This is a genomic window from Algoriphagus ornithinivorans (assembly GCF_900115305.1).
Taxonomy (GTDB): domain Bacteria; phylum Bacteroidota; class Bacteroidia; order Cytophagales; family Cyclobacteriaceae; genus Algoriphagus; species Algoriphagus ornithinivorans.
Window position 1 is genome coordinate 57,672 of the sequence record NZ_FOVW01000003.1, and the last position, 230,686, is coordinate 288,357.

The window sequence follows — 230,686 nt, forward strand, 5'->3', positions numbered from 1 at the left end:
ATTGAGTCACCAAGCGTTGGGTGATCTGAACTTCAGATTTGATTTGCTCCAAATTCAGAGACTTAGGTGTCAAAGAAAGCTGTTTGAATATGGGTGTTCGCTGATAATTAAATCCCCAAAGAACCAAAAAGAAAAAAACTATGGCTCCCAAACTATTGAGCAAGGACCTAATACTGAGAATGCTTCGATTTTTCCAGCCTTTGGTTTTGTAAAAATTGCGGATAAAGATCCCAATTAAAATGACAATGGAGAGGATAAAAAGATAAACGCTGGGGAATGGCAAATGCCCCAGCGTTAAATCAATCACATTTCTAATTCCCGGAAAGAATGTTCTGGAATAAATATCATCAGTCGCTTCTGGTTGCCGAATTGCCAACCATCTTAAACCCAGAGCCATCAGGCCAAGGATTGTCCACGACCAATCTCTCTTTCCCATTATTTATAATATCAGATGCCTTCAGCCTCTACTTCCTTCACTTCGGGAAGCATGCGAGTAAGCAAGTTTTGGATACCTGCTTTGAGGGTAACTGTACTGGAAGGACATCCTGAACAGGCTCCCTGTAAAAGAACCTTCACCACACCGTCTTTGAAGGAATGAAACACGATGGCTCCACCATCCTGCTCTACTGCTGGACGGATATATTCATCGAGAATTCCTTTAATCTTTTTGACAATCTCGGAGTCATTTTCATCAAATAAAGGATCCTTATCAAAACTAGCTTGAACAGGCTTTTTCCCTGCTTCCAAATATTGTTTGATATGATCTCTGATGATGGTCTGAATTTCAGGCCACTCTACTTCCTCCGATTTGGTAACTGTGACAAAATTAGAAGCTATGAAAACGCGTTCCACCGCAGAGAAGTTAAACAACTCTTGAGCCAATGGGCTATTTTCGGCACTTTCTGCATTGGGAAAATCAAAGCTCAAACCGTCTTCCACCAACATAAAATTGGCAACAAACTTCAAGGAATTCGGATTTGGGTTAGCCTCCATGTAGAGGTGAACCGGTCTTGCTTGTGCTTTTAGCATCAGTTTATCAGTTTTTTATTGAAATAAACCCTGATCAAGGCGAATAGTTCCTGCAAAGGTAAGTTTCCATTCGGAATTATTTCATAGGCTCTCCAGTAGCTGCATACCAAATCCCCCCATATAAATGCTTTAAAAAATCCGGATCCTCATAAGCGGACTCCACATGGCCTAAAGCTGTATAAAATACCCGTCCGCCGTCAAACTCATGATACCAAGCCATAGGATGATTTGCCCCATTTCCTTTAGCTACTTGATAGGTTGATTCATCTGCATTGAGAAGCACTTTAATGTTGGGGTTGATATTTCTGAATTCATATAACTCATCCGTCCAAAGCCAATTTTTTGGTAAATGCCAAGTGGCCGGATGATTGGAATCTACTACTTCTAATCTCAGAGTTTGCTGCTTGGGATGAGCTAAAAAGTATGCTCCAATCAATTGATTATACCATGGCCAATCGTATTCGGTATCTGTGGCTGAGTGAATCCCAACTACACCTTTACCACTTCTTACAAATTTTTGAAAAGCCGCCTTTTGCTCCTCATTGAAAATAGTCCCTGTAGTACTCATCAGGATAATGACATCAAATTTTTCCAGATTCTCATCTTTGAAGTAGTTTGCGTCCTCTGTCGTATGGACAGAAAACACATGGGTCTGACCCAATTTTTTCAAGGCAACCACTCCGTCTGGGATGGACTGATGTCTGAAGCCAGCAGTTTTACTAAAAACCAAAGCCCGGAATTGTTGAGCTTGGGACTGCATCAAACCGGCAGTTAGGAGACAAACTGTAAGTAAAAGGAATTTAAGTTTCATAGGTTTTTTGGGGTTTGAGTTGTTATCAAACACAAAATACAAAAAGCTAGAAGTCAAAAAGTATTTTTTTTATTATCGGCTAATCAAGAGCTCATTTAAAGCTTACCATCTAAATCGATCTCGGTAAGAAATTACAAAGCTATTCCATAGGACCCCACCAGATAATCTCCTATTGATCAAACCACCAATGAGGGGTATCGTTTGTACTATTTGGAAATTCACTGCACCGGAGGCATGTTTTTGGATATTTATCCAGCGGTCTATTTCGTTCGTAAGTACAGATCTCTGGAAGGAAAAAAGGCACGTCTGCTCTTGTGGTGTAAATTCTTTTTTGACTCACTTTTGCCACTTCGAAATATCCCAAAACAACTTCTTCAGGATCTTTGTCATTATACAAATTACCTCTAATCGGAGCTGGTGGAGTATCGAACACTGAGCCAGTATTATTGACCAAAACTTTTACCTTTTGCCAATAATCAAAAGACTCCCTGGAAATACTCACTTGTCTGACATTGAAATAATGTCTACTCAAGAAGGACTCATCCACCACGCGTTGGGCTACTATCTGCCTATTTTGATTTGTAGAAAAACCGGAGGCTTGTCCATTAAACAACGCAATTCTTTCTGGATCAGGAAAGTCAAAAACGTAGCAATCTGGGGGTGCTTTGTTGAAAGGGTTAGGAAAAAATGTCAAATTCCAATAGTAAGCCTCGTCCACATCCCATCGTAAATAGTAGGGCTCAATAGTTTCAGGAAGGCTAACTTCAGTTTGTATAGAGATGAAGGCAGTTTCGGGAGCCCCTTTAAAATTACCACGGACAAACTCATAGCTTAATTCATCTTCTCCAACAATATCAGGCATCTTTTCCGGAATAGAAAGGTATCGCTTTCCCTGAATGATTATCTCAAGGTGATATTCTACCCCTGATTTGAATTTCACTTCTCTGCCGAGCATGTATTTTCCAGGTCCGATTTCATTGAATCTACTCTGGGAATTATCACTCCCTATAACAACTACTTGAGCACCCCTTACAGGTCTAGGCAAATCATTTAAAACCAAATATTGCCCTGAGTATAATGGCTCCCTGTTGGCCGAAGTGGTTTCTGACAGGAATACAAATTTATCTTCATCGAGGTTATTTATCTGTCCAGAAACAATGAGTTTTTCTGTTCCTTTATCCAAAGGAAAAGTAATCTGATCTATGCATGAGGCAAACATCAAAAAAATCAAGGCTAAGCAAAATGTTGTAATATGCTTATTCATTTTCTCCTCCTATCTGAATGCTATACGTAATTGAGGGGAAAATAGCGCCTAAGACTGCCAGTCTGTAAGGCCTCAATTGCCTGCTATCCCCATCTTTTTGCCAAAAAACTGAATATGCATTTCGCCTCCCTAAAAGGTTATAAATGCTAAAGTTGAGACTATCGCCCTTCTTTGAAAATACTTTTTCGAAAGTGTACGAAATGTCAACCCGAAAGTAATCCGGTATTCTATACTGATTTCTCTCAGAATACTCCGGAATAACCAATCCATTTAAAATGTAACTTGAATTGACAGCGCTGACTGGTCTGCCACTGGCGTAATTAACAGAAAAGTTAAACAATCCTCTTGGGTACGTTTTTCTGCTAAGAATAAAATTTATCTCATGTGGCTTATCATAATTGCTGGGATACCATTCTCCCTGATTGATCTGCTTTTCTTCAAACTCCCCCAAACTTCTGAAAAAGGACCTGGAATAGGTATAAGCGAGCCAACCTGTGAGAACCCCAAGATTCTTTTTAATCATGAATTCAGCACCATAGGCTCTTCCTTCCCCAAAAACTAATTCGGTTTCCATCTGAGGATTTAAAAAGATCTGAGCAAAATCTTTGTATTCCACTTGGTTCTGAATTTTTCGATAAAATCCATCCACAGAAAACTCCCACTCATTCCCTTTACTATTTCTGAAAATGCCAAATGAAAAATTATCAGATCGCTGAGGGGGAATATATCTTGTGCTCAATTGCCAAAGATCAATTGGAGTGGGCCCGAAAGTATTGCTTACTGATTGTATGTATTGATTAAGCCTGGAATAGCTCAATTTGGCTGAAAGGTTTTGACCAAAATTCTGACGTAAGGAAATCCTGGGCTCAAACCCATTATACTTGGCTAAAGATCCTCCTTCAAAAAACTCCTGTCCAATAGTTTCTTCCCTAGTGATTGGAGCATTTTCCCTGTAGACAAAAACGGTATCAGGTCCTTTTTGGCTATAAAATGAGTATCTAAAACCCGCCACAATAGCGGTATTTTGACTGATATCCCATTCTAAACTTGAAAATATAGCGCTTTCCAGACCTTGTTCTTTTCCAACCTGCTCAGTAGCTACATTTGATCCTTCAAAAAAGGGACTTAACTGCTCGGATTTCCCTGAATAATAGACAAGTTCGGCTCCATTGGAAATGGAAAAGCGATCAGAAGCCCATACCAAAGTGACTTTTGCCTGCTGATAATCCATCCCATTTTCTACTTGCGCAGCATCGATTCCCTCCGGATCGAAAAAAGTATTGGAAAATTCCCCATTGGCTAATAAAGCTTTCAATGATAGTTGCTCTCCCAAGATCCCTTTATACTTGATGGAACTCACTCGATTTGACCAATCATAGCCGAACTCATCAGAAAATTTAAAATAATCACCCGTTATCAAAGTGTTTACTTCCAAATCATGCCCTTGAGCCAAATTCCAATTCAACCCTATGTAGGCGTCATGGAAATTTAATTTGGAGTTTTTGATATCTAAGTCTCTAGCTTGCTGCAATAACCAATTGGCGTTGGACACTCGTCCGCCAATAATTATACTTGCCTTATCTTTCTGAATAGGGCCTTCTAGCATCAGTTTCGCATTGGAAGTACCAATACCTGCAAGCCCAGACCAATTCTCTTTAGAGCCTGAGCGCATTGCAATATTCAATGCTGACCCTGCTCTACCCCCTAAATTCGAGGGTAAATTTCCTTTGTAAAGAGTAAATGATTCCGTCACATCGGTATTAAATGCCGACAAAAATCCCAATGCATGATTGGAACTCAAAACTAAAACTTCGTCCATCAACAGGAGATTTTGATCGGTTTTGGCTCCCCTTACATTGATTCCGGAAGTACCCTCACCGACTGAGCTGACACCGGGCAAAAGTTGTAACCCTTTAAAAATATCAGCTTCTCCCAAAAACGCAGGAATTGCCTTGAGTTCGCGTGTGGTCAATTTTTCTATTCCAGTTATTGGATTTCGCACATTTCTATCAGGCTCATCAGAAAGTACTACTACCCCTTCTAACTCATAACTTTTCTCCTCCATAGAAATAGAAATAATTCCATTGTCAAAAAGTGACACTTGAGTAAAAACCGGAATTTTTGAAGTATGCCTGAAGGTGACCTTGTGCTCTCCTGGAGCAAGCTGAATAAAATATGTTCCAAATCTATCGGTACTGATTCCCGAATAAAATCCATCTACATGAACTCCTACCCCGTCAATCCCCTCGCCACTTTTCTTGTCGGTAATTTTACCTGTGAGAATATAATTAATAGGATGGTTTCCTTCCTTTTTTCCAAATTGAAAACTCAAAGAGTCGGTTTGAGCGTAGGAGTTTATTGCCCAAAAAAACAGCAGGAAAGAAAATATCAGTTTTGCTTTAAGCATACTTGATTCGAGTAATAAAAAAATATGAAATTCGTATATGATAAATGTAATTATCAATCCGATAAATTACACTTCAAAAATGTCAAAGCTTTAGAAAAACTTGACAAAGTGTATTTAAAGGATGATAAAGTCATTAAAATGCTCAAGCTATTACTATTAAATTTACACATTAGAAGACCATAAAATTCGAATCATGAAAAAGCTAATGCTTCTTTTGCTGACAATTCTTGTGTTCGGTGCCTGTAAAGAATCAGAAGAACCGCTTCAGGATGCTTTTGTATTTGGGAGATGGTCAGCCTTTTGTACGGGCAACTGTATTCAGATTTACAAGCTGGAAAATGATAAGTTGTATGTAGACAACTTAAACTCATTTAGGGAAGCCGCCACCATTACTTATAAGCCTACACCTTTAAGTAATCAGTACGTAGCGAAGGCAAAATCACTAAGAGATAGCTTTCCACAATCATTGTTGGAAAATCCCTTCTCTGTAATTGGATGCCCGGATTGTGCGGACCAAGGTGGTATTTATTTGGCTTTTGACAATCGTGAAGGGACTCTATATTGGCAAATAGATGCAGATGAAACTACCTGGCCTGAAGTAATCAGGCCTTATTTGGAAGAATTGACTGAATTTATAGATCAATTGCCACAGGATTGATTAAAGAGCCTGAATCAATTCCTTCATGACTCTCGCCATGATAGGTTCAGCTTTGGCAGCTGCCTCCAAGACTTCCTGAAGGGTAATTTTCTTTATTTTCCCTTCTACACCTAGATCCGTTATAGCGGAAATTCCAAAAACCTCAATTCCTGATTGTCTGGCCACCAAAACCTCCGGAACTGTACTCATGCCTACTGCATCAGCTCCAATAATCCTCAAATATTTATATTCTGCAGGAGTTTCCAAATTTGGGCCTGATACGCCTGCATACACTCCTTTGTGTAATTTAAAGCCTAAATCTTTCCCGATCTTTTCTGCCTTTTCAATCAATCTTTTTGAGTAAGCATCACTCATATCCGGAAATCTTGGCCCAAACTCATCCGGATTGTGACCTCTTAAAGGGTTTTCAGGAAATAGATCTATGTGATCGCTGATTATCATGACTTCTCCTACCTCTTGATTGGGATTTAGCCCTCCGGAAGCATTGGAAACAAAAAGCCTTTTTACACCCAGCGTCTTCAAAACTCTTACAGGAAATGTCACTTGCTTCATAGAGTACCCTTCATAGTAATGGAATCTACCCTTCATGGCCACGACTTTTTTGCCACCGAGAGTTCCAAAAATAAGTTTGCCTGAATGGCTTTCAACGGTGGAAACCGGGAAATGAGGAATATCCGCATAATCGACTTCCAAGTCAGGGTCGATCTGGTCACCCAGTTTACCCAATCCAGTGCCGAGAATAATCATATTCTCTATAGGCTCAGGATAAAGATTTTTCAAAAAGTTGCTCGCTTCTGCAATTTGAGATGGATAAGTCATAGAAGTTTAGGTTTATCGCAAAGATATTAATATTGCCCTAGCTACGAACTTTTACCCCCTTTAGCTTGTATAGCTTTCAGCATAATTTGAAAAAAATGATTAAGATCATAGTCGGAACAAACCGCAAAAACTCTGTTTCCAAACAAATCGCCCTATACTATCAAGGCCTATTGAGTCAAAAAGGAGTTGAATCTGAAATTCTGGAATTGGAAGATTTGCCTTCGGATTTTATCGAGACAGCTCTTTATGAGAATAATGGAAAAAATGAGGAATATAATTCATTCCATCAAAGGGTAGCAGATGGGAAAAAGTTTGTCTTCATCGTCCCTGAATACAATGGGTCATTTCCAGGGATTTTAAAATCATTCATTGACGGGATGACCTATCCCAATACCTTTAGAAATAAAAAAGCCGCACTAGTCGGCCTTTCTTCTGGAATCGGGGGAGGTGGCATCGCATTGAGCCACCTCACCGATATATTCCATTACCTAGGAATGCATGTTCTTGCTCTCAAGCCGAAGCTCGCTAAAATAGAGCAAAATATGTCAGATAACCTGCTCACCAACAGGCTGTATGTAGAACTGCTGCAATCCCAGGCAGAGATGCTGCTTGATTTTTAGGACTTAGTCCACATTATCATGCAGAAACCTGTTGTTTCCCAGGATTTCGTTATCATCGTTGACATTGAATTTGCTGATGGTATTCTCTGAACTATGCTCAGGCTCATTCAATGTCACATTTTTTCTCAAATAAGCAGGAACCTCCATTTTTTCTTTCAACTCTTCCGGAGTCGGGTTAAACGAACGGTTTCCTTTTAGCTTCTCAAATCGCTCATGCGCTCTTTGAATAGCTTTTTGCTTCATTTGCTCATAGTAGTCATTTGCATAAACCGGCTTGGAAGGCTCTTGATTGGAAGGTAACTCCTGCTCCTTTTTCTCCTCTTCAGGCTCTTCTTCATAAAGATCATGAACGATCTTTTCAGGCTGAGATGGCTTGGATTCAGTAGGCTTACTCTCCTCTCTCTTTGTAAAATCAAATGTAAAGGTTGACTCCTGCTTTTCCTTTTCAGGCATAGGTGTTGGCTCTTTTGGAGCTATCGGTGCCTTAGGAGTAGTAAACACGAAGGTGCTTCCATTACTGATCGGCTCCTCTTTCACCTTTTCAGATTTTCCGGAATCCAAGTTGATCACCGTCTTTACTTCTTCTGATTCCTCAATTTCAGCAGTAGGCTTTTCAACAATAGAAGCTGGGACAGGAGCTGGGGTAGGAGCTACACTTTTCTCCGGAGTTCTTCTAGCACCTTTCAGTTTATCCATTTCGAAACCAGTTGCGATGACAGTAACCCTGATCGCCTTACCCAATTCCTGATCAATACCCTGACCAAAAATCACTTCAGCATTATCTCCTGCTTTTTCTTGGATGTATTCAGTGATCTCACTCAATTCGTCCATAGAAAGCTCTTCTTCCTCCCCTGACATGATTGACAAAAGGATTTTCTGAGCTCCTTTGATATCTACATTATTCAATAGTGGAGAAGAAATAGCCGCACCAGCTGCTCTGATAGCTCTGCCTTCACCTTCCTCAGTAGAAGATCCCATTACGGCTGCTCCGGCATCTTTCATTACAGTCTTAACATCTTCAAAATCCACGTTTACATCCTGATGAATCGTAATGATTTCAGCGATGGATTTTGCTGCTGTTGTCAGGATGTCATCTGCTTTACCAAATGCAGTTCTGATTGCCAAGTTCCCGTAAATCTCACGAAGCTTGTCGTTCAAAATTACCAGAACAGTATCGCAGGTTTCACGCAAAGACTCTATCCCTTCCTGAGCTACCGTCATTTTCTTTTTCCCTTCAAACATGAAAGGAGCAGTCACGATACCTACTGTAAGGATGTTCAGTTCTTTTGCGATTTTGGCAATAATAGGAGCTGCTCCTGTTCCGGTTCCACCTCCCATACCTGCGGTAATAAATACCATTTTGGTATTGTCAGCCAATAGCTCACGGATTTCGTCCTGAGACTCAATCGCTGCATTTTTTCCTTGCTCAGGATTCGCTCCTGCACCAAGGCCTTCAGTCAGGTTTGCACCTAATTGCAATCTTAAAGGAACAGGACTTGACTTTAGAGCCTGCGCATCGGTATTGACTACCACAAACTCAACATCCTTAATTCCCTGACTGTACATATGGTTTACGGCATTGGAGCCACCACCACCCACGCCAATTACCTTGATAATTGACTTTTGATTCTTTGGAAGATCAAATCTGTAATCTTTCATGTTATCTGACATATTATTAATTGGTGAATTAGTTATTTTCAATTTGATAGGGTTAGGAAATAGGGAAATAAGCAGCAGGACCGCTTATCTCCCCCCAATCATAAGCCCTAGTAATTACCGTCGTCTCCTATATCATCGTGAATAATGCTCTTGAGCTTATCTCCGATGTTTCGGAAAATATCTTTTGGATTAAAGTCTTTTTTAATAGCCTTGGGCTGAACACCTGCATTAGCCAGGCGCTTGTTATAATTCTCCTCACGATCATCCAAGGCCTTGAAACCTGCTAATACAAGTCCTACTGAAGTAGCAAACATGGGACTTTTCACTTCTTCAATTACTGACTTGCCCAAGTGCTCATTTGGATATCCAATTCTGGTATCCAGTCCAGTCATGTATTCGAATAGCTGAGAGATAAACTGCAATTGAGAACCACCACCGGTGATCACAATTCCTCCAGCCAATTTCTTATAATGGCCGCTCTGCATAATTTCATTTTGGACGATCTCGATGATCTCTTCCATTCGAGCCTGAATAATTGAGGCCAGATTACGGATAGAAATCTCTTTTGGAGGTCTATTTCTCAAGCCTGGGATAGACACAATTTCATTTGGATTCGCCTCTTCTGCGATCGCTTTTCCAAATCGTGTTTTTAATAGTTCTGCCTGATTGTGCATCACCATACATCCCTCTTTGATATCCTTTGTAATAATGTTTCCACCTAAAGGAATCACCGCTGTATGACGGATAATATTTTCGTAGAAAATGGCAATATCTGTAGTTCCACCACCGATGTCCACTAAGCAGACACCAGCCTCTTTCTCTTCATCACTCAAGACTGAAAGTGAGCTCGCCAATGGCTCAAGAATTAACTGCTTGGAAGTTAAATCCGCTCTCCTTACACATCGGTTGATATTATTGATAGCTGTAGTCTGGGCAGTGATGATGTGAAAATCTGCTTCCAGTCTTGTTCCGGACATACCCACCGGATCCTTTATCCCCCCTTCATAATCCACCGTATAATCCTGAGGCATGACGTGAATAATTCTATTTCCCGGAGGAACCAGAATATTTTCCATTTCTGAAGAAAGCCTGCGCACATCTTCTATGGTAATTTCATCCTCTGTAGGCGGACGCATGATGCTTCCACTTTGAATTTTGCTCTGAATATGTTGTCCGGCAATTCCCACGATTACCTCGCCGATTTCAACATCAGCCATTTCAGAAGCTTCTTCTACAGCTTTTTGGATCGCATGAACAGTCTTGTCAATATTGGTGACGACACCTCGATCTACCCCATCTGACACAGCCTTGCCCATGCCTAGGACTTCGAGTTTTCCATATTCATTCTTGCGACCCACAATGGCACAAATTTTCGTTGTACCTATGTCGAGTCCGACGATTAGTTTTTCGTTTTCCATATCCAAGCTATTATTCACAAACAATTTGATCCTTAAATTTTACACTCACCCTGCTATAGGTATCCCAGCCTTTTCTGGGTAATATTTCTTTGTAGAAAATCTTAATTCTGTCAAACTTATCCTGGAGATTGAAAGCATCTCCAAATTCAATAATCTGACTTCCTACTTGTTGATACATTCTGATATCTGTTGGAGAATTGACTTCCAACTCAGTGATTTGTGCGGACCAGAATTTGTCTGCCGCTATATACCGGATTAGATCCATCAACTCTGGCATTTCAGAATTGACATCTCCTTTATTCATCAATTTTTCAGCATGCTTGCCCTCCAAAATCAACACTCTACTGGTGTAAGTTGGAGAAGTTGGGATAATCAGACCTTCCACCGTGATGTAGCCATCTGCTGCCGTAGGTCTTGCTATTCTTGCAATGGGCTGATGTTGATGAATTTCCAGATTTAAAATTCCCTTTTGTCCAATCGTAGCTTGCACAGATTTCACAAATGGATGTCCTTCTATCCTTTTTTCAATTTCCTTCAATGGAACCTCTTCTATCATCATGCCCACCTTCAGCTCCGGAAAAGACTCACTGATAATTTGTCGTATTTCAGATTCTTCCACGAAATACAATCCACTGACTCCCCCTATTTTGACTTCACTTCCCTGGAATGTCTTGTATAGACTTTGCTTTTCCACAAAACCTATGAATCCTACCAGCACTAAGCTGAGTAGAATAAATACCAATGATTTCCTCAGTCCTGTATTTTTCATGATTCAGAACTATTTAAGCGCGAACGGGTCCAATTCGCAATTTCAGGCACTAAACGATCTATATCTCCAGCACCTAATGTTACCAGCACTTCAGGATTGGTTGACCTTAAATATGCTGTCAAATCAGTCTTCGCTAAAACTTGCTTTTTCTGGGACTGAATACCTTCTAAAAGCATTTCAGAATTAACTCCTTCAATTGGCAACTCTCTGGCAGGATAGATATCCAGTAAGATCACTTCGTCTGCTAGTGATAGGCTTTCTGAAAATCCAGGAGCAAAATCGCGGGTTCTTGTGTATAGATGAGGTTGAAAAACCACGGTCACCTTTTTTCCGGGGAACATGGCAATCACCGAGCTCAAACAAGCTCTGATTTCCTCCGGATGGTGCGCATAATCATCTATAAATACCAAGCCTCCTTCATTGACATGTATTTCAAATCTTCTCTTCACGCCTTTGAATGAGCTGATTCCTTTTCGAACCTGCTCTTCCGTAACCTGATGATCCAGACATACGGCAATGGCTGCCAAGGCATTTTCTACATTATGAAAGCCAGGAATAAATAATTCCAGCCCTTTTATTTCTTTGTCACCGTCGACATAATCAAAGACAAATGAGCCGGGCATTGCTTTGATATTTTCAGCTCGGATTCCTTCTGATCTCAGACCATAAAATCTGGTTTTTTCTAAAGGAAGTGAGTCTTCTCCCAACCTATAAGCCGCATTGATTTGTATGTATAGCTTCCCTTTCTTATCCAGCAAGCCCACAAACTGTCGGAATCCATCCAGGATGGTGGCCTCATCACCGTAAATATCCAAGTGATCTGGATCAGCACTGGTAATTACCGCCTCATTAGGGTGCAATCTCAAAAATGACCTATCAAACTCATCTGCCTCAACTACCATGATTGGCTCACCTTTTTGATCATTCAGAATCAGATTGCTTTGATAATTCTGAGTAATCCCTCCTAAGAATGCTGCCACAGGTTTTCCTGCGGTTTTCAACATATGAGCAATCAAAGAGGAAGTTGTGGTCTTACCATGAGTACCGGCTACTGCGATACTTCTATGCGATGAGGTCAATACTCCCAATACCTCGGATCTCTTTTTCATCTCAAAACCCTGAGAGGTAAAAAACTCCAATAAGGAAGAGTTCTTAGGAATCGCCGGAGTCCAGATAACCAAAACCTTGGATTTATCAGATAATATATTTTCAGGAATATGCTGGTCAGAGTCCACAAAGGATATAGCAATCCCCTCTTTGACCAATTCCTCAGTCAAAGGAGAAGGGGTTTTATCATAACCCGCTACAAAATAGCCTTCATGCTGAAACCAGCGGGCCAAAGCACTCATGCCTATGCCGCCAATCCCGAGGAAGTAGACGCTATTTTTTCCCTTGAAACTCATGCGATCAGTTGTTCCATTTCATTGACAATAGTTTCAGCCGCGAAGGGCTTGGCTAACTTTTTTATATTTTCCCCTAAGGATTTGACCATCTCAGGATTCCCTAAGACTTCATCTGTTTTCTTTTTCAATTGACCGACTGCCTCCCTGTCTTTCAGCATCACCGCTGCATTATTAATGACAAAGGCCATGGCATTTTTCGTTTGGTGATCTTCAGCCACATTAGGAGAAGGGATGAAAATCACAGGTTTTCCAACCAATGAAAGTTCGGATACCGACAAGGCTCCAGCTCTCGAGATGATTAGATCTGCAGCTGCATAGGCCAAGTCCATTTCTCTAATGAATTCTCTCAAATGGATATTTTTCAGTTGAGCCTTCTCTGTTGCTGCCAACATATCCTTGAAATAGAATTTGCCGGATTGCCACAGGACCTGATATCCATCTTGGTCAAAGGCTTTCATGTCCTCCAGCATTCCCAGATTTAAAGTTCTCGCTCCAAGAGACCCACCTAGTACCAGGACAGTTTTCAAGTCAGATTTCAAACCAAAATGAGCCATGGCTTTTTCCCTTTTGCCTGCTAGATTCAAAATATCTTTTCGAACAGGGTTGCCGGAATAGACAATTTTTTCTTCCGGAAAAAACTGCCCCATATCAGGATAAGCCACGCAGATTTTTTGTGCTCTTTTCGCCAATATTTTATTGGTAAGGCCAGCATATGAATTCTGCTCTTGAACTAGAGTTGGAATTTTCTTGCTTTGGGCTGCATACAACACAGGTCCGCTGGCATATCCTCCTACACCTACCACTACTTGTGGCTTAAATTCTTTGACTATTCCAAAAGCTTTGGATAGGCTTTTCAATAATTTGAAAGGGAACTTCAAATTGGATAAGCTCAAGCTTCTCTGAAGCCCAGCCACCGGAAGCCCAACAATCCTATAGCCTGCCTCAGGAATTTTCTGCATTTCCATTTTACCTAATGCACCTACAAAAAGCACCTCACTGTCCGGATGTCTTTCCACCCAGGCATTAGCAATAGCGATGGCCGGATAGATATGTCCTCCGGTTCCTCCTCCACTAATGAGTATGCGATATGTTTTTGTAGTTTCTATGATAAGGCAGTTTTAAGTTTTGGTCGGTTCATCGCAGAACCCGTCTGAATTTCATCCTGATGATCCCCTCTCGATACGCTGAGAATAATACCCAAGGAAATCCCTGTAAATACCAAGGAAGTACCCCCCATGCTCAATAAAGGAAGGGGCAAACCCGTAATCGGCCCCAAGCCTACAGCTACCGCCATATTGACTAAAGCCTGAATTACCAAGGCAAAGCTCAAACCAGCAGAAAGTAGACCTCCAAAGGCCTTATTGGAGTTCGAGACGATTCGCATGCCTCTATAGAGTAAAGCGAGATAGAGGAACAATACAGAAACGCCTCCTACCAATCCGTATTCCTCGATAATGATGGCGTAAATAAAATCTGAATATGGGTGTGGGAGAGAATTTCTCTGCTCAGAATTTCCTGGTCCTTTTCCTGTTACTCCGCCCGTTGCAATAGCGATATAGGATTGCTCAGCTTGGAAAGGCACTTCACTTTCATCCATGAAAGCTTCAATCCTAGCCACGAAAGTATCACCTCTTTGCCCTAGAAATACTGCTGAAGTCAAGCCCAAAATCCCCACCATTATCACTATGAGTAGGTACTTTACTGGAACTCTTCCGATAAACATGATCAACAGACAGGTTGCCAAAAGCAAAATTGCTGTAGACATATTAGCCAAGGCTATCAGTAAACAGATTAGGCCTATGGCAATTATGATAGGAAGGAAGGTGCTTTTGAAATCTTTGATGTTATTCTGACGCTTGGCAAGCATAGCCGCCAAAGCAGCTATCAGAGCCAATTTTGCCAGATCAGAAGGTTGGAATGCCTGATTAATCACCGGAATGGTCAACCATCTATTGGCTTCATTGATATTAGACCCAAATAAATAAGTGATTAGCAATAATGGCATGGATAAATACATGGCCAAACGAGCATACAAGGCATAGTTCTTATAAGGAACCTTATGGGCTAACCACATCACTAAAAGTGATACAAAAACAAGCGTTGAGTGTCTGATAAGATACAATTCAGTATTGCCTCCAGCATATTTATAGGCAAGAGAACCAGTAGCAGAGTACACTACCAGGATACTGAAAAGAGAAAGCAATATCACGATACCCCAGATGATTGGGTCACCTCTGAAATGCTCATCTATCCATGTCTTAAACTGACTCATGCGCTTTCTTTTTCATTTAATTTTTGAACCGCCTGTCTGAATTGATTACCGCGATCCTCGTAATTTTTGAATAAGTCAAAACTGGCACAGGCAGGAGAAAGGAGAACTATATCCCCGCTTTCGCCTAATTCCAAACCCCAGCTCACAGCTTCTTTGATATCCTCAGTCTCCCGAATACTTGGAATAGTATTTTGAAAAGCCTTTTTCAACTTTTCATTGTCCTTACCCAAGCAGATCAAAGTCTTTACTTTTCCTTCCACTAATGGAAGCAATACTGAATAATCATTCCCTTTATCCACTCCCCCAGCAATCCAGATCAAAGGATTTTGAAAGCTTCCTAAAGCATAATATGTAGCTTCCACATTGGTCCCTTTGCTGTCATTGATGAACTGCACTCCTTCAATCTTTCCAACAGGCTCCATTCTATGGGGAGCATTCTGAAATGTCTTCAAACCTTTGATTAAATCCTCCTGACTTACTCCAGCTATGGTGGCAGCAGTGCAGGCAAAAAGTGCATTGAGAATATTATGCTTTCCTTTAATTGGAAGAATGTCTGTGGGAATAGTGTATGAGCGGCCTTTCACTTTAAGCTCCAAGTTTTCATTGGCCAAGAAAGCTCCCATTTCAGGCTCACTCTCGAGAGAAACTGGAATGTGCAAAGCCTTGATTTTTTTGGAAGCTACTCCTTGCTGACTTAGCATATCTTCTTGATAGAAAACAGCAAAATCCTCCGTTTTCATATTTTTGAAAAGCCCCATTTTAGAAGCGATGTATTTATTCACATCATAATCGTACCTGTCCAAATGATCAGGAGTGATATTGGTCAGCATGGCTACTTTAGGCCGGATGCTAAGCATTCCATCGATCTGAAAGCTACTGCATTCCAGTACCCACCATTCATGATCTCTTTCTACCAATTGTCCAGCCCAACTTTTGCCAACATTTCCCGCAAGACCAACATCTAATCCAGCAGACCTCATCAAGTGATAAGTGAGCAAGGTTGTAGTGGTTTTCCCATTGGTTCCAGTGATGGCAATTACTTTTCCTTGAGTGAAATGATGCGCAAATTCCAATTCATCAATCACTGCTATGCCTTCGGAAGTAGCCTTTTGAATCAATGGCGTTTTCTCCGAAATACCCGGGCTTTTTATCAGTAAATCGCAATGAAGAATTCTCTCTTCACTATGTGTGTTTTCCTCAAATTCTATCTCATGGGATTCCAGCGTGGCTTTTCTTTCTGCAGAAATTGGACCCGCATCACTTACAAAAACAGCATAGCCTACCAGCTTGGCTAGCATCGCTGCTCCCAATCCGCTTTCTCCTGCTCCTATGATGGCTACGCGTTTCATTTACTTATCTCAATTTTAAAGTTGCCAAAGTGATGACTGCCAACAAGATTCCCACAATCCAAAAACGGGTTACAATTTTGGCTTCTGGAATACTTTTCTTTTGATAATGATGATGCAAAGGAGACATTAAGAATATGCGTCTTCCTTCTCCATATTTTCTCTTTGTGTATTTGAAATAGCTGACTTGAATCATTACGCTCAGATTCTCCACTAGAAAAATCCCGCACATAATAGGAATCAGAAGTTCCTTTCTGAGTGTCAATGCCAAAACTGCAATCACTCCACCCAGCATCAGTGAGCCTGTATCTCCCATAAAAACCTGAGCTGGATAAGCATTGTACCAAAGGAAACCAACACAAGCTCCTATAAAAGCTGAGGCGAAAATCACCAACTCTCCTGAGTTTGGGATGTACATGATATTCAGGTATTGGGAAAAAATTGCATTACCACTTAAATAGGCAAAAATTGCAATCGTTAACCCAATAATGGCAGAAGTCCCTGCTGCCAGACCATCTATTCCATCGGTAATATTTGCGCCATTGGACACAGCAGTGATAATGAATATCACTACTAAAATGTATAAAACCGGAGTCATGGACTCACCCAAGAATCCTAAGATTGATTCATAGTTTAATTCATTGTTCTTGACAAACGGAATGGTTGTTTTTGCAATTTTAATATCCTGATAAGCAGGGGTCTCTACGATTCCTTCTTCAATAGAAACAGGATTTTGAAACTCCCTAATTACCACATCCTCATGGAAGTAAAGTGTAGCCCCCACGATAATCCCAATGCCTATCTGACCTATGATTTTAAATCTTCCGGCTAGTCCTTCTTTGTTTTTCCTAAATACTTTGATGTAATCATCCAAAAAGCCAATTCCTCCCAGCCACACAGTTGTGATAAGAAGAAGGAGGATGTAAATATTGTCTAAGTCACCAAATAATAGAGTTGGGATTAAAATCGCTGCTATCATCATCAGCCCTCCCATTGTTGGAGTCCCTTTCTTTTGAGTTTGTCCCTCAAGACCTAAATCTCTTACGGTTTCACCGATCTGCTTATTTCTAATCCAAGCAATGATTTTATGTCCAAAGGTGATGGTAATAATCAATGAAAGAACTGCCGCCATCCCAGCACGGAAAGAGATATAGCGAAACACCCCTGCTCCAGGAATGTCCAAAACCTTATCTAAATAATCAAAAATGGGATATAGCATCTTAGTTTTGTTTCAGTTCATTTAAGATTTCACTTACCACCTCTTTATCATCAAAATGGTGCTTCACACCTTGAATTTCCTGGTAATCCTCATGTCCTTTCCCAGCAATCAGAATGATATCGCCTGACTTGGATAGCATGCAAGCCGTCCGGATAGCTTCTCTTCTGTCTGTGATGGTCAAAGTTTTTCGTAAATCAGTAGGACCAATTCCCGCTTGCATATCTTTCAAAATCGCCTCTGGCTCTTCAAATCGGGGATTATCCGAAGTCAAAATCACTTTATCACTCTCCTGAACAGCAATTTTTGCCATCACAGGTCTTTTGGTTGTGTCACGATTGCCTCCACAGCCTACCACAGTGATCAACTGCTCACCTCCGCCTCTCACTCCATTGATAGTTTTGAGTACATTTTCCAAAGCATCCGGAGTATGCGCATAGTCTACAATCGCTGTAATTCCCGCTATGGAAATCTGATCAAACCTGCCTTTGGCTCCCTTAATAGCCGACAATGAAGTCATCACTTCATCCTCATCCTCTCCTAGTAATACAGCTGTTCCAAGTACACCCAAAAGGTTATAAGCATTGAAAGCCCCAATCAATCGGAACCAAACCTGTTTCCCATTGATGTCTAATTCCAGGCCTTCCAGCGTGTTGGAAATGATTTTTGCCTTGAAATCGGCATCAGACTTCAAAGCAAAAGTTTGATGCGTTGCTTTGCAGTTTTGAAGCATCACCATACCTCTTTTATCGTCACTGTTGACAAGTGCAAAAGCATCCTTTGGCAAATCATCGAAAAGCTTTTTCTTGGCTTTGATGTATTCGTCAAAGGTTTTATGGTAATCCAAATGATCGTGGCTGATATTGGTAAATACTGCACCAATTAGCTTCAATCCTGCAATTCTTTCCTGAACAATAGCATGAGAGCTGGCTTCCATAAAGCAATGGGTACAACCGGCATTAGCCATTTTGCGAAGCAAAGCCTGCACACTGACTGCATCCGGTGTGGTGTGGGTTGCAGGAATAACATCCTCGTTGATCTTATTTTCAACAGTGGATAATAAGCCAGTGCTATATCCCATTGAAATAAATAGCTGATGCAAAAGGGTTGCCGTGGTGGTTTTCCCATTGGTTCCGGTAATCGCAACTACCTTAATCTGATGAGAAGGATTGTCATAAAAATTAGAGGCCATGATCCCCAGAGCTTTCGCAGAATTCTGAACCTGAACCCAGGTAATTCCCTCTGAAAGATTTTCCGGAAGATTTTCACAAACAATGACCTTTGCCCCTTTTTCAAGAGCAGCATTGATGTACTCATGTCCATCTACTTGAGTTCCGGCAATAGCTACAAAGGCCGAACCTGAACTTACTTTTCTACTATCAAAGACAATATCCTTAACCTTCACTTCCATATCTCCGGTAGTGGCGATCAATGATACTTTATATAATATGTCTTTTAGCACTTTCTTCATCCCAACACCAGATTTATGGTTGTATTCGGTAGAAGCTTGGTTCCTGGTTCCAGAGATTGCTCTTGTACCAAGCCTTTTCCGCTGTAATTCACTTTCAAACCCTTGTTTTCCAAAATGAAAAGGGCATCCCTCAAGGACAGACCTGAAACATCAGGGACCATTGCCTTTTCGGTATCATTAATTTTCCAGCCTACTCTATTATCCTGAGCGACTACTTTTACCCAATCATCAGCCTGAACAGCATTAGCTTTTACTCCCAATTGCTCCAAGATCTGATGCACTTCCTCTGCTTTTCCTGCTTTTACAAATGGCAAAGTGGAAGTAGAGGCTTCGGCACGTAATATTTGAGAAGGCCCCGTTGGATTCAACTCTATATCCAAAGCATAAATCCTGTCTGCTATTTCTTTAAAAACCGGTGCTGAAACATCTCCCCCGTAAGCTGCAAATCCATTTGGGCTATCGATTACTACAATCATGGAGTACTTTGGCTTTTCTGCCGGGAAATATCCTGCAAAGCTGGTGTAGTATTTCTGGGTATAGCGACCGTTGATTAATTTCTGAGCGGTACCCGTCTTACCTGCTATTTTGTAATCGGCATTGGAAATATTCTTAGCTGTTCCGTTTTCCACTACTCCCTGCAAAAGCTCTTGCAGTTGCTTGATGGTTTTTTCAGATGCAATTCTTTTCCGAAGCACTTCCGGCTGATATTCTTTTTCAATTCTATTTCCTTTGATCACTGCCTGCACGATATAAGGCTTGACCATTTCGCCACCATTCGCCACCGCATTATATAAAGCAAGCGTATGAAGAGGGTTAAGCTTTATCTCATATCCGATAGAAATCCAAGGAAGAGAAGTTCCGTACCACTGTTTGCTTCCAGGCTTTTTAAAATAAGGCTTGCCTTCCCCTGCCAACTGGAAACCAAAAGGCTGATTGATTCCAACCTTTTCCACATAGGATAAAAATTTGGAAGGACTGGATCCAAAGTGCATATCCACTAATTTGGAGATAGCCACATTAGAAGATTTCTCAAAAGCCTCACGAACAGTAATAGTTCCGAACCCTCCATTTTTTGCATCTCGCATGGTTCGGTCATAAAATCTATGAGCACCATTTCCAGTCTCTATAGATTGATTCAAGCTCACTTTATTTTCTTCCAAAAGTGCCAGCATGGAAAGCAGCTTGAAAGTAGATCCCGGCTCGGTATTGCCTTGATCTCCTATGGCGAAGTTGTAGTTTTCTCCGTAGCCTTTGCCGTTTTTGTTTCTTTGAAGATTGGCAATTGCTTTGATTTGCCCAGTTTTCACTTCCATGACAATCACGGATCCAAAAGCCGCTTCCCTTTCTACAAGTTGCTTTAGCAAAGCAGTTTCGGCCACATCCTGAATATTGACATCCAAAGTGGTAATCACATCATACCCATCTTCAGGCTTGATATCTTCTGCGTCAAAAACAGGCTTCCAACTGCCACCAGCCAACCGCTGAAACAATGCTTTTCCGTCCTGGCCTTTCAAATACTCGTTAAAGCTGTATTCGATTCCAGCCCCGTATTCATTTTCATTCAAAAAGCCGACAGTTCTGCTGGCCAATGCATTGAATGGTCTGTATCTCTTTTCTACTTTTTCAAACAATACGCCGCCGCCTAATCGCCCATCACGGAAAATCGGCCAGTTGGACATTTTTTGCATATCCTGATATCCTATCTGCTTTCGATTCAAGACCAGGTATCTTTTATTGTCCCTACGGGCATCCGTGATCATGCGCTTATATGCAGTTGCAGATCTGTCTTTATAAAAAGCTGAAAGCATTTTGGCCAAAGAATCGATTCCCGCATTGTAGCGGTCTGACTTGGCAATAGTCGGATCCATGGCAACTCTATAAAACGGTAGGCTAGTAGCCAAAAGACTGCCATCGCCTGCATAAATATTCCCTCTTGTTGCCGGTACTTCTCTGTACTGAAAATTGATAGTCTCTGCCTTTTCTCTCCATTTATCTCCTTCCTCAAACTGAATTTTGGCAATACGAAGCGGTATCGCTGCTGTCGCAAGCGCAATCAGGATGAAAACCACCCTCACTCTTAGCACTATGGATCGCTTGATATTCACTTCTTGACTTCTATTTTGATAGGAGGTTGTTCTAATTCAATTATACCTTGAGACTCTACTTTTTTAGCCAGCTCTGATTGCATGGAACTGAGCATGTATTCCGCCTCAAGCGTTGTGACATCTGCTCTCAGGTCCTCCACTTCCTGCTGTGCTTTTTCTATTTTCCGGACCATATTTTCAGCCCGGTGATTACTCCATATATATATAAGTGCCAGCATCACAATAAATCCTACAGGAGGAACCAGCTGTACCGGAACTCCTTCTCCAAGAATTTTTGTCACATCCAGCTTTTCCTCTATCCAGGAGAAAATAGTCTTTCCTGAGCCGGATGACTTCGGCTTATTTCCAGACTTCAACTTCTTTCTAAAGGTGTTCTGACTCATTTCCCTGTCTTTTTAGCTACCCTGAGCTTCGCACTTCTAGCTCTTGGGTTAGCTGCTATTTCCTTTTCATCAGCTACTACTGCTCCTCTGCTCACCGGCTCCAAAGGCCTCATGGGATTTCCATAAAAGTCCTTTTCCAACTCACCCTGAAATTTTCCCTTTTGGATCAGGTTTTTAACTAACCTATCCTCCAGGCTGTGGTAACTCATTACCACCAATCGACCCTCCGGCTTCAACAGCTCAACCGCGCTCATCAGCATCTCTTCCAAGGCCCCCATCTCATCATTCACTTCAATTCTCAAAGCCTGAAATACCTGAGCAAAATATTTGAATTCCTTTCCTCGAGGCGCATATTTTTTGAGAAAAGCTGTGAAGCCTTCCGTCGTTTCAAATGCTTGCTGAGCTCTTTCAGCTACTACTGCCTGAGCAAGGGTTTTTGCATTTTTCACCTCTCCGTAGATTCCGAAAATCTTATGGAGCTTGCTTTCATCATAAGTATTCAGCACTTCTTTAGCAGACAGTGGCGCTGACTGATTCATCCTCATATCCAAGTCACCTTTGAATCGGGTAGAAAACCCGCGACTAGGTTCATCGATTTGATGAGAAGAGATTCCGAGGTCAGCGAGGATTCCATCTACTTTCTTCACCCCATATAGGCGAAGGTATTTTTTGATATCTCTGAAGTTGGCCTGAACGAAAGTAAACTTAGGGTCAGCCGGAATATTCGCTTCAGCATCCTGATCTTGATCGAAACCATACAAATGACCTTTGTCCAAATGCTTGAGAATTTCTCTGGAATGACCACCGCCTCCAAAAGTCACATCTACATAGATGCCGTTGGGGTCAATAGCCAAGCCTTCAGTGCATTGGGCGAGCATCACTGGAATATGGTACACAGACTCAGTCATAGCTTCAGGAGAGATACTTTTCCATCAGGCTGGACAAGTCCGCCGGATCTTCGATGATATTATTCAGATAATTTTGTGGATTCCAGATTTCAATCCTGCTACCCATCCCTACGACTACCACATCTTTCTCTAACCCAGCATAGGTTTGGTAAAGCTTGGGGATCAAAAGTCTACCGGCATTATCCAGTTCCACTTCCACACTTGTGATGAAAAATGTCCTTTGAAGCTTACGCTGCTCAGGATTGTTGATGGATAATGCTTTGATCTGGTTCTCCAATTTTTTGAACTCGACCATTGGATAAAGTGCAAGACATTTGTCTTCAGCCATGCGAAGCATGAGCGTAGTACCGTTAGCCTCCGGAATCGCCCCTTTAATCTTGGAGGGCAAGACCAGACGACCTTTCGGATCCAGCTTACATTCATATTGACTGTTGAACATTTCTTCTTAGCGCTTTAAGACGAGTTTGTAGTAAAGACAAAAGTAATAAAATGCTTTTCACATTCTACCACTTTCCCCCACTTTTTCCCACTTTAACTTAAAAGTAGCCAAAAGTTTGATCCAAGCCAATATTTATCAAAAAATTTATCAGATTTTTTTACTGGTATTCAGCGCTTTAAGGATGATTTCATGATGTTTAAAAAACCCTCAAAATGAGCCAAAATCGAACATTTTTGAACAGAATAAGTAATCAACACCCAAGATCTTGTCAGTTTTAGTAAAAAAAGTGGGGCATTTTCCCATAAAAATTCATGCCAATTAGATTTTTGAAGACTCCTTTAAGAAAAATATATTTTTCCTTTAGGCAGAAAAAAATAGACTCCACAAAAAAACCCGGTCAGTCAACCGGGCCTTTTTAGATTATCAACACACAATTTTATTTTTTGGAATCTTCCTTAGTTTTTTTGAATTCAGCTTCGATAGCCTTTCTAAACTCCTCCATTTTCTTGGCATTTTCTTTCTGCCATTCTTCCATTTTTCTTTGAAACTCCTCGATTTTGGGTTGTTGGGATTTCTCCCATTCTTTCATCTTGGCTTCAAACTCCTTGAGCTTTGGCTCTTGTTCCTTTTCCCAAGCTTTCATTTTTTCCTCCCAAGCTTTTACCCTCGGTTCATTTTCTTTTTCCCAAGCTTTCATCTGTTGTTCAAACTCCTTCATTCTTGGCTCCTGAGACTTTTGCCATTCCTCCATTTTCTTTTGCCATTCTTTGAGCTTAGGTTCAAACTCCTTCATTGATTCCTCTGCTTTTTTAGCCCAAAGCTCAGCCTTAGCTTCCCATTCTTTTACCCACTTTTCTCTCTCTTCTCCGGACATTTCTGAGGTATCAGACAAATGCATTGGAGGCATCGGGGGCATATTAAACCCTTTCAAAGGCATGTTGGGCATAGGCGGCATGCTCTCCATGATTTCCATGCCGAATACCATAGGAGGCATCATCTCTTTAGGAAATTCAGGAACAGCCATTACCATAAAGTTTTCTGGGAATTCAGGGGCTACCATCATGTCAAGCTTAGGAGCTGGACTTAAGGAAGGTCCATTTTTGAATATCATGGATGTCTTCCCTTTCATAATAATAGTGTCCCCATTTGAAATCAAAGTATCCCCTTTAATTTGATATCGGAAGCTATTAGATCCCTGGCCTTTCAGAATAAAAGTATTGCCATCCGACTCCCAAATCATAGGCTCTTCACCTTCGACTTTTATTACTTTTTTGGTTTCCTCCTTTTTACTGGTATCTGCCTTTGTCCAAGTGGGCTTAAGCTCACTTTTTGGGATGAAATCACCCAAATCCGGGTTTTCTAGATACACATTTGGTTCTTCTCTTTCTGTGTTTAGCGGAGAATCCTGCTGGGCACTTGCCATCAGTCCCGCACTTAATAATAGGGTTAGTAGCATGGGTAGTGAAATAATAGGGTTTTGTGGATAAATCTGGGCTGGAAATCCCATCATTCTTTTAATTCTATGAAGGGTTGGATTCCTTCTTTTACTGGCTGTCATAGCCAATTCCGGTGCGTTTTGTTGTTTAAAATTTAATACTTCGGCCAAACTATAAGCGAGTTCCTTGGGCTCCACTCCCGTCGACACTGCCAAATCATCGGCTGCATTTTCTCTCAGTTCTTTAACAGTCTGATTCATCCACCAGAAACATGGATGGTAAAAAAAGAATACCTCCATCATAGACTGCATCAAGTTGGTGAGGTAATCATACCTTTTGATATGGGCTAGTTCGTGTGCAATAATTGCCTCCAACTGGCTTGGACTAAGATGAAATATTAATCCAGCAGGTATCAGAATCATAGGCTTGAAAACCCCAAAGGTCAACGGAGAAAGGCTATTCTGGGTAATCCTTAAACTCACATTTCTACTGATCCCCAATCTTTTTCTCACTTTTTCAACAGCAGCAAGCAGAGTATAATCCTCAGTGTTAATACTGGCTTTTCTTAAGCTCCTAATCTCCGAAAGACTGGTAAAAAGTCTCATCAAGAATAATATGGAACCAAAAAACCAAAAGTTAACGAATAAGGGAATTTGAGATTCTATCCATAAAATAGACGACTCGATCCAAGAAAGATTAGACTCTGCAATTCCTCCTGATAGTTGAAAAAAGATCAGTTCTGAGCTGCTAGATAGCTTACTCCCGATTACCGGAAGAACCGAAAACTCGTACCATAGTGTAGCGAATGCAACTATCAAACTCATGCCTAAGGCAGCCACTGCAAGTTTGTATTTGAATTCCGGGCTTTTCTTGGAAAATAGCTTCAAGGCTATCCATAGAAAAGCGCTAATTAATATCAACTGCCAGATGGAATGGACCAAGGTCCAGCCCAAGGCCTGCAGGAGATTTTCCGGAATCCAATCATTCAATAGATTCATGATTTTTTATTTTCAAGTTGGTCTAAAAAGTTTCGAATCTCATTCAATTCTTCTTGGGAAGGGTTTTCTTCTCCCAATGCCTGAATCACCAAGGATTTACTTGAGCCACCAAAAGCAGTGCTCATCAAATTCTTTAAAAGTGATTTTTGCGTTTCTTTTTGATTAGTCAAAGGACTATAGATATGAGTTCTACTTTGCTCATTTCGAGAAAGCATTCCTTTCGCATGCATGATCTGCATAATCTTTAATGTGGTAGTGTACCCTGTATCTTTGGTCTCCGCCAACTTTTCATGTACCTGTCGTACACTTGCTTCTCCCATCTTCCAAAGGATAGATAAGATCTCCAATTCTGCTTCTGTTGGTTTGTTCATGTGAGTCTATACGATTGTCTTCGTACAAAGTTTACGAAAAGTGTCGTATTATCAAAAAAAGTACGATAAGAATCGTATTAAAATCTGTTAAAAATTTGACCTTCAATACATTATTTTAATCTAGACAAGGCCTTTTCACCTTTTCTCTCCAGACCAGCCCGAAAAAATTCACCCAATCCTGGCCAAGTCCCGGCTATTTTGGCAAGCAATCCTCTTCGCTCCGGAATGCAAATCATCCGTTTTGGCTTTTTTATTAATTGGACGATAGCCTCGCGAACATCAATAGGAGTCAGTACTTTTTCCGGGCCACTGAAACTCAAAACTGATTCTTTCGGATAATTTAGCTGCGTTTCCAGCATGGGGGTTCGGACTAAATCAGGACAGACTACTGAAACTTCCACACCATACTCTTCCAATTCTGCCGCCACAGCAAGTGAAAAACCACGAATCGCAAATTTGGAAGCTGTATATAATGAAAGCCCTGCAACTGGTGCTATTCCTGCAAGAGAGGAAATGTTGATAATATGCCCAAACTCCTGATTTTTCATTTCCCTCGCAATCAGGGTAGTGCCTAGGATACTACCTTTTGTATTGATATCTAAGTGATAGGCAATGTCGCTAATTTTATAATTCAGCAAAAATCCAGGCTGGATTACACCTGCACAATTAATAAGGTGAGATATGGGAGTGAATCGTCCTTTCGCAAGATCAATAGCTTTATTCCAAGTATCTTCTTGAGTGATATCTGCGGCGATCAAACTGATTTGTTCATTTTCCTGAAAAGATTCTTTCAAAGCTTTTTCATCGGTATCAATCAAAATCAGATTAGTGGAAAGCTTGGCAAAATAATTAGCCAGCTCCAAACCGATACCACTTGCAGCACCGGTAATTATCAGTAAGGTAGGGTTCATCGTTGGGGTGATCAGGCTTTTAAGATAATCAATTTTTTGAATCGTGAACTTTCATTAAGACTAGTTAGTTGTATAGACATTCAATTTTAGAACTAAACCAATTATTCTTTATGAGTACTAAACAAGCACTTTTACAACCTATAGAGGTTGGAGGCATGAAACTTTCCAATAGAGTTTGGATGGCTCCAATGACCAGAAGCAGAGCTAACAATGAGGAGAATGCTCCTTTTGATATTCACGTAAAATACTACGAACAAAGAGCTTCCTCTGGATTAATTATCACTGAAGGTTCCCAAATCTCTAAAAAAGCGGTGGGATATGTTAATACCCCGGGCATTCACTCCAAAGCGCAAGTGGAAGGCTGGAAAAAGGTAACTGAGGCAGTTCATGCCAAAGGAGGTCATATTTTCATCCAGTTATGGCACGTAGGAAGAATTTCTCACCCTGATTTTCATAATGGGGAATTACCACATGCCCCATCTGCGATCAACCCTAATTCCAAGTCTTATACTCCAGAGGGATTCAAGGAGACTGTCACTCCAAAGGAAATGACTTTGGAAGATATCAAACAAACTATCCAAGATTTTAAAAATGGAGCAAAGAATGCCATGGAGGCAGGCTTTGATGGAGTAGAAATCCACTCTTCCAACGGCTATTTGCTTCACCAATTTTTCAACAACTCTTCCAACCAGCGAACTGATGAGTATGGTGGAAGCATAGAAAACAGGGCAAAAATTCTATTTGAGATCATTGATGCCATTAAAGAAGTGATGCCTGAAAACAGAATTGGTGTAAGACTGAATCCTTCCTTGCATGGAGCTTTTGGAATGGAGGCAGATGAAGAGACAATTCCAACATTTGATTACATAGTCAATAGGCTAAACGATTACAACTTATCGTATCTACACCTATCAGAGCCTTTCACCGATGTATCAGAGATCTCTTATTTGGAGTCAAACATCGCAAAGCGATACAGACCGATGTATAAGGGTACTTTGGTGATCAATAATAATTTTGATCAAGAAAGTGGAAATAAAGTGATTGAGGAAGGATTAGCCGATGCTGTCGCATTTGGTAAACCATTTATTTCTAATCCTGACTTGCCTGAGAGATTTGCGGAAGGTGCGCCTTTGCAAGACTGGGATCAGGACACATTTTACACTCCTGGGAAGAAAGGTTATACAGATTATCCAAGCTTGAAAGAGTCAAAAGTTGGTTAATTCACCTAGAGAGGCCGGTTTATCCGGCCTTTCGCTTTATATTTAAATATGTGTTTGGTAGCTTTCTCCTGGCAAAATCATAGCGAATATCCATTGGTAATCTCAGCCAATCGGGATGAGTTTTTTGAACGACCCACAGCCCCTTTGCAACTCTGGGAAAATGATTTTATCGCCGGAAAAGATCTGAGAGGTGGAGGTACATGGATGGGGTTCCATTTAAACGGCCGTTGGTCTTTTTTGACGAATTATCGGGATTTCAGGAAAATGGGTTATGGGGAAATTTCAAGAGGAAAACTGGTACAAGATTTCCTGGAAGACAGTATTTCTCCCAAAGATTATTTGAAAGAAATCGAAAAGGAAAAAAATCGTTATGAGGGATTCAATCTCTTAGTTTCAGATGGAAAGGAGCTTTTCTATTTCAGTAATTTTGGGAATGGAATCCAAGAAGTCGAACCCGGAATTCATGGATTGAGTAATGGCTTGCTCAATGACCCATGGCCCAAAACTGAGCTGGCAAAAAAGCAACTGAAGGAAACCCTCGAACAGGATCCAAGCAACAGCAAGCTCCTTCAAATCCTAAAGTCCAAGCAAACTTATCCTTTGGAGAAATTACCTGATACAGGAGCTCCCAAAGACTTGGAAATTGCTTTGTCAGCACAACTTATCAGAGCTAACGGCAATTACGGAACTCGCTCTGCAAGTTCGGTTTTATGGAACAAAAACAACCTTATTTCCATTCAAGAAAGGACTTTCGATTGGGACGAGAGTAAATTCAAGGATGCTTCAGCACAAATTCAGACCTATTTAAGTATATGAATAAAATTTTTGATGTAATTATAGTTGGGGGAGGCCCCATTGGATTAGCCTGTGGGGTGGAAGCCCAGAAGCATGGATTAGACTATTTGATCTTGGAAAAAGGAGCTCTGACGAACTCCATTTATAATTATCCGATCAATATGCGCTTTTTTTCTACTTCCGACCGATTGGAAATGGCAGGTATCCCTTTTATGTCGGTAGAAAATAAGCCTACCCGAACTGAAGCCTTGGAATACTACAGGAGGATATTTTTCCACTTCAAACTGAATGTTAATCTGTATGAAGGAGTAGAAAAATTGGAAAGATCCGGAGACCATTTCCAGATCACTACTTCCAAGGGAATTTACCAAACCCGGAAAATCGTATTGGCCACAGGTTTTTATGATTTGCCAAATCTGATGAATGTTCCCGGTGAGGAATTGCCCAAAGTGATGCACTATTATAAGGAGCCATGGCCTTTCATAGGACAGAAAATACTAGTGGTCGGAGGAGCTAACTCAGCAGTAGATGCAGCTTTGGAAACTTGGAGAAAAGGTGCTGAAGTAAGTATGGTTTTACTTGGTGATGAAGTGGATGACAATGTGAAATATTGGGTGCGCCCAGATATCATGAACCGGATCAAAGAGGGAAGTATTCGTGCATTTACCCGGTCTAAGGTGAAGGAGATCAAAGAAAAAGAAGTCACCATCTCAACTCCTGAGGGAGACGTCACGATTGCCAATGACTTTGTATTGGCGATGACAGGCTATAAACCTAATTTTGCCCTCTTGGATCAGTTAGGAGTGGAATTATCACTGGATGAAAAGCGCCAACCCTGCTATGACCAAGCCAATCAGGAATCAAATGTATCGGGAGTTTACTTGGCCGGAGTGGTATGCGGAGGATTAAACACCCGAGAGTTTTTCATAGAGAACTCTATTGTGCATGCTGAATCAATTATGGAGGATATTGCTAAAAAGCTTGAGTAATACACTCATTTTAATTGGCTACCTTTGCAAATCTATAAATAATAGATCCTTACTGAAGTAAAAGAAAAATCCTTCTTATACAGACTTGAATCAATTTGACTTTCAATCTAAAGTCTCAAGACCTCGGTAAGACAGAAAATAATCTAATGAAAAAGAAGCCATTCAACGTTGTCTATGAGGACAACCACCTTTTGATTGTAAATAAAGCTGCGGGAGTTTTAGTGCAAGGAGACAAGACAGGGGATAAAACCCTGACTGATTACTGCAAGGATTATATTGCAGAAAAATACAATAAGCCCGGAGCAGTTTTTTTACATCCCATCCATCGCTTGGACAGACCGGTAAGTGGATTGGTGGCTTTTGCCCGAACCAGCAAAGGTTTGGAACGTATGATGGAGCTTTTTAGAAAAAGAGATATTCATAAAGTCTATTGGGCAATCGTCAAAAAACGACCAAGAGAAGAGATGGGCAAGCTCACCCACTGGCTTACCAAGGACGAGCAAAAAAATGTGGTCACTGCGCATGAGCGTGAAGTTCCAGGTTCCCAAAAGGCTGAACTGAATTATAAAACTTTGGGCAAACTGAATGATCACTGGTTGATAGAAGTGAGGCCTATCTCAGGGCGTCCTCATCAGATACGTGTTCAATTAGCTTCTATGGGTTGCCCGATCCGTGGAGATTTGAAGTATGGATTTGCGAAGCCCAATCCTGATGCCAGCATCAACCTTCATGCTTTCAATTTAGTCTTCGTACACCCGATCAAAAAAGAGAAACTCTATCTCAGAGCCGCTTTACCGGAAAATGAATTTTGGGAGCAGTTTTATGAGTTTGAAGAAGTTAAGGCTAAAGATCAGCATCTGGATAATACGTTCTCTGGTTGATTTATTGGCTCGCGGCGACGCGACGGAGGGGCGTTTTTAATCTCCCGCGAAGAGGCAAAGTTGCAAAGGGATTGAGAGAAAGAAAGTTCCATTCCTACGGAATGAAAGAAAGGCGAAAAACCTTTTACTACCTAACTCAAATCCCTACGGGATTGAGGTTGAATAAAATTCTCTTCCTCTCTTTGCCACTTTGCGGGAGAGTTATTTCGCCGAAGGCGTATTTCTATTGTATTTCCACTGTATTTCACACCCTACCTTCCGCAGGCATATCTTGAAAATATCTTCTTTATCTCTAGCAGAGAAGCAAAGTCGTTAAGGGATTAAGGTTGATCTTAGAAAATATTCTTCCTCTCTTCGCCACTTTGAGGGAGAGCTATTTCGCCGTAGGCTTATTTAGAAAATACCTTTTTGGAAAAATTTTTCTAACTTGAATACTATGAAAGGTTTGATAGGACTTCTTTTAATCTGTTTTCTGATGATTTCTTGTAAATCCGAGAAGAAAGAAAAGACAATCTATATTGTTCGTCACGCAGAGAAACAACTGGTTCAAGATCCGGATCCGGAATTAGCTCAAGTAGGGTATATCCGGGCTAAAAAGCTCGCTCAAATCCTGAAAGACCAGGAAATCAAACACATATTCAGTACTAATTACAAAAGAACTCAACTCACTGCACAGCCAACTGCTGAACAAGCCGGTGTAGAAATTCAATCCTATGAACCTTCAAATCATGATGATTTGGTCGATAAACTCCATGAATTGGAGGGAAATGTACTGGTTGTAGGACATAGTAACACCGTCAGTCGCTTGGCCAATTACTTTATCGGTGAAGGTGAAAAATTCAATGATCTTACCGAAGATGAATATAATTTCATCTATGAAGTCAAACTCAGCAAAGATGGTTCGGCGGTATTAAGGAAGCTCTACAAGGATTATTAAACCACCACCAATTCAATCCCTTTTTCCTCCAGCTTTTCCAAATAGCTTCCGGAAATCAGTGGAAAATGAACTTTCTCGTGAAGAGCAAATAATTGGCGTCTGTCGATAGAATAAAAGACTTTCAAATCATACCTTTTAGTAGATATAGTTATCTTCTATAAATCTATCTATTGAATTTTAGAAATATCGAAACAATTTATTGGAACTAAATCCCGGTTTGAAAAGATATTAGTCCTTTACCTTCTCTATTTTAAACTTAAAAAAACTTAAAACATCTTCATTTTTTGATTTTAAATCTAAAGCAATTATAAAATCGGAATTGTGGAAAAGTCTGCCAATTTTTTCTTCCATTTTCACCTCTTCCGATGTATTGTCTAACTCGATAATCATCAATCCGTCTTCTCCTGTTGAGGTACCATCAATATATTGCCGATGCTTCCTTAATATTCTATTGCCCGAGGGATCAAAAATTAAATCTATAAATTGAGTACTGTTACCAACTTTTCCGAGATTAAATTCAGAATAATTTTTATAAAAAACTGATGGTGTTTTATGGAATTTGTTAGGAATTGATAGAAATTTTTTCCCCTCTTTAGTATCTATATTATAATAAAATACGTCAGGTAAGTAAGAAAAAGCGTATACCAATTTCCCATCGTAAACTGAAACTAATGGAGGAAATGAACTGTAGTACCCTCTATCTTTTTCTATCAATTTTTTTGGAACATCTAATCTTAAAATTTCGGATGAATCAGTTAACAAGGAATATCTAACTAATTGGATCTTTTCTTTGTAAGATTGAAATTGATTAGCGTGAGAATTCAGATCCTTAACCCATAGATAAACATCTCCGCGAACTGGATCCCAGTTAGAACGGTAAATCGGACTTATTCTCTTCCCTTGAATTTCAAGATCATCCAATATTTTATCATAAAAAATTTCTTTTTCTTTTTCTCCTGATAAACTTACCACCACTAGACTTTCGCTGGATGAAATCAATAATTTATCCTTGAAAAGAATAGAAGAAAATAAATTTTGCGGAACTGCATTAGGCCCAAAAAATTCCAAGTTGATTCGACTAGCTACTTTTTTTGCATTTAAATCAAAAACTTGAAATTGCTCCAAAGATTTATCATATGATAAAATGGTTTCATTTGAATTAATCTCCGCAACTCGAGGAGTACTCAAAAAAATCTTATCGTCAACAATTGAATCTTTATAAACATCCCTAACTAAATACCTGCGCGATTCGTTTTCTTTCCCACAAGAAAGTAAAATTAATAGGAATATGAATTTTATTCTTTTCATCAATGTAAGAGTGGGCAAAAGTTAAACTCTCCCAGTGGGATTGTTTAAATCCACATATTTAAACAGATAAAATACTTGACGTTTATCGTAAAGAAATAAAGATAAACTCTTTATCTGAATAAAAGATTTTTTAAAATGTTAACTGTGATTGATCTTTTCTCTCAAACCACCACCAATTCAATCCCTTTTTCTTCCAGCTTTTCATGGTAGATTTCGGGTATACCGGAATCAGTAATAATTACATCTATATCCTCCAATTCGCAGATTTTTCCAAAGCCTTTTCTGCCAAACTTCCGGCTGTCTGCCAAAATGATCGTTTTCTGAACAGACCGGATCATCTGAGCATTTAAATGAGCCTCCATCATATTGGAGGTTGTCAAGCCATGTTCCAAACTAATCCCATCCACACTCAAAAAAAGTTTGCTGCAAGCAAAACTCTGAAGCATTTCCTCTGCATAATGTCCCACCACAGAGCTACTACTTTTTCTAACAACCCCACCTAGCTGAACTAACTCTACATCCTGCATATCAATCAGGGCTAAAGTCACATTCATCGCTGCAGTCAGAACAGTCAAAGGTTTATTTCTGGGAATAGCCTGAGCCAAAGCAACCACCGTGGTGCCAGAGCCAATGATGATTGCTTCCTGATCCTCAATGTAGGCTAAGGCCTTCTCAGCAATCTTGGACTTCTCCTCCACCTGCTCCAACTTTTTTACCTGAACAGAGCGGTCAGAAACATAAGGAGAAACCGAAGTTGCACTGCCATGGGATCGATACAATAGCCCCTTATCCTCCAAGACTTTTAGATCCTTTCGGACAGTTACCATAGTGACATCCATAGCCTTCGCTAGATCTGACACTGTCACAAATCCAGCCTTGTCTAATTCCTCCAAAATAAAACGATGTCGCTCTGCCTGTGTCATATCCAATGAATTTTGACTAAATTAAGTAAAAGAAAGCAAAATGGAGTAAAAATCTATTTTTTACTTTCTTTTTATTTCTTTTTATTTCTTTTTGAGTTATTTTTACTGACAAATGAATAGAGAAGAAAACATTAAGCAAATTTCTGATACTTCCAGAATTTGGGATATTGCTGTGATTGGAGGAGGGTCTTCCGGTTTGGGAGTGGCATTAGACGCCATATCCAGAGGATTGACCGTGGTATTGTTGGAAAAAGCTGATTTTGCAAAAGGAACCTCTAGTAGAAGCACCAAACTGGTGCATGGAGGAGTTCGCTACTTAGCCCAAGGCGATATAGGCTTGGTGTTGGAAGCCCTGAAGGAAAGGGGTAAACTTTTGCAAAACGCCCCTCACCTGACAGAAAACCAGCCTTTTATTATTCCCATCTACACTTGGTTTGACAGAGTTCAATACAGCGTGGGTTTAAAGATCTATGACTGGATGGCAGGTTCACTAAGATTGGGTAAGAGTAAATTCATATCAAAGGAAGAAACCATCAGACGCCTACCTGCAGTCAAACAAAAAGGACTGAAAGGAGGAGTGGTTTACCACGATGGACAGTTTGATGATGCCAGACTAGCCTTGGCCATAGCGCAAACTGCAGATGATGCCGGAGCCTGCATTCTCAATTATGCATCCGTCAAAGATCTGATCAAAAATGAAAATGGGAAAATTACAGGTTTGAAAGTCAAGGATGAATTGGACGGTACCAATTACTCCCTTCAGGCCAAAATGGTAGTCAATGCAACGGGAGTTTTTGCTGATAAAATTCTACAAATGGATCAGCCTGGATCCCCTAAAATGATCCAACCCAGTCAGGGCATTCATTTGGTTATGGATATGGATTTTCTGGGTGGAAAAGATGCACTGATGATCCCCAAAACCAAAGATGGAAGAGTACTTTTTGCCGTCCCATGGCATGGAAAACTGGTAGTAGGCACCACAGATACACTTCGTGAAAAAGCCAAGCTGGAACCCGAAGCTTTGGAAAAGGAAATTGACTTTGTGTTAGAAACAGCAGCGGGTTATTTGACTAAAGCTCCAAGCAGAAAAGACGTAAAAGCTGTTTTTGCAGGATTGCGCCCATTGGCAAGACCTAAAGAAGGCAGTACAAAAACCAAAGAAATATCAAGAAGCCATAAGGTGATCGTTTCAGAAAGTAAGCTGGTCACTCTCACGGGTGGAAAATGGACTACCTACCGGAAAATGGGAGAAGATACAGTCGAAAATTTTCCTGAAATCTCAGGTGAATTATTAGTGCCAAGCCAATCCTTTGAAATGAAACTTCATGGCTTTACTGAACGCGTGCCGGAAGGTCACTGGTCAGTGTATGGCTCAGATGCCAAAGAAATAAAAGGGCTGGCAAAAAGCGATCCCGCGCTTTCTGAAAAAATCCATACTGATTTTCCAAATCTGATGGCTGAGGTTCTTTGGGCTGTCAAAAATGAGATGGCAGTCAGAGTAGAAGATGTTTTATCCAGAAGAATTCGAATGCTCATTTTGGATGCTCAAGCCGCCTTGGACTCTGCTGAGAAAGTAGCTCGACTCATGGCCAAAGAGCTTCAAAAAGATGAAAATTGGATACAGGAAGAGTTAATTGCGTTTAAGAAAGTCGCCGAAAAGTATTTAATTAAAGCTTAGAATTTTTCTTTTTAACATAAATCCAGACAATGACCCAAAATAAACCCTACATCATGGCCCTTGATCAGGGAACTACCAGTTCCCGAGCGATCATTTTTGACAAAAAAGGGCAAATCGTTTCTGTTGCACAAAAGGAATTCAAACAGCACTTCCCCAAACAAGGCTGGGTAGAACATGATCCTGAAGAAATATGGAAATCACAGTCCTCTGTGATGATTGAATCAGTGGTCAACAAAAGCATTGGCATCGACCAAGTAGCAGCCATAGGCATTACCAATCAGCGTGAAACCACCATCGTTTGGGATAGAAAAACAGGCAATGCGCTTTACAATGCTATTGTTTGGCAAGACAGAAGAACTTCTGCCTATTGTAATGAATTGAAAGATCAGGGTCATTCTGAAATGATTGTTTCCAAAACAGGATTAATCATTGATTCTTATTTCTCAGCCACCAAAATTCGTTGGATTTTAGAGAATGTAGAGGGAGCAAGAGAAAAAGCTGAAGCTGGAGAACTAGCCTTTGGAACCGTAGATTCTTGGATTATTTGGAAACTCACCAAGGGGAATTGTCATATTACAGACATCACCAATGCCAGCCGGACCATGTTGTATAATATCCATGCGCAAAGTTGGGATGATGAATTACTGGAACTATTTAACATTCCCAAGTCCATGCTTCCTGAGGTCAAATCCTGCTCTGAGGTATATTGCGAAACAGCAGGTGATGTTTTGAGCAGTAAAATACCCATCGCCGGCATTGCAGGAGATCAGCAGGCAGCACTTTTCGGGCAACTTTGCACAGAGCCGGGAATGGCGAAAACCACTTATGGCACCGGCTGCTTCTTAGTTATGAATACTGGCAAGGAGGCTGTGAGCTCAAAAAACAAATTGCTAACCACGGTGGCGTGGAAAATCGGAGATGAAATCAATTATGCACTGGAAGGGTCCGTGTTTATCGGTGGTGCAGCAATTCAATGGTTAAGAGATGGGATAGAGCTTTTTGGAAACGCTAAAGAAACTGAAAAGCTTGCCCTAAGTTTAGAGGATAATGACGGCGTTTATTTTGTGCCAGCTTTGGCTGGTTTGGGAGCGCCTCACTGGGATCAAAATGCCAGAGGAGCTTTCTTCGGGATTACGCGGGGAACAACAATTGCGCATTTTACCAGAGCTGCCTTGGAAGCCATCGCTTATCAGGTATATGATGTGCTGAAAGCAATGGAAAAGGATGCCGGAGAAAAGACCAAAGAACTCCGGGTAGATGGAGGAGCAACTGCCAATAATTTTTTGATGCAGTTTCAATCGGATCTTTTGGAGTGCGAAATCAAAAGACCGGAAATCATCGAAACAACAGCTATTGGAGCAGCATTTTTGGCCGGATTAGCGGTCGGATTCTGGAAAGACCGAAAAGAAATTCAGGAACTTTGGAAAACAGATAAAAGCTTTCAGCCCGATATGGAAAAAGAAAAACGGGAAAAATTTCTACATTTTTGGCACAAAGCGGTCGAAAGATCAAAAAACTGGGTAGAATAGCATATGAATCCATACGTTGCAGAAATTATAGGCACAGGCCTCTTGCTCTTATTAGGCTCTGGAGTAGTTGCCAATGTGGTTTTACCACAAACCAAAGGACATAACTCAGGCTGGCTGGTCATTACCACAGCTTGGGCTCTGGCAGTATTTACCGGAGTGGTGGTTGCCGGACCTTATAGCGGAGCACACCTGAATCCGGCGGTCACCGTCGGTTTAGCTTTAGCAGGAAAATTTGATTGGGCTATGGCTCCAGGATATATTGGAGCTCAGGTATTAGGCGCAGGATTAGGTGCATTCTTTTCATGGCTCATGCACGTCGATCACTTCAAAGTGACCAAAGATCCGGGAGAAATTGCAGCCCCATTTGGAACCAGCCCTGCTATTCGAAATTTGAAAAACAACTTTATTTCCGAAGTAATCGGAACCTTCGTGCTAATTTTTGTCATCCTCTACATTACAGGAGCAAAAATCGAAGACGCTGATCAAACTCCGATTGGATTAGGTTCTGTAGGTGCGCTTCCTGTGGCATTTCTAGTTTGGGTGATTGGCATGTCTTTAGGAGGAACAACAGGCTATGCAATCAACCCTGCCCGGGATTTAGGCCCTAGGATAGTACATCAGCTATTACCAATCCATGGAAAAGGCAGCTCTGATTGGAGCTATGCCTGGGTTCCAATCTTAGGTCCGATTGCAGGAGCAGCATTGGCAGCCGGACTTTATTTTTTGGTAGGAAGCTAAATTATTTACGATTTGAGAATTTAGATTTACGGTCTTTTAGTGTGATGATTTCGGAAAATGAAACTCTTGAACGAAGACTAACAGAACGATGAACTCTTGAACTCTGAACAAATGAACAGCCAAGCTTCAGATTTTACTCAAAATTACTTCTTATTCATCTCCATATAATCCACCGTCAAATAGCTAAGCGTTCTGACTCCTAAAAGAAATCCGCTTTCATCTATAAAAAAGTCGGGTGTATGATGAGAAGGCGTAGTCAAAGGATCTCCGCCTTTTTTCATTCCTCCGAGGAAGAAAAAGAAACCAGGCTTCTCTCTTTGAAAAAAGCTGAAATCTTCAGCTCCTGTTACCGGAGGCATTGCAATCACATTTCCTTTACCTGCTGCTGATTCTACTGAGGGCAGTACTTTCGCAGTCAACTCAGGTGGATTCACGGTTGAAGGATAAAGTTTACCAATGTTTACATCGGCTTTAGCCCCTGCGCTTTCTGCAATATTGGTGATGATTTCTGTAATTCTTCGATGAACCAAGGCTTGTTGTTCATCTCCGAAAGTCCGAATCGTACCAATCATTTCCACTTTTTCTGGAATGATATTATGACGGATTCCACCATGAATAGCGCCTACTGTCACTACAGCTGGGTTTTCGGTAATATTCACATTTCTTGATAAAATGGTTTGCAAACCCATAATAGCCTGTGCAGAAGTTACAATTGGGTCAACACTAGACCAAGGTGATGCTCCATGCGCTTGGGTCCCCGTAATGGTCACATTCAAATTGTCAACTGCGGCCATAAATGGTCCTGATCTGTATCCAATTTTACCAGCCTCAATTTGAGCCCAAATATGCAATCCAAAAATGGCGTCTACATCTTTCATCACCCCCTCTTTTACCATGAGTTCGGCACCTGCAATATCCGCATCATAAACTCCTTCTTCCGCAGGCTGAAAAATAAACTTCACAGACCCTTTTAATTGATCTTTCATACTTGCCATCACTTCAGCTACTCCCATCAAAATCGCCATATGGGAATCATGCCCACAAGCATGCATTACACCTGTTTCCTGTCCATTATAAGTAGCTGTATTCACCGATTTGAATGGCAAGTCATTTCTCTCGGACACTGGAAGTGCATCCATATCTGCTCTTAAAGCTACCATAGGACCCGGCTTCCCTCCTTTAAGAACACCCACCACGCCAGTTACAGCCACATTCTCTGTGACCTCCATTCCCAAAGATCGAAGATGTTCGGCAATGACTTTGGCTGTTCGGAATTCCTGATTTCCCAATTCTGGATATTTATGAAAATCCCTTCTCCACTCGATCACTTTTGACTCTATGGAAGTCGCTTTTTTATCAATGGCAGGCTTCAAGTTCGACTGTGAAAAAGCGGTAGTGGAAAGCAATAAGAAGGGAAGTATCAATCGTTTCATGTGTCTATAGTTTGATTTTTAAAGGTCATATGAAATGGCCAGGATAATCATTCCCCCTGCGTGAGATTTATTCTCAAGGGCATTTCATGCGTAATTAATTTTCAATGGATTTTAAATATACAAAATCCAGTATCACCTGAAGAAAAAATAAAAGACCCAAGCCTTATTAAAACCTGGGTTCTTTTAAATTTTATATATATCCAGTTCTCCCAGTAAGAGGGAAATACGGCTTATTATCAGCAAAAAAGATTAGAATCCGAAGCTTCGGTCTTCGGTCTTCCAATCGGTCAAGCAAAGAAAATATAGCAACTGGGAGGATTGCGGATAATCAGAAAAAATATTCGCACTATTTGTTCATATAATCGACTACGAAATAACTCATCACCCTCAAACCTAAAATAAATCCGCTCTCGTCTATGTAAAAATCAGGAGTATGATGAGAAGGTGTTTTGGTTGAATCACCCCCTTTTTTCATTCCTCCCAAACCGATAAATAGTCCTGGTTTCTCCCGCTGGTAAAAGCTGAAATCCTCAGCCCCGGTTACAGGTGGATTTACTCTCACATTTTCTTTCCCTGCAGCAGCTTCTAAAGTAGCCACCATTTTGCTGGTGAGATTAGGGTCATTCACAGTGGATGGATATAGTTTTTGAATATTTACTTCTGCTCTGGCACCGGCACTTTCGGCAATATTGGTAGCAATCTCAGTAATTCTTTTATGAACAAGCGCCTGCTGCTCTTCTCCAAAAGTTCGTATGGTCCCAATCATCTCCACTTTTTCAGGAATAATATTATGTCGAATGCCTCCATGAATAGCACCTACTGTTACCACAGCCGGATTTTCTGTGATATTGACGCTTCTGGAAAGAATGGTCTGCAAACCTGTCACAATCTGGGAGGAAGTCACAATAGGATCCACTCCTGACCAAGGAGAAGCACCATGGGCTTGGGTACCGTGAACGATGATCTCCAAATTATCAACCGCAGCTTGTGCAGGTCCTGATCTATAGCCTATTTTACCCACTTCGGTTTGGGCTGAAATATGCAGACCGAAAACAGCATCCACATCTTTCATCACTCCTTGCTCTACCATTTGTTTTGCACCCCAGGTAGTCACTCCTGGCTCATAAATTCCCTCTTCAGCAGGTTGGAAAATAAATTTTACATTACCCTGTATTTGGTCTTTGATACCTGCCAGGATTTCTGCAACGCCCATTAAAATAGCCACATGGGTATCATGCCCGCATGCATGCATCACACCAGTTTCCTGACCATTGTAAATAGCCGTTTTTGTGGATTTAAATGGTAAATCAACTCGCTCGGTTACCGGTAAGGCATCCATATCAGCACGAAGTGCAACAGTAGGTCCTGGCTTCCCTCCTTTCAAATATCCTACTACTCCAGTCACGGCCACTCCTTCAGTTACCTCTATCCCTAAAGACCTCAGATGATCAGCAATTTTTTTAGCAGTTCTAACCTCTTGATTCCCGAGTTCGGGATTTTGGTGAATATCTCTTCTCCATTCAATGACCTTGGACTCAATTTCGGTAGCTTTTTTATCTATAGCAGGCCGAAGTTTTGTTTGGCCAAAAGCCATCCCGCTGAGCAGAACAAAGGGAATTATCAGTTTTTTCATAATATGATTGGGGTTTGTAAAAGAAAAGCAAGTTAGATATTTCTGATTTTTATAAAGAAACAGCAGGAAAAAATACCTTACTACCGAACCAATTCCATCCAATCTGCTTTTTATGAAAAAGCTTTTCTATGGAATTAAAAAATAAAACCGCCATTGTCACCGGTGTCAGCAAAGGTATCGGTCTTGAACTTGTTAAATTATTATTGGAAAAAGGAGTAACAGTAGCAGGTTGGGGTAGAAATCAGCCCGATCTGGAGCATTCCAACTTTCACTTTTTCTCATGCGACGTTTCTCAGGAGGAAAGTGTTGAAAAGGCTTTTCAGGCTACTACTCAAAAATTGGGGACTGACATTCGCATTTTGGTCAATAATGCAGGATTTGGTATAGCTGGAGCAACTGAGTCTTTTTCTTCAGAAGATTGGAAAGCAATGTTTGATACCAACGTCCATGGTATTTTCTACACTACCAAGAGAGTAATCCCTGGCATGAAAGCGGCAGATGAAGGGCATATTCTAAATGTAGCTTCTATTGCAGGGCTGAATGGAGTGAATCAATTTGCCGGATATGTGGGTACCAAACACGCCGTAAGAGGAATTTCACATTCCTTGTATATGGAGTTGCGTGACTTTGGCATCAAAGTATCAACCATCTACCCTGGTTCCATTCAAACCAATTTCTTTGATGATATTCCAGGTATGCAGGCCCACGAAAACATGATGCGCCCTATAGATGTGGCGACTACCATTGTTCAGACTTTGGAAACGCATCCAAATTACTTTGTAGTGGATGTGGAATGTAGACCTTTGAGGCCTAAGGGGAAAAAGTAAGTCTGAAATCTAAAATCAGAAGTCTGAAAAGACTTGACTAAAGGCCGCTATCAAAAACTGAGTACTTAAATACTTGCCTTTCCACAGGCATTAACTATTTTTGTCCTAGACCTTCTCAACCGGGTTTTTGCCCATGCCATGCGGGTGAACTCCCGGTTGGTCTCTTTTATAGCCTATGTCCTTAGAAGTCTCTCACTTATGTAAGAATTACGGTTCTCAAAAGGCCTTGGATCAGGTAACTTTTTCTGCTTCGCCTGGGAGAATTCTTGGATTTCTAGGACCTAATGGCGCTGGCAAATCCACTACCATGAAAATTATTACTGGATATATAGGCGCAGAAAGCGGTAATGTTCAGGTCATGGGAAAAGACGCCTTGGCTAACCCTAAAGAAGTGAGCCCTCTGATTGGTTATTTGCCAGAAAAAAACCCGCTCTATCAGGATATGTATGTGAAGGAGTTTTTATCCTTTGCTGGCGGACTTTATGGTCTTTCTGGTTCACAACTCAAAAGTCGGCTAGCAGAAATGTTGGATAAAACAGGTTTGATTCCAGAACAACACAAAAAAATCTCCCAGCTTTCCAAAGGTTATCAACAAAGGGTGGGATTAGCCAAAGCTTTGATTCATGATCCTCAGGTAGTGATCTTGGATGAACCCACCACCGGGCTTGACCCCAACCAACTGGTAGAAATTCGCAAGTTGATTCTGGAGGTTGCAAGAGAAAAAACATTGATCCTCTCCACCCACATCATGCAGGAAGTGGAAGCTATCTGCCAAGATGTGGTCATCATCAATAAGGGGAAAATATTGGCCGCGGACTCCTTGCAAAATTTACAATCTGGAAATCAGCAAAGTACCTTATTCTTGGAAACTGAGGAAGAGCTTCAGCTTGATTGGTTTTCAACTATTGGAAAAGTCACTTTTGGAAGGAAAGGTCCGAATGAAATTCAAATTCAGGTATCAGATCCCAACGCTGGAAGAAAAGCTATCTTGGGAGTTGTCTCAGATCGAAATCTTAACTTGGTTAACCTGAGCCAAAGCAAGAAAAATTTAGAAGAATTATTCCGGGAAATCACAAGATGAAAAGCCTATTCGTTAAGGAAATCAATGCTTTTTTCGGTAGTCTCCTAGGCTATTTGATTCTAGCCTTGTTTCTTGTCGCCATAGGCTTGATCGTTTGGGTTTTCCCCGAAACCAGCGTCTTGGATTATGGCTATGCCGATTTGGAGCCCTTATTTACTTATACTCCTTACGTATTTACTTTTTTGATCCCAGCGCTCTCCATGCGTGCCATTGCTGAGGAAAAAAGAAACCAAACGTGGGAGCTATTAAGAACTGCCCCACTTTCACTGACTCAAATTATTTTAGCCAAATATTTAGCATTGCTTTGCCTAATTATTTTGGCCGTACTGCCTACCCTGCTATACTATATCAGTATTGTTCAGCTAGGAGATCCGATTGGTAATTTGGATCAAGCCAGCTTTTTTGGAAGCTGGATTGGATTATTGATGATCGGTGCCGTCTTTGGGGCTGTGGGGATTTTTGCTTCCGCACTAACCTCACAACAGGTGGTCGCATTTGTATTGGGAGTTTTTCTTTGCTTTCTGATCTACTTTGGCTTCACGGCAATTGCTGATTTGCAGCTGGGAGCTATTTCTTATTGGATAGAAGAAATCAGCCTCAGTTATCATTATGTCAATCTAAGCCGTGGAGTGATTGACTCCTCTGATCTCTTCTTTTTGGTAGGGACGATTTGGCTGTTTTTGGGAGCCTCCATTTTAGTGTTGAAAAATAAATGAGTCGGCATTTAGGACATATCACCAAATCTTGGGGAATCCTGCTTATAGGACTGCTGCTTTTGGTTGCAGCAAGCCAGCTGCTTCGTTTCAGACTTGATTTGACGGAGGATAAAAGATACTCACTTCACCCGGCCACGGAGGAAGTTTTGGCGCAACTAGAAACCCCTCTTCATGTGGAGATATTATTGGTCGGAGATCAGCTTCCCGGTGGAATGAGGAGGCTTCAAAAATCTATCGAAGAAACTGTAAGAACCTTCAATGCATACAGCAGCGAAAAAATAACTTTTTCCTATTTCGACCCATTGGGTTTGCCGGCAGATGATCAGCAGGAGTTTGTGGTTCAATTGGCAGATTACGGGATCAACCCGACCAACTTGATGGTCAATCAAAATGCAGGGCAGAAGAGTCAATTGATTTTCCCCGGAATTCTAGTCTTCAATGAGGAATTTGAAACCGGTGCTTTGGTATTGAAAGGCGAAGAGGGAATGAGTCAAGAACAAATCCTGAATCAATCCATCGAAAATCTTGAATTTGAATTAAGCAATGCTATCAGAAAACTAAGTCAGCCTAGCTCTGCAGCCATCGCTATGCTTATCGGCCATGGAGAAATGTCGGAAGATGATGGATATGGTCTGGTAGAAGCTTTAGATGGTGATTTTGAGATTTTCAAAGTACCCTTGGAACAAGCCCGAACAGTAAAGGACCTCATCAATTTTCAAATCATTTTCATTCAAGGCCCAAGAGAAACCTACACAGAAAGAGAAGTTTATCTGCTGGACCAATATGTGATGCGGGGTGGTAATCTGGTCATTTTGAGCGATGGGGTTGCCGTGGATATCAATCAGGCAGGAGGGGAAGGAACATTAGCAATGCCTTTTGAAAACGGCTTGGAAAACCTCCTTTTCAAATATGGAGTCCGAATCAATAAAGATTTGATTCAAGATTTGAACTTTGGTTATTTCCCAGTTATGGGTGGGAATTTTGGGAATCAGGAACAATTAGTCCCTTTACCTTGGCCATTTTATATTCAGGCCAGCAGAATGCAGCAACATCCTATCACCAAAGGCTTAGATGTGGTGTACATGCGATTTGTTAGTAGTTTGGATACTGTATTGGCTCAGGGAATTCGCAAGACTCCTTTGCTGTTTAGCTCAGATTTCGCGAGAATTCTCCCGGCTCCAGCCAGAGTCGCTTTTCGGGATATGCAGGAAGAGCCTAATGTGGATCAATTTGCTGCTCGAAACCTTCCTTTAGCCTACTTATTGGAAGGAGAATTTACCTCCTTGTTTAAAAATAGGTTTATTCCTGAAGAATTTGCCCAAGAAAATTTCAAAGAAAATGGATCAGGCAAAGTAGTGGTAATAGGAGATGGCGAGGTATTTCAAAGTCAAAAGGACCCAGTATCGGGTGGAATGCTGACATTGGGAGACGATCCTTTCAATCAACTGGTTTTTGCCAATAAATTATTCCTGAGGAATCTTTCTCAATATTTAATTAATCCAGAAGGGATTATTGCTTCCAGAAACAAAGCTTTCCAAATTAGACCATTGAATAAAGTGAAGGTAGCTCAGCAAAAAAGTTTTTGGCAGACCATCAATGTTTTGGTACCCGTTCTGATATTGCTGATTGCAGGAGGATTGATCTCTACTTGGAGAGTTAGAAAGTTTTCTAAAAAAACTATCTAGCTTTAATTTCAAGAAATCAAGATAATATTTGTATATGAAAAGCGTTTACGGACTTTTCAATCCGATTTTATTTATAAATTTACCCCCATTCCAAAAGTAAAATACAACTAAGCCCTACGATATGAAATTTATTGTTTCCTCTTCTGCCCTTTTAAAGCAGCTTTCGGCGATCAATGGTGTAGTCACCACCAATCCGGTAGTTCCGATTTTGGAAAATTTTCTTTTTGAAATCAAAGACAGTTTATTGACGATCACTGCTTCGGACCTTCAAACGTCAATGATTACTGAAATCAACGTAGAAGCCAAAGAAGACGGAAATATCGCAGTACCTGCAAGGATTTTGATCGAAACGTTGAAAAACCTTCCGGAGCAGCCTGTGACTTTCAGCATAGATCATGACACTTATGCTGTGGAAATCAGCTCTGACAATGGACGCTATAGATTGGCTGGAGAGAATGCCACAGACTTTCCAAAAATCCCAACTGTCAATAATGCGACTACTGTGGATATGTCCACAGAGGTACTTTCCAGTGCTGTTTCAAACACGATTTTTGCGACCAGTTCTGATGAATTGAGACCTGCAATGACTGGTGTATATATCAACCTTAGCGATACCAATACTACTTTTGTAGCAACTGACGGTCACAGATTAATCCGCTACAGAAGAGTGGATGTGGCTTCTTCCAGTCCTGCGAGCTTGATTATTCCAAGAAAAGCACTCAATCTTCTAAAATCCACTTTGCCATCCGAAAATGTACCGGTAAGTGTGGAGTTTAACCAATCGAACGCCTACTTCAAGTTCAACAATATTAAAATGATCTGCCGTCTGATTGATGAGAGATTCCCAGATTATGAAAACGTAATTCCTGCGGACAATCCAAACATCATGACCATCGATCGTCAGGACTTATTAAGCTCACTTCGTCGTATTGCGATTTATGCCAATAAGACCACACATCAGGTAAGATTGAAATTGACAGGATCCGAATTGATGATCTCTGCGGAGGATTTGGATTTCTCTAATGAGGCAAATGAGAGATTATCTTGCGAGCATGATGGCGAGGATATCGAAATCGGATTCAACGCCAAATTCTTGGTGGAAATGTTGAACAATCTTTCTTGCAAAGAAGTCAGCTTGAAGTTCTCCGCACCAAATAGAGCAGGCTTGATTTTGCCAGCTGAGCAGGACGAAAATGAAGATATCCTGATGCTCGTAATGCCTGTGATGCTCAACAATTACGTGTAATTAATCAACCAAACAACCCTATAGCTTAAAGCCCGGTTCTACATTTGTGGAATCGGGCTTTTTTGTAACCCTCCAAGGGTTTAAAACCCTTGGAGGGTTCGTCAAAAGTTACTTTAGATCCTTGACTTGATTCTTTCAAAGATTTGAAACATATTCCAAGATCATTTTTAATTTATAGAATATGTGGAGAAATTTAATCTTCATTTTGCATTTTATCTTTTTCTCCTGTGCAAATAAGACTGATCAATTTTCATTTACTCCTATACAAGTAGATAAGTCGCTATTAGTCTCTGAAGTAGGAAAAAGCTTGGAAATCATTGAGGTCAAAACGAAGTATCCAATTTCTGGTACCCCAACTATCCTCAAATCTGATCATTATTTTTATTTGTTTGAAGAAGGAATTGTATTTAGTCTTCATCAGATAGAAAAGAGTGGCGCGGTACGAAAAAGTATTGATTTTGGATTTGATGATAAATTGAATGCCAACGCAATTACCCAAATCATTACTCAAAACGATAGCATTGGAATAATCACCTATGGACAGCAAATCACTTGGTTAAATGAAGAATTAGAGGAGATTGGAACAGAGAGACTACCTTTCAAGGCTAAAGTTCATTTCAGAAAAGATTCAAATACAATAGCGTACACAAATGGTATAGATGATGGAGAATGGGACATTGTAAGCTATGGTTTCAGTAGTTCCAAGTCCTATTTGCCCATTGATAAAAATCGGTACCGTTTTTACAACCAGACTTTCTCTCCTTTTTCCAATTGGAATGGAAAAACACTATTCTCTCAGGCATTTAATGATACAATTTACGTTTGGGATCAAGTCGATTTCAAACCACTATTTCAGGTAGATTTTAGAGCAAATGCTGTAACAAAAGATCGATTTTCCCAAATTCAAGGTGCAATGGATTTGCTTCAGCTTTTCAATGAAAAGAAATACAGCTATTTAATAGGTGAAATCTATGGCTTGAATGGGAATAGAATACTATTTGGACTGAGTCAAAAAGGGAATCAAGCTTTGGGTTTATTGGATTTTAATTCTGGTGAATTGAAAATCTATCGTGGTTTGGTAGACAATTCAATTTCTGGGATCAACCTATTTGCCCCTCAGTTTGTAGAGGATGGAGTATTGTATTTTGGTGTCTCTGGAGAGCGAATTAAAGAGAATTCCGATAGGCTACCGGATTCCTTTAAACATAAACTATCCAATGATTATGCAGACTCGTATTTTATCTATTGTTTGGAGCTTAAAGATTAAAATCAATCGATTTATTAAAATTTCTCATCTCTAGTGATGATTTAAACCTTCGAGGTCAGAGAAAAAACCTCAAAGGTTCTTTTTTGTATCCCTCAACATTTTCAGATACAAACCCTCCACTCTTTCTCTGGCCCAAGGAGTTTTTCTCAGAAAAGATAGACTGGACTTGATGGATGGATTATGCGTAAAGCAACGTATGGTAATCCGCTCTCCGAGTTCTTTCCAGCCATAATGCGCCACCAATTGCTCCAAGATGGTATCGAGTCGAAGCCCGTGAAGAGGATTGTTAGGTTGATGTTCCAAAGGGTTAGAGTTATTAGGAATTAGTTATAAGTTATTGTTTTCTAGCTTCGTTAGAAGCTGGACTATTTCTTTGGATTTATAAATCCTGCATTCAGAAAAGCAGGACAACTTTCTATCATTTGTACTTCTGCTAACAGGCCTACTGGACACTGCTTGCTGCTTACTGGTTATGCCTACTACACCGGCTGTATCAAATCCCATAAATTTCCATAAAGGTCTTTGAAAACCGAAACGATTCCGAATTCCTCTTTGGCAGGCTCCCGTATAAATTCCACACCTTTGGAAATATAGTTTTCATAATCCCGATAAAATTCATCGGTATACAAGAAAAACATTACTCTTCCTCCTGCCTGCATTCCGATTTGCTTTTCTTGGGCCTCATTCGCTGCCTTAGCCAAAAGCAGATGACAGCTCGAACCCGAAGGTGACACACGAACCCAGCGCTTGGCTTCGGAAAGTTGGGTATCCTCCAAAAGTTCAAAGCCCAAAACTTGGGTATAGTAATTAATCGCTTCGTCGTAGTCTTTGACTAAGAGAGAAATTTGTCCGAGTTGCTGCTTCATCTTTCAAATTAAATCATACCTGATGGCATAAAAAAAGGCCAACCTAATAAGTTGACCTTTTTACAATCATTATGTTTTCAAAAATTATGCTTCCACTTCTTCCAACTTAGGTGCAGCTGGGAAATCTATTGGGAATTGTGCCAAATTGTGGATATAGTTGGAAATAGTTTTGTCAGCAATTAAGATAACCACATCGATCAAAGTGATTTCACTATAACCAGCATCAAAAAAACCTTGAACAACTTCTTCCGAAGCAGATCCTCTATTTACTGTTATTGATTTCGCTAATTTGACCAATGCATCCAATTTAGAATCAAAAGAGGCAGATCCTTTTCTTAATTCTAAAATTTGCTCATCAGAGAAACCATTCATTTTTCCAATGGCAGTATGCGCAGACTGGCAATACTCACAGCCATTTACTTGGCTTACCACCAAGTTCACAACTTCTTTTTCTTTTGCCTTTAAGCTGGTTTTTCTATTTGCCAAGGCCAAATAGTCAGCTAATGCTGTATCACTTTTAGAATAGTAGGAATATAAATTAGGTACAAATCCTACAGCCTTTTCCAAACCTGCTAAAATCTCCTGATTTTTTTCTGATACTTCTGCTCGGGTTGGTACTGTGAAATTTTTCATCGTGGTATTGTTTTTTTTGGTTGAAATAAATTAACAATACAAAGATGGAGGGCTAAGGTAAGGCGGGGTTAGTCTGTTTTTCCCGAGGAGTTGGCAATTTTTCCCAATCGGAGGTTTTCTCTGAAGTCGGAGGGAGAAAGACCCTCATTATTCTTAAAAAAGCGGCTGAAGCTCTGCACATCTTCAAAGCCCAGCTCGTAGCCAATCTCGCTTATGGGCTTGTCGGTGTAGCCCAAAAGCCTCCGGCCTTCCAAAATTATCCGGTCATGGATGTAGCTCAAGGGACTTTTAGCTCCCAGTTTGGAAAAGGCATTACTGATCGTTTTGGGTGATTTGAAAAGTAATTCGGCATAATCCGCCACTTGATGTTTGCTTCGGAAGTGCATTTCAACGAAAAAGTTAAACTCCCGGATCAAATCGGATTTTTGGTGATCTAGCTTTTGCAATTCAGCTTGTTGGCTGTAAAGTCTTGTGCAGAGAATGAGCATTCGTTTCAAAAGCATTTGCAGCATTTCGAGTTGCAGCGAGTCTGGCTCCTCCCGGATTTCCATCTGAAAAACTCCCCATAGTGCTTCCAGTTTGGCTTTATTCTCAGCATCCAACTCGATCACCGGGAGCTTGGATGAACCGTAGAAGAGAATCCCCTTGCAGCCCACTTCGGAATCATGATCCAGAATGCAGAAAAAGGGTCTATTGAACCTTACCAAACGTGCTTTTGGAAGGCTTTTGACAGACAATTTATGGAATTCAGTCAGGCAAAGGATTTGGTCCGCTTCGAAAGACAAACAAGCTCCGTCAATAATCAACTCGGATTTTTCCAAGATCCATAAAAAAGCAAGCTCAGATTTCCCCTGATTGGGGACTACAGTACAGCTCGTTTCAGGAATACATTCCAGTTGCAAAAATTCACCTGTGGGTCCATTAAAAATCATCTCTTCAAAACCAGATTGAGCGGTTTTTGATTCCAACTTTGGACTTCTTTTTGAAAAAAATGATCAATACCCCTCTTTAGTGATCCTTCCCAATTGATTCAAAGTTTCACGCTCTTTTTGATAGCTTTTTCGGATCACCCAAATAAATCCGAGCCAAAATCCGATCCCGGTGATCAGGCAATACACAAAGAAAGCGAAAGAGAGATGGGGTTGAATGGCAATCAAAAAGAAGCTAAGTCCGATGCCATAGGTCAGATAAATGATGGGCGTCCATACAAATTGAATTCGTTTGCGGTTTTCATAGTATCGGCGGACTTTTTCCACAAAAACAGCCGTAGCCTGATGAGGTTGGAGCTGACGGAGCTGAAGGCGGCTCCACAACTCCAAGAATACCCGAATCCCTAGGGAGCCAAGCATCAGCGAAAGTCCCGTGATCAATTTCCAATCTCCAAATTGGCCAATTTCATAAAAGAAGAAAGCTAAGACAAGCAGTGTGGTCGATAAGATCCCTAAGGTCCAATATTGGTCTTTTTTCAGCTTTTTGAGAGCTGATTTGGCCGAACTCAGTACTTGGTCTGCCTGCAAGATAGGAGACTTTTTCACTTGTGAATTATAAATTGACTGAAGGGGATCAAGTGTTTCCATGGCTGATACAGGGATAAAGTTGTTTTTTGATTCGATGAATTTTGACCCGAAGATTTTCCGAACTCAGGCCCAAGGTTTCTTCAATAGTCGCGTAAGGGATGCCCTCCAACACCATCAATATAAGTAGTCGATTTTGAGGAATGAGCTGATCAATGCAGGCATACATGCGTTGGATCTGTTGCTCCTTTTCAGGATCGTATTCCGACTGAGGTTGAATCGCTAATTCCATTGCTTTTTGGGCTTCTTTCTTTTCTTTTTTTAACTGAAGCAAGCAGGTATTTACCGCAATTCGGTAAATCCAGGTTTGCCAATTCGCTTCCTCCCGAAATTGTTTTCTGTGAATCCAGGCTTTGACAAAGGTTTCCTGCAAGGCATCTTCAGCCAAGGCTATGTCTTGCCTGAAATAGCCCAAGCAGAGCCGGAAGACCGCATCCTTGTGTTCCTCAAATCGGGTTTTGAATAGTTTTTCTTCTTTGCTGCTGCTCAAGGCTTTTTTCGATGGCTAACAATTAGAGTATGCTTCTTGGGTATTGTTACAAAATCCGAAAATTTTTTCTCAAATAGAAAAAACCTAGAAATCTGTAACAATCTGAAGGGGGCACACTCTAAGCCTTAAAAATCACAAAAAATGAAAACGACTACGAAAACCATGAACGCACACCAATTAGAATTGCTCGACGAGTGGAGAACCGAACTAAGTATACGCTGTAAAAATGGAATCAATTTTATTTTTGGAGCGGCATTAATCTGGGCAGGAATTGCAGTGATCTGGAATCTTGAGTTGAGCTTGTACAATCAAAGTATTCTCACTTTTTCTATTTCTGGACTAATGCTCCCACTGGCATGGGGCTTCGGGAAAATTATGAAAACGGCTTGGAATGTGGAAGGAAATCCCCTGAATAAGGTTGGGATGATTTTCAACCTGGCTCAACTCTTTTATTTCCCTTTTCTATTTATCCTTTTGGGAAATAAGCCTGAATACTTTGCTTTGGGCTATGCCATCATCACCGGAGCGCATTTCTTTCCCTATGCCTGGTATTATAAGACCAATTGGTTTGGTTTTTTTGCCGGGCTGATCCCATTTGGATCATGGATGCTTTCCATTTATTTCCCCGAAATGATCGGTTTGATCCCGGCTTTTGTATCGGGCTGTTTGGGGATTTTGGGGCTTGGGTTGGTGAGAGATTATCGATTAAAAATCGGGCAAGGTAATCAGGCAGCAATCCTTTGAGGTTTCAAAAATCAGCTGTTCAGGATTTGCAATCCTGAACCAGGATCCTAGGATTTTTAATCCGGATACATCTTTTAGTCTCTGTTTTAAAGAGAATTGGGATTTAGTGATTAAAAATCTTCTGATCGAGCTTCGAGATTTGTAATCTCGAAGAGCTGAGAGAAAATCATAAATATGGTTTATCCAAGAAAAATCTGTGTTAAGAAATGATTAAACTTTTGATTTTTTAGTTGATTTAAGAGAATATTTCCTTACCTTTTAGTCTTTAACTTCTAATTTTTCCGACCTATGGATCATCAGGAGCAAATTATAATAATGGTTTAAAAATGATAACCGGATTAAGATGAAAAAGTCAATAATTCTATTTGTTTTCTTTGTTGGTCTTCTCTCCTGTAACCAAAACAAATACCCTGTCGGCATTTTCCCGGAAGAGGCGACCAATTTGTCAGTAATCAATTCTCCATTTGACGATGTTAATTCGGATGTACCCACAATTAATCATGGGTTTAAACTTGTTTTTTCATCCAATCGAATTAATTCTCAACCCAATCATTTTAATTTAGTAGAATCCAACTTGGTTTTTTATTGGGATAAGTCAGAGGGATTCTTAAGAGTAGATCGAGGTAATACCCTTTTTGATACCTGGTTGAGAGATTGGGTCAGAAAAACGGAAACGAATTTCAATGAAAAAGGGCCATATACCTTCTTTGATTCGGAAGCTGGAGATATTTTGCTCTTTAGCCGGGACGATGCCGAGGGTGTTTATTCCATTCTTTCCGAACCCCGAGAAGCTAACTCACAGGAAATCGATGGTGCTGAGGCTTCTTTGAGACTAATGGAAAATGGATCGAGTGTAATGTACCCCTCCTTTTATGGAGCCGATTATTTGAAAGGTGCTGGAGTAGAAAGCCAAGGCCGACCTGAAAAAATGCTTTTTAGCTCGGATCGGGATGGGACTTTTGATATCTATGAGGTGGATTTGCCAGCAAGCGGTTCGGTGTTGGAATACCTCCAAAGTGCCGAAGAAAAGGATATCCAAAAAATCGGGATGAATACCACCTCCAATGACCACATGCCTTTTGTCTACGGGGACTTGCTGGTCTTTTCCTCTGACCGTCCTGGAGGATATGGAGGCTACGATTTGTATTACTCGTTTCGCAGTGGAGGTGGCTGGACCGAGCCGGAAAACTTCGGCCCCAAGATCAATTCCGAATTCGATGAATACAGACCTGTGGTCTCGAACGCTATGGGGTTTGAAAATCAATTGATGATCTTCTCCTCCAACCGTCCCGGTGGATTGGGTGGATTCGATTTGTATTTTGTGGGAATACCGAAGTTTTAGCCTTGATTCCAAAATCTAACCTTCGAGGTCTGTAAAAGACCTCAAAGGTTAGATTCCTTTAGGATCAAAGAGATGAATGGAAAAGGATTCCTCTAAAAAACGATTGATTTTTTTATCCAAAGACCAAAGTCGCAGTCCATTCTCCAAACAAGCTAAAATAATGACAGTGTCAATAAGGCCTATTCCCTGATTCAACAGCTGGTATTTTTGAGAGAAAAGCCCCGCGTGATATCCAAGATTTGCATCCTTGATTTTTGGTGTGTTCTGATAAAATAGGTCCAGAATTTCCAATTCTCTTTTCCCTTTTGCTCCCTGGACCAATTCCCCAAAAATGATATCCAAGGTCCAAACCGATCGCCGGTCCAAAAGGCTCTGGCAGCTTGAAAAATAAGCTGGATTGGCTTTGAAATACTCAATCCAAATGGAAGTATCAAAGATTACTCCCATTAAGAATTGTTTTTATTCCTAAGTTCCTCTGCTGTCCAATAAAAGTCTAGGGGTTCAGCCACAATTTCCTGAGCAGCGGATCTAATTTTTTGAGTAGCAATATATTCCTCCAAGGCTATTCGGAGCGTTTCAGTGATGTTTTTTGCCTGGGAAAGCTCCATGGCTTCGGCGATCAACTCGTCGGATATCAAGGCTGTTACTTTCATAGTAATAAGATTTTGCCCTAATATACGATGAATAATCGTATAAATGTTTCAGAACAAAACCTTCGAGGTCTCAGCTGTTCAGGATTTGTAATCCTGAACCACGATCATAGGATTTTAATCCGTATAAACCTTTTAGTTTCTATTGCAAAGAGAAATTGGATTTGGAGATTAAAAATCTCCGGATAGAGCTTCGAGATTGCAAATCTCGAAGAGCTGGTTTCTCAATCGTTCCTCTTTCGAAATGACACCTCAAAGGTTCTTGCGTTTTTTCAGCTTTCTGATTTTAGCTTTCTGACTTACTCAACTTTCTTCCGCTCCCCTCTAAACGTTCCATTCGGCTGGATAAAGCTCACTGCAATAATTTCCCCGTCTTTTTCTTCAAACTTCACCTTGAAGCCTTCCAGCACCTTCAGGTTAAATTCATGTTCCCCGATATTGACCAGTTCGTACTCGGGTTGCCCGGGGACTAAGGCATAGAGTTTTTCCTCCTTGATGTAAATCTTCACTTCCTGCACGCCCATCAGGAGATAGGCTCCTTCGTACTTTTTCAAGTCATCCACCGAAAGCTCATTTTCTTTCGGAGTCCGCTTAAACTCGATCGGGTCGATGGCAGGCTCCAAGGCAGCTTTTAATCCGGAAATATCTCCGGTCATATTGCTGACAAACTGCAATACAAAAGGATTATCTCGATTCGGTTCGCCTTGGTAGATCAAAAACAAATTGAACGCGTCGTAGTCTTTGTGCTCCAAAAAACCACCCAAGAGCCCAGTTTGCACGAATAGCGTGTCATTTTTAAGATCAATTTCCATTTTCCCATAACCGGGATGAGAATAGGTGCCGGTGTAGTCCATCAGGATATGGGAAGGTTTGGTCAGGCTGACTTTCGCTGTGGAGTCTGCGGCAGCTTTCGCCTTGGCTTGTGCTTCTTTGGCTTCCTCGAGTCGCTTGACAGTCTCGCCCAACCAATCGGCAGGCTCCAGATTCAGCATGTGATCGGCAATCATGTTCCGGACGACATTGGGAAGGGGAGAGCCATTTTGATTGGTCAGAATCATGATCCCCAGGCTGTCTGTAGGGAAGAAGGAGGCAGAAGCTGAAAAGCCGTCGATATTTCCCCCATGCTCCACCCGATAGTGTCCCCGGTAGGAAGCCAAAAACCAGCCATAGCCATAGTTGGAAAACTGTACATCGGGATGCTCTTTGGAAGGGGTGCCGGCTGACACGACCATTTGGGCACTCATTGCCTCCTTCACGTAGTCTTCAGGGATGATTTGTTCGCCCTTGAATTTCCCACCGTTGATCCAGGTGATGAGCCAGTTGGACATTTCGGACACGCTGGAGTTGATCGCTCCTGCAGGACCCATAGCTGCGATGTTGTAGTAGTCCATTCGAGTGGTTTTTCCGTCCAGCTCCACCGAATAGCCAAAAGATTTATCTGCATCTTTTTCCAAATCCGGAATTCGGAAATTACTTCGGGTCATGCCCAATTTATCAAAAAAGAGTTCTTTCACGTTTTGCTCCCAAGTCTTACCCGTGATTCGGGCACCGATTTCTCCTTGTAGGAAAAACATCCAGTTGTTGTAGTACCACTTTTGCCGAAGTCCGGTGAATGGCACCTGAAATTCGATGCGCTTGATCAGTTCCGATTTGGACTCAGAGGGAAACATAAACCAGGAAAAATCATGTCTAGGCAACCCGGTCCGATGGGCCATCAAGTCTTTGACGATGATTTGTTCATTCATCCAGGGTTCGGCAAATCGGAGTTCGGGAATGTATTTTCCGGGCCTCTTGTCAAAGTCGATTTTTTCATCCTTTCTCAAAACACCCAAAACAGCAGAGGTAAATGCCTTGGAAGAGGAACCGATGGCAAAAAGCGTGTTTTCTGTCACCGGAACCTGATTTTCCACATCCTTATAGCCAAATCCCTTGGCATAGACGATTTTATCCTTTTGAACAATGGCTACCGCAAAACCCGGAGTTTTCAGCGCAACGCGGGCTTTTTCGAGTTCGGAGTCCAGGGTTTTGAAAGGGTCAGTTTTTTTCTGGGCCAGAGATGGGCTTCCAAAAAGGCTAACGACAAGTAGAGTGAGGAAAAGTTTTTTCATGCCAAAATTCGTTTGGTTAAATATAGGGGCAGGAGGTTTTGAATACAACCATTAAGCAAGCTGAAGGTCAAAGGTTCGGGGCATCATCCTATGAGGTTTCCAAAATCCTCGAAGGATTCTGTTGGATTTAACTTCTTCTTTCAAGATTGATACTGTTTTCAAAAAGAAAACCTTCGAGGTCTGAAAAAAAGATCTTAAAGTTTAGCCGAAACTCTCTAAAAATGAGTCGAAAACCTGCGAAAAATACCCTATAAAGGGTATTTTTTGTGAGTTTTTTTTCACCTACATTTCATGAAATTTTTATCCAAAAAACATGAAACAGAATGCAAAAATTTTGAGCAAAAGCCTCCCGGGTTTGATGATCTGGGGGGGGGCATTAGTTGTACTACTTCGTTGGATGAAGAAATTCCCTTGGAATTAGCTTCACCTGGAGTGGAAGTGATCGAGGGAACTTTAAAAGTGAATTCCTTTGATACCTATGAGGAGCTTATTACTGGGGAAGAAAAGATTGGCTTTGGGGATTTTCTTAGTTTTCAAAAGCAATTTGATGAGATCAGAAAATCCGGTGAAAATCTTCGAATCAGTCAAGAGGGGTATAATGAAATTACAGCTTGGGAAGGAAGTACACTCTTGGAGCTTTTGGATCAAGATGGCTTCATAATCCTGGAAGACTATCTGATCTACTTGAATTTCAATAACCGAACTGCCGTGGTATCTACAGATCTAAATCTAAAGGATGAAATTCTTTCAGGAAATATTTCAAGTGAATCCATTCGTTTATTCAAGTTTGAAGATGATGTGATTGGATTATTGGAAATCAATAGTCCTTCGACAGTTGAAAAATCATATTATAATGCTAGGATATTAAGCTCCTATGATCCTTTTGCCTATACAGTAATAGGTGGATGTGGTTGGGACAAATGTGATAATTCAACAACGTTTGGGAGTTCGGCAGTAACAGGTGGTGATATTGTTGGCTTCGGGTATAATGGAGGGACGTTCAGATATAGATTAGATGCAAAGCATGTTTACCAAAATGCAGCAATTTCATTTAGGTTATTGTCTGAAGCAAAGCATATGCGTAAGCCAGAAGATGGATCAGTATTTTGGACATCACAATCAACCTCACTTTATTTTTGGTATGATTTTGAATATTTGAGTAAAAAGAATGGTAGTACCTTGAAAAAAAAGGCTAGCGTAAAAAATGATTATACAAATGATTTGGATACAACGTTTTATTCATCCAGTCGAGGTCTGGATAAGTTTTATTTGCGGACACAATTTTATGGCGAACCAGGAGGAAATCATGGTTATTCTCCCAACGGAACTTACTGGCAGTTTAATCTGAAACAAATTAGTAAAGGGTATTAACATGAGGGTTTTAAGATTATTTATGCTTGGGATTCTTACATTAGGTTCAACTGAAATTTCATTTGGACAGAAGAATTGGGAAATTGAAGCTAAAATAGGTACTGGAAATACCAATATAAATACAGGTGGAAACTATTCAGATTTAGAATTAAGCACTAATAACCAAAGACTTATAAGTTTTGGGTTATTAAAAAAACTTAAAAACAACTTTAGTTTTGGTGTAGATTCTGATATCTACAGATTTCAGCTGGAGTATACCTTTTTACCATTGGATCAAGACAACAAAGTTGGTACTCGTACTAAATTCTGGTCAATTGGACCCAAACTACAAAAAGACATATACATAAAACCCAAATTAGGTTTAAGTCTAGCTGTGGCATTTCATCTTACTCAGACTAATCTAAATGATGAAGTCTACACTGGAATATGGCAAACAGTAAGACTTCCTGGAGGAGGTCAACCAATACCTGTATTATTATATGGAAATAAAGAAATCGAGAAAGTTACTTTTCACTTAAAGCCCGAAGGTGGAATATTCTATGATATCACTGAGTCCTCTAGAATTACTTTTTCTTGTGAGTGGGGTATAAACTTACGTGAACCTACTCTTGTGGTTAATTTGGATCGAATAGTAGTTGAAGATCAAACTTTTCAGAATAGGCATATTTTGGATGGAAATTACTTCTCAGCCCAACTAGGCTATCGCTATAGCTTCTAAAAAAATGGCTGGGGAATCTCCCCAGCCATTTTTAGTTAAGCATTTTCCAAAGTCCTTCGGACCTGATCCAGATTAATTCGAGCCTCTTCGATAGTCTCCCATTCTCGCCCTCGTTCTCCATGCTCGATTCCAACATAGCCATGATAATTATGGGCCAGTACGATCTTCATCATCCGCTCATAATCTAAACCAGTTTCTCTCCCTCTGTCATCCCATACTTTTGTTTTAAGACTGACTCCTTTGGCAAAAGGCATAAGCTCATCTACACCTCGATAGGAGTCGTAGCTAAGTATTTCCTCTCCATCACGCTTCATCACAAAGTTGCCGAAATCAGGCAAGGTACCTGCCCTGGGATGTGAGGTTTGTTTGATTAATTCGGCTAGCCATTTCCCATTAGAGGAATAGCCTCCATGGTTTTCAATAATAACATCAATATTAAAGTCATTGGCAAACTCACAGATTCTTCTCAAAGTGGAGCTGCACACATCAATTGCTTCTTGTTCCAGTTTAGGATCTTGGCTAAAAGGAACTGCCGTGTAAGAATTGACCCGGATGGAGTGACATCCTAAAAAATTGGCGGCTTCAACCCATTTTTTGTGATTTTCTACGGTTTGCCTTCTTTCATCGGGAGTGGCGGCACCTAACTGACCTTCACCATCGACCATAATTAATACATTGGTAACTCCCTCGCCTTCAGCACGGGTTTTCATTTCTTGGAGGTAGGCCTTGTCTTGGGCTTTATCCTTGAAAAATTGGTTGACGTATTCTACTGCATCGAAATTGTGTTTCTTGGCTTCGACAGCAAAATCCAAATTGTCCATTTTACCGCCAAAAAGTAAGGGATTGACGGACCATTGTGCCAAAGAGATTTTAAAAATTGGGTCTGCTTTGGTTTTTGCAAATGCAAATTCAGGGATTCCCAGCCCAAGCGCAGCTGCGGCCAGGCCGGAAGTTTTGAGGAAAGTTCTTCGGTTTTTCATGAGGTATTGGGTTAATGGTTATGTAGGTCTAAGTTAGTGTTTTTGAGGAAGATTGCTTTGTGGTCTTGGGACAATACTACAAACTGTTCACTGAATACTGCCTACTTTTCAGATTTCTCACTTTAGCCTATAGCTTTTCTAAACCTCCCATCCACTTCGATACTCCCTTGTCAGCAACTGATTTGCTTCTTCATCATTGGTGATTTTGACCAAATTCGCATCGAAATCCACTTTTTTTCCTGCTCTCAAGGCTACAGCACCAAGATTAATCGTATCGGTAATGCATTGGGCCCGGGTAAAGCTCCCCGGGGTCTGTCGCTTTTCCAGCATGGCATCCACCCATTGGTCGGTTTTGCGGTCCACTTCACGGGAATTGATTCGCTCTGAATCCCGGCCTATCATCATTTTGGATTCTGGCAATAGAACCGGATTTTCTCCACGGAATCCTCCCAGGATTTTTCCTTTGGTGCCTACGATCAGCAAACCTTCTTCTGGAGTGTCTTTCCCATCGACTTCCAATTCTTCACATGCAAAGGGCTTCATTCCCCCATCATACCAAAACAGGTCAAATGCAGGAAGTGAAGCTTGGGCTGGAAATTGCCATTTGATCGTGCAGCTAGCCGGGAAGGCGACGTCATTTTTTACCCACTGATAGACCTGGTTGATTTCCTCCCGGGTAGTAGTGCCAAAAGCTCTGGCAGAAACCGGGCTTCGGTCTATACCCAAAGTTTCAAAAAGCGGAAACAAACTGTAATGCCCCATGTCCGCCACAGATCCACCGCCGAATTCATACCATCCCCGGAAGACATTATGCGTGTAGTTTTTATGATAAGGCATATCCGGTACAGGCCCTAGCCAAAGTTTCCAATTCAATCCCTCTGGAATAGCTTGAGCTTCCGCAGGTCTTTTGGTCCACTGCTGCCAGACAGGGCGATAGGACCAGTTGTGTATTTCCTGGAGCTCCCCGATCAATCCTGCATCCATCCAGGCTTTAATCTGTCGGTATTCAGGTCTGTCCGACCATGCCAGAAGATGAGTGACTAATCCAGTATCTTTCGCCTTTTGGATGACTTTTCTTCCTTCTAGCAGTCGGTTGGCGATGGGCTTGTGTGTGACCACATGCATTTTCTGATCCATAGCTGCCAAAGCAATCGGCGCATGAGTATGGTCGGGAGTCATGATTTTGACAGCGTCGATTCCTTTTTCTTTAGCAAAAAGCTCCCGATAATCTTCATAGCTAGCGAAACCCTTGTATTTGCCAGAAGGCTTGTTTTTGGCATAAAACCCCTCCACATATTCCTGTCCGATGTCCCGTCCGCCGGGGATTCCGGGTTTTCCTTCCCACCAAGTATCGTCACCTAGGGTTTCTCGGATATCGTTTCGGATGCCGTGAGGAGACCAATCGATGTAATCGGTGGAGTATTTATTCACATCGCAGACGGCGACGACCCGAACTTTAGGATTTTGTAAAAGTGATCCCATTTCCCGTAAGCCTTGAGTTCCGCAACCAATATTGGCTACTGTCAATTGATCGGAGGGAGGGATTTTCCCTAGTCCTGCAATCACATTAGATGGCACAATAGTAAAAGAGGCGGCGAAGGTGGCAGTAGAGGCCAGAAAATCGCGGCGGTTGATCTTCGACATGGTTTAGGTCTTTTGGGTTTGAAATGGAATTTAGGGAATTCCCATTAAAAAAGTTTGCTTATCCCTCTAAGAACATTTGCTGGCAAAGGCTTGACTATCACTATTACAAGCCTCCAAGGGTTTTTATTTTTTCAATATTGACAAAATTAAAACATCATAAACCAAAAAAGGTAAACCCTTGGAGGGTTCTATAAAGACTTTCAAAGAATCAGGGTAAAATGTCAGAATAATCAAAAAAAGGATTTGATCCATTAAAATATTCGCTGCTGTATTTTTCTTCGCCAGTTGCTCTAGTCCGTTGTATTTTAGTTTTAAGTTAATTTAAAATCCCTTAATTTCTTAAAACTTATGACTACTTCACTGAAAAGAATCGAAAAGGAGATCATCCAAAACTGGAAAGTTATTTTGATTCTCGGGCTTTTGTTCCTTTTCATTTGGAACTATCCGGATATTAAGCAAGGAATTGTAGACGGATGGAAAGCGTATTAAGTAATTCTATTGCTTGCCCACCTTCTGTTCCAAAAGCTTGGCAAAATCCAATTAACCATCCAAAGACTTTGCTTTTTCTTGAGCTGCCAGTCTTTGACTTTCCGACCTACTCTGATGCAGGCTAAAAATTTATCGGAAAAGCTTATCTTATGAAGATAAATACTTCTGTCATGCAAAAGCTTTTCTTCCTCATCCTGATCAGTTCTGTTCTTTTCTCCTGTCAGAAACAATCCTCCGAACCCAGCCAAATCACCTATCCCGAACGTCCCAATATTGTCTGGATCGTCGTCGAAGATATGTCTCCCGAGCATCTGGAAAGCTATGGAGGAACAGGTGGAAAAACGCCCAACTTGAACGCTCTGGCAGCCGAATCCTTACAATACCAAAATGCCTTTTCAACGGCAGGAGTCTGTGCTCCCAGTAGGGCAGCTTTGATCACCGGAGCTTACCAGACTTCCATCGGAGCACAGCATATGCGAACCACCGGAATGTCAGCCAACGCCTTAGATGCCTACCCTCCAGGGTTTAAAAGTTATTCGACAGTACTCCCTGAAGGAATGTGGCCTTATCCAGTTCATTTACGTATGGCTGGATATTATGTAAGCAATAATGTCAAAGAAGATTATCAATTTCAAACACCTGTCATGATGTGGGATGAAAGCAGCCGAAATGCCCACTGGAGAAATCGAAAAGATCCCAATCAACCCTTCTTCTCCATTTTCAATTTTATGACTACCCATGAATCTCAGGTTTGGGCTAGAGAAGGTCAGGACATCCTATTGGTAGATCCTAAGGATGTGACCGTGCCCCCTGTCTATCCGGATGATTCCCTGACCCGTCGGACTTTAGCCAGATTTATCACCAATGTGATGCGGATGGATGCCCAAGTAGGAGAGGTGATTACGCAACTGAAAGAAGATGGTTTGTATGAGAATACTATTATTTTCTTCTATTCCGACCACGGGGACGGGATGCCCTATTTCAAGCGGGAATTGTATGATCGGGGGCTGAAAGTGCCGCTTTTGGTCAAAGCCCCTTGGCTGGAAGGCGGGACGAAAACCGATGAACTGGTCAGCTTTGTGGACTTTGGGCCAACCTTACTTTCTCTTGCAGGAGTTCAAATCCCTGAATCCATGCAAGGGCAAGCTTTCTTGGGAGCCCAAAAAGCAGAGCCCCGAAAGTATGTCTATGCGGCTAGGGATCGGATGGACAGCGAGTATGATCGGGTTAGAGCGGTTTCAGACGGGAGATTTAAATACATCCGAAATTACATGCCCGAGAAGCCCAATTATCAGAATATTCAATATCGACTTCAAAACCCCTTGATGGGTCACCTTTTGGAACTGAATAAGCAAGGAGAACTAAATGAAAATCAAGCCCGCTGGTTTGCCCAAAGCAAGCCCGAGGAAGAACTGTACGATACCCAAAGCGATCCTTGGGAATTCACCAATCTGGCAGGCAATCCGGACTACGCTGAAAAGCTTGCTGAGCTACGCAAAGCCCACCAGGACTGGATCACAAAATACGGGGATCAAGGAGCAATCGACGAAATGGAAATGGTGAAGACTATGTGGAATGGAGCCGAGAATCCACCAATCACTGCCAAAGCTGAGGTAAGTTTCTCCGAAGGAATGGTTACTCTTACTTGCCCTACACCTTCAGCTCTGATCGGCTGGAGAAAGTCCAATGGGGAGGCTTGGAAGATATACACCGAGCCTTTTGAAGCTACAGCAGGAGATTCCCTGTATGTAAATACCCATCGGATCGGGTATGAGGCGGTGGAGGTTTCTATAAAATTGAATAATAGGGATTGAAAAAATTAGGCAAATAGTGAACTAATGGGAAATAATTAGTTCGTTTTTCTGTGAAATATATTCACATGGTTTATTTTTCATGTCCAAGCAGAGGATACAATAAGAAAAGTCCAAAATTCAAGGTTCGGACCTTAATTGTATCCTCGTAGGTTACAGATTGACTACCTCCGGGACTTGTACGGGGAAATATAGAGTAATCAAAATCAGCCCGTTGATAACTTACTTCCAAGCCTAATTGAAATTTACCAATAGCCCTGGATACTTGCAGATTTCCTCCTACGGTAATAGAGGATAAACTGGGTCTAGAGCCGGCATGTGCCCATGTTAGAGTTTCATTACCCACTACCCTAACCATCTCGTAATAAGGGTAGTTGATCTGTCCGTAGCCTAGAAATATTCCCGTTCGATATTCCCAACTTCCTTTTTTCAAGAAATATCCCAATCCGGGAGCGATTGATAGCATGTTGTTATTTTCATGAGAAAAGCGAAAATCCAATCCGTAAAGATCATTGACGAAATCTTCCATTTCGGTAACAGAGATCGGATTGTTTGTAACACCTGATCTAAGAAATACATAAAAGTGACTGGCGAAATGATAATTAAGAGTTCCGTGAATAGAATAGCCAACTTTTGCAAATCCATTGCTATCCTTTGAAATACTTGCAAGATTGGGTATGCTGGAATCTGGAAAATAAATCGCAGCCTCTTCCATATTATTTCCTCCGAATACACCCACTGGAAAGGCAGGGCCTGCACTTACAGACAAGGAGATTCTTTGAGGTGGATTTTCCTGGGAAAAGGAAGATTGAAGCATAAAGCCAAAGAATAAAAGCAGAAGAAAAAGATTTTTCATTTAAAGAGTATTGAGATAAATAGATTCAAAGAAATTACCGAAAACAATAGGCAATCTAAATTACTAGCCACATAAATTTAGATTATTCGTTATTGAATAAAAAGTGAAATAGTTTAACGAAGCGATGCCTAAAGGAAAAAAGGGATCAAATTGGTGACAAGGGCACGCTCAACGAAATGAAAATTGTCAAAGCCGTATGGAATGGAGTAAAAATTCCTCCGCTCGCTGCCGAAGCTGAGGTAAGTTTCTCCGAAGGCAAGGTCACTTTAACTTACCCAACTCCTTCAGCCTTGATGGTTGGAGAAAATCAAGCAGCGAGACTTGGAAGATATACACCGAGCCTTTTGAAGCTACAGAAGGAGATTCCCTGTATGTGAATACTCATCGGATAGGGTATGAGGCGGTAGAGATTGCTAGAAAGTTGGATTAGGTTATCCATCCTGCTTTTAGATGAATTATATATCAAATTTTATTTTAGGGTATAATCATCTGTTCCAAGTCAGTTTGATCTCCTCTCCAAATATTGAGATCAATTCGTTCCCCAATACCTGGAAGGCTTCCCTTCTCTGTAAACTGCCAAATCAACCACCCGCGGGTTTGAGGCTCTTGAACTCGATTATAATTAGCAACCCAAATTGGATATTGATCAAATCCCTGATTGTGCAGTACATCCCAGAAAAACTTATCTCCAGTATAAATCATGGGTTTTACCTTGTAATGAGCCTCCACGATTTTTAACCAATTCTTCAGACCCTCTCTTAATTTTTCCTTGGGCTGGATAGTACTGTGCTTTTCAATATCCAGCACAGGAATCAAATCCCCTTTAACAAGCTTGGTATTTCTGATGAAGTTTTGAGCTTGCTTACTACTATTTTCATTTGGGCGGTAATAATGATAAGCCCCTCTTTTCACAGGTAAATTAGAAAAGCCTTTCCAATTCTGTTGGAATCTTGCATCTATCCCGTCTTCGCCCATTGTAGCTCTCACAAAAACAAATTGTACACGTTGATTTTCAAGTTGCAATTGGAGCCCGGCAAAATTGATCCTGCCTTGATATTGACTGACATCTATTCCCAAAATGCCTACTGGGAAATTTCTAAAAACGTGCTGCAACTTCAGTTCCTCTCTAAAAGGAGGGGCGCTTCTGGTGTACTCACCTAAACTCCGATTGATCTTCTTTTGAAATGTCGAAAGAAAAAGACCAATACCAACTAAGAGAAAAAATAAAACAACGATGATCCAGGACCAAAAATCTGAATTTTTCTTTCGGGGCATAGAAGGATTAAAAACTCTCGTAAATATGAAAAAAGAATATTTAATTCGAAAGACCTCTAAGTTAATCTAAGTGATTTAGGTCAGATTAGACAGACTGAATCAAGCAGGAAGCTTGGTGCCAAAATTTAAAACCTCCACAATCTATTTTCTCATGATAAATTGAAGCGCATAGAAATTCCTGTGGTTAAAATTCAATACTAAATTCTATACAGAAATCTTGCCGTTCAATTTGAGATTTCTTATCGGTTTGGGGTGAGTGAAAAGCGAAGAATCAGCGGAGGGATAACTTTTTGAATTTGGAGTTGTATTGGATAGAGGAGAATTAAATAATTAAGAAGCTGGAAAAAATAATAAAAACATTTTTTAAAAAGAGCAAAAGCGATTTTTGATTTTTTCAATCGAATTTTTTCGAATCCTCTGGGTTACTAGAAATGATAATATCAATGTCAGCCAAAGCCAATATTCGTATTCAAACGCCCACATTATAAAAATTGGAATGATCATAATCCATTCAAGAAATAAAATAGTCCAAGTTTTTTCTTTGATAAAATTGAAGGCAAGGGTATCTAAGAGGCAAATTGAAATATAAAATCCTCCAATAATGAAAAGCCCATAGGTAAAGAAAAGAATTGGGATTGCCAGAGGACTAAAAAACAAGATTACATTCCAATTCTCCCCTGCAAAGCCTTCTAGTCTTAAAATACTAAAAAGGATAAAGCTTAAATAAGTTGTAAAATAAAATCCAAGAAGATGAACCCAATTGGTAAAAATGATTTGAAAAGTCATTTTTATTCTATCCATATTATTAATTGCTTTAGATAAAAAATTATTTAGGTTTTGGATTAAAAGGATTTTGGCCCAGATTTATGAGATCGGAAATTACCAAAAAGTAAATCTGAATCTTTTCTGAGCAAACCTGCGGGATACAATCACCTCACCTCAAAAACCGCAGACTCCCATGGCCCAAAATCCAAATCAATTTCAGCCCCTTCATCCGTTACTCGAAGCGTAGTCCTTTTCTTCCCAAACATCAGCTCTTTGATCTCCCTTTCGCCGGGTTCCAAGTTCCAAGCCTTGAACAGTTCCGGAGATAGTTTAAGTGTCGTTTTCACCGATTGGAATTCATCAAAATTGGTCACCACAATCAGCTTCTGACTTTCATCCCATCGGGCAAAAGCGAAGGCTTTATCTGTGTATGCTGGATTTTGTTGACGGTTGAAAGAATGTAATTCCAAATATTCTCCCATCAGTGCGGAGCTGTTTCTGGTGAAGTTCAGCACTTCGGAGTAGTAGTTTCGTGGTGCTTGTTCATTTTATGAATATTGTCCCTGAAGGAGTAATTATAATATCAATTTTAGTGATTATAAGTAAAATGGCTAATAAGAAAAACTAAAAAAAAAATTAACTGAAAGTTTGATACTAAAATTACAGACATTAGGTTTAAGAGAATTACATCACATGAAAAAATTAATTTTCTTTTGCCTATCATTTTTCGTTGCATTAGAAGGTGTTTCCCAGAGCTGCGGAGACGATGGATTTTGGAAAATTGGTAGCCAATTTGGTACCCAACGACTTTCCTCCAATTGTGGAGATTTTATTTGCCATGGATTTGCAGCAGCATATTGGGAAGAAGGGTTTATACAAGGAACTTCCTTGAATTCAACTAATCCTGGAATCGTAAACGTAAAAACTCAATATACTCAATCGGGGGGTGGTCCCACAGAAACATACTTTCGGGATTCTCCACTCTATGTGCAAGTCTGTGGTCAAAGTCTCTCGAATATAGACGTCGTAACTCAAGTATATGGGTCAAGTCCTGGGTTTCATTCCTTGGTTAGAGATCGAAATACCATTTTCAACCCTAAATTTATTTCAAAGTACGGTACTGAAAGTCCGGTAATCAGGCATAACTTCAATTCCACCTGGTATGAACTCAATAATGCCAGCAAAACTGAACCTGACAAATATTATGTTTATTTAGGAAAATTAAAAACTGAGTACTACGTTCCAAAAGGTCAGATAAAACCCATTTCATTACTATCAAAGCCGGGGGCTACCTATTCTTGGTCCATAATAGGGCCTCCCGGAATAGTGTCGTTTACCTCGGCTACCAATGGAGCGTCTGTTTCCCTACAGGGTGATTCCTTTGGTACTACACAGGTTAAAGTCACTGTTTCTGGTTGTTCAGGAATTCCCCCAAAAGAACAGATTATTACGATTATTGTCCCTGCGATAAACATATCAGGGACCTATACCACGTCCAACTCAACGAATCTACTTTGGGAAATGGAAATCAGGTACCTTCAGGAAATATATCCACCTATCTATCTATGACGGGGATAAATAATTTTGTTTGGGAGAGATACCAAGGAAATCTTCCTTTTTGGGCACATACCAATCAGATGCATTTCACAATGCAATCTGGTAACTACGTTTCATTTCGAATATATGCGCGAAGCTCCAGCAATGATACCTTGGCTGTGAGAAATGTGACCTATTACAATTATGGTAACTTTAGCCTTTACCCTAATCCGAGTAGTTCAAGCATCAGCATCAAGAGCGACTATAAAGGCCCCATGGATTTGGAGATCATCCCACTATATAAAAGCAGTAAAATTCTTGAATTTAAGGTTGCCGCTGATGAAAAAGTGGATATACATGATCTTCCAAAGGGAGATTACCTTGTCAGAGTAAGAATAGGTGAGGATTTGGTTTTGGAATCTAGATTGATAAAAAATGAATAAGGCTCCTCTATTGTTTATTATACTTTCAATCTTATCAGCGGAAGCTTTTTCACAACAGAAATTCTTTGAAAAAATCGAATTCGGTTTTTCCGGTGGACTGGCTGTACCGGTTGGTCATTTTAAGGAAATTTCTATCACTCCATCCTTGGAACCTGTCCCGCCAGGCTCTAGTCCGGAGAGATTTCAGGGATTTCTCAAAAATGAAGGAGGCCAAGCACAACTGGGATACAGTCTGGGACTAAACCTGAGCTATCATCTCACTTCTTCGGTATTTATTAGCCTAAATTATCTTAAAACCAAACATTCCATAGATACCCGTCCACAACAAATCTATTACGATGCCAATTTTAAATCCGAAATTGATTTAAATGGAGTGCCATTTGAAGTTCCGGGAAGATTGGAAAGCGACCCTTATCGCGCTAATCTTTTTTATTTGGGAATAGGGTATCGTTTGCCTATTCATCGCCTGGAGGTTCGATTTACTGGCTTGGCAGGGATAAATAACATGGAGTTTCCTTTTTATTCTTGGACCTATCAGATTTCAGAGACCACAGCCATTCCACTCAGGCCATTTCCTGTAGATGGACCAGTGCCGACTAGCTTACGGGAATTTGCTTATGGACTCGAAACCAAAGTAGCCTACTCGCTGTCTAAAAAGTTCAATATGAACCTTTCAGCCACCTATCTTCGTTCTGACCATCCTCATGACTATTGGACCAGTTTGCTGGCAGCATCTATTGCTTATAAAATTCAAGATGAAATTCGATATAGAAATCTTGCGGTTCAATTTGGGATTTCTTATCGGTTTGGAGGTGAGTGAAAAGTGAAGAATCATCGAAGGTGACTATTATCTAATTCTAGAGTTCATCGGATATTTGGGAGTTGATAATAACCTTATTTTTCCGGACTTGACTTTTCGGCAGGGGGTAGAATCCCTGCAAAGTTGGAAAGCTGCATAGAAATGAAATCTAATCCTTTGCGTTTCTTCGTGTTCTTCGGGGTTCACATTTTTACTTCACCTCAAACACTGCCGACTCCCATGGCCCAAAATCCAAGTCAATTTCAGCCCCTGTGTCAGTCACACGAAGCACGGTCTTCTTTTTCCCAAACATCACCTCTTTGAGCTCTCTTTCGCCTTTTTCTAGTTTCCAAGCCTTGAGCAGTTCCGGAGAAAGTTTAAGCGTTGTCTTGACCGATTGGAATTCATCGAAGTTGGTCACCACAATCAGCTTTTGGCTCTTATCCCAGCGGGCAAAAGCGAAGGCTTTGTTGGTATAGGCTGGGTTTTGGGATCGGTTGAAGGAATGCAACTCCATATACTCTCCCATCAACGCCGGACTGTTTCTGGTGAAGTTGAGCACTTCAGAGTAGTAGTTTCGTAGTGCTTTTTCATTTTCAGATAGTTGCCCTCCGTCAAACTTCCCTCCATTCATCCATTTCTGATGCTGCGGTACCCCGATGTAGTCAAAAATGGAGGTACGACTTGGATCGCCAAAACCTGCATCTTCTGCTCCTGGTTCGCCAACCTCCTGTCCGAAATAAATCATAGTAGGAGAAGTAGAAACCGTCGCAGAAACCACCATTGCAGGCATGGCTTTCCAAGGGTTCCCGGCAAATTCCGGACTGGCGATGCGCTGCTCGTCATGATTTTCCAAGAAGTGAAGCATGTGATGCTCTATATCACGCTGGGATTCAAAAATCGCAGGGAGATAATCCGTAGAACCATGCCCGTACATGATGTTTTTCAAGGTATCATAGAGCTCTACTTTATCGTAGAGGTAATCCATTTTTCCATTGAAAAGGTAATCCCGATACAAGGCAGGCTGATAGACCTCTGCCATCAAAAAAGCATCCGGCTCGGTATTTTTTATATGGGAATTCAAATAAGACCAAAACTCCACAGGCACCATTTCTGCCATATCGAAGCGGAATCCATCGACTCCTTTACCCAACCAAAACTGAGTAATGTCCTTGAATTTTCTCCACGAGTCCGGCACCTCTTTTCCCTGCCAGAATTCATAGTGCTTTTTCCAGTCCAAGGAATCCGCTCCAGCAGGCAATTCTTCAAAATCTTTGCTGCCATCTGGTTTGATTCCATAATTGATTTTGACCGTTTCATACCAGTCATAGAAGTCAGGCTGAGCCAATCGGGAACCGTTGCCTGTCCATTTGGCAGGTACTTCATCGAATTTCCCGTCAGCCAAGGGATGCTTTTTCCCACCAAGTGGTTGATAGCCATTTTTGGGTTCGGGTACCTGAAAGGCTTCTCCCGGGATATAATAGAAGTTGTTGTCTCTGGCATATTCTACAGATGTATCATCATCCGCTCCAAAATCTTTCACTCCTTCGGGATTATTTTTCCCTTCATAATGGCGCGATACATGATTGGGTACGATGTCTATGATTACCTTCATTCCATGCTTGTGCGTTCGGGCGATCAGCGCTTCAAATTCCTCCATACGCTTGGTCACATCCACCGCCAGATCAGGATTGACCTGATAGTAATCCCGTACGGCATAGGGTGAACCTGCGCGCCCTTTGATCACATCCGGATCGTCCGAACTCACCCCTATCTCTGGAAAATCCCCGATCACGCCATGATGCGGGACTCCCGTGTACCAGATATGGGACACCCCAAGCTTTTTGATTTCTTCCAAAGCGGTATCTGTGAAGTCATTGAACTTCCCAACTCCATTTTCTTCCTTGGTTCCCCAAGGTTTGTTGTTCGTATTGGTATTGCCAAAAAGTCGGGTAAAAACCTGATAGACAACAATTTTTTGAGGTTTCATGGCTTCAGTTTCTGTAATTTCAGGGGAATTGCTTTCGCAGGAAACAAGAGTAGCTGCTAAGGCGGCAAGGGATAAAAATCTCTTCATGAGTTTATCTAGTCAATCGATACAAAAGGAGCGTGTTTCTTTTAATTAGTAAGGGAAACTGTTTCATATTGATGGTTTCTCCAGGTGCATGAGCTCCTGAACCTGAAGCTCCCAAGCCATCCAATCCTGGTAAAATATCAGCCACATAAGCTATGTCAGCAGCACCTCTGCTTCCTGGATCACCGGGTTTCACTTCCCCCAATCCCATATCCAAACTTACCTTATTCAACACAGCCGCTAATTCATAATTTTCAGGTCTCGGAGTCATTGAAGGGATGCCATCACGAAAAGTTATTTCAGCATCCGTTTGATGAAGATTTTTAGCTACGATTTCCCGCATTTTGGCTCTTGCAGCTTCTTTTTGAGCTTCACCCAAAAATCTCAAATCACCAGTTACAAAAGCCTCTCGAGCAACGATGTTGGTTTTGCCCAAAGCTTCTCCTTTTCCAGTTTCTGAATCGTAAGAAATATCCGAACCCCCAATAAACTGACCCGGATTGAAGGTTAGGTACTTTTCTTCAGCAAGTGCTTCCCGGAATTCATTTAGAATCCTAGAAGCTTCATAAATAGCACCATATCCAGCATATTGTCCAAAAACTCCGCTGGAGTGGCTTTGACGGCCTGTAGTCTTTAAGGTCCAACCGCTGGAGCCTCTTCTGGCTACTGTCACTGAGTTGAAACCCTGAGCTGTTTCGTAGCCTAAAGCGATATCATGAGACTTGGAACGCTCAATGAAATCTCTTCTTGAAAGCTCATTGTCACCAGAACTCTCCTCATCTCCCATAAAATACACGGTCACGGTTCGATCTTCCAATAGTCCGAGTTCATGGAGCGCCTTCAAACTTGCAAAAACCAGCACATCGCCACCTTTCATATCATTGGCGCCCTGCCCAGTTGCAGTGCTGTCATTGAGCCAGGTGAAGGGAGTGAAGGGCATGTCTTTCTCGAACACTGTATCCAAATGACCTATTAAAAATAGTTTTTTACCCTTAGAACCTTTTCGGGTAGCCACAAAATGCCCTGCTCGGTTTACTTCAGCAGGAACTTCCACCCATTCAGTCTGAAAGCCGATTTTTTCAAATTCACGGGCGAAAACACGGCCTACTTCTCGCACGCCTTCTTTATTGAGCGAACCCGAATTGATGTTTAATACCTCTTCTAATAAAGCAACAGTCTCTTGGTAGTTTTTGTCAACTAGTTCCAGAAGCTTTTTCTCCTCTTTACTGAGTTTTTGTTGAGCAAATGTCAAAATAGGCAGAATAGCCAAGATGATGATACAGGCAGATTTTTTCATAGGTGGAAAAATAGGGGAAAAATCCTGAGGGGGCAACTGCTCAACCTTAGAAGCTTGAATTCTACAGCAAGTCTGATGTTAATAATCAGGAATATTCTTACCCAAAATGATATCACGATTAATTGTCAATATCCCATTTGCCAACTTTGGTAGAAAAATACCTGAGCCACCTCTTTGGGGTCTTTTTCTTTTTTCCTCTTCTGTTAAAAGTGGGTCATCGAGGAAAATAAAATCATCAATGTAGTAAGGAATGGTGCTTGGCTCTTTGACTGTAATGTGGATGTGTTCAACCTCCTCTCCTCCAGGATAAGGAGCAGGTCTAAATGTAAAAAATGAATAACGCCCGTCTGAACTAGTTTTTACCCAACCTCTGATATGTCCATGTCTTCTTGCCCAGCCCTTTTCGTCTCCCTTTTTTTCATAGATACCCTCCCGGTTAGTGTGATAGATGTATAAAATCACATCCTTTGCAGGAGTTTTTCCATCTTGTTGGTACACGGTTCCAGTCAGCATCAATTTTGGGTTGTTCTGAAGAAAGCCCGGAAGCGTATCCACCGAATTGAGTTTTTGATCCCCAAATTCCATAAGGGCTTCACAGCCTTCGCACGGACCACCCACTTTTCTAACTTGCTTGGGGCTATCTTGACCATTGCAAGAAAAAACCACAAAAATCAAAAGGGGTAATATTATTGCAGTTTTCATATCTTCGATGATTTAGTTAATGTACAGGATTTCAGATAATTAAGTTAGCTGTTTTATCTGTCAAAAACGCCTCTTCTCCATTTTTTATCGCTCGATAGATTAGCATAAAAATCAAGGTCAAGCCATGAATAATAGAGATAATATTAAGGGCGATAAATTTTTCATTTTCTATAATACAGATCGTGCCTGCCTGACCTGCTAAGGCAGGCCGTTGGCACTCTGGACAGGACAACTTCACCAATTACCCAGAATTGAATTCTGGCCTGCCTGCCGAAGGCAGGGCTTGGAAAGGACGTGCCGTTGGCACTATCCTCTTTAAATAGAACTTGATATAAATTTTTGAAATAGGCAGAAAAGCGCTGAAGGCGAGCTCTTTAAAAACCTTGCCATGCAGACGGGCCCAAATTCAATTTGGGGCCTTGATGTAAACACATATACCAGAATCCCAACAGGGTCGTCAGGACTGATTTAATACAGATCGTGCCGTTGGCACTCTTGGTAATGTAACCTATGATTATTGCCCAGAATTGAATTCTGGGCTAGTACAAGAAATGCCTTTGGCATTAATTCCTCAAAGGTTTCAAGGCCTACTCAAAGTAATTTCTTGCCTAAGCACCAACGGTGCGTCCTATATAAACCCCAAATTCAATTTGGGGTCCTAATAAAATGAACCAACTCAGAGCCCCAACGGGGCGATCTGTATTGTACATCAATCCCAAACATATTTCTCATCAAATTCAATCTGATATTCTTTTAGAAATCTTCGGTATTCTGTTTTAAAATCGATTTTTTGATGATGCTCTTTCTGATTTTGGATATAATTTTTTACAATTCCCAGTTTTGATTGGCTAACTGAAAAGATTCCATATCCCTTTTGCCACTCGAAATCCCTTCTGATAATTTCCTTGAATTTTATTGAGGTAGATATTTTCAGGTTTTTGATTAATTCCGCAATAGTAATTGTTCTTGGAAGTGTACAAAGCCAATGAATATGATCTGGCATTATGAAAATCTCTTCACTGAAACTGCCCAAATTTGATCCAACTTGTACAAAATAAGCTTGGGCATTTGGTCGGAATTCTTCAGAAATCATGGGTATTCTATTCTTGGTAGAAAAAACACAATGGAGATAGACCTTGGCTAGAGATTGAGGCATAGGATTAAAAATTATGCGTTTTAAAAATGTAAACTAAAAAAATTTGTGAAATTTTACTAAATTCTTATTGATTAAACGTATGAAATATTTTTAATACAGATCGTGCCTTTGGCACTCTGGACAGGACAACGTCACCAATTACCCAGAATTGAATTCTGGGCTGCAACAGAACGTGCCTTTGGCACTATCCTCTTAAAATAGAACTTGATATAAATTTTTGAAATAGCCAGAAAAGCGCTGAAGGCGCGCACTTTAAAAACCCTGCCGTGCAGGCGGGCCCAAATTCAATTTGGGGTTCTAATAAAATGAACCAACCAGAGCCCCAAAGGGGCGATCTGTATTATAATTCAAATTTTTTCTATTTTCGAATCAAACCAAGTCCTCAAAACTTCGTTACTTCAAGAAAATCACCAATAATCATATTTATGAAAACCCTGTTTGCAAGTCTTTTCCTAATCCTTTTTACCTCACTTTCTCTTCAAGCACAAAATGCAGATGCAATTTTGGGTGTTTGGAATAATACCGAAAAAGACGCCAGAATTGAGATTTACAAAGAAAATGGTAAGTATTTCGGCAAAATCGTATGGCTGCAAGAGCCTACCGAAAATGGAAAACCTAAATTGGATAAAAACAATGCAGATAAGTCCTTGAGAAACCAACCTGTCATGGGTATGAAACTTTTAAAAGGATTTGTTTACGATGATGGATCTTGGGAAGACGGGACGATTTATGATCCCAAAAATGGCAAAACCTATTCCTGCGTAATGAATTTGAAAAACCCGGAAGTTCTTGAAGTGAGAGGATATGTTGGGTTTTCTATGCTTGGAAGAACCGTAGAGTGGACTAAACAAAAATAGTCTTCCCTCATCATCCCTTTTAAAATTAACTCTGTTTTTACCAAAAAATTGGCTAAACTTAGGTTGAATAAACCTATTGTAAATGGCCAATTTTAATATCGATGCAGATAAAGACCTGACCTATGATGCTATCGTCATCGGCTCAGGAATCAGCGGAGGCTGGGCTGCAAAAGAACTTTGCGAAGCAGGGCTCAAAACCCTCGTACTAGAGCGGGGACGTATCGTAGAACACGTGGTGGATTACCCCACCATGACATTAGATCCTTGGGAGCATGAACTTCGAGGTGGATTAACTCCAGAGCAGAAAGCTAAACATCCTAAAGGCGGAAGATCCGGATTTATTGGAGCTTTCAACGAACACTTTCATGCCAATGACCTCGAAAACCCATACACCGAAGTAAAGCCATTTCTGTGGGTTCGTGCTCACCAAATGGGAGGCAGATCCCTGCTTTGGGGAAAACAGACCTATAGGTGGTCAGATCTTGATTTTGATGCCAATGCCAAAGACGGACATGGAGTTGATTGGCCCATACGCTATAAAGATATAGCCCCTTGGTATACCTATGTAGAGAAATTTGCGGGGATCAGTGGCGAAGCTTTGGGACTTCCGCAATTACCAGATTCTCACTTTTTACCTCCGATGGAGTTGAACTGTGTAGAAAAACACGTCAAGGAAAGAATTGAACAGGATTTCAATGGGAGAAATCTTATTATTGGGCGGGTAGCCCATCTGACTGAGCCTTTGAACGGCAGAGGCAAATGTCAATTCCGAAATCGATGCGATCGGGGCTGCCCTTATGGAGCCTATTTTTCAAGTAATGCGGTTACTCTCCCTGCAGCTAATGCAACAGGTAACCTAACCATTCGGCCTTTTTCCATTGTTCAGTCGGTAGTTTATGATGAGCAAAAAGGAAAAGCTTCAGGTGTAAGAATCATTGATGCGGAAACAAGCGAGGAGATTGTGTACAAGGCTAAAATCATTTTTGTCAATGCCTCTACCTTAAGCACCACCCAGATTTTGATGAACTCTACTTCTAATCGTTTTCCAAATGGCTTGGGAAATGACAGCGGAGAACTCGGGCATAACCTGATGGATCATACCTATCGGGTAGGTGCAATGGGAACCGTGGAAGGTTTTGAAGATCAATATTACAAAGGTCGTAGACCGAATGGAATCTATATTCCCCGCTATGTTAACCTCAAAGATGGCCCTCAATCCGACAAGTTTGTGCGAGGATTTGGTTTCCAAGGTGGTGGAGGAAGATCCGGCTGGGGAGCAGGAAGCAATCAGGAGGCTTTTGGAGGAGATTTCAAAGACGGCTTGATGAAACCCGGTCCTTGGGAGTTTTTCATAACCGGATTTTCAGAATGTCTTCCCTATCATGAAAATCAAGTGTATCTCAATAAAGATGTCTTGGATAAATGGGGACAGCCAACACTATCTATTGATGCAGAATGGAAAGCCAATGAATTGGCGCTAAATGATCAGGCTCGACAGGACGCCAAAGAAATGCTGGAACGTGCTGGATTGAAGGATGTGATGGAGTTTGACAATAAACACGAAATGGGCTTCGGCATCCATGAAATGGGAACGGCAAGAATGGGGAGAGATCCAAAAACTTCAGTACTCAATGGAAACAATCAGGTACATGGTTGCGCAAATGTTTATGTTACGGATGGGGCTTGCATGACTTCTTCCTCCTGTGTCAATCCATCTTTAACCTACATGGCACTAACCGCTCGGGCTGCTAATCATGCCGTATCTGAACTCAAAAAACTTAATCTCTAAGCCATGAATAGACGCGACGCACTAAAAAAATCAGCTTTGGCATTGGGAGCAGCGGCTGGAGCACCTACCTTGATTAGCCTACTTCAAGCTTGTGCCAAAACAGATCGATTGACTTGGACTCCTCAATTTTTGAGTGAAGATCAAGCCAGATTTATATCTTCTTTTGTGGATTTCCTTTTGCCAAAAACCGAAACTCCGGGAGGATTAGATGTGAAGGCAGATGTGTTCATAGATCTGATGTATGCTAAAACTTATGATGAGGCAGGGCAAAATCAGGTTGTTGCGGACATTGAAAAATTCAATGCTGATTGCAAGACAAAATATGGTAAAGTCTTCGCCGAGCTTTCGGCAGAAGACAAAGCAAATTGCTTCAAAGAGCATGAGGCAAATTCTCCAAAATTCCCTAAAACTGTCTGGGGAGGTGCGGTGGGACCTCGAGAACCAGTGGGATTCTACCGAGGATTGAAATCTACTGTACTTTGGGCTTATTTCAGTTCGGAAGAGATTGGTAAAAATGTCCTGAGCTATGATCCAATTCCGGGAGAATACCGAGGATGTATGCCTCCATCAGAGGTAGGAAATATTTGGAGCTTGTAGGATTTTAAAGAACCGTAAAACTCCCTAAAAAAAAAGGCAAGGTCAACAAACCTTGCCTTGTGCATTATATTGATTTCTTATTTATTTGAAAAAACCATTTCAGCCTTCATTTTCATAGGAATTCGCATTCCATCGGGCATTTGAGGATTTGCTTCCATAATCGTGGTACCTTCCACCTCTTGAGACACTTTTGCTTCATATACCCAGCCGGTTATTTTGTCCACTAAAATGTCAGATTTAACCTTCCCATTCATTTCAGAGCGAACAGTCATTCCTTGCATTTCCATAGGAACTGGGTTACTCGTTAGGCTTGCTTCTCCCGATATTCTATGGTGAGCATCATCCGAACCCAGATAGGTATATTGGGTATTGACTAAAGCATTGATGGAGGAATTGAGCTCACTTTCAATGTTCCAATTATCCCCTACTGCTACTTGCTGAGCTGGATAAATAGCTAAAATCATTTCAAGATTTCCTCTCAGGCTTTCTTCTCCAAAAGTACCTGAAACTTGCTCCTTCATTTGCGCCATTTGCTCAGGACTCATTCCAGGAAAATCAGAAAACATCTTTTCATAGAGGTTTTCAAAACCACTCATTTCCTGAATCCTTCCCAATTGATTCATTTTCAAGTTAAAAGGGACCCTAACTATGTTGGTAAACATCTTGGACATGGGATTAGAGTCATCTCCACTTTTCAACCTCATTCCTCCCATCGGCATTTTCATATCCATTTCCATGGAATTGTATTGTACTTCCATGTCATAGACTCCATCCTTGAAGTCAACTACTTTGAAACTTAATTCCCCGATCAAATTCATTTCGATATCCATTTCCATACCCTGCACATTTTGGGCAATTGACATGGAGGTGTTGGATTTTTGGAAGTAAGTTTCATTTACCTCCAGGTTTAATTGCAGGTCTGTTTTTTGTGCAAAAGCAGCTATAAAAAACAAAGACAAGAAAAAAGAAAAGAAGAGCTTTTTCATACGATTATAATTTGTTTTTAAAGGCCATATGGAATCCCTGCCTGCGGCAGGCAGGTCGCACAGTTTCCCCAATATATCGGGGCATACCAGTGTGTGTCGTTCTCGTTGTGCTCGATTTCATAACAATGATTTAGTTTAACGGCTCAAATAAAAGGTATTTTTACAAGAAAAATTAGTCCGAAATGAATTATCGCAAATAATTTCTCTCAAAAACCAGGGGGCTATTTTCACCAATCTGCTACTTTTTTCCCCACTTGATTCATACAATTTGTGATTTTAACTCTCAAAATGCCCCATTTCGCACTTGGCACCCACTTTGGCTTTTCTTTACCCAATCCATACCAAGGAAATTTTTATGATGAATATAGATTTGCAACATATACTGGCAAGCTATTGGGATGAGGTAAAAACAAAATTAAAAGCCCATCACCCTAGCCTTACCGAAGAAGATTTAAGTTATATTAGAGGCAGAGATGAAGAGCTTTTTTTGAGGTTGGAGAAGAGGCTGGGTAAGACCACCGATGAAATCAAAGAAGAATTAAGAAAATTCTAATACCAATCAATTTCTATTTTAAACTAAAACATAAAATCATGAAAACGAGAATTTTTGCTATCGCATCCGCATTGACTGTCAGCTTTGGCTTGGCTTCCTGCGGAGAAAAATCGACTGAAAACGAAGAGGTGATAGAAGTGGAAGTAAATCTTGAAGAAGAGAAGTCTGAACTTAGAAAAGAGCTAGAAAGAATTCAGGCGGATATTGATAAGCAAATCGCAGAATTGGAGGCCAAAAAAGAGAAAGCTGATGCAGAAATGCAGGCTGAAATAGAGGAAATGCAAGAGGAGCTTAGGGGTGAAAAATCAGACTTGGAAAAGGCAATGGATGACATCCAAAAAGCGAGTGAAAATACTTGGAGCGATGTTAAAAAGTCGGTTAATAAAACCACCGCAGAAATCGAAAAAGAGTGGAAAAATCTAAAAGGTGAAGTAGAAAAAGCATTTGAAAAAAATTAAGGCTTTTAAGAATAGAAAAGGGGCGAATTGAAAAATCCGCCCCTTTATCTTTTAATCCACTTTTACATTGGTAAACCAAATCACCCGTTGACCATCTTGTCCCTTGTGATCAGTAGCCATGGTGATAGGCCCGAAGGACTGCTCATTTTCCCAAGTCCATGTACGACCATCAGGTCCATTGCCTTTTCGGAAGGTCCATTCCAAAATTTTATAATTCTCATCCAAATACAAATCGTAAGCATCGCCCGGTGTGTAGCCATCTTCAGAATTATACACAATTGTAAGCTTGGTAGCATTCGTACCTGCTATTGGAGAAGCAACATTCTCTTCTGAATCCCAAGTATAGCCAGTATCCCAAGCCAATTGGAAAGGATACATCATCCAGTATTTATCATTGATAAAGCCACGGTCCACTGGAGGCAAAGAGTCGGCATCCAAAGAATAAGTCATGGTGGTATCAGGCCCGGAATAATAAACCGTATTTTCTCTCAGATTCCATTTCCAATCCCGAGTAAACACGTTGATAGAATCCCGCTGTACATTCCAAGTATAAGCTATGCTGTTTACCTGGTCAAAATTATCAAATCCGTAGGCTTTTGCTACTTTCATAGGAAGGGTATCCTCTACTACTTCCTTTTGTTGGCAAGAGGCAAAGGCTAAAACTGCACAAACAATCAGTGTGATTTTTTTCATTGTCAAAGGTGGTTTTTATTCAAAGATAACAGAGTCAGGAATTGGATTGTTTTTTTATCCATTTTTTGAATTTCCTAAGCTCATAATATTGATATATAGGTTTGATTATCAACAAATACCGATTTAAATAAAGTAAAACTCGAAACAAAGCGGAAGGAAAAATCTTTTTTTGACGTTTTTTGACACCTCTAAGAATCTTATCCGCGACTTGATCGGCTTTTTGAGAAGGAAATGGTCTTGGTATTCCTTGTCCCGCCTGATCAAAAAATTTGCTCTGGGTTGCAATGGGAAAAGCCAAACTCAACCATTGTTCATCTGACTCTAACCAAACTGTCTGAGCCCAAGCCAAAAGGGAGGATTTGGTGGCAGAATAAATCCCATACCCGGGCAATGGCCAATATGCCATCGCCGAACAAGTAATGGTTAGATATAGACTAGGGAATTTTTGTCTTAGAACAATCCCCAATTCCAATACAGCAAAAACATTGAGATGAAAAAGCTCTTCGATTTTGTTTAATTCCTGCTTTTCAAAGGGTTCATAATAGGCCTTCCCAGCATTGGCAAAGCAATAGTCCAGTTGCTTCCAGTTTTTATCCAGCCAAAGAGTTATTTCTTCCAATGCCTTTCCCTTTGTAAGATCCAAAGTCAAAATTTCAATTTCAGGAAGTTGAGCCCTCAATTCCTGCAAGCCATCTGCATCTATATCTACTGCCAAAATCTTTGCCTGAACCAAATAAAGTTGCTGAACCAATTCCTTCCCTATTCCGGAAGCAGCCCCGCTTACCAGGACAAAAGAATTGGCAAAGCTCTTATTCATGAAAGGTTGGTTTGGGGAAAAATATTTGAAAGGGTTCTATTTTCACTACAAACAATGGTCGCTGTAAGCTGATATCCGGGAAAAAATCATGGTGAACCTGCTTGACATTTACCTTCGCCAGCTTGGCTTTGCCACTTCCTCTCGGCTTGGTGAAATAATCCACTCCATCCCAGCGCTGATGCAAATCAATAGGTAAAATCCCAGTACTGGCGGGAAACCTGAATCCGAAGCTTTTGACTTCGCAGGAAAATAATTCAAGCTCTTTGGACTGAACCCTGATCAAAGTTGTATTGCCCTCTTCATTCCAATGGATCTTCGCAGTCTCTTTGGGTATTCCCCAATTAGCTCTTCCATTTTGGGTGCTGGACTCGGAATCCACATAGATTTTAGTAATTGATTGCTTGCCCGAACCTTTAAATTTCCCCGGAATGAGTAATAATTCCTTATACGGTCCAACTGGGCTTTCTTCGTAATTGACCAGCATTACATAGCCCAACCCGCCTTTATATTTTCCCTGCAGATGCAAAGGTAATCCTGCATGCTCTTCTATCCATTTCTTGGAAAAGCGATAGACCATAATAATTCCCTGACCTTTCAGCTTCCAAGGTGCAGGAGCCTTTTTATACAATTTGAGGGATTTACCCTCATCTATTGAGTGATTTTCAGGCATAGGGTGAAGGGCTAATGGAGGTCCAGCCTCCATCAATGATTAAGGTTTGTCCGGTAATATGTCTTGCGGAATCAGACAGTAAAAAAACTGCTGAATTGGCTATATCTTCCACAGAAGCAGGTCTACCCAAAGGAGTCTGTTTGGACCAAGTCTTGGCATAATCAGGGTCTGAAGTAGTTCGCTCTGTCAAGGTAGCGCCCGGTGCGATTGCATTGACCCGTATTCCCAATGGAGCCAATTCCAAAACCAAATTTTTGGCGAGCATTTCCAAAGCTGCCTTACTCATGGCATAGGCGGATAAATTCTCATGACTTTGATGTGCAGTAACAGAAGATGTCAATAATATGGCTCCTCCCTCTTCTTGTTCTTTCATCACCTGGGCACTGGCTTGGGTCAATAGAAATGAACCCAACAAATTAACCCGCATGACCTCCATGAAGTCTTGGCTGGAATAGTCCAAAAAACTCCCGAAAAGAGTAATCCCGGCATTCGCAACAACCTGATCTACGCTACCGAAATTATTGATAGCTAATTCAATCATTTCTTGAATCACTGATTCATCAGCAGCATCTCCAGAACAGCCAATGACCTTACCTTTACCCTGGCGAGAAAGAGTGGCAACTGCTTCCTGAGTCAAGCTTTTCTCCAAATCATTTAAAATCACATGAGATCCTTGATTGGACAACTTTCGGGCGATCTCTAAGCCAATGCCTTGCCCTGCTCCGGTGACAATGGCTACTTTCGCTTTTTTCATAGTTTCTAGGTCAGTACCCCAGATTTATTTAGGGTATAGTAAATCAGATTAATGTGAATCTCTTTTTACCTCAGAACCTGAACTCCCCTGCAGAAAATCAAAATCAACCCCATCATGCGCCTGATTCACTTTGTCCAAAAATAAATTCACATAACCTCTCTCATAAGGAAGTTGGGTAGGCTGAAAATTCTTTCTTCGGTTTTCAAACTCTTCCTCACTGATCAAGAGGTTAAGACTTCTCGCAGGAACATTTAACTCAATCCAATCACCTGTCTGCACAAGTGCTAATGGTCCTCCAATGGCCGACTCGGGCGAAACATGAAGGACTACCGTGCCATAGCCTGTTCCGCTCATTCTGCCATCTGAAATTCGAACCATATCTTTGACCCCTTTCTCTAAAATCTTTGCTGGCAAGCCCATATTACCCACTTCCGGCATTCCCGGGTAACCCTTTGGTCCTACATTTTTCATCACTAAAACTGTATTTTCATCCACTTCCAAATCAGGGCTATCAATTCTCGCTTTGTATTCGTCGATGTTTTCAAAAACCAATGCCTTCCCTTTGTGAACCAATAAATGCGGACTGGCTGCAGAAGGCTTGATAACCGCTCCATTTGGACAGAGATTTCCTTTCAAAACTGCAATCCCTGACTCTGGCTTGATCGGATTAGTCAGCGTACCAATCAGATCTCTATCATAACATTCTGCTGAAGCTATATTTTCTCCAATAGTCCTCCCGTTGACTGTGATACAGTCTCTGTGTAGATGGGACTCTATTTCCTTCATGACCGCTGGCATTCCTCCGGCATAAAAAAGATCCTCCACCCAATGTTCTCCTGAAGGCTGCACATTAGCGATCAGAGGTATTTTGGAAGAAAAATGGTCAAAATCAGTCAAATCAATATCCACTCCGATTCGCTTGGCAATCGCTGTAAGGTGAAGAATAAAGTTGGTTGAGCCTCCAATAGCTGCATTGACCATGATAGAATTTTCAAAAGCTTTCCTGGTCAAAACTTTACTCATTTTTAAATCCTCCTTGACCATTTCCACGATCCGAATACCGGCCATATGGGCCAAGACTTTTCTTCTGGAATCAGCGGCTGGGATGGTAGCATTATCTGGCAAAGCCAAACCTAAAGCTTCTACCATGGCTGCCATGGTGGATGCGGTACCCATTGGAGCGCAATGCCCTCGGGAACGGGACATGGCGGCTTCAGCTTCTATAAATTCTTCCTGAGAAAGCTTCCCCAGTTTATAATCTTCTGCAAACCTCCAGACATCTGAGGTTCCTATCTTTTTGCCTTTAAATCTTCCGACTAACATGGGGCCTCCAGAAATCACCAAAGTCGGCAAATCCACAGAGGCCGCACCCATTACCAAAGAGGGGGTAGTTTTATCACAACCACACATCAGGACAACACCGTCCATGGGGTTGGCTCTTATACTTTCCTCCACATCCATGGATGCCAGATTTCTAAAAAGCATGGCTGTGGGCTTGATGGAACATTCACCTAAAGACATGACGGGAAATTCCAAAGGGAAGCCCCCGGCCTCCCAAATACCCTGCTTTAGGGATTCCGCTAATTCTCTAAAATGGGCATTACAAGGGGTAAATTCAGACCAAGTGTTACAAATTCCGATCACCGGCTTTTCTCCCTCAAAAAGATGATGGGGAAGACCTTGGTTTTTCATCCATGAACGATAGATAAAACCGTCCTTGCCGGTTCGACCATACCATTCCTGGCTTCTGAGTTTCTTTTTAGACATAGGTTATCTGGGTTGAGAAATTTCTCAGAAGATATAAAAAATTGGAAACAATTCCCTGCAGGAAAGGACGGGAGGTAATAAATGTATGAATCGAACAAAAAAAATCCCGAAGCGTATTTCTTCGGGATTAAGATTTTGAGGAAAAGCTGAAAGACTATAATCTTTCAATATCTGCTCCTAAAGCATTTAAGCGTTTGTCGATATACTGATATCCTCTATCGATCTGCTCAATATTATCGATCACAGAAGTACCATTTGCCGACATGGCTGCAATCAACAAGGCAACCCCTGCACGAATATCAGGAGAAGTCATTCTGATTCCTTTTAATGGATATTTTCTATCCAAACCAATCACGGTGGCTCTATGTGGATCACAAAGAATAATTTGTGCACCCATATCTATCAGTTTATCCACAAAGAACAATCTGGATTCAAACATCTTTTGATGAACCAAAACTGTTCCTTTGGCTTGGGTAGCAGTTACCAAAACAATAGAAAGCAAATCCGGGGTAAAACCTGGCCAAATTTGATCTGCCACGGTTAAAATAGAGCCGTCTATGAATGTCTCTATTTCGTAGTGTTTTTGCTCAGGAATAAAGATATCATCCCCTCTGAATTCCATCTGAATTCCCATTCTTTTGAACGTATCCGGAATGATTCCCAATCTGTGAATCTGGCAATCTTTGATGGTGATTTCAGATTGAGTCATTGCTGCCATCCCTATGAATGAGCCAATTTCAATCATGTCAGGCAGCATAGTATGCTCTGTTCCACCCAGCTTTTCTACTCCTTCAATATGCAAAAGATTGGAGCCAACACCGGTGATTTTAGCACCCATTCGGTTGAGCATTTCGCACAATTGCTGTAGATATGGCTCACAGGCAGCATTGTAAATCGTGGTTTTTCCTTCGGCCATCACCGCAGCCATTACTATATTGGCTGTACCTGTTACAGATGCTTCATCCAGCAGCATGTAGGTACCTTTAAGATTTTTTCCATCAATATGGAAAATCTCATTTTGGGCATCGTAATGGAATTTGGCCCCCAATTTTTGGAAACCATAAAAGTGAGTATCCATTCTTCTACGCCCAATTTTATCACCTCCTGGCTTGGATAATTTTCCCGTTCCAAACCGAGCCAAAAGTGGACCCAAAATCATGACAGAGCCTCTCAACGCTGAAGCTTTAGCTAAAAAATCTTCTGTCTCCAAGTAATCCAAGTTGACATCATCTGCCTTGAAAGAATAGGATTCAGGTCCCAATTTGGTGACCTTCACTCCCATATCTCCCAACAACTCTATCAGCTTGTTGACATCGCGAATAGCGGGGATTTTGTGGATAGTAACTTTCTCAGAGGTGAGCAATACAGCACAAAGTATCTGCAAAGCTTCATTTTTTGCTCCTTGGGGGATGATTTCCCCTTTCAATTGATTTCCTCCTCTTACTCGAAAAGATGCCATTTAGTTTCTGCGTTTTTTATGTCCTCCGTTATTTCTTCTACGGTTATTATTCCCGCGTTTATTTTTCCCGTTAGAAGTGGATTGCTCATGTGTAGGCACTTTGAAATCTCTTCTGGTATTGGATTCAAAAAGTCCGTTTTCTTTTACTTTATCCAGGTCGATATGAAGTTTTCCTTTGGAAAGTGTCTTGATATCATCCAAAATAATTCCATCGTCGAAATTATCTCTGTTCCAGGTTGAATGAAAACTTCTCATTAACTGGCCGATATAGATAATGGCTGTTTCCTGCTCCTCATCATCCTCAATCTCGATGGCCTTTTCAATCAGCTTTTCAATATTTCGGCCATAATGCTTGAATCTCACTTCTCCTCTTGGATATCCTACCGGTAAAGGTTTTTTGCCCAAGAGCTCCTTTTCAGGCATAGGGAAAGGTCCATCTACATCCAATCTAAAATCTGACATGATGTATAAATCATCCCAAAGCTTCTGGTCATTTTCCTGCTTCAATGAGGGATTCAACTGCTTGATGATTTCCACAATTGTGTAGGCACTTGCCGTACGCTTTTCCCTGTCTTCAATGCCGCAGACATGGTCTACCAAGCCTTGAATGTTCTTTCCGTATTCTTTCATTTGTATTTATTTGTCTTTTTGAGGCTCATGAATCCGTCTTGTAGGACTCAGGCCAATCCCCAAATGATCCGCTTCAAATAGCGCATGTCTGGAGAGTCTTGCAATTTTAAAACCACTTCTATCCGTGGTTATTAAACTCTGCTTGATTTCAAAATCAGTAATTTCTTTTATTTCGCTCTTTTAGCTCTCTTTTTTATTCTCTTAAAAGGTAACAAAAAATCACCATTAGGCAGAGAGATAGGTAATTAGTCAATAATTCTGAGCTTCGCAAAGCTAAGTAATAAAGTCTTCTCTCCAAAATGTTCAAATTGAATCGTAGCCTTTCTGTTAAGACCTTCAACTTCAATCTTTTGAACCTTTCCAAAACCAAACTTCGGATGCTCTACCAGTTGTTCCGCCTGTAAATTATTGGTGTTACTTGGTTTGAAGTCAGGACTTGGCGTATGAATCTTCATTTGAGCAGGTACTCGGGACTCCGGCTTTTTCTTAATGCCTACGAAACCCGGCCTTTCTGCACTGCTTCCCGGTAAACCCTCCCGTCTAAATGCTCCCGGCATCTCTCTGGTCGCGGAAAGTTTTTTACTCACTTTGATACAGCTTGGATCAACCTCTTCCAGGAATCTACTAGGCTCACAATTCAGCAAACGCCCGAATCTATAACGGGTCAATGCATAGGTAAGATATAATTTTTCCATCGCACGGGTGGTCGCCACGTAGAAAAGTCTTCGTTCTTCTTCCAAGTCTTCCCTGCTTTGCATCATCATTTGGGAAGGAAATAAATCCTCCTCCATCCCTACCACAAATACCTGCTTAAACTCCAGTCCTTTGGAGGAGTGTATAGTCATAAGGGTGATTGCGTCTGTGGTATCCTTGTCCCGGTCATTGTCTGTCAAGAGGGCAATTTCCTGTAAAAATGCTCCCAGACTTTTATCCTCATTTTCTTCATTGTCCACGTACTCTTTGATTGCATTGAGCAATTCCTGGACGTTTTCATATCTGTTGAGTCCTTCTATGGTTTTATCCTCATACAATTCTCTCAATAGACCGCTTTGCTTCGCAATGGAATTGGCTGCTTCATAGGCGTCTTTACGCTCCACTTCAATCTGAAAAGCTTTGATCATGGTAGCAAAATCATCCACCGAGCTTCCTGCTCGACCGGGTAAAAAATTTTGAGCATTTTGAACCACATCCCACAAAGGCATATCATGATCGTAGGCAGCAACCAAAATTTTCTCCAGAGAGGTATCTCCAATTCCTCTTTTGGGGTAATTGATGATGCGCTTAAAGGCCTCTTCGTCTACCGGATTAACGGTAAATCGCATATAAGCCATCAAGTCTTTGATTTCTTTACGCTGATAGAATGAAAGTCCTCCTACAATCTTATAGGTCAGATTCATCTTTCTCAGGGCTTCTTCTATAGCTCTAGACTGAGAGTTAGTCCTGTAAAGAATGGCAAAGTCGCTGTTATTAAGCTTTTTATTGTTTTTTTCTTCGAAAATGGTGGTCGCAACTATTCGCCCTTCCTCATTATCTGAAGTTGCTTTGATCAGCTCGATCAGATCTCCGTCAGGATTGGAAGTCCAAACGGTCTTTTTCAGTTGTGCTTTATTTTTATCAATGATGGAGTTAGCCGCCTCCACGATAGTCTTGGTAGATCTATAATTCTGCTCCAATTTGACCACCATCAGATCTGGATAGTCCTTTTCGAAATTGAGAATATTCTGGATATCCGCTCCGCGAAAAGCATAAATACTTTGGGCATCATCTCCTACCACACAGATATTTTGATGAACTGCAGCCAACTTTTTTGTGATCAGGTATTGCGAAAGGTTGGTATCCTGAAACTCATCCACCATGACATATTTGAAGCGCTGCTGATATTTGTTTAACACATCAATATGATCTCTGAAAAGCACATTGGTATTAAATAGTAAATCATCAAAATCCATGGCTCCCGCTTTAAAAAGTCGGTCTTGGTAGCGCTGATAAATATCTCCCATTTTGGGTTTCATGGCTGCCTCATCATCCGCTTTGACAAAAGGATCGGCTTGATAGGCCTGCCAGGAAATCAATCGGTTTTTAGCCCCGGAAATTCGGGAAAGTACCACTCCCGGTTTGTAGACTTTATCATCCAATCGCATTTCTTTGACGATGGTACGGATCAAAGACTTTGAATCATCCGTGTCATAAATCGTGAAATTGGAAGGATAGCCTATTTTTTCGGATTCAACTCTCAAAATCTTAGCGAAAACAGAGTGAAAAGTTCCCATCCAGGTATTGCGCGCATCCAGCCCTACCAAAGACTCAATCCTGTGCTTCATTTCTGCCGCTGCCTTATTGGTGAAGGTGAGCGATAAAATCTGAAAAGGATCTATACCTCTTGCATAAATGAGGTGAGCGATTCGATAGGTCAAAACCCGGGTCTTTCCAGATCCTGCGCCCGCAATAATCATCACCGGCCCTTCTGTATGTTCTACTGCTTCCCGCTGCGGGGGGTTAAGTTCTTTGAGATAATCCATTTTTGAAATACGAAATACGATTTACGATTGACGCGGGCAATTAAAAACCTAAGGCCAAACTCTCATCTCAGCCTTATTTTCAAATCTTACACCCTTTCCAACGATTAACTTATATCTTCCAGCGCTTATGGCTCCAAAGATACATGTCCGGCTGCTCCCGGATATTTTGCTCCAGCATTTCACAAAACATATCCGTGATGGAGTGCGGAGCATGGCCCTCAAAAGGAGGTTGCGCTAGAGGTATATATTCATAGCGATAATGCCCTCTTTTGACCTTGGTCATTTTACCGTAGTGAACATGTAAGTTCATTTTTTTGGAGAGAAACTCTGCTCCTTCAAAAAACACTGCCGGCCTGTTCATGAACTCCCGCTGATAGCGATTTTCTGATGAGGGAGGACGCTGATCAGAGCCTAAGAGCACAATCCTTGGATCTTTTCCCAAGGTAAGCATCCCTCTTCTAAACTCCTTTTTTTCGGTCACATATCCGCCAAATCTTGTCCGGATTTTTTTCATCAGTTCGTTGAAAAAGGGATTGTTGACCTTGAGATAAACTGTCTCAACCGGTACTTGGGAATACAAATTTGTACCTACTACCCCCATTTCCCAATTGAAGATGTGGCCTGCCATCATTAGTGAACTCACCTCATTTTGAACAGGTTTGTCCAGATCAGGTTGATTGACTATTGCGAATCTTTGTCTGAATTCTGCCTCCGATATTGTCAGTATTTTGATCGTTTCGGCAAATGTGTCAGTAAAATTCCTGTAAAATCGGTTTCGGACCTTTTTTCGCTCCCTATCTGATAGCTCGGGAAAAGCATGCATTAGATTCTCATCTATGACCTTCTTTCTATACCGAATTACAAACCTGGCAATCAGGTAAAGAAAATCCGTGAGCAGATAAAGTATGGGCAGCGGAAGTCGGGACAGCAACCGAAAGAAAAACATAGTAAATCGGAGGATTAGAGGCAATAAGGCCTTTTCGAAGCAACAAAATAAAGGAAAAGCGGGGAAAACTTCCCGATTCCTAGTTATAATTTAACCAGATCATTACTTTTGAATCTTATGTCGGAAGTACAGCGCAGAAAATATTCTCAGGAAGAGAAAAATTCCATCTTTGATGGGGAGTTTATGCCTCACATAGACTCTATGTACAACTTTGCCTACCGACTCACCTTTGATGAGGATGATGCCAAAGACTTGGTGCAAGACACCTATCTGAAGGCCTATCGTTTTATCAATTCGTTTGAGCAGGGAACCAATGCCAAAGCATGGCTGTTTCGCATCCTGAAAAACAGTTTCATCAACGAGTACCGTAAGAAGAGTAAGCAACCTGCTAAAGTAGATTATCAGGAAGTTGAAACTTATTACAACTCAGATGATGTTGACTTTCAGGGAACCACTGATCTCCGCGCAGAATCTGTCAAAGACATGCTGGGAGATGAGATTTCCAATGCTTTAAACAGTTTGGCGGTAGATTTCAGAACGGTCATCATCTTGTGTGACCTAGAAGGATTTACTTACGAAGAAATGGCCAAGATCTTGGATATTCCAATCGGAACAGTCCGATCAAGGCTCCACAGAGCCAGAAATTTGCTGAAAGAAAAATTAAAAGGGTATGCCCAGCATATGGGATACAATACGGACGAGGAGGAATAATTATCGAATACGCATGGAAATGAATCAAGAATCATCCGGGCAGCGGAAAATGGAATGCAGCGATGTAAACAAGTGCTTTGAGCTGCTGGAAAGTATTTTAGACGGAGAAATGGGCGATCCGGGCAAGGAAGTGCTCAAGGAAAAATTGGCAAAGTGCCAACCTTGTTTTGAGCATTTTCATCTGGAGCAAGCCATCAGAGAAGTGCTAAAAAACAAGTGCACCAAACAGGCTGTCCCCAATGAATTGGCTAAAAGCATCCGTGAAAAAATTCAGGAAGTGAAATAAATCCGGATGACTCAAGGTAAAGCAATTATTTTTTCGGCACCCTCAGGATCCGGTAAAACCTCGCTCGTCAAGCACCTGATCCAGCATGTGCCCAATCTGGGATTTTCGATTTCTGCCTGCACAAGAGACAGAAGAGGCAGACATGAAGTTCATGGGAAAGATTACTATTTTTTAACCCAAGAAGAATTCATCAAAAAAATAGATGAAGGAGCCTTCATCGAATGGGAGGAAGTCTATGCCGGAAACTTTTATGGCACGCTCAAAGAAGAAATTCAGCGCATCTGGGATTCCGGCAAGGCGGTGATTTTTGACGTGGATGTCAAAGGAGGATTGGCATTGAAAAAATACTTCGGCGATCAGGCATTGGCTATTTTTGTCAAAGTCCCTTCCATTGAAGTGTTGAAGTCAAGGCTGAATGAGAGAGGCACGGAAACTGAAGAATCTCTTTCCCGCAGAGTTTTCAAAGCAGAATTTGAAATGAAATTTGAGCCACAGTTTGACGTCAGTATCCTCAATGATGATTTTGAGAGATCCTCTCAGGAAGCAGAGCAATTGGTCAGGGAATTTATAGCCTCTTAAGCCGTGAATATCGGACTCTTCTTCGGTAGCTTCAACCCCATTCACATCGGTCATCTCATCATTGCCAATACCATCTACGATCGTACCGACTTAGATGAAGTATGGTTTGTGGTCAGTCCCCAAAATCCCCTGAAAAAAAGAAAGTCACTCATCCATGAGTTTGATCGGCTTCGCATGGTTGAATTGGCAATCGAGGATAATTTTCATTTCAGGGCCAGTGATGTGGAATTTCACATGCCGAGACCCAGCTATACAATAGATACCTTGACCTATCTCAGTGAGCAGTATCCACAGCATAATTTCAGTATTTTTTTAGGCTCAGATAATCTAAAACAGCTCCGCAAGTGGAAAAACTATGAACAGATTTTGGAGCATTATCAAGTCTATGTCTATCCCCGTCCAGGTGAAAAGACAGATTTCACCCATCCTTCTGTCCAAGAAGTAGATGCCCCATTACTAGACATCTCTGCTACTTTTATCAGAGATTCTATTCAGTCTGGACATTCCGTCAAATACCTCTTGCCCAGACAAGTGGAAGAGTATATTCAGGCTAAAAAACTATACTTTTAGCAAACCTTGGTCAATCAGGCTACCGATCAAAAAAAAAAAAAATGCCTTCTACGTAAATTTTAGATATTTTTTAATTGCTTAGTTTTGAAAAATCCAACTAGTACAATAGATTAGTTACAGCTTCAGAGTTGAAGTCGTTTTTGGGCCAAAAACTTTTTAGTAATTCTAATTCTTTAACAAAATGAAAAAAGTATTATTTGGAATAGCCTTTTTGGGGGCTATGGCATTTGCGGGTGTAAGTGTAAATGCACAGCAAGAAGAGCCTGATCCTGGAATGGAGGGCGGAGGTGGTGGTTGTTATCAACGGATGGTAATTTGTAATGGTGGATATACCGTTTACCATTGCGATGGTAAATTTACAAGTTCTCGTTGTTCAGCCTATGAAATTGGGTGCCTTAATTGCTAAATAATTCTAAATTTAATGCTGCCATTTTTCACTGTAATCCAATTACGATTACTAGGTTAAAATGGCAGCCCATTTACATTTCTAATATGAAATATACCCAGTATTTATTTGTAATAACTTTACTTTTCTCTCTTTTTTCTTGCGATAATTCATCGGAAGAAAATATTCCCTCAATCGTTCTAGATAAGCTTACTCAGGTCGACAAAAAAAATTTAGAAATTCGAGATATTATTCCTCTTGAAACGCGCTCTGAGAACTTAATGGGCCTAGATATCCGTGCCAGATTTGACCGGTCTTTCTTTTATTTGATGGATGAGAATTCGAAAGATGCGATTCATTTTTTTGACAAAAATGGGAACTACCGTGGTAGTCAAGGACAAGTTGGTGAGGGGCCTGGCACCTTACAAAAACTAGATGACTTTTTTATCAACCCCGATGGCAATATAGAAGTCCTTTCTGGTATAGGAGATCGCGCTACAGTTTATAATATCTCAGAGTCTGGCGAGTTAAATAAAGTTTTTGAAACAAATTATTTAGCAAGTTCTTTTACCAAATTGCCATCCGGGGAATATCTGTTTTATGGAAGTTATAATCTTCCTTTTACTGAGTTTCGCTTAGTAAAAACTGATTCAGAAGGAAAAGTGATCTCTTCTTTTTTGGAGAACACTTACAAAAACAAACTTTTGCCAATGACGGAGCGCAATTTCTTCAGAAACGGAAAAGATCTGCATATCATTGAGTCTTTTCAGCCCTATGTTTACAGCTTTCAAAATGACACTTTAGAAAAGGTGATTCAAATGGATTTTGGCTCATATTCGATTCCCGAATATTTTTGGCAGGAGGATATTATGGATAGTTTTGGGAAATTGAGTGAAACTGGATTTGCCAATATACACGGGGTATTTGAGGATGAAAATTTAATGCTTCTCAGCATTCATATTCAAAAACCAGAAGGCGTCTTCAAGGACTTGGTGTTTATCGACAAAAATACGGACAAAGTCAAAAAAATATCCACCAACCGGAATGAAGAAATGCTCTATCATAATCCTATTGGGATTGAAGAGGGACAAATCATGTTTTTGACTTATCGTTCTGTGATTTTGAAAGAGCTGTCCAAAACCCAATTGGACCAAATCTATTCTCAAATTCCTGAGATGGAATTTGATTATCCAGTAATTCTTCAAACCAAGATCCAATTTGATGAATAAAGTTTTAATCTGTTTTTTCTTGTTTTGTCTTCTCTTTGCATGTCAAAAAAAACTGGAGAAAATGATTTTTCCTGATAATCTGGAAATCATTCATCAGGGTAATCCCACTTGTCCAGACTGCAACGAGAAAGCTGTTTTTTATGTAAATATTGCTAAGAGTTCCACCTATTTATTTACCGATAATATTGTGAATTGGAAGGATTTTGCGGCATCCTACCCGGATCTTTCCGTGATTGTTTATTTAGGAGGAAAAGGGAAAGATGGCAAAAATAGTCCTGATCAGCTTCGTTCTTTTTTCAAAAGGCAAGATTTTCCCTATCCAGTATACTTGGATCCTGAAGACCAATTTTTTCAAATAAATCAGCTAGACAACGTCGATTTGGAATATAAGACCGTACTCCATTTTTTGGTCGAAGAAAACCAGATATTAGATTTATACGAATTTGGGGATCCCAATTATCGAGTGAGCCAATTGGAAAAATATTTTGGAATGAAGCCAAAAAATAGCTCGCAAGTTCTGTAAAAATAAAAAAATCGACTTTTGTTTATTCTCAAATTTATCATGGAACCTTGGCATCACATTTTCAGATCTATGTAAGGAATTTTGCATCCTATCCCCTTTTTTAGTTATTTGCTAATGACCCATTAGCCGCACTATTTTTTTCAAACCTTAGTTAAGACCTTATGAGCAAACATACCTATGACTCCGGCCTGATCGGTAACTGTGCCTATATCGCCCATATCGAAAAAGACACCAATATTTCCTGGCTTTGCATGCCCCGATTTGATTCGGATTTTATTTTTGGTGGAATGCTGGACCGAAAAAAAGGCGGAAAATTTACCGTACTGCCAGAATCCGGAGATTATACTTCCACACAAACTTATGTGGAGAACACCAACATTCTCGAAACGATTGTAAGAAATGGAAGTGATAGCTATAAGGTAACGGACTTTGCACCGCGCTTCAAAAACTATGATAGATACTATAAGCCTCTGATGCTGATTCGTAAGGTGGAGCCTATTTCTGGATCACCAAAGATAAGAATCGAGTGTCAGCCTGTAACTGAGCGGGGTCAGATTCAGCTTACTCCAAGTCAAGGCAGCAATCATATCAGATACATGGGAATTGATCAGGAGTTGAGACTCACCACCAATGCTCCACTGACTTACGTCTGCGAAAAAAAGTCCTTTGCTCTCCAGAGACCCGTTTACCTGGTTCTTACCTACGGAAGACCATTAGAAGCACCGATAGAATCTACCTCAGAGCGATTCTTGCAATCCACCCGTGAGTACTGGCAAGCTTGGGTCAAATCTACCAGCATCCCTAATTTTCACCAAAGACTGGTTTTGAGATCCGCTTTGATTCTGAAAATTCACCAATTTGAAGATACCGGAGCGATTATCGCAGCTTCAACCACTTCATTACCTGAATCCCCCGGTTCTACCAGAAACTGGGATTACCGCTATTGCTGGATTCGTGATACCTACTATACCCTGACCTGTTTCAACAGTCTGGGACACTTTGAAGAGTTAGAAAAGTATTTTGAATACATCCAAAATCTACCTGTTGGGCCTGAAGGTAGATATCAGCCACTGTACTCTATTTCGGGTCATGGATTGCTGGTTGAGGAAATATCTGATTTGGATGGATACTTAGGCAATAAGCCCGTAAGATTTGGTAATCAAGCCTATACCCATATTCAGAATGATCTCTATGGTCAGGTTTTGGTTTCTTTGCTTCCCCTATACTCTGATCATAGATTTACAGAGTCTGAGCGGAGTCACTCTGAGCCCATGATTATGAATCTTTTGGATAAGATTGAGGCTACCATGCATGAGAAAGATGCAGGATTGTGGGAATTCAGAAATCTGGCTCAAGAGCATTGTTATACCTTTTTATTTCACTGGGCAGGCGCCTGTGCTGCCGCAAAAATCGGTATTCGAATGAAGAATGAAGCGATGTATCAAAAAGCCATAGCACTTCGGGAAGAGGCAGTGAAAAAGATTGAGGCCTGTTATTTACCTGATAAAAAAGCATACGCTCAGGCAATAGGAGCCCAACATATGGATGCCTCGACTCTGCAATTAATTACCATGGGTTATTTCGGAGACGATCTGGAGCGGGCCAACAATCACTTGAAGCAATTGGAGAAGGAACTGTTGGCAAAGGATTTTCTTTTCTATCGCTATAAGCACATGGATGATTTTGGTGTGCCTGAAACCACGTTTTTGATCTGTGCATTTTGGTATATCGAAGCACTGGCTTGTGTAAATAGATTGGATGAGGCCATTCAGGGATTTGAAACTTTGACCAAGTATTGCAATCATTTGAATCTGTTTTCGGAGGATGTGGATCAGGCTACAGGAAGCCAATGGGGAAATTTCCCGCAGGCTTATTCTCATGTGGGTTTGATGAATGCTGCATTTAGGATAGGAAAGAGATTGGATATGCCGAATTTTCTGTAATGCTTATTTTTTCACCCGAGAAGAATAGTAGGCAGTTGGCAGTAAGCAGTTGGCTGTAGCAGTTTGGAACTCTTGCGAGTCATAAATAATGCCGTCACCGCGAGGAACGAAGCGGTCTCATCAAAGTTAGAACTTGAAATAAATCTTCGCGACTTTGCCTCTTGGCGGGAGAAATTAATCCCGCAAAGAATGGAAGAAGCAAAGTTTGAAATTGAAAGCAAGTGCTTATTTCAGGAGGCGAAGCCGACTTTATTTCGCGAAGCGTATTTCGATTTATTTCTTTATTTCAAAGCCAGTACTTTCAAATTCTTCCATACCTACGGCATGGAGGGGATCGTCTTTTCATTTTACTACCTAGCTTGAATCCCTAGGGGATTTACTTTACTCAACAATATGTCTTCGCGCCTTGGCCTCTTGGGAGAGATTTTATTTCCCGCAAAGAATGGAAGAGGCGAAGAACAGTAGGCAGAAGCAGTAGGCAGTAGGCAGTTGGCTCTAGCAGTTTGGAACTCTTGCGAGTCATAAATAATGCCGTCGCCGCGAGGAACGAAGCGGTCTCATCAAAGTTAGGGCTTGAAATAAATCTTCGCGACTTTGCCTCTTGGTGGGAGAAATTAATCCCGCAAAGAATGGAAGAGGCGAAGAATAGTAGGCAGAGGCAGTAGGCAGTAGGCAGTTGGCTCTAGCAGTTTGGAACTCTTGCGAGTCATAAATAATGCCGTCACCGCGAGGAATGAAGCGGTATCATCAAAGTTAGGGCTTGAAATAAATCTTCGCGACTTTGCCTCTTGGCGGGAGAATTTATTTCAGAAGGCGAAGCCGACTTTATTTCGCGTAGTGTATTTCAATTGTATTTCTTAATAGCAGAAGCTATTACTTTCAAATTCTTCCATACCTACGGCATGGAGGGGATCCTCTTTTCATTTTACTACCTAGCTTGAATCCCTACGGGATTTACTTTACTCAACAATATGTCTTCGCGCCTTGGCCTCTTTGCGAGAGACTTTATTTCCCGCAAAGAATGGAAGAGGCGAAGAACAGTAGGCAGAAGCAGTAGGCAGTTTGCAATTAAATTATAAATAGAGGCGTCACCGCGAGGAACGAAGCGGTCTCATCAAAGCTAGAACTTGAAATAAATCTTTGCGACTTTGCCTCTTGGCGAGAGAAATTATATCCCGCAAAGAATGGAAGAAGCAAAGTTTGAAATTGAAAGCAAGCGCTTATTTCAGGAGGCAAAGCCGACTCTAATTCGCGTAGCGTATTTCGATTTATTTCTTTATTTCTAAGACAGAACTTTCAAATTCTTCCATACCTACGGCATGGAGGAAATCTTCTTTACATTTTACTACCTAGCTTAAATCCCTACGGGATTTACTTTGACTCTCAAATCAATCATTGCGTTGCTGCGCCGCTGCGAGAGATTTATTCTATGAATAGAATCCGACCATCTTTCAAAATATTCTAGTAGCTAGCACTTCTATCTCGTAGATTCGTGAAAAATTTGAACTATGCTTTCCAAACGCCTTTATTTAGTCTTATTGATTTTTTCTAATCTAACCTTGCTTTCATGCAAAAGGGATATTTATCATCAAAACAATAAGGCCCACCAAAAACAGGTGAAAGAAGCCACTTCGGCTTTATTAGAGGTTCCTAAAACTAAAATCAAATCCCCCAGAGATACAACAGTCTTGAATGATCGGTGGGTAGGCACCACCAATTTTAGCATTCGCAGGCCAAACTTTGTGGTAATCCATCATACCGCGCAGGATTCTTTAGCTCAAACCATTAAAACTTTTACTCTTACCCGAACACAGGTGAGTAGTCACTATGTGATAGGAAGAGATGGAACAGTGGTGCAAATGCTGAATGATTATTTACGATCCTGGCATGCGGGAAGAGGGAGATGGGGAAATGATACAGATTTGAACTCATCCTCTATAGGAATCGAGTTGGATAATAATGGTTCGGAATATTTTCCTGATGAGCAAATTGAAAGCCTGATCAAGGTCCTGAAGTCGCTGAAAGAAAAATATAACATCCCTACCGCCAATTTTATTGGTCATGCGGATTTGGCACCGGGAAGGAAAGTTGATCCCAGTGTTTATTTCCCATGGAAAAGATTGTCTGAGGCTGGATTTGGTTATTGGTATGATGAAAAATTACTACAAGCTGAATATGAAGGGAAACTTCCTGAAAACTTCAATGCTTTGGATGCTTTGAGGATCATTGGTTACGATATAAGTAATCATCAGGCTGCTATTCAATCATTTAAAATTCACTTTACCAAGGAGAATATCAATAGTCCGAATTTAGTCATCTGGATATGCTGATTATCTATGACTTGTATTTGAAGTATAGGTAAGTTAAGACTCCCGCAAAGAGAAGTAGGCAGAAGCAGTAGGCAGTTTGCAATTAAATTATAAATAGAGGCGTCATCGCGAGAAACGAAGCGGTCTCATCAAGGTTAAGACTTCAAATAAATCTTTGCGCCTTTGCCTCTTGGCGGGAGAAATTAATCCCGCAAAGAATGGAAGAAGCAAAGTTTGAAACTGAAAGCAAGCGCTTATTTCAGGAGGCAAAGCCGACTTTATTTCTCGAAGCTGTTTTTCCACCGTATTTCTTTTGCTACAGAGGCCGTTACCTCCAAATTCTTCCATACCTACGGCATGGAGGAGATCCTCTTTATATTTTGCTACCAAGCTTAAATCCCTACGGGATTTATTTTACTCTCCAATATATCTTTGCGCCTTTGCCTCTTGGCGGGAGAAATTAATCCCCAAAGAATAGAAGAAGCAAAGTTTGAAATTGAAAGCAAACGCTTATTTCAGGAAGCAAAGCCGACTCTATTTCGCGTAGCGTATTTCGATTTATTTCTTTATTTCATAGCCCGTATTTCCAAATTCTTCCATACCTACGGCATGGAGGAAATCTTCTTTCTTTACATTTTGCTACCAAGCTTGAATCCCTATGGGATTTATTTCGACTCTCAAATAAATCTTTGCGACTTGGCCACTTTGCGAGAGAAATTATATCCCGCAAAGAATGGAAGAAGCAAAGTTTGAAATTGAAAGCAAGCGCTTATTTCAGGAGGCAAAGCCGACTCTAATTCGCGTAGCGTATTTCGATTTATTTCTTTATTTCTAAGACAGAACTTTCAAATTCTTCCATACCTACGGCATGGAAGGGATCCTCCTTACATTTTGCTACCTGGCTTGAATCCCTACGGGATTATGATTACTCCAAAAAAGATCTTTGCACCTTGGCCACATTGCGGGAGAAATTATATCCAGCAAAAAGTAGAAGAAGCGAAGAATAGTAGGCAGTTTGGGACTCTTGCGAGTCATAAATAATGCAGTCACCGCGAGAAACGAAGCGGTCTCATAAAAGTTAGGACTTGAAATAAATCTTTGCGACTTGGCCACTTTGCGAGAGATTTTATTTCAGGAGGAGAAGCCGACTTTATTTCGCGAAGCTGTTTTTCCACCGTATTTCTTTTGCTACAAAGGCCGTTACCTCCAAATTCTTCCATACCTACGGCATGGAGGAAACCTTATTTACATTTTGCTACCAAGCTTGAATCCCTACGGGATTTATCTTACTCACAAATAAATCTTTGCGCCTTGGCCTCTTTGCGAGAGAATTTATTTCAGGAAGCGAAGCCGACTTTATTTCGCGAAGCGTATTTCGATTTATTTCTTTATTTCATAGCCCGTATTTCCAAATTCTTCCATACCTACGGCATGGAGGGGATCCTCTTTACATTTTGCTACCAAGCTCAAATCCCTACGGGATTTACCTTACTCACCAAAAATTCTTCGCGACTTGGCCTCTTTGCGGGAGAATTTATTTCGCGAAGCGTATTTCACTGAATCAATTTACCCAAGAGATTTCTCACTTGTCTAAAGGACTTGATATTATAATTAGCTTGGGTATAAGCATAACCAACCCTGATTGAATAGGCATTTTTCGGCATTGCCTTAAATGTGTCCTCATCCGTCCAATCATCACCGATAGCCAAGATAAAGTCATATTCATTGCCCTTCATCATGGCAGTAGCAGCTCGACCCTTATTGATATCAGGACGTTTGATCTCCAAGACCATATTTCCTTCTAAGACCTGTAAATTATGTCCTCTGGCCATATATTTCAAATGACTAAAGAGCTCTCTCATTCGCAGATCTCCTAAGCCACTTTCTACCTTTCTGTAATGCCAAACTAGGGAATGATGTTTCTCTTCTATGAAAGCTCCGGGAGTTCGCAAAACATAATATTCCATGACAGAACGAATATCTTCCTTCCAGGAATCATCCACATCGGCATAAAGCTCCCAGTCACCTTTATTCTCTTTATGCTTCACCCATACCCCATGCTCCGCAATCATGTCCACATGAAAGCCTTTGAACCAAGTTCCCAAAGTATCTTTATCTCTTCCAGAGATAATTACCACCTGTGCTTTTTGGCTCAAACCTTTCACGATAGCTTTTAATTCAGCATCTGGTTTGGCATCCTGAGGATTAGCTACAAAGCCAGTTAAGGTACCGTCGTAATCTAGGAATAAAACAGGCTTTTTAGCCTCTTTGAAGCTTTTCTGAATTTCATTAATGACTTTGGTATCAACGTCCTTAGACGTCAATTCAGCTTGCTTTTGCTTGACATGTTCGATTCTATCCATGAACACTTTAACCCACTGAAAAATATCATACTTTTTGAGGCTTTCCTGCATAGATGAGATACGGGCCTTTTGCTCTGCAGGCTTCATGGTCAATGCTTCATAAATGGCATCTACCACGCCCTGTTGATCATTAGGGTTGACTAAAACTGCGTCCTGTAACTCCTTGGATGCTCCAGCCATTTCTGACAAAATAAGCACCCCGGTTTGGTCAGTTTTGCTTGCTACGAACTCCTTACAAACCAGATTCATTCCATCTCTCAATGGAGTCACCAAAGCAATATCAGACATGCTATAGAATGCACTCAATTCCTCAAATGGGAATCCTCTGTAGAAGTAATGAACTGGTACCCAATTCAACGTAGAGTAATCAGAATTCATCCGACCAACCAACAAATCAATCTCTTCTTTCAGCTCTTTGTACGACTGAACTTTGTCTCTGCTCGGCACCACAATCATGATCATCGAGACTTTGCCATGCAGCTCCTTATGGTCTTTCAGCAATTTATTGAATGCTTCCAGGCGCTGAGGAATTCCTTTGGAATAATCCAATCTATCAATGGTGATGATCAGCTTCTGATCAGCCACTTGCTTTCTAAATTCCTTGACAATATTCTGCGTTTTTTTGCTTTTAGCCTGCTTCGCAAATTTGTCATAATCAATCCCCATTGGGAAAGAGTCTACATTGATAATGCGATTTTCTGCCTGGATATAGCCGCTTTCGCTGGACATCCCTGTGATTCTACCCACCGCACTCAGGAAGTGACGCATATCATCATATGTATGGAAACCTATCAAATCTGCTCCACAGACGCCCTCGAGCAATTCTCTTCTCCAAGGAATCATTCGGATGATTTCATAAGAAGGAAATGGAATATGCTGAAAAAATGCAATCGTAGCATTTGGCAAAACCTCTCTCAGCATTTTGGGCAAGAGCAAAAGCTGATAATCATGCACCCAAATGGTATCGTCTGGATCAGCTTTTTTTAATATTGCTTCACAAAATTTTTCATTTACCCTTTTATATGCTTCCCAATGCTCTGCATTGTAAACCATGTATTGAGTAAAATAGTGAAAAGCAGGCCAGAGGGTTTCGTTGCTAAAGCCTTCATAAAACTGCTCCACATCTTCCTTCGAAAGGAAAACCGGTGCCATTTTCAAATCATGAAGCTCCAGAATGATTTCAGCCCGCTGTTCGGGATCATCTACAGTATTTCCTGGCCAGCCAATCCAGATGTTTTCTCCTGATTTATAAATGGATCCCAGGCCGGTAGCTAATCCTCCTGCTGAAGGTTTGAATTCGAAGCGTCCATTTCTATGACGCAAGGAAATAGGTAGTCTATTGGATACAATGATGGTTTTTGCCATGGTAGGTTTAGGTTAAAAACATGAAAGGAATAAATCCTTAACAAAAAGGTGATAGCTAAATATAAGCAAAAAGGGAGTAAAATTGAGCCCCATTTTTAGATTTCATCTTTCCTTAACCTATGCTTATTGATGAAAAAGTATTTTGAAATAAAAATAAATAGGGCACTAAAAACAAAAGCCCCGGGATTTCCCGAGGCTTTGCGATTATATTTTTTGAGTTGGATTATATGCCAAAAGCAGCCTTAATCTTCTCTACATAATCCAGTTTCTCCCAAGTGAAAAGCTCAACATCCAGCTTAATCTCATCTCTATATGGAGAAACAAAGGTTTTGGTTACTACCTCGTTTTGACGTCCCATGTGTCCATAAGCAGCAGTCTCTTCATAAATTGGGTTTCTCAATTTAAGTCTCTGCTCAATAGCATAAGGACGCATATCAAAAAGCTCCTCTACTTTTCTAGCAATCTCTCCATCGGAAAGACCAACTTTGGAGGTTCCGTAAGTATTCACATAAATTCCCATCGGAGCAGCAACCCCAATGGCATAAGATACTTGCACCAACATTTCGTCAGCGATTCCCGCAGCTACCATATTTTTGGCAATATGACGAGTAGCATAAGCTGCTGAACGGTCTACTTTGGATGGATCTTTTCCGGAAAATGCCCCTCCACCGTGAGCTCCTTTTCCACCGTAAGTATCTACGATGATTTTTCTTCCCGTCAATCCTGTATCACCATGAGGGCCACCGATTACGAATTTTCCGGTTGGGTTGATGTGATATTTGATATCTGAGGTGAACAGTTTTTGCAACTCAGGCTTCAATTGAGCTTTCACTCTCGGTATCAAGATACTGATGATGTCCGATTTGATTTTTGCCAACATAGCCTCTTCCTCATCAAAGTCATCATGCTGAGTGGAAACAACGATCGCTTCAATTCGCTGAGGTACGTTATCGTCACTGTATTCGATGGTTACCTGTGCCTTGGAATCAGGGCGTAAGTAAGTGATATCCTTATTTTCCCTTCTCAAGGCTGCCAATTCACGCAAAATCATGTGAGAAAGGTCCAAAGCCAAAGGCATGAAGTTTTCAGTTTCATTGGTAGCATAGCCAAACATCATCCCTTGGTCACCTGCTCCCTGCTCTTCAGGATTAGCTCGGTCCACACCTTGATTGATATCTGCAGACTGCTCGTGAATAGCAGAAAGCACACCACAGGAGTTACCTTCAAACATGTATTCACTTTTGGTGTATCCAATTCTGTTGATCACATCTCGGGCAATCTTTTGAACATCCAAATAGATATCGGATTTCACCTCGCCAGCCAAGACTACTTGACCTGTGGTTACGAGCGTTTCACATGCAACTTTTGAATTGGGATCGAAGGCTAAAAAATTATCTATCAGCGCATCGGAAATCTGGTCAGCGATTTTGTCAGGATGACCCTCAGACACTGACTCTGAGGTAAATAAATATGCCATAAACTTACGTTCTTATGCTTGTTTCAAAGAAAGCCCAAAAATAGGGGAACTGAAGGAAATAAAAAACCTAAACTTATATGTCTTTCAGGATTTAATGCCCTGGTTTTTCAGAAAAAATGTGGTTTAGAAGAATTGGTGAAATTTTCTAAAAACCTAACAGCTCATGGTTCCACATTTGAAATTGGTGTGAACGATACTTCATGGCTAGGAATAAAAAAGGAGGCCCATTGCTGGACCTCCCATTTTTTATCAAGTATTATGAATATTAAAAGCCAGAAACATTCAATCTTCCACCTGTAACAGTCTTCCCTGATAAAGAAGCAGTCGGTGTGGTTGAATTTAAGATAGCTGCTTTGATTTGTGCAGCACTTGCTGTTGGGTTTAGTGAAGCATATAAAGCAGCTGCACCAGTCACATGAGGTGTCGCCATAGAGGTTCCGTTATAACTTGCATAGCCTGAACCAACAGAAGCCTTCCTTCCTTTTCCAACAGTGACAGGAACTGTAGACCAAATTCCTGAGCCAGGAGCTCCTAAATCAACAGTAACTGCGCCGAATTGAGAAAAGCTGGAAATAGCTCCTGAACTGGTGATTGATGCTACTGCAATGACATTTGGACTGTCATAGTTAGAAGGATAGCTTGGAGAAATATCATTGTCTGTGCCTGAATTACCAGCAGCAGCGATAAATAAAATTCCCGCAGCATTCGCACGGTCAATCGCATCTTTCAATGCTTGCGAATAGCCTCCGCCACCCCAAGAGTTATTAGTAGCTACGATATTCAACCCATGTCTCACCTTCAAGTCAGTGAAATAATCCACTGATTTAATTGCATTGGAAGTAGTTCCGCCTCTAGAGCCCAAGAATTTAGCTCCGATCATTTTTACATTCCAAACTACACCTGCTACACCTATGCCATTACCTCCGACACCGCCGATTGTACCAGCAACGTGAGTACCGTGATCATCCCCTGTTCCGTCAAAGAGGGAGTTGTCGTTTCCGTCAAAATCCCAACCATATACATCGTCTACTAGCCCATTTCCATCATCATCCACACCATTATCTGGTATTTCGCCTGGATTTACTCCTGCATTTGCAAACAAATCCTCATGTTCGTACATATAGCCTTCGTCAATAATCCCAACGTACACTGTTGAGCTTCCAACCTTATTTGCTGCCCAAGCCGTAGCCGCTCTGCTGCCAAATTGGTTTCCTCCAGCTGACATTCCCCAAAGTTGACCACCTGTGAAATAAGGATCATTAGAAGTAGCAAAATGCTGGTAGATCCAGTTTGGCTCTGCATATTCCACTTCAGGCATAGCTTTCAGCTTTTCTATAGCTTCCATGGTGCCAATTTTAGTATCCACTAAAATCAAGTCCCCATTTGGACCGCTTTTTCTTGCGTTGGCTAATTCCATAGCACCGGTTTTGATTTCCTCTACTACAGTGCCTCCAATTGCTCCTAAAATGTCCGCGGAAATTCTGGATCCAGTAGTAGCTGTTCTCATTTTGATCAGCAACTGACCAGGAACAAAGTTTTGACCAAGATCAAGCTTGATCTGTTCTGAAACTGAAGGCTCAATTTCGGCAACATCAGTACAAGAAACTGCTAGCCCTAACAAAGCAGGGAAAACCAGCGCATGTTTAATTTTTATCATATGATTGATGGTTAAAGATTTTTGGGAATTTATACCTTTTACTGAATATTATATCATAGATGAGTCCTATCGAAAAAGAAAATTTTTCATCCTTTCAATCAATTTTAAATCCCATTTCATACCTTTTTTAAACCAAGCTTTTCAAATAAAAACCTCATTTAATATCTCTTGATTTTTTTATAAGCTGAAAATTGGATTTTCCCTAAAATAAAATGCTTTATACTCCTATTTGGACTAATTAAAAAGAGCGATTAATTCCAAATTTTCTTTGGTACAGAAAGCCAATTTTGGCTGAAAAAATTTTTAATTTTCTTGAAAAAAAATTCAACTTTTTTTGCTTCATCCCCCATGCGCAATAAAGTTTCGGTAACTTTTATCCTCTATCCAATTTCAACTATGAAGAAGACTGTTCATTTCTTTCTAATAAACTTGGCGATGTTTACAATTTGGTCTTGCCAAGACCCCAGTGATACATCTACCTCAGATCACAAAAGTTCAAGCCAGTATTCTGATTTGGTCAACCTTTTTGAAAGATGGAGATCTTTTGAAAATCCGCCACTTCATGATGGAGCTCAGGATTATCGAAAAGCAACTTTTGAACTACGACACACCAAGTTTAGGGAATTACAAAAAGAATTATTAGCCATAGACACCTCTGGCTGGGCTATTCCTGAAAAGGTGGATTGGAGAATCGTTTGGGCAGAAATGAATGGGTATGATTTCAATGATAGGGTACTCCGCCCTTGGGCAAGAGATCCTGCATTTTATAAATCACTTTGGATGGAAAGAAGTGACGTTCCTGCTCACGAGGGACCAACGCATCATGGAACTCTTGAATTTTGGCAGTACGAATTTCCCTTGGATGAAAGCAGCAAAGCAAAACTATTGAAAGAACTTCAGGCTATTCCTTCGCTCAACAAGCAGGCTGAGTCCAACCTCACTGGAAATGCAAAAGAGCTTTGGGAGGCAGGAATTCCGACCATTGCTACGCAAGTTGAAGATTTGAAGGGTCTTTTGCTCATACCTGAAATAGGCAATGATCCGAAATTGGCAGAGGCTGTAGAGAATGCGGTTAAGTCAACGGAGGGATTTGTAGAATGGCTTATCAAAGAATCAGTAAATAAAACCGGAGAGTCAGGAATTGGTAAGGAGAATTACACCTGGTATCTGCAAAATGTCCACTCGGTGCCTCTGACTTGGGAGGATGAGGTGATGATACTTAAAAGAGAGCTGGCTAGAGCCTGGTCTTCTTTAAAGTTGGAGGAACATCAGAACCGAAACTTACCTCCTCTAACGGAAGCAAATACAGCAGAGGATTTTGAAAAGCTAACAGAGAGTTCTATTCAGAAATTTATGGAATTTTTGAAGGATCAAGAGATTCTCACAGTGAAGGATTATTTCGAACCTGCTCTGAGGGAGCATAGAGGCAATTTCATTCCCAAGGAAAAGCGTAACTTCTTTACCATAGGAATGCATATTGATCCATTGCCTTTGTATTCACATTTTTATCATTGGTTTGAACTGGCCATCATGGATAATGAACCCCACGCCAGTCCGATCCGGAGAGGTCCACTTCTTTATAATATTTTCGATTCCAGAAATGAGGGAACAGCAACTGCTGTGGAAGAGATGTTTATGGATGCGGGCTTGTATGAGGACTCTCCCAAATCTCGAGAAATCGTCTATATCATGATTGCTCAGCGTGCAGCTAGGGGATTAGGTTCGCTCTATGCACAGGAAAATGAAATGACCATGGTGGAAGCGGGTGGTATTCATTCTGATTATACGCCTAGAGGCTGGATGAAAACAGAAAAAGAACTTCTGCTTTTTGAGCAACATTTATATATGAGGCAGCCGGGATATGGATCGAGTTATATTACCGGAAAATATCTCCTCGAAAATACCTTGGCTGAGTTTGCAAGAATTAAAGAGGCGAAAGGGGAAGAGTTCAGATTGAAGGATTTCTTTGATCAATTGAATGGAATGGGAAGTATTCCGATTGCATTGGGGCAATGGGAAATGACGGGGGTGGATCCGATGGAAGGGATGTGAAAATTGTGCCATACCTACGGCATGGAGATGTGCTCTGAAGAATCCTTTTGCTACCAAGCTTAAATTCCTACGGGATTTGCTTTGGCTTGAATTATCTCTTTGCTTCTTTGCCACTTGGCGGGAGATATTTCGCCCGCAAAGAATAGAAGATGCAAAAAGCAGTAGGCAGAAAGAGTAGGCAGTTTGGAACTCTCGTGAGTCATAAATAGTGGCGTCACCGCGAGGATGGAAGCGGTCTCATCAAAGCAATAACTAGAAATAATTTCTTCCCAAATAAATCTTTGCATCGCTTCGAGAGGATTTATTTCAGAAGGCGAAGCCGATTTTATTTCGTGAAGCGTATTTCAATCGTATTTCTTTTTTCAGAGACGAAACTTCGAAGTTCTTCCATACCTACGGCATGGAGATGTGCTCTGAAGAAACCTTTTGCTACCAAGCTTAAATCCCTAAGGGATTTGCTTTATCTTGAATTATCTCTTTGCCTCTTTGCCTCTTGGCGGGAGATTTTTTCCCCGCAAAGAATTTAAGAGGCAAAGTGAAGTGTATTTCAATGGTATTTCTTTTTTTCAGAGACGAAACTTCGAAATTCTTCCATTCCTACGGCATGGAAATGAGCTCTGAAGAAACCTTTTACTACCTAGCTTAAATCCCTATGGGATTTGCTTTGGCTTGAATTATCTCTTTGCTTCTTGGCCTCTTGGCAGGAGATTTTTTCCCCACAGATTAACGCAGAAAAAGACACAGACCTGACTGCCGTCAAGCAAGTCTTTCACAGATCCAGTTTTAGGACAATATCTAATTATAGTATTCTTTGCGTCACTGCACCGTTGCGAGAAAATTAATTTCCTCAAATAATTTTATCTAAAATCCCCTTTCCTCCTTTTATTAAAATAGAGATCCCAATTTAGTGCAGAATTCCAAAGGGGGAATTGATCCGATTATTGCCGAAAACTTATCGTGAAAAATGTATTTCAGAACCCCAATACCTAGAAAGAAACTTTTATTTTAGAAATGGAGTATATACTTTTAGTATTACTTTAGAAGTTTATGAAAACATTATCCTTAAAATTGGACGAAAACATTTTCGAAGAAACTGAAGAAATGATTAAGCTGAAGGGCATTGCCAGAAATAGATATATCAATGAAGCCTTGGATTTTTATAATCAACTTTTGAAAAGAAAAGCACTTGCTGCTGATTTTTCAAAGGCTTCCAAAATGGTGAAAAAATCTTCCATGCAAATCAATCAAGAATTTGACAATTTAATCGATGAAGGTTCAATATGAGATTTGGCTGGTCAATCTCAATCCTTCGAAAGGAACAGAGCCTGGAAAAATCCGGCCAGCAGTCATTATCCAAACAAATCTTTTAAATCAGGTTATGCATCCTTCCACCCTGATATGTCCGATAACCAGCCAGCTAAGTTCAGAGGAAAATATTTTGAGAGTAAAAATCGAAGGAAAGAAAACTGGATTAAGTCAAAATTCAGAGGTTTTAATTGATCAAATAAGGGCAGTTGATAATAGAAGATTTATTGATCGAATAGGTAAATTGGACAATGGAAAAATTCAGGAATTAAGAAAAAAACTGAAAGCAGTTTTAGATTTTTGAAGTCTAATTGAAGGAACGGATCGATCCTATTAAAACTAAAGCATTAAAAATCTTTTAATCTGAATAATTTTGCTACTTATCGGGATATTTTTTCCCAAAAACTGACTGTCGATAAACAAGGCCAAAACTCGAAACTCTTCCATACCTACGGGATTTGCTTTATCTTGAATTATCTCTTTGCCTCTTTGCCTCTTGGCGGGAGAATAATCCATGATGCCTATCTCTTTTTCACTAATGCCTCTGTGACTTCATTCATCGCCTTAACCTTGTATTCAAAATCACCCTTCAAAGTGTCCCGATAAGCATTTAGATTATCCAACAAGTCATCAATCTCCTCGGGCAATACTTCCTCCAATAATTGGCGAAGTCGCTTTGCTGTCGTAGGAGATTTACCATTGGTAGAGATGGCAATTTTCAGGTTTCCCTTGGTGACTATCCCGCCTAGGTAAAAATCACAAAGGGCTGGAGTATCTGCCACATTGACCAAAAGAAAGCGCTCCTTGGCCTCATTTCGGATTTGAAGATTTACCTTTTTATCATCCGTTGCGGCAATTACAAGGTGTTTTCCACCCAAGTACTTTTCATCATAGCTATCCTCAATCAAGGTAACTGTTTCTGCTTTTTCCGCCAGTTCCAAAAATTCCGGGCGAAACATTTTAGAGACCACAGTAACTTGTGCCTTGGGACTGGATTTTAGCAAAAATTCCAGTTTCTCAGTACCCACAAAACCCCCTCCAACCAAAAGGATGTTGAGTTCGTGAACTTTCAGGAAAATGGGATATAGATGGTTCATTTTTTAGATTTATAGAGTTTAGAAACGAGAGAATTGAAATGTGAAATTCAGTGGAAATAGCATTGAAATAAGTCCCACTTCTTCGGCCAAATATTTTCCAGTCATTCTACTTCTGAAGCGGCAGCATTGTAGACCTCAATTCAGCTGCCTACTGTGACTGAAATCTGCCTACTTTTTACTGCCTACTTAAAGAAACAGCTTCCCTATACACCTCCGCTAAGCGTAAGCTTTCCCTCACAACTTCTCCTATAATGATGATCGCTGGCGATTCCACCTGATTTTCTATTGCTTTTTGTGCGATATCATGGACAAAGCCCGCCGTGATTTTCTCTTCTCGGGTAGTCCCACTTTGGATGATGGCTACTGGGAGATTTTCCCTTCCAGCATTCCGATAGGTTTGAACGATTTCATTCAGTTTCTTGGTACCCATCAAAACCACAACAGTTGCAGTGCTCTGGGCCGCCAAGGCTAAATCTTTGGATAACTCACCGGCAGTCGTCGTGCCGGTAACTACCCAAAAACTCTCAGAAACTCCTCTTTTGGTAACCGGAATCCCTGCAGCAGCAGGAACTGCTACAGCAGAAGTTATCCCAGGAACCACCACAGTGGGAATCCCAAAATTCTCTATATACTCAATCTCCTCACCGCCTCTTCCAAAGACAAAAGGATCTCCTCCTTTCAAGCGAACCACATGACCGTGTTTTTTCGCCAAGCTCACACAAAGCTGATTGGTGTCTTCCTGAGGTTTGGAATGCCTGCCTACGCGTTTGCCAACAAAGATTTTGATGGCAGACTTGGGAGCATGTTTTAATAATACAGGATCAATCAAAGCATCATACAATACCACATCTGCAGTGTTTAAAGCTAAAATGCCTTTCAAAGTGATTAGCTCCGGATCACCCGGACCCGCGCCAACCAAACTTACCTTGGGATGAATTTGCTCTCTCATGCGTTCACCTCCTCCTCTCTATAACTCTTCAATGCCTGATAGATTTCCAAGGCCTGCTTAGCGTAAGCTTTCGCAAATTCCGGAGTTGGCTCATGCTGATTGATTTCGTAGACTTTCTCAGCGAAAGAGGAGTCTAAGGTTACTTTTCCGCTACTGACAAAATGCTCATCAAAGAGGAAAATAATATTTGCATAGCTATTGGTACTGATATCTTCGCTGAGCAAAATAGCTTTGGCAGCATTGATCAAACCTGCATAGTGATGATAAATGCTATCAGACCATCTGCCATTTTCCAACGCTTCTTGTCCCAAATCCAATTTCTCTTTGGCTTCCAAAAGCAAGGTTGCCACCAAGTCAATCACTACTCCAGCACATTCACCCACGCCTACTGCTACCTCGTAATTTTCATTTCTGCCCCAGTCTACCCGATCTTCTTCGGTCACTTTTGCAGGGTCTGCCAACTCTTTCAGCAATTCATAGAAATACATTTGTCCCTGCTGATCATAATAGCTGAGGAAATCCAGATCTTCACCATTCGCCTCAAAATCATCCAATAACAATCTCAAAGCCTGAGGTCCTCGCTTACTTGGGATTTTGGTTACTTTATCTGCAAAACGACCATTTCCATCACCCAAATTTCCACCACCAAGCAATACTTGCAAGGCAGGAATCACCGTCTTACCAACACGCATAGACATGCCCTGAAAACCGATATGAGCCATATTATGCTGCCCGCAGGCATTCATACAGCCTGAAATTTTTATTACTAAATCCTGATTTTTGAGGTATTGCGGATACTCGTTGAAAATGACTTTTTCCAACTCTGTAGCAATTCCGGTAGAGCTCGCGATCCCCAAATTGCAGGTATCAGTACCCGGGCAGGCAGTTATATCACCCAAGGAGTTATAGCCTCTTTCTGACAAACCGATTTTCTTCAGTTCCTGATAGAAAAAAGGCACCAAATCCTCCCGAACATCACGTATCAAGAAGTTTTGACGAAGCGTAAATCGAAGCTCGTTATTGGCATATTTTTCAATCAAATCCGCCAAAGCCCTTGCCTGAGAAATGTAAAAATCTCCCAGCGGAACACGCACCCCGATCGCTACATAGCCTTCTTGTTTCTGAGGCAAGACATTTGTCAATTTCCAAAGCTCATAATCCAAGCCCAGCTCGGATTTCAGTTCAGGCTTTTCAGGATTAGGTAGGCTTTGGGCACCCTCATAGCTTGCCGCATCAATGGGATAGCTGGCAAATGGAAGAGCTTTCTTTTCTTGCTCGACCAATTCCAAAAAAGCTTCCAGGCCTAAATCCTTAACCAAAAACTTCATCCTGGCTTTATTCCTTCTTGCCCGCTCTCCATGCCGGTCAAAAATCCTCAAAACTGCTTCGATATAGGGAATCAGCTGATCGGTTTCCAGAAAATCATAGACTAGGTCCGCATGTCTGGGTTGGGAACCTAAGCCTCCACCGAGTAGCACCTTAAAGCCTCTCACCTGCTTACCATTGATTTCTTTGATTTTGGGAATAAAGCCCAAATCATGCAGATAAGACAAGCCGGTGTCTTCCTCTGAAGAAGAAAAGGCCATCTTGAATTTTCGGCCCATTTCCTGGCAAATCGGATTTCTCAGGAAATACCGAAAAGTTGCATCTGCATATGGAGTAACATCAAAAGGCTCTTTGGGATCAATTCCTGCCAATTCGGATGCTGTCACATTCCTTACCGTGTTGCCACAGGCTTCTCGTAAAGTCACATCATCTTTTTCGAGTTCGGCCCAAAGTTGAGGTGTGCGATCCAAACTCACATAATGAATCTGAATATCCTGACGGGTAGTGATATGCAATCTCCCCGTGGAATATTCTTCCGAAACTTTGGAGATTCTTCTTAGCTGAGGGGCAGTTACTCTTCCATAAGGCAACTTGATCCGGATCATTTGCACTCCGGGCTGCCGCTGACCATAAACGCCTCGAGCTAGTCTCAGGCTACGGAATTTCTCCTCGTCGATTTTACCTTCTTTGAAAAGCGCAATTTTTCGCTCTAATTCAAGAATGTCGCGCTCTACGATGGGATTTTCCAGTTCGGTTCGAAAACTTTGCATAGCGTAATAGTTTTATATCCCTATCGGGATTATAGGTTAATAGGTTTGAAAGAAAGCCAAGGTTTATGGCTTGGCTTATTTATTCATTATTCGTTATTCGATATTTAGTGTTCGACATTCGAAATTCTTAAAATATCGAACATCGAATGATGAATATCGAACCTGTCTGCTGAAGGCAGGTAGCGAAGTCTCTCGACTCTCGCTTCTCATCTCTAATCAATGAATCCTACCGAAACCGTATCAAAACTTCCTTCATCGATTAGGATAAAAGCTCCGTTCGATTTATTGTTTTGATAGGAGTCGTAATGAATTGGTTTGCTCAGACGAAAATGGACCTTTCCAATATCATTCAGTCTAAGCTGTGTGGTATCCTCTTCACCAGAGAAATCCGCATGAACCTTGGCTTCGATGCGATCTACTTTAGCCAAAACCCGATTGACTCCATGCTGAAGGATATATTTTTGTCCAACTTGGAGCACTTTTGAGTTTACCTGACAAAGTGTGGCAGCAAGGATTTTCTCACTTTTAGGTTCCTCGCCAACTTTCACAATCATATCTCCCCTACTGCAATCTACCTCATCTTCCAAGGTAATGACCACTGAGGCTCCGGGAGCTGCTGCATTCACTTCTTTTTCAAAGAAATGAATGCTCTTGATAGTAGACTCGTTCCCTGAGGGAAGGACTGCTACTCGGTCCCCAACCTGAAGTTCATTGCCATAGAGTTTACCTGAAAATCCGCGAAAATCATGGTAGGCTTCTGTTTTTGGACGGATTACGTATTGAACAGGGAATCTGGCCACAGCACTTTCCTGCAAATCTTGAGGCTCCAAAACCTCCAGATGATCCAGTAAGGTATTTCCAACATACCAAGGCATTGCTTCTGACTGTCTGGCTATATTTTCACCTTTCAAGGCTGAAACGGGGATGAAAGTAATCTGCTCTTCTGAGAAAGAACTCTTAGCCACCAACTCATCAAAATCGGCTTTGATTTTTAGAAAAACATCTTCCTCATAATTCACTAAATCCATTTTATTGATCGCCACTACCACATGCGACATGCGAAGCAGATTGGCTATAAAGAAATGCCTGTAGGTTTGCTCGATCACACCTTTTCTCGCATCAATTAAAATGATTGCTACCTGGGAAGTAGAAGCCCCTGTCACCATGTTTCGGGTGTATTCCACATGCCCGGGAGTGTCGGCTACGATAAAATTGGTTTTGGCGGTATTGAAATAAATATGCGCCACATCAATCGTAATCCCTTGCTCGCGCTCGGCAACCAAACCGTCCGTTGCCAGGGAAAAATCCAAATAATCGTACCCTCTTTGTTTGGAGCTTCTTTCAATAGCCTCAATCTTATCTGTAGTCAGGGAGTTGGTATCATAAAGCAAACGCCCAATCAAGGTGCTTTTGCCATCATCCACCGATCCTGCAGTTGCGATTTTGATTAATTTTCTTCCTTGGATGTCCATATTATTTTTTGATATACAGTTGAAATAGATTGAAATAAGCCTTACTGCGTTCGGCGAAATACTTGCCATCGGTTCAAGCCAAGTATTTCTTCCCACTTGCGGGAATTATTTCTATCCTATTTCTACCGTGTTCCTTTTTTTGTTCTGTTTATTGCTTCTCATTCAAAGAGCCCCGAGTCAAAAAGATACTTGGTACTTCATACTTGGTACTTAGTACATTAGAAGTAACCCACCTTCTTCCTCGTTTCCATCGCTGCTTCTGAGCGTTTGTCGTCTATGCGGGCTCCACGCTCTGAGAGTGTAGATTCCCGAATTTCTAAAACGACATCTTCCAATGTTTTGGCTTCGGAAAGTACTGCCGCGGTACAGGTCATATCTCCAACGGTACGGAATCGAACCCATTTTTCCACCACCTCTTCATGCGCTTCCCGAAAGACGTGTTCATTGGCAGTCCAAATCAATCCATCTCGGAAAAAGACCTCCCGCTTGTGTGCGAAGTAAATGCTTGGAATCGCAATATTTTCTGATTTGATATACTCCCACACATCCAATTCAGTCCAATTAGAAATCGGGAAAACCCGTACGTTTTGTCCTACATGGATTTTACCGTTTAGCATATCGAATAATTCTGGCCGCTGATTTTTTTCGTCCCATTGGCCGAAGTCATCCCGAACGGAGAATACCCGCTCTTTGGCTCTGGCTTTTTCTTCATCTCTTCTTGCTCCACCGATACAGGCATCAAACTTGAACTCCTCGATCGCATCCAAAAGGGTGGTAGTCTGCAAGGAGTTTCGGCTGGCATAGCGCCCTTTTTCTTCACGAACTTTTCCTTGATCGATGGAGTCTTGCACCTTTCTGACAATCAGTTTCAAGCCCAACTCCGCCACGAGTTGATCCCTGAACTCTATGGTCTCTGGAAAATTATGCCCTGTATCCACATGCAATAGCGGAAAAGGGATTTTAGCTGGAAAAAATGCCTTTTGAGCCAATCTGACCAAGGTTATCGAATCTTTTCCTCCGGAAAAAAGCAAAACAGGGCGCTCAAATTGCGCCGCCACTTCTCGAAGGATATGGATGGATTCTGCTTCTTTGGGGTTAGGTATGAATAGGTCCATAGGAATTACGATTTATGAATTTTGATTTACGAGCTTCTTTGAAGCATCAAAACCTAGTTTCTAGTGATTACTATTTTAAATGGATTGATTTTTCAAGTTTTAAAATATCGAATGTCCAATGATGAATATCGAATAATGAAGTCTCTGCGAACTGCAAACTGACCACTGCTATCTGGAATGCAACCCACACTCCTTTTTGGAGTCTTCCCACCACCAGCGTCCGGCACGGGGATTTTCTCCTGGAAGAATAGCCCGTGTGCAGGGAGCGCAACCTATGCTGATAAAGCCTTTATCATGAAGTGGATTATAAGGGATTTTATGTTCCTCGATGTAGGAAATCATCTGTTCAAAAGTCCAATCCAATAAAGGATTGAATTTCAGTATCTGATTGGCTTCATCCCATTCGATCCGCTTCATGTCGCTTCTATTGGCGCTTTGCTCAGCACGAAGTCCTGTTACCCAGACTTCATTCCCTGCCAAAGCTCTTTTCAAAGGTTCTACTTTGCGGACAAAACAACAGGATTTACGATGCTCAACAGATTCATAAAATCCGTTGATCCCTTGCTCTGCTACTAGATTTTCTACCGATTCCCGTTCTGGATAGTAGACTTTAATTCGCGTTTGGTACTTGCTTTCTGTACGTGCCAACAACTCCAAAGTCTCCGGGAATAACCTTCCTGTATCCAAAGAAAAGATTTGAATAGGTAGATTTTGGGAAGCAATCAATTGAGTAATGACTTGATCTTCCTGACCCAATGAAGTAGAGAATACCACCTTTCCGGGAAAGAGGTCAGCAATCAAAGCCAAGGCTTCCTTAGCCGTCAATAGATCTAATCTGCGCTCAAGATCTTGCATATTCTTTTTCAGGCTCATGCTCTTTTGTTTTTGTTGCAGACTCCCATACTCGCTCGTGCAGGTAGTACAATAGGATTTTAGAAACTACTTCTACCGAACCGATAGAAAGCGCCATGGTCAATTGACCCGTCACAATAAAGGAGATAACAATGGTATCAATAGTCCCCACGATTCGCCATGAAATGGACTTCATGAGACTCTTCAGATTACTGTCTGTCCCTTTTTTGGACTCAAACCATTTTTTTATGTGCTGATCTAAAATCATATAGGTTTCAACGGGAGTGAAAAACAAAAGTATATAAAGCCTACATAATTTATAGGGTTTATAGTAAAAAAATTTTTGTTAAGTTTTTAAAATATCTGCTAATGTCTTGTTTTCCAGTATTTTAAGAGTCTCATCTCGAACTTGAATCATTACCTTATTGATGCCACAAGTTGCTTCATCTTTGCATTCGTCGCAGGGTTCGTAGTAATTCAAACTCACACAGGGAAGCATGGCTATAGGTCCGTCGAGGAGTCGAATTACTTTGGAAAGTGGAATATCTTTTGGCTCTTTGATCAAATAATAACCTCCCCCTTTTCCTTTTTTACTTCCCAGCATGCCGGCTTTTTTGAGTTCGAGCAGGATATTCTCCAGGAACTTATGGGAGATCCCATGCTCTTCCGCGATATCGTGGATCAGCACTGTTTTTTCTTCCCGGTGCTTGCCGAGGTAGGTGAGGGCATGAAGGGCGTACTTGGTCTTTTTGGAAAGCATAAACAAAAATAATCCAATTCTTGGAATAGCCTAGTACGGGAGTGGGGAATAAGTTGACCAATTCGGGCATTCCAGAGTAGAATTATACCAGAAATCCCCGTCGAGTTGACGGGGATTGGGTAATAAAACCCTCCAAGGGTTAGCCATTTATGAAGAGAGTCTAACCTATTGTTACGTTCCTTGATTTGTATAATCCCTTGGAGGGTTTGGGATATTGAATTTTTGTAAAAATAAACCCTCCGAGGGATTTGAAACTCTCGGAGGGCGGAGGCAAAGGATTAAATCATCTCCACCCATTTTCTAATATACTCCAGCTAAGCTCTAAAAATTAGGTAGAAATTTAAATTTTAAATGATTCAATGAAATGTATTTAGGTATTCTTTTTTAATCCTTTACCCTGATAGAAACTTTTAAGTACTTCTGTTTGGAATCTGTTTTTAAAACTGCGTAAACCTCACCCAAACTTTTTATTTGGTCCCATTCTACAGTTAAAGTAAGTAATTCAGATTTTCCATTATAGATTACGGAAGATGAAAGATTAAAATCAGTACATGAACAATGAGGACTTACCGAAAGAATACGGATAGCCTCTTTACCTGTATTCTCAATTTCAAAATTCACTTCAATTTCTCCATACTCATTTCGATCTTCTTGAGTTACAAATTGAATCTTTGGTTTAATTATTAACATTGATGATTCAAAAGTTGGAATCATCAATAAAGTTAAAGTCAGAAATAGAATTAGAAGTGAATTACCAAGAAAGTTCATAATCTCTAAATATTTTTAATACTGCACGAATAAAATTAGAATTTTGATGTAAGAACTTTTTGGAAGAAGGATCATTCCCCTCGTATAAATCCGATTGTGAATAGTTTTTAGTTAATAAATTAAATCCCTGAAATCCCCCTGGAATAAAACTTTTTAATTCTGACTCTGCTATTTGTTGAAAAAGTGCATTATCATAATTATAATCTGGTGATGCAGTATAGGAATAGAAGGCACTCATTAATCGCTCCCTTTCATTTCTATTTTCAAATTTCTCAGGCAAATTGATTTCTTCAGGGAAATCAGGAATTATCCCTGAAATATTGACCAAGTACTCGTCCTTTACACTGAAATTTAAAGCAGAAAAAAAGTTAACCTTCGCATCTTGAATAAAATCTAACTGTCCTCCAATTTGGTAAACTTTGCCAGTTGGAGCTTGAAATTCACGAACATTAAAAATTATTTTTTGAGGACTCCCATTTGGATTTAGAAAGACTTCAATCCCATGAGGGAGCAAAATAAAACACTCCTCATTGGAGTTTTTTGAATTATTTCTTTCCCAATCTTTATCCTTGGATTTCAAAACGTCAAAAAGTAAATCCTGGGTAAAAGTAGATATCACGGCCATTCTAGGTTTATAGGGAGAAAGGTCTTCTCCTTTAAAGAAAAACCTAGAATATTGAGGCAAGAAACCCAAATTTCCACCTTCAAATCGATTTCTTTTTATTGACCGATCTTGTAGTCCCCCAAGTGTAATCACACCCAAGCTTTCCCAGACGAAAAAATCTGATTTTTCTACGATATAAGCTCTGGTTACTTTAAAGCCATCAGCCATCGTTGTCAGATAAGCTTTCAATCCATAAATCAATTCTTGATCGGAAAGTCCAATGATAGTTGCTTCCTCTAAATCCAAAACTTCCTCTTCAAGTAAAATTCTATTTTCACCTATCTTCAAATCATTCAAACAAAAATCATATGGCTTATATCCCAAATATCGAATGAGAAATCCGCAATTATTACCATCCTTCAACCCTTCTAAAGATATCCGACCATCACTCCCTCCTATCAAAATCTTATTTTCATTTTCTTGTTTTACTGTAAAATAGGGAAGATAATTACCTTGTTTATCCAATACTAATAATGTCTGCCCTAACAGTTGCCCACTTACTAACATAGAAATAATCAAAAAGATAAATCTCATTTTATGTCTAGTCTGAATTTATAAATACCCATTCGATCGTTTAATTCATCTACGATCCCATCTGCATAAAAATGGTCATCGATTTTTCCAATCACCCGGAATCTTTCTGGGGCTTTAACATCTCCAATAAGCTTATTTTCTTGATAAATTTGTACCCGAGAAAATCCTTTCCCAATGCCTTCAGGAAAATAGGTTCTAAAAGTTAGCTTACTAGACTCGTCAAAGTAAACAAATTGGTAGAATCCCGCTTTTTCCAAATCCAACTTATAGTTATCTAAAGCTTCATCTATTGTACTTGTTTTTGGATAGTTAGTTTTCAGATTCTTGCCTTCCACACCAAACTTATATTTTAAATTTCCATCCAACCCATATACATGGATCAGCGGGTCTATAGCAAAAGACACCAAAATTTCATTTTCTCGCTCTGTGAAATATGAAAAATCAAAATTTGGAATAAAGCGATGATTCAAATATTCTCCAGATCTTTTTCCAAACCCTTCAACTACTTTTCTTTTGGAAAGATTATACCTGCCAAATATTGCTACTTCTTCGTAATACTGCTCGGAAGTATACCCGTTTAATGTCGGGTGACTCATTGTGATAGGAAAAAAGACCTCTTTATCATCATTGGTCATCAAAAATGTAGAATTATTTCCTCTAGACTTCCAATCTATTTCATAGAGACCAAGCATAGAACCCTTAGGATTATTAACCATATCATGATAAGATTCGGAATAATCCCACTCAATAGGATAAGATGTATTTTTTTGAAAGTTTTTATCAAAGACTACAAGTTCAAAATTGTCTAAGACAACATGATTCCCTTTTAATCCATAAGGAATAAATCCGTGAATGTTGTTTTGCTCATCAGGCCCATCACCTTTCCCTAAAAATGTACCTTCATATAGCCCATCCCCATTATAGGCTATCACACTACTAAAAACTTGATCGACAAAGAATAACTGACTGCTTCCAATAGAAAAGAATCCTACACCAGAAAAGTATTCCTTATCCAAAAGAATAGAATCAAGATCAATTTGATTAATTTTTAAATCCAGTTCTTGGAAAATTGGAATTTCTTTTTGAATCCTTGTTTGGCATGAACAAAGAAAAATCCCAAAAACAATTATTACTAGTTTTTTCATACTAAAAAAAGGAAAGAAAGGTTAGAAAAATCCTAGCCTTTTGATTAATTAAATTAACTCGGACAATTTGAAGAGGATGCTGAACAATCCCCTTGTCCGCACCTTGCTCTAAACGAAATTAAATTTCCACCATAACATCCATCCGCTTTACACCTACAAAGATTCTCTTCGGGTGTTTCTGGCCAAGGATTATCAATTTCAAATGTTTGAGCACTAATTGGAAAGTACCCCATGAGTCCTAAGCAAAGTGCGATTAATGATATCTTAAGCTTTTTCATTTTTTGAATAGTTTAAGTAAACAAATTGATTAAAAAGCCTTTAGCGCTAAAAACTTAAAATAAACTTACCCCCCACCTATCTACAAAGTCAAGTTATGGACTAATTATTTTTTAACAAGACTTGTTAATTAATTGATTATCAGCTATAAAAAACTTAGTTCTAGAAATATTTACATTCATAACTTCCTGAAATACAATTTGTTAACAACCAACTGATTTTTAAGGTATGAAATGCTATAAATGGGATTTGAATAAAAAATCCCCGTCAAGTTGACGGGGTTAGGGCTAACCTTTGAGTCCCGATTTCTATCGGGATTGAAACCCCGATGGTTTGAATATTTAGATAAGTAAAGAAGACCTTCGAGGTCTTGAAGACCTCAAAGGTCATCAAAGGTTAAATCAACTCCACACTTCTTTTCACGAATGCGGTGAGGTCCTTACCGGTTAGAAGTCCCTGAGACAGTTTCGCAAGGTCAAAGGCCTGCTTGGCCAGTTGCAATTGGGCTTCTTCTCCTTCAGCTTTCAAGATTTTATCGACCACTGGGTGATTGCCATTAACGGCTACTTTATAGCTATCTGGCATTTGCCCATAGAAACTCATCGGTCCTCCACCCGTCTGCGCCATGTCCTTCATTCTTCTCATCCACTCTTCCATCGTAATGGTCACTGGCATTTCTTCAGGACTCAAGCCTTCAATCTCCACTGTGTAGGATTTATTATCGATGGCTTTTTCGAAGAGCTCCTTCACTTGCTTGCTTTGATCTTCGGTAAGCAAATTCGCATAGCTATCTTCCTTCTGGATCAGTTTTTCCACGACATCCGCATCGACACGCTTGAGTTGAGTTTTCTCCAGCTTGGTCTCAATATGCTGGATAAAGTGACTATCAATCGGAGAATCCAAAACCAACACATCGTAGTCTTTCTTATTGGCAGAGGCAATAAAGCTGTCTTGCTTATCTACATCTGTTGCATATAAAAAGATAGTCTGCTCATTTTTATCTTTCTGTGTAGCTTTCACCTTTTCGGTGTATTCATCCAGCGTGTAATACTCATTTTTGGTGTTTTTGAGCAGGGTAAATTCTTTGCCTTTTTCATAGAATTTATCCTCGGAGATCATGCCATACTTCACAAAAAGCCCGATGTCATTCCACTTGGCTTCATATGCCTTTCTGTCCTTTTTATACAGCTCAGAAAGCTTGTCCGCTACTTTTTTCGTGATGTAATTGTTGATTTTCTTCACATTTCCATCAGCCTGTAGGAAGCTTCGGGATACGTTGAGCGGAATATCCGGAGAGTCGATTACTCCATGCAAAAGCATCAAAAATTCAGGGACAATATCCTTCACCTCATCGGTGATAAAGACTTGGCGACTGAACAATTTGATTTTATTGCGCTGCAACTCGAATTCGTTTTTCACCTTCGGGAAATACAAGACACCCGTTAGATTGAATGGGTAATCCACATTCAGGTGAATCCAAAAGAGGGGATCTTCGCTCATAGGGTAAAGCTCCTTGTAGAAGGCCAGATAATCCTCGTCTTTGAGATCACTTGGGGATTTGGTCCAAATCGGGGAAGTGGTGTTAATGATATTGTCCACTTCAACGGATTTCCATTTCTTTTCTCCTTTGTCATCGACTCCATCTTCTACGGATTCGGTTTTGGTGCCAAACTTAATTGGAACAGGCAGGAACTTGCAATATTTGTCCAAGATGCCTTGAAGCTTCCACTTGTCTAGGAATTCTTCTGAATCTTCATTGATATGAAGAACTACTTCTGTTCCGCGGTCTTTCCGCTTTCCCTTTTTGATTTCAAATTCAGTGCTGCCATCACAAGTCCAGATCGCCGGTTCAGCTCCTTCCTGATAGGAAAGCGTATGAATTTCAACTTTTTTGGCCACCATAAAGGCAGAGTAGAAACCCAAACCAAACTTACCGATGATCTCATTGGCATCTTTGGCATCTTTGAATTTCTCCACAAATTCGGTAGCGCCGGAGAAAGCAATCTGGTTGATGTACTTTTTGATCTCCTCAGCTGTCATCCCCAGGCCTTTGTCAGCGATGGTAATGGTTTTCTTTTTCTCATCAAAGGAAACCTCCACGGTGATGTCACCCAATTCTCCTTTGTACTGACCTAATGTCGCAAGGCGCTTGATTTTCTGAGTAGCATCTACCGCATTGGATACGAGTTCACGAAGAAAAATCTCGTGATCGGAATACAAAAACTTCTTGATGATCGGGAAAATATTCTCGGTATGTATCGAGATGGTACCTTTTTCCTGCATGGGTATAAATCAGTTTAGTGAATACAATAATTGACATCAATGGATTATCAATGCCTGTTCCAAACCCAAAAAAGTGACAAGATGACAGATTTGAAAGTGAGAAGGTAGAAGTGAGAAGGATGAAGGGAATTGGGGTTTGTGAGTTACCCCCCCCCGAAAGCTTTCGGAGTAAGATTGAGGACAATGAGAGACGAGAAGCGAGAGAGGAGAAGCGAGAATTCAAAATAACGACACATATACTCAATTGCACATCCCAGAAATATCGAACATCGAATGATGAATATCGAATAGCGAAGTTCTACTTCGACCTAAGAACAGAGATAAATTTCAGATTTACGACGATGAGAGGCAAGAGACGAGAAGCGAGAAGCGAGAGACGAGAGACGAGAATTCAAAATAACGACATTCATATACTCAATTGCACATCCCAGAAAATATCGAACATCGAATGATGAATATCGAAGTTCTACTTCGAACTAAGAACAGAGATAAATTTCAGATTTACGGCAATGAGAGACGAGAAGAGAGAAGCGAGAGGCGAGAGAGGACAATTAAAAATAACGATACTCAATTACACATCCCAGAAAATATCGAACATCGAATGATGAATAGCGAATAGCGAAGTTCTACTTCGACCTAAGAACAGAGATAAATTTCAGATTTACGACGATGAGAGAAGCGAGAGAGGACAATTCAAAATAGCACTTAAACTCAGTTACCCAATTACTCCTTTCAAAATTCAAAAAAACTCAATAATCAAATAACTAGAGTAAATACTAAATGAAAAAAACTTTATACGGTCCGTGCCTTTCAAATCCATTTTTTATTATTCAAACAGCAGTTTTAATAGAACATTTATTAGATATTTTGAATTTTTTCAAGTAAATTACCTAAGGGTCAAAAATTTACCTCCACAGGTTTTTATGATTGACCTCTTTTCATCAGCTGAGCCCAACTAATAATTAGCTGAATTGGTATATTGACATCGGTTCTGAGACCTCCCATTCTCAGTTAGTTTTTTAGAGTCCTCAGTTATCTGACTCTTTCAAAAAATAATTTCTATGAAATACTGCTTCTTTTTCTTGGTGCTTTTGGTTGCTCCCAATCTTTACGGCCAGTCTAGTTCATCTATTCAAACTAAGACCAATGAATTTTTAAATACTTTAGAAAGCAAACAAAGGCAGCAAATCAGCATAGCTTTTACCGACAGTGCAAGAATTAACTGGACAAATCTTCCTCTAGGATTGGCTCCAAGAAATGGATTGGCCTTCGGCGAGCTTTCGGACAAGAGCAAAATTGCCTTTCATCGGATTTTGAGTGAAATACTCAGTTCCCAAGGATATCTCAAAACTTTCGCAATCATGCAAGTAGATGATATACTACATGAACTTTTTGAAATAAAATACCAGGAGGGGGCTATTAATGAAAACTCTATAAAAATGATACGGGGTCTCAACTGGGATTATGGCAACTATTTTATTGCGATTTCGGGCAATCCGCAAACGGACCTTGTCTGGGGCTTAAAATTTGAAGGGCATCATATTTCCCTGAACTTAACTGTATCAGGAGATAATTTTTCAATGACTCCTTTATTCCTCGGTTCGGATCCTGCTCTAGTAGAAAACACCCAATATGCAGGGCTTAGACCCTTGAGCAAGGAAGAAGATTATGGTTTTTGGCTGGTGAATACACTCAATGATGAGCAAAAAGCCAAAGCAACACTAGCCATGGAGGTTCCCGGTGATATCATCACCAGCCCTGGAAGGCCGCAGTGGCTAGAAGAATATCAGGGAATCAAAGGTTCCGAAATGTCAGAAGCCCAGCAACAGATATTGCACTACTTGATAGAAGAATATATAGCCAATCTAGAATATGAAAAATCCGAGGAATACCTGCAAAAACTGCATAGTGCAGGTATGGACCAAATATATTTTGCCTGGATCGGAAGTTATGAGCCGATGAAACCGCATTATTACATTATCCATAGTCCGGATTTTCTGATAGAATATGATAATGTTGGATTCCTGGATAATGCCAACCATATCCACACCATTTGGAGGGAAAAAGGCAATGATTTCGGTGAAGATATTTTGAAAAAACACCGAATGGCTCATCATCATTAAACCTAGTCCTTACTCACTGAATTGTTATGAAATGCCCATGAGAAAAAAATATCACACAGAGGAATGATTATCCTGGGCATTCCATCTGATCTCTAAAAAACAAATAATAAACAGATGAAAAAAGGAGCATTTTTAATTCTTGTATTTTCATTGACAGTGTTTGCTGCCAAGGCTCAACTCAGGCCACAGGTTGAAATCCAAACTAGCCATGGATCAATCATTATCGAACTCCATCACGAAACCCCATTGCATCGTGATAATTTTTTGAAATTGGTTCAAGAAAATGTTTATGACAGCCTCTTGTTTCACCGGGTGATTGAGAACTTCATGGTTCAGGCCGGAGATATCAAAAGCAAAGAAGCTGTTATAGGAGACCCATTAGGAAGCGCAGATTTGCCTTACCAAATTCCGGCAGAAATCCACCCTGAACTCTTTCATCAAAAAGGAGCGCTGGGAGCTGCCAGAACCAATAATCCTGCGAGGGCTTCTAGCAGTACACAGTTTTATTTGGTTCAGGGAAAAGTCCAAAATGACAGTCTCTTAACACATAATGAAGGAAGAATCAATTCCTTTTTACAAAGACACTTTGCTGTCAATAATCCCAATAACAAAAGCTTGCTCGACTCTATTGAACTGGCCAGAGAGTCCAAGGATAGTTTACTGCAAGCTGAATTGGCAAGTCGATGGGAAAGCAGAATAAAAACTCAAGATTTTGATTCATACACAATTCCAGAGCATCATAGGAAAATTTACCAAGAGATAGGAGGAACGCCTCATTTGGACCAAAACTATACGGTATTTGGGCAAACCATATCCGGCATGGAAGTAATAGATGCAATCGCTGCTGTCGCAACTGACTCCCGGGATCGACCAAAAGAAAATGTATATATCCTCAAGATGACTTGGTTAAACCCGCCTAATCCTTAGAAGACATGAAAAAATCCAGTCTGATTTTCTGTTTTTCACTGCTATTTTTTGCCTGTAAGGAGACGCTCCCTACAGAACAAAAAAGCGAGCTTCCTAATATCGTCTTTATTTTCACGGACGACTTAGGCTACGGCGATCTAGGTTGCTTCGGAGCTACAGATATCAAGACTCCCCATATTGACCGAATGGCAAAAGAGGGGATCAAATTCACTTCGTTTCTCTCTGCCTCCCCTGTTTGCAGTCCTTCCCGAGCCGGCCTTTTAACAGGTAGAATGCCTCAGAGAATGGGCATCAACTCAGTTTTTTTCCCGGAAAGCTTCACCGGAATGGATCAGGAGGAGATCACTTTTGCAGAGATTTTAAAAGAGAAAGGCTACCGAACAGGCATTGTGGGAAAATGGCATTTAGGGCACATGGAAAAGTTCCTGCCCTTGAATCAAGGCTTTGACAGTTATTACGGCATCCCTTACAGCAATGATATGGAGTCGGTAGTCTATCTCAAAGATTTTGAAGTGGACTCGATTCAAGTTAATCAGCGGTTTACGACCAAGACCTACACCGAGAAACCCCTGCAATTCATCGAAGACGCTGGAGAAAATCCATTCTTACTCTATCTGGCTCACAACATGCCCCATGTGCCAATTTACGCTTCGCCGGAGTTTGAGGGAAGTTCCGAAAGGGGCTTGTATGGAGATGTGATTCAAGAAATAGACTGGAGTGTAGGGGAGATATTGAGGAAGCTGGAAGAAAAAGGACTGATGGAAAACACCTTGGTGATTTTCTCTTCCGATAATGGTCCATGGCTGGTTATGGAAGATCATGGAGGTTCGGCAGGACCACTTCGGGAAGGTAAGCAATATACGTTTGAAGGGGGAGTAAGAGTTCCCACCGTAGCCATGTGGAAAGGCAAAATTGCACCCGGCCAGGTATATGAAGACTTAGCCACTCAAATGGATTGGTTTCCTACTTTTTGTAAAATAGTTGGTGCCGAAATTCCGCAAGATAGAGCCATTGACGGAAGAGACCTTAGCGCGGTTTTATTTGAAAACGGAACCCGGGAGGGGAACGAATTTCTGTACTACATGGGAGCAGATCAAAGAGCTTATCATGAGGAAGGATGGAAAGTGAAGAGGCCTTTTGGGGGATATCAGGGAAGTCCGGGAATGAAAGCTGTAGCTCCCCATGACACCTTGTTATTTAATTTAAAATCTGATCCGGGAGAAACCCAAAATCTAGCAAAGGAAAACCCGGAAAAGCTGGCTCAAATGATGCGAGCTATGGATTGGGCAGTCCAGCAGTTGGGGCCATTACCGGAAAGTAAAATTGTCAGAAGTCCTTCCGATAATAGCCATTATGAGTATTTGAAACAAAAAAGACAAAAAGGTGAATATTAGATTTCACTTCATATGGATATTTTTAATCAGCTCCTCTATAGCAAGGGGGCAAGGGCAAATTGTTGCCCAAATCGACAGCCTTTGCGAGCTCTCCTATCAGCAATATGGGGACTATAATTATCTGGAGGCCATCAAATGTGCCGAAAAGGCATTAGAAATCAGCAAGGAACTGGACTATTCAACTGGCCAGATTAAAAGCGAATTTTACAGAATCATGGCCAAGCAGGAATATGAACCCTCAACTTATAATCCTAAGCCCATAGAGGATCTGATTCCCAAATTCCAGGAGGCTGGACTTGATAGAGAAAAAGCTCGAGCACACACTTTTGTAGCTGGTATTTATGCCTTTTTTGGAGATATAGAAAAATCCATAGAAAACCACCTCATTGCATTAGATATGTATGAGGCCAAGGATGACTCTCTCGGGCTGGCAAGTGTACATAATAATATGAGCTTGGTTTATTATGATCAGCATGATTATGAAGAAGCCTTTTTCCACGCCAGAAAATCAATGGCCTTGGAAAAATCTCAAGGAGACCCTCAAAGAATTCACTCCAGCCTAAATAATTTAGCCATCATTTTTGAGCATACCGGTCCACTGGATTCTGCTATTTATTACCACCAGATGGCTTTAGAAAAAGCCTATGAAAGCAATAGCCCCTATTCCATAGGATTATCTCTGAGCAATCTGGGGAATAACTATGCGATCAAAGGAGATCTTGACCTTGCAGAGAAAACCTTGTTACGTGCCTTGGAAATACGTGACTCTTTAGGGTATTCGAGAGGCTTAGCCTACACACATAATAGGCTGGCAAGTCTTTATGTAGAAAAAGATGAGCTACGAAAAGCACAGATCCATGCCGAAAAATCTCTGGAAAACGCACAATCTGCCTCTGAGGTCAAAGTCATTAGAATGGCCTATGAAAGATTAATGGAAATCGCAGAGGAAAAAGGTGATTACAGAGCAGAGTTGGATTATCTAAAGAAAGCCACAGAGCTGAAGGATAGTATACTAAATGAATCCAATACCAAGGGCATTACCCAAATGAAACTCAACTATGAATTTGCCAAACAGCAACTTTTAGACAGTATTCAAAATGAACAGGAAAGGAGGGAAAGTGCCTTGTTATTTGACGAGCAACTGAAGGTCGCAAGAAATCAACGCATCATTTTTATGGTAAGTGGTGTTCTCTTTTTGGTGTTAGCAATCGGCTGGTGGAGAAGATACAAGTTTGTGAAAAAATCAAGTTTAATCATTCAGCGTGAAAAGGAAAGATCAGATAAATTATTACTGAATATTCTACCGGCTAAAGTTGCTGAGGAGTTAAAAGAAAAGGGAAACTCAGAAGCTCGGGATTTTGAAGAAGTCACTGTCATTTTCACAGATTTTGCTGACTTTACCAAAAAAGCTCAGCACCTCACCGCTAAGGAATTGGTGTATGAATTAAATATTTGTTTCAAAGCTTTCGATTTGATCATGGAAGAGTTTGGATTGGAAAAAATCAAAACCATAGGAGACGCCTATTTGGCAGCCGGGGGATTGAATAATCAATCCAATGTACATGATGTAATCAAGGCTGCTATTAAAGTCAAAGATTTTATCAATCAAAGAAACTTTGATCCATCCATTCCCTCCAAAGCCAAATTTGATATGCGGATAGGTATAAACACGGGACCTGTGGTAGCAGGTATTGTGGGCATCAAAAAATTTCAGTATGACATCTGGGGAGATACAGTAAATACAGCCCAGCGAATGGAAGCTTGCTGCGGCCTCAATAAAATCAACATCTCCGAGCTCACTTATAATCTTATCAAAGACGACACAGAGCTATGTTTCGAGCATAGAGGAAAAGTACAAGTAAAAGGAAAGGGCTTATTGGACATGTGGTACGTTGAACCAAAGAAAAATCAACTTCAAAAATTTCACGATATTCAATTGCAAAGCATCAAATAAAGGGATCCACCTGAATATCAATGATTAAGCAATCTTTTATAGATGTTTTGCCTATCTACTCATTTACTCTTTAGCGAATTGCTTAGACACGCGAGACCTTCGTAAGCTGACTTTTAGCCATTTTTTTCTAACAGGCAGAAAACCAGACAAACAAAGACAAAAACACCCCAAACTAAAAGCCTTCCAAAAAGTTCTAACTTTTTCTTATTTCAAATCAGTCTAATTACAATTAATTGATTTACAGCTATTTAAATTGATTCTATGCAAACAGCCTATTAGATTAGAATTCAAACTAAACAAAACTATTATGGCTATCAGATTAGGAAATAATTGTCAGAACTGTGAAAATTTAAAAGCTGACAAAGTATGTAAAGTACATGGTGTAGAGGTTTCAGGCAACTATACATGCGATCAATTTGAAATGAAGGCAGCGCTGAAAGATGATAGAAATTGCACTACCTGTTTGAGATACGAAAGAGAGGATTGTGCTAATCCACAACACGCTGCTCCGGGTATGATGTGTGCCAGCTGGGCTCCCAACAGAGTGAGTGCCTAAGCCTTTAAATAACTTCCGTAAAAGCTTCCCCAATAGAGCAGAACATGCCAGTTTAACTCTGGTTATTGCTTCTTTAAATTGGGGAAGCTTTTTTTATTCATACCATTTTCCAATTAGGATCTGAAGACTTCTATATAACAGGAGATCAACCTAATTAGCAGATTTTTATAAGAAATGCTTATCTTCTGACAGAATCTAATATCCTGAATGAGAGCGACTCTGTATTTATTTTTGTTTTTTCTTATTTTTTCCTGTTCAAGAAAAGAAGAGGCTCCTCAAAAAAAGTCCCCAAATATCCTTTTGATTGTTGCCGATGATTTAGGTTATGCAGACTTAGGATCCTTTGGAGGAAATATAGAAACGCCAAATTTAGATCAACTTTCTGCTGAAGGAATTCGATTCAGTCGCTTTCATACAGCCCCTTTTTGTGCTGTCACAAGAGCCATGCTATTGACCGGAAATTACAGTCATGTGGCAGGAATGGGTTCACAGGATTTGGTCAGTGATGTCCCGGGATATGAAGGCAAACTCAGTGACCGAGTCATTCCTATTCCTGCTTTGCTCCAAGAAGCAGGATATCACACCTACATAGCTGGCAAATGGCATTTAGGCTTGACGGAAGAAGCTAATCCTGCTAACAAGGGTTTTGAAAATTCCTTTGTCACCTTAGAAGGCGGGGCCAATCATTATAGTTCGCGTGGGATATTTCCGGAAACTCCCGAATCCATTTACACTGAAAACGGCGTTGAAACAAATTGGCCAGAGGGAGCCTATTCCACTGATCTATACACGGATAAACTTCTGGAATATATTTCCTCCAATTTGGATGATCAACAGCCCTTTTTTGCTTTTGCAGCCTATACTTCTCCCCACTGGCCTCTTCAAGTAGATGAAAAATACTGGAAAAAATACCAAGGAAAATTCGATGCGGGATATGAACAATTAAGAGCAGATAGATTGGAGTCCCTCAAAGAAGCGGGAATGATTCCAAGCAATTCCCAACTTCCTCCACTCCACCCTGCTATCAAACCTTGGAACTCATTGAGTGCTCAGGAACAAAAAAAAGAGGCCCGAAAAATGGAGCTTTATGCAGGAATGGTGGATAATTTGGATGAAAATATTGGTCGACTTTTCTCTTTTTTAAAGGAAAAAGGAGCCTATGAAAACACGCTAATCATTTTCATGACTGATAATGGAGCTGCTGGAGAAGATTTTTTCTATTCGGAATATTTTGGACCATTTTTGAAAGGACTGTACACAGACGAATATTCCCAAATGGGAAAAGAAAACTCCTTTATTTCCTATGGCCCGCAATGGGCGGAGGCAGGAAGCTCTCCTTTTTATCTATATAAGGGCTTTACCAGTGAGGGCGGAATGGTTGCCCCTTTAATCATCTCAGGGAGCGCTGTTGATGTCAAAGGAAAAATCCATGACTCCTTCCTAAGCGTCATGGATATCGCCCCAACTATTTATGATTTGGCCGGCATCACATACCCGGATCAATTTCAGGAGAAAGCAGTGCAAAAACCCGTAGGGGAATCTATTCTTCCCATTTTGAAAAATGAAAAGTCAGAAGCTCATGATTCCACTTATGTTTTCGCTTTGGAGCATAGGGGCTATGCAATGCTCCGAAAAGGAAAGTGGAAGCTTTTGAATTTAAAAACTCCTTTCGAAAGGGAAAATTTTGGTCTATATGACCTTGAAAATGATCTTATCGAGCAAAATGACCTGAAAAACACTTTTCCAGAAAAATATCAAGAGCTTTTGAAAGACTGGGATACTTGGTCCAAAAAAGTCGGCGTACAAACTCCAACTCCCCAACCCAAAAAATAAGTCAACGCTATGTCAGAAATTAAATCAGGAGAACTGAAACGAGAACTGGGTTTGATGGGCGTCATCACCAATGTTTTAAGTATTTCCATAGGCAGTGGCATATTTCTTTTACCCGCTCTGGTCTATGTAATTTTGGGCCCTTCCAGTATCCTGGCCTACATTTTTTGTGGGCTGATATTTCTCTGCTTAGGACTATGTTTCGGCGAGCTGAGTAGCAGAATTCCCGACACCGGAGGGATGTACGTGTATATCCAAAGAGCATTTGGGCCTATGGCAGGATTTATTTCTAATATTCTCTATTGGCTGGGAGTAGGTGTCTTGGCTTGTGGCGCTTTGATGAATGCTTTGGCAGACATAGCAGGAACCTATTTTCCCGTTTTCCAGCTGACTTGGGTTAGAATCACTTTTTTCGGAGCCATTATCATTTTCAGCTGCTTTCTTAATATCAAAGGAATCAAAGACAGTATGCTTTTCATCAAAGTTTTGACTTGGACCAAAGTCGTTTCATTGATGTTGTTGGTGATTTTTGGTTTTACAAGAATTGATCCTGCCAATATCGCCTGGCAGGGATTCCCCGAATTTGGGAAAATCGGAGAGGCTTCCATTTTATTGATTTTTGCTTTCCTGGGCGGAGAGCTAGCCTTGGCTTCAGGAGGGGAAATGAAAAATCCCAGCCGAACAGGCCCTTTAGGTTTCATTATCGGAATAGTCTTGGTGATTCTTGCATTTTGTGCCATCCATCTTGCCGCACAAGGTGTATTGGGCACTTCCATGCTTAGCAATCAGGAGGCTCCTTTGGCTGAATTGGCAAAAGCTCTTTTCGGTGAAGTAGGCTTTTTAATAGTCTTAGCCCTTTCTTTTATTGCTGTTTGGAGTACGCTCAGCTCTATTTTGACATTGCTTCCTAGAGTTCTTTATGCAGGAGCCAAAGACGGCTTATTACCCGATGTCTTTTCCAAGATTCACCCAACTTATAGAAGCCCTTTTGTGGCGATAGTTTTTCTGGGTTTTCTGGAGTTTGGGTTTGCTGCTTCAGGGAGCTTTAGATATTTGCTGGTGCTAGTGACAGGAGCTTCCCTACTCATCTATTTTGGGGCAGTTTTGGCTTTTCTCAAACTTCGATGGAATAGCAAAAATCAAGACCCGAAAATTTTCAAGGTTCCTGGAGGAAATCTGATAGGCCTTATCACACTTATAGCTTTGGCTTGGGTGTTCTTTCAATTAACTAACAAAGAGCTACTGGCACTGGGGATATTTATCCTAGTTTTAATTTTACTCTATATTCCCGTTGCTATTTTTAAGAATAAAAAATTGAGAACAATCAAAAAGAACATATAAAATCAAGAAGGGACAAAGGCAACCAGCAGAGATATATTAAATCCATGCGAAGATTCCATTTGCCCTAAAAATTTAAATGATAAACACATGAAAAAAATACTCTTACTCTGGATTATTTGTCTGGGAATGATTGCCCAAGTAGAGGCTCAGGTAAAGACAGCCCTTCAGCCACTGGACGTTTTCGATATGGAATATGTCACTGAGCCCAGCATATCACCGGATGGAAGCAAAGTGGTATATGTCCGTAATTTTAAGGATATCATGACTGACAGAGACTATTCAAATCTCTGGATTGTCAATAGCGATGGAAGTCAGAACCGTCCCATCACTCAGGGAAATCAGCGGGACTACGCTCCTGTATGGTCTCATGATGGAACCAAGCTTGCATTTCTTTCAAATCAACAAGATGACAAGACCAAGCTTTTCGTCCATTACTTTGATACCCAAACCTCCGTTGCCCTGACCAATTCGGCTGTTCCTCCGGGCTCTGTCTCTTGGTCTTACGACAATCAGATTTTGGCCTTCACCCAGTTTGTACCTTCCACTCCAAAATCGCTACTCAACATCCCATCAAAACCTGCAGGAGCGGACTGGAATGCAGCCCCTATATACATTGACGAAATGGTCTACAGGAGAGATGGGGCTGGCTATGTAAAACCTGGAAACAGACAGATTTTCACAATTGGTTTAGCCGGTGGCACTGCCAGACAATGGACTTCGGATGACCACAATTATGGAAGCCCGGTGTGGTCAAAGGATGGAAAGTCTTTGTTCTTCTCCGCCAATCTGAGAGAGAATGCAGAGTTTGAACCAGCTAATTCAGAAATCTATCAACTGAACTTAACTGATGGAAGTATCAAAGCATTGACTAACCGATTTGGTCCTGACTCTGGCCCGGTGCTTTCTCCTGATGGGAAAAAGATTGCCTACACAGGGAACAATGACACTTTTCAGGGATATCAGGTCACTCACCTATACGTGATGAATAATGATGGCAGCGGTGTGAAAAATTTAACGGAAGACCTGGATAGGGACGCCTCCAATCCTCAATGGGATGCCAATGGACAAGGCATCTATTTTCAATATGATGAGTTTGGCGATACCAAAGTGGGTTATGTAGCCCTGACCGGCAAAGTCAGAACCATAGTTGATGGGCTGGGAGGATTGGATTTGGGAAGACCCTATAATTCCGGAACTTATTCAGTTTCTGCCAACAATAAAATTGCATTCACAGAAGGAGGTCCAGAACATCCGGCAGATTTAGCCATTTGGAGCAATGGAACCAAAACAAGGATTACTCGCCTGAATGACGACCTTTTCTCCTACCGAAAAATCGGACAAACTGAAGAGTTATGGTGGGAATCCAGTTTTGATGGTAAAAGGATCCAAGGCTGGATTGTAACGCCTCCGGATTTCGATCCTTCCAAAAAATACCCTTTCATCCTGGAAATTCACGGGGGGCCATTTGCCATGTACGGACCGTCTTTTGCCTATGAAATCCAAGCCTATGCAGCTGCGGGATATGTGGTACTCTACACCAATCCTAGAGGAAGCACGGGCTATGGTCAGGAATTTGGCAATTCCATACACCACGATTACCCAAATCATGATTACGAGGACTTAATGTCCGGGGTAGACGCAGTGATAGAAAAAGGCTATATCGATACAGATAATTTATTCGTGACTGGAGGCTCAGGCGGAGGAGTATTGACTGCCTGGATTATTGGAAAGACCGATCGGTTTAAAGCTGCTGTTGTCGCGAAGCCTGTAATCAATTGGTACAGCTTTGTATTGCATGCAGATAATCCGGTATTCTTTACCAAATACTGGTTTGGAGCAAAACCATGGGAAGATGTAGAATACTATCACCGACGATCACCAATCTCTTTGGTGGGAAATGTAAAAACTCCAACCATGTTGTTAACGGGAGAGAACGACTATAGAACTCCTATCTCTGAGTCTGAGCAATATTATGCGGCACTTAAGCTCCAGGGTGTAGAGTCAGCCATGGTTAGAATTCCCAATGCCTCTCATGGCTTAGTCAATAGACCAAGTATGCTATTGGGTAAGAATGCAGCGATTTTGAGTTGGTTTAATCATTACAGAGACAAGAAATGAAACTTGTTTTCGGGATCATATTAATACTATTGTCTCTATGCTCTATTGCGCAAGAATCTGAAGAATCGCAGATTCTTGCGCTCAGAGCAAAATCCAATGCAGCCCTGCGTGCTTTTGATGAGGAGCTCAATGCTACTTTTTTGACGGACGGTATTTTGATTACCACTGGGGCGGGAACTTTGATTTCAGGAAAAAATGAGCTTTTGGAATATATCAGGAAAGCAAGTGGCCCAAGGATGTATTGGATAAGAACTCCCGATGAAATCATCGTCAACCCTGAAACTCAACTCGCTTGGGAAAGCGGAACATGGAAAGGGATTGTGGAAGGCTCAGAAGAACCGGTTGTAGGAGGAAATTATGCCGCCCAATGGACCAAAAAGTCTGGGCAATGGTTGATTCAGTCAGAGTTGTTTGTGGCTTTACCCATTTACAAATGATCTCCTTTTTCCGAAAAATCCGCCAAAAACTTCTTTCACAAAATCGCCTCACACAGTATCTGGCCTATGCGATTGGAGAAATTTTACTGGTAACAATTGGGATTCTGATCGCCCTTCAAGTCAACATCTGGAACCAAAACCGAATCAATTCGAACGAAGAATATCAATATTATAGGCGACTCCTAGAAGATGCTTTGGAGGAAAAAACAATCATGGAGGCCACAATAAATTACTCGAATCAAGTAATTAGTCACGGAAAAAGTGCCATGGCAATTTTTGAAAATCCATCTGATGCTGAACAAGACCCTTTACAAAATTTACTGGACTTTTATCAGGCAAGCCAACTACAAGACCCTTATTCGGCAGAGTCTACATACACCGAATTGATTTCATCCGGGCAAATTAACCTCATTCAAAATGAAAAATTAAAAACCGCCTTAATCCGATACTACGAAATCGATTGGACATCCTCTGGCGTGTTCAACCTTGAAAATAAATACAGAGAAAATTTAAGGAGTAAAATGCCTGATGTGATCCAAACAGAAATCCGTGCCAAATGCAATGATATTTACATCAAATCCAGAAATGGATATCAGACAGCTTTGCCTAAAAACTGCGAATTTTCCATTGATTATAATTTGGCCAAATCTGTGGTTGAAACCTTAAGCCAAGACGAAAGCTTAAAAAAAGATTTAAGATACCTCATTGGAAATGAGACCGGCAAGGTGAATGATCTCAATATTATAAAAATACAATTGAACGATCTCATCGAACTACTTCAAAGCCTTGTTTTAGAATAATATTTTTTGAAACCACTTTACAGGTCAAAATCTGCAAAAACTTTGGTTATTGTAGATTTTAATCTCCTTGAGTAATGCCAAAATATTTATCCGAGGCTAATGCTAATCGGAAAAGAATCTAATTCATTCGGAAACTTTTTATCCACATTCATCCCGATATAATTACTCCCCTTACCCTGAAAAATTATCTTAATCAAAGAGTGGAATTTCGAGAACATGCAATAACAGAAAACAGATAAAGGATAGTGTAAACCTAAATTCACTTAAATATTTAATTAAAATAGAACTTATTTAACTTCCTATAGAAATTTCAAATACAAATTATTGCATTTAACAGCAGTTTTTGTATTTTAGTCAGAGACTTTAAGTAGGCTTCAACTACCACAGCCTTAAAGAATTTTTGGCAAACCCAACATCTAAATTCAATAAACCAACTCCTGTTTTTTAGTTCTCTGAAGAAGTTCAAATGCGAATTTCCATATACTTATTAGTTCATCTTTTCCCTTGGTTGGATAAAATGGTGGAATTGGAAATATAGAACCCTATTCACCTCTATTTCCTTGATCTAGTCCAGTCCGTAAAAACCTATCAATCTTATGAAAATCAATTTTTGCATTTTAAGTACTCTCACTAGATTATTTTCAGGATTGATAATGGTGATCCTGTTCAACCATCCATCTATAGGACAAATAAATGCCTCCAAGGGGGTCCCGAGTTATACAAATTATGTGGTCGGTGGTAGAAGTCTTGCAGGGCAACAAGTGTGGAATGTTAATCAAAATAAAGATGGGTTACTTTTTGTAGGAACAAGCTCTGGACTTCAGGCTTTTGATGGAAAATCATGGGAGCTTTTAGCCTCTCCGAGCACAGAATTCAATACCAATATTCGATCCACGCTCTCGGCATCGGATGGAACTTTTTATTATGGTGCCTTAGGGGATTTTGGAACTGTTGTTTCGGATTCCACTGGCAAAATCAAAGAACGGTCACTTTTAAAAGGCTACCCCGCTGATTTTATTTTTAACGATATCTGGTCTATCCGAGAGAGCAAGGGAAAAATCTATTTCCAGGCTAGAGAGGCAATTTTCGTTTATACTCCTCCAAATGGAAATGAATCTGGAAGCCTTAAAATATGGAAACCCGATACGGAATTTATGTATGGGTTTAGTCTAGATGGAGCTTACTACGCCCATCAAATTAACTTAGGCCTCTTTAAGGAGGAAAATGGTACATTGGAACTTATAAAAGGTAGTGAATTCCTAGGAAATGACAGAGTTCAGGTATTGCTTCCCTATGACTCAGGTGAGTTTTTGGTGGGTGCTTTTGCCGGAGGACTTTATCGATATGATGGACAGGATTTTTTACCCTTTCCAACATCCATTGATTCTTTGCTTCAACAGCGAAGTTTATACAAGGCATTAGCCCTTCCCGATAGCACTTATGCACTGAGTGTTTTGGGACAAGGTTTTTTCATAATCGACAGGGAAGGGGCTATCAAATCTCATTTCAACATTAAAAATTCAATCCCGGATCAAAGTGTTTATTCCTTCCATTTAGATAATACTGCTAATTTATGGGTAGGTACCAATAATGGCCTTTCCAAAATCGAAATATTTTCACCTCTCACCCGCTTTCAATCGGAAAACTACGAAATAGGAAATGCACTTTCTCTTTCTGCATATGACGACAACCTTTATATCGGCACTTCCACCACGGTGCTCTATATCGATAAAAAGGATGGAATCGTCAAAAAAATAGAGGGAATGACCAATACTCAGGTTTTTGATTTGCAAAATGACAAAAATGGAATGTTGAGCACAGGTGTGGGTCTTTATGAAATCAGAGGTTCAAAAGCTACGGTAATCCCAGAAACCGAATCTTTTCAAAGTTTACGTGTGGTAGTATCTGAGATGCATAGCGGCTATGTATTCTTGAGCGGAAACTTTGGAATACACGTATTTAAAAGAGAGCTTGGGAGCAACGGGGATTTTACTTATCAGGATATAGGACCTATTTCAGGCGTTTCCAGAGCTGTTTATTCCATGGCTGAAAACGAAAAAGGAGAGCTTTGGGGTGGAACTCAAGCAGGTATTTTATACCGAATGATTTTTACCGAAACTGCCTCTGGAAACCTGGACATTCCAAATACTCGAGTAGTCGAATATAGTGAAAATGATGGGGTTAGAGGCCTGTCAGGCTTAGCTGTGGGACCAATTTCAGGAAAAGTCTACACTTCAGGAATAGATGGTTTTTACTTTTTTAATACCGAAGCCAATGAGTTTGAAAGAGATCAGATTTTTAGTTTTTCTGATGAGGTTGCTGATATCAATTTAGATACTTACGGGCTAAACGTGGGAGAGACTGGCAATGTGTTTTTAGATTTCAAAGGCGAAAAAAGGTACGCATACCTCCAGCCTGATGGAAGCTATAAACTAGAAACATACCCGGTAAACTTGATCACAGCCTCTGGAGTGGCATCTGGCTATACTGAGCCCGATGGAGTCATATGGATCGGGACCGATGAGGGCCTAATGCGCCTGGACCCAAACAAAAACTATAAAATCGATTACCCAGTACCTTTATTCTTTAACTCCATATCAGGAGCTACCGGTCCAATGTTTTTGCCTGAGTTTTTGGATGGAAACTTACCGGAAATTCCTTTTAAAGGGAATCGTATTGCTTTTTCCTATTCTTCCCCATTTTACGTAAGAGAAGATAAAATCCAATTTCAATCTTTTTTAGAGGGTTTTGATCAAGATTGGGAAAATTGGGGAGACCAAACTTCACGTGAATTCACTAATCTTCCTTACGGAACCTATACATTTCGGGTCCGGGCTAAAAATGCTTTCAGCGTATTTTCTGATGAGATTTCATACACCTTTAAAATTCTGCCTCCATGGTATGCTACCTGGTGGGCCTTTTTGCTCTACCTGATCAGTTTCGGGTTTTTGGTTTATGGAATAGTTAAGTTTCAAACAAATCGGATTCTGGCTCGGGAAAAGGAAAAAAATCGCGAAAAGGAATTGGCTCATGCCCGAGAAATTGAGAAAGCCTACGAGGACCTTAAAGCTACGCAAGCTCAACTGGTTCAATCAGAAAAAATGGCTTCTTTGGGTGAATTGACAGCTGGAATTGCTCATGAAATTCAGAACCCATTGAATTTTGTCAATAATTTTTCGGATCTAAATCAAGAGTTGATTGAAGATCTTTTTGATGAAATCAAAAATGGAAACCTTGATGAGGTGAAAGAAATAGCCGCTTCGATCAAGGAAAATGAAGCGAAAATCAAGCAACATGGAAAACGTGCTGATTTTATCGTCAAGGGCATGCTTCAGCATAGTAGGTCCAGCACCGGAGAAAGGGAACTGACCAACATCAATGGTTTGGCAGATGAATTTTTACGACTTAGCTATCATGGACTTCGAGCTAAGGACAAATCCTTTCAAGCCAACTTCAAAACAGATTTTGACTCCAGTATTCCAAAGCTGAAAGTTGCAGCTCAAGATATTGGTCGGGTTTATTTAAACCTTATCAACAATGCATTCTATGCAGTCAATGAAAAAGCAAAACTGAACAGTAACGGCTATCAACCTGAAGTCATCGTCTCCTCCAAAAAGAACGAATATGGAGTGGAAATTTCAGTCAAAGACAATGGGGATGGAATACCGGATTCCATTAAAGAAAAAATATTTCAGCCTTTCTTTACTACCAAGCCAACAGGCTCGGGAACTGGTTTAGGACTTTCTCTTTCTTACGACATTATTAAAGCGCATGGAGGGGAGTTGAGAGTCATAAGCGAAGAAGGAAAAGGAACAGAAATGAAAATTACACTTCCTATCCACAAGGATTCATGATCTCATTTTTTCGTAAAATCCGCCAAAAGCTCCTTCAGGAAAACCGAATAACTCGCTACCTGATTTATGCGCTTGGAGAAATTATTTTGGTGACCATTGGGATTTTAATAGCCCTGCAAATTAATACCTGGAATACTAATCGATTGGAGCGAATCCAAGAGCAAACTGTTCTGAAACAACTCAAAGAAGAATTTGAGTCAAATCTTGAGCAGATTGATCTTAAGATTGCCTTGAGAGATAATATAATATCAAGTGCGACGGAAGTTTTACAATACATCGATTCCAAAACAGAGGTAAGCAAGGATACTCTTTTTCAAAAAATGAGTCCTATAGTCATGGCTCCAACTTTTGATCCCATTCAAAATGATATTCTCCAGTCCGAAAAAATCCAATTGATAAGAAATGAGCAGTTACGCAGGGTGCTGGCTAATTGGCCAACCTATGTCACTGAGCTGAAAGAACAGGAAGAGGAGTGGGTTAAACTATACAATAATTTCACCTCTCCTTATTTAATAGAAATTGGGCTTTCGAGGGACTTAAACCTTTATTTTTATGATAATCCAAAAAATCTAAACTAACTCATGGATATAAATAATAGAAAGGAAATATCTCTAAGTCCCTCCAAAAATGCACCTACAGTAAAAGAAATTCTTAATGATATAAAAGTTGAAGGTATTTTATCCAATGCAGTTTTAATAAATATTGGAGTCAATTGGGAATCAGAAACCCTGAGAGATAAGATTCTCACTATTTTAGAGTTAATTGAAAATCAAATCGTTGATTGATAAAAATGATCTCATTTTTCCGAAAAATCCGCCAGAAACTCTTAACCCAAAATAGGGTCACGAGATACCTAATCTATGCTTTGGGTGAGATATTCTTGGTGGTCATCGGGATTTTGATTGCCCTACAGGTAAATAACTGGAATGAGGAGCGAAAGGAGCATAAAAAAGAGCGAGAGCAATTGTTTTTCGCTTTGGAAAACCTGAAAACAGATTCGATAAGCATCGATAGTATCAAGTCTCGAACGGATAAAATCCTAGCTGTTCACCACAACCTTATATTACTTTCAGAAAATAAAATAACTGAAGATGCGGTCGGGAACTTGGACCTGATCCGGGCTTCAGAACCCAATATTTTAATAATCAAAAAGAATAATTCCAATCTACCCAATGAGGTAAAAGATCAAGAATTGCGGAAGATTCTTTTAGATCATTATTTACTCATTGATTGGCTGGAATTCACTATTTTAAATCATAATGAAATCATAGAAGTCATGGTAAGACCATTTCTGGCGGAAAAAAAGCTGCTGAATTTTGGTCAGCAAATTGAAACCGATAGACAGAAATTTGATTTGATCAATGACGAACGATTTTTTGAAGAATTTAAAAATGAAGAAATCAGGCAGGTTTTATTCGAATCAGGAGTCAAACTGAGAATAATGCGATCAAACATTGAACGATTCGCTCAAAAGAATGAAGATTTAAAACAAGCTATCATGTCATATCTCAATAAAAATTGATTCCCTATTTCCGCAAAATCCGCCAAAAACTGCTCAAAGAGAATCGAGTAACTCGGTACTTGGCTTATGCTATTGGGGAAATTGTCCTGGTTGTGATCGGGATATTAATTGCCTTGGCCATCAATAATTGGAATGAGGCAAATAAAAATAAGAAGCGGGAAAAAGCATTTTTAACCAACCTGTTGGAGGATTTGAAAGCGGATTCTCTTAGCCTCCAGGAAATTTCTGCCACCCTTCAGAATGCTGTTCGCTACAAACTTGTTTTTTCAAATCACATCGAAGGCAAGCCAGCCAACCGCGACTCTATAAATGCCAATTTCCTAAATCAATATAATATTCTGGTAGATTTTATTCCTAATTCCAACACCTTGGACGAACTGACCTACGGGAATGGACTGAGCCTAATTTCCAATGCAGAGCTTAGACGAAAAATCGTATCTATCTATAACACTTACGATGACTTGACCCGGAAATTGAAAATCGGTCAGGAAAAGGGTCAATTGGTGGTAAATTATGTAAGCCTCAAAGTGAAAAATATAAATGAACCCACTGAGGAAGAAATCAATCAACTTTTGAAAGACCCATTCTATGTGAACCAAACTTTAATGAACTACTTAGTGACCCAAATGGATGCAGTCATCGCAGCTCAGGAATTTTGTAATGAAACCTTACTTCTAATTAGAAATGAGCTAGACCATGATTAGTCTTTTCCGCAAAATCCGGCAAAAACTGCTCCAACAAAACCGAGTGACTCGTTACTTGGCTTACGCGGTCGGAGAAATATTAGTAATGGTCAAAGGAATATTGGTAGCTCTTCAGATAAAAGCTGGAATGAAATCCCGCAACTTGAAAAGCAGGGAGAACATTTAAAAATAATTGAATCCTAAAATTTTTACTAAAACATAGAAAAATGAAAACAGTACTTTGTCAATCAATTCAAGAGAGGGTTCTCCCATTTTTAGTATTTCTGGCAATTTTGAGTTGTGAGTCCAATACAGCAACAAGTCCTAGGTCACCACAATTTAACCATGTGTATTTGCATGTATCAGATATGGATAAATCATTGGATTTTTATACCTCAGCTTTCGATTTGGAAGTGACCAAGCACATCAAAAAATTAAAGCGAACCTTGGAAGATGGCCAGACGATAGAACAAGAGATCAATTTGGCTTTACTAAAATTTCCAGGACATTATTTCGCTTTGGAAATTGGAGAAACACTTGATTCTCTTCCCAATAATACTAGGGCCAGCTATGCACATGTGGGGATAGAGGTGGAGGATATTGAGTTAGCCAGTGAGCGAATTATTAAAGCGGGAGGATTATCCTCTAGGCCGATTACGCAGGTGGAAACGGAAAGCATACAAGCTAAAACCGCTTTCTTCACAGGTCCAGATGGAGAAACCATAGAACTCATGCAAATCATTTCAGGTAATTTTTAATTTATGAAACGCATCCTCTCTATCCTCAATGACAAATGGCCAGAATATATCCTAGAAATTCTGGTAATTACCATAGGTATTTTAGGAGCTTTTGCACTGAATAACTGGAATGAAAATTCAAAAAACAGAAGCCTTGTAGAGGACTATTATTGCAGGTTTTTGGCGGATATAAAACAAGATGAGATCCAGCTGAATATCCTTCAAGAGGAAAGCGGACTACGATTGATCAAAAGCAATGAACTACTTAGAGAATTACTTTTAGATACTCCTGAAAAGGAGAAATCTATCGAATTAATGCTTCAAGCTACATCGAAGATAAGTTACCAGTTTACCCCGATTTCAGCTGGATATAATGACCTAAAATCAAGTGGAAATCTAAATACATTTACCGATCAAACTATCGTGGACCAGGTAGGAACATATCTCCAAGAGGCTGAAGGTCTAGCAAATAATATCTCCACAAATGGCCGAATTGGGCTTGACGAAATGTTCGAAATAGATGACTTTCATGCTATAGGTTTTATAGATAATACCTTTTTGAAAGAAGGGCTCGATACGACCATAATCAGGAAAGAATTACTCGATCGAAATCCCCTTACTCCTCTGCAACTGAAAGAACTTAGACATGTAGCCTCCTTGCTTATTGCCGTTAATTATAGAAACAACCTTCACTATAGTTCTATTTTGGCTAAAATCAAGGACCTTACTCCACTACTCGAAAACAAATGTTATTTGTCCCAAAATTGATTATTCATTGAATACATGATCTCATTTTTCCACAAAATCCGCCAAAAACTGCTCCATCAAAATCGAGTGACTCGCTATCTGGCATACGCGGTCGGAGAAATATTATTAGTGGTCATAGGAATATTGATTGCGCTACAGGTCAATAACTGGAATGAAAATAGAAAAGCTCAAAATCAAATTAAAGAGCTATTGATTGCACTCCGGTCAGATTTGATAAATGATACCTTAATGATTCATGCCTACTATCCCGAAATTGTACACCAGTACGAGATCAATGAGTCTTTTAGAAGTAGAGTAGCTCATGAAAATGCAAGCATTGATACTTTGCTTCAAATAGCACGATTCGAATATAATCCCAACTGGACAGAAGCACTTACATATAATATAAATGCCTACAATAGTTTGTCCGAGTTCGGATTGTTGGTATATCTACCGGATTCTTTGAATAATAAAATCAGGGATTTCTATAATCAAAAGGACTTTCAAAAAACACAAATCAACAGGACTACTGAAGATTATCGAACCAAAGTATCAGACTATGTAGACCGCTATACTTTTGGATCTACTGAAAACCACGATCAGGGATGGCTGATTGATTCTCTGGTATGGGAAAAAGTGGATTATTCCCACTTGGCAGCTTCCTTTCAGGGTCTTAGTAATTTCAAGAGATTTCTTTTCTCACAGATCAAAGATGAGATGGACTATTCATTGATTGAGGCAAGATCTTTAATTGAACAAATAGACCAAGAGTTACTTAAACGTTGATTAAAATCCATCCAGTTATGAAACGAATCCTTTCCTCACTCAAACAAAAATGGCCGGAATACCTGATCGAGATTTTGGTGCTGATCATCGGTATCTTGGGCGCATTTGCCCTGAATAACTGGAATGAAGGCCGAAAAGATAAATTGGAAGAGCGGGCTATTCTGGAAAATCTTCAAAATGATTTAGAAAATACCATCGCAGAACTTGAATTCTTAAACAATCTCAGGGAAAACGCCATAATTGCCAGCCTTCGAATTCTTGAGCTTTCCTCGGATATACCCAACAGTTCTAAATATGAATTGGACACGCTATTTGGGAAAACCATGGTACGCCCTACCTACAATGGAAAAATGGGGACTTTAGAATTGCTGTTTTCAACAGGGAAAATAAGCCTAATTCAGAATGAAGAAATAAAAGAAAAGTTGATCAGTTGGCCGGGTATGATCGATGATTTCATTGAAGAAGAAGTCTATGCCAATGAAATTTTCATGGGAACTTTCATAGAAGAACTCGCTAAGTATGCAGCTATACCTGAATTGTTTAACACGCTCGACGGGAATTCATTTATAACTTCAAATTCTACCAACCAGAATTACCAAACGACAAAACTTTCAATAAAAAGTGATTACGATCAACTCCTTACAAACCAAGAGTTTTTAAATCATTTGGCGCTCAGAAACACCAATTTTATAGTATCCTATACAGAAGCTATTTCGCTTATCGATCATGCCAATCAATTAAAGGAACTAATCCAAAAAGAACTCAAACAATGAAACGAATCCTTTCCGCCCTCAAAGAAAAATGGCCAGAGTATATACTGGAGATTCTGGTGATTACCATCGGTATTTTGGGTGCTTACGCCTTGAATAGTTGGAATGACCAAAACAAGGCAAAAGCTCTGGAGAAAGAATATGTCATCAGATTAATTGAAGACTTGGCCAAGGACACCTCCAATTTTAATATTGAATTAAAAAACACCAAGATTCGATTTGAAGAGTCTCAACTACTTTATGGTATAATCACCGCAGAAAAACCTATCATCCCAGATACCGCCAATTTTTTACTTTCCATCCAAACCATTGGACGCACCAATCGCCCTATTATTCATCGGGATACTTTTGAGGACTTGATCAGTACAGGAAATGCCAACATCATTACGAATAAAAGGATCTTTAACTCTACAAGCAGCTACTACGGCAACATTGCTGAAGAATGGTTTGACGAATACATTGACAGAATGTGGAAAGGATACCTTCCCAAAGGAATAGATGCTTTGCCCCTATCACCACTTTTACAGGTTCTTTTCGAGGAAATTAGTGTCAGCTTCGGGAACAAGGAAATTATACCCGTACAACTGAAGGTATCCGATTCAGAATTCAAGATGATCCTTGATAAAATAAGAAATTCAAATGAATTCGAGTTCGAAACCAAGAACATCACTAGATCCCATCTTTTGCATATCAGTTTTCTTCAGCGGGCTAAAATTGATGCGGAACAACTGATGAAAGAACTGTCTGATTACTTAAAAACCCTTTAAGCACATGATTTCATTTTTTAGAAAAATCCGACAGAAACTTTTAAATCAACACCGGATCACTCAATATCTGGCGTATGCAACGGGAGAAATTCTCTTGGTAATGATCGGTATTCTATTGGCTCTGCAGGTGAATAATTGGAATGAAGCTAGAAAAGCAAAACTTAAAGAAGAGGCTATTCTCAAAAATCTTGTTCAGGATTTAAGAGCGGATTCGCTTTCATTCAATGAAAATCTGGAAAGTTTGAAACAAATTAATGCCCTTCATCAGGCGCTTTATGAAATCGGTATTAAAGGGTTGGGCCTTGAAGTCGAGAACCCTAATTTGATTCGATACATGATCTACTATAATCCAATTGCAATCAAGAACGACCCACTTATTTCTGAAAAAATCTCAAGAGAGGAAATCCGAAATGAAATCAAGACTTACTTTAGAAATTTAATCGATCTGGATGATGGATTTTCTCAATTTCAGGAATTAATGGAAAAGAGAATTCGGGTCTTTTTGGCCGATCAAAATGTCCAACTATTATCCAATTGGTTTGAGAATAAGGGCATAAATAAAAAAGGGATATCGTCTGAATTTATTGATAAAGAAGGCCTTAGACTTCTTACACGTTCACCTAAATTTCAACAACTACTACTGGAAGCATCCATAAAATGTAAAAACGTGGAATTCAATCTTGAAATTGTTCTGGCCCAAAACCAGAAACTAATTGAACTGATCCAAAAAGAACTCAAACAATGAAACGAATCCTTTCCGCCCTCAAAGAAAAATGGCCAGAGTATATACTGGAGATAATTGTACTGGTCATTGGTATTTTTATTGCCTTTGAATTGAATAATTATGGCGAAAATCAAAAAAGAAAAAAGGAGGAAATTGAAATCCTGAAAGGCTGCAGAGCAGAACTTAAAACAGACCTAAAAGACATCAATCTCAACATCAATGATTTTAAAAGATCACTTTTCGCACTAGAGACCTTTATTGATTTATTGGAAAATGATGGACAATATCATGATTCTCTTGCAGCATTATTTAACTATACATTATTACCCATTCATTTTGTGCATTCTACCAGTGCCTTTGAAACCCTCAAGTCTAAAGGTTTGGATATCATATCCAATCCGGACATCCGGACCAAACTTGTCAAAGTTTATGATTCACAGTATGATTTTTTTCTCCAAGCCGAATCAGAGGAATTGGATGAAGTCCATTATGGATTGAGGCATATACTTCCCGGAAGGTTTGAATCTGGGTTCAACTTCCCAAAATCCAATTTTGAGGGAGAGCTAATTCCGCTGGATTTTGAGGCATTAAAAAGTGACATTGAATTCCTTTATTTTCTCAAAACTCACAGAAATAGAACTCAATCATATCTAGATTACTTTTATGCTAATTTGAAAGAAGACGTAGAGACCATGATCAGCGACCTGGACACAGAGCTTAAACGTCTTGAATAATGAACATCTAGAAAGGCCGGGGTTGATCTTGAACCCGCGATACCTGTCAGTTAGGCAAAACATTTTTCGCAGCTAATTGGTCAAGACAAAGATCAATGTGTAGTAATTTCTAATCGAAGTAAACCACATACTTTAGTAATGCACTAATAATCAGGGATTTTTTAGTATCTTCTCGAGAAAATTTTGCTCTATTGATTTCATTTTTTCGAAAAATCCGCCAAAAACTGCTTCAGCAAAATCGATTGACTCGATACCTAATTTATGCCCTTGGAGAAATTCTTCTGGTGGTCATCGGTATTTTGATTGCGTTACAATTGAATATCCAAAAAGAATTGGCCGATGAAAAAAAAGAAATAGAGCAGCTTTTAATCGGGGTTCAGGCTGATTTGAATTTGGAAGCAAAGCGTATTGATTTTTTGATTGGCTATTATGGAGAGATTACGGACGGCATTCAAAAAATAATTTTAAACTACCAAGGGAAGGAGGTCCATACCAATAAAGAGCTTGGTCAATATTTCATGAACACATTCGAATTTCGGAAATTTTCCAAATTCAATACCAGCTACCAAACCCTTTACGGAAGTGGTCTTCTTCAAGAAATCAAAGACAAAAACCTATCCGAGGAAATCATTACTTACTATTCCAAGCAATATTTAGAGTGGTCTTTGGAGATTTATCAACAAAAAGCCAGCGCCTTTAACTTTAACAACATCCCCCAATTTGATCCTCTGGATAAACTTAAATCAGGAGCCAATTATCAATCCATTCCTAATTATCGATTGGGTTTGGAAAAGGAGTTTACCACCGACTTTAAAGAATTTATCAAGGAAACTGAAGTATTAAACTTCCTTGTAGATCTACTGCACCAAAGTGATCTGGTTTTCACCAACCTCAAAACCTATAAAGAATCCAATCTCATTTTATCAAGCCGAGTTAAAAATTATCTGGAGCAATGATCTCATTTTTCAGAAAAATCCGCCAAAAACTGCTTCAGCAAAACAGACTGACTCAATACCTAATTTATGCCCTTGGAGAAATTCTTCTGGTGGTCATCGGAATTCTGATTGCTGTGCAAGTCAACAACTGGAACCTTGATCGAATTGATCAAAAAGCTGAAAAAAATGCGTTGCAGGATTTGAAAGAGGAATTTGCAGATCAAACCAAAAGACTCGCAGATGCCCAGAAAAGACGAGAGTTATCCATTGCTTTTTTTTCAAAAAAGCTTGAATTCATGAAATCTGGAATGTTAGATTCCCTAACAGCCTATCATCCAATCTTGTATCTTGGAATTGTGACGCTCAACGCACCAAATGGCGTTATCAATAGCCTGATTTCCTCCGGTCAGATCAATTTGATTTCCAATGACTCCCTCAAATACAGGCTGGCGTCCTGGTCAGAGGCAGTAGAGGATATCCGAGAGGAAGAGGACAATCATTTTCGTTTTGTAGTAACAGAATTTTTACCCTATCTCCAACGCAATCTGCCCTTGACCATTGTGAATTTTTCCACGGTCGATTCGAAAGGTGAACAACTTTTTTATTCCGAAAAACAAGTGAAAGAATACTATTCAAAAATTATTCAGGACATTGAATATCAAAACCTTTGTGTAATGAATATCAATTGGAATCAAATAGCGATTTTAGAATACAATAATTTACAAAGAGAATTGGAGCAAATCCGAAGCCTCATAGAAAGTGAACTCGGGAACTAAGGCTGATATTCCACTAACTTTAAATAAAATATGATCTCATTTTTTCGAAAAATCCGCCAAAAACTGCTTCAGCAAAACAAGGTCACTCGCTACCTGGTTTATGCGCTTGGGGAAATTGTACTAGTCACTATAGGTATCCTGATAGCTCTACAAATCAATACATGGAATGAGCAAAGAAAGGAATCCAACAAAGAAAAATTGATTCTTCAAAGCTTGCATTCGGAGTTTGTAGGCAACAAAGAAAAAATACAAGCCAGTATCCAACATCACGAAGCCATTCTAGGCTGCACCAAGGACCTTATGAAGCTTTTTAAGCTGCCCGATTCCACTCTCAAAACTTACAATTTGGATAGTCTTATCGAGAGGAGTCTAAACATTCGAGACCTTAGCACTTCTCAATCTGCAATTGAAGATTTAATCTCGTCGGGAAATCTTAACCTCATTTCATCCGAAAATTTACGAAAGCTCATTTTTGAATGGAACGGTGAGATAATGGAAAAGAATGAAAGCTTCGAAACCTTGGATGAAACTGCTCAAACCTTACTATTGCCCTATTTGATAAAGAATGCCTCCCTAAAAAATATCGATCAATATAGTTCTTTGAGTTGGAAGGAAAAATCAAAATTCGATTCGCCTACGCCAAAAATGTTTCAGGAATTGGAGTTTGAAAACCAGCTTGACAGTCATGCTTGGGGAATAGCCAATTATTTGAATGCCTTATATGTTCTCCGGGAGATTAGTGAAAAAATTATTTCCGAGTCAGAGTCAACCAGAAACGTAGATAGATGATCTCATTTTTCAGAAAAATCCGCCAAAAACTCCTGCATGAAAATCGAGTGACTCGCTACCTGGTTTATGCGCTCGGAGAAATATTTTTAGTAGTCATCGGAATATTGATTGCTCTACAAGTGAATAACTGGAATGAAAGCAGGAAATCAAGAAATTTTGAGCAAGAGATTCTTTCACTCATTGATCAAAATTTAAGTCGAGACTCTAGCGTGATTGCTGCGGAGCTACAAAAAGCTCTCATCGCGAATGCAACCACTGATTCCATTTTAAATCAAGTGGAAAAAGGAGTTTTTGAGGAAAATCTCTATGTATGGATGGCAAAGGTCATCCGGTTTGAGAGGTTCAAGTCTCAATCCAGTGGCTTTGAAGTTTTAAAATCCAAGGGGATTGATGTGATTTCAGATAAGGATCTCCAAATCGATTTAATCAACTACTATGATGAAGTCCTATTCCGTCTAAATCAGGCCATATTGGATGTGGAAAATTCATTCAATGTAGATTGGATTCCAGTGGTCAAAAGTGAATTCTATGATTTTGATTATGAAGACAGATTGGAACCCAGAAATCTGGAGGATTTTTTTAACAATCCTAGTCATATAATCCTCTTCAAAATGTTTCAGGATAATCGAGAGGGCTCAATTAGCAGAATGGAAATTGCATTAGCTGAAATTTCCAGCTTGAGAACATCCATAAAAAATCAGCTGAAATGATCTCCTTTTATCGTAGAATCCGTCAAAAACTTCTAAAGGAAAATAGAATTACTAGGTATTTAACCTATGCTTTGGGGGAGATCGTATTGGTGACAATTGGAATTTTGATCGCTCTTCAGATTAATACCTGGAAAGAAGAACGAAATGATCATAAAAGAGAAATTTCCTTTTATCAATCAGTTTTGATTGATCTTGAAAGTGATCAGCAAAAATTAGAAACTCAAACAAAATTTTATCAAAACAGAATTGAAAACCTTACCTGGTTACTCAAAGAAATAAGACAGCCTAATGAGGCAATTAATCCTGAAGAATTTGGGAAACACACCGAGCCTCTTTATTACAGCGAGTCCGCGATTAGCTTTGATACCAGTTATGAAGCTGCCAAAAGTGCTGGATCAATTGCTGCTTTTTCCAATAAAATACTACTGAAACAATTGGTAGAATACTATTCTAGTTTTCAGGAAATCGAAAATGTACTGACCTCCACCCTCCGATTTATTGAAAGCACTTTTGAACCTCTGATGGCAAGTTTACCGAATAACTTTTTGGATAAGGAAAGTTCAGACCAAGTCTTGATCAGTCAGGGCAATCAAAATTTTTATCTCCTGTTAGAATCTGTCGAAGACCAAAGACCCGGAATATCCCCAGAGGAACTTAAAAAATTTCTAAATCAACCGGAATTTGAATCCTATGTGGTCGCGGATTTGGGCCGGTCTTTTAATATGATAAGCAAACTGGAAAGTAGAATTACACAGTTACAGTCCATTCAAAAGGATATAAAGCAATATCTTGAAAATTAGCACCCCTACAACAACTTGTATTTTTTCAATAAAAACATAATCAGGTCAACTTATTTTTTGTCAAATTAAATTGAAAATCAGACACATATATAGTGGTTTGTAAGCTGTATTTTGTATTTTAAAGGAACCAACTTTTATTTTCCTAAGCCACTCAGCCTTTTACCAAAAACACAGGCAATTCAACTAAACATAAAATAGGCGAAAACCCCAAAGTTTTTCCCTCACCATTCACTATTGGATAGTAAAAACTCCAACAAATGTGGGTGAACAGGAAGCTCTCTGGATTCTGCTTAAAATTCTTTTTAGACATAGAAAATGATAGATATTGATGCTTCGAGGGAAGCTTCGGCCTTGAAAGTTTACCATAAATTTTGGGACAGCTATATCAAGGGGAATATTCCCATTTTTTCCTCCACCCTGGATGAGGATTTTGAGATGATTGGCACCTCTGAAACGGAGGTGTGCCACAATAAGGCTGAGGGTATAGCTTTTTTTAAAAATCAGATCGAAGAGATTGTAGGAAAAGCAGAGATGAGAAACAGAAACATCATTACCAAAGCCATTGGGGAGATGTTTTTGATCATAGAGAATTGCGACATCTACGTGATTTCTGAGCCAGAATGGGCCTTTTATTCAAAATTAAGGATTTCCACATTGCTTCACGAGACGCCCTTGGGTTGGAAAGTGCTCCACCAACATGGATCACTTCCGGACATGAAGGTTGAAGACGGGGAAACCATGGCCTTGGAAAAGGTCTCTCAAGAGAACCTTGAACTTAGACAGGCAGTCAAAAGAAGAACTGCAGAACTGGAGAATAAAACCAAGGAACTGGAAATTGAAGCTTCTCTTGAGCGAGTTCGAGCCGCGGCTATGAGTATGAAAAAGCCTGATGACATGCTGGATGTTTGTCAAATCATAGCTGATCAGTTGAATGCTTTTGGAGTGGAGCAAATCCGGAATGTTCAAACTACCATCATCGATGAAGAAAAGGGGCATTACCTCTGCTATCAATACTTTCCAGCCTATAAAAAAACAGTAGTAGAACTAACCAAGTATTTCAAAAGTCCTGTAGAACATGAAATGGTCCGGCGAATGTTGGCTTCCAAAGATGGACACTTTATCGGGAGCATTCAGGGAAAAGAACTTCGAGAGTTTGCGGCCCATAGAAAAGAAGAAAATCATTTTTCAGACCCACTTTTGGACCAATCTCAGGAACTAAGTTATTGCTTTCTTTCTATTGGAAAAGGTGGTTTGGGGCTTTCGCTTTATCAAGCATTAAACCAGGAAGTACTGCATATATTCAAGCGCTTTCACCAGGTATTTACTCTGGCGTACAGGCGCTTTTTGGATATTCAACAGGCAGAGGAGCAGGCGCGGGAAGCTAAGATTGAAGCGGCGTTGGAGAGAGTTCGTTCCAAAAGTTTGGCTATGCACCAGACCAGCGAATTGCAATCTGTCATTCATACCGTTCATGAAGAATTGCTTCGCTTGAACCTCTCAATTTTCGGCGGCTCATTTATCGTGATCAACAGTGAGCTGGATACAGAGCTCAAGTGCTGGGGAGCTGGGGGCACTGCCGAAACGTCTGAAGAAATTCATATTCCCCGCTATGATAAGCCTTTTTATACCAACCTGCTTGAAAGAGTTAAGAAAGGCCCCAGTTTCTTCACTGAGGAATTTACCTTCGAAGAAAAAGTCGAATTTTTTACCTTTTTATTTAATCACCAACCTTGGTCTAAGCTCAGTAACAAAGAGAAAAAACAGACCTTGGAAACTAAGGGAGGATATACCCGATCCTGTGTGGTGTCTGAACATACCAGCATTTTTATCATCAATCATGAAGGTGTTCCATTTTCAGAGTCGGATAATACGATACTGAAACGTTTTGGGAGAGTATTTGAGCAATCTTATACCCGGTTTCTAGATCTTCAAAAAGCAGAAGCCCAGGCCAGAGAAGCACAAATTGAGACGGCTCTTGAAAAAGTGAGAAGCCGAAGTATGGGCATGCACAAAAGTGGGGAACTTCACGAAGTCATCAAGGTGGTGTATGAGCAGTTTCGAGCGCTGAAAATCCCCATTGAGCATACGGGATTTATCATGGATTATAAAAACCGGGAGGACATGAATATCTGGTTGGCGGATGAAAACCAAGTGCATGCCCAGATCACTTTCCCCTATTTCGATTCACCTCATTGGAATAGTTTTCGGGAAGCAAAATCAAAAAGCAAGGACTTTTTCACCAACCTTCTGGACTTTGAAGCCAAAAACCGCTTTTACAGAAAGCTCTTCGACTATATCCCAGACTTACCTCAGGAAACTCAGGAATTTTACTTTTCTCAACCGGGTCTTTCTATCTCTACAGTACTGATGGATAATGTAGGGCTGTATTTTGAAAATTATACTACTACCTCATTTACCGAGGAAGAAAACCAGATTTTAAAACGTTTCGGGAAGGTATTCCAGCAAACCTATACCCGATTTCTTGATCTTCAAAAAGCAGAAGCACAAGCAAAAGAAGCACGGATAGAATCGGCCTTAGAACGGGTACGCTCACGTAGTCTCGCGATGCATCATTCATCCGAATTATCCTCGGTAGTAGATACGCTTTTGCAGGAATTTACAGGACTTGATTTTACCCTGACCTTTTGCATCATCAACTTAATCGATGGAGATGACTTGTCAAATACCGTTTGGGCGGCCAATCCTGAAACTGGTAAAGATGCTGAATCCTATTACATGAAGTTTGAGGATTATGATTTTCATCGGGCGATGTGGGATGCCTGGAAAGCTCAGGACAGGCGATTTGTATATGTGCTGGAAGGGGAAGAGAAAAAGATTTATGATGAATACCTCTATTCCGAAACAGAATTCAGACGATTCCCCAAACATGTTCAGGAGGCTAATAAAAGTTTGGAAAGATACGTGGCAGGGTTTACATTTTTCAAGTATAGTGGACTTCAGACAGTCAGTGTAAATCCGATATCAGAAGAGGAATTGGCTATACTTGAGCGATTCGGAAAAGTTTTCGAGCAAGCTTATATCAGATTTCTTGATCTCCAAAAAGCAGAAGCCCAGGCCAGAGAAGCCCAGATTGAAACGGCTCTTGAAAAAGTGAGAAGCCGTAGCATGGGCATGCAAAAAAGTGATGAGCTGGCAGATCTTTCTTTAGAATTGGTCAAGCAGGTTCAAGCTTTAGGAGTGGAAACTTGGTTTTGCGCATTTAACATTTACGATGAAAATGGTGAAGAGTCCATTGAATGGGGAAGTAATGGCCAGTCAACTTTCCCCAGATATAAAACTCCCAGAGAAAATGTCTTTTTGGATTACTATAAAGCTGGTCAAAGAGGTGAATCCCTATTGATCAATGAAATTAGCGAGGAAGAATGTCCTTCACATTACGAATATCTCTGCAGTCTTCCCGGAGTAGGTGATCAGTTGCTCAAGATGAAAGCCGCTGGAATCTCTTTTCCCAAGTACCAAATAGACCACGTGGCTTTTTTCAAATATGGCTACATTCTATTTATCACTTATGAACCTGTGCCTGAATCTCACTCAGTTTTCAAGCGGTTCGCACAGGTTTTTGAACAAACTTATACTCGGTTTTTAGACCTTCAGAGAGCTGAGGCTCAAACCAGGAAATCAGAAATCGAGGTTGCAGTCGAGCGGGTTCGGGCTCAATCCATGGCCATGCATCATCCAGACGATCTCGACAAAGTAAACAAAGAACTATTAAGCCAACTTCAATGGCTTCAGATACAAGGACTTTCCGGAGTTACTTTTTATTTGGTCGAAGAAAATGGATGGGTGAAAGCATGGGATTTTTCAAGTCCTGGGAATATTGGAAATCAGACCAGCTATACGTTTCAGTTTGATTCCAACAAGCATGAAATGTTAGGATTTCCCTTTAAAATACTGGAAAATACTGACCTAGATTATTTCATTGCCGATTACCCCCTTGAAAAACTAAAAAGGGCATTACCCGAGTTGGAAGAAATCGACCCATCAATTGCGGAAATTTTTACAAAGGCTATTGAAACTGGAATATTAAGCCATCAATGGTCGGCTTGCGCTAGAATTTCCAGTGGAATGCTTGGAGTCGACCTGACCGCTCCCCCAAGTGAAGACACAAAAACCATTGTGTTGAAAATGGCAGGAGCATTCAACCAGGCCTACACCCGCTTCCTTGATTTACAAAAAGCCGAAGCTCAGGCTAGAGAAGCCCAAATTGAATCAGCGCTGGAAAGAGTAAGAAGCCGCTCCATGGCGATGCATAATAGTAATGAAATAGGAGATGTGGCGATGGTTCTCTTTCAACAACTCAAGAGTTTAGGCGGAGAACTTTGGGGTACGGGCTTCGCATTCTGTGAAAAAAATTCGGAGCTTGATGAATTCTGGTTTGCCAATGAAAACGGCATCATGCCGCATTTAAAAATCCCTAACAATGTGGACCCAGCCCATAAGCAAATGTATGAGGGCTGGAATAATAACCTAGAGTTTCTATCTATAGAAAATGGTGGTAAGGAGCTAAAAAATCATTATAAATATATGCTCACAGTTCCTGATGTGCAGCCCATTTTCCAAGGGATATTAGATCAGGGCATTGAATTTCCAACATGGCAAAAATGGCATGCCGCCTATTTCAAATATGGGTATATGCTAGTCATCACGACTGAAACCTATGAAGACGAAAAGGTTTTCACACGGTTTGCCAGAGTGTTTGAACAGGCTTTTACCCGATTTCTGGATCTTCAAAAAGCCGAAGCTCAGGCAAGGGAAGCCCGAATTGAAGCTGCTTTGGAACGCACAAGAACTCAAAGCATGCTCATGAAGCATTCTGATGAGATCAAATCCATTTCAACCATTTTCCATCAGCAATTACTCGAATTGGGTATCCCCTCTGAGTTTTCCTATGTATGGCTTCCCGATGAACCCAATAGTGAACATCAATTTTGGGCAAGTTGGTCGGAAGAAGAAAATGGGAAAGTAATTTACCTGAGCAAACAAGTTACCTATCCACTCGACAAATCAGAACCTTATACTAAAGCATGTATTGAGGCTTGGGCACAACCTGAGGTTTTGTTGGAAGAGTTTATTTCTCCGCCAGAAGTAGCAGGATTTTTTGAGGTTTGGCAGGAATTACTTGAAGGAGCAGAAAAATTAAAAGCAGAATATTTTCCTGAAGGAATTTTCTATTCCGAAGCTTACATGCGATTCGGATGTTTTGGTATCAATATAAAACGTAGGCTTACCCCAGAGGAAAAGTCCATCCTCAAAAGATTCTCCATTGAATTTGAAAGGGCTTATACCCGATTCTTAGACTTGAAAAAAGCAGAAGAACAGGCCCGGGAAGCACAGATTGAACTGGCGGTTGAAAGAGTACGGGCAAGAGCTTTAGCGATGTACCAATCAGGGGAAATTCTCGAAGTGGTCCACAAGCTGAAAGAGGAAATTATGAGCTTGAATATTCCTCAGGTGGCGGCTGCCACTATTCATTTGAAAGAACCTTACGGGCGATGCAGAGTTTGGGATCTGACTTCACTGGAATTGAAAGAAGAAGATCTTCATCTTCCGCTTGATATTAGTTTTAAGCTAGAAGATACTCACCCAGATTTTTTTATGCGAAAAATCTGGGCACACACTGGAGACTATTTTGTGGTTATCCAGAAAAAAAGAGACTTCCAGCATACTGTTCAATGGCTTAAAGACAATGGGCATCCTGAGCAAGCTGAAGAGGCCCGGATATTTTTTAACACAACTCAATTGGAGCAAGCCTATCATCCCACAGTACCCTTGAAAAATGGGAGAATGAGCCTGGATTTGCTTGAGCCTCCACAGGATGAAGTTGCCTCTATTCTGAAAAAAATGGCTGCAGCTTTTGACTTGGCCTATAAGCGATTTGAGGATCTTCAAAAGGCCGAATCTCAGTCAAAAGAAGCTAAAATTGAGTTGTCGCTGGAAAGGATACGGTCTCAAGTAACCTCCATGCAGGAATCTAATGAACTCTTTGACGTGGTGGTAGCTATGCGCAAGGAGTTTGTATCATTAGGACATCGAGCACACTCTTTTTGGCATATGAAATGGTCAAAAGAATCCTATGATATGTCCATGACTTCAGAAGAAGGTGATCGGATAGGAATGATAATCTCCGTCCCAAAATTTGTCCATGACAATATCCCTTCTTTGGCTTCTTGGGAGAAATCAGATTCTCCAGTATTTGTACTCGATTTGGATGGTTCTCAGGCCTGGGATTACATAGAAAATATGAATAAGTACGGGCACTACGAACTAGCTGATCCTAAATCGCCGAGTGAAGAAGATATTTTGGCCATTGGAGGTTTGACATTTGTAATCGCCCGAACCACTCATGGAGAAATTGGATTCAGCTTGCCGGGAAAAATCCCTAATCCTCCTGAGGAATCTCTTCATACCTTGATTCGATTTGCCAAAGTTTTTGGGATAGCCTACAAACGTTTTGAAGACCTTCAATATGCCGAATCTCAAGCAAAAGAAGCGCAAATCGAACTATCACTGGAGAGAATTCGATCCAAGGTAACTTCCATGCAGGAATCCACTGACCTATTAGACATCATGGTCAGTATCCGTAGTGAATTTGTTTCACTTGGCCACGAAGCTCAATATTTCTGGTACATGCGCTGGCTACCTGACAAATATGAGAAAGCCATGACCTCTGGAGATGGAGCACAAGTAGGCATGGTCATGACCTTACCTCGGCATATTCATGGAGATATCCCATTGGTTGCCAATTGGGAACGAGGCAGTGAACCTACCCTGATTTTTCCGATGGATATTGACACCGCCATGGACTATGTTCAAAAAATGGTCTCCTTAGGCGATTTCGAAAAGGTAGACCCCAACGCCCCAACCATGGATGATATCAAGCATATTGGAGGGCTAACTTTTATTATGGCAAAAACATCACAAGGAGAAATCGGCTATAGTTTGCCCGGCTATGTGCCTAATCCTCCTGAAGAAGCAGTAAGCACCTTGGCCCGATTTGCTGGTGTTTTTGACTTAGCGTACAAACGTTTTGAGGACTTGAAAAAGGCAGAAAAAGATTTAGTGGCGATAAAAGCAGCAAAATCCAAAGCTGAATCTGCTTTGAAAGAGCTGAAAGCTGCTCAGGAACAATTGATTCAGCAGGAAAAGCTGGCTAGCCTAGGACAGCTGACCGCAGGTATTGCCCATGAGATTAAAAACCCCTTGAATTTCGTGAATAACTTCTCTGAGTTGAGCAAGGAACTGATAGAGGAAGTTTTTGAAGAGTTGGAAAAGCTTGATGAATCGGATATCAAACAAGAAATCATGGACATTTTAACAGATGTCAAAAGCAATCTAACCAAAGTGCATGAGCACGGTAGCCGGGCAGATGGGATCGTAAAATCCATGCTGCAGCACAGTAGGGGAAGTGCTGGAAAAACAAGCGCAATCCGAGTAAACGAATTCGTAAAAGAATTTAGCAATCTGGCTTTCCATGGTATGAGGGCGGGAAAAAATCCTATCAACGTCAATCTGGATTTTGATTTGGATGAAAATGCCGGAGAGCTAACACTCGTGATGGAGGATTTTTCAAGAGTTATTTTGAACATCGCAAACAACGCCTTTGATGCGATGCGTGATAAGCAGAACTCTTCCAAAAACGGGGAATATCTACCTAGTCTGAAAATCAAAACAAAAAGACTGAAAAACAAGGTGCTGATCAGTATCCAAGACAATGGGCCCGGAATTCCTGACGGAATCAAAGACAAAATCTTACATCCCTTTTTTACCACAAAAAAGGGTACCGAGGGAACAGGCCTTGGCCTGAGTATTACCCATGATATAGTAAAAGCTCATGGGGGAGAAATTAAAATTGAAAGTGAAGCCGGCGATGGAGCAAGTTTTCTTATCTCATTACCCATAAGCTAATACCAGATGGAAAGATCGAAGAAAGAACTATTGGAAAAGACCTACCGGGAATTTATGAAGGTAGGATTAGAGTCCAATGAGCCCAATCTATTAGAGGGACTGGTAGATGAGAACGTCATGGGTTTTGGTACCGCAATGGATGAGAAAATCCTAGGCTTGGAGGAGTTTAAAAAACTGCTGAATAATCAAAAAATCCAAAGTAAAGGTTTGGACATCACATGGAGGAATGAGCCGGTTCATCGATTTATTTCTGAAGATGAAAATTCCGCGGTCTTTGCAGAAAATATTTATGCAACCATCAAAACCGGTGAAGAAGTGGTAGAAATGTACATGCGTTTTTCTACAGTATTGAATTATTCTGATAAGCAATGGAAAATAGTTCATTGGCATGGATCAAAGCCTGAGGAAGTAGCGAGTGAAAAGGATACCTGGGGGATTGACGTTTGGAAACAAAAGACTGAGGAACTAGAAAAACTCGTCAAAGAAAAAACCGCCGATTTACTGGAAAAAAACAGGGAATTAGAGATTGAAGCAGCTTTGGAGAGGATTCGGGCGCGGACTATGGCTATGCAATCCAGTAACGAGCTAGCAGCTACTGCATCCTTATTATTTCAAGAATTACAGGGGCTTGGAATTAGTACCTATAGCTCTGGATTTACTATTTGGGACGAAGAACAAAAACATCTTATTTCTTGGATGTGCAATGCGGATGGATCCATGAACCCTCCATTCAGAATGCCCATAGGGGAAAACGATTGGCACAAGCACCAATTTGAATCTTGGAAAAAGGGGGAAAGCTTTTTAAAGAAAGACTTTTCAGGCAAAGAGATGCAGGCCTATTTCAAGTATTTGCATTCCTTCCCAATGCTTAAAAAAGCATTTCAAAAATCAATGGATGCAGGATTTCCTTTGCCAGAAAGGCAGATCCACCATGTGGCAAATTTTGCTTCTGGCAATCTGTTATTTATTACACTAGAACCCCTATCAGGGGCCCAGGCTTTATTTCAACGATTCGCCAAGGTATTCGAACAAACTTATACTCGCTTTCTGGATCTTGAAAAAGCAGAATTCCAAGCACGTGAAGCCACAATTGAAGCAGCATTGGAGAAAGTCCGTTCAAGATCACTTGCCATGCACAAAAGTGATGAATTGAATGAGGTAGTAGCTGTGCTCTTCCAAAAATTGAAAGATCTGGAAATACCATTCACAGCGGTTGGCATAGCGACCGTCATTGAAGATTCAAAAGACTTAAATTCATTTGTTTGTGGACAGAATGAAGAAGGTTTGGTCATTACAAATTACCGTCTTCCCTACTTTCAGAATCCTATACCGAAAGATTTTTACAATGCGCTAGAAAAGCAATTGGATTTTTTTGAAGGACATTATTCTAAAGAAGAAAAAGATGCTTTCTATCATCATCTGATTGAGCATACTGAGGAATTCAAGCAATTGCCGGAAGATATTCTGGAAATGATATTCAATAGCGAGACCTACTGCATTTCAACAATAGCGGTCAAAAATGCTGTGTTTAACATCAATGATTTTGAAGGGAAGTCCTTAGCTCAACATGAAATTGATATCATCCAACGTTTTGCAAGGGTATTCGAGCAAGCCTATACCCGATTCCTAGACCTCCAAAAGGCGGAAGCACAGGCAAGGGAATCCGAAATTCAATTGGCCTTGGAAAGGGTGCGCGCCAGATCCATGGCTATGAAAAGCACGGATGAACTGCATGAGGTACTTAGTGTTTTGTTCCGACAATTTGACCAGCTCGGAATTCATCCCATGAATGTATTTCTAAGTCTTTTTGACCGGGAAAACAGAACACTCACCTATAGGGCTTCCGGAAAGTCAAAACATAGACAACCTCAAAAGCAGGTTGTTCATGTAGATAGTATGGAAGAGTTAAAAGGGATTTATGATAAGTTTATCAATGACAAATCCGACTCGGTAGAAGTCATTTTTTATTCCAAGGAAGTCCTTCCTCAGGTTTTTGAAATATTCTCTGAAACCTTTGATGCGATGCCGGAGGATGAAAGAATGAAACTAGAATATTTTCCAGAAGGAGGCTATTCCATGGCAGGCTACACACCATTTGGTTACCTGGGCTACGACCATCTACGACCTGCCACAAGCGAGGAAAAAGAAATCCTTTCACGCTTTTGTAAAGAGTTCACAAGAGTCTACCAACGCTTTTTGGACATTCAGAAGGCAGAAGCACAAGCTCGAGAATCACAAATTCAATTGTCCCTCGAGCGGGTACGTGCCCGCTCCATGGCCATGCACAACTCCAATGAACTGGCGGATGTATGCCAAGTCCTTTTTGAGGAAATAAGCAAATTGACCAAGACTCCAGATCGGTTTAATATCGTAATGCCGCAGGATGGAGGTGAATTTTTGGAAGCCTGGTTGACTGATCAGGAAGGGCATAAAGTCAGTAGAAAATTCTTGATGTCTGCTGAGAAATCTGAAATCATCCAAGAGATTTTCAAAGCCTTTAAGAAAAAGGAAGCCGTTCTGATTTTTGATTTAAAAGGAAAAAAACTCAAAGATTGGATTGCATATAGCAGTGAGGTGCTCGGAATTCCTTTCAGGGAGGGTGAAAAGTTAAAAGAAAGGTTCATCACTTCTACCCTATTTGAATATGGCTATATCGGAACAACTGATCACACCGCTCCAAGTAAGGAGCTTATAGAATTGATTCAACGTTTTGCCAGGGTATTTGAGCAGGCCTATAGACGATTTCTAGACTTGGAGCGTGCAGAAAAACAAGCTCGAAAAGCCCAAATTGAAGTAGCACTGGAACGGATTCGTGCGAGATCAATGGCCATGCATACCTCGGAGGAACTGAATGAAGTTCTGAGCGTCATGTTTAAGCAAATTGAAGAGCTGGGCATCGATGCCAAATGTGCCCATCTCACCCTGATGGATCTTGAAAGTAACGCATTCAGCTTTAGGATTACCGGTAAAAATGGGGCATCCAATATCGGTGAACAAATCATTGATTTGGATGCCATGCCTACTTGGAAGGAAACCGTAACTAATTGGAAAAAGCAAAAACCACATAGTCACCAATGCTTGGTATATCCACCTGAAGTATTACCGAATTTATTTCAAATTATCAATGAATCTCTTCAATCCCTCCCACCGAAAGAAAGAATAACATTTGAAGATTATCCTGAAGGAATTTTCGACTGCGAAGGGCACAACAAGTTTGGTTATATAGGATTTAATAATTCCCGTCCTCCAACAGATGAGGAAATCGCAATCGTCATTCGATTTGCCCGGGAATTTGAACGCGTTTACCAGCGATTCCTTGATATTAAAAAGGCCGAGGCACAGGCAAGAGAAGCTCAAATTGAAGCTGCCTTGGAAAAGGTTCGGAGTAGATCTTTGGGAATGCAAAGCTCGAATGAGCTGCAAGAAGTGGTACAAATAGTTGCCGAAAAGATCCAGGAATTAGGTGTAATTGTGGACCCTGTGGGTGTGCTCATCTGCACTTACCCGGAGGGTACCAAAGACGTGATTCACTGGACCTATACCCCTGCTGATCAGGAGCGTTCAAAGCCTTACTTTATGCCCTATTTTGAGCATCCTATCTGGGATGAGGCGTGGGAATCCAAAAACCGGGGTGATGCCTATTTTTCAAAAACCTACCCGAAGGGCGTCAAAAACAAGTTCCTGCGAACCATTTTCTCTAGAAGTGATTCCGATTATGCCAAATTACCCGAGGAATACAAACAGTGGCAATTAGAAAGCCCGATTTACCACCTTTCCTATGCCTGGGCCAAAAACTCCGCGATTGTAGTACCCAATAACGAAGGGCTTGAACCCGATGAAGAACAAATAGGAATTTTGATTCGATTTGCCCGGGTGTTTGAGCAGAGTTATGTAAGGTTTTTGGATCTTCAAAAATCCGAAAAGCAAGCCCGAGAAGCTCAAATAGAAGCATCCTTGGAGCGGATTCGTGCCCGTGCAATGGCCATGCATCATCCGGATGAATTGTCTGAAGTTTTAGCCTTGATGTTTGATCAATTAAGCCACTTGGGAGTCGATGCACATTGGACCCATTTGACACTGATCAACTTAGAAAATAACACATTTATCTATCGAATGACGAGCAAGGATGGTAAGCCTGTGCATGCCGAGCAGGTGGTTCAACTCGATGCGATGGATACATGGTCTCATACTGTGGAAACTTTTAAATCTCAAAATCCTGAAACAATCACTCATATCCACTTTTCGCCAGATGTGCTGCCAAGAGTTTGGGAATTGTTTGACGGAATTTTCTCATCCCTACCAGAGGAGTCAAAGATCAACCCGAATGACTTTCCGAATGGGATTCACACAACTGAGGCAAATTGCAAATTTGGATACTTGGGAATCAATCAATCCCGAGAAGCAACAACAGAAGAGAAAAAAATATTAGGCAGGTTTGGCAGTGAGTTTGGCCGTTTATACCAACGCTATCTGGATATTGAAAAAGCACAAAAGCAAGCCCGTGAGGCTCAAATCGAAGCATCCCTGGAGCGTGTAAGGGCGAGAGCCATGGCCATGCACCAAACTGATGAGTTAACTGATGTGCTCTGCGTTCTATTTGATCAATTCGACTTACTAGGAATCAATCCGGTATTGACTCATTTGACTTTATTTGATGAAGCGAATGAAACCTTTAGCATCAGGCTGACGACCACTGCTGACAATGGCGTGGTGGCAGAACAGCTAATCGATATTCATGCCATTGAGGCTTGGAAACAGGCCTTTGCCCAATGGAAAAGCTGTGAGCCCAATTCGGTAAATACCATTGATTATGCTCCAGAAGACCTCCCTTACCTATGGGAATTACTATCTGAAGTGATGAGTGCTTTGCCAGAGGGTCACAAAATAAACCCTGAAGACTTCCCAAATGGACTTTTCACCACTCAGGGTCATTTCCAATTTGGCTATCTGGGTTTCAACCACTCCCGCAAAGCCACTGAAGAGGAAAAGAATATAGTCAGTCGCTTTGCCAGAGAATTTGGTCGAACTTATCAGCGCTTTTTGGATTTGGAAAAAGCCGAAGCACAGGCTATGGAAGCCCAAATAGAGGCCGCTTTAGAAAAGGTAAGAAGCCAGTCCTTAAGCATGCAAAGCAGTAAGGAAATGCAGAAGGTAGCCAATGTGATTTTTGAGCAAATCCAGAGCCTTGGCTTACAAATCGATGCAGTAGGGATGAGTGGGGTGATTGATCCAAAATCTTCCTATGAGGTCTGGGTCGGCGGTACCACGTCTACAGAACCATTGGTAATCCCTTACAATAATTCTACCCATGTACAAAGGGACTACAATGAAGCCATTGAGAATAGGATGGAACTTTTTACCAAAACTTACACGGGGAAAACATGGCAGGAATATAATCGGTTCATGCTGCGCAACGACAACATTTCAACAAAGCTTCGAAAGCTGATGAAAGATTCTGTTGCCTTTAGTACCACTTGTTCCTTTGCAAAAAAATCTAGCATTCAAATCGCCAGATACAATGATATACCCTTTACTGATGCTGAAAATGACATTGTAAAGAGGTTTACTAAGGTATTTGAGCAAGCCTATATCCGCTTTTTGGATCTTAAAAAATCAGAAGCCCAAGCCAGAGAAGCCCGGATTGAGGCAGCCTTAGAGAAAATCAGATCTAGGACCATGGGCATGCAAAGCAGTTCGGAACTACCCGAAGTAGCCAATTTGCTTTTTTTGGAAGTCCAGGCATTAGGTATCCCCGCATGGAGCTGTGGGTATAATATTCTGGCGGAGGATAAAAAAACAGCTACCTGCTGCATGAGTAGTGAGGGCACCCTTCAAACCCCATTTCAGCTTCGCCTTTATGGTGAAGCCTCTTTCAATGAGATGGGTGAATTCATTCGGAGTGCCGATACGATGTTAGTTCAGGAGCTTGGAGGTAAAGCCTTGGAGGAGCACTATACCTACATGAAATCCTTCCCGGACCTGAAACCCACTTTTGACGAAATTGAAAGGGTTGGGCTTTCGCTCCCCACCTATCAGATCAATCACCTATGTAAATTCACCCAGGGATTTATTCTGTTCATCACCTATGAAAAGGTGCCCGATTCACAGGATATTTTCAAAAGGTTTACCAAAGTTTTTGATCAGACATACACCCGATTTCTGGACCTGAAAAAAGCGGAGAAACAAGCTCAGGAGTCCAGAATTGAAGCCGCTCTTGAACGGATACGGTCACGAGCTATGGCCATGCAAACGTCCGATGAGTTAAAAGAAGTAGCCCTAGAGCTGCGCACACAAATGGGGATGCTGGGCCAGAAAAATCTCGAGGTGTGTGCCATTCATCTGTATGACTTGCATCCAAACCATTTTGAGACCTGGGGGGCCTTGCATCCACACGGCAAAGAGAATGAAATTCTACAGTCCATGGCTCTTTTTCCAAAATCCGGGAGCCTGATCATTGAAGAGATGATGGATTATTATGCTTCGGATCAGTCGGACTATGTTCTGGTCAATGAAGGTGAAAAATTTAATCAGTGGTTTGAACTGATGAAAGAGCATGCTCCTGAGATGTACTGGCACCTTTCAAAAGCCAAAGCTGATACTTCAGTAGACAAATTGAAAGCCTTTTGGGCCATGTCGGAGTTTTCAGGCGGAGCGCTGATTATGGTCACCTATTCTTATCCCGATGAGGATTCCAGAAACCTTTTGCGCAGAACAGCGAACGTTTTCGGCCTCGCCTACAAACGGTTCAGAGATCTCAAGAGAGCTGAGGAACAGGCCCGGGAGGCGCAAATTGAAGCTGCGTTGGAGCGAATCCGATCCCATTCCATGGGTATGCAAAGCGCTGCAGATTTTGGGGTGGTGACTACTGAGATGTTTGACCAACTTCGGAATTTTGGGGAAGATTTATTCGCGGCAGGGATAGTCTTTTGCGATAAGCATGAAGGCCATGTAGAGCAATGGCACAGTATTCCGGGCGGAGGTATGCTCAGTCCATTTATTGTCCCCATTGATTTGGATTATATTCATCAATATCGATACGATCAATGGAAGGCGGGAAAAGAGTTGTTCTCTGTAGAAATTCCCGGTGATTTTATTGAGCAACACTTCAAGGATATTTTTGATCTTCCTTCCGCTCAAGTGGCTATAAAAGATCTTGAATCAAGAAATGCTCCCATGCCAACCGCCCCGCCTTGGGAAATTGATTACGGAGCATCCTTTAAAAACGGCTATATCCTAATTTCCTCACTCAAGTATCTGGAAACTACTGATATACTCCCTCGTTTTGCAAAGGTTTTTGAACAAGCCTATACCAGATTTCTCGATCTCCAAAAGGCTGAAGAGCAAGCAAGAAATGCTCAGATAGAAGCGTCTATGGAGCGGGTCAGAGCAAGAGCGATGTCTATGCAGAAACCGGATGAATTGGTGGATGTGGCGACTCTTCTCAGAAAAGAAATGGGGCTCCTGGGAGTTGAGGAATTGGAGACCAGCTCCATCTACATCCACCATGCAGATGAAGGAACTACAGAATGCTGGTATGCGATTCAGGATGATAAAAAATTGATTTCCGACTACATGACTATCCGCTTGGAGGATACATGGGTAGGAAGAGAAATGCTCTCATTTTACCAATCAGATTCTTCCAAAACCTCCATAAAGATGCAAGGCCAGCACCGGTCGGAATGGATATCCTATTGTGCAGAAAAGTCACATCATTTCAGTATTCAGGAGTTTTATGGAGACCAAATTCCCGAGCGAACCTACCATCTCTACAAGTTTAGTCAGGGATTTATGGGAGCCGCATCACCTGGCGAAATTTCAGACGAAAGTTGGAAGCTTTTGAAAAGGGCTGCCAGCGTTTTCTCTTTGGCCTACACCCGATTCAGTGATTTAAAACAAGCGGAAGCCCAAGCGCGGGAGGCTCAAATAGAGGCAGCCTTGGAGCGGGTTAGATCCAGAACCATGGGAATGCAGCGATCTGAAGAACTATCCGAAACAGCCTCAGTACTATTTGAACAGCTACAAAATTTGGGAGTAACCCATGAGCGAATCAACATCGGGATTATTAATGAGAAAAACCAAACGATTGACTTCTGGATAACTGCTCAAGGCGGCAATAAACTGGACAGTAGATACTCAGGTAGAATCACAGAAGAAACCACGCTTTCCAAAGCCTATCAGGCTTGGAAAAAAGGAAAAAAATCTTTGGTAATAGACCTTCAGGGGGAAGAACTAGATCAATGGCTTCAATTTATGAAGAAGGAGATCAAAATCCCATTCAATAAAAAATACCAACACAATCGACGGGTACAGACTGTAGGATTCTTTTCCAAAGGTATGTTGGTAGTCACCAGTCCCGAACCACTACATGAAGAGGCGCTCTACCTACTTGAAAAATTTGCTGGTGTTTTTGATCTGACCTATACCCGATTTACAGATTTAAAAATCGCAGAGGCCAATGCAGTTCAGGCAGAAAAGGATTTGGAAGCAATCAAACTGGCAAAATCCAAGGCAGAATCGGCTTTGAAAGAGCTGAAAGCTGCCCAGGAGCAACTGATTCAGCAGGAGAAGCTTGCGAGCCTCGGACAGCTGACCGCTGGCATTGCCCATGAGATCAAGAATCCATTGAACTTCGTCAACAATTTTTCAGAATTGAGCAAAGAGCTGATAGAAGAGGTTTTTGATGAACTGGAGAAGTTAGAATCATCAAATATCAAAGAGGATATCATTGACATCTTAACAGATGTCAAAAGCAATCTCACCAAAGTACATGAGCACGGAAGCCGGGCGGATGGCATAGTCAAATCCATGCTGCAACACAGTCGGGGCGGTGCAGGAAAAGCTACTTCTATCGGGATAAATGAGCTGGTTAGAGAATTTAGCAATCTGGCATTCCATGGAATGAGGGCAGGAAAAAACCCTATCAACGTAAATCTGAATTTTGACTTGGATGAAAATGCCGGAGAAGTAACCCTTGTCATGGAGGATTTTTCAAGAGTCATCTTGAATATTGCCAATAACGCCTTTGATGCAATGCGCGATAAACTGAATTCCTCAACTAATGGGGAATATCTTCCTAGCCTGGATATCAAAACTAAGCGGCAGAAAAATCAGGTATTGATCAGTATTCAAGACAATGGTCCAGGTATTCCAGATGATATCAAAGACAAAATCCTCCAGCCCTTTTTCACTACCAAAAAAGGAACTGAGGGAACTGGTCTTGGGCTGAGTATTACGCATGATATTGTAAAGGCCCATGGGGGAGAACTGGAAATAGAAACAGCTCTCAACAAAGGGACAAATTTCATGATCAAACTAAAAAAATGAAAGCAAGATCAATTTTCGGAAAATCACCTACGGAAGTCCAAATAGCATTAAAAGAAGCTATAGGTGATGGTTTTATACCAACCTTGGCCATTGTCTTTATCTCCATTAAGCAAGATCGAAAAGCGGTCAGGGAAATCCTCGCAGCACAGAGTATTGACGTTTTTGGGGCAACGTCCTGCGGGGAGTTTGTTGATGGTCACCAAAGTAAGGGTGAAATAGCCATCCTATTGATGGACTTATCACGGGATTTATACGCTATTGTGTTTGAAGATATGGGAGCGCAAAGTATTCAGGCTGCAGCTAAAAAAGTCGCAAGTTCCGCCCTTTCGAATTTTTCCAATCCGACCCTGATCATTTGTAGTACCGGCGTCACCCCTGACTCTGAAATGTTTGACGGAATGTCCCTTGTTCATGAACTCTCGGAATCTATAGGAAGGGACAGAATCTTTTTTGGTGGTATGGCCGGAGATGATTTTACATTAACAGGAACGTCTGTGTTTACCCAAAATGAGGAAACCAATCATGGCCTTGTCGCTTTGGTCTTTAATGCTGATAAAGTCTCTTTGAATGGTATGGCCATAACAGGCTGGAAAAAATTGGGGATTTCAAGGAAAGTGACCCACAGCAAGGGCAAACTTTTATATTCCATTGACGGAAAACCCGCAGTGGAAATGTACCTAAAGTACTTGGGCAAAGGCGAAGAGGGTGAAGATCAAGAATTCGATCTTTTAAACGAGCTTTCATTCGAATATCCATTCATCACAGAGCGGGAAAACAGCCAAGAAATATTAATCAAGTCACCCATGAACATTGATCACGAAGAAAATGCACTGGTCATGGACATGGAGATGATGGAGGGCGAGACTTTTTGGTTTTCGGTCCCTCCTGATTTTGATATTGTTGAGGAAATCATCAATGAAGCAAAGGAGGTCAAAAACACTGTAGGTGAAGATTCAGATGCCTTGCTGGTATTTTCTTGTGCAGGCAGAGAACCGGCACTTGGCCCATTGGTAACCATGGAGAACGAAGGACTTGCAGAGGTATGGAAAAGCCCTATGGCAGGATTTTTTACCTATGGGGAATTTGGAAGGGCCAAAAACGGACAGCAGCATGTTCATTCGACCGCCTGCTGTTGGGTGGCATTAAAAGAGAAATGATTTAGTCATAAAATATTGAAAATATGAAAGCAAAATCAATAACCGGAACCACACCCTCAGACATAAAAAAGGCATTGGATGAAAGTATAGGTGACGGCAATCAAGCTGATGGACAAGATTTCAGGCCAACCCTTGCCATTATCCTTGTAAGCAACATGGAAGATGCCGAACCGATCCAGTCTATTTTTAGAAATCAAGGAATTGAAATCTTCGGGGTAACCGCTCCCCACAACTTTAATGAAAAGGGTATTAGGGAGGGTCATATTATTGTCATGCTTCTGGATATAAAACCAGACCACTTTAAAATAGTATTGAACGATTACGAAGGGTCTTCTCCTTTCCAAGCTGGATATAATGCAGGCCTAACCGGAAAAAATACTTTTGAGAATCCGAGCTTTATCATTTCCCCCTTGGATTTCAGAGTTTCCAACGACGAACTAATCAGAGGATTGACGGATGCAGCAGGCCATGAAACCATGATTGCAGGTGGCGTTTGTGGTGATCCGGCTGATTTTTCGGGGGTTATTTTTACCAATGATGCATCAAGTAAAGGAGGCTTGCTAGCTCTTATTCTTGATCAGGACAAGGTGGAGATTAGCGGTCTGGCAGTTTCAGGTTGGAAGCCGGTAGGTACTACGAAAAAAATCACGAAATGTGAAGACTCATGGGCTTTAACCATTGACAATGAACCGGCGATGCATGTCATTCAAAGATTCTTAGGGAACGATATAGTAAGGGATAATTCAGAAGGAAGTGGTTTTGTTCCGACTGACCTTGGCTATCCATTACAATTTCAGAGAGCTTCGGGAAATGCCATTATGAAGCCTGCGCTATTTTTTAATCCTGCTGACCAATCCGTCATGATAGCCGGTGGCGCAAAAGAAGGAGACCATTTCCGTTTTTCCCTACCACCAGATTTTGATGTGATTGACAAAGTGGTAGAGACTACCAGAATTTGTAAAGAAAAAGAGATGCCGGATGCCGATGTGTTGATGGTCTTTTCATGTGTGGGAAGGTTAGGGACTTTCGGTCCTTTGATCTCCACAGAAATAGAAGGGCTTGCATCCACCTGGGGCAAACCTATGATAGGCTTTTTCTCCTTGGGTGAATTTGGAAAACTGGATGAAGGCCAATGTGAATTTCAAGGAACAACTGTAAGCTGGGTAGCTTTAAAAGAGAAATAAATTTCTGTCAAACAATAAAACTATGAAGGCGAAATCAATCAAAGGAAAATCCACCGCAGAAATAAAAAGCGCGCTTGCCGAAAGCATGGCAGATGGGTTCCATCCTACGCTAGCTATCGTTTTTCTGTCAGTTTCCCAAGACAGAAAGGGAATCAGCCAATTCCTTGATGAAGCGGGCATTGCGGTATTTGGAAGCAGTACCAATGGGGAGTTTATCGACGAAGACATAGAGACAAAGTCTGTTGCTATTCTCCTTCTAGATATGAAAAAAGAGCATTTCAGAATTTATGCAGATGAGTTTAAGTCAAATAATTACCAAGAGACTGCTAAGCGCATCACTCAAGAAGCAAAAAAAGAATTTGAACAGCTCGCTTTTTTGATAGTGACCAGCAATGGAGCAACAGATGGAGAAGAAATATTGCTTGGATTCAGAAAAACGATTGGTGAGGATGTGAATGCCTTTGGTGGAGCCGCGGGTGACGATTATGCTTTTGAAGAAACCTGGGTTTTTACCAACGAGTGGGGAAGCAACAATGGAATGGTATGCATCGCCTTGGATGAATCAAAAGTAATAGTAAGCGGTATTGCTACCTGCGGATGGAAAGCCATGGGAACCGAAAAAATAGTGACTAAAAGCGAAGGGAACCATGTCTTCACCATCGATAATGAGCCGGCGCTGGATATCACTACCAAGTATGGTGGACTGGAAAATATCAGTCCTGATAATAAAGACCTTTTATTTGAAATTGCCGCAAACTTTCCCCTTCAACTTCAGCGAGGAAGTGGTGATCCTGTCATGCGCCCTCCTTTGGTTGTTGATTGGACCGACCGGTCTTTTTTCACCAGCGGCACTGTACCTCAAGGCTCAAAAATTCGCTTTTCTCTACCCCCCGATTGGGATGTGATGGAAAAAGTAGTGAAAGGAGTTCAAAAACTCAAAGAGGGTGAAATGCCTGAAGCAGATGCAGTAGTGGTGTTCAGTTGTGCGGGTAGAATACTCTCGTTTGGCCCCATGATGAACGCAGAAATAGAAGGTGTTAAAAATGTTTGGAATGTGCCGATGGTAGGCATGTTTTCGAATGCCGAGCTTGGCAGAATGGCCGGTGGCAATCTTGAAATGCACAATCTAACGACCTGTTGTATAGCCCTAAAAGAAAGATAAATCATGAAATCAAAATCGATCAAAGGTAAATCCGTAGAGGATATCCAGTTGGCCTTGGAGCATAGCATGGCTGACCAGTTCAAACCTAGTCTGGCGATTGTATTCCTTTCTATCCAACAGGACTTAGGGGCTATTTCAAAATTACTGGACGAAAAAGGTATACAGGTTTTCGGTTCTACGACTGCGGGTGAATTTATAGATGGGGATATCGAAGAAGGAAGTATTGTCATGCTCTTAATGGACATGAATCCGGCTTATTTTCAAGTAGAGTTTCTTGAAATAGACCCAGAAACAGCCTTGGAGGATAGCAAAAAGCTGGGAGAAGTCAGTAAAAAATTATTTCAAAATCCAGCTTTAATTATTGCTTCAGGAGGTATATATCTGGATGGGGATCAAATCATGGAGGGAATACTCCAAGGACTTGAAATAGCCCATTCTTCAGCATTGAATGAAATTTCCATTTTTGGAGGAATGGCCGGAGATGATTTACTCACCGAAAGACCTACGGTATTTACAAATGGAAAAAGCAAAGACAATGCTTTGGTGGCGCTAATTATTGACAAAGACAAAATAGATGTAAGAGGAATTGCGACTTGTGGTTGGGAAGCAATTGGCACTTCCAAGACGGTAACCAAGAGCGAGGGAAATATTGTGTATACGATAGATGATAAACCTGCTCTGGATATGCTAACGAAATATCTGGGAGTTGAATTAAAAAAAGATGGAGATCAGAGTGTTGTAGCCTTTCAAAACTCCTGGTATTACCCATTGCAATTGGAGCGTGAAAATGGAGACACAGTAATTCGGGCCACTAGGTTTGCCGATAGTGAAAAAAGATCTCTGATATGTACAGGCAGTTTACCGCAAGGTTCCAAAATCAAATTTTCTTTACCTCCTGATTTTGATGCGATCAAAATTGTGGTAGAAGAGTGTGAGAGTATTAAAGACAATGCAGAGCAAGAAGCAGATGCCTTGATCATTTTTTCTTGCGTAAGCAGGTACTTATCATTTGGAGCCTTAATGAAAGAAGAAATAGAACAAGTTCAAGAAGTTTGGAAAGCTCCGATGGCTGGGTTCTTTACTTATGGGGAGTTTGGAAAATCCAAAATAGGAGATAATGAATTTCACAATAACGCCTGCTGTGCGGTGGCTTTAAAAGAAAAATAGAAATGGATAAAAACCTTCAAGAGGTATCAGACTTCATACAGCAGGAGCCCAATATTTCTCCTGAAGTCAAGGAGACTATGCTGAAGTCTTTGAAAGATGTGGATAAAGAACTTCAGATTTTATCCTTTAAGCTAGACCGAACCGAAAAAGTAAAACGGACCACAGCCATTTTGCTGGAGGAAACTATTGAAGAACTTGAACATAAAAGAGTCGCTGTAGAAGAAGCTTTGGCAGAGCTTAAATCTGCCCAGGCTCAGCTAATCCAACAAGAAAAGTTGGCCTCACTTGGTCAACTCACAGCCGGCATAGCTCATGAGATCAAGAACCCTTTAAATTTTGTCAACAACTTTTCAGAATTGAGCAAGGAGTTGATCGAGGAGGTTTTTGAGGAGTTGGAAAAACTGGATTCATCAGAAACCAAACAAGATATTATCGAAATCCTTACTGATGTTCAAAATAACTTGACCAAAGTACATGAGCATGGCAGCAGAGCTGACAGTATAGTCAAATCTATGCTACAACATAGCCGTGGAAGTACAGGAAAAGCAAGTTCAGTCCGGATTAATGATCTGGTCAAAGAATTCACCACGCTAGCCTTTCATGGAATGAGAGCGGGCAAATACCCTATTAATGTGAATTTGGATTTTCAATTAGATGAAAATGCCGGGGAGGCTAATTTGGTGATGGAGGACTTTTCTAGGGTGGTTCTGAACATCGTCAACAATGCTTTTGATGCGATGCGCGAAAAGCTAAACACTACCAATAATGGGGAATACCTACCTCGCCTTCAAATCAAAACTCAGCGTCTGAAAGACAAAATAGAACTTAGCTTTCAGGATAATGGACTTGGGATTCCTGACGAAATCAAAGACAAAATCCTTCAGCCCTTTTTCACTACCAAAAAAGGGACCGAGGGAACTGGACTGGGGCTTTCGATCACCCACGATATTATCAAAGCACATGGAGGAGAGTTGAAAGTAGAAACTGAAGTGGGCAAGGGGAGCGCTTTTAACATCATATTTCCCACTCTAACAGAAAGCGTATGAGAAAGCTCTTCATCTTACTTCTTTTCATAGGATATAGTGCGAGAAATGTTGCCCAAACGCAAGTGGAGGTGCTTTCGACCAAACAGTTTCAATCTCATCAACGACTATTTTTGGCTCCATTGGAAGGTTGGGTTTTCAAGGCGGGCCCAATAGAAAATGGAGCTGATCCAAATCTAGGAGTAGCTGATTGGGAGAAGATGAACCCCACTCAACTCACGACTGAGTTGGAAGATGAAAATGGAAGAATTGAGGGTTGGTTTCGAATCAATATCAAATTGGATGAATCTTTTAAGGATATTCCTCTCTATTTGAGTAGAGGTCTTTGGGCGGCTACAGATGTGTATCTAGATGGTCAACTGATCCATTCTTTTGGAGATACAGGTGACCCCTATCAAGCCTTCAACCCCATTCTCGAATATCCTGTTCCTGTAAACTTAGAGGTAGGAAAAGAACATCTGCTAGCAATCCATTTTGTGGATTATGAGTCCACCTTTACACAACGGGAGATTAGGTTGAAGCCGGAAAATCTGCAGCCTTTTCTTAACCTTACAGGCCCAGATTATATCACTTGGGTAGACCGGGACTACAAGCACACCCATATCTATGTCACACTTTGCCTTGGGGTTTCTTTCTTATTGTTTTTCCTGTATTGGTTTTTGGTCTATCTCAATCCTGATCAGACCTTATTCCGAATCATCGCTTGGTACACCACAGTAGTATTGATCGGAGCTGTAGTATTTTTCGGAAATACGTTTTTTGAAATCTCCTATGGTTTAGAAAAGATCAGGTTTGTACTCTTCATCACCTTTCAGGCCATCATGACCCTTTTTGGGCTCTTTATCTTGGAATGGGTTCTAACGGAAAAAATATCGAAGCTTTCTTGGGCTGTTCTCGTCATGTTACTTTTGATGAATATCCCGGCGCATATTTTTTCAATTTCCCAACCTTTCGCCATAGCCTTTGTCTTAATGCTATTTCACTTTGGAAGAAAGCTTTACGCACATAGAAATGAAATTAAGGGTGCGAAATGGACCATTATTGCTGCTGTGGTCGTACCAACTGTGGCAATCATCATACAGATCATTTTACATAAATATTCATTAGACCTATACAATGAATATGACAAGCTAATTCTCTCGTTTCATGTTTTTAGCCCACCCCTATTTTACCTCGCTTACATTTCTGTTCGATTTAAAGAAACCCTTTCGGCAGTGCGAGTTGAAAGTCAAAAGCTTTTGGAAGTAACTGAAGAAAAAAGAGAATTATTAGCGAATCAAAATTTATTGCTTGAAGCCCAAGTAAACGAAAGAACAAAAGAGCTGAAGAGTTCCCTAGAAAACCTCAAATCCACCCAAGCCCAACTGATCCAATCTGAAAAGATGGCTTCTCTCGGAGAGTTGACTGCCGGCATTGCTCATGAGATTCAGAACCCACTGAATTTTGTGAATAACTTCTCTGAAGTCAGTGGCGAGCTAGTGGATGAAATGAATGAGGAACTGGAGAAGGGGGACATTGAAGAGGCAAAAGCTATTGGCAAAGACTTAAAAGAAAACCTCTCGAAAATAAAACACCATGGCAGACGTGCTGATACCATTGTGAAAGGAATGCTAGAGCATAGCCGAGCCAACAAAGGAGAGCAAACACTCACTGACATAAATGCACTCGCCGACGAATATTTGCGGTTGAGTTACCACGGACTTCGGGCAAAAGACAAGAGCTTTAATGCTGACTTTAAACTGGATCTTGATCCCGATTTACCAAAAGTAAATGTGGTCGCTTCAGATATCGGTCGTGTATTGCTCAACTTGATCAATAATGCTTTCTATGCAGTAGATGAAAAAGCAAAATCTACCTCCCAAGAAGAGTACAAACCAGAAGTAATTGTCAAATCAACAAGAACCAAGTCCCCTTCAGGGGATTTAGGGGTAGAAATCTTCGTCCAAGACAATGGAAATGGTATACCCGAACACATTAAAGAAAAAATCTTCCAGCCCTTTTTTACGACCAAACCTACTGGATCGGGAACAGGCTTGGGATTAAGCTTGAGCTATGATATCGTCAAAGCTCATGGTGGAAACTTGAATGTAAATAGTGAACCAAGTGTTGGAACAGAATTCAAAATTTCATTGCCAACTAAAATTGTTCAAAATTAAAAAAGTACAATTATTACTTTATCAACAGAGAGAGAGGTTTTTTATCCTTAAGTGTAATTTAATGACATAATCCACTGATTTTCAATTGTTTTTTTGGTATTTTAGCAATTATTTAAAATAAAACACCAAAATCCCATCAACTATGAAAAGGTTAATTTTAATTATGCTGTGTGGCTTGACTTTATCTGCTTGCCAGCAGGAACAAAGGTACACTCAACAATCCCCTGAAATCGATGCTGTAAGGGCATTATTGGCAACTTCTGCTTCGGGAGATTTTGAAGGTCAAAGGGAATATTATGCTGCAGATGCGCAGATATTTTATAATGCGACTGAAGATAATCCTACTTCAGTGGATAAAATGATTGAGGAGCAGAAAGGTCAGGCAAATGATTTCTCTAATGTATCCATAACAATAGAAGATAGTGCTATTGAAATGGTCACCACTGATAAAGGTGAGAAATGGGTCAATTGCTGGGGAACCTGGAAAGCAACCCATACTGCATCTGGAAAATCATTCGAAGTTCCATTTCACGAGACATTCCAATTTGTAGACGGAAAAATTGTAAAAGACTTTGGTTATTGGGACAATGCTCCAATCATGATGGCGATGATGGAATACGAAAAATCTCTGGCAGCAGCAGCTGACTCTACCATGATGAATTAAGACTTGTCTTATCCCACTTAAAATCCCCATCTCTATGGGGATTTTTTTATTTTAGGACCTTACAAACTAATTTTTAAACAATTTCAACTATGGGACTCTTCTGGAACCTAATCCAACAAAGCCAAATTTCTGATCAGAAAGCCAGAGCCTCTACGCTGGAAGCACGCGTGGCCTACCTAGAAAATGAATTGCACAAAACCCAACAGATTTTAAAAAAAACACTTCAAATCCTAGAGGAGCATACTGGCAAAGATTTGAATGGGGATGGGAAAATAGGTTGAGCTTAGACTTTTCGAATACTTCGCATCAAATCATCCTTATACATTTTGCTAATAGGAATCACCTTGCGCTTGATCTCCAAATGTGATTCGGCTACAGCATCAAGCTTTCTGATATTGACTACGTAGGAGCGATGAACTCTCAAAAAATCCTTGTTTTCCATTTTTAGGCAAAATGTATTTAATGGGCTGACAATCAGATAATTTTGAGAATTAGTAATGATATTACAATAGTTTCTTTCAGCCTCAATATAAAGGATCTCATCCAACATTATTTTGATTAATTTCCCATTATTTCGGATAAAAATTCGATCGTCTAAGCTTTCAATAAAAGAATTGCTTTCAGGTATATTCCCCCCATTTTCTTTGATCTTCTCTTCAACCAACTCAATGGTTCTTTGTAAGTTTAGCTTATTGAATGGTTTAGATATAAATGCATCTGGCTTGGTTTCCTTTGCCATTTGGAAAGAAGCCTCGTCTGAATTGGCCGTAAGATAAATTAAAGGAATGGAAGCCTTTTCCTGAATTTTCTTAGCAGCTTCTACCCCATTTATCCCCCCTTTCAATTGAATATCCATGAGAATGATATCGGGTCGGTTCTCTAAAGCATGATTGACTGCCTCTTCTCCTCTGGACTCTATTCCTGTCACTTCATACCCAAGCTTGGATAGCTGCAAAGAAATATTCGCAGCAATAATCATATCATCCTCCACGATCAAAATTCTCGTCTTCTCACTCATGCTGCCTTCTTTGTTTTAAATTCGAAAAAAACTTCTGTTCCTTGTTGGGTGCTCAAGGTCATCTTTCCATCCAACTGCTTAGTAAGGAGCTCCACTAGCTGGGTACCAAATCCTGTTCCCTCTACCGGTTTGCTTTTACTCATCCCTTTTCCATTATCTGCTACCCTTAGATAAAGATGCTCTTTATCCTCTTTTAAGCTAACCATAATTTCCCCTTTTCGCCTGTCTGGAAAGGCATATTTCAAGGAATTGGTGATTAGTTCATTGACGATCAAACCTATTGGAATAGCCCGATCCACATCCAACTCCAAAGTATCCATGTTGACTTCCATGCTTATTCGATCAGTGGCATCGAAGGAGTCAATGATGTATGAACCCAGATTTACGAAATAATTTTTCATCTCAATAGCTGCCAAATTTTCCCCTTGATACAGATTTTGGTGGATCATGCCCATACTCTGAACTCTGTTTTGGCTCTCCACCATAATATCCTGAAGTTCCGTATTATCGATTTGGGCCGTTTGCAAAGCCAAGAGACTGGAAATCGTCTCCAGATTATTTTTGACACGATGGTGGATTTCTTTCAGCAGAAACTCCTTTTCTAGATTTTGTCTTTCCAGAAGCTGACTATATTTTTTTCTTTTGACGAAAACCCGATAAAGAAAAAAGAGAAAGAACACCATCAATGCAGTGATCAAAAGGGTAAAAATCTGTACGATTTTCTGACGCTTCAGAGCTTCTTCCTGCAGGGAAATAATGCTTTCTTTTTGATTTACATCCATTGCCGTTTGCAATTGGGCAATTCGCTGATCTGCTTCTGCGTTGAACACTGCCTGATTGAGTTCATGATACTTTTTAAAAGCTCGGTATGAATTGGGAATATCCTGTAAGCCTTCGTACGATTCAGCCAATTCCCTATAAATCAACCCTAAAAAGTAGCGGTCCCCAAAATCCTCAGTAGCTGTCCGGATACTTCGATTAAGGTAGATGGTGGCTTCCTCATATAAGCCTTGTTCTTTTTTCACTTTCCCCAGAGAAAGCAAAGATCGAACAACCATGAACTCATTTTGTAATAGCTCGGCGTATTTTAGTGCCTCCTTCCCGGAATTTTCGGCATTCGAATAATCCTCCAACGCTAAGTATAAATCTGTCAAGGCAATGTAGGTATCGCTGAGATTATTATAAAAGCCGTATTGCTTTCCTATTTGGGTGGAGCGTTGAAAATACGGAAGAGCCTCTTGATACCTGCCAAGCATAACCAAGTTATTGCCTGTGACATGTAATGTGAAGTCAAAGTCCAAGTCTTTGATGCCTCTCTGCTCAAAAAGGGTAAGCGACTTCAGACCATACTCCAACCCTTCTTCTGGCTTTCCCTGCTTCCAAAACAGGTTGCTGATATCAGAATAAGCCATAGCAATGGCTTTGGTATCGCCGTATTTTTCTCCCAATTGAAGCGTTTGACTGGCAAATTCAAAGGCTTTTCCCAAATCTCCTCTACGCTCATAGACATAGCCTAAATTAGTGAGCAGTAACCAAGTCTCTGATTCAGGCAACTTTTCCAGCGCACTGTTCAAAACTTGCTCGGCCTGATCAAGTTGCTCCATTCTTAACAATACAGCTCCCTGGGCCACTTGCATTCGCCCCTCCCAGATTTTGCTTCCAGCATTTTGGGCTTCATCTAATCCTTGTTTGATAAAGAAGAGTGATCTTCGAAGATTTCTCGTGTGCGTATAATAGCCTAAATCCCACAACATTTGAAGCCTTACATCAGACTCCTCAACTTTTGGGAGAGATTTTTCAATCAATTCAAGATATTCTGGACCAAAGTCATCTGTGTCCTCAAAAACAGCTTGATATTCAATCAATCCCTCATTATTGGAAATTTGGGCAAGACTTGGAAGTTGGCAAAAAAGTAAAAAGAAGACTAAGATTCTTTTCATCATGGAAAATAAACAATTTTTAGTATTTGAAAGTCATTTTATTGCATTTTAAATACCTCAGATAAAAAATTGCTTTGGTTCGGACAGAAAACAACTAGCTCCGTCCTCCTTTACTTTTTGAATTGCAAATTCAATGAGAGATTGAATCAAATAATCTTTTAACCTAAAACAATAAAGATGAAAGCAACACTGAGAAAATTGTTAGGGTTGGTACTGCTAATTGCGATCAGCCCATTTGTAAATGCTCAAGATGCTCCTTTGGGACCGCTAACCTCTGTCACTGAGTTTACTATCAAGCCTGGGCATACCATGCAATTTCGAGAAGGAATCAAAGCATGGAAAGAATGCTATTTAAAAGACGGAGGAGAATGGACTTGGCGCATGTGGGAAAGACAGCAAGGAGAAGGCACTGTTTACATTTTGGCCACCAACATGCCCAATTGGGCTGAAATGGATAAAACGGATGAAAAAGGAAAGGATTGCCAATTACTTGCCCTCAACCTGATTAATCCTCACGTGGAAACAGCAACCAATCATATCACACGATTTATGCCGGAAATAAGTAATACCAATGCCTTTGGAGCCAACCTTATTAGGGTAAGCTTTTTCAAGCTTAACCAGACCAATGGCTATAAAATGATGGAAGTGGTTAAAGAAGTTGAAGGGATACGTAAATCTGCTGGGTTGCCAATTCGTGGATATTGGTATAACTGGCAAACCGGCGATCCTAACAGTCCAAACTACCATGTGGTAACAGGATATAAAAATTATGCTGAAATGGATGTAATGCAGGATAGCGTTTGGAAATCTGTAGAGGATGCGTCCGGGAAGAAAACAAGAGATGAATTACAGGCAAAATTCCGATCATCTATAGAAAGCACTTGGAGCTATATCTACAAAATGGACGAAGAAATCAGTCATCTTGGGAATAATTAAAAGCAAAGAATTTTGCTTTTTGACCAATTCAGCTGAATGCCGAAGTATTGATGAAAGATCAATCAATCAAAATAAGGAGATCCTAGATCTCCTTTATTTGGCTTTCATCAAACTGGTTACTCCCTGAAAATTTTCTAAGAAAGATTTCAAAAAAATAAGCAATAAAGATCATGGAAATGATGCAAACAGGAACTGATACAGCTTGATCTGATGGAAAATAAAACGATGTCTTTAACCTAATCTAGCAATTCCAAGACACCGAAGCCGACACGATTTCTTGACTTCATATCGACTGTCCATTTTTTCTAAGTAAGCATTAAGACTTAAGCATTTTACACATCATGGCAAAAAACACCACTCTTGATGCATTCTCCTTTAAAACTTGGTTTACCTGGTTGGGTGTTGCTTTTATGGTTCTATTAGCAGGAAAATTTATCCTAAATGATGCGCTCCCGTATTTCGGATTGGAAGAAGGTGTATTCGGGAGATTTTGGGTGATGAAATGGCCCTTAATAGGGCATATTTCTGGAGGCTTAATTGCTTTAAGCCTTGGTCCCTTCCAGTTTTGGACCGCTTTTAGAAATAGGTATTTCAAAGTACATAGGATGATGGGAATGGCCTATATCTCCGGAATTCTGGTTGGAGTAATTAGCTCAATTGCGCTATCCCTGACCACTGGTATCGCGATTCATTGGACTTGGAGTCTAGCTCTAATAGGCTTGGCTTTAGCTTGGTTTGGTACTACAGGAATGGCTTTTCGGTTTATTCTTTTGCGGAGAATCAATCTCCATAAAGAATGGATGATCAGAAGCTATGTGGTGACTTTTGCCTTTGTCCTTTTTCGCTGGCTCACAAGCCAACCTTTTTACAATGAGCTCGGCTCATTTATAGAGACCGGTCCCACGGCCATTTGGCTTTCTTGGGTAGCTCCGCTCTTTATCTGCGAGATCGTGCTTCAGTGGAATAAAAAATAAATTCCCTATGCTAAATCAATTAATCATGATTAAGAAAGTCTTGCTATCTATTCTTTCTCTTGCGCTAATACTTATCATAGGGTTTGAGGCTATTGGACCTGAAAACGAGGAAGGGATGGAATTTGAACCTAGGCAAGAGTTTGACCTTTCGGCCGGAGAAAGCCCAAGGCTTTGGATGCAAAAACCCAATATCCCGCCACATTTAAATGACACCAACTTCAAAAATATTGAAGGGTGGATTGAAGGATTTCGACAAGTAAAAACTATTCCCTTTTCACAATTATACTGTGACCAGCTCTCAAGAAAGAAACAAGGAGATTTTGGAGCTTTATATTACTACTCGAATGGTATGGAAAATGCAAACTTCAATTCAGGGGAGTTGATCTATAAAAAATAGACCCATTCAAACGCCAAGAATTCAAAAACTGAATTTATAGAATCAAACAAGAAGATGGTGGAATTTGTAGCTTCAAATCATTCAGTAGGTTTCGCTAATACTATAGAATGCTTTGAGAATTTTTTGGCTACAGTTTCACTGTTTACTCTTGAAAGAAAAGAAACCTTAAATACTAAAGAGCGCCAATGAGCTTATATTGTATCATATATACCTTTAAAAATTTTATAATGAGAAGACTAATCCTAACACTTATTTTTCAATTTGTACTTACAATTGTCTACAGTCAAAACAATCGGGCAAGAGATTTAGGAATCCCCTTGGATGGAAAAACAGGAAAACTCAATGCCATCACTGATGTCAAAGGCTTAGAAGTCGGGCATACCACATTGATATCCGGAGAGGGAGAATTGATAGTAGGGGAAGGTCCTGTCCGAACAGGAGTGACCACTATTTTCCCCAGAGGCAAGCAATACGATCCAGTATTCGCTGGCTGGTATAGCCTAAACGGAAATGGGGAAATGACAGGAACTACTTGGGTGGAAGAATCCGGCTTTTTGGAAGGACCGATTGCCATTACCAATACCCACAGTGTGGGTATAGTCAGAGATGCGGTGATAGAATGGGAGTTTAAAAACAATCATTTTGATCCATTACCAGATGAACCAGACGTATTTTGGGCTTTGCCTGTAGTAGCCGAAACTTACGATGGGGATTTGAATGACATCAATGGCTTCCATGTTAAAAAAGAACATGTTTTTGCTGCTTTGGAAAATGCAAAATCCGGACCTGTTGCAGAAGGTAACGTCGGCGGTGGAACCGGGATGATCTGTCATCAATTCAAGGGAGGCATAGGTACCTCCTCGCGTGAAATTATGATCAATAATACCACCTACACCTTAGGCGTGCTTGTGCAGGCCAATTATGGCACTCGTGAATCACTGACCATTGCCGGAGTACCTGTAGGCAAAGAAATTTCCGATCGACAGATTCTTTTAGATCCATTGAAACACCGGGAAGAAAGAGGATCCATCATTGTGATCGTGGCTACTGACGCTCCGCTGCTTCCCCATCAATTAAAAAGATTAGCAAGGCGAGTTCCGATTGGAATCAGTCGGGTTGGTGGATATGGAGGGAATGGCTCCGGTGATATTTTCATCGCCTTTTCTACTGCCAATTCAGGGGCTGCCAATCGAGAAAATGCACAGCAAGTGAGCATGATCCCCAATGATCAAATGTCGGCCCTTTTCCTGGCAACCGCCCAAGCGACAGAAGAATCAATTCTGAATGCCTTGGTAGCTGCAGAAACCATGGTTGGAAAAAATAATACGACGGTATACGAACTACCAGAAGACGAAGTCGTCGAGCTGTTAAAGAAGTACGGTAGAATCAAATGATAACCTCAAGATGAAATTCCTTTGCAAAGAAATCTCAGACTAGAAGATGACTATCCAAGGCAACTCATGTGATCTCTTAAAAATTATAAGCAGATAAAATCAAACATGATTCAAATGTGACCCAGAGAAATAATTATCGATTTTTTGAACAGTTTGGATTTCCTGACAGAGGAGGATAAAGAAGGGATATTTTATGGGAATGCGGCGAGATTTTTAAAATTGGAAGATTAGCGTGTTTCAAATTCAACCTCTTCAAGATTGAAAGATTGAAGATTGGTTTTTTGATAAAAAAGGAAATTTCAATATCTGTTTTAACCATTTCAGCCTATCAATCGATGATTCCCAAGGAGCTTGGCCGCTGAAACGAGGAATCAATTCGATTTGTCCCACATGGAATGTGGGGTTAAAGACGGAAATTCCCACTTGGTTTTCCCAACCACAACGTGGTTGAATTTGAAGGCCTGTTTGATCAAAACAACAATTCGAATTCCTAATCCCCACCTTTCCCCGAAAAATAATTCCCCCCTTTTGGGGAACTGTTCATGCCTTTGGTCTTACATCAGAAAGTCTAAAACATAAGTTTTTAACTTCTAAAATAAATCTGCTGCGTGGATTTTTAACTCATTTTCTTAACTCAATCCTATAAGCAATTAAGACATGACTGCCATTATGACCATTCTCATCTTCAATAGTTTCAAAGGAGAATAATGCTCATTAAGACCATTCAGCGAAGTATACTCAAAGAAATAATTTTATTTTTTATTATTTAGTGAATAATTATAACGGGGCACCATTTTTGTACTACATGGTTGCAATTGACCGGCGAAGAATCAAACAAATTTTTGCGCCAAAAAACTTCAAAACTCCAGATCATAGAGGGATTTCCCGTTTTTTCAATTGATCACAATTCTAAAAAAACTTATGAAACTGTACTCTTTTGGATTACTAGTTGCCTTTATGATGATGGGCTCTCTAAATGCCCAAAACATCAATATTGGCCTTAAAGGTGGGCTTAACAGCTACACGATAGCAAATGGAAATTTTGACCAAAGAATAGGTCTTCACCTTGGACTATTGGGACATATCCATGTCAGCGATAATTTTGGGTTACAACCAGAAATCTATTATTCCGCTCAGGGAGCAAAATTTGGTAATTCCTCCACGAATCTGAACTTAGACTATATCAACATTCCAGTACTATTTCAGTATATGTTTGATAATGGATTCAGGCTGCAAGCGGGCCCTCAACTAGGCCTTTTGGTGAGTGCTAATAAAGTTGCTGGCAATAGGACAGTCGATGTGAAAAACGACTTCAAAAGTATTGATTTGGGGGTCTCTATTGGAGCCAGTTATATTCACACTCCTTCTGGCTTTGGCTTGGATGCCCGATACAATATTGGAACAAGCAATATCAGTGAAATCGCATCCAATAATTACAAAAATCAAGGCTTACAACTCGGTGTTTTCTATCTATTTAATCACACTGATTAAAACTTAATACTATAAAAAGAGGCTGGATCCAGTGGGTCCAGCCTCTTTTTTTTAATTTTTCCCATTCTTAAAACTCAAATCCGGATAAGCCGGTGGCGTTGGTACCGGCCGTGGGTCTTTTTGAATCAACTCTTTCAAATGCTCAATCGCTGCATCCAATTGAGCGTCTTTCCCTTCGAAAGTTGCCTTAGGCAGATTGATGACTTCGATATCAGGAATAAAACCAACTCCCTCAATCAGCCATTCTGTTCCATTTTCGGTTTCTCCATATACCCCATTCATCGGAGCCCGGGCAATTCCATTATCTGAAAGCGTATTCACTCCTGAAAGCCAAACTTCTCCTCCCCAAGTTCTCGCACCAATAGCTTTGCCTAAGCCTAATCTTCTGAAGCCTTCGGCAAAAGCCTCTCCATCAGAAGCGGTAAACTCGTCCACTAGCAAAACCAAATGCCCTCGGAAAGCATAATTCATGTTCCAGTAAGGTTCTCCAGTGCGACTTTTCCAATAGAAGAAGGCTTCACGCATCAGCTTTTCCAGAATGAAAGAGTCTATGTTTCCTCCTCGATTGTGGCGTACATCGATGACCAAGCCTTTTTTCTTAAACTGTGGATAAAAATCCCGATACCATTGGCCAATATCCCCTGAGGTCATGGCTCTCAAATGCACATAGCCAATATCTCCATTGGATTTGGCTTCGGTTTCCAATCTTCGGGTGTACTCCCAATCGTTGTATCGTAGGTTGCTTTCTTGTCCCGAACTCATAGGCTCGATTATAAAGTCTCCTTTTCCAGCTATTGCAAGCCGAACTTGCTTTCTGGCCTTATCACGAAGCAAAACCTGCATATCCGCTACTTCCAAAACAGATGTGCCGTCGATATGTGTGATCACATCGCCTGTTTGAATGCCGAAAGCAGGATGGGACAGAGGCGACTTTTCATCAGGATAGTCAGGATCGCTTTGGAAGATGTAGTCGATCCTGTAACCTTGATTAGTCTTAGTGAAAAGCCCTCCCAGCATTCCAAACTGAATATTGTCATCTCCATCCCGGGTATCACCTCCACGAACGGAAGTATGCAAAACGGAAAGCTCACCAATCAGCTCTCCTATCACATCTGAAAGCTCATTTCGGGTAGTCACTCTATCTACTAGAGGAAGGTATTTCTCGTACATTTTATCCCAGTCCACCCCATGCATGCCTGCGTCGTAGAAATAATCCCGCTCCATACGCCAAGCATCAGTGTAGATTTGCTTCCAGTCTTCCCGAGGGTCTATACTGAACCTCCAGCCATTCAGGTCCAACTTATTTTTGGATAAATCCGAAACAGGAGAGGCACCTAATTCTACCAAAAAATGATTGGCTCCTTGCCGAAGCAAAGCATATTTGTTGTTGGCTGAAACTGCATAACTGTTGATCTTGTCTGCGAAAACTTTCTGCTCTGCCTTTTCAGAAATCGGAGTCATCATCAGTGCAGGCTCATCTTCATTGGAAGCTCCACCTCCGTAATAAACTCCAGGACCTGGACCAACTCGGTGGTAGTACAAGGCCTTATCTGTCACGATCAGATTTTTGTAATTTCCCGCTGGAACGGGTACTTCCTGTACGCGCTCCATCAGCCCCTCCTCATCGATCTTCACGCTTACTGGACCCTCTAATTTTTTCTCCTCAGCTTTCAGCTCATTTTTTGGAGTGAAAGGAGAGATCAGGCCCTTTTGGAGTGGAATGTGATAGATTTTCATCTGCTTTTCCCAAAATGGTTCCGGCTGACGCTGCCCCCATGGACTTCCCACTTTAGTCTCGAAATTCCGGTCTGAAAGGAAATAAATCCACTTCCCATCCGCGCTCCATTGCGGGTTGAGACTGTTGGTGCGATCGGAAGTCAGGGTAACTCGCTTTTCCGTAGTCGGATTGAAGACAAAGAGTTGGGTAAAGGTATTGGAAGCTGCCTGCCCATAAGCCAGCCATTGGCTGTCAGGTGACCAAGACATACTGCCATGCAGGTCTTCATCTGTGAGGTTGGCTTTGACTGCTTTTCCTGTGCCAAGATTTCTAATCCAAAGGTCATTGTTGAGATCGATCCAAGCCAGCCATTTTCCATCTGGAGAAGGTGTCAAATTGAATCGAAGCGTGGATCCATTATCTGTCAATTGCTTTCCCTGATCCAAACCCAAACCAGAGTATTGATGAATTTCAAACTCCCCGCTTTCATCGGAAAAGGTCAAAATATCCTTGGAATCTGTTGTAAAAACTGCATCTCGATACCGCACCCCATCTTTTCTACTTAGGCGAATCATTCTTCCATCCTTTGCAGGAAAGACAAAAACCCGACCTCGGGCAGTCAGGGCCACTTTTTCTCCATCATTAGACACAGAAATATTGGTGATATAGCTGGCAGGATTGTCTACCCAATTTTCCCTCAACTGATCAAAATCCGACACTAGATTGATCGCAATTTTTCGGGATTCGCTTTGTCCCAAATTCATTTGAAACAGATCCGCTCCTGAACGATAAACCAGAGTATTTCCAGAAAGGGAATACTCCCTCACATCATAAGATACTTCTTTGGTGTGCTGTTGTATATCTGAGCCATCCGGTTTCATGGACCAGACATTCTGAATGCCATCCCTAGAGGAAATGAAATAGACACGTCCTTGGTGAAAAATAGGATGATGGTCTTCGCCAGCGTAATCTTTGGTTAATTTAACCGCCTCCGCGGCTCCATTACTGTATTTCCAAAGTTTTCTGGCTGTTCCTCCTTGATAGCGCTTAGTGACATTATTGTGATAGGTAGGCCTTACAAAAAAGTAGGTATTCGATTCTCTATCAAAACTTCCCTCAGCGGCCATTTCCAAAGGAAGAACTTCCTTTACTCTAGAATTTACATCTACCACAACGGTCCTCAGTCGGGGCAAAGTAGAATATTGATTGGTGGTATAAGCCAATTCTGTGGATGATCTCCAAGCTACAGGGATAGATGCAGAGGGTTCGTAAGTCAATCTTTTGGGTAAACCTCCGGAAATCGGCATTACATATACCTCGGTAGGACCTTCATAGCTGGCAGCGTACGCAACCCATTTTCCGTCGGGGGAGATTTTGGGGTCGGACTCATCCCCTGGATGCGTGGTTAGGCGAGTAGCCATTCCGCCGGACACCGGTGCAGTCCAAATATCTCCCTCTGCTACAAAAACCATGGTATTTTCATGCAAATCCGGATGCATAAAATATCCCGGTTTTTCTTGGGCATTAGATTGATTATAAAAAATAGAGATAAACAAAAACGATAGTATGGTCGCCTTATACATAGATTAATGATTTAATTAGTATCTAAGAAATCTAAGAAGAAAAAAGGAAAGTACTTTCGACGGAATACCAAAAATAATTATTCGGTATCTACCCTTATTCGCTCAGGAGTCAAGACTTGCTGTTGCTTATCCCCAAAAAAGGATTTTGTGAATATTAAAAAATCTTCTGTTTTCTATCTGTCTTTAAAACAAGCTAGTTCAGTCAGAATTTATTGTTTAAAATATTTTTTCTTGCGAGTATTATTTTATAACTTACTGTATATCAATTTCTTAAAACAATCAAAGATTGGATGCCTTGTTGCCTTCTGAAGAAAAAGAAAAAGCTGATTTAAATTATTGTAAATGTATAATTGAAGTTGGTATAATTGGTCTTATAGGCATCTCTATTTTGACTTTAAATTATAGCCTCTCCCAGTTGATCAATCTTCAATTATGGAAATCCTTTTTAGAAGCCAATTAAAATGATTATTGTGATTTTCGAGAATGCTCTCCTCCCCATTATTGGTACATCATTTTAAGTGTCCTCTATTCTTAAACAATTACACCGTAGAGGGGTAATTATTGATGCAATTTTTTTATCCTGGTAATAGAGATCTTAAATATCATTTTAGATTGAAAGAAATCTTAACCCTTACTAAATGAAATAAAGAAATTTTTAAGCTATTGCTACAATTCGTACATTAATGCTGAAATTCAGGCTTTTGGAAAAAATAGAATCTTTTGAAATGTCTTTCTTATTAAAGCTGAAATTGAAAATTTGTCAACCCATCGCCTAATCTAGGTTTCATGAAATCAATTTTTTTACGAGTTCTTTTTATTACACTTTTTTTTGAAGCTTGCAGTCCACGGGCAGAAGAGGGAAATTCAAGACTTCCTGAAGATTTACAGCCCCCTAATAAAACCACCCTTTCCGATTTATCGGAAGAACAAAAGCCTAAACAGTTTAGCCTGGGAGTAGAGTCTGGTCCGGAAATAGTTTCATTAGTCAGTCAAAGCCAAAACGGGATTGACCCTCCCTATAGGGTGGAATTGCCTAAACTCAGAAACGAAGACGGTGAAGTTATTTTGGATGCTCAAGGGGATCCTTATTTCCTTGGTGCAGGAGGATTGTCACAGTTTAATAAGTACACTTCAGATGATGGATTGGCATTAGACGCCATTCACTGTGCCATTACAGATAGCAGAGGCCATATTTGGTTTGGCACGAATGGAGGAGGGCTGAGTAGGTTTGATGGAGTGGAATTTACCAATTACAAAAAAATCCACGGACTACCCAGCATCACCATCAGAAGCATTTTTGAAGACTCCAAAGGAAATATCTGGATCGGTACCGCAGATGGTGGATTAAGCAAGTTTGATGGAAAGTCATTCACTAATTATCTGGCAGACCAACTTGGAAGTCTTGTTATATGGGCTATAGGTGAAGACAATGAAGGAAACCTGTGGTTTGGCACAGACAGGGCAGGAGTCAGTAAATACGATGGAGAAAAATTCACCAATTTCTCTACTGAAAATGGCTTAGGAAACGATATAGTTATCAGTATTCTTAAGGATAAGGATGGCAATATGTGGTTTGGCACCTATGGAGGAGGTGTCAGCAAATACGACGGAAAAACCTTCAAAACTTATACCCTTAAAGACGGATTGTCATCTGATCGAATCAGATCTATTTTTCAAGACAGTAAAGGTACCATTTGGATGGGGACCTTAGGAGGAGGCCTGACCAAATACGATGGAAAAAGCTTCCAAACAATCGGGATAAAAGAAGGATTAGCTGGATCGGTTGTACGCTCGATTTCTGAGGACAAAGACGGAAATATTTGGTTTGGAACGGACAGAGGTGCCAGTCTTTGGGATGGAAAAAGATTTAAAACTTACACCACTGAACAGGGCTTGGCAGGAAATAACATTCAGGATATGACCCTGGATTCTGGAGGGAAAATGTGGTTTTGTACCGACGGAGGTGGAGTCAGCAGGTTGGATGGATTTGGTTTTACGAGTTTTACAACGAGCCATGGAATCTCCGGAAATATCATTCTAAGCGGAATTGAGGACCAAAAAGGGAATCTTTGGTTTGGTTCGGCAGATGGTGGTATTAGTAAATTTGACGGACAGTCTTTCACATCTTATTACCCTTCCCAAGGACTCGCTGGGGAAATAGTTTTTAGTATTCTGGAGGATAGGTCAGGAAAAATATGGATAGGCACTGCTGGGGATGGCCTGAGTATTCTGGACGATAAAAAATTCACTAATTATTCGGTGGATCAAGGGTTACCCTCCAATGAAGTTTATGCCTTGGTGGAAACACAAGACGGATCTATCTGGATAGGGACTGATAATGGAATTTTAAAATATCAGGAAGGAGAACTCCTTCACTTTACTTCAGAACATGGAATGGCCGGAGATGGAATTATCAGCATCCTGGAAGATCGGGAGGGGATTCTCTGGATAGGTACATTTGACGGAGGCCTGAGCCGATTTGATGGAGAAACTTTCATCAACTTTACCACTAATCAAGGCTTGATCGATAATGGAGTGAATCGCATTAAAGAAGACCAAGACGGAAATCTGTGGATAGGCACCACTTCTGGATTCAGTTTTTTAAGTAAAACAAAGAAAGAAAGCATTGCTAGTTGGGACCCATCAAAAGGGGCGCTTTTTCAATCTTATAACAGTCAAGATGGACTTCCTGACAACAATGTTCTTCAAATCGTGGATCTTCCCGGGAACAAGATGGCAATTGGCACCAATCAGGGAATTTCCATCTTCGACTTTTTCCCGGATTCAGTGGATGCTATCCAAAATCTGCAGATTTATAATTCGGATAATGGATACCCGGTCAAAGATTTGACTGATGGGCAAAATGCCATGTTTTTAGATTCCAAGGGTATTCTCTGGGCAGGGACAGGAAGCGTCAAAACAGGACTGGCGAGAATTGACCTAGAAAAAATTTCCAGAAATGATTCCAAACCCAAGCTACTTATCAAACAAATAAGGCTCAATGAAGAAGTTATCTCTTGGGAAACCTTGGCACCGAGCAAAATTTCTAATCAAGCGGCCAAAACCACCGAGGAATTACTGACCTTCAAAAAAATCCTCAATACGGAAGAAGAAAGTGATCTACAGGAACGCTTCAAGGGAATTACCTTTGATAAAGTCAGTGAATTTTTCCCGGTTCCTATCAACCTCACACTTCCTTACAAACACAACCATCTCAATATTGAATACGGGACCAATGAATTGTCCAGACCATTCTTGATAGAGTATCAATACATTCTGGAAGGCTATGATGAGGATTGGAGTCCGGTACTTAAAAGGACATCCGCTACCTTTGGTAATATTCAGGAGGGAGATTACACTTTTAAAGTTCGAGCAAGATACTCAGGACCCGCAATTGAAGAAGGGGCTGATTGGACCGAAGCGACCTTATATTCTTTCACCGTTTTGCCCCCTTGGTATAGAAGCTGGTGGGCCTATTTGGGCTATGCAGCTCTTTTCCTTTCACTCCTTTATCCTATCAATATTTACCAAAGGAATAGGGTTCTGAAGGCAGAGAGAGAAAAGGCCAAGGAAAGGGAACTCGAGCATGCCAAAGAAATTGAAAAAGCTTACGAAGATTTAGCTTCTGCACATGAAAATTTAAAGGCTACCCAATCCCAACTGATACAGGCTGAAAAAATGGCTTCCTTGGGTGAGTTGACAGCTGGAATTGCTCATGAAATTCAAAACCCACTGAATTTTGTAAAAAACTTTTCTGAAGTAAGTCATGAACTTATGGACGAGATGAATCAGGAGATTCATGAAGGAAAATTTGATTCTGCCAGAATATTGGCGGGAGATATCAAAGAAAATCTGGACAGAATTGCCACTCATAGCATGAGAGCGGATGCGATTGTCAAAGCAATGCTTCAACACAGCAAAGCCAGCGTTGGCAATAAAGAACTCGCAGATCTCAATGCTATCTGCGATGAATCCCTGCGACTGAGCTATCACGGGGTCAGGGCTAAAGAAAAAGACTTTAGCGCCGAATATAAAACAGAGTTAGCTTCCAATATTCCGGAAGTAGAAGTAATCCGTCAGGAAGTTGGAAGGGCATTGATCAATATGTGCAACAATGCCTTTCATGCTGTCCATGAAAAGTCTCAAAAAACAAAGTCTGAAAACTATAAACCTGAAGTAAAGATTGCCACCAAGAAAACAGATAAGGGAGTGGAGATTATTCTTTCCGATAACGGGATGGGTATTCCAGAGGATGTGATTGGAAAAATATTTCAGCCTTTCTTCACTACCAAACCTACAGGGCAAGGAACAGGCTTGGGACTCTCTTTGAGCTATGATATTATCAAGTCTTACCAAGGTGAAATCAGTGTAAAAAGTAAAACCGGTGAGAATTCAGGGACAGTTTTTACTATCTTTCTACCTACTAAACCAAAATCCAAATCATAAATTTTACCCAAACTAGCCTACTATGGTTTTAGGAATAATTTCTTTGATTTTGTTATACTATCTCAAGCAACCTATGGGCTTGATCACGGTATCTGCAGAATGGAAACGAATTTTCAACGGTGGAATGGTCGCAGCAGCAGCTATTATTGGAATTGCTGCCGTTAAGATCCCCTTAATCAGTGGGCTTGCCACTATTTTATCTTTTGTTCTGGCAGCTATTATTGTCGTGGTGACACTTAAGAACCCTGAGCTTCACCATCGCAAAGGAATGATATACGCCTGGCTTCCTATCATGGCTGTTAATGTGCTGGGAGAATCCATTGAACTTATCAATAAATCATTTTATACCAAGTGGGAGAATTACTTTGAAGTAGCTGAACTTTTTGCCTTTATCTGGGCTATTGCCATGTGGATTAATAATTCCAAACAAAGAAAAGCCCTGGAACAGGAAAAGCTAAAGGCTCTAGCAAGAGAGAAAGAATTTAAAATAACTGAAAGTCTCAAGAATCAATTAGAGAGACAAGTTGAACAAAGAACCAAGGAGCTGACTGAGCAAAAAAATGAATTGGAAAATACCTTATCTGAGCTAAGAGCAGCACAAAACCAATTGATCCATGCAGAGAAGATGGCCTCCTTAGGAGAATTGACGGCAGGGATTGCTCATGAGATTCAAAACCCGCTAAACTTTGTCAATAATTTTTCAGATGTCAGCACAGAGTTGTTGACCGAACTAAAGGAGGAATTGCAAGCCGGGAAAACTGAAGATGCTATGGAAATTTTGGAAGATGTGATCCAAAACCTTAACAAAATCCATCACCATGGCAAAAGGGCTGATTCCATCGTGAAAGGAATGCTACAACATAGCAGAAGTAATACCGGTCAAAAAGAGCCCACAGATATCAATGCATTAGCAGATGAATATTTAAGGCTTTCCTATCATGGATTAAGGGCAAGGGATAAAAGTTTCACGGCTGATTTTAAATTAAATCTAGACCCTGAAGCCGGAATCCTTCAGGTAGTTCCCGGAGATTTGGGCAGAGTATTTCTCAACCTGATCAACAATGCCTTTTACGCTGCTGACGAAAAGAAAAAAGAATTGAATGCCAAAGGTGAGAAAGACTTTATGCCTACCGTCACCGTCAACACCAAGAAGATCAGTACAGGTGTTGAAATCCAAATCTCAGATAATGGAAAAGGTATACCCGCTGAAATTAAAGAGAAAATTTTCCAGCCTTTTTTTACTACAAAGCCAACTGGAAAAGGTACAGGTTTAGGGCTTTCTATGAGCTATGATATAGTCACCAAAGGACATGGTGGTGAAATAGAAGTAGATAGCAAACCTGGTGAATACACTGTTTTCACAATCAAATTACCGAAATCATGAAAACAGGAATAATCAAAATATCTAGGTCCGAATGTTTTTCTGGAAAAGCCAATTGCAATTTTCAAGAATTCCAGACCCTAAGTCACAACCCTAACAATCAATCCATAATCAGATGAAAAGCAAAATTTTAATAGTTGATGATGAAAAAGATGTGGAAATGCTATTTCGTCAAAAGTTCAGAAAAGAGATCAAAAGTGGAAGCTTAGAGCTTTGCTTTGCTTTTTCAGGTGATGAAGCTTTGACAGTTTTAGACAGCGAGCATCCGCCTCAGGTAGTTTATGTTTTTTCAGATATCAATATGCCGGGTATGAGCGGATTGGAGCTTTTGGAAAAAATCAAAAATAGATTTCCCCAGATCAATGTCAGTATGATTTCGGCTTACGGGGACAGTCAAAATTATGAAAAAGCAATGAACTCAGGTGCAAAGGAGTTTTTTACCAAACCCATTGATTTTGATTCCCTCAAGAAAGAAATTGGAGCTTTGATGTCAGAAAAAAACTAACAACCCATGGTCAAAATTTTGGTAGTAGATGATGAAGCGGATTTGGAAATTCTGATCAAACAGAAATTCCGGAAAAGAATCCGTGAAGGTGAGTTCGATTTTCAGTTTGCACTTAACGGCAGAATAGCCTTGGAAATCATTGAAGAAAATCCGGATATTGATTTGATCCTGAGCGATATCAATATGCCTGAGATGGACGGTCTGACCCTGCTTTCCAAAGTCAAAGAAAAAAACTCACTGCTTAAAACCGTCATTATCTCGGCTTATGGCGATATGGAAAATATCCGGACAGCCATGAATTTGGGAGCTTTTGACTTCATTACCAAACCCGTAGATTTCCGTGATTTGGAAATCACTCTTGATAAGACTATTCAGTACAGAAACCAAATCAAATCCACCCTTAAAGCCCTCCGTGAAAACAATATTCTCAAAATGTATGTGGATGAAACGGTGTTGAACTTCATGGGTAATAAGGAGCTGGAATCAAGCTTGATGGAAAATGAGACCATCGATGCATCAGTGGCCTTTATTGACTTGGTAGCTTTTACAAAAATCTCTGAAAACGAAGAGCCCAACGTAGTTGTGGGGCTACTAAACGAATATTTTGACCTGATGGTCAAAGAGATTATCGAGGAGAAAGGAAGTGTGGACAAGTTTATCGGTGATGCAATTATGGCAGTTTTTCAGGGGGAGAATCACTTCGAAAGAGCCATCAAGGTTGCACTTTCCATCCGGGAAAAAATGGCTCAAATCCCGATTTTTTCAGAAGAGACAAATTTCAAACCTGAAGTATCCATCGGAATCAATTCCGGTGAGATGGTCTCAGGAAATATAGGTTCCCGTTCTTTGAAAAGATTAGATTATACAGTCATTGGAGATACGGTGAACGTAGCCGCCAGATTACAGACTGCGGCTAATCCGGGCCAAATTTTAGTCTTGGAAAAATGCGTCGATCAAATTAAAGATAGCTTTACTTTTTCTACCATTGGGGAAATGAAACTTAAAAATAAAGCTCATCCTGTCAAGGTTTTGCAGGTTGACCATATCAACAATTAGTCTTACCTGCTTAATCTCAACATAAATCTTAATCAATCCCTACAGAATTTAGTCTTTGTCCAATTTATAATCAAATGAAAAAACTTACCCAACCTGCACTATTGGTGGCATTAGGAGCCACCATGTCTATGGCAGCTATGGTTCCCGGTGGCAGGGAAAACCCAAAATCACTGGTGAATCACACCATCTCACAAGACAGTACCCAAAAAGACTCCCTAGATTATCCAAAATTCAAGGACCTGCCCCTCAAGCCTGAGCGGGAAGTAAAATTTACTGCGAAAGAAGGAACCTGGATAAGTTTGGATGTCAGTCCTGATGGCAAAACAATCGCTTTTGACCTGATGGGAGACATATACACGATCCCAATTGAAGGAGGAAAGGCAAGCCCAATTACTACAGGAATTGCCTATGAGACTCATCCCCGATTCTCACCTGATGGAGAAAAAATCTTATTCACTTCTGACCGAGCCGGAAATGATAATCTCTGGTATATCGATATGGTCAAGAAAGATACGGTTCAGGTCACCAAAGATAAAAATGGAGATGTCCCCGGAGCTGCCTGGACACCGGATGGCAAATATATCATCGTGAGTAAAGGTCGACGCATCCAAAAGCTATGGATGTACCATGTAGATGGAGGCGGAGGAATTCAGCTCAATGAAAACCCTTCCTCGATGAAAACCATTGATCCTGTGGTAAGTCCAGATGGAAAAAAAGTCTATTTCTCACATAGAACAGGCGCTTGGAATTACAATGCCATGCTTCCACAATATCAGGTTGGACATTATGATTTTGAGGAAGGAAAAATAACCAACATCACCAGCCGTTATGGTTCGGCCTTCACTCCGACCTTATCCAAAGACGGAAAGTGGATGGTTTATGGATCCAGGTGGCAGGACAAAACCGGTTTGGTACTAAGAGACCTCAATACAGGAGATGAAAAATGGTTAGCCTATCCTGTGCAGCGGGATGAGCAGGAGTCCATCGCACCTCAGGGAGTATTGCCTGCTATGGCGTTCACTCCGGATAGCAAATTTATCATCGCTTCCTATGGAGGTAAAATATGGAAATTGGCTGTGGATGGCAGTCCGGCTGTAGAGATCCCGTTTGAAGCAGATGTGAAATTGGCAATGGGTCCAAGGCTCTATTTCAATTATGAAATCAAAGACACCACCGCTAAACTGGCTACACAAATCAGAGATGCAGTTCCTTCACCGGATGGCAAAAAACTGGCTTTCACGGCACTCAATAGACTGTATGTGATGGACTACCCGAATGGGGAACCTAAAAGAGTTACGAAAAATGAATTTACCGAAGCCATGCCTTCATGGTCTCCAGATGGAAGCCAATTAGTATTTACCACTTGGGATGAAAAGGCAGGAGGACATCTTTATAAAGCCAGTTTCGGAAGAAATGGAGCAATAACAAAGCTTACTTCAGAAAGTGCTCTTTACATGGGACCAGTTTGGGGACCTAATAATAAAATTGTGGTATTCAAAGGCGATAAGCGTCTCATGGAGGAAGCAGAAGGACCGGGAGTTTCCGGAGCTGAATCTATTTTAGCATGGATACCGGCTTCTGGAGGTGCATTCAGAAAAATCATGGATGCCCGAAATATTGGAAATGCACATTTTACAAAAGATACTACCCGTATTTTCCTAAATGGACCTGGAGGCACGCTGATGAGTGTGAAGTGGGATGGAACGGATGAAAAAACCTATGCTAAAATATCTGGTATTACTCCTTTTGGAACAGCAGCCGGAGATCATGAGGGGCATGAGCATAATGAAGATTTCTCTTCTGTAAAATACATAATGGGTAAGCCTTACGGCACCGCCGATGCAGTGAATTATTGCATGCTACCTGAGGGAAGTAGCGCCCGAGAACCTCAAATGCAACCTTCCAGCGCCAGTACGATTTTGATGGCTCCGGAAGGTGATTTGGCACTGGCTCAAATCAACAACAATGTATATGTGGTAACAATACCAAAGGCTGGGAAAACTCCAACCATCAACGTGGGAAGTCCTGAATCAGCCAATTTCCCTGCACGTCAACTTACCGAGATCGGTGGAGAATGGCCAGCTTGGGAAGCCAATGGGAAAAAAGTGCATTGGTCTTTAGGAAACGGACATTGGGTATATGACATAACTCGGGCAGAGTTTATTGAAGACTCTGTAAAAACAGCCAAAAAGCTGAAGAAACTAGCTGATGCTGATAGTGTGGCTAGCTTGAAAGCTAAAGGAGAAGATGCGGTTAAGTTAGCAGATTCTCTGGCGAAAGCTGAAAAGAAAAGGATAGACTCCTTATTCAAAGCAGACAAAGAATTGGCCAAAGCAGATAGCATCCACAAGGCTAAGCTCAAAGAAAAAGAAGAGTATAAGCCTGCAGAGCATCAGGTAAAAGTATATTTCGCAAAGGATATTCCAAAAGGAACAATTCTTCTTCAAAATGCAAGAATCATCACCATGAAAGATGAGGAAGTCATCGAGAATGGAGATATCCTGATTGAAAACAATCGAATCAAGGCAGTCGGAAAAACAGGAACCCTCAACGCGGGGAATGCGAAAGTCATAGATGCAACAGGTAAGACCATCACTCCGGGATTTATTGACACCCATGCTCACATGTGGCCAACCTGGAATCTTCACAAAAATACCGTTTGGATCTATGCCGCAAATCTAGCTTATGGCGTGACCACAACTAGAGATCCGCAGACGGCTACGACTGACGTCTTAACCTATGGTGACATGGTGGAAGCAGGAATGATTCCAGGTCCTCGGGTTTATTCTACAGGCCCTGGAGTAGGATTTTGGATGTATAATCTAAAATCTCTGGATCAAACCAAAAATGTACTGAAGCAATACAGCAAGTATTATAATACCCAGTACATCAAAATGTATTTGGTTGGAAATAGACAGCACAGACAGTGGGTAATCATGGCAGCTAAAGATCAAAAGCTAATGCCTACCACAGAGGGCGGTTTGGACTACAAACTGAATATGACCCAATTATTCGACGGATATCCAGGACATGAGCACTCAATCCCTGTATACCCACTTTACTCAGATGTGATACAGACTATTGCTGAAAGTAAAATGGCAGTAACTCCTACCCTTTTGGTAGCATATGGCGGACCTTGGGCTGAAAATTATTATTACACCACAGAAAGTCCACTACATGACCCTAAACTGAACAGATTCACTCCATATAATGAGCTGAATTCCAAGGCAAGAAGAAGAGTTGGCGGACTGGGTGGTTGGTTTGCTCCAGAAGACCACGTATTTGAAAAACATGCCGAAGGAATCAACGAGCTGGTAAAGCGAGGAGGACTGGCAGGTGTAGGATCTCACGGTCAGCTACAAGGCTTGGGCTATCATTGGGAGCTATGGTCAGTAGCCAGCGGAGGAATGAGCAGCATTGATGCTTTGAAAACTGCCACTATTCTGGGAGCTGAAGCTTTAGGTTTAGACAAAGACCTGGGAAGTATCGAGACTGGAAAATTGGCGGATTTGGTAATCATGGAATCCAATCCATTGGAGAATATCAGGAATACCAATACCATCACACATGTGGTCAAAGATGGCAGATTGTATGATGGCAACACCTTGGATGAAATTTATCCCAATCCACGAAAATTGGATGTAAGCTCTTGGACCAAGGAGGCTCCAAAAGTGACCACCAGTTTGAAAAATTAAGCAGAATTTGAGGAGGAAACAGCCAAGAATTGTCTTGGCTGTTCCTTTTTTTAAGGAAAGTCTAATTTTTTTGAGCCAAAAGTGAAATAATTACTCTTTGTTCTTGGCAAACTACTAAATTTTTATTTCCTTAAATTAGGATTCAGAACCCTTACTATAAACTAAAAGCTAGCGCTTAGCTGCAAAAAATGATTTTTTACCCTATGCTACCAGAATGAAAGAATCGTCAGCCAAATCGATTGATTGGAAAACTATATTCTCCCCCCACTCTTTAGTGTACTCAATTTGTGGTGTAGCTCTTGCAGCGATTGCATTAGAGGCTTTCATGCTTCCCAATAAATTTTTGGATGGAGGAGTAACCGGTATAGCCATCTTGGTCAATTTGGGGTTTGGAATCAATTTAAACCTGCTTTTAGTAGTTATCAACCTTCCTTTCTTATACATGGCCTGGAAGATGATAGGAAAGACATTTGCCATTCAGTCAGGATTTTCGGTCTTCCTTTTGGTTCTGGTTTTACATTTCATGGAAATACCTACCGTAACAGAAGACAAGGTACTGATAGCTGTTTTCGGAGGTTTTTTGATGGGTACAGGAATAGGGCTAATTATTCGAGGCGGAGGCTTAATTGATGGCTTTGAAGTCATCACAGAGTACTTCCATAAAAACTCTGCCCTGACTGCCAGTGAGATAACTGTTTTTCTAAATAGTCTGATTATGCTCTCCGCTGCGTATGTTTTTGGCATAGAACCTGCAATGTATTCTATACTGACCTATTTTACCGCAATAAAGACTACTGACTACATTGTAGAGGGCTTTGAGGAGTACACCGCTTTGACAATTATTTCGAAAGAACACGAATTGGTCAAAGAATTGATAGTCAAAGACTTTAAAAAAGCAATTTCGGTATATAAAGGGGAAAGGGGCTATCTCCCTGAAACCTTTCATATTAAGCACCCTTGCGATATTATCATGACCGTAGTAACCCGTCTGGAAGTACATAGAATCAAATTAGCTATTCAGGAAATCGATCCTAAGGCCTTTTTCTATGTCCAAACTATCAAAGAAGTAAAAGGCGGAGTCATTAAAAAAGTAGGAAAAAAGCATGTATGATAGACTTTGAACAAATAAAACGGAAAGTTTACAGGAATATATTGGAGCAATTACCTTCCTACCTGACCTATCATAATCTGGCCCACACAGAGTATGTGATGGATAAAGCCATCTTTTTGGCCAGGATCGAAGATGTATCAGAAAAAGAGCTCTTCTTATTGAGGCTTGCTGCCTTGTTTCATGACACAGGCTTTATAGAAAACCCAAAAAACCATGAGGAAATAGGTTGCGGAATCGCAAGAAACTACCTTTCTGAAGATATTTCCGAGTCAGATCTATCCAAAATCTGCGGGATGATCATGGCGACGAAAATCCCACAATCCCCAACCAATCAACTGGAAAGAATTATTGCCGATGCAGATTTGGAATACCTGGGAACTAATGAATTTGAAAAACAAGGGAACAAGCTTTTTGATGAATTAAAGCATTTCAATCCAAGTTTTTCTGAGCAAGCTTGGAACGAGCTTCAACTGACATTTTTAGAAAAACATGAATATCACACTGATTACTGCAAAAAATTCAGGGAACCTAAAAAACAGGCAAATATAGATTCAGTAAAAGAAAAGTTGGACTTAGTCTAAGCCTTGACTGTATGATAAATTAAATCGTATACATCACCAGCTTCAATTTTTTGATGAGAAATCAGCTCTTTTTTCCCCACTATGAATGGTTTGTCTATATCTTCCTCTGGAATCCTCCCATGAGCTCCTTTTACTAAGCCAGCATCCAAAGGGATCACATCCATTAAGTATCTAAAGCCTAATTTCTTTTTCAGGACTTTTGACCCCACTTTCAGTAAAGGAACCTTGATTTTCGGATCTAAAAATAACTCTACAGGATCGTATCCAGGCTTTCGATGAATATCTACACAGCTTGCATAATCCGGCGCCTTGGCATCATCCATCCAGAAATAATAGGTAAACCAAGAGTTTTTATCAGCCACCACCACTAGGTCCCCTGATCTTTTGTGATCCAGTCCAAATTCTACTTGATCATTTTTATCCAGTACCTTTTCTATTCCAGGGGTATTTCTGAGTAAACTTTTCACCTGCTCGAAAATGGCCTCATTTTGAACATGTATGTGAGCTACCTGATGGTCTGCCACAGCAAAAGCCTGGGAGGTGCCAGCATCTAAGGTTTCCAAACCTAACTCATCTTTTACCTGAATCCATCCTGCAGACCTCAAAATCCTATTAATGTGGATTGGTTGGTTCACATTGGTGATTCCATACTCAGAAAGCAGTAAAACTTCAGCCCCCTGCTTTTCAAAATAAGTAATCAAGTCTTCAGCTACTTGATCAATTTCTTGCAAGTCTTTTCCGATTTTTTCGAAATCTATTCCGTGTCTTTGCAAGCCATAATCTAGATGTGGTAGGTAAATCAAGTTGAGCGTAGGATTGTACCACTCATCGACTTTTTTTGCGGCATCAGCTATCCATCGGGTCGCCGAAATATTGGTATTGGGACCCCAAAATGAAAATAAAGGAAATTGCCCAAGCTCCTTCTGCAATCTATCTCTGAGTTCCATAGGCTGAGAATGACAGTCTGGAAGCTTTCTTCCATCAGCCGGGTACAAAGGACGCGGAGTAACTGCATAATCCACACTGGAATACATATTGTACCACCAAAAAAGATTGGCACAAGTGAATTCTGGGTTTTCAGCTTTTAAATGATCCCAGATTTTAGGTGATCTAACCAGCCTGTTGGATTGTCTCCAAAATTTAATCTCACACTCATCATAGAAATACCAGCCATTTCCGACTATTCCATGTTCGGAAGGATATTTTCCAGTGAGATATACAGACTGAGCAGAGCAAGTTACTGCCGGAAGAACAGGTTCAATAATAGCCTTTTTCTTACCTTCAATCCAGGATTTGAGAAAAGGCGTGTGCTCGCCAACCACTCGGGAAGAAAGCGCAACAATATCCAGCACTACCGTTTTTCTCATCATTTTTTCATGTTTTGAATTACCCAATCTAACTCTCTGGAAATAGATTCTCCCATATCTAGCCTCATTTTTTCAGGTAAAACTTCCCAAGTATAGGTTTCCACCTCCAAATGGTTAGTCAATCCTGGATTCAAGGCCAATTCATCCAAAACCTCAACAATACTGCTTTGAGTAGAAAGTAAGTCCCCATAGCTTTCTATGAATAATGGGACATGAAAATGAATCCTCCATTCCTCTTCTTGGGCTGCTTCGATTTTGGCTAAGGCATCCGGCAAATCCGGATAAGAAACCAACTTACCAGTAGGATACCTTCCCACAACCTGATGGAGATAAGTTGATTCCACAAACGGCTCTAGCTTTTGCTTAATCAATTTTTTATCATCCCCCAAAAGGAGTTTCAGGGCAGCGGATATTTGGATTTTCCCGATCTGGATTCCTGCGCTGGCAAACTTGGCAAAAGTCTCAGAAGGCTTTTCATATACGATCGCAAAATGGCAAACGTCATAACAAACCTGAATATGTCGCCTGATCAATTTTTCTGCTTCAGCTTCATTGAGATGCCTGGATTTAGCCCAAGTTTCCTTTCCAATTGGGAGTAAATATTCTTGAAAAAGCCAGATCATCTCATCTGAGTTTTCCAAAATACCGTCAGGTTCCGGCTCGATATCCAAATGCAAAAATTTACCAGTTTCTCTTTCAATTAAAGCCAACTCTTCCACTACCTGCAATAAATGATGGCTAGCTTTGACCATGGCATCATTTAAATCTGATTCAGATTGGAACCAGTGCCTATAGGAAATGGGGGAAGTAGAAATTCCTCCGTCCAATCCTTCAGGAATTAATCCCGCCAATATTCTGAAGGATCTAATCGTATAATCCCTTCTCTCTTCAGTAGTCCAATCCGGGAAGTGCACTTGATCTTTAACTGTAGTTCGGTGAAAATCCCCGTACGGGAAACCATTTAAGGTGAAGACATAGGCATTTTCGGATTCTAGCCAAGCTTTGAATTCAGCTATAATTGACGGCTTTTGGAGCTCCAAGCTTGCTTCGTGAGATAATCTAAGCCCTATTCCAAAGGATTTTTGAAAATTAAGATTGCTCCTGATTTCCGGGATATATCGCTGTAAATTTTGAAAAGTTGCCTCCCAGCTTTCTCCTGGGTGAATATTACTACAATAGCTTAAGTTAAAATCTGAAATATGCATTCTAGGATTTGCTAATGGCTTCTTGGTTCCAATCTTTTAGCATTTTTACTGCCTCTTCAATCATGGCATGATCCATTTCATGAACCTCCACTCCTTTGCCCAATCGCTCCAAAAGCATAATGGTTAATTGGCCTCCCAAATGTTCCTGAAATTCTCTCAAACCTTTGATTAAATTTTCACCGGATAATTCCGGCTCGTACAATGAAAATCCTAGATTTTGTAGCAATACAATTACCCTATTCAGATCTTCTTTGGCTATCCAGCCTTTTAAGTAAGAATATGTGGAATCCAAAGCGATTCCTATGGCTACTGCCTCGCCATGTCTAACTCTATAGCTGCTGAGATGCTCCAGTTTATGTGCCGCCCAATGTCCAAAGTCCAAAGGTCTTGAGGAACCCATTTCAAAAGGATCTTTCCCAGCTATATGATCCATGTGCATTTGAGCACATCTCATTATCTGTTCTTTCATTGGCTCCAGCGAGCGGGACGCTAATTGAGCAGCGTGCTGTTCCAGCCATTCAAAGAAGGAAATGTCTTTTATCAAGGCCACTTTGATAGCCTCAGATATTCCTCCTCTCCAATCTCTATCATCTAAGGTCTCCAAAAAATTAAAATCATTGATGACAGCAACTGGAGTGGTGAAGGTTCCCAAATAGTTTTTCTTCCCAAATGAGTTAACAGAATTTTTCACTCCCACACCGGAATCGTTTTGGGATAGAACTGTGGTCGGTACCCGGATCAATCTTATCCCTCTATGAGAAATAGCCGCTGCGAAACCTACCATATCCAAAACGGCTCCTCCTCCTATGGCTACTATGTAAGAATGTCTGTCAATTCCATGAATATGGGTGGCTTCCACTACTTTCTGATAGAAACTCGCATCATTTTTACAGGCCTCCCCGCCAGGAACTATCAAGGGATCAGCACATAAAAAGAATGAGTCCGAATTTGCTTCGGAATAATGTTGAATTTTATCAGAGAGGGATTTGTGATTCTGCGCAACTCCACTGTCTATGATGAAAAAAGTCTTACACTTTCTCCCCTTTTCAAAAAGGGAAGCAAAAAGCTTATTTTCTGGATTGAAAATATCTTCGGAAAAACAGACCGGATACTCAAAGGAAACTGAAAACCGCTGCTTTAAAATGGTATTCATACAAGGATAATAGGTTATTAGGGCTGAAAGTTCTCAAATGACTTGAAAACCAATCCTAAAGTAAATCAAGTCACGGCAAACTTCTTAGCCAACCATAAAGAAATCGGCAGAAGCAATAAAACTATAGCACCGATTATCCATCCTTCAAAGGCTGCAGCTAGTGATGCATTGACTATGATCAAAGATATTACTGCTGCTTTAACTGATTTTCCGATTAAGGCAGGCTCCTGTTTTTGTATGGCTCTTGTCAAAGGAGGAAATATCATAAAGGCTAATAAAATCAAAAAGGGAAAGACTTCCCATGAACCGGGTTTTTGGACTTTCGCCAGAAAAGCAATCCCGGAAATAACCAATATATACAAACCAAAACCACCATAAAGCGCATTTTTATTTTTTCCATGCACTTCTCCCCGACTCACCATAGTAATGGCCGCTACATAAATCAAGGGCAAAACACCAATTGGCCAGAGTTTTTGCAAAACCTCAGGAGCAACAGCTACACCTAGCAGTAGATTTCCAGTCCTGCAAAGTCCCATATTGATGGGTCCAAAGAGTTGCTGATGCTTTCCCCAAAAATCATATGCTAAAGCGCAGATAGCTATTGAAATTGCCAAAAGACCTGCGAAAATGTTGACCAAAAAAGCAAAGAAAATACCTCCCAAGAGTAAGCAGGAAGCCATAAGAATTGCGTTCTTTTTGGAAGCCCTTCCGCTAGGAATGGGTCTTTCGGGTCTCTCCACCGAATCCAAATCAGCGTCTGCTATGTCATTAAAAGCTACTCCTCCCCCATATAAACCTATGGTGCTGATCGAAAGCCAAAGCAAATTTTGCCAAAAATCTCCAGCCCCCTGACTCCAGTCAACTTGCATGAAAGTCCAAGCTCCGGCTATGGCAAAACCTGCCCAAATATCAGCAATAGCAGTTACCACATTGGCTGGGCGGGTTAACTGAAGGTATGCAAATAGACTGCCCTTACTCATAGGTTAATTCTCAACTCGATCAGAAGGTCCTTCGACCCTAGGTACCTGTCCACCTCGAAGCACAGAATTTCCTCCCATTTTTTTGGTCTGATCGATTGGAGGTGCATTCAACCAGTCTTTTTCATCCATTTGGCCAGAGAGTGAAAATGCAGCCAAGGCATTTTTGTAGGTAACCATCTGCACGTGCTCTTCAGGTATCCCCATTTTTCTCATAAGGTCGGCTGTCTTTGGTACAGCCAAAGGATCAGATATCCCCCAGTCAGCTGCCGAGTTGACTATGATTCGCTCAGGGCCATATTGCTTGACAATTTCTACCATTCGTTCGGAACCCATTTTGGTATGCGGGTAAATCGTGAATCCTGCCCAATAACCTCTATCCAACACCTCTTTGACTGTTTCTTCATTGTTGTGATCTACAATGACCCAACCCGGATCCATTCCATGCTCCTCTGCCACGTCCATGGAGCGGTAAGTTCCCTTTTTCTTATCTCTGTGTGGGGTATGAATCAGTACGGGCAGGTCCACTTCCTTGGCCAATTCCAATTGTTCCCGATAAAACCTATCCTCAGCCTCCGTTTGATCATCATAGCCAATTTCTCCTATTGCCACTACGCCTTCTTTTCCCACATACAAAGGCAGCAATTCCATGACCTGTTCCGCCAAAGGAATATTATTGGCTTCTTTGGAATTCAGACCCATGGTGCAGTAGTGGACAATGCCGAATTGACTGGCTCGAAAACGCTCCCAACCTACCAAAGTGCTGAAATAATCCTTGAAGCTACCCACTTCTGTTCGGGGCTGTCCGAGCCAAAATGCGGGTTCAATAGTAGCCACAATCCCGGCTTTTTGCATGGCTTCGTAATCATCGGTAGTTCTGGATACCAAGTGAATATGGGGATCTATATACATGGACATGATTTTCTATGTTTAAGTAATTCTTTGCAATAATTAAAGACGAGTTTGTTGGTACTCCTGACCAATGCTTTCCCAGGTGATGGATTTGGACTCAATTCCATGAATCAAGTTAGGAAAATCTGCCAAAAGCCCCTTCGCAGGAGGAAAATCACTTTGATACAAGGCTAATGCTCCTCCTTTTTTCTCCAGCTCATCTTCGGAACTCATCACCTTTTTGAGATCTTTGAAGAATTCATCATTTAAAAATGGAGAAACCAAACGCCATAGTTCCGGCATTACATTCCTTCCTGCGGCCCATCTTTCATGGGCAAAATCAGAAGCAATTTCTGCCAATGCAGGATTTCTTCTACTATCCTGATTTTGAATTCGATAAAGCGGTCTTTGCATAAAGACGGCTTTCAGAACCATCTGATTCCAGTTGGCCTCCGGAAAATAAGTGGAAGGATAAGGATTGTTTAAGGCAATAGCATCAAATATTAAAGCGACGTTTGTCCTACAACCATCAATAGCACGAGGAAGCAAATCATCCTGAAAGGGCATAATAGGTAGAGCGGCAAATAATGCCTGATGCTCATGCATATCGGCTGTTTCAAAGAGCTGATTGATGGCATCAAACCATACTTGCTTTTGCTGAGGATAATGAAGCAGCAAATAAGTACGGGCTGTTTGCAGGACGTTCCAAAAAGAGGGTTCAAAGCCTTTGCTAAGCTTTTCTGCTTCTTGGGCCTTTTGCTCTGAAATTTGTAATAGATCTTTACTGAAATGACGTGAAGCCTGACTAAAAGCCAGAAAAAAGCCTGTCTTGGAGCCTGATTCTTTAAATTTTTCTACTTTTTGATTCAACCAAGCAATGGATTTTTCATCGGCTTGTTGTTGCAAAAGAGTCATCAAGAATGCAGGAAAATTTTCAGTTTGGGTCATTGTCAATTGAGCTTGCTCTACTCCTGTAAATAAACTCAATCAAAAATTAAATTCCATCTATTTTGGGAGGAATGGGGCATTTTGGATTTTTTTTATCAAAATTAATAACAATAAGATTTTCCTTTTGATATTCAGATTATTAGTTCCCAGAACTAATAAGCCTATTAGAATCCGATGATTTTTATTAATTTTACAGTGTATTTTATGAATTGGATAGCTCGACTTTTAAATTTTATAATTGACTCCACAGCCTATTTTTTATTGCTTGTCGGGTCAACTTTTGTTTTTGGAGCAGAAGTACTTCAAAATCAGAGATATGTATTGATACTGGTTTATTTCCTATACTATTTTGTTTGTGAGGCACTCTTTCAACAAACGGTTGGAAAAAAAATAACCGGAACCAAAGTAGTTGACTGCCATCATCACAATAAGCCAAGCCTTGTTCAGATATTAATCCGAACTGTTTCCAGAATAATACCTTTCTATTTTATAAGCTATTTTATGTCTGGGAAAGGTTTACATGATCATTTTTCAAAAACAATTTTAATAAAACCTAACTAAATCCATTCTTATGAAAAAAGTTTTAAAATCCCTTAGCATTGGACTACTAGTTGTTTCCATGTCAAGTTGTGCCACAATTTTTGGTGGACCAGTTTCAGAATATCAAAGAACCAAGCCTGCGCCAGGTGAACCTCAAAGAAAAGTTCGAGTGGCTGCTTTGATCGCTGACATTGTTTTATTCTGGCCAGGAGCCATCGTAGATTTTGCCACAGGGGCAATTTATAAGCCTGAAGGAAAATAAATTTATAGCCGGTTTAACCGGCTATTTTTTTGAATTTACATTCCACCAGCGGTTCGAATTTTTCGGCTACTTCCTATACTTTTAGAACCTAAACAAAACACCTATGAAAAAACGATACCTTTTTGGCATGGGTCTGATGCTTCTTTTTGGCATACAGGCAAAGGCCCAAGATCAAGTTATTGATAATATTATCAAAGAAGCCCGGGACAACTCCCAGCTTAAATCAATCGGTCATGAACTGATGGACGGAATTGGACCTCGTTTGGTAGGTTCTCCACAAATGCAGAAAGCTCATGACTGGGCAGTAAAAAAATATCAATCCTGGGGCATAGAAGCCCGCAATGAGCAATGGGGCGAATGGAGAGGATGGGAAAGAGGGATTACCCATATCGATATGATGGAACCTTGGGTGAAGTCCCTTTCAGGAATGCAATTAGCCTGGTCTCCTGCATCCCCTAAAGGTGGTGCTATGGGCGAAGTGGTTATCATCCCTGATTTAGCTGACGAAGCTGCATTCAAAGCTTGGCTTCCTTCTGTTAAAGGAAAATATGTGATGATTTCAGCCCCGCAGATTACCGGTAGACCGGATTATAACTGGGAAGAATGGGCAACGAAAGAATCTTTTGAGAAAATGAAAGAAGAGCGAACTGAGCTTAACAGAGCTTGGAACGAAAGACTTCAAAAAACCGGACAGGGAAGAAGGGAACTACCTCAAGCTTTGGAAGATGCTGGAGCACTAGGTATTATCACTTCCTATTGGTCTCAGGGTTTCGGAGCGAATAAAATCTTCTCTGCTTACACCAAAAAAGTGCCTACGGTTGATGTTTCACTGGAAGATTATGGAATGCTATATCGACTTGCTGAAAGTGGCAAAAAACCAAAAATTCATCTAAATGCACAGTCCAAAGAAACCGGCGTAGTTCCTACATTCAATACCATTGCCGAAATCAAAGGAAGTGAAAAGCCAGATGAATACGTGATGCTATCCGCGCATTTCGATTCTTGGGATGGGGGAACCGGAGCAACAGATAACGGAACCGGTACCATCATGATGATGGAAGTAATGAGAGTGTTGAAGCAAGTTTATCCAAACCCTAAAAGAACTATTCTGGTGGGACATTGGGGATCAGAAGAACAAGGCTTGAATGGTTCAAGAGCATTTGTAGAGGATCATCCTGAAATGATGGATAAGATTCAGGCATTGTTCAACCAAGATAACGGAACCGGAAGAGTTGCCAATGTATCAGGTCAAGGTTTTGTAGATAGTTACGAATACTTGGGTCGCTGGATGAATAAAGTGCCTAGAGAAATCACTAGAGACGTGGAAACCAGTTTCCCTGGAAATCCAGGCGGCGGGGGATCTGACTATGCATCCTTTGTAGCTGCAGGAGTTCCTGCCTTTTCATTGAGTTCACTAAGCTGGTCATATTACAACTATACCTGGCATACTAATTTAGACACCTATGACAAGATTGTTTTTGACGATGTGCAAAACAATGTGATTATGGCTGCCATCATGGTTTATATGGCTTGCGAAGAACCAGATATGGTATCCCGCGAAAGAAGAATTCCACTTGGTAGAAATGGTGAGCCTACAGAATGGCCATCTATGAGATCTCCTACCAGAAAGGGAGGAATGGATTAATTCAAGATAAAACTCAAAAAGGTCAAGCTTTTCCAAGCTTGACCTTTTTCTATTTCCAATACTTTTTGGCCCACTCGATAAAGTAAGGCCAGTTCGGCCCCACAGTATGCCCTCCTTCATGTTGACGAAATGCTATTTCACCTGACTTAAGGAATGTTCCAAGAGGCGGAAACGTAGATGTGGCCAACCCCTTTCTACCCAAAAATTGATATACAGGGCTTGCTAAAACTCCCGCCTCGAACATCCCTTTTGCATCAATCCATTGCCCCTCCACCTCTGGTGAACCCACTGAGATAAACAATGGTCTCGGTGCACAAAGGGCAATCAATTCATGCGCGTCTATAGGTAAATCATTCTGATTCAAAGGGCCAGCATATTTGATAAAATTGGGAGCAAACCAATGATATTCGGCTGAACTCGCAAGATTTTCTATTTGCTCCCCAAAAATTCTCCTAAGTAATTTGGCTCCTCCAGCACCTGAACTTCCAATCAAGCCGAGTGAAAATCGTGGCTCATAGGCCAAGGCTACCAATGCCGCTTTTCCATACCTGGATAAGCCCTCCATTGCAATCTTTTCCTGATCGATTAATTCATCAGACTCCAAAAAGTCTAAAGCTTTACTTGCACCCCAAGCCCAAGCCTTGAGTGTACCCCAATCATCCAACTTCCTAGGTTGCCCCTGATTCACCAAACCAATAATTCCAGCTCTTAAACCTGCGCCATGATCAGCTTGGTAGCTGGTGGGAATAATTACTCCGAAAGCCCAACCTTCTTGCAAGAGCTGCTCCTGCCAGCTAGAACCTTGTTGAGCCGGTCTCCTCATCCCCGCAGGCCAGTTCCACCCAAACTCCATCACCAATGGTACTCGCCCCTTGGTATTCTTGGGCACACCGTATTCAAAATCTATTTCCACTTTAATTGCAGGATAGGAAGAGTTGTCCACCTTTCCTTTTAACTTTCTATATCTGAATTCTTGCATTCCAATGAGACTATCCTTCTCCTCCACAATTATCCAATTTACCTGGGGTAAGTTGGCTGGAGTTTTCCCATACATTTCCAAGTCGAATAGACCATAAAGCTCCTTTTTTCTTCTCGCCCAATCTTCCAAACTTTGGACAGGAGAGCCATTTTCAAAAACCAAAGGATCGGGAACCTCTTTGTACTGTTTGGCTTTACTTTCGTCTGAGTTTGCAGCATTCGGAGCGGAGGGGTTTCCTGAAGGTCCTGGCCGGAGACTTTCAATTCCTAACTTTTGAAGCATCAATTGATGATCAGCATGGCTTAACTTGGCAATTGAATCCCTTTCAGTTTGAGAAGTTTGGGCTTCAACTTGATTTATAAAAGCAAGAATGATTACTGAAATCAGGAAATATCTAGGCATAGGTTTAAGCATTACACCTATAATCTAAAGCTTTTCAGAATTTATTCTCAAAAGATTTTATCAATGGGAAACCAATGAATTTTAAAGCTTTGAAAGGCAATGCGACTTAGCTATCTTGAAGTAAATACAAATCTGATCAGCTTATGAAGCTTGTTAAAGTCTTTCTGCTACTATTCTTTATCTCCTCGCTAGGGATCGCTCAACAAAAATTACTGGAAGAGGCATTTATCAGAGCAAGTAATGAAGGCTTTTCCGGAGTGGTCTTGGTAGCTGACCAAGGAAAAATACTTTTTGAAAAAGCGAGTGGAATGAGGTCCTATGAGTCAAACACTCCTTTACAAAAAGATGACATCTTCGAAATGGCCTCCGTTTCCAAGCAATTTACAGCTATGATGATCATGCTATGTAAGGAAAAAGGCCTTTTGGATTTTGATGATCCTGTTTCGAATTATTTGAAAATCCCATATAAAGGCATCAGCATCCGTCATTTATTAACTCACACTTCAGGTCTCCCAGACTACCAAGCCATCATGGATGAGCATTGGGATAAAAGTAAAATTGCCGGCAACCCTGAAATTTTGGAGTATTTAAGAATCTATGCTCCTCCTATTCTTTTTAAACCAGGGGAACGATATGAGTATAGCAACACAGGCTATGTACTATTGGGTAGTATTGTAGAAAAAGTAAGCGGGAAGGACTTTGTGGTTCTGTCCAAAGAATGGATTTTCGAGCCATTGGGCATGAAAAATACAGCAATCAGAAGTTTAGATGAAAAATCCAAAGTCCGCAATTTTGCTGCAGGCCACTTAAAGGATGAAAATGGAAATTATGTGAATGCCAACCGATTTCGGGCATCGGATTACACCTTATGGCTGGGTAATAGAAAAGGGCCTGGAAGAGTGAGTTCCACTGCCCAAGATCTTTTGAAATGGGATCAGGCTTTGTATACCAACAAACTGATTTCTTCCAAAACTCTGGAGGAAGCATTTAGCCCATATCGACTCAAGGATGGCACCAGAAGTTATTATGGATTTGGATGGGATATAGAGCCCAAAAGTCCCTTTGGTAAAATGGTCAAGCATAATGGTGACAATCCGGGCTATCAGACCATCATTGTACGCTTCATTGAGGAAAATAAAACTATCATTATTTTAAACAACAATGCACATCCTGCCATGATGCGTTTGGTAGAAGCGGCTACACTATCTTTTGGTAGAAAATGATAATCAATCGCCTAATGCCTCTAATCGAAATCTTTCTATGGAAGAAGGGCTATGCTCCTTTTTCATGATTTCCTCCATTTTTGACACTATTTCGGGAAACTGACTTGCCAAGTCATGTAATTCTTTAGGGTCTGCTTCGAGATCAAACAACTCTGTTTGAATTTTGCCTTCCTTGAGATTTTGCCGAACAGCCTTCCACTTACCCATTCGGACTGCTTGCTGTCCACCATACTCAGGAAACTCCCAATAGAGGTATTTGTGTGGCTCCTGCCTCTTCCCCAAAAGGGTTGACAAAAAACTTTTCCCGTCAGTATCAACAGGTATTTTCGCTCCAATCAATTCACATATCGTTGGTAATAGATCATATAAAGCAGATACATGGTCCGTAACAGTACCCGATTTTATCTTACCCGGCCAGTTAACCAACATAGGAACTCGAATTCCTCCTTCGTAGACAAAGCCTTTTGTTCTACCATATCCATTAGAAAATGGATCAGAACTTTTAAAGTAATCAAAGTCTACTCCTCCTGTATAAGTCGGCCCATTATCGCTGGTTACAATAATTAAAGTGTTTTCTGAAAGCCCCAAATCTTCTAGTTTGGCACGGATCTCACCAACTTGTTTATCCAACAAAGATATCATAGCAGCATAAGTTGCACGCGGATACCTATTTGGAAAATAGCCTTTTGAGCCATCATAATATTGCTCATCTCCTATGACTTTCTGATAGTCTTCCATATTCTCAGAAGGTACTTGAAGAGGAAGATGGGGAAGAGGGGATGCGTAATACAGGAAAAAAGGTTGATCCTTATTATTTTCAATAAAGGCCAATGCCTTCTCATGCATTAGATCTGGAGCATAGTCTGTTTGTTGGAAGCGTTTATAAGACGAAGGGTCCATAGGATCAGCTAAAGAGTCTAGTTTAGTACTTGGTACTACAAGCTGGTTATTAAGGAGAATTTTGGTTTCATTCTCCCAAAGGTGTGGAGGGTATAAATTATGGGCTTGACGCTGACAGTTATATCCATAGAAGTAATCAAAACCCAAATTAGTAGGGATACCCTCACTCAATGGTGCTCCTAAACCCCATTTCCCCACAATTCCAGTTTGATAGCCATTTTGCTGGAGTATTTTAGCTATGGTCAAGGTTCCAGAGGGAAGTGGCCTTTGTCCCTCTAGATTGGGATCATTTGCAGCTTTGGCATAATCCCAAACTTCCCCTCTTTCTCTCCATTCATCATTTCCTCTAATGTATGCATGACCGCTGTGCAATCCCGTTAATAACATGCATCTTGCCGGTGCACATACGGGGGCAGCGGTATAAAAATTCGTAAAAATCTTTCCCTCTGCTGCCAATTGATCTATTTGGGGAGTCTGGATAATTTCTTGTCCATTATATCCAACCTCTCCATAACCCAAATCATCTGCTAAAATCAAAACTATGTTGGGCTTGGATAAATGAGTTTCTTTGGAATTACAAGCTAAGCTAAAGAGTACAATTAATATAAAAGAAAGCTTATTCATCATGAGTTTGAGTCTAAATAGGAATTGATTAGGAATATAGAATCCTCCAATCTCTTTTTTCTTTCTCCAGTTATTTTTGCCCATTCCACACCGCTTTCTATTGCCATTTTTTCATACCAATCCATGAAAAATTGCCTCATTTCCGGCTCTGGATGCTCTCTTTGAGGATCTGGTTCCCAAGGTAAGTCAATATCCGTCAATAGAATTAAATCGTAAGCTCTCCTTCCTATTTCCTGAGTCACCCAATCATGCACTTTACCAAATTTGTGCTGAGACCAAACATGAATCACCCTAAGATCAGTATCACAAAAAAGGAACTTCCGTGCCTGTTGAAATTTCTCATCTTCCAAAGCCATCTGACCTTTTGCGATTTTCAAAAGGTCGGAATAAGAATAATTACGGTCCAGCATTTCCAGGTATTCTCTAGCAAACTCCGGAACCCAAGGTTCATCGTAATGAACAGCCAAATCCGACGCTAAAGTACTTTTGCCCGTAGATTCAGGACCCAAAATCAAGATCCTTTTAGGATTTTGCATAATTTTTTGCAGATTTTATCCAGGCAAATAAGCCTATAAATGCCAGGACTGTGAAAAATAGAAATTGAAAAGAAGTTAAAATCAACCCTTTGTAAAAGTACAAAGGAACTGAGACTAAATCAGTAATTATCCAACAAATCCAATTCTCAACTTTCTTTTTTGCCATCAACCACATCCCCACAAAAGCAGAAGATGTGGTAAATGAATCCCAATATGGAACATCAGAATCTGTAAACTGAGTCAATACAAAGGAAAGTATTCCATAAGAAGCCAAAAATATAAAGCCGGAAATCATCCAACCTTTAGGCTTAAGCCAAGTGACGGGCACAACAGCTTGATTAGGTTTGGGATGCGTCCAAACATACCAGCCATAAATAGACATACTGAAATAATAGGCATTGATCCCCATATCTGCATAGAGCTTATATTGGAAACAAATCCATACATAAATCAGGGTAGAGATGATCCCAGTGGGATAAACCCAGATATGCTCGCGCATGGAGTAAAACACGGAAGCGATTCCAAAAAATACGGCTATAGCTTCGAGCCAAGTCATGGCGGCCAGCCCTTCAGCAAAGCCGTCTAGGAGAAATTGAAAATCCATGACCAAATATCAAACTTTTGCCCGAATTGTCAGGAAAAAAGCAGATTTGCTTGATCAGGATTTTCAATCAATCCAAAAAGTTTATCTCGGCCGCTCCGTCAAGGGAGGTCCGGTTCGTGCCTTGATCGCCAAAGCAGCAGGAATAGCAGCACTGGAGGAATTGGTCACATACACTGCAAAGAGCGAATTTGAAACGCTGGTTCCTTCATTTGGTACTAAGGGTAATGGCTGAGCAGCTTCTATTCCCCCGAAAATATACCCTACCAAAACTTTGTCATTGGCCGCTACTTTACTCAAATCAAGCACCCCATTTTCAAAAGCCAATCCCTGTCCGACCAATGCCCGATTGGGAATAAAATTGGTGCTGGAACCCAGTAATCTATTATTTGGAATGGGATTGGGTAAAATATATTCTTGGTACTGACCCGTAGCATTTCTTTGAAAAACAGAAATATCAGAGATAAACGGAAGACCGTCATTTCTTCCCTGGGCAGTTACTTTATCAAAAGCGGCTTTTTGGGATGGAGTCTGGTTATAGTAGAACAAACTGATACCCCCAAACATGGTATGATAGACTGAGGTGTCCTGTGAATTTGGGTTGTAAATCGTAATCACTGGGCATTCATATTGACTGAATTTCTGATGAACCGTAGAGTCCATAGACACATTGCTTGGACCTGAAATAAAGATAGGATAATCATAACCGCCAATAATTCCAGGTTTGAAAACGCCCCCGAGTGCTGTCATGATTTGAGCTCCACTTTTTGGATCTACACTTTCAATGATATTCCCATCCCTTCTATGAAATGGTTGATCCCAACCTGAATTGGTCTCTGCCCCATAGGCCGATATGGATAAATTTTGTGGGTTTAATCTGAAATTCCTGATTTGATTACTGTATTTCTGCTTAAAATCAGTCCCTCCAAATGCCCGATATTGTCCATCAAAGCGCTGGCCGAAAATTAACTGAAAAGTCTCTCCGGATTTGCTTAATACACCACCTGTGATAGCCAATCTATCGTCTTTACCGATTTTCATCAAGCCTTGGATATCCTGCGCAGAGGCACCGCCCTTTATCGCCTTGGTGATTGCTTCAAGTTGGAACTGGATGACAGACCCAAAAGTCACCATATCAGAGCTATCTGCTTTCCAACCATATCCGCCTACAACATACATGTAGTCTGTTTCCTTATCATGGTAAGTTTGTAGATTGGTGGCCTGCAATGGTGCGGAAAACTCAGCGCTAAGCTGTTTGACATTAAAGGACCACTGGTCTCCCGTGGAAGGATCGATTACAAAAAGGAAATTATTGGCACTATCCTTCACAAAGTTATGAGCCGGAAATGGGTCAAAAGTATGGAGGCCTTGCCTTCTGCCTCCCACCATAAAGATTTCCCCGGCCTGATTGACTGCACTACCAAATGATTGAAGTCTCGGCAAAGGAGCTTTTCCCGGGAAATTCTGTTCTTCAAATTCTATCGTATAAGGTAATGCCCCAGCTTGGGCATTGGGATCCATAGCTACTTCTGATATAAGCGAATTATTTTCAGCTTCATTTCCCTCTCCTTTGTCGGAGGAAGAGCAAGCCATCCAGACCGATGAAAAGAGCACGCTAAATATATATAGGACTAGTTTATTTTTCATGAGTTGGATGGATTAGGGTTACCGCTTTGCATGTTTTTGATAAAATTGAGAACCGTATCTCGCTTTTCTGGAGAAAGATCTCTGGTTACAGGCATATACCTGGGGTCAGTGACGTCTCGACTTAAAAAGAATGGAATTGCACCTTTTTTGATCCCATTTGGCAGGGGCGGTGCCTGGTAAAATCCAAAAGGAGGATTTAGAGAAAAGGTTTGAAAGGAATTGAAGTCACATAAATTGATTTTTTCAGTCATTCCTGGATATAGCTTTACATATCCGGCAAATATTTTTTGCACCTCTTCCCAAGTTGGGTTAGGGTTAACTGAATACTCAGACCATGCCAAACAAGAAATCATCGCATTCTGAGGAGTGGATAAAGGCACAGGTTTAGATGGGTCAAGAAGGTTGATAAAATAAAGTTGCCCATCCAATTGGGAAGTTCTGTAACCTGGATCTTTTAGTACAGTGACTGTTACGGTGGCAAATCCCTTATCATCTGTCGGAGTGATATTTGCTTCAATTGCCCCAAATGCCTGTGGGGTATTCCCTGGATTGGAAGGCGGCACCGTGGCACCTGGTGTATTCCCATGCACACTGATAATATCTACCTCCAGTTGTTTATTCGCCAAAGGTTTCCCTAGATTACTGACATATACTCGGGTGGTACTTTTATTTCCCGGAGTTCCCGAAATCCGCATTGGCCTTACTTCGACCTCAATATTGGTTTGAGAAATATCTTCTGCAAAGATTTGTTTTGCCCCAATATCCGTCCTCGAGGCCTCAAGGCTTAATGAAGAGGTCAAGGCCACCTGAAGTTGATTATCTGTCAAAGGGATCTCCACGATATGAGAATAGAGATTAAAGCAGAGTTCCGAATAATCCACATTTCCAAGTGATATGGGGTCTCCAACACTTGGGTTCAGATAGGCAGTGACATTCCCCAAGTCTACAGGAGGACCTCCAGCCCTTTTCCTGCAGATACCATTTGCCAAATCAATTATCAGAAGCTTTCTTTCTTCGTCCACTCTGAATGGGCAACAGTTAAACATCGGCCAATTCCAGGGTTGGCTTTTGTCTGTAGCTCTACCCAGAAGCATCCTCGCTCCGGGATTATAAAGTGGTTCATTTGGATATACAGGGCCTAAGGTGCCTGTAATTCTACCGGTTTGGTATTCGGCATCTTCAGGTACATTGCGATAGCCATCTACAACAAATCGGAAAGAAATAAGGTACTCGCCATTTTCTAATAGAGTTCGACTTTTTAAGGAGGCTAAAACAGCTGATTGATCATCACTTGGCCAGCTCGCCTGCGGAACTCGGATGATGGTTTGGAAAACGCCACAGGCATTCATATCCCCACCAAAACTATCCATCATATAATCGGAATCCTCCCAACTTCTTGTGGCTAGTACGGCCACCCACCACAATTGATTCAATACTGCTGGATCCACTGTTCCTGTGAGATTTACTCCATTTGGAAAGGGAATATTGATTTGCATCCCAAATATGGTGGGAACGCCCTGTTGGTATACATCGATATCTGCAATCTTAGCTGCAGAAGGTTTGTCAGTTGTCTCAAATGGCAAATTAACCAGAGGATCTGAAACCTCTCCTTTTTCTCCGATCGTGGAGACGATTTGACAGTTTTGAAGAATGAATCGGTGAAGTCCATTTGGGCTTTGCCAAGGAGAAGGAGTATCATTATCTTCCTCATAGTGAGTAGGATCATTGTTGACAGTCGATGGGTCAGTAAAGTATCGACCAGTAAAATTAATCCTGGGATAGGACAGGTAACTCATACGTGTTAAGGTTTAAAATGAACAAAATATTAACTAAAAGACCCACCAAAAAACGCAATGGATCAAACTATGGAATCAACAAAATACATTTCTACAAAGCCCTTATTTTTGACTTCGATTTTCCCTCTGGGAGTACAGTTAAAAGAATTCTTAACTAGCTCGTAGGTATCTCCACTGATATTGACCTTTCCAGGCTCTCCGGAAGTTTCCATTCTGGAAGCCACATTGACAGTATCCCCCCAGATGTCATAGGCGAATTTTTTCAGCCCAACTATCCCTGCAATCACCGGCCCAGTATGAATACCGATTCTCATTCCTATGCTAGGTTTCCCGTCAGATCGATTTTTTTCAGCATGTTTTAGGATAAAATCATTGATCTCAAAGGCGGCCAATACAATTTTCTTAGGATCAAACTGCCTAGACATATTTAGTCCACTGGCGCACATATAGCTATCACCAACAGTTTTGATTTTTTCTATCCCGTATTTTTCTACAATTCGGTCAAACTCACTGTAAAAATAATTCAGCTCTGACACCAATTCTTCAGCAGAGAGCGTCTCGCAAATTCTTGAAAAGTTGACGATATCGGTAAACATCACGCTTACTTGATCAAAATTCCTAGCCTTTGATTTACCATTGTTTTTGAGCTCACTGGCTATCTCAGGTGGTAGAATATTGAGTAAAAGCTCATCTGACTTTTCCTTTTCCTCATTCAACTGTTTGGTTCTCAGCTGCACTTTTTCCTCCATGTTTTGGTAGAGCAGTGCATTTTCCAATGAAATTGCCATTTGGCTAGAAAGCAAATTGATGAGATTGAGCCGCTCCTCGGTAAATGCCCCGTCGATCAGGTTATTTTCCAAATATATGATCCCAGTCAGTTCCCCTTGTTTCAAAAGCGGCAAAACCAGCAAGGACTTCAACTTTTCTTTGGCCACATAAGGATCTCCCCCAAATCGAGAGTCTGAAAAAGCCTGATCAAGGATGATACTTTCCTTGCTTTTGGCAACCTGATAAACCACTTCTTTGGCTATTTCTTCATACTCTTTTAGTGAAAGATTTTCAAAGAGATTTGGGTTTGGATACTTGGTGCAAGCCTCAGACTGAACCATCAGATCATGCTCATTTTTCACTATCAAAACCATCCGCTGGGCACCGGCGTTTTCAATAATGATCTTCATCAAAGTGGTCAGAAGATCCTTTAGTTTGATTTCCTTGGAAATAGCTTCTGCAGACTTCATCACTGATTTCAGATCCAAATCCTGATTGGAATATTGGCGATCCTTCCCTTTCTCCTGAGAAATAGAAGCAAAGCGAAATTCCAAATTTGAAAATTTTGTAGAGCTCTTTTTGGATTTCATCAATTCTGCGATTCCATTCGCTCCCAAATACTCATAGAGATAAGCTGCGTCACTGAGGTGAATGGCTGCAAGTTTTTTCTTCTCTGTGGCTAAGTGCAATTCAAACAGCCGTCGATTCACCAAGGCTTGAATTTGGAGGTATTCAAATTTTTCGGCCTCCTCCAATGCTTTGTAATATTCCTGTTCGGCTTGGTCCACCCCTCCTTTTATTAGAGCAAGCTCTCCTGCCAGCAGATGGTATTTATGGCTAAAATTCGAAGGACAATGTTCAGTATACTTCTTGAATTTGCTCACAATGGACGACAACTCCCGTATTTTTTTGATTCGATCTAATCCAGAAAATTGAGGCAGTAATACTGAAATAATCAGCCCCTTATAAAAAAAGTGCTCTGCTGTGTGAAGCATCCCAGGTGAATCCTTGAGATAAACATCTGACTGAAGAGCTATCTCATAGGCCTTTTCATAAGATTCCCATAAATACAGAGATTGCATTTTGTTGATAAAATAAAAATGGGCAAAATGACGGGAATTGAAGCCTTCGAGTCGAAGCACGTAATCCTCCTCCTGGAATTGATCATCATCGTAAGAATCTATTCCACTCGTTTGTCCTTTCAGATTTTTGATGGTCTGAACAATCGCCATAATCGTCAATACACCCTCCTCAATCTGGTATCTCCTCAAAAAATCCAAGTGTGCCTGACAAGCCTCCAAAACCGCATCGAAGCGAACACCGCGCATCAGGTAACTTTGAGAAATCCCGCAACTGGCACAACTGGCGTGAAATAAATCTCCCACTTCCAAACCAGCCTCATAAGCTTGCTGCCAATATTCCTCCATTTCCTTGGCAGGTTTACGCCAAGGAATGGCAAAGTATCCGGTGACAAAATAGGCCTCCGCTCTTGCTCCAAGATTTTGGTACTTATCGATCAGTGCCAAAGTGAGCTGACCAATTTGATAACCAGTCGTTCTCAATCCCAAAATCCCACTGTGAAACACAGGTCCAAAACCTAAAAACCCGATAAAACCTCCATCGGTATTTCCATGCTTCAAGCACAAATTCACCATGATGGCGCAAACAAGGACACAAAGCTCAGGTTTGATTTGAAAAGCAGACTGTCCTGCTGCTGCCATTAGGAGGATCGCAATTTTTAGTTTTTCATCTTCCATTTCAGGTAGATTGATAACCTCATCTAGAGGCTTATTACCAATCAAAACCTTGTATTTCACGAACTCTATAGCGAGACTCGGAGGAGAAAAAGATCCAGGAATAGAGACACCCAACTCTGCGGTAACTTCTTTACAGGCAGCATAAGCAGCATGAAAATCGCGGATATTGTTATAGAATTGGATTTTTCGAATAGTCACCTTCGCTTTGTCCACCAAGTCACTGCTATGCTTTAGCGCCTCATCAAAAAATTCAACCACCCCTTGAGGGTTCCCCGCCAAGTATTCAGACTCAGCCCGCTGCAGGTTCAAATCCCGTAAAGTCTCCTGAGAAAGTTGCAAATTTTTGGTCTCCACCAGATTCATGGCCTGCTGAATATAACCTAGTCCTGATTCGTATGCGTTTGCTTGTTTGGCACGGATACTGGCTGCGATATTGAGTTTGACCAAATCATGTAATAAGGCTTCGTCTTTAATCAGTTTTTCAGCAAAATTAAAGTGATCCGTAATGGTGTAGATCATGTCTGAATGGGCGACATTTTCTATTTTAGACCGGATACTTTTAGCAATATTGAGTCGGATTTTTTGCTTTTCACTGGAAGACATTAAAGCGAGGGCTGCTTGCTGGATCTTGTCATGCTGGAAGCCGTAATCATCTTCCCCGGAGCGCTCTTTCGAGTTGAGGTTTTCAATGATACAGAGCTTCTCGGCAAGTTTTAGCTGCATATCCAATTCTTCCTCCGATATATCGATCAGTCCACTTAAAATTTCGATGGAAAAAGTATTTCCGATACAAGAGGCATATTTCAAAGTGGTCTGAACTTCCTGAGGCAATCTCAAAAACAACTCAGCCATCAGATCGACCACATTATCGCTGATTTTGACCCGGAAAGCTTTTTCAGAATTGTAGGTCCACTCTTTATTATTTTGAGATAGAAAAATAACTCCCCCTTCGTATAGCGTCAAAAGCGATTGCCGGATAAAAAAGGGATTTCCGAGTGTTTTCCTGAAGACAATTTTCGCCAAATCCTCACTTTTCTGTTTTGAAATAGAAAGGGAATCCGCGATGATTTCTTCAACAGAGCTTTGATCTAAAGGCTGCAAATCAATATGACAAATCGGTACTTGATCAGTTCGAAGACGCTCCACCATCATCATCATCGGATGAGAAGGAGAAACCTCGTTCTCTCTATAAGCACAGATAATCATCAAGTGCCTCAAACTGGGATCCAATAGAGTGGACTCTACCCACCGACGCGTGGTGCTATCCAGCCATTGCAAATCATCTAAGAAAATACACAAAGGATGGTCCTCACTGGCAAATGAGCGAATGAAGCTATTGAAAACCTGATCAAATCGGTTTTTAGACTCATTCATGGGAAGTGCGGGAAGCGAAGGCTGAGGTCCTATCAGTTCCTCCAGTTCCGGCATCATTTCCAGAATCAATTGTCCAGAATTACCCACTGCTTTTAGAATATTCCGCTTCCAGTATTTCTGCTGCTCTTCTCCTCTCAAAAGGATCTGCCCCACCAAATCGTGTAGGGCTGTCAACAAAGAACTTAAAGGTGGGTTTTTCTTGTATTGCTCAAACTTACCAGAGATAAAAAACCCTCCACCGACATCAATTATTTTCTGGAATTCTTTAACAAAACTCGATTTCCCGACTCCTGAATATCCACTAACCAAAGCCAATTCTGCCCGTTGGGTTTTCATGGTTTCAAAAGCCTCATTCAGCTTTTTCAAATCTTCTTCTCTTCCATAGATTTTGGAAGATATTTGAAATTGATCCAGATGATCCTGAGTCCCAAGCTCAAAATCAGTGATTTCATTGATATCAAGCAAACGATCCAGGCATTGCTGTAAATCATGCAAAAGTCCAGCACTGCTTTGGTAACGATCGCTAGTGTTTTTCTTTAGGAGTTTGAGAACAATATTTCCGATCACCTCTGGAATGGAAGACCTGATTTTTTGAGGTGGTTCTGGCACCATCGCCAAATGCGCATGCATCAGTTCCATTGGATCCGTGAAAGGAAACAAGGTCTGCCCAGTGAGCATTTCATACAATACAGCCCCAACCGAATATAGATCTGTCCGGTGATCAATGGGTCGGTTCATCCTACCCGTTTGTTCCGGGGAAACATAGTGCAAACCCAGCTCTATAGCTTCGCTTACATTGGAATAATTAAGATCTCTTCCTCGCTCTATCGCATAATCAAAGCCCCATATTTTCACATCTCCACTTCGATCCACCAGGATATTGGAAGGATTGATGTTTTTATGGATGATATTTTTGCTATGCAAATAATGAACAGCCCGGGTGATTCCCATGGCTATTTTCAAAAAAACAATTAAATCCGGACGACCCTTTTTAAGGTATTCTGCTAAAGTTTCGCCTGAAACATCTTCATTGACTAGAATGGGTAGATTCTCCAAATGTTCTATCCCGATTTGCTGTACGATATTGGGATGAGAAAGCTTTGATAATATGGAATATTCCTGCTTCAGATGATTCAAATCTCTGAATGTCGGATAGGCCGAGCGAAAAGTTTGAATAGTCACATGAGCAGAATCAGCCAAGCGATTCGCTTTGTAGACAATATATCTTGAGTTTTCCCTGACTTTATCTAAAATAGTGTATTGAAAATCAGCCATTAAAAAAATTGAATATCACTTATTGAGTTTTGAATATGGAAAAAAAAGATACGATAAATTCGTTACCAAACCTTCTAATAGTACAAAAAAAATCAAATTAGTTAAAATTTGATCGCGAAATTTCATGTGGAATAAAATGAAAAAAAACTTAGAAGTTATTTGGACCACTCAAATGATAAGAAATAATTGACTTGCTTTTATTTAAAAATCGCAATCCAAACCTCTTTGCCTTAATCCTTGTTATCTTTTTTCATTATCCCCAATCTTCTTTCTTTCTGAGGTCTTTTTGGGTTTGATTTGTAACTTGCCGACTATGACTTTGAGCACTACTCTTGAGCAAAAAAATATCGATTCGCTCGATCCCAAAGAATATATTATTATCAAAAATGCAAGGGTTAACAACCTAAAAAATCTGAGCGTTGCCATACCCAGAAATAAATTTGTCGTGGTTACCGGCCTTTCAGGTTCCGGCAAATCCTCACTCGCCTTTGACACTCTTTTTGCCGAAGGTCAGCGTATGTATGTGGAGAGCTTGAGCTCGTATGCCCGGCAGTTTTTGGGACGGATGGAAAAACCGGAAGTAGAATACATAAAAGGCGTAGCTCCGGCCATTGCAATACAGCAAAAAGTAAGCACCAAAAACCCTCGCTCCACAGTAGGGACAACCACTGAAATCTACGATTACCTTAAATTATTATTTGCGCGCGTTGGGAAGACTTTCTCCCCGATCTCTGGAAAGGAAGTAAAACATCATACTGTCACTGATATTGTAGATTACATTTTATCCTTCGATGAGGGAGAGAAAGTGATGATCTCTTGCCCTCTTCAAGTAGCAAGAGGCAGAAAGGTTGAGCAGGAGTTGGAGCTTTTGTTACAAAAAGGCTATACCCGAATTCTGATTGACGGTGAAGCCTATTTTGTAGAAGAACTTTTAGAAGAAAAGAAAGTACCCAAAGGCGATTATGAAATTCTGATAGATCGTGCAGCTGTACGAAAGGATGACGAAGACAACCAGTTCAGAATTGCAGACTCCATCCAGACCGCACTTTTCGAAGGCCATGGCGACTGTAAAATCACTATCCCTGGCAAAGAAACCAAAGCATTTTCAGACCGCTTCGAATTGGACGGAATGAGCTTCGAATTGCCTTCTGTAAACTTTTTCTCATTCAACAATCCTTACGGAGCCTGTAAACGCTGCGAAGGATTCGGAAATGTATTAGGGATAGATCCGGACCTTGTAATTCCGGATAAAACCATGTCTGTCTACGAAGGAGCTATTGCTCCATGGAGAGGAGAATCTTCCCGCTCATGGTTGGAACCACTCTTGAAAAAAGGAATTGAGTTTGATTTTCCCATCCATAGAGCCTATGAGGACTTGACAGAAAAAGAGCAGGCTTTACTATGGACTGGAAATAAGTATTTCAAAGGTTTAGACGCATTTTTCAAAGACTTAGAAACCAAAACTCATAAGATCCAATATAGGGTGATGCTTTCCAGGTTCAGGGGAAGAACTACCTGTCCTGAATGCCGTGGCACTAGGCTTCGCAAAGATGCATCCTATGTGAAAATCAATGAAAAATCCATCACCGATTTGGTATTAATGCCAATTGACGAGGCTTTAGGATTTTTCAATCAATTGGAATTAGCTCCACATGAAGCGAAGGTTGCCAATAGACTTCTAAAAGAAATCGTCAGCCGCTTGGAGTTTATGGATCAGGTAGGTTTAGGCTATTTGACTTTGAACCGACTTACCTCCACACTATCAGGAGGGGAATACCAAAGGATTAAGCTGGCCACATCACTTGGATCGGCCTTGGTAGGTTCTATGTATATTTTGGATGAGCCTAGTATTGGACTTCATCCCCGAGACACAGACAGATTAGTAGGAGTTTTGAAGTCTCTCCGGGATATGGGGAATACGGTAATCGTGGTCGAGCATGAAGACAAAGTGATGAAAGCCGCGGATCAAATCATAGATATTGGCCCGGATGCAGGAGTGAATGGAGGTGAATTATTGTTTCAAGGTCCAATTGCAGAATTAATCTCTTCGGGTCAAACACATACGGCCCGATACCTGAGAGGAGAAGAAAAAATCTTCCAGAAAAATGGAAACCGGAAGTGGAAGGATTCCATCACAGTAATAGGTGCCAGAGAAAATAACCTGAAAAACCTGACGGTAAAGTTTCCACTGAATACCCTGACAGTAGTCACGGGAGTTTCCGGCTCTGGAAAATCTACTCTGATCAAAAAGGTATTGTATCCTGCTCTAGGAAAAATGCTGGGTACAGTCATAGATGAAAGCGGGAAGTATGACAAGATTGAAGGTGATTTCAAGAAAATCACCCAAATCGAGTTTGTGGATCAAAATCCGATAGGGAAATCCTCCCGCTCCAACCCAGTGACCTATGTCAAGGCCTATGATGCCATCCGAACCTTATTTTCGGAACAGCCTGTGTCCAAGCAGCGAGGCTACAAACCGGCATTTTTCTCTTTCAATGTGGACGGAGGAAGATGTGAAAACTGTGCCGGTGAAGGGGTCACTACAGTAGAGATGCAGTTTATGGCGGACATCCATCTTACTTGCGAATCCTGTAAAGGCAAGCGTTTCAAAAATGAGATTCTCGACGTCAAATACAAAGACAAGGATATTTCAGAAGTCTTGGATATGACCATTGATGAGGCTTTGGAATTCTTCAAAGGAAAAACCCAGATCATCAATCGACTACAGCCTCTGCAAGAAGTGGGGTTGGGCTACATCGGGATGGGCCAAAGCTCCAATACCTTGTCTGGAGGAGAAGCCCAGCGGGTGAAACTAGCCTCATTCTTGGGCAAAGGCGGGACCAAGTCAGGAGATCATGTGCTGTTCATTTTCGACGAACCCACAACCGGGCTTCATTTCCACGACATCAGCAAGCTCTTGCACTCTATTAATGCCTTAATCGATCAGGGTCACTCTGTAATCATCATTGAGCATAATACCGAGGTCATTCGTTCTGCCGATTGGGTGATCGATTTGGGACCTGAGGGAGGAAACAAAGGTGGGCATTTGACTTTTGCGGGAACTCCGGAGGATTTAGCTAAAGAAGATGAAAATTACACGGCGATGTATTTGAGGGAAGGGTTCGCTTAAACCTTTGAGATTTTAAAAACCTCGAAGGTTTCCTATCCTCGCATAATAATTTGGGATCTTAGCTCAGTTAGTTTATAGCGATCCTTTGACAGAGCAAAGGTCATGGGTTCGTCCTCGATAGCTATCGGAACCCTTAGATCCCACTCACAAAGCACAATGTCGATTCGATAATGTGCTTTTTTTATTTCTTTATGAAGGCATTTTACCATGAAAATCGAAAGTATAATTTACGATTTTCATGGTACTTGACTATTTGGTATACTTTTCCAAATAGCTTTTTTTACGCTTTTCCATTGCTGGTTTTATCTCTTTGGCTTTAAGCCTTAAATTCGGCATTCAATGAAATTATCTCTTATGCAAAAACGACTACTCTTCACCCTTTTCAGCTTGGTTTGCTGGACTTTCGCGCAAGCGCAAATCCCAACACCTGAGCAGTTTCTAGGCTACAAGCCCGGTGACCGATTCACTCCCCATCACCGCATGGTGGACTACTTCGAACACGTTGCCGCTAATAATCCCAATGTCAAACTCATCCAATATGGAGAAACCAATGAAAAGCGTCCGCTGATCATGGCTATCCTTTCCAGCCCTGAAAACATGGCTAACCTGGAGCAAATCCGTATAGACAACCTCAAAAGAGCAGGTTTGATAGAAGGAACTCCCTCTACAGCTATCCCAATAAATTGGATGTCTTTCAATGTGCATGGAAATGAATCTGTAGGAATGGAAGCGGCAATTTCAGCTTTTCATACACTCGCTAATCCTACTAATGCAAAATCCCAGGAATGGCTGAAAAATCAGGTTATCATCATTGATCCGGCTATTAATCCCGATGGTCGAGATCGCTATGCGATGTGGTACAACCAAAAAATGAATACCATACTGCAGCCAGATTTACAATCCGTGGAGCACAACGAGCCTTGGCCGGGAGGAAGAGCAAATCATTATCTTTTTGACCTCAACAGAGACTGGGCATGGCAGGTGCAGGTTGAATCTCAGGCAAGACTGAAAATGTATCAGCAGTGGATGCCACATTTGCATTTGGACTTTCATGAGCAAGGCATCAATAATCCTTTCTACATGGCTCCTGCGGCTGAACCGTTGCATGAGCAATTGACTGCTTGGCAACATGAGTTCCAGGATATTTTCGGAAGAAATACTGCCAAGTATTTCGATGATATGGGTAGATTTTATTTTACCAAAGAGCGATTTGATTTACTCTATCCATCTTATGGTGATTCTTACCCGATGTTTAACGGAGCAATAGGAATGACCATAGAGCAAGGTGGAGGAGGTCAGGCTGGCCGAGGCGGTTTCAATGCCGTAGGAGATACAGTAACGCTGAGTTACAGAATCGAAGGACATTATACCGCTGCAATGTCAGCCGCTGAAGTAACCAGCCAGAATGCTTCAAAACTTCTGGAGCAGTTTGCCAAGTTTTACAAAGAGAACTCTACTAATCCAAAGGGTAAATACAAAAGCTTTGTTATCAAAGGAGAAAGCAACCCTGCACAAATTGCCAAGTTATTGGAGCTATTGGATAAAAATGGAATCCAGTATGGAAAGGCAGGAAGTAAATCAGGTTTGAGAGGTTTCGAATATCAAAGCGGAAAAAGTGCAGCTTTCAGCACCTCTGACAAAGACATTGTCATCTCGGCCTATCAACCTAAATCAGTTTTGGCACAGGTATTTTTCGAGCCAAATCCTCAACTGAATGATAGCATAACTTACGATATTACCTCATGGGCTTTACCATATGCCTATAATTTGAAAGCCTACGCTTTAGAAAGCAGACTTGACCCGGCCGGTGCTTATGAGAAAGTAAGTTTTGCAGAAAATGTCCCAGGTAAAACGCCAGTAGCTTATATCGCTAAATGGGAAGGAACAAGAGATGCCGCTTTTCTTGCAGCACTTTTAAGAGAAGGCATACGAGTAAAATATCCTGAATTCCCTTTCAAAACAGAAGGAAAAAGCTTCCCAGCCGGCACTCTGCTAATCACCAAAGGAGGTAATGAATATGTCGCTGATTTTGATAAAAAAGTTACGGGAATTGCCAATCAATTTGGTATCTCCCTTGAAACAACCATGACTGGTTACATGGAAGAAGGCAAGGACTTTGGTTCACCTAATATCCGGATTATCCAGGCCCCAAAAGTTGCATTGGTGGGAGGAGCTGGGACTTCTTCTCTGAACTACGGTGAGCTTTGGCATTTCTTCGAAAAGGACTTGAACTATCCACTTTCAAACTTGGAATTGGACAACATGGCCAGATATGACCTAAGCAAATACAATGTAATCATTCTCCCATCCATGTGGGGCGGAGGACTGAATAAAGCAGCTCAGGATAAAGTCATGGAGTGGGTTCGCGCAGGTGGAAAAGTTATTGCCATAGAGGGTGCAGTAAATCTTTTTGCAAACAAAGAAGGTTTTTCTCTGAAAACTTTCGATAGCGATGAGGAGAAAAAAGCTGCCGAAAAAACAGCTGACACCCTGGCTAGAAAAGAACGATTAGAGCCTTATCAGGAGGGAGAACGTTTGGCAATCTCAGGCGGAGCTGCTGGAGCAATTTACCAAGTTGATATGGATGTAACGCATCCTCTAGGATTTGGTACGCAGGGTAAATTTTACGCATTGAAAAACAACTCCAATAAGTTTGCCTACTTACTAGACGGAGTAAATGCAGGAAAAATCAGCTCCAATGATTCCTACAGAACAGGCTACATAGGCTATAAAATCAAATCCACAATGGGAGGATCCTTAGCTATCGGTTCGGAAAGGCAAGGTCGTGGAGAGATTGTTTACTTCGTGGATAATCCTATTTTCCGTGGTTTCTGGGAATCCGGAAAATTAGTATTGAGCAATGCAATTTTCTTGGTTGGACAGTAGGGAAAGGATGAAATATAAATTCTGAAGGCTGAAATCAATAGCTGAAAGCCGACTCCTGAAAATGGGGTCGGCTTTTTTACTCAGGAGCGGAGAAGTGAAAAAAGCATTTTTACACATTTGATTGTGCATTTTTTTGTATTTTTGCACAAATGAATGTGCAAAATGGATGAATTACTTGAAATATCCCATTCACTAATCAATAATACAAGCCTTGAATTTGAACGATATTTAAAAGACCAGATTGCTTGGGATGAAAAACTGATTGGTATCAAAGGGGCTAGAGGAACAGGAAAAACTACTTTAATTCTCCAATACCTTAAAAAGAAAAAAAGCGAAGGACTGCTCGTTGCTTATTTTTCATTGGACGAATTGTATTTTTTGGAAAATAACCTTCTTCAAACTGCAAAGACTTTTTACCAAACAGGTGGTAAAGTATTGGCATTGGATGAAGTTCATAAATATCCAAGTTGGTCTCGAGAGCTTAAAAATTTACATGATCGCTACCCAGACCTTCAGATTATTTTTTCTGGATCTTCGATTATTGATATCAGCAAACAGGAAGGGGATATTAGCAGGCGAGCGATCATGTATGAGCTACATGGACTTTCCTTTCGTGAATACTTGAAAATTAAACAAAAGCTAGCTCTTCCTCTCCTCAAAATGGATCAAATACTTTTCCCAGAAGGAGATATTAGACAGCTATTTCCCGACGATTTCAAACCTCTCTCCTATTTTAATGATTATTTGACTACTGGCTATTTCCCTTTTTCAGGAGAAAATAAGGAGCTTTATTATC

Annotated in this window: 188 protein-coding genes (2 of these 188 only partly in view); 101 read left to right on the plus strand and 87 right to left on the minus strand. The window is 40.8% G+C overall.

Annotated features, from left to right (window positions below; all coding sequences use genetic code 11):
- The 5 genes from BM073_RS04605 to BM073_RS04625 all read right to left on the minus strand — a co-directional run.
- Positions 1-436, minus strand: partial view of a DUF3810 domain-containing protein gene (locus BM073_RS04605; protein WP_091651113.1) — the start only. Its footprint begins 638 nt before the window's first position; the window shows 436 of its 1,074 coding nt (coding positions 1-436); the start codon lies at positions 434-436; its stop codon lies beyond the left edge, outside the window.
- An 11-nt stretch (positions 437-447) separates the two neighbouring features.
- A complete protein-coding gene (locus BM073_RS04610; protein WP_091651116.1) occupies positions 448-1,029 on the minus strand; it encodes a NifU family protein in 582 nt (193 codons plus the stop codon).
- A gap of 76 nt (positions 1,030-1,105) precedes the next feature.
- Positions 1,106-1,840, minus strand: coding sequence for a ThuA domain-containing protein (locus BM073_RS04615; protein ID WP_091651121.1), 735 nt, complete (start codon positions 1,838-1,840; stop codon positions 1,106-1,108).
- A gap of 169 nt (positions 1,841-2,009) precedes the next feature.
- Positions 2,010-3,104, minus strand: coding sequence for a DUF4249 domain-containing protein (locus tag BM073_RS04620; protein WP_091651125.1), 1,095 nt, complete (start codon positions 3,102-3,104; stop codon positions 2,010-2,012).
- Positions 3,097-5,436, minus strand: coding sequence for a TonB-dependent receptor (locus tag BM073_RS04625; protein ID WP_175557846.1), 2,340 nt, complete (start codon positions 5,434-5,436; stop codon positions 3,097-3,099). The genes BM073_RS04620 and BM073_RS04625 overlap by 8 nt, the downstream gene beginning before the upstream one ends.
- Before the next feature lie 268 nt (positions 5,437-5,704).
- Between BM073_RS04625 and BM073_RS04630 the strand changes: the two genes are divergently transcribed.
- On the plus strand, positions 5,705-6,169 hold the full coding sequence (locus BM073_RS04630) for a hypothetical protein (protein WP_091651130.1): 465 nt from the start codon (positions 5,705-5,707) through the stop codon (positions 6,167-6,169).
- Here BM073_RS04630 and BM073_RS04635 read toward each other — a convergent pair whose 3' ends face one another.
- Positions 6,170-6,988: a purine-nucleoside phosphorylase gene (locus tag BM073_RS04635; protein ID WP_091651132.1), complete on the minus strand. Its 819-nt coding sequence runs from the start codon at positions 6,986-6,988 to the stop codon at positions 6,170-6,172.
- 95 nt (positions 6,989-7,083) lie between these two features.
- Between BM073_RS04635 and BM073_RS04640 the strand changes: the two genes are divergently transcribed.
- Positions 7,084-7,608 (plus strand): NADPH-dependent FMN reductase, encoded by a 525-nt coding sequence (locus BM073_RS04640; protein ID WP_091651988.1) that lies wholly within the window; start codon positions 7,084-7,086, stop codon positions 7,606-7,608.
- Positions 7,609-7,611: 3 nt separating this feature from the next.
- Here BM073_RS04640 and ftsZ read toward each other — a convergent pair whose 3' ends face one another.
- The 16 genes from ftsZ to BM073_RS04720 all read right to left on the minus strand — a co-directional run bounded on the left by ftsZ (position 7,612) and on the right by BM073_RS04720 (position 26,713).
- Positions 7,612-9,267 carry a cell division protein FtsZ gene (gene ftsZ / locus BM073_RS04645; protein ID WP_091651990.1) on the minus strand — a complete coding sequence of 552 codons (1,656 nt, stop codon included), beginning with the start codon at positions 9,265-9,267 and terminating at the stop codon, positions 7,612-7,614.
- A 107-nt stretch (positions 9,268-9,374) separates the two neighbouring features.
- Positions 9,375-10,685 (minus strand): cell division protein FtsA, encoded by a 1,311-nt coding sequence (ftsA, locus tag BM073_RS04650; RefSeq protein WP_091651994.1) that lies wholly within the window; start codon positions 10,683-10,685, stop codon positions 9,375-9,377.
- 10 nt (positions 10,686-10,695) lie between these two features.
- A complete protein-coding gene (locus tag BM073_RS04655) occupies positions 10,696-11,454 on the minus strand; it encodes a cell division protein FtsQ/DivIB (protein ID WP_091651134.1) in 759 nt (252 codons plus the stop codon).
- Positions 11,451-12,857 carry a UDP-N-acetylmuramate--L-alanine ligase gene (murC, locus tag BM073_RS04660; protein ID WP_091651137.1) on the minus strand — a complete coding sequence of 469 codons (1,407 nt, stop codon included), beginning with the start codon at positions 12,855-12,857 and terminating at the stop codon, positions 11,451-11,453. Before murC ends, BM073_RS04655 begins: the two co-directional genes overlap by 4 nt.
- Positions 12,854-13,963 (minus strand): undecaprenyldiphospho-muramoylpentapeptide beta-N-acetylglucosaminyltransferase, encoded by a 1,110-nt coding sequence (gene murG / locus BM073_RS04665; protein ID WP_407639968.1) that lies wholly within the window; start codon positions 13,961-13,963, stop codon positions 12,854-12,856. Before murG ends, murC begins: the two co-directional genes overlap by 4 nt.
- Complete coding sequence (locus BM073_RS04670; protein ID WP_091651145.1) at positions 13,960-15,129, minus strand: FtsW/RodA/SpoVE family cell cycle protein; 1,170 nt, start codon at positions 15,127-15,129, stop codon at positions 13,960-13,962. The genes murG and BM073_RS04670 overlap by 4 nt, the downstream gene beginning before the upstream one ends.
- On the minus strand, positions 15,126-16,478 hold the full coding sequence (gene murD / locus BM073_RS04675; protein WP_091651146.1) for a UDP-N-acetylmuramoyl-L-alanine--D-glutamate ligase: 1,353 nt from the start codon (positions 16,476-16,478) through the stop codon (positions 15,126-15,128). The genes BM073_RS04670 and murD overlap by 4 nt, the downstream gene beginning before the upstream one ends.
- A gap of 4 nt (positions 16,479-16,482) precedes the next feature.
- Positions 16,483-17,694 (minus strand): phospho-N-acetylmuramoyl-pentapeptide-transferase, encoded by a 1,212-nt coding sequence (gene mraY / locus BM073_RS04680; protein WP_091651148.1) that lies wholly within the window; start codon positions 17,692-17,694, stop codon positions 16,483-16,485.
- 1 nt (position 17,695) lies between these two features.
- On the minus strand, positions 17,696-19,162 hold the full coding sequence (locus BM073_RS04685; RefSeq protein ID WP_091651151.1) for a UDP-N-acetylmuramoyl-L-alanyl-D-glutamate--2,6-diaminopimelate ligase: 1,467 nt from the start codon (positions 19,160-19,162) through the stop codon (positions 17,696-17,698).
- Complete coding sequence (locus BM073_RS04690) at positions 19,159-21,267, minus strand: PASTA domain-containing penicillin-binding protein (RefSeq protein ID WP_091651153.1); 2,109 nt, start codon at positions 21,265-21,267, stop codon at positions 19,159-19,161. Before BM073_RS04690 ends, BM073_RS04685 begins: the two co-directional genes overlap by 4 nt.
- A complete protein-coding gene (locus BM073_RS04695) occupies positions 21,264-21,650 on the minus strand; it encodes an FtsL-like putative cell division protein (protein WP_091651155.1) in 387 nt (128 codons plus the stop codon). The genes BM073_RS04690 and BM073_RS04695 overlap by 4 nt, the downstream gene beginning before the upstream one ends.
- Positions 21,647-22,558 (minus strand): 16S rRNA (cytosine(1402)-N(4))-methyltransferase RsmH, encoded by a 912-nt coding sequence (gene rsmH, locus BM073_RS04700; RefSeq protein ID WP_091651158.1) that lies wholly within the window; start codon positions 22,556-22,558, stop codon positions 21,647-21,649. Before rsmH ends, BM073_RS04695 begins: the two co-directional genes overlap by 4 nt.
- 4 nt (positions 22,559-22,562) lie before the next feature.
- Entirely contained in the window at positions 22,563-22,997 is a 435-nt protein-coding gene (mraZ, locus tag BM073_RS04705) for a division/cell wall cluster transcriptional repressor MraZ (RefSeq protein WP_091651160.1), read from the minus strand.
- Positions 22,998-23,433: 436 nt separating this feature from the next.
- Positions 23,434-25,431 carry a M56 family metallopeptidase gene (locus tag BM073_RS04710; RefSeq protein ID WP_091651163.1) on the minus strand — a complete coding sequence of 666 codons (1,998 nt, stop codon included), beginning with the start codon at positions 25,429-25,431 and terminating at the stop codon, positions 23,434-23,436.
- Positions 25,428-25,802, minus strand: coding sequence for a BlaI/MecI/CopY family transcriptional regulator (locus tag BM073_RS04715; RefSeq protein ID WP_091651166.1), 375 nt, complete (start codon positions 25,800-25,802; stop codon positions 25,428-25,430). The genes BM073_RS04710 and BM073_RS04715 overlap by 4 nt, the downstream gene beginning before the upstream one ends.
- A gap of 110 nt (positions 25,803-25,912) precedes the next feature.
- The gene (locus tag BM073_RS04720; RefSeq protein WP_091651169.1) at positions 25,913-26,713 is read right to left on the minus strand and encodes an SDR family NAD(P)-dependent oxidoreductase; all 801 of its coding nucleotides are present in this window, start codon (positions 26,711-26,713) and stop codon (positions 25,913-25,915) included.
- A 110-nt stretch (positions 26,714-26,823) separates the two neighbouring features.
- Between BM073_RS04720 and BM073_RS04725 the strand changes: the two genes are divergently transcribed.
- From BM073_RS04725 to BM073_RS04745, 5 genes are all read left to right on the plus strand, one after another.
- Positions 26,824-27,933, plus strand: coding sequence for an alkene reductase (locus BM073_RS04725; protein ID WP_091651172.1), 1,110 nt, complete (start codon positions 26,824-26,826; stop codon positions 27,931-27,933).
- A 48-nt stretch (positions 27,934-27,981) separates the two neighbouring features.
- Positions 27,982-28,749, plus strand: a complete 768-nt coding sequence (locus BM073_RS04730) for an NRDE family protein (RefSeq protein WP_091651175.1) — start codon at positions 27,982-27,984, stop codon at positions 28,747-28,749.
- Positions 28,746-29,717, plus strand: coding sequence for a YpdA family putative bacillithiol disulfide reductase (locus BM073_RS04735; RefSeq protein ID WP_091651177.1), 972 nt, complete (start codon positions 28,746-28,748; stop codon positions 29,715-29,717). Before BM073_RS04730 ends, BM073_RS04735 begins: the two co-directional genes overlap by 4 nt.
- A 146-nt stretch (positions 29,718-29,863) precedes the next feature.
- Positions 29,864-30,598: an RluA family pseudouridine synthase gene (locus BM073_RS04740; RefSeq protein ID WP_091651997.1), complete on the plus strand. Its 735-nt coding sequence runs from the start codon at positions 29,864-29,866 to the stop codon at positions 30,596-30,598.
- Between the two features lie 436 nt (positions 30,599-31,034).
- A complete protein-coding gene (locus BM073_RS04745; RefSeq protein ID WP_091651180.1) occupies positions 31,035-31,535 on the plus strand; it encodes a SixA phosphatase family protein in 501 nt (166 codons plus the stop codon).
- Here the strand turns inward: BM073_RS04745 and BM073_RS18280 are convergent.
- The 3 genes from BM073_RS18280 to BM073_RS04755 all read right to left on the minus strand — a co-directional run bounded on the left by BM073_RS18280 (position 31,532) and on the right by BM073_RS04755 (position 33,766).
- Positions 31,532-31,660, minus strand: coding sequence for a hypothetical protein (locus BM073_RS18280; RefSeq protein ID WP_262481185.1), 129 nt, complete (start codon positions 31,658-31,660; stop codon positions 31,532-31,534). The two genes, BM073_RS04745 and BM073_RS18280, sit on opposite strands and share 4 nt — an antisense overlap.
- A 103-nt stretch (positions 31,661-31,763) precedes the next feature.
- Complete coding sequence (locus tag BM073_RS04750; RefSeq protein WP_091651182.1) at positions 31,764-32,843, minus strand: DUF4221 family protein; 1,080 nt, start codon at positions 32,841-32,843, stop codon at positions 31,764-31,766.
- A 161-nt stretch (positions 32,844-33,004) separates the two neighbouring features.
- The gene (locus tag BM073_RS04755; RefSeq protein ID WP_091651187.1) at positions 33,005-33,766 is read right to left on the minus strand and encodes a DeoR/GlpR family DNA-binding transcription regulator; all 762 of its coding nucleotides are present in this window, start codon (positions 33,764-33,766) and stop codon (positions 33,005-33,007) included.
- A 112-nt stretch (positions 33,767-33,878) separates the two neighbouring features.
- Here BM073_RS04755 and BM073_RS04760 point away from each other — a divergent pair, with 112 nt between their 5' ends.
- Genes BM073_RS04760 through BM073_RS04770 form a run of 3 tightly spaced genes read left to right on the plus strand, consistent with a single transcriptional unit; the run spans position 33,879 to position 37,711 of the window.
- Positions 33,879-35,444 carry a glycerol-3-phosphate dehydrogenase/oxidase gene (locus tag BM073_RS04760; protein WP_091651190.1) on the plus strand — a complete coding sequence of 522 codons (1,566 nt, stop codon included), beginning with the start codon at positions 33,879-33,881 and terminating at the stop codon, positions 35,442-35,444.
- 29 nt (positions 35,445-35,473) lie between these two features.
- Positions 35,474-36,973 (plus strand): glycerol kinase GlpK, encoded by a 1,500-nt coding sequence (gene glpK / locus BM073_RS04765; protein ID WP_091651194.1) that lies wholly within the window; start codon positions 35,474-35,476, stop codon positions 36,971-36,973.
- Between the two features lie 3 nt (positions 36,974-36,976).
- A complete protein-coding gene (locus tag BM073_RS04770; RefSeq protein WP_091651196.1) occupies positions 36,977-37,711 on the plus strand; it encodes an MIP/aquaporin family protein in 735 nt (244 codons plus the stop codon).
- A 143-nt stretch (positions 37,712-37,854) separates the two neighbouring features.
- Here the strand turns inward: BM073_RS04770 and BM073_RS04775 are convergent, their stop codons facing one another.
- Together BM073_RS04775 and BM073_RS04780 are read right to left on the minus strand one after the other, a co-directional pair.
- Positions 37,855-39,144, minus strand: a complete 1,290-nt coding sequence (locus tag BM073_RS04775) for an amidohydrolase (protein ID WP_091651199.1) — start codon at positions 39,142-39,144, stop codon at positions 37,855-37,857.
- 346 nt (positions 39,145-39,490) lie between these two features.
- Entirely contained in the window at positions 39,491-40,777 is a 1,287-nt protein-coding gene (locus BM073_RS04780; protein WP_091651202.1) for an amidohydrolase, read from the minus strand.
- Between the two features lie 128 nt (positions 40,778-40,905).
- Between BM073_RS04780 and BM073_RS04785 the strand changes: the two genes are divergently transcribed.
- The 6 genes from BM073_RS04785 to BM073_RS04810 all read left to right on the plus strand — a co-directional run bounded on the left by BM073_RS04785 (position 40,906) and on the right by BM073_RS04810 (position 47,599).
- Positions 40,906-41,604, plus strand: a complete 699-nt coding sequence (locus tag BM073_RS04785) for an SDR family oxidoreductase (protein WP_091651205.1) — start codon at positions 40,906-40,908, stop codon at positions 41,602-41,604.
- 175 nt (positions 41,605-41,779) lie between these two features.
- Positions 41,780-42,685: a gliding motility-associated ABC transporter ATP-binding subunit GldA gene (gene gldA, locus BM073_RS04790; protein WP_091651208.1), complete on the plus strand. Its 906-nt coding sequence runs from the start codon at positions 41,780-41,782 to the stop codon at positions 42,683-42,685.
- Positions 42,682-43,401 carry a gliding motility-associated ABC transporter permease subunit GldF gene (gene gldF / locus BM073_RS04795; RefSeq protein ID WP_091651210.1) on the plus strand — a complete coding sequence of 240 codons (720 nt, stop codon included), beginning with the start codon at positions 42,682-42,684 and terminating at the stop codon, positions 43,399-43,401. Before gldA ends, gldF begins: the two co-directional genes overlap by 4 nt.
- On the plus strand, positions 43,398-45,086 hold the full coding sequence (gene gldG, locus BM073_RS04800) for a gliding motility-associated ABC transporter substrate-binding protein GldG (protein ID WP_091651213.1): 1,689 nt from the start codon (positions 43,398-43,400) through the stop codon (positions 45,084-45,086). The genes gldF and gldG overlap by 4 nt, the downstream gene beginning before the upstream one ends.
- A 121-nt stretch (positions 45,087-45,207) precedes the next feature.
- On the plus strand, positions 45,208-46,332 hold the full coding sequence (gene dnaN, locus BM073_RS04805; protein WP_091651216.1) for a DNA polymerase III subunit beta: 1,125 nt from the start codon (positions 45,208-45,210) through the stop codon (positions 46,330-46,332).
- Between the two features lie 181 nt (positions 46,333-46,513).
- Positions 46,514-47,599, plus strand: coding sequence for a hypothetical protein (locus tag BM073_RS04810; protein ID WP_091651219.1), 1,086 nt, complete (start codon positions 46,514-46,516; stop codon positions 47,597-47,599).
- Between the two features lie 69 nt (positions 47,600-47,668).
- Here BM073_RS04810 and BM073_RS04815 read toward each other — a convergent pair whose 3' ends face one another.
- The 6 genes from BM073_RS04815 to BM073_RS04840 form a co-directional block, all read right to left on the minus strand.
- Positions 47,669-47,902, minus strand: a complete 234-nt coding sequence (locus BM073_RS04815) for a VF530 family protein (protein WP_091651222.1) — start codon at positions 47,900-47,902, stop codon at positions 47,669-47,671.
- 176 nt (positions 47,903-48,078) lie between these two features.
- A complete protein-coding gene (locus BM073_RS04820) occupies positions 48,079-48,465 on the minus strand; it encodes a VOC family protein (protein WP_091651225.1) in 387 nt (128 codons plus the stop codon).
- Positions 48,466-48,549: 84 nt separating this feature from the next.
- Positions 48,550-49,098, minus strand: coding sequence for a carboxymuconolactone decarboxylase family protein (locus BM073_RS04825; RefSeq protein ID WP_091651229.1), 549 nt, complete (start codon positions 49,096-49,098; stop codon positions 48,550-48,552).
- Positions 49,099-49,166: 68 nt separating this feature from the next.
- Positions 49,167-50,066, minus strand: a complete 900-nt coding sequence (locus tag BM073_RS04830) for a helix-turn-helix domain-containing protein (RefSeq protein WP_217643089.1) — start codon at positions 50,064-50,066, stop codon at positions 49,167-49,169.
- 27 nt (positions 50,067-50,093) lie between these two features.
- Positions 50,094-50,675, minus strand: a complete 582-nt coding sequence (locus tag BM073_RS04835; protein ID WP_091651234.1) for a hypothetical protein — start codon at positions 50,673-50,675, stop codon at positions 50,094-50,096.
- The gene (locus BM073_RS04840; RefSeq protein ID WP_091651239.1) at positions 50,662-51,162 is read right to left on the minus strand and encodes an RNA polymerase sigma factor; all 501 of its coding nucleotides are present in this window, start codon (positions 51,160-51,162) and stop codon (positions 50,662-50,664) included. The genes BM073_RS04835 and BM073_RS04840 overlap by 14 nt, the downstream gene beginning before the upstream one ends.
- A 141-nt stretch (positions 51,163-51,303) precedes the next feature.
- On the opposite strand from BM073_RS04840, the gene BM073_RS04845 reads away from it, so the two are divergent.
- Together BM073_RS04845 and BM073_RS04850 are read left to right on the plus strand one after the other, a co-directional pair.
- Positions 51,304-51,906, plus strand: coding sequence for a DUF7010 family protein (locus BM073_RS04845; protein ID WP_139217440.1), 603 nt, complete (start codon positions 51,304-51,306; stop codon positions 51,904-51,906).
- Positions 51,907-52,249: 343 nt separating this feature from the next.
- Entirely contained in the window at positions 52,250-53,248 is a 999-nt protein-coding gene (locus BM073_RS04850) for a PD40 domain-containing protein (protein WP_087938380.1), read from the plus strand.
- Positions 53,249-53,296: 48 nt separating this feature from the next.
- Here BM073_RS04850 and BM073_RS04855 read toward each other — a convergent pair whose 3' ends face one another.
- From BM073_RS04855 to BM073_RS04865, 3 genes are all read right to left on the minus strand, one after another.
- Entirely contained in the window at positions 53,297-53,695 is a 399-nt protein-coding gene (locus tag BM073_RS04855) for a PIN domain-containing protein (RefSeq protein WP_091651250.1), read from the minus strand.
- A complete protein-coding gene (locus tag BM073_RS04860) occupies positions 53,695-53,901 on the minus strand; it encodes a type II toxin-antitoxin system VapB family antitoxin (RefSeq protein ID WP_091651253.1) in 207 nt (68 codons plus the stop codon). The genes BM073_RS04855 and BM073_RS04860 overlap by 1 nt, the downstream gene beginning before the upstream one ends.
- Before the next feature lie 296 nt (positions 53,902-54,197).
- Positions 54,198-56,006: a serine hydrolase gene (locus tag BM073_RS04865; RefSeq protein WP_091651256.1), complete on the minus strand. Its 1,809-nt coding sequence runs from the start codon at positions 56,004-56,006 to the stop codon at positions 54,198-54,200.
- Positions 56,007-56,297: 291 nt separating this feature from the next.
- Between BM073_RS04865 and BM073_RS04870 the strand changes: the two genes are divergently transcribed.
- Entirely contained in the window at positions 56,298-57,377 is a 1,080-nt protein-coding gene (locus BM073_RS04870) for a hypothetical protein (protein WP_091651260.1), read from the plus strand.
- Between the two features lies 1 nt (position 57,378).
- The gene (locus BM073_RS04875; protein ID WP_091651263.1) at positions 57,379-58,095 is read left to right on the plus strand and encodes a hypothetical protein; all 717 of its coding nucleotides are present in this window, start codon (positions 57,379-57,381) and stop codon (positions 58,093-58,095) included.
- A gap of 35 nt (positions 58,096-58,130) precedes the next feature.
- Here BM073_RS04875 and BM073_RS04880 read toward each other — a convergent pair whose 3' ends face one another.
- Complete coding sequence (locus BM073_RS04880; protein WP_091651265.1) at positions 58,131-59,075, minus strand: sugar phosphate isomerase/epimerase family protein; 945 nt, start codon at positions 59,073-59,075, stop codon at positions 58,131-58,133.
- Between the two features lie 138 nt (positions 59,076-59,213).
- Positions 59,214-60,719 (minus strand): Gfo/Idh/MocA family protein, encoded by a 1,506-nt coding sequence (locus tag BM073_RS04885; RefSeq protein ID WP_091651268.1) that lies wholly within the window; start codon positions 60,717-60,719, stop codon positions 59,214-59,216.
- A gap of 348 nt (positions 60,720-61,067) precedes the next feature.
- Here BM073_RS04885 and BM073_RS18020 point away from each other — a divergent pair, with 348 nt between their 5' ends.
- Together BM073_RS18020 and BM073_RS04895 are read left to right on the plus strand one after the other, a co-directional pair.
- Positions 61,068-61,208, plus strand: coding sequence for a hypothetical protein (locus BM073_RS18020; protein ID WP_175557847.1), 141 nt, complete (start codon positions 61,068-61,070; stop codon positions 61,206-61,208).
- 170 nt (positions 61,209-61,378) lie between these two features.
- Positions 61,379-63,022 (plus strand): sulfatase family protein, encoded by a 1,644-nt coding sequence (locus tag BM073_RS04895; protein ID WP_091651271.1) that lies wholly within the window; start codon positions 61,379-61,381, stop codon positions 63,020-63,022.
- A 70-nt stretch (positions 63,023-63,092) separates the two neighbouring features.
- On the opposite strand, the gene BM073_RS04900 is transcribed toward BM073_RS04895, so the two are convergent.
- Positions 63,093-63,875 carry a hypothetical protein gene (locus BM073_RS04900; protein ID WP_091651272.1) on the minus strand — a complete coding sequence of 261 codons (783 nt, stop codon included), beginning with the start codon at positions 63,873-63,875 and terminating at the stop codon, positions 63,093-63,095.
- Between the two features lie 176 nt (positions 63,876-64,051).
- On the opposite strand from BM073_RS04900, the gene BM073_RS04905 reads away from it, so the two are divergent.
- On the plus strand, positions 64,052-64,252 hold the full coding sequence (locus BM073_RS04905; RefSeq protein ID WP_091651273.1) for a hypothetical protein: 201 nt from the start codon (positions 64,052-64,054) through the stop codon (positions 64,250-64,252).
- Positions 64,253-64,349: 97 nt separating this feature from the next.
- Here the strand turns inward: BM073_RS04905 and BM073_RS04910 are convergent, their stop codons facing one another.
- Positions 64,350-65,150 carry a glycoside hydrolase family 25 protein gene (locus BM073_RS04910; protein ID WP_091651274.1) on the minus strand — a complete coding sequence of 267 codons (801 nt, stop codon included), beginning with the start codon at positions 65,148-65,150 and terminating at the stop codon, positions 64,350-64,352.
- 929 nt (positions 65,151-66,079) lie between these two features.
- Positions 66,080-66,430, minus strand: coding sequence for an alpha amylase C-terminal domain-containing protein (locus BM073_RS04920; RefSeq protein WP_139217441.1), 351 nt, complete (start codon positions 66,428-66,430; stop codon positions 66,080-66,082).
- A gap of 178 nt (positions 66,431-66,608) precedes the next feature.
- On the opposite strand from BM073_RS04920, the gene BM073_RS04925 reads away from it, so the two are divergent.
- The 3 genes from BM073_RS04925 to BM073_RS04935 all read left to right on the plus strand — a co-directional run bounded on the left by BM073_RS04925 (position 66,609) and on the right by BM073_RS04935 (position 68,714).
- A complete protein-coding gene (locus tag BM073_RS04925) occupies positions 66,609-67,484 on the plus strand; it encodes a hypothetical protein (protein WP_091651282.1) in 876 nt (291 codons plus the stop codon).
- Between the two features lie 68 nt (positions 67,485-67,552).
- Positions 67,553-67,894, plus strand: a complete 342-nt coding sequence (locus tag BM073_RS04930) for a T9SS type A sorting domain-containing protein (protein ID WP_175557848.1) — start codon at positions 67,553-67,555, stop codon at positions 67,892-67,894.
- The gene (locus tag BM073_RS04935) at positions 67,887-68,714 is read left to right on the plus strand and encodes an outer membrane beta-barrel protein (protein ID WP_091651287.1); all 828 of its coding nucleotides are present in this window, start codon (positions 67,887-67,889) and stop codon (positions 68,712-68,714) included. Before BM073_RS04930 ends, BM073_RS04935 begins: the two co-directional genes overlap by 8 nt.
- 190 nt (positions 68,715-68,904) lie before the next feature.
- On the opposite strand, the gene BM073_RS04940 is transcribed toward BM073_RS04935, so the two are convergent.
- The 4 genes from BM073_RS04940 to tnpA form a co-directional block, all read right to left on the minus strand.
- Entirely contained in the window at positions 68,905-70,770 is a 1,866-nt protein-coding gene (locus BM073_RS04940) for an alpha-amylase family protein (protein ID WP_091651290.1), read from the minus strand.
- Positions 70,771-70,774: 4 nt separating this feature from the next.
- Positions 70,775-72,064 (minus strand): M20/M25/M40 family metallo-hydrolase, encoded by a 1,290-nt coding sequence (locus tag BM073_RS04945; RefSeq protein ID WP_091651294.1) that lies wholly within the window; start codon positions 72,062-72,064, stop codon positions 70,775-70,777.
- Between the two features lie 78 nt (positions 72,065-72,142).
- Positions 72,143-72,766 carry a dioxygenase family protein gene (locus BM073_RS04950; RefSeq protein ID WP_091651297.1) on the minus strand — a complete coding sequence of 208 codons (624 nt, stop codon included), beginning with the start codon at positions 72,764-72,766 and terminating at the stop codon, positions 72,143-72,145.
- Between the two features lie 709 nt (positions 72,767-73,475).
- Positions 73,476-73,922, minus strand: a complete 447-nt coding sequence (tnpA, locus tag BM073_RS04955) for an IS200/IS605 family transposase (RefSeq protein WP_091651299.1) — start codon at positions 73,920-73,922, stop codon at positions 73,476-73,478.
- A gap of 425 nt (positions 73,923-74,347) precedes the next feature.
- Between tnpA and BM073_RS04960 the strand changes: the two genes are divergently transcribed.
- The 3 genes from BM073_RS04960 to BM073_RS04970 all read left to right on the plus strand — a co-directional run bounded on the left by BM073_RS04960 (position 74,348) and on the right by BM073_RS04970 (position 77,165).
- Positions 74,348-74,779 (plus strand): DUF2147 domain-containing protein, encoded by a 432-nt coding sequence (locus tag BM073_RS04960; RefSeq protein WP_091652002.1) that lies wholly within the window; start codon positions 74,348-74,350, stop codon positions 74,777-74,779.
- An 82-nt stretch (positions 74,780-74,861) separates the two neighbouring features.
- Positions 74,862-76,568 carry a GMC oxidoreductase gene (locus BM073_RS04965; RefSeq protein WP_091651303.1) on the plus strand — a complete coding sequence of 569 codons (1,707 nt, stop codon included), beginning with the start codon at positions 74,862-74,864 and terminating at the stop codon, positions 76,566-76,568.
- A 3-nt stretch (positions 76,569-76,571) separates the two neighbouring features.
- Complete coding sequence (locus BM073_RS04970; RefSeq protein ID WP_091651307.1) at positions 76,572-77,165, plus strand: gluconate 2-dehydrogenase subunit 3 family protein; 594 nt, start codon at positions 76,572-76,574, stop codon at positions 77,163-77,165.
- Positions 77,166-77,242: 77 nt separating this feature from the next.
- Here BM073_RS04970 and BM073_RS04975 read toward each other — a convergent pair whose 3' ends face one another.
- Complete coding sequence (locus BM073_RS04975) at positions 77,243-78,151, minus strand: DUF6263 family protein (RefSeq protein ID WP_091651310.1); 909 nt, start codon at positions 78,149-78,151, stop codon at positions 77,243-77,245.
- A 355-nt stretch (positions 78,152-78,506) separates the two neighbouring features.
- On the opposite strand from BM073_RS04975, the gene BM073_RS04980 reads away from it, so the two are divergent.
- Positions 78,507-78,704, plus strand: a complete 198-nt coding sequence (locus tag BM073_RS04980) for a hypothetical protein (RefSeq protein WP_217643090.1) — start codon at positions 78,507-78,509, stop codon at positions 78,702-78,704.
- Positions 78,705-78,742: 38 nt separating this feature from the next.
- Positions 78,743-79,162 (plus strand): sll1863 family stress response protein, encoded by a 420-nt coding sequence (locus BM073_RS04985; RefSeq protein ID WP_091651313.1) that lies wholly within the window; start codon positions 78,743-78,745, stop codon positions 79,160-79,162.
- Between the two features lie 51 nt (positions 79,163-79,213).
- On the opposite strand, the gene BM073_RS04990 is transcribed toward BM073_RS04985, so the two are convergent.
- From BM073_RS04990 to BM073_RS05030, 9 genes are all read right to left on the minus strand, one after another.
- A complete protein-coding gene (locus BM073_RS04990; protein ID WP_091651316.1) occupies positions 79,214-79,855 on the minus strand; it encodes a hypothetical protein in 642 nt (213 codons plus the stop codon).
- A gap of 34 nt (positions 79,856-79,889) precedes the next feature.
- A complete protein-coding gene (locus BM073_RS04995; RefSeq protein ID WP_091651319.1) occupies positions 79,890-80,672 on the minus strand; it encodes an SDR family NAD(P)-dependent oxidoreductase in 783 nt (260 codons plus the stop codon).
- Entirely contained in the window at positions 80,665-81,375 is a 711-nt protein-coding gene (locus BM073_RS05000; protein ID WP_245756369.1) for an acetoacetate decarboxylase family protein, read from the minus strand. The genes BM073_RS04995 and BM073_RS05000 overlap by 8 nt, the downstream gene beginning before the upstream one ends.
- Positions 81,335-82,096: an SDR family NAD(P)-dependent oxidoreductase gene (locus tag BM073_RS05005; protein ID WP_091651324.1), complete on the minus strand. Its 762-nt coding sequence runs from the start codon at positions 82,094-82,096 to the stop codon at positions 81,335-81,337. Before BM073_RS05005 ends, BM073_RS05000 begins: the two co-directional genes overlap by 41 nt.
- A gap of 48 nt (positions 82,097-82,144) precedes the next feature.
- The gene (locus BM073_RS05010; protein ID WP_091651326.1) at positions 82,145-83,863 is read right to left on the minus strand and encodes an IlvD/Edd family dehydratase; all 1,719 of its coding nucleotides are present in this window, start codon (positions 83,861-83,863) and stop codon (positions 82,145-82,147) included.
- 154 nt (positions 83,864-84,017) lie between these two features.
- Entirely contained in the window at positions 84,018-85,322 is a 1,305-nt protein-coding gene (gene murA, locus BM073_RS05015; protein ID WP_091651329.1) for a UDP-N-acetylglucosamine 1-carboxyvinyltransferase, read from the minus strand.
- Positions 85,323-85,952, minus strand: coding sequence for a DUF4290 domain-containing protein (locus BM073_RS05020; RefSeq protein ID WP_091651332.1), 630 nt, complete (start codon positions 85,950-85,952; stop codon positions 85,323-85,325).
- Positions 85,953-86,197: 245 nt separating this feature from the next.
- On the minus strand, positions 86,198-88,471 hold the full coding sequence (locus BM073_RS05025) for an ATP-dependent helicase (protein WP_091651335.1): 2,274 nt from the start codon (positions 88,469-88,471) through the stop codon (positions 86,198-86,200).
- A gap of 109 nt (positions 88,472-88,580) precedes the next feature.
- Complete coding sequence (locus BM073_RS05030; RefSeq protein WP_091651338.1) at positions 88,581-89,417, minus strand: lysophospholipid acyltransferase family protein; 837 nt, start codon at positions 89,415-89,417, stop codon at positions 88,581-88,583.
- Between the two features lie 117 nt (positions 89,418-89,534).
- Between BM073_RS05030 and BM073_RS05035 the strand changes: the two genes are divergently transcribed.
- From BM073_RS05035 to BM073_RS05075, 10 genes are all read left to right on the plus strand, one after another.
- A complete protein-coding gene (locus tag BM073_RS05035; RefSeq protein WP_091651340.1) occupies positions 89,535-90,128 on the plus strand; it encodes a sigma-70 family RNA polymerase sigma factor in 594 nt (197 codons plus the stop codon).
- A 13-nt stretch (positions 90,129-90,141) separates the two neighbouring features.
- Entirely contained in the window at positions 90,142-90,414 is a 273-nt protein-coding gene (locus BM073_RS05040; RefSeq protein ID WP_091651343.1) for a mycothiol system anti-sigma-R factor, read from the plus strand.
- A 6-nt stretch (positions 90,415-90,420) separates the two neighbouring features.
- Positions 90,421-90,993 (plus strand): guanylate kinase, encoded by a 573-nt coding sequence (gene gmk / locus BM073_RS05045; RefSeq protein WP_091651345.1) that lies wholly within the window; start codon positions 90,421-90,423, stop codon positions 90,991-90,993.
- Positions 90,994-90,996: 3 nt separating this feature from the next.
- Positions 90,997-91,563 carry a nicotinate (nicotinamide) nucleotide adenylyltransferase gene (nadD, locus tag BM073_RS05050; RefSeq protein ID WP_091651348.1) on the plus strand — a complete coding sequence of 189 codons (567 nt, stop codon included), beginning with the start codon at positions 90,997-90,999 and terminating at the stop codon, positions 91,561-91,563.
- A 181-nt stretch (positions 91,564-91,744) separates the two neighbouring features.
- Entirely contained in the window at positions 91,745-91,969 is a 225-nt protein-coding gene (locus BM073_RS05055; protein ID WP_091651350.1) for a hypothetical protein, read from the plus strand.
- An 86-nt stretch (positions 91,970-92,055) separates the two neighbouring features.
- The gene (locus tag BM073_RS05060; protein WP_091651353.1) at positions 92,056-93,177 is read left to right on the plus strand and encodes a DUF4934 domain-containing protein; all 1,122 of its coding nucleotides are present in this window, start codon (positions 92,056-92,058) and stop codon (positions 93,175-93,177) included.
- A gap of 61 nt (positions 93,178-93,238) precedes the next feature.
- Positions 93,239-93,700 carry a thioredoxin domain-containing protein gene (locus BM073_RS05065; RefSeq protein WP_139217442.1) on the plus strand — a complete coding sequence of 154 codons (462 nt, stop codon included), beginning with the start codon at positions 93,239-93,241 and terminating at the stop codon, positions 93,698-93,700.
- A 161-nt stretch (positions 93,701-93,861) separates the two neighbouring features.
- Positions 93,862-95,643 (plus strand): glycoside hydrolase family 15 protein, encoded by a 1,782-nt coding sequence (locus tag BM073_RS05070; RefSeq protein ID WP_091651359.1) that lies wholly within the window; start codon positions 93,862-93,864, stop codon positions 95,641-95,643.
- Positions 95,644-95,832: 189 nt separating this feature from the next.
- A complete protein-coding gene (locus BM073_RS18025) occupies positions 95,833-96,006 on the plus strand; it encodes a hypothetical protein (protein ID WP_175557849.1) in 174 nt (57 codons plus the stop codon).
- Between the two features lie 1,145 nt (positions 96,007-97,151).
- Positions 97,152-97,973, plus strand: a complete 822-nt coding sequence (locus tag BM073_RS05075; RefSeq protein WP_245756370.1) for an N-acetylmuramoyl-L-alanine amidase — start codon at positions 97,152-97,154, stop codon at positions 97,971-97,973.
- A gap of 1,532 nt (positions 97,974-99,505) precedes the next feature.
- Here BM073_RS05075 and BM073_RS05095 read toward each other — a convergent pair.
- From BM073_RS05095 to BM073_RS05110, 3 genes are all read right to left on the minus strand, one after another.
- Positions 99,506-101,680 carry a bifunctional alpha,alpha-trehalose-phosphate synthase (UDP-forming)/trehalose-phosphatase gene (locus tag BM073_RS05095; RefSeq protein WP_091651370.1) on the minus strand — a complete coding sequence of 725 codons (2,175 nt, stop codon included), beginning with the start codon at positions 101,678-101,680 and terminating at the stop codon, positions 99,506-99,508.
- 223 nt (positions 101,681-101,903) lie between these two features.
- Positions 101,904-103,157 (minus strand): methionine adenosyltransferase, encoded by a 1,254-nt coding sequence (gene metK, locus BM073_RS05100; RefSeq protein WP_091651373.1) that lies wholly within the window; start codon positions 103,155-103,157, stop codon positions 101,904-101,906.
- Positions 103,158-103,422: 265 nt separating this feature from the next.
- Entirely contained in the window at positions 103,423-104,814 is a 1,392-nt protein-coding gene (locus tag BM073_RS05110) for a S8 family peptidase (protein ID WP_091651377.1), read from the minus strand.
- 396 nt (positions 104,815-105,210) lie between these two features.
- Here BM073_RS05110 and BM073_RS05115 point away from each other — a divergent pair, with 396 nt between their 5' ends.
- Positions 105,211-106,866 (plus strand): hypothetical protein, encoded by a 1,656-nt coding sequence (locus tag BM073_RS05115; protein WP_091652007.1) that lies wholly within the window; start codon positions 105,211-105,213, stop codon positions 106,864-106,866.
- 59 nt (positions 106,867-106,925) lie between these two features.
- Here BM073_RS05115 and BM073_RS05120 read toward each other — a convergent pair whose 3' ends face one another.
- A complete protein-coding gene (locus BM073_RS05120; protein WP_091651380.1) occupies positions 106,926-107,153 on the minus strand; it encodes a hypothetical protein in 228 nt (75 codons plus the stop codon).
- Positions 107,154-107,913: 760 nt separating this feature from the next.
- On the opposite strand from BM073_RS05120, the gene BM073_RS05125 reads away from it, so the two are divergent.
- Both BM073_RS05125 and BM073_RS05130 read left to right on the plus strand, forming a co-directional pair.
- Positions 107,914-108,150, plus strand: a complete 237-nt coding sequence (locus BM073_RS05125; RefSeq protein WP_091651383.1) for a hypothetical protein — start codon at positions 107,914-107,916, stop codon at positions 108,148-108,150.
- On the plus strand, positions 108,134-108,475 hold the full coding sequence (locus BM073_RS05130; protein ID WP_091651385.1) for a type II toxin-antitoxin system PemK/MazF family toxin: 342 nt from the start codon (positions 108,134-108,136) through the stop codon (positions 108,473-108,475). Before BM073_RS05125 ends, BM073_RS05130 begins: the two co-directional genes overlap by 17 nt.
- A 217-nt stretch (positions 108,476-108,692) precedes the next feature.
- Here BM073_RS05130 and BM073_RS05135 read toward each other — a convergent pair whose 3' ends face one another.
- From BM073_RS05135 to htpG, 12 genes are all read right to left on the minus strand, one after another.
- Complete coding sequence (locus BM073_RS05135) at positions 108,693-109,268, minus strand: precorrin-2 dehydrogenase/sirohydrochlorin ferrochelatase family protein (protein ID WP_091651389.1); 576 nt, start codon at positions 109,266-109,268, stop codon at positions 108,693-108,695.
- Positions 109,269-109,443: 175 nt separating this feature from the next.
- Positions 109,444-110,217: a uroporphyrinogen-III C-methyltransferase gene (gene cobA, locus BM073_RS05140; protein WP_091651392.1), complete on the minus strand. Its 774-nt coding sequence runs from the start codon at positions 110,215-110,217 to the stop codon at positions 109,444-109,446.
- Positions 110,214-112,313 carry a ferredoxin-like domain-containing protein gene (locus BM073_RS05145; protein ID WP_091651394.1) on the minus strand — a complete coding sequence of 700 codons (2,100 nt, stop codon included), beginning with the start codon at positions 112,311-112,313 and terminating at the stop codon, positions 110,214-110,216. The genes cobA and BM073_RS05145 overlap by 4 nt, the downstream gene beginning before the upstream one ends.
- 212 nt (positions 112,314-112,525) lie before the next feature.
- Positions 112,526-113,785, minus strand: coding sequence for a sulfate adenylyltransferase subunit CysN (locus BM073_RS05150; protein WP_091651397.1), 1,260 nt, complete (start codon positions 113,783-113,785; stop codon positions 112,526-112,528).
- Positions 113,786-114,003: 218 nt separating this feature from the next.
- Positions 114,004-114,900: a sulfate adenylyltransferase subunit CysD gene (gene cysD / locus BM073_RS05155; protein ID WP_091651399.1), complete on the minus strand. Its 897-nt coding sequence runs from the start codon at positions 114,898-114,900 to the stop codon at positions 114,004-114,006.
- Between the two features lie 168 nt (positions 114,901-115,068).
- Positions 115,069-115,773 (minus strand): phosphoadenylyl-sulfate reductase, encoded by a 705-nt coding sequence (locus BM073_RS05160; protein WP_091651402.1) that lies wholly within the window; start codon positions 115,771-115,773, stop codon positions 115,069-115,071.
- The gene (locus BM073_RS05165) at positions 115,742-116,020 is read right to left on the minus strand and encodes a DUF2061 domain-containing protein (RefSeq protein ID WP_091651405.1); all 279 of its coding nucleotides are present in this window, start codon (positions 116,018-116,020) and stop codon (positions 115,742-115,744) included. The genes BM073_RS05160 and BM073_RS05165 overlap by 32 nt, the downstream gene beginning before the upstream one ends.
- Before the next feature lie 78 nt (positions 116,021-116,098).
- Positions 116,099-116,512, minus strand: coding sequence for an RrF2 family transcriptional regulator (locus BM073_RS05170; protein WP_091651408.1), 414 nt, complete (start codon positions 116,510-116,512; stop codon positions 116,099-116,101).
- A gap of 384 nt (positions 116,513-116,896) precedes the next feature.
- A complete protein-coding gene (locus tag BM073_RS05175; protein ID WP_175557850.1) occupies positions 116,897-117,202 on the minus strand; it encodes a DUF1573 domain-containing protein in 306 nt (101 codons plus the stop codon).
- Positions 117,203-117,263: 61 nt separating this feature from the next.
- Entirely contained in the window at positions 117,264-118,478 is a 1,215-nt protein-coding gene (locus tag BM073_RS05180; RefSeq protein WP_091651413.1) for a hypothetical protein, read from the minus strand.
- The gene (locus BM073_RS05185) at positions 118,475-119,623 is read right to left on the minus strand and encodes a hypothetical protein (protein ID WP_245756371.1); all 1,149 of its coding nucleotides are present in this window, start codon (positions 119,621-119,623) and stop codon (positions 118,475-118,477) included. Before BM073_RS05185 ends, BM073_RS05180 begins: the two co-directional genes overlap by 4 nt.
- A 672-nt stretch (positions 119,624-120,295) precedes the next feature.
- The gene (htpG, locus tag BM073_RS05190) at positions 120,296-122,182 is read right to left on the minus strand and encodes a molecular chaperone HtpG (protein WP_091651415.1); all 1,887 of its coding nucleotides are present in this window, start codon (positions 122,180-122,182) and stop codon (positions 120,296-120,298) included.
- A gap of 1,061 nt (positions 122,183-123,243) precedes the next feature.
- Here htpG and BM073_RS05200 point away from each other — a divergent pair.
- The 38 genes from BM073_RS05200 to BM073_RS05380 all read left to right on the plus strand — a co-directional run bounded on the left by BM073_RS05200 (position 123,244) and on the right by BM073_RS05380 (position 177,060).
- Entirely contained in the window at positions 123,244-124,305 is a 1,062-nt protein-coding gene (locus tag BM073_RS05200; protein ID WP_091651421.1) for a DUF3500 domain-containing protein, read from the plus strand.
- Between the two features lie 114 nt (positions 124,306-124,419).
- The gene (locus BM073_RS05205) at positions 124,420-125,232 is read left to right on the plus strand and encodes a peptidylprolyl isomerase (protein ID WP_091651423.1); all 813 of its coding nucleotides are present in this window, start codon (positions 124,420-124,422) and stop codon (positions 125,230-125,232) included.
- A gap of 5 nt (positions 125,233-125,237) precedes the next feature.
- Positions 125,238-126,626, plus strand: coding sequence for a sulfatase family protein (locus BM073_RS05210; RefSeq protein ID WP_091651426.1), 1,389 nt, complete (start codon positions 125,238-125,240; stop codon positions 126,624-126,626).
- Positions 126,616-128,580, plus strand: coding sequence for an adenylate/guanylate cyclase domain-containing protein (locus tag BM073_RS05215; protein WP_091651429.1), 1,965 nt, complete (start codon positions 126,616-126,618; stop codon positions 128,578-128,580). Before BM073_RS05210 ends, BM073_RS05215 begins: the two co-directional genes overlap by 11 nt.
- A 307-nt stretch (positions 128,581-128,887) precedes the next feature.
- Positions 128,888-129,136 carry a hypothetical protein gene (locus BM073_RS05220; protein WP_091651431.1) on the plus strand — a complete coding sequence of 83 codons (249 nt, stop codon included), beginning with the start codon at positions 128,888-128,890 and terminating at the stop codon, positions 129,134-129,136.
- A 207-nt stretch (positions 129,137-129,343) separates the two neighbouring features.
- Positions 129,344-130,969 carry an arylsulfatase gene (locus BM073_RS05225; RefSeq protein ID WP_091651434.1) on the plus strand — a complete coding sequence of 542 codons (1,626 nt, stop codon included), beginning with the start codon at positions 129,344-129,346 and terminating at the stop codon, positions 130,967-130,969.
- Positions 130,970-130,978: 9 nt separating this feature from the next.
- A complete protein-coding gene (locus BM073_RS05230) occupies positions 130,979-132,307 on the plus strand; it encodes an APC family permease (protein WP_091651437.1) in 1,329 nt (442 codons plus the stop codon).
- An 87-nt stretch (positions 132,308-132,394) separates the two neighbouring features.
- A complete protein-coding gene (locus BM073_RS05235; protein WP_091651440.1) occupies positions 132,395-134,425 on the plus strand; it encodes a S9 family peptidase in 2,031 nt (676 codons plus the stop codon).
- Positions 134,422-134,862 (plus strand): nuclear transport factor 2 family protein, encoded by a 441-nt coding sequence (locus tag BM073_RS05240; protein ID WP_091651444.1) that lies wholly within the window; start codon positions 134,422-134,424, stop codon positions 134,860-134,862. Before BM073_RS05235 ends, BM073_RS05240 begins: the two co-directional genes overlap by 4 nt.
- Positions 134,793-135,662 (plus strand): hypothetical protein, encoded by an 870-nt coding sequence (locus BM073_RS05245; RefSeq protein WP_139217443.1) that lies wholly within the window; start codon positions 134,793-134,795, stop codon positions 135,660-135,662. The genes BM073_RS05240 and BM073_RS05245 overlap by 70 nt, the downstream gene beginning before the upstream one ends.
- A 596-nt stretch (positions 135,663-136,258) precedes the next feature.
- Positions 136,259-139,516 (plus strand): sensor histidine kinase, encoded by a 3,258-nt coding sequence (locus BM073_RS18305; RefSeq protein WP_091651449.1) that lies wholly within the window; start codon positions 136,259-136,261, stop codon positions 139,514-139,516.
- Positions 139,513-140,094, plus strand: a complete 582-nt coding sequence (locus tag BM073_RS05255; RefSeq protein ID WP_091651451.1) for a DUF6090 family protein — start codon at positions 139,513-139,515, stop codon at positions 140,092-140,094. Before BM073_RS18305 ends, BM073_RS05255 begins: the two co-directional genes overlap by 4 nt.
- 3 nt (positions 140,095-140,097) lie before the next feature.
- Positions 140,098-140,301, plus strand: a complete 204-nt coding sequence (locus tag BM073_RS05260; RefSeq protein ID WP_091651453.1) for a hypothetical protein — start codon at positions 140,098-140,100, stop codon at positions 140,299-140,301.
- Between the two features lie 5 nt (positions 140,302-140,306).
- Positions 140,307-141,038: a DUF6090 family protein gene (locus BM073_RS05265; protein ID WP_139217444.1), complete on the plus strand. Its 732-nt coding sequence runs from the start codon at positions 140,307-140,309 to the stop codon at positions 141,036-141,038.
- A complete protein-coding gene (locus BM073_RS05270; protein WP_091651458.1) occupies positions 141,035-141,742 on the plus strand; it encodes a DUF6090 family protein in 708 nt (235 codons plus the stop codon). Before BM073_RS05265 ends, BM073_RS05270 begins: the two co-directional genes overlap by 4 nt.
- Positions 141,735-141,908 carry a hypothetical protein gene (locus BM073_RS18030; protein ID WP_175557851.1) on the plus strand — a complete coding sequence of 58 codons (174 nt, stop codon included), beginning with the start codon at positions 141,735-141,737 and terminating at the stop codon, positions 141,906-141,908. The genes BM073_RS05270 and BM073_RS18030 overlap by 8 nt, the downstream gene beginning before the upstream one ends.
- Before the next feature lie 40 nt (positions 141,909-141,948).
- Positions 141,949-142,479: a VOC family protein gene (locus BM073_RS05275; RefSeq protein ID WP_091651461.1), complete on the plus strand. Its 531-nt coding sequence runs from the start codon at positions 141,949-141,951 to the stop codon at positions 142,477-142,479.
- A gap of 3 nt (positions 142,480-142,482) precedes the next feature.
- Positions 142,483-143,226 carry a DUF6090 family protein gene (locus BM073_RS05280; RefSeq protein WP_091651464.1) on the plus strand — a complete coding sequence of 248 codons (744 nt, stop codon included), beginning with the start codon at positions 142,483-142,485 and terminating at the stop codon, positions 143,224-143,226.
- Positions 143,227-143,241: 15 nt separating this feature from the next.
- Positions 143,242-143,991, plus strand: coding sequence for a DUF6090 family protein (locus BM073_RS05285; protein WP_091651469.1), 750 nt, complete (start codon positions 143,242-143,244; stop codon positions 143,989-143,991).
- A 17-nt stretch (positions 143,992-144,008) separates the two neighbouring features.
- Positions 144,009-144,764 (plus strand): DUF6090 family protein, encoded by a 756-nt coding sequence (locus tag BM073_RS05290; protein ID WP_139217445.1) that lies wholly within the window; start codon positions 144,009-144,011, stop codon positions 144,762-144,764.
- Positions 144,761-145,528, plus strand: coding sequence for a hypothetical protein (locus tag BM073_RS05295; protein WP_091651475.1), 768 nt, complete (start codon positions 144,761-144,763; stop codon positions 145,526-145,528). Before BM073_RS05290 ends, BM073_RS05295 begins: the two co-directional genes overlap by 4 nt.
- Positions 145,529-145,532: 4 nt before the next feature.
- Entirely contained in the window at positions 145,533-146,273 is a 741-nt protein-coding gene (locus tag BM073_RS05300) for a DUF6090 family protein (protein WP_091651478.1), read from the plus strand.
- On the plus strand, positions 146,270-146,986 hold the full coding sequence (locus BM073_RS05305; RefSeq protein WP_091651480.1) for a DUF6090 family protein: 717 nt from the start codon (positions 146,270-146,272) through the stop codon (positions 146,984-146,986). The genes BM073_RS05300 and BM073_RS05305 overlap by 4 nt, the downstream gene beginning before the upstream one ends.
- A gap of 191 nt (positions 146,987-147,177) precedes the next feature.
- Complete coding sequence (locus tag BM073_RS05310; protein WP_091651483.1) at positions 147,178-147,942, plus strand: hypothetical protein; 765 nt, start codon at positions 147,178-147,180, stop codon at positions 147,940-147,942.
- A complete protein-coding gene (locus tag BM073_RS05315) occupies positions 147,939-148,697 on the plus strand; it encodes a hypothetical protein (protein ID WP_091651485.1) in 759 nt (252 codons plus the stop codon). Before BM073_RS05310 ends, BM073_RS05315 begins: the two co-directional genes overlap by 4 nt.
- Positions 148,698-148,727: 30 nt before the next feature.
- The gene (locus BM073_RS05320; RefSeq protein ID WP_091651487.1) at positions 148,728-149,486 is read left to right on the plus strand and encodes a DUF6090 family protein; all 759 of its coding nucleotides are present in this window, start codon (positions 148,728-148,730) and stop codon (positions 149,484-149,486) included.
- Positions 149,483-150,196 (plus strand): DUF6090 family protein, encoded by a 714-nt coding sequence (locus tag BM073_RS05325; protein WP_091651488.1) that lies wholly within the window; start codon positions 149,483-149,485, stop codon positions 150,194-150,196. Before BM073_RS05320 ends, BM073_RS05325 begins: the two co-directional genes overlap by 4 nt.
- Positions 150,193-150,996, plus strand: coding sequence for a DUF6090 family protein (locus BM073_RS05330; protein ID WP_091651491.1), 804 nt, complete (start codon positions 150,193-150,195; stop codon positions 150,994-150,996). The genes BM073_RS05325 and BM073_RS05330 overlap by 4 nt, the downstream gene beginning before the upstream one ends.
- A gap of 315 nt (positions 150,997-151,311) precedes the next feature.
- Positions 151,312-158,922, plus strand: coding sequence for an ATP-binding protein (locus BM073_RS05335; protein ID WP_091651494.1), 7,611 nt, complete (start codon positions 151,312-151,314; stop codon positions 158,920-158,922).
- Positions 158,923-158,928: 6 nt separating this feature from the next.
- A complete protein-coding gene (locus BM073_RS05340) occupies positions 158,929-168,246 on the plus strand; it encodes an ATP-binding protein (protein ID WP_091651495.1) in 9,318 nt (3,105 codons plus the stop codon).
- Positions 168,243-169,403 carry an FIST signal transduction protein gene (locus tag BM073_RS05345; RefSeq protein ID WP_091651497.1) on the plus strand — a complete coding sequence of 387 codons (1,161 nt, stop codon included), beginning with the start codon at positions 168,243-168,245 and terminating at the stop codon, positions 169,401-169,403. The genes BM073_RS05340 and BM073_RS05345 overlap by 4 nt, the downstream gene beginning before the upstream one ends.
- A 23-nt stretch (positions 169,404-169,426) precedes the next feature.
- Positions 169,427-170,587: an FIST N-terminal domain-containing protein gene (locus tag BM073_RS05350; protein WP_091651500.1), complete on the plus strand. Its 1,161-nt coding sequence runs from the start codon at positions 169,427-169,429 to the stop codon at positions 170,585-170,587.
- A gap of 22 nt (positions 170,588-170,609) precedes the next feature.
- Positions 170,610-171,749: an FIST signal transduction protein gene (locus BM073_RS05355; protein WP_091651503.1), complete on the plus strand. Its 1,140-nt coding sequence runs from the start codon at positions 170,610-170,612 to the stop codon at positions 171,747-171,749.
- A gap of 3 nt (positions 171,750-171,752) precedes the next feature.
- Positions 171,753-172,916 (plus strand): FIST signal transduction protein, encoded by a 1,164-nt coding sequence (locus tag BM073_RS05360; protein ID WP_091651509.1) that lies wholly within the window; start codon positions 171,753-171,755, stop codon positions 172,914-172,916.
- A gap of 2 nt (positions 172,917-172,918) precedes the next feature.
- Complete coding sequence (locus BM073_RS05365) at positions 172,919-173,962, plus strand: sensor histidine kinase (protein ID WP_091651512.1); 1,044 nt, start codon at positions 172,919-172,921, stop codon at positions 173,960-173,962.
- Complete coding sequence (locus tag BM073_RS05370) at positions 173,959-176,115, plus strand: sensor histidine kinase (protein ID WP_217643091.1); 2,157 nt, start codon at positions 173,959-173,961, stop codon at positions 176,113-176,115. The genes BM073_RS05365 and BM073_RS05370 overlap by 4 nt, the downstream gene beginning before the upstream one ends.
- Before the next feature lie 142 nt (positions 176,116-176,257).
- On the plus strand, positions 176,258-176,779 hold the full coding sequence (locus BM073_RS05375) for a nuclear transport factor 2 family protein (protein WP_091651517.1): 522 nt from the start codon (positions 176,258-176,260) through the stop codon (positions 176,777-176,779).
- Positions 176,780-176,868: 89 nt separating this feature from the next.
- Positions 176,869-177,060 carry a hypothetical protein gene (locus BM073_RS05380; protein WP_091651520.1) on the plus strand — a complete coding sequence of 64 codons (192 nt, stop codon included), beginning with the start codon at positions 176,869-176,871 and terminating at the stop codon, positions 177,058-177,060.
- Positions 177,061-177,062: 2 nt separating this feature from the next.
- Here the strand turns inward: BM073_RS05380 and BM073_RS05385 are convergent, their stop codons facing one another.
- Both BM073_RS05385 and BM073_RS05390 read right to left on the minus strand, forming a co-directional pair.
- Positions 177,063-177,797, minus strand: coding sequence for a response regulator (locus BM073_RS05385; protein ID WP_091651523.1), 735 nt, complete (start codon positions 177,795-177,797; stop codon positions 177,063-177,065).
- Positions 177,794-179,740: a tetratricopeptide repeat-containing sensor histidine kinase gene (locus BM073_RS05390; RefSeq protein WP_245756372.1), complete on the minus strand. Its 1,947-nt coding sequence runs from the start codon at positions 179,738-179,740 to the stop codon at positions 177,794-177,796. The genes BM073_RS05385 and BM073_RS05390 overlap by 4 nt, the downstream gene beginning before the upstream one ends.
- A gap of 174 nt (positions 179,741-179,914) precedes the next feature.
- On the opposite strand from BM073_RS05390, the gene BM073_RS05395 reads away from it, so the two are divergent.
- From BM073_RS05395 to BM073_RS05415, 5 genes are all read left to right on the plus strand, one after another.
- Positions 179,915-180,673 carry a hypothetical protein gene (locus BM073_RS05395; protein WP_091651528.1) on the plus strand — a complete coding sequence of 253 codons (759 nt, stop codon included), beginning with the start codon at positions 179,915-179,917 and terminating at the stop codon, positions 180,671-180,673.
- Positions 180,674-181,014: 341 nt separating this feature from the next.
- The gene (locus BM073_RS05400; RefSeq protein ID WP_091651530.1) at positions 181,015-181,647 is read left to right on the plus strand and encodes a DUF2306 domain-containing protein; all 633 of its coding nucleotides are present in this window, start codon (positions 181,015-181,017) and stop codon (positions 181,645-181,647) included.
- Between the two features lie 25 nt (positions 181,648-181,672).
- The gene (locus tag BM073_RS05405; protein ID WP_139217446.1) at positions 181,673-182,044 is read left to right on the plus strand and encodes a hypothetical protein; all 372 of its coding nucleotides are present in this window, start codon (positions 181,673-181,675) and stop codon (positions 182,042-182,044) included.
- Between the two features lie 227 nt (positions 182,045-182,271).
- Complete coding sequence (locus BM073_RS05410; protein WP_091651535.1) at positions 182,272-183,438, plus strand: DmpA family aminopeptidase; 1,167 nt, start codon at positions 182,272-182,274, stop codon at positions 183,436-183,438.
- A 921-nt stretch (positions 183,439-184,359) separates the two neighbouring features.
- Entirely contained in the window at positions 184,360-184,929 is a 570-nt protein-coding gene (locus tag BM073_RS05415) for a porin family protein (protein ID WP_091651538.1), read from the plus strand.
- Positions 184,930-184,980: 51 nt separating this feature from the next.
- Here the strand turns inward: BM073_RS05415 and BM073_RS05420 are convergent, their stop codons facing one another.
- The gene (locus BM073_RS05420; RefSeq protein ID WP_091651540.1) at positions 184,981-188,229 is read right to left on the minus strand and encodes a S41 family peptidase; all 3,249 of its coding nucleotides are present in this window, start codon (positions 188,227-188,229) and stop codon (positions 184,981-184,983) included.
- Between the two features lie 786 nt (positions 188,230-189,015).
- Between BM073_RS05420 and BM073_RS05425 the strand changes: the two genes are divergently transcribed.
- From BM073_RS05425 to BM073_RS05455, 7 genes are all read left to right on the plus strand, one after another.
- On the plus strand, positions 189,016-192,675 hold the full coding sequence (locus BM073_RS05425; protein ID WP_091651543.1) for a two-component regulator propeller domain-containing protein: 3,660 nt from the start codon (positions 189,016-189,018) through the stop codon (positions 192,673-192,675).
- A gap of 22 nt (positions 192,676-192,697) precedes the next feature.
- The gene (locus tag BM073_RS05430; protein ID WP_091651546.1) at positions 192,698-194,059 is read left to right on the plus strand and encodes a sensor histidine kinase; all 1,362 of its coding nucleotides are present in this window, start codon (positions 192,698-192,700) and stop codon (positions 194,057-194,059) included.
- A gap of 112 nt (positions 194,060-194,171) precedes the next feature.
- A complete protein-coding gene (locus BM073_RS05435) occupies positions 194,172-194,561 on the plus strand; it encodes a response regulator (protein WP_091651548.1) in 390 nt (129 codons plus the stop codon).
- A 6-nt stretch (positions 194,562-194,567) separates the two neighbouring features.
- Entirely contained in the window at positions 194,568-195,617 is a 1,050-nt protein-coding gene (locus tag BM073_RS05440; RefSeq protein ID WP_091651551.1) for an adenylate/guanylate cyclase domain-containing protein, read from the plus strand.
- A 74-nt stretch (positions 195,618-195,691) separates the two neighbouring features.
- Positions 195,692-199,312: an amidohydrolase family protein gene (locus BM073_RS05445; RefSeq protein ID WP_091651553.1), complete on the plus strand. Its 3,621-nt coding sequence runs from the start codon at positions 195,692-195,694 to the stop codon at positions 199,310-199,312.
- A 214-nt stretch (positions 199,313-199,526) separates the two neighbouring features.
- Positions 199,527-200,423, plus strand: coding sequence for a YitT family protein (locus BM073_RS05450; RefSeq protein WP_091651556.1), 897 nt, complete (start codon positions 199,527-199,529; stop codon positions 200,421-200,423).
- The gene (locus BM073_RS05455; protein WP_091651559.1) at positions 200,420-201,004 is read left to right on the plus strand and encodes an HD domain-containing protein; all 585 of its coding nucleotides are present in this window, start codon (positions 200,420-200,422) and stop codon (positions 201,002-201,004) included. The genes BM073_RS05450 and BM073_RS05455 overlap by 4 nt, the downstream gene beginning before the upstream one ends.
- Here BM073_RS05455 and BM073_RS05460 read toward each other — a convergent pair.
- The 6 genes from BM073_RS05460 to BM073_RS05485 form a co-directional block, all read right to left on the minus strand.
- Positions 201,001-202,371 (minus strand): alkaline phosphatase family protein, encoded by a 1,371-nt coding sequence (locus BM073_RS05460; protein ID WP_091652016.1) that lies wholly within the window; start codon positions 202,369-202,371, stop codon positions 201,001-201,003. The genes BM073_RS05455 and BM073_RS05460 overlap by 4 nt on opposite strands.
- Positions 202,371-203,576 carry a metabolite traffic protein EboE gene (gene eboE, locus BM073_RS05465; RefSeq protein ID WP_091651562.1) on the minus strand — a complete coding sequence of 402 codons (1,206 nt, stop codon included), beginning with the start codon at positions 203,574-203,576 and terminating at the stop codon, positions 202,371-202,373. The genes BM073_RS05460 and eboE overlap by 1 nt, the downstream gene beginning before the upstream one ends.
- A 1-nt stretch (position 203,577) precedes the next feature.
- Entirely contained in the window at positions 203,578-204,729 is a 1,152-nt protein-coding gene (locus BM073_RS05470) for a 3-dehydroquinate synthase (RefSeq protein ID WP_091651565.1), read from the minus strand.
- 65 nt (positions 204,730-204,794) lie between these two features.
- Positions 204,795-205,709: a UbiA-like protein EboC gene (eboC, locus tag BM073_RS05475; protein ID WP_091651568.1), complete on the minus strand. Its 915-nt coding sequence runs from the start codon at positions 205,707-205,709 to the stop codon at positions 204,795-204,797.
- A 3-nt stretch (positions 205,710-205,712) separates the two neighbouring features.
- Complete coding sequence (locus BM073_RS05480; protein ID WP_091651570.1) at positions 205,713-206,624, minus strand: TatD family hydrolase; 912 nt, start codon at positions 206,622-206,624, stop codon at positions 205,713-205,715.
- 33 nt (positions 206,625-206,657) lie between these two features.
- A complete protein-coding gene (locus BM073_RS05485) occupies positions 206,658-207,584 on the minus strand; it encodes an EboA domain-containing protein (protein ID WP_245756373.1) in 927 nt (308 codons plus the stop codon).
- 165 nt (positions 207,585-207,749) lie between these two features.
- Between BM073_RS05485 and BM073_RS18310 the strand changes: the two genes are divergently transcribed.
- The 3 genes from BM073_RS18310 to BM073_RS05500 all read left to right on the plus strand — a co-directional run bounded on the left by BM073_RS18310 (position 207,750) and on the right by BM073_RS05500 (position 209,992).
- The gene (locus tag BM073_RS18310) at positions 207,750-208,106 is read left to right on the plus strand and encodes an RDD family protein (RefSeq protein WP_175557852.1); all 357 of its coding nucleotides are present in this window, start codon (positions 207,750-207,752) and stop codon (positions 208,104-208,106) included.
- A gap of 10 nt (positions 208,107-208,116) precedes the next feature.
- Complete coding sequence (locus tag BM073_RS05495; protein WP_091651576.1) at positions 208,117-208,347, plus strand: hypothetical protein; 231 nt, start codon at positions 208,117-208,119, stop codon at positions 208,345-208,347.
- A gap of 103 nt (positions 208,348-208,450) precedes the next feature.
- Positions 208,451-209,992: a M20/M25/M40 family metallo-hydrolase gene (locus tag BM073_RS05500; RefSeq protein ID WP_091651579.1), complete on the plus strand. Its 1,542-nt coding sequence runs from the start codon at positions 208,451-208,453 to the stop codon at positions 209,990-209,992.
- 49 nt (positions 209,993-210,041) lie between these two features.
- On the opposite strand, the gene BM073_RS05505 is transcribed toward BM073_RS05500, so the two are convergent.
- On the minus strand, positions 210,042-211,373 hold the full coding sequence (locus tag BM073_RS05505) for a glucuronyl esterase domain-containing protein (protein WP_091651580.1): 1,332 nt from the start codon (positions 211,371-211,373) through the stop codon (positions 210,042-210,044).
- A 143-nt stretch (positions 211,374-211,516) separates the two neighbouring features.
- Here BM073_RS05505 and BM073_RS05510 point away from each other — a divergent pair, with 143 nt between their 5' ends.
- Entirely contained in the window at positions 211,517-212,596 is a 1,080-nt protein-coding gene (locus BM073_RS05510; RefSeq protein ID WP_091651583.1) for a serine hydrolase domain-containing protein, read from the plus strand.
- Positions 212,597-212,599: 3 nt separating this feature from the next.
- On the opposite strand, the gene BM073_RS05515 is transcribed toward BM073_RS05510, so the two are convergent.
- From BM073_RS05515 to BM073_RS05540, 6 genes are all read right to left on the minus strand, one after another.
- A complete protein-coding gene (locus BM073_RS05515) occupies positions 212,600-214,204 on the minus strand; it encodes an arylsulfatase (protein ID WP_317042645.1) in 1,605 nt (534 codons plus the stop codon).
- On the minus strand, positions 214,120-214,656 hold the full coding sequence (locus BM073_RS05520; protein ID WP_091651586.1) for an ATP/GTP-binding protein: 537 nt from the start codon (positions 214,654-214,656) through the stop codon (positions 214,120-214,122). The genes BM073_RS05515 and BM073_RS05520 overlap by 85 nt, the downstream gene beginning before the upstream one ends.
- Positions 214,643-215,260 (minus strand): nicotinamide riboside transporter PnuC, encoded by a 618-nt coding sequence (gene pnuC, locus BM073_RS05525; protein ID WP_091651589.1) that lies wholly within the window; start codon positions 215,258-215,260, stop codon positions 214,643-214,645. The genes BM073_RS05520 and pnuC overlap by 14 nt, the downstream gene beginning before the upstream one ends.
- An 81-nt stretch (positions 215,261-215,341) precedes the next feature.
- On the minus strand, positions 215,342-216,904 hold the full coding sequence (locus tag BM073_RS05530; RefSeq protein ID WP_139217447.1) for a hypothetical protein: 1,563 nt from the start codon (positions 216,902-216,904) through the stop codon (positions 215,342-215,344).
- The gene (locus BM073_RS05535; RefSeq protein WP_091651593.1) at positions 216,901-218,700 is read right to left on the minus strand and encodes a hypothetical protein; all 1,800 of its coding nucleotides are present in this window, start codon (positions 218,698-218,700) and stop codon (positions 216,901-216,903) included. Before BM073_RS05535 ends, BM073_RS05530 begins: the two co-directional genes overlap by 4 nt.
- 62 nt (positions 218,701-218,762) lie before the next feature.
- Positions 218,763-223,874: an adenylate/guanylate cyclase domain-containing protein gene (locus BM073_RS05540; RefSeq protein WP_091651598.1), complete on the minus strand. Its 5,112-nt coding sequence runs from the start codon at positions 223,872-223,874 to the stop codon at positions 218,763-218,765.
- A 313-nt stretch (positions 223,875-224,187) separates the two neighbouring features.
- Between BM073_RS05540 and uvrA the strand changes: the two genes are divergently transcribed.
- From uvrA to BM073_RS05555, 3 genes are all read left to right on the plus strand, one after another.
- Positions 224,188-227,004: an excinuclease ABC subunit UvrA gene (gene uvrA / locus BM073_RS05545; protein WP_091651602.1), complete on the plus strand. Its 2,817-nt coding sequence runs from the start codon at positions 224,188-224,190 to the stop codon at positions 227,002-227,004.
- 354 nt (positions 227,005-227,358) lie between these two features.
- Entirely contained in the window at positions 227,359-229,890 is a 2,532-nt protein-coding gene (locus BM073_RS05550; protein WP_091652021.1) for a M14 family metallopeptidase, read from the plus strand.
- Positions 229,891-230,052: 162 nt separating this feature from the next.
- Positions 230,053-230,686: the 5' portion of an ATP-binding protein gene (locus BM073_RS05555; RefSeq protein WP_175557853.1), read on the plus strand. The gene runs 557 nt beyond the window's last position; 634 of the gene's 1,191 nt are visible here — the first part of the coding sequence; the start codon lies at positions 230,053-230,055; the stop codon falls past the right edge of the window.

Excerpts from the sequence above, each read along its gene's own strand:
- BM073_RS04640 (WP_091651988.1), top strand. The coding sequence starts at position 7,084 with ATGATTAAGATCATAGTCGGAACAAACCGCAAAAACTCTGTTTCCAAA.
- BM073_RS04935 (WP_091651287.1), top strand. The coding sequence starts at position 67,887 with ATGAATAAGGCTCCTCTATTGTTTATTATACTTTCAATCTTATCAGCG.
- BM073_RS05520 (WP_091651586.1), bottom strand. The coding sequence starts at position 214,656 with ATGCAAAATCCTAAAAGGATCTTGATTTTGGGTCCTGAATCTACGGGC.
- BM073_RS05035 (WP_091651340.1), top strand. The coding sequence starts at position 89,535 with ATGTCGGAAGTACAGCGCAGAAAATATTCTCAGGAAGAGAAAAATTCC.
- BM073_RS04740 (WP_091651997.1), top strand. The coding sequence starts at position 29,864 with ATGAAAAAGAAGCCATTCAACGTTGTCTATGAGGACAACCACCTTTTG.
- BM073_RS04870 (WP_091651260.1), top strand. The coding sequence starts at position 56,298 with ATGAAATTTTTATCCAAAAAACATGAAACAGAATGCAAAAATTTTGAG.
- gldG (WP_091651213.1), top strand. The coding sequence starts at position 43,398 with ATGAGTCGGCATTTAGGACATATCACCAAATCTTGGGGAATCCTGCTT.
- pnuC (WP_091651589.1), bottom strand. The coding sequence starts at position 215,260 with ATGGATTTTCAATTTCTCCTAGACGGCTTTGCTGAAGGGCTGGCCGCC.
- BM073_RS05170 (WP_091651408.1), bottom strand. The coding sequence starts at position 116,512 with ATGCTTTCCAAAAAGACCAAGTACGCCCTTCATGCCCTCACCTACCTC.
- BM073_RS05480 (WP_091651570.1), bottom strand. The coding sequence starts at position 206,624 with ATGTCCATGTATATAGATCCCCATATTCACTTGGTATCCAGAACTACC.
- BM073_RS05335 (WP_091651494.1), top strand. The coding sequence starts at position 151,312 with ATGATAGATATTGATGCTTCGAGGGAAGCTTCGGCCTTGAAAGTTTAC.
- BM073_RS05220 (WP_091651431.1), top strand. The coding sequence starts at position 128,888 with ATGGCTATCAGATTAGGAAATAATTGTCAGAACTGTGAAAATTTAAAA.
- BM073_RS05055 (WP_091651350.1), top strand. The coding sequence starts at position 91,745 with ATGAAAAAAGTATTATTTGGAATAGCCTTTTTGGGGGCTATGGCATTT.
- BM073_RS05345 (WP_091651497.1), top strand. The coding sequence starts at position 168,243 with ATGAAAGCAAGATCAATTTTCGGAAAATCACCTACGGAAGTCCAAATA.
- BM073_RS04620 (WP_091651125.1), bottom strand. The coding sequence starts at position 3,104 with ATGAATAAGCATATTACAACATTTTGCTTAGCCTTGATTTTTTTGATG.
- BM073_RS05145 (WP_091651394.1), bottom strand. The coding sequence starts at position 112,313 with ATGCAAAGTTTTCGAACCGAACTGGAAAATCCCATCGTAGAGCGCGAC.
- murD (WP_091651146.1), bottom strand. The coding sequence starts at position 16,478 with ATGAAACGCGTAGCCATCATAGGAGCAGGAGAAAGCGGATTGGGAGCA.
- BM073_RS04900 (WP_091651272.1), bottom strand. The coding sequence starts at position 63,875 with ATGAAAAATCTTTTTCTTCTGCTTTTATTCTTTGGCTTTATGCTTCAA.
- BM073_RS05205 (WP_091651423.1), top strand. The coding sequence starts at position 124,420 with ATGAAAAAAGGAGCATTTTTAATTCTTGTATTTTCATTGACAGTGTTT.
- BM073_RS04970 (WP_091651307.1), top strand. The coding sequence starts at position 76,572 with ATGAATAGACGCGACGCACTAAAAAAATCAGCTTTGGCATTGGGAGCA.
- BM073_RS05040 (WP_091651343.1), top strand. The coding sequence starts at position 90,142 with ATGGAAATGAATCAAGAATCATCCGGGCAGCGGAAAATGGAATGCAGC.
- BM073_RS05455 (WP_091651559.1), top strand. The coding sequence starts at position 200,420 with ATGATAGACTTTGAACAAATAAAACGGAAAGTTTACAGGAATATATTG.
- metK (WP_091651373.1), bottom strand. The coding sequence starts at position 103,157 with ATGGCATATTTATTTACCTCAGAGTCAGTGTCTGAGGGTCATCCTGAC.
- BM073_RS05225 (WP_091651434.1), top strand. The coding sequence starts at position 129,344 with ATGAGAGCGACTCTGTATTTATTTTTGTTTTTTCTTATTTTTTCCTGT.
- BM073_RS05365 (WP_091651512.1), top strand. The coding sequence starts at position 172,919 with ATGGATAAAAACCTTCAAGAGGTATCAGACTTCATACAGCAGGAGCCC.
- BM073_RS05275 (WP_091651461.1), top strand. The coding sequence starts at position 141,949 with ATGAAAACAGTACTTTGTCAATCAATTCAAGAGAGGGTTCTCCCATTT.
- BM073_RS04965 (WP_091651303.1), top strand. The coding sequence starts at position 74,862 with ATGGCCAATTTTAATATCGATGCAGATAAAGACCTGACCTATGATGCT.
- BM073_RS04825 (WP_091651229.1), bottom strand. The coding sequence starts at position 49,098 with ATGAAAAATTTCACAGTACCAACCCGAGCAGAAGTATCAGAAAAAAAT.
- BM073_RS18310 (WP_175557852.1), top strand. The coding sequence starts at position 207,750 with ATGAATTGGATAGCTCGACTTTTAAATTTTATAATTGACTCCACAGCC.
- murA (WP_091651329.1), bottom strand. The coding sequence starts at position 85,322 with ATGGCATCTTTTCGAGTAAGAGGAGGAAATCAATTGAAAGGGGAAATC.
- BM073_RS04635 (WP_091651132.1), bottom strand. The coding sequence starts at position 6,988 with ATGACTTATCCATCTCAAATTGCAGAAGCGAGCAACTTTTTGAAAAAT.
- BM073_RS04880 (WP_091651265.1), bottom strand. The coding sequence starts at position 59,075 with ATGAAAAACCGAAGAACTTTCCTCAAAACTTCCGGCCTGGCCGCAGCT.
- BM073_RS05355 (WP_091651503.1), top strand. The coding sequence starts at position 170,610 with ATGAAGGCGAAATCAATCAAAGGAAAATCCACCGCAGAAATAAAAAGC.
- BM073_RS05095 (WP_091651370.1), bottom strand. The coding sequence starts at position 101,680 with ATGGCAAAAACCATCATTGTATCCAATAGACTACCTATTTCCTTGCGT.
- mraZ (WP_091651160.1), bottom strand. The coding sequence starts at position 22,997 with ATGTTCAACAGTCAATATGAATGTAAGCTGGATCCGAAAGGTCGTCTG.
- cysD (WP_091651399.1), bottom strand. The coding sequence starts at position 114,900 with ATGGACCTATTCATACCTAACCCCAAAGAAGCAGAATCCATCCATATC.
- BM073_RS04835 (WP_091651234.1), bottom strand. The coding sequence starts at position 50,675 with ATGGAAACACTTGATCCCCTTCAGTCAATTTATAATTCACAAGTGAAA.
- BM073_RS04670 (WP_091651145.1), bottom strand. The coding sequence starts at position 15,129 with ATGAGTCAGTTTAAGACATGGATAGATGAGCATTTCAGAGGTGACCCA.
- BM073_RS05285 (WP_091651469.1), top strand. The coding sequence starts at position 143,242 with ATGATCTCATTTTTCCACAAAATCCGCCAAAAACTGCTCCATCAAAAT.
- BM073_RS05295 (WP_091651475.1), top strand. The coding sequence starts at position 144,761 with ATGAAACGAATCCTTTCCGCCCTCAAAGAAAAATGGCCAGAGTATATA.
- BM073_RS04775 (WP_091651199.1), bottom strand. The coding sequence starts at position 39,144 with ATGAAACGATTGATACTTCCCTTCTTATTGCTTTCCACTACCGCTTTT.
- eboE (WP_091651562.1), bottom strand. The coding sequence starts at position 203,576 with ATGCATATTTCAGATTTTAACTTAAGCTATTGTAGTAATATTCACCCA.
- BM073_RS04735 (WP_091651177.1), top strand. The coding sequence starts at position 28,746 with ATGAATAAAATTTTTGATGTAATTATAGTTGGGGGAGGCCCCATTGGA.
- BM073_RS04950 (WP_091651297.1), bottom strand. The coding sequence starts at position 72,766 with ATGAAAACTGCAATAATATTACCCCTTTTGATTTTTGTGGTTTTTTCT.
- BM073_RS05245 (WP_139217443.1), top strand. The coding sequence starts at position 134,793 with ATGGACCAAAAAGTCTGGGCAATGGTTGATTCAGTCAGAGTTGTTTGT.
- BM073_RS04885 (WP_091651268.1), bottom strand. The coding sequence starts at position 60,719 with ATGTCGAAGATCAACCGCCGCGATTTTCTGGCCTCTACTGCCACCTTC.
- BM073_RS05115 (WP_091652007.1), top strand. The coding sequence starts at position 105,211 with ATGAAGAAGACTGTTCATTTCTTTCTAATAAACTTGGCGATGTTTACA.
- BM073_RS05070 (WP_091651359.1), top strand. The coding sequence starts at position 93,862 with ATGAGCAAACATACCTATGACTCCGGCCTGATCGGTAACTGTGCCTAT.
- BM073_RS05415 (WP_091651538.1), top strand. The coding sequence starts at position 184,360 with ATGAAACTGTACTCTTTTGGATTACTAGTTGCCTTTATGATGATGGGC.
- uvrA (WP_091651602.1), top strand. The coding sequence starts at position 224,188 with ATGACTTTGAGCACTACTCTTGAGCAAAAAAATATCGATTCGCTCGAT.
- BM073_RS05125 (WP_091651383.1), top strand. The coding sequence starts at position 107,914 with ATGAAAACATTATCCTTAAAATTGGACGAAAACATTTTCGAAGAAACT.
- BM073_RS04725 (WP_091651172.1), top strand. The coding sequence starts at position 26,824 with ATGAGTACTAAACAAGCACTTTTACAACCTATAGAGGTTGGAGGCATG.
- BM073_RS05025 (WP_091651335.1), bottom strand. The coding sequence starts at position 88,471 with ATGGATTATCTCAAAGAACTTAACCCCCCGCAGCGGGAAGCAGTAGAA.
- BM073_RS05030 (WP_091651338.1), bottom strand. The coding sequence starts at position 89,417 with ATGTTTTTCTTTCGGTTGCTGTCCCGACTTCCGCTGCCCATACTTTAT.
- eboC (WP_091651568.1), bottom strand. The coding sequence starts at position 205,709 with ATGAGTAAGGGCAGTCTATTTGCATACCTTCAGTTAACCCGCCCAGCC.
- BM073_RS18025 (WP_175557849.1), top strand. The coding sequence starts at position 95,833 with ATGGAAGAAGCAAAGTTTGAAATTGAAAGCAAGTGCTTATTTCAGGAG.
- BM073_RS05330 (WP_091651491.1), top strand. The coding sequence starts at position 150,193 with ATGATCTCCTTTTATCGTAGAATCCGTCAAAAACTTCTAAAGGAAAAT.
- ftsZ (WP_091651990.1), bottom strand. The coding sequence starts at position 9,267 with ATGAAAGATTACAGATTTGATCTTCCAAAGAATCAAAAGTCAATTATC.
- dnaN (WP_091651216.1), top strand. The coding sequence starts at position 45,208 with ATGAAATTTATTGTTTCCTCTTCTGCCCTTTTAAAGCAGCTTTCGGCG.
- BM073_RS05350 (WP_091651500.1), top strand. The coding sequence starts at position 169,427 with ATGAAAGCAAAATCAATAACCGGAACCACACCCTCAGACATAAAAAAG.
- BM073_RS04845 (WP_139217440.1), top strand. The coding sequence starts at position 51,304 with ATGAAAACGACTACGAAAACCATGAACGCACACCAATTAGAATTGCTC.
- BM073_RS05500 (WP_091651579.1), top strand. The coding sequence starts at position 208,451 with ATGAAAAAACGATACCTTTTTGGCATGGGTCTGATGCTTCTTTTTGGC.
- BM073_RS05370 (WP_217643091.1), top strand. The coding sequence starts at position 173,959 with ATGAGAAAGCTCTTCATCTTACTTCTTTTCATAGGATATAGTGCGAGA.
- BM073_RS05435 (WP_091651548.1), top strand. The coding sequence starts at position 194,172 with ATGAAAAGCAAAATTTTAATAGTTGATGATGAAAAAGATGTGGAAATG.
- BM073_RS04745 (WP_091651180.1), top strand. The coding sequence starts at position 31,035 with ATGAAAGGTTTGATAGGACTTCTTTTAATCTGTTTTCTGATGATTTCT.
- BM073_RS05175 (WP_175557850.1), bottom strand. The coding sequence starts at position 117,202 with ATGTTAATAATTAAACCAAAGATTCAATTTGTAACTCAAGAAGATCGA.
- BM073_RS05375 (WP_091651517.1), top strand. The coding sequence starts at position 176,258 with ATGAAAAGGTTAATTTTAATTATGCTGTGTGGCTTGACTTTATCTGCT.
- BM073_RS05395 (WP_091651528.1), top strand. The coding sequence starts at position 179,915 with ATGAAAGCAACACTGAGAAAATTGTTAGGGTTGGTACTGCTAATTGCG.
- BM073_RS05360 (WP_091651509.1), top strand. The coding sequence starts at position 171,753 with ATGAAATCAAAATCGATCAAAGGTAAATCCGTAGAGGATATCCAGTTG.
- BM073_RS04990 (WP_091651316.1), bottom strand. The coding sequence starts at position 79,855 with ATGAAAAAAATCACACTGATTGTTTGTGCAGTTTTAGCCTTTGCCTCT.
- BM073_RS04760 (WP_091651190.1), top strand. The coding sequence starts at position 33,879 with ATGAATAGAGAAGAAAACATTAAGCAAATTTCTGATACTTCCAGAATT.
- BM073_RS05110 (WP_091651377.1), bottom strand. The coding sequence starts at position 104,814 with ATGATAAAAATTAAACATGCGCTGGTTTTCCCTGCTTTGTTAGGGCTA.
- BM073_RS05550 (WP_091652021.1), top strand. The coding sequence starts at position 227,359 with ATGCAAAAACGACTACTCTTCACCCTTTTCAGCTTGGTTTGCTGGACT.
- BM073_RS04755 (WP_091651187.1), bottom strand. The coding sequence starts at position 33,766 with ATGACACAGGCAGAGCGACATCGTTTTATTTTGGAGGAATTAGACAAG.
- BM073_RS05235 (WP_091651440.1), top strand. The coding sequence starts at position 132,395 with ATGAAAAAAATACTCTTACTCTGGATTATTTGTCTGGGAATGATTGCC.
- BM073_RS05060 (WP_091651353.1), top strand. The coding sequence starts at position 92,056 with ATGAAATATACCCAGTATTTATTTGTAATAACTTTACTTTTCTCTCTT.
- BM073_RS05540 (WP_091651598.1), bottom strand. The coding sequence starts at position 223,874 with ATGGCTGATTTTCAATACACTATTTTAGATAAAGTCAGGGAAAACTCA.
- BM073_RS05000 (WP_245756369.1), bottom strand. The coding sequence starts at position 81,375 with ATGGAGGCTGGACCTCCATTAGCCCTTCACCCTATGCCTGAAAATCAC.
- BM073_RS04810 (WP_091651219.1), top strand. The coding sequence starts at position 46,514 with ATGTGGAGAAATTTAATCTTCATTTTGCATTTTATCTTTTTCTCCTGT.
- BM073_RS05075 (WP_245756370.1), top strand. The coding sequence starts at position 97,152 with ATGCTTTCCAAACGCCTTTATTTAGTCTTATTGATTTTTTCTAATCTA.
- BM073_RS05255 (WP_091651451.1), top strand. The coding sequence starts at position 139,513 with ATGATCTCATTTTTTCGTAAAATCCGCCAAAAGCTCCTTCAGGAAAAC.
- BM073_RS04655 (WP_091651134.1), bottom strand. The coding sequence starts at position 11,454 with ATGAAAAATACAGGACTGAGGAAATCATTGGTATTTATTCTACTCAGC.
- gmk (WP_091651345.1), top strand. The coding sequence starts at position 90,421 with ATGACTCAAGGTAAAGCAATTATTTTTTCGGCACCCTCAGGATCCGGT.
- BM073_RS04720 (WP_091651169.1), bottom strand. The coding sequence starts at position 26,713 with ATGAACCCTACCTTACTGATAATTACCGGTGCTGCAAGTGGTATCGGT.
- BM073_RS05280 (WP_091651464.1), top strand. The coding sequence starts at position 142,483 with ATGAAACGCATCCTCTCTATCCTCAATGACAAATGGCCAGAATATATC.
- BM073_RS04940 (WP_091651290.1), bottom strand. The coding sequence starts at position 70,770 with ATGAAGAGATTTTTATCCCTTGCCGCCTTAGCAGCTACTCTTGTTTCC.
- BM073_RS05020 (WP_091651332.1), bottom strand. The coding sequence starts at position 85,952 with ATGAAAGAATACGGAAAGAACATTCAAGGCTTGGTAGACCATGTCTGC.
- BM073_RS05150 (WP_091651397.1), bottom strand. The coding sequence starts at position 113,785 with ATGGACATCCAAGGAAGAAAATTAATCAAAATCGCAACTGCAGGATCG.
- BM073_RS05405 (WP_139217446.1), top strand. The coding sequence starts at position 181,673 with ATGATTAAGAAAGTCTTGCTATCTATTCTTTCTCTTGCGCTAATACTT.
- BM073_RS04770 (WP_091651196.1), top strand. The coding sequence starts at position 36,977 with ATGAATCCATACGTTGCAGAAATTATAGGCACAGGCCTCTTGCTCTTA.
- BM073_RS04985 (WP_091651313.1), top strand. The coding sequence starts at position 78,743 with ATGAAAACGAGAATTTTTGCTATCGCATCCGCATTGACTGTCAGCTTT.
- glpK (WP_091651194.1), top strand. The coding sequence starts at position 35,474 with ATGACCCAAAATAAACCCTACATCATGGCCCTTGATCAGGGAACTACC.
- BM073_RS18020 (WP_175557847.1), top strand. The coding sequence starts at position 61,068 with ATGACTACTTCACTGAAAAGAATCGAAAAGGAGATCATCCAAAACTGG.
- BM073_RS05325 (WP_091651488.1), top strand. The coding sequence starts at position 149,483 with ATGATCTCATTTTTCAGAAAAATCCGCCAAAAACTCCTGCATGAAAAT.
- BM073_RS05180 (WP_091651413.1), bottom strand. The coding sequence starts at position 118,478 with ATGAGATTTATCTTTTTGATTATTTCTATGTTAGTAAGTGGGCAACTG.
- BM073_RS05510 (WP_091651583.1), top strand. The coding sequence starts at position 211,517 with ATGAAGCTTGTTAAAGTCTTTCTGCTACTATTCTTTATCTCCTCGCTA.
- mraY (WP_091651148.1), bottom strand. The coding sequence starts at position 17,694 with ATGCTATATCCCATTTTTGATTATTTAGATAAGGTTTTGGACATTCCT.
- BM073_RS04960 (WP_091652002.1), top strand. The coding sequence starts at position 74,348 with ATGAAAACCCTGTTTGCAAGTCTTTTCCTAATCCTTTTTACCTCACTT.
- BM073_RS04610 (WP_091651116.1), bottom strand. The coding sequence starts at position 1,029 with ATGCTAAAAGCACAAGCAAGACCGGTTCACCTCTACATGGAGGCTAAC.
- BM073_RS05065 (WP_139217442.1), top strand. The coding sequence starts at position 93,239 with ATGATTTTTCCTGATAATCTGGAAATCATTCATCAGGGTAATCCCACT.
- BM073_RS04945 (WP_091651294.1), bottom strand. The coding sequence starts at position 72,064 with ATGAAAAAATCTGCCTGTATCATCATCTTGGCTATTCTGCCTATTTTG.
- BM073_RS05440 (WP_091651551.1), top strand. The coding sequence starts at position 194,568 with ATGGTCAAAATTTTGGTAGTAGATGATGAAGCGGATTTGGAAATTCTG.
- BM073_RS04730 (WP_091651175.1), top strand. The coding sequence starts at position 27,982 with ATGTGTTTGGTAGCTTTCTCCTGGCAAAATCATAGCGAATATCCATTG.
- BM073_RS05460 (WP_091652016.1), bottom strand. The coding sequence starts at position 202,371 with ATGAGAAAAACGGTAGTGCTGGATATTGTTGCGCTTTCTTCCCGAGTG.
- BM073_RS05240 (WP_091651444.1), top strand. The coding sequence starts at position 134,422 with ATGAAACTTGTTTTCGGGATCATATTAATACTATTGTCTCTATGCTCT.
- BM073_RS05260 (WP_091651453.1), top strand. The coding sequence starts at position 140,098 with ATGGATATAAATAATAGAAAGGAAATATCTCTAAGTCCCTCCAAAAAT.
- BM073_RS05340 (WP_091651495.1), top strand. The coding sequence starts at position 158,929 with ATGGAAAGATCGAAGAAAGAACTATTGGAAAAGACCTACCGGGAATTT.
- htpG (WP_091651415.1), bottom strand. The coding sequence starts at position 122,182 with ATGCAGGAAAAAGGTACCATCTCGATACATACCGAGAATATTTTCCCG.
- BM073_RS04995 (WP_091651319.1), bottom strand. The coding sequence starts at position 80,672 with ATGAATAAGAGCTTTGCCAATTCTTTTGTCCTGGTAAGCGGGGCTGCT.
- BM073_RS05450 (WP_091651556.1), top strand. The coding sequence starts at position 199,527 with ATGAAAGAATCGTCAGCCAAATCGATTGATTGGAAAACTATATTCTCC.
- BM073_RS05535 (WP_091651593.1), bottom strand. The coding sequence starts at position 218,700 with ATGAGTTACCTGTCCTATCCCAGGATTAATTTTACTGGTCGATACTTT.
- BM073_RS05130 (WP_091651385.1), top strand. The coding sequence starts at position 108,134 with ATGAAGGTTCAATATGAGATTTGGCTGGTCAATCTCAATCCTTCGAAA.
- BM073_RS05380 (WP_091651520.1), top strand. The coding sequence starts at position 176,869 with ATGGGACTCTTCTGGAACCTAATCCAACAAAGCCAAATTTCTGATCAG.
- BM073_RS18305 (WP_091651449.1), top strand. The coding sequence starts at position 136,259 with ATGAAAATCAATTTTTGCATTTTAAGTACTCTCACTAGATTATTTTCA.
- BM073_RS05515 (WP_317042645.1), bottom strand. The coding sequence starts at position 214,204 with ATGGGCAAAAATAACTGGAGAAAGAAAAAAGAGATTGGAGGATTCTAT.
- BM073_RS04850 (WP_087938380.1), top strand. The coding sequence starts at position 52,250 with ATGAAAAAGTCAATAATTCTATTTGTTTTCTTTGTTGGTCTTCTCTCC.
- BM073_RS04975 (WP_091651310.1), bottom strand. The coding sequence starts at position 78,151 with ATGAAAAAGCTCTTCTTTTCTTTTTTCTTGTCTTTGTTTTTTATAGCT.
- BM073_RS04780 (WP_091651202.1), bottom strand. The coding sequence starts at position 40,777 with ATGAAAAAACTGATAATTCCCTTTGTTCTGCTCAGCGGGATGGCTTTT.
- BM073_RS04865 (WP_091651256.1), bottom strand. The coding sequence starts at position 56,006 with ATGAAAAAACTTTTCCTCACTCTACTTGTCGTTAGCCTTTTTGGAAGC.
- BM073_RS05320 (WP_091651487.1), top strand. The coding sequence starts at position 148,728 with ATGATCTCATTTTTTCGAAAAATCCGCCAAAAACTGCTTCAGCAAAAC.
- BM073_RS05385 (WP_091651523.1), bottom strand. The coding sequence starts at position 177,797 with ATGAGTGAGAAGACGAGAATTTTGATCGTGGAGGATGATATGATTATT.
- BM073_RS05305 (WP_091651480.1), top strand. The coding sequence starts at position 146,270 with ATGAAACGAATCCTTTCCGCCCTCAAAGAAAAATGGCCAGAGTATATA.
- BM073_RS04710 (WP_091651163.1), bottom strand. The coding sequence starts at position 25,431 with ATGAATCTATTGAATGATTGGATTCCGGAAAATCTCCTGCAGGCCTTG.
- BM073_RS04895 (WP_091651271.1), top strand. The coding sequence starts at position 61,379 with ATGCAAAAGCTTTTCTTCCTCATCCTGATCAGTTCTGTTCTTTTCTCC.
- gldA (WP_091651208.1), top strand. The coding sequence starts at position 41,780 with ATGTCCTTAGAAGTCTCTCACTTATGTAAGAATTACGGTTCTCAAAAG.
- BM073_RS05210 (WP_091651426.1), top strand. The coding sequence starts at position 125,238 with ATGAAAAAATCCAGTCTGATTTTCTGTTTTTCACTGCTATTTTTTGCC.
- BM073_RS05290 (WP_139217445.1), top strand. The coding sequence starts at position 144,009 with ATGAAACGAATCCTTTCCTCACTCAAACAAAAATGGCCGGAATACCTG.
- BM073_RS05420 (WP_091651540.1), bottom strand. The coding sequence starts at position 188,229 with ATGTATAAGGCGACCATACTATCGTTTTTGTTTATCTCTATTTTTTAT.
- BM073_RS05495 (WP_091651576.1), top strand. The coding sequence starts at position 208,117 with ATGAAAAAAGTTTTAAAATCCCTTAGCATTGGACTACTAGTTGTTTCC.
- BM073_RS05135 (WP_091651389.1), bottom strand. The coding sequence starts at position 109,268 with ATGAACCATCTATATCCCATTTTCCTGAAAGTTCACGAACTCAACATC.
- BM073_RS04820 (WP_091651225.1), bottom strand. The coding sequence starts at position 48,465 with ATGAAGCAGCAACTCGGACAAATTTCTCTCTTAGTCAAAGACTACGAC.
- BM073_RS05315 (WP_091651485.1), top strand. The coding sequence starts at position 147,939 with ATGATCTCATTTTTCAGAAAAATCCGCCAAAAACTGCTTCAGCAAAAC.
- BM073_RS04905 (WP_091651273.1), top strand. The coding sequence starts at position 64,052 with ATGAAAATTGTCAAAGCCGTATGGAATGGAGTAAAAATTCCTCCGCTC.
- BM073_RS04785 (WP_091651205.1), top strand. The coding sequence starts at position 40,906 with ATGGAATTAAAAAATAAAACCGCCATTGTCACCGGTGTCAGCAAAGGT.
- gldF (WP_091651210.1), top strand. The coding sequence starts at position 42,682 with ATGAAAAGCCTATTCGTTAAGGAAATCAATGCTTTTTTCGGTAGTCTC.
- BM073_RS04695 (WP_091651155.1), bottom strand. The coding sequence starts at position 21,650 with ATGAGTCAGAACACCTTTAGAAAGAAGTTGAAGTCTGGAAATAAGCCG.
- BM073_RS04615 (WP_091651121.1), bottom strand. The coding sequence starts at position 1,840 with ATGAAACTTAAATTCCTTTTACTTACAGTTTGTCTCCTAACTGCCGGT.
- BM073_RS04930 (WP_175557848.1), top strand. The coding sequence starts at position 67,553 with ATGCATTTCACAATGCAATCTGGTAACTACGTTTCATTTCGAATATAT.
- BM073_RS05005 (WP_091651324.1), bottom strand. The coding sequence starts at position 82,096 with ATGAAAAAAGCGAAAGTAGCCATTGTCACCGGAGCAGGGCAAGGCATT.
- BM073_RS04910 (WP_091651274.1), bottom strand. The coding sequence starts at position 65,150 with ATGCCCCGAAAGAAAAATTCAGATTTTTGGTCCTGGATCATCGTTGTT.
- BM073_RS04630 (WP_091651130.1), top strand. The coding sequence starts at position 5,705 with ATGAAAAAGCTAATGCTTCTTTTGCTGACAATTCTTGTGTTCGGTGCC.
- BM073_RS05230 (WP_091651437.1), top strand. The coding sequence starts at position 130,979 with ATGTCAGAAATTAAATCAGGAGAACTGAAACGAGAACTGGGTTTGATG.
- BM073_RS04875 (WP_091651263.1), top strand. The coding sequence starts at position 57,379 with ATGAGGGTTTTAAGATTATTTATGCTTGGGATTCTTACATTAGGTTCA.
- rsmH (WP_091651158.1), bottom strand. The coding sequence starts at position 22,558 with ATGACTGAGTCTGTGTACCATATTCCAGTGATGCTCGCCCAATGCACT.
- BM073_RS04860 (WP_091651253.1), bottom strand. The coding sequence starts at position 53,901 with ATGAAAGTAACAGCCTTGATATCCGACGAGTTGATCGCCGAAGCCATG.
- BM073_RS05160 (WP_091651402.1), bottom strand. The coding sequence starts at position 115,773 with ATGAGCCTGAAAAAGAATATGCAAGATCTTGAGCGCAGATTAGATCTA.
- BM073_RS05185 (WP_245756371.1), bottom strand. The coding sequence starts at position 119,623 with ATGAAAAAACTAGTAATAATTGTTTTTGGGATTTTTCTTTGTTCATGC.
- ftsA (WP_091651994.1), bottom strand. The coding sequence starts at position 10,685 with ATGGAAAACGAAAAACTAATCGTCGGACTCGACATAGGTACAACGAAA.
- BM073_RS04925 (WP_091651282.1), top strand. The coding sequence starts at position 66,609 with ATGAAAAAATTAATTTTCTTTTGCCTATCATTTTTCGTTGCATTAGAA.
- BM073_RS05165 (WP_091651405.1), bottom strand. The coding sequence starts at position 116,020 with ATGATTTTAGATCAGCACATAAAAAAATGGTTTGAGTCCAAAAAAGGG.
- BM073_RS05470 (WP_091651565.1), bottom strand. The coding sequence starts at position 204,729 with ATGAATACCATTTTAAAGCAGCGGTTTTCAGTTTCCTTTGAGTATCCG.
- BM073_RS05300 (WP_091651478.1), top strand. The coding sequence starts at position 145,533 with ATGATTTCATTTTTTAGAAAAATCCGACAGAAACTTTTAAATCAACAC.
- BM073_RS05390 (WP_245756372.1), bottom strand. The coding sequence starts at position 179,740 with ATGATGAAAAGAATCTTAGTCTTCTTTTTACTTTTTTGCCAACTTCCA.
- BM073_RS04715 (WP_091651166.1), bottom strand. The coding sequence starts at position 25,802 with ATGAACAAACCAACAGAAGCAGAATTGGAGATCTTATCTATCCTTTGG.
- BM073_RS05445 (WP_091651553.1), top strand. The coding sequence starts at position 195,692 with ATGAAAAAACTTACCCAACCTGCACTATTGGTGGCATTAGGAGCCACC.
- BM073_RS05425 (WP_091651543.1), top strand. The coding sequence starts at position 189,016 with ATGAAATCAATTTTTTTACGAGTTCTTTTTATTACACTTTTTTTTGAA.
- BM073_RS05120 (WP_091651380.1), bottom strand. The coding sequence starts at position 107,153 with ATGCAAAGATTTATTTGGGAAGAAATTATTTCTAGTTATTGCTTTGAT.
- tnpA (WP_091651299.1), bottom strand. The coding sequence starts at position 73,922 with ATGCCTCAATCTCTAGCCAAGGTCTATCTCCATTGTGTTTTTTCTACC.
- BM073_RS05505 (WP_091651580.1), bottom strand. The coding sequence starts at position 211,373 with ATGCCTAGATATTTCCTGATTTCAGTAATCATTCTTGCTTTTATAAAT.
- BM073_RS05400 (WP_091651530.1), top strand. The coding sequence starts at position 181,015 with ATGGCAAAAAACACCACTCTTGATGCATTCTCCTTTAAAACTTGGTTT.
- BM073_RS05410 (WP_091651535.1), top strand. The coding sequence starts at position 182,272 with ATGAGAAGACTAATCCTAACACTTATTTTTCAATTTGTACTTACAATT.
- BM073_RS05200 (WP_091651421.1), top strand. The coding sequence starts at position 123,244 with ATGAAATACTGCTTCTTTTTCTTGGTGCTTTTGGTTGCTCCCAATCTT.
- BM073_RS04685 (WP_091651151.1), bottom strand. The coding sequence starts at position 19,162 with ATGAAGAAAGTGCTAAAAGACATATTATATAAAGTATCATTGATCGCC.
- BM073_RS04855 (WP_091651250.1), bottom strand. The coding sequence starts at position 53,695 with ATGGGAGTAATCTTTGATACTTCCATTTGGATTGAGTATTTCAAAGCC.
- BM073_RS04980 (WP_217643090.1), top strand. The coding sequence starts at position 78,507 with ATGATGAATATAGATTTGCAACATATACTGGCAAGCTATTGGGATGAG.
- BM073_RS18030 (WP_175557851.1), top strand. The coding sequence starts at position 141,735 with ATGATTAGTCTTTTCCGCAAAATCCGGCAAAAACTGCTCCAACAAAAC.
- BM073_RS05430 (WP_091651546.1), top strand. The coding sequence starts at position 192,698 with ATGGTTTTAGGAATAATTTCTTTGATTTTGTTATACTATCTCAAGCAA.
- murC (WP_091651137.1), bottom strand. The coding sequence starts at position 12,857 with ATGAGTTTCAAGGGAAAAAATAGCGTCTACTTCCTCGGGATTGGCGGC.
- cobA (WP_091651392.1), bottom strand. The coding sequence starts at position 110,217 with ATGAGAGAGCAAATTCATCCCAAGGTAAGTTTGGTTGGCGCGGGTCCG.
- BM073_RS05010 (WP_091651326.1), bottom strand. The coding sequence starts at position 83,863 with ATGTCTAAAAAGAAACTCAGAAGCCAGGAATGGTATGGTCGAACCGGC.
- BM073_RS04750 (WP_091651182.1), bottom strand. The coding sequence starts at position 32,843 with ATGAAAAGAATAAAATTCATATTCCTATTAATTTTACTTTCTTGTGGG.
- BM073_RS05265 (WP_139217444.1), top strand. The coding sequence starts at position 140,307 with ATGATCTCATTTTTCCGAAAAATCCGCCAGAAACTCTTAACCCAAAAT.
- BM073_RS05530 (WP_139217447.1), bottom strand. The coding sequence starts at position 216,904 with ATGAAAAATAAACTAGTCCTATATATATTTAGCGTGCTCTTTTCATCG.